Here is a 225,324-nt window from a genome sequence, read left to right as displayed (position 1 = left end):
GGGCAGACGATGTCGTCCTTGCCCTTGGTCGGATCGATGGCGGCGGCGATGGTGCGCGCCCGGTCCGACGCGGAAATGCCGGTCGTCACCCCTTCACGCGCCTCGATCGACACCGTGAAGGCGGTCTGGTGGCGGGATTCGTTCTCGCGGGCCATCAACGGCAGGCCTAGATGCTGGATGCGCTCGCGGGTCATCGCCAGGCAGATGAGGCCGCGGCCATGCTTGGCCATGAAGTTGATGGCCTGCGGTGTCGCCATCTGGGCCGGGATGATGAGGTCGCCCTCGTTCTCGCGGCCGGGATCGTCGACCAGAATGAACATGCGCCCGTTGCGGGCATCCTCGATGAGTTCTTCGGTCGGCGACAGATAATCGCGCTCGGACACGGCTATTCCCTTTCCAGAAGGCGCGCAACATAGCGTGCCAGCATGTCGATTTCCAGGTTCACCCGGGACCCCACCTTGAGCCGGCCCAGGGTGGTGACTTCCTGGGTGTGCGGAATGACGTTGACGCCGAAGACGCCGCCTTCAACCTCGTTGACCGTCATCGACACGCCGTCGATCGCCACCGAGCCCTTTGGCGCGATGAAATGGGCCAGCTTGTCGGGAACGCGAAAGCGCAGCCGCACCGATTCGTTCTCCGGGGTCACCGCCACCACCTCGCCCACCCCGTCGACGTGGCCCGACACGATGTGGCCGCCCATCTCGTCGCCCATCCGCAGGGAACGCTCGAAATTGACCGGCGTTCCTTCGCGCCAGTCGCCCATGGTGGTGCAGGACAGGCTTTCGTCCGAGGCGCTGATGGCAAACCAGCCGTCGCCCTTGTCGATCACCGTCATGCACGCCCCCGAACAGCAGATGGAGGCGCCGATGTCGATCGCGGCGGTGTCGTAGCGGGTGGCAAACTCGAAGCGGGTGTCGCCGGTCTTGACGACCGCGCGGACCCGTCCCAGGTCGCTGATGATTCCGGTGAACATGACTTCTTCTTATTCCTTTCGACGAAACAGCTCGACAACGTCGGGCCCGAGATCGAAGCCGCCGGTGCGCTCGAACGCGGGCGCTTCGGCCAGTCCGGTTACCGCCAGTTCGGCCACCGCCGGGACGGCGTCGCCGCCCAGCACCCGGGGCGCCCGGAACCACGCCAGACGATCGGCGAGGCCGGCCCTCAGGACCGATGCCACCAACCGCCCGCCGCCTTCGACCAGCACCCGGGTGATGCCGCGTCCGGCCAGTTCGGCCAAGGCGGCCGTCAGGTCGGGCCGGCCATCGGCGCCGGACGCCACCTGTATAACGACAGCGCCCGCCTCCGTTAAGGCCTGGCGTGCCGCCGGGTCGGCTTTTTCGCAACATAGAATCCAGGTCGCCGTTTCCCGCGCCGTCGCCGCCAGCCGGCAGGCCGGCGGCAGACGCAGCCGGCTGTCGAAGACGACGCGCACCGGCGAGCGCTCATCCAGGCCGGGCAGCCGGCAGCGCAGGTCGGGATCGTCGGCAAGCGCGGTACCGACGCCGATGGCGATGGCATCGTGGTGGGCCCGAAGGCCGTGGCCGAAGGCCCTCGCCACCTCGCCGGTGATCCAGCGGCTTTCGCCGGCGGCGGTGGCGATCCGCCCGTCCAGCGTCGCCGCCACCTTGACCGTGACCAGCGGCCGGCCGGCGGTCACGCGCAGGAAGAAGCCGGCATTGATGTCGCGGGCCGCCGCCGCCCCCAGTCCCACCTCGACGGCGACGCCGGCGTCCCTGAGGCGGACCAAGCCGCGGCCGGCGACGCGCGGGTCGGGGTCCTCGACAGCAACGACCGCCCGTCCGATACCGGCGGCGATCAGGGCGTCCGCGCAGGGCGGCGTCTTGCCGACATGCGCGCAGGGTTCCAGGGTGACGTAGGCGGTGGCGCCGCGGGCCAGATCGCCGGCCCGCCCGAGGGCTTCGGTCTCGGCGTGCGGGCGTCCGCCCGGCTGGGTCCAGCCGCGGCCGACGACACGGTCGCCGAGATCGGGACGCACCAGCACGCAGCCGACTGCCGGGTTGGGCCAGACGCAGCCCAAGCCGCGCCGCGCCAACGCCAGCGCCGCCCCCATGAAAGTCCGGTCGATGTCGTCAGTCGCTTTGGTCGTCACTCAACTTTCCGACGAAATCCTCGAAGTCCTTGGCTTCTCGGAAATTGCGGTACACCGAGGCGAACCGCACGTAGGCCACCTTGTCCAGCTCGGCCAGGTGGTCCATCACCATCTCGCCGATCACCTTGGTGGGAATTTCGCTTTCGCCAAGGGTTTCAAGGCGCCGCTGGATGCTGTTCACGATGCGCTCCACCCGGTCCTCGTCGACCGGGCGCTTGCGCAGCGCGATGGTCAGCGAGCGGGTCAGCTTGTCGCGGTCGAACGGCATCTTCTCGCCGTTCTTCTTGACCACCGTAAGCTCGCGCAACTGCACCCGCTCGAAGGTGGTGAAGCGGGACCCGCAGTCAGGACAGAACCGCCGGCGCCGGATGGCGGCATTGTCCTCGCTCGGACGCGAGTCTTTGACCTGAGTGTCCGTATGACCGCAAAATGGACAGCGCATCGGTTCCTTTCTCCTCCCTGACCGGCGAGGACGGGTTCAAAATCCGGCGTAAATGGGGAAACGCCGGCACAGTTCGCCAACCTTGGCGCGCGCCGCCTGCTCGGCCTTCGTGTTGTCGTCCGGATGGGCGATCAGCCCCTCCAGCACGGTGTCGATCATTTCGCCGATCTGCCGGAACTCGGCGACGCCGAAGCCGCGCGTGGTCGCCGCCGGCGAGCCCAGGCGCAGGCCCGACGTCACCGTCGGCTTCTCGGGATCGAACGGCACCCCGTTCTTGTTGCAGGTCATGCCGGCCCGCTCCAGGCTCTTTTCGGCGACGTTGCCCTTGAGCTTCTTGGGCCTGAGATCGAGCAGCATCAGGTGGGTGTCGGTGCCGCCCGACACCACGTCGAAGCCACGCTCCATCAGCGTTGCCGCCAGCACTTTGGCGTTTTCCGCGACCGCCCGGGCGTAGGCCTTGAATTCGGGGCGAAGGGCCTCGCCGAAAGCCACCGCCTTGGCGGCGATGACGTGCATCAAGGGGCCGCCCTGGATGCCGGGGAAGATGGCCGAGTTGATCTTCTTGCCGAGGTCCAGGTCATTGGTAAGGATCATGCCGCCGCGCGGCCCGCGCAGGGTCTTGTGGGTGGTCGTAGTCACGACGTGGGCGTGCGGCAGCGGACTGGGGTGCACGCCGGCCGCCACCAGGCCGGCGAAGTGGGCCATGTCGACCATGAAGTAGGCCCCGACCTCGTCGGCAATCTTGCGGAAACGAGCGAAATCGATGATGCGCGGATAGGCCGAGCCGCCGGCAACGATCACCTTGGGCTTGTGCTGGCGGGCCAGGCGCTCGACCTCGTCGAAGTCGATCAGGGCGTCCTCACGCCGCACGCCGTACTGCACCGCGTGGAACCATTTGCCGGATTGCGCCGGCGGCGCGCCGTGGGTCAAATGGCCGCCGGCCGCCAGGCTCAGGCCCATCAGGGTGTCGCCCGGCGTCAGCAGCGCCTGATAGACGCCGGCGTTGGCCTGGCAACCGGAATGGGGCTGGACGTTGGCAAACTCGCAGCCGAACAGCTTCTTGGCCCGCGCGATGGCCAATTCCTCGGCCACGTCGACGCACTCGCAGCCGCCGTAATAGCGCTTGCCGGGATAGCCCTCGGCGTACTTGTTGGTCATCACCGAGCCCTGCGCTTCCAGCACGGCACGCGAGACGATGTTTTCTGAGGCGATAAGTTCGATCTGGTCCTGCTGGCGCGCCAGTTCGCCGCTGATGCCGGCGTACACTTCCGGATCCTTGTCCGCCAAGGACTCGCCAAAAAAACGCGCGTGGAAGTCAGAAGGATAAGTGGCCTTGGCAAGAGTCATGGGCTCGAACCTTTCGTTCAATCAAATCTTGGGGTGGGTCAGCTTGTCGACGCGGCGCGCATGGCGGCCCCCGTCGAACGGTGTTTCAAGGAAAATCCGCAGGCATTCGCGGGCGACGTCGGGCCCGATGGTGCGCCCGCCCATGCAGATGACGTTGGCGTCGTTGTGCTGCCGGGACAGACGGGCCCCATAGGCATCGTGCACCACCGCCGCCCGCACTGCCGGGTGGCGGTTGGCGGCGATGGAAACGCCGATGCCGGTCCCGCACATCAGGACGCCGCGGGCCACCCGCCCGTCGCGGATGGCGGCCGCCATGGCGTAACCGAAATCCGGGTAGTCGACCGACTCGGGGCCGCCGGTGCCCAGATCCAGCACGCCATACCCCAGGTCCCGCAGCTCCTTGGTGAGCAGCAACTTGAGGTCGTAGCCGGCGTGATCGCTGGCGATGGCTATGGTTTCGGACGGCATGTCGCGGGGCTCCCTCGAAGGCGGCGCTGGCCCCCTAGATACCACATATCGAATCGGCCTGCCAAGCCGACACAATTTATCGCGTCCAGGCCAAAAAGACGTGCTTTTCCAGGCGCTTCCGGTCAGGCCCCGGAACGGCCGCGACGGCCTTCGAATTGAACGCGCCCGGCCATCTGATGCGAATGATTATTCGTCGCATATTTGCCGGCAAGGCGGCTGTTTTCTTCGTGACTGGCCCGATACCACTTTCAGCCTTCCCAGCATTCAGTTTTTGCGTTTTTTATTCAATCATCATCAACAGACAAGACAAACCCATTTCCATTTTGGTGGTTTTTTATTGACACCCCAGTTCCTCCATGCAAACACTGCCCCATTGTTCAAAATAGAGTACAGGTTCAAGAGTGATGAGCGAAGAAAGTTCGGATCTGGTGTCACGCGACGAAATCCTGCGGATGGCCGTGGACGTGGTCGCTGCGTACTTAAGCAATAATCAATTGCCGGCCGGGCAGATTCCGGAGGTGATCAACACTGTTTTTCGTTCTCTCAGTTCCCTCGACGGAACGTCGGCCGAGGTCGTGCAGGAGCCGATGAAGCCGGCCGTGCCGATCCGCCGGTCGGTGACGCCCGACTATCTCGTCTGCCTGGAGGACGGCAAGAAGCTGAAGATGCTGAAAAGGCATCTGCGCACGACCTACAACATGACGCCCGAGGAATACCGGGCCAAATGGAACCTGCCGCCGGACTATCCGATGGTCGCGCCCAATTACGCGAAGCAGCGTTCGGATTTCGCCAAGCAGATCGGTCTTGGCCGCAAACCGGGCGAGAAGCGGCGCGGTCGCAAGCGCACCGTCCGCGTCTGATCCTGCCGCTCATCGCCGAACGGGAAGGCCGCATCGATGGATGCGGCCTTTTTCCCTGTGTCCGGGCGCCGGCGAGCCCAGAAAGGGCGGGCCCGGTTCAGATTCCGAGGTAGGCTTTCTTGACGTCCTCGTTGTCGAGCAGGTTGGCCGCGGTGTCGGTCAGCGTGATGACGCCGTTTTCCATGACATAACCCCGATGGGCGATCTTCAGGGCCTGGTTGGCATTCTGCTCGACCAGGAAGATGGTCGTTCCGCTTTCCCGGTTGATCTTGACGATGATGTCGAAGATCTGGCGGATGATCATCGGGGCCAGGCCCAGCGAGGGCTCGTCCAGCAGCAGAAGGCGCGGCCTCGCCATGATGGCGCGCGAGATGGCCAGCATCTGCTGTTCGCCACCCGACAGCGTGCCGCCCGGCTGGTGGTGGCGGTCGGCCAGGATGGGAAACAGGTCGAAGACGTATTCCAGATCCTCGCGGATGCCGTCGCGGTCCTTGCGCAGGAAGGCCCCCATGTCGAGGTTCTCGGCAACGGTGAGATCGGGGAAAATCAGGCGGCCTTCCGGCACCTGGCTGATGCCCAGTTCGACCAGCCTGTTGGCGGGGATGCCACAGATGGAGGCCCCTTCCAGCAGGATGTCGCCGCTGCGGGGCGCCACCAGCCCGCACACCGCCATCAGGGTCGTCGTCTTGCCGGCCCCGTTGGCGCCGATGAGGGTGATGATCTCGCCCCTGCCGATCTCCATGTTGACGGCATGCAGGACCGGGATCGGGCCATAGCCGGCGTCGACGTCGATCAGCTTAAGCATCGGCCTCTTCCCCGAGGTATGCCTTGATCACGCGCGGGTCCCGGCTCACCTCCTCCGGCGTGCTCTGGGCAATCTGGGTCCCGTATTCGAGGACGCAGACGCGATCGGACAGGCTCATCACCAGCTTCATGTCGTGTTCGATCAGAAGAATGGAGAGGTCGTGCTTCTCGCGCAGGCGCAGGATCAGCGCCTGAAGCTCGCGGGTCTCGCTCGGGTTCATGCCGGCCGCCGGTTCGTCCAGCAGCAGCAGGGCCGGTTCGGTGGCCATGGCGCGGGCGATCTCGAGGCGCCGCTGCGCCCCGTAGGGCAGATTGTTGGCGGTCTCGTCGACGAGCGCGGTCAATCCGACCTCCTTGAGAAGGCCATAGCTGATCTCGATTCCCTCCTGCTCCTCCTGGCGCGTCGACGGCGGCCGGAAGATAGCGCCGAAGATCGAGGACCGGGTCCGGCAATGGCGGCCGATCATGACGTTTTCCAGCACCGTCATGTGGGGAAACAGCCGGATGTTCTGGAAGGTCCTGGCCATACCCAACGCGGTAATGTGGTTCGGCTTCAGGCCATTGAGGCGTTTGCGCTGGCCCCGCGCCGATAGCAGGATGTCGCCGGATGTCGGCGTGTAGAGGCCGGTGACACAGTTGAAGAAGGTGGTTTTGCCGGCGCCATTCGGCCCGATCAAGGCAACGATCTCGCCGGGCATGATGTCGAGGCTGACGGCATCGACGGCCCTCAGGCCGCCGAAGTCCATGGTCAGGTTCCTGACGTCGAGAACGGGGCCGGCCTCAGCCATGGGAACCCACCCCCCTGGCCACGGCCTCGCCGGACGGCGCCGCCTCGACGCCCCGGGTTTCGGACGGATGGAAGCGCCGTTTCAGCCGCCGGTCGCGGATCAGGCCCTGCGGGCGGAACACCATGAACACCACCATGATGGCGCCGAAGACGATCATCCGATACTCGGCGAAGGCCCTTAAGTATTCCGGCAGCAGGATCAGAATAAGGGCGCCCATAATGACGCCGACGGTCGAACCCATGCCACCCAGCACGACGATGGAAAGGATCATCGCCGATTCCAGGAAGGTGAAGCTGGCCGGATTGATGAACGACGTCTTGGCGGCGAAAACCACACCCGCCATGGCGGCCCAGGTGGCGCCCAGGGCAAAGGCCATCAGCTTGGTCTGGGTCTTGTCGATGCCCATCGCCTGGCAGGCGATCTCGTCCTCGCGCAGCGCCATCCAGGCCCGTCCGATGCGCGAATACTTGAGCCGCGTCACCACCAGGATGGTGAAGAGGACGAGGGCGAGTACCACGTAATACATATAAATGATGCGGCCCTGGAGGCCGAACTCCACCCCGAACAGATCGGGGCGCGGAATGTTCGAGATGCCGCTCGGTCCGCGGGTAAACTGGCCCCAGTTCTCGAGCACCAGGCGGATGATCTCGCCGAAGCCCAGGGTGACGATGGCCAGGTAGTCGCCGCGCAGGCGCAAGACCGGAAAACCGAGCAGGATGCCGACGAAGGCCCCGAGGAATGCCGCCATCGGCAGGACCGCCCAGAAACCAAGCCCGAAATGCAGGTTGAGCAGCGCGTACGCGTAGGCGCCGACCGCATAGAAGGCGACGAAGCCGAGGTCGAGCAGCCCGGCCAAGCCGACCACGATGTTCAGTCCCAGCCCCAGCATGATGTAGATGAGGGCCGAGATCATGATGTTGACCTGGTACATCGAGAACAGGAACGGGAAGACGGCGACGAAGATGGCGAAGGCGGCGATCAGGGAATAGCGGACGCGGCGGTCCTCGATAAGCGTCTGGAGCGCCTGGGCGCGATCGGCGGCGGCGGAAGACGCGCCCTGTTTGCTTCCTCCCATTTGGCGGCGGGTCATGAAGAACCGCCAGACGTAGGACAGCAGGAAGGCGCTGATCCCGACCAGCGCCAGGTTCTCCCAGCGCCAGACGATGGTCTTCTCGATGGTATCGACCCGGATGACCATGATCGGGAAGGTCAGGAACATGAACCAGACCGCGGTCAGCAGCGATTTTTTCAGGCCTTGCATGACGTCGTTGTGCCCTCTTCGATCGCCGCTCAGACCTTCTGGCTGTCGGCTTTGCCGAGGATGCCTGCTGGTCGGAAAATGAGGATGAGCACCAGCAGCGCGAAGGCGAAGACGTCTTCGTAATCGCTCGACACATAGCCGGTGGCGAAGCTTTCGGTCCAGCCCAGCACCAGCCCCCCCAGCATGGCCCCGGGGATGCTGCCGATGCCGCCCAGGACGGCGGCAGTGAACGCCTTAATCCCGGCGATGAAGCCGATGTAGAAATTGATCTGGCCGATATGCGAGGCGATGAGGACGCCGCCGATGGCGGCCAGCGCCGAGCCGATGACGAAGGTCAGCGAGATCACCTGGTCGACGTTGACCCCGACCAGCATGGCCATGCGTTGGTTCTGGGCGGTGGCGCGCATCGCCTTGCCCATGCGCGTGAACTTGATGAAGGCGGTCAGCCCGGCCATGACCAGGGCGGCGGTGACGACGATGATGACTTCCGACGAGGTGAGGATGCCGCCGACGAAATCGGGCAGATCGAAGTCGGGAAGCAGGTTGGGAAACGGCAGAAAGTCGGCGGTCTGGGCCAGCAGGATATAGTTCTGCAGAAAGATCGACATGCCGATCGCCGAAATCAGCGGCGACAGACGCGGCGCGCTGCGCAGCGGCTTGTAGGCGATCTTCTCGACGGTGAAGCCATAGGCCGAGGCGTAGATCACCGCGATCGGCAGCGTCAGCAGCAGGATCGCGTACCCGGGCATCCCGAGGGAGCCCAGCACCCCGGCGACGATCAGCGCCGTGAAGGCGCCGATCATGTAGATTTCGCCGTGCGCGAAATTGATGAGCTGGATGATCCCGTAAACCATGGTGTAACCCAGCGCGATCAACGCGTAGATGCTGCCCCGGGTCAAACCACCAAGGAAAATTTCGAGGAAATACTCCATCCGCCCCATCAACTCTCGGATAAAGGGTCCGTGGGAGGGTCCTTTCGGACACTCCCACGGCATCCATGCATTGTCGGCTGAAAACGCCGGATTACTTGGCCTGGGTGAACACGCCCTTGACCACGCGATAGACCTCAAAGCCGACGCCCTCGGCATCGCCGCGATTGTCGAACCGGATCTTGCCGACCGGGGTTTCGACATACTCGGTGCGCAGTGCCTTGACGACCTTGTCGTAGTCGGTCGATCCAGCCTTCTCGATGGCGTTCAAAAGCGCCAGCGCGGCCGAATAGGCCTCGTAATAGAAGGCGCCGGGTTCGGCGTTGAATTCCTTCTTGTGCGCGTCGAGCGCCACCTTATAGAGCGCGTTGGCCGAAATGTCCCTGGGACCGGTGGCATAGACGCCCTCGGCGAACTCGCCGGCCACCTTGATGAAGGTGGGGTCCTTGACGCCGTCATCGGAAATGAACGGGATGTCGAGGCTGCGCTTGCGCATGGTCATGACGATCTTGGAGGCTTCGGGATGATAGCCGCCGAAGATGACGGCATCGGCACCCGACTGCTTGACCTTTTGCACGACCGCCGAATAGTCGACAGCGCCGGGGGTCACGCCCTCGAACAGCACCGTCTTGGCCTTGCCGGAGTCGTTGACGAACTTCTGGCTCCACTCGGCGAAGCCCTTGCCGTAGTCCCCCTTGTCGTGGATGACGGCGATCTGCTTGGCCCCCAGCTTCTCGACGGCGAAGGAAGCCGCCATTTTGCCCTGGGCGTCGTCCCGGGCGATGGTCCGGAAGAAGTTCGGGTAGTCGCCGGTCAGCGTGAGATCCGGATTGGTCGCCGACGGCGACATGAGGACGATCTTCGAATCCTTATAGATCGGCAGCGCCGCCTTGGTCGCCCCCGAGCAGATATGGCCGAGAGCCACCGTCACCTTCTCGGAAACCAGTTTGAAGGCGGCGTTGGTCGCCAATTCCGGCTTGCACTGTTCATCCTGCGGGACGACCTTGATTTTGCCGCCCAGCAGGCCGCCCTTGGCATTGTATTGTTCGACCACCAGCTTGGCCGCGTTGACGGTAGGCAATCCATAGGACGCCAAGTCGCCGCTGTGCGCACCCGGCACGCCGAAGATGATATCCGCCGCCTGCGCCGATCCCGCTCCCATCAAGGCAACGGCGGCCGCAACGGCGAACGCCGAAGTGATTTTTGTCGTCATCTGTCAACCTCCATCCGATCATCCGCAAAGCCGACAGGCCTCCCCGCTCTGGCAAAAGGCGTCCGGCTTCCCTGTCTCAAGCCCTCACCGACCCCATCATGCCGGAACTGGAATATCCACTCGCGCCACGAAAAAGAAGGGGTCGGTTGAATTCGCAACAAACGCCACACTTGTCAATATGGAAACGTCGTTTCGGACGGTATCGCCGACCGTTGCAAGCCCAGGGATTGCAAGCGATTCGCAGCATCGAAGCCTTTCCATGGCGAGGGTCCCCGTCCCTTTGGCACATGGCCCCGCCAGGAGTGGCTTTCAACGGCTGTCCTTTCCCCCTCCCCTCTCGGCCAGACGCTTGGCGATGACGTATTCCAGCTTGCGCATCGCCAGGCGCTTCAACGTGTCGGCGCCGGCCTTGGCGTCGCCGACCATGGAGACCTCGATGCCACTCTCCGGATCGATGGCGTTGACCTTGACGACCTGGCCCACTCGAACGAACTCGAAGAGGACCTGCTGCAGTCTGACCCGTCCCTGCTCCGCCATCGCCGCCTGCCCGTTCTGTCGCCGCCATTCTGCCGGGACTCTCGTTCCCGGCACAAGGGGGGCGTGGGGCGGGGAAGGCCGGACCGCCTATTCACATTTCAAATGAGGATTTTGCTTGACTAGTACATTTGTTCTGTAGTTCTTTGCCGCCCGCCCACGTCATGGGTCGCGGTAATTTGATGGGGCAGCTTGCACCGCGTCACCAAACGCTAAAGCGCCACGGGGAGATCTTCGTGGGCCCCTTGAAACAGCACAGGTAAGGAAGGCCCTCATCATGACCATCGAAACGCAGCATCCCGAGACTCTGGTTCTGCACGCCGGCTTCCGTTGCGACGAGGCGACGAAGGCGGTGGCGGTGCCGATCTACCAGACGACGTCGTATCAGTTCGACAGCACCGAGCATGCCGAGAACCTGTTCGCGCTGAAGGAACGCGGCAACATCTATACCCGCATCATGAACCCCACCCTCGACGTGCTGGCAACGCGCGTCGCGGCACTGGAAGGCGGCGTGGCGGCGCTCGCCGTCGCCTCGGGCCAGGCGGCTTCCACCTTGGCGGTGCTCAACCTGTGCCGGGCCGGCGACAATTTCGTCAGTTCGACAGATCTCTACGGCGGCACCTGGAACCTGTTCAACAATACGCTGCGCGACCTCGGCATCGAGGTTCGCTTCGTCGATCCCTCGGACCCCGAGAACTTCCGGCGCGCCACCGACGCCAAGACCCGCTGCTATTACGCCGAGACGCTGCCCAATCCGAAACTCCACGTCTTCCCTATCAAGGAAGTGGCCGACATTGGACGTGCGCTCGGCGTGCCGCTGATCATGGACAATACCGCCTGCCCGATCATCTGCCGGCCGCTCGACCATGGCGCCGCCGTGGTGGTGTATTCGACCACCAAGTACATCGGCGGCCACGGCACCTCGATCGGCGGCCTGATCGTCGACGGCGGCAACTTCGACTGGGCGGCGCACAAGGAACGCTTCCCCACCTTGAACGAGCCCGACCCCAGCTATCACGGCGCGGTGTGGACCGAGGCGGTCAAGCCGATGGGTCCGGTCGCCTATATCGTCCGCACCCGGGCCGTTCTGCTGCGCGATCTCGGTGCCGCGATGAGCCCGTTCAACGGCTTCCAGTTCATCCAGGGGCTGGAAACCCTGCCGCTGCGCATGCGCGCCCATTGCGAGAACGCCGCCAAGGTGGCCGATTTCCTCAAGACCCACGCCAAGGTGACGCATGTCATCTTCCCCGGCCTGCAAAGCGGCGAGGTTAAGCGGCGGGCCGATGCCTATCTCAAACGCGGCTATGGTGCCCTGGTCGGCTTCGAGCTTAAGGGCGGCCGCGACGCCGGGCGGCGTTTCATCGACGCCTTGAAGATGTTCTATCACGTCGCCAACATCGGCGACGCCCGCAGCCTGGCGATCCATCCGGCTACCACCACCCACTCCCAGCTCTCCGAAAAGGAGCAGACGGCAACCGGCGTGTCGCCCGGCTACGTAAGATTGTCTATTGGCATCGAGCATATTGACGATATTCTGGCCGACCTCAGGCAGGCATTGGAGTCGGCTTAACAGCATCATGTCGGATGGACAATCGGTAGCCCGGGGGCGTTTCCCGGCAACCCGTATGCGCCGCAACCGTCGCGCCCCGTGGGCGCGGCGGTTGGTGGCTGAAAATTCGCTTTCCGTTGCCGACCTCATCTGGCCGGTCTTTGTCGTCGAGGGCAAGGGCCAGCGCCAGCCGGTGCCGTCGATGCCGGGCGTCGACCGGCTGTCGATCGACCAGTTGGTCGAGGAGGTCGGACGGGCCAAGGCATTGGGCATCCCGGCCATCGCCGTGTTTCCCTATGTCGAGGCGGCCCTCAAGACCCCCGACGCCCGCGAGGCGGTCAATCCCGACAACCTGGTCTGCCGGGCGGCGCGTGCCGTCAAGGCGGCGCACCCCGACATCGGCGTCATTTGCGACGCCGCGCTGGACCCCTTCAACGCCGACGGCCACGACGGCATCGTCAGGGACGGCGTCATCCTCAACGACGAGACGCTCGAAGTGCTGTGCCGCCAATCGGTGGTGCAGGCCGAGGCCGGCTGCGACGTCATCGCGCCATCCGACATGATGGACGGCCGCATCGGCGCCATCCGCAAGGCCCTCGACGACGCCGGCCGGACCGACGTCCTGATCATGAGCTACGCGGCAAAATATGCCTCGGCCTTCTACGGTCCGTTCCGCGACGCCATCGGCTCGAAGGGTGCGCTCAAGGGCGACAAAAAGACCTACCAGATGGACCCCGCCAACTCCGACGAGGCGCTGCGCGAGGTCGCCATGGACATCGACGAGGGCGCCGACATGGTCATGGTCAAGCCCGGCCTGCCCTATCTCGACGTCGTACGCCGGGTCAAGGACGCCTTCGGCATGCCGACTTTCGTCTATAACGTCAGCGGCGAATACGCCATGCTCAAGGCGGCGGCCGGCCAGGGCTGGCTCGACAACGACAGGGTCGTGCTGGAAACCCTGCTCGCCTTCAAACGGGCCGGGGCCGACGGCATCCTCACCTACCTGGCTGTGGAAGCGGCGGAGTTGCTGGCCCGCACCTGAGCGGCTGGCGTCACACCTTTTCGGCCAAGCCGTAGTAGTCGCCCCGGAAGTGCAGGAGCGGCACGCCGTTCGCCGCCGTATTCAGCGTTTCTACCTTCCCCAGGATCAGGAAATGGTCGCCGGCATCGTGGACGGCGGCCCGCGAACACTCGATGATCGTGAGGCCCCCCTCCAGCAGCGGGCAGCCCTGCCGGCTCAGCCGATAGTCGATGGTCCGGAACTTGTCCAGCGAACGCCGGGCGAAATGGACGGACAGCGCTTTCTGCCTCTCGCCAAGCACGTGAATCGCAAAATGCGAACCGCGCGTGAACGCCTCGATACAGGTCGTCGCCTTGTCGAGGCAAATGGCGATCAGGGGTGGTCGCAGCGATACCGAGGTGAAGGCGCTGGCGGTCACGCCGGCAAGGCCACCGTCCGGCCGCACCCCGGTCACCACCGTCACACCGCTGGCGAACCGGCTCAGCGCGTCGCGAAAATCCCTGTCCGTCACATCCACGATTTCGATCCTTGGCATCGGAATTGCTTGTCACCTAAATACTCGGCCCGCCGGTTTCAACGGCGCGGGTTTGAGCGAAAACAGTTCTGAATCAGGGGCAGATGATTTATTCTCCCTGGCGCGCATGTGGGGGTTACCGTCCGTAAAAGACAATGGTGCACGCGTAAAACGCCGTGCGGCATCGTCAAGCAAGAAGATCGCCGGAGACGAACCGGCGGTGACTTTCTGAGGGTCCTGGATGTTTTTCATCATCGGATTTGTGGTCGTCGTCGGCAGCGTCATCGGAGGGTATGTCGGGGGCGACGGCCACCTCAGCGTTCTGTGGATGCCCTTCGAATTCCTGATCATTTTCGGCGCCGGCTTCGGCGCCTTCCTCATCGCCAATCCGAAAAACGTTCTCTCCGGCGCTGCGAAATCCATGGGCGCCCTGCTGCGCGGGTCCAAATACAACAAGGCCAGCTATCTCGAACTGCTGGGCGTGCTTTACGCGCTCTTCCGCCTGGCCAAGACGAAGGGCGACCTGGCGCTTGAAAATCATGTGGAGCGGCCCGAGGAAAGCCCTCTGTTCCAGGCCTTCCCCCGTTTCTCCAAGGAACATCACGCGCTGGTCTTCCTGTGCGACTACCTTCGCCTTCTCACCCTGGGAACCAGCAATTCCCACGAGATGGAAGCCGTGATGGACGAGGAACTGGAGACCCACCACAAGGAAATGCACGCCATCTCCAACGCGGTCGCCGTGCTGGGCGACGCCCTGCCGGCGCTCGGCATCGTCGCCGCCGTTCTCGGGGTCATCCACACCATGGGGTCGATCACCGAACCGCCGGAGGTCCTGGGCCATCTGATCGGCGGCGCCCTGGTCGGCACGTTCAGCGGCATTCTGATGTCCTATGGCCTGGTCTCGCCGATGAGCCGCTCGCTCGAGCAGACCTTCGATGCCGAATCCCAATACCTGCATTGCATCAAGGTCGGCCTGATCGCCCACATGCAGGGATACGCCCCCCAGGTTTCCATCGAGTTCAGTCGGAAGATCCTGCTTTCCCACGTCCGGCCGACGTTCGCCGAAGTGGAAGAGATGCTCCAGAACCTTCCCACCTACTCGTAAGAGGCACCTGCCATGACCGTCAAAACCGGCTCGGTCATCATCAAGAAGGTCAAGAAAGGCGGGCACGCCGCCGCCCATGGCGGCGCCTGGAAGGTGGCCTACGCCGACTTCGTGACGGCAATGATGGCGTTCTTCCTGCTGCTGTGGCTGCTGAGCGCGGTGTCGCAGGAGCAACTGGAAGGGATCTCCAACTATTTCGCCCCGCAGGCTGCCTCGGCGACGACCAGCGGCAGCGGCCAGGTATTGGGCGGCCAGAGCATCGCCGAGCCCGGGGCGCTGGGCAACCCGATCAAAACGCCGCCGCTCGTCGCCATGGACCTGCCCACCCCCAGCGCCGGCCAGGGCAGCACCGACGCCGCCAAGCCGAACGACGAAGCCATGGACGCCGAAACCGCCGAAGAGGTGGTAAAGCGCAAGGAGGAAGAGCAGTTCGAGCAGGCGGAGGAAACCCTGCGCCAGGCCATCCAGGGCATTCCCTCGCTCAAGGAACTTTCCGAAAGCCTGGTGGTTGACGATACCGCCGAAGGCATGCGAATTCAGATCGTCGATCAGGAAGGTCTGGCCATGTTTCCGCGCGGCACCGCCGAGATGTATGACCATACCCAAAAGATGCTGGCGCTGGTGGCCAAGGTGATCGAGAAGATGCCGCAGAAGATCGCCATCGCCGGCCATACGGATTCGACCAAGTTCCGGGGCGAGGCCGGCTATTCGAACTGGGAGCTGTCGGCCGACCGCGCCAACGCCAGCCGCCGCGCCCTGATCGACATGGGAGTGCCGGAAGGACGCATTTCGCGGGTCGTCGGCAAGGCCGCCGAGGAACCGCTGGTCAAGGGCGACCCCGCCAACCCGCGCAACCGCCGCATCACCATCGTCCTGATGCGCGGCACCGGAGACGGACAGGCTGCCAATCTGCCGTAGCCGCCGCGACGGATGGCGGCCAGGGCGGGGGCGGCGGCGTCGGACGAAGCAGACGGACAGGGCCTATGAAGCACGACTCGTTTCTCGGAACCCGGTTCTTCTTCGCCACGGGGCTGATGCCGTGTCCCTACCTGCCGGGTCGTCTGGAACGGCGGATCGTCACCGAATTGGCGGGCCGCGATGCCACCGCCCTCCATGATCAGTTGTCGCTGGCCGGCTTCCGCCGCAGCCACGACATCGCCTACGCGCCGGCCTGCCCGAACTGCAACGAATGCAAGGCCGTCCGGGTGGTCGCCGGCGACTACCGGCCCAACCGCTCGATGCGCCGGGTGCTCAACGCCAATGCCGATCTCGGCGCCCGCGACGTCAAGCCGATCGCCACCGACGAACAGTTCGCGCTGTTCGCCGCCTATCAGGCCACCCGCCACGCCGATGGCGAAATGGCGCGGATGGACGCCGCCGACTACCGCGCCCTGGTCGAAGACAGCCCGGTCGACACCCGCCTCGTCGAATTCCGCAACGCCGGCAATACCCTTTTCGGCTGCTGCCTGATCGACCGGCTGGGCGATGGCCTGTCCGCCGTCTACAGTTTCTTCGACCCCCTCCTCGATCGGCGAAGCCTGGGCTCGCTGATGATTCTGTGGACCATCCGGGAAACCCGATCTTTGGGCCTTCCCTACACCTATCTCGGCTTCTGGGTCGCGGGATCGTCGAAGATGTCCTACAAGGCGCGCTTCCAGCCCCTGGAAGTCTACACCCCCGTCGGATGGCAACTCCTGCCGAAGGAGCCGCCGGCATCGGCCGCCGGCGCCTGAACCGCAGCCGTCGGCCGCCGGCGCCATCCTTGCCGCGCTTCATCCTCTTGCAATTGCCGGCGCCGAAAGCTTAGTTGATCGCTGACATGGGGGCGGCGGGGCGGTTCTCCTCCGCGGACCGGAAAAGCAGACAGACAGGGGAGCACGATTTTCATGGAACGACGCAAATTCCTGGCCACGGCGGCGGCCGGCGCCGCCGGCGCGGCAATGGCCGCATCCTTTCCGGCGCCCGGGCTCGCCCAGGGCAAGCGCAACCTCAGGATGGTGATGACGTGGCCGAAAAACTCGCCCGCGTTGGGCACCGGTGCCGAGCGGCTGGCCAAGCGCATCCAGGAACTCAGCGAGGGCAAGCTGACCGTGAAGCTCTACGCCGGCGGCGAACTGGTGCCGCCGCTCGAGGTGTTCGACGCCGTCTCCAGCGGCGCCGCCGACTGCTATCATTCGGCGTCCTACTACTTCCAGGGCAAGTCAAAAGCCCTCAATTTCTTCACCACGGTGCCGTTCGGCCTGACCGCGTCCGAGATGGCCGCGTGGCTGTACTACGGCGGCGGCCAGGAACTGTGGGACGAACTGGCCGGCCAGTTCAACCTGAAGCCCTTCCCGGTCGGCAACACCGGCGTCCAGATGGGCGGCTGGTTCGCCAAGGAGATCAACACGCTGGACGACCTCAAGGGCCTGAAGTACCGGATGCCCGGCCTGGGCGGCGAGGTCTTCCGGCGCTTGGGCGTCGCCGTCAGCAACCTGCCGCCCCAGGAAATCCTGCCGGCGTTGCAGTCGGGCGCCATCGACGGCACCGAATGGGTCGGTCCCTACATCGATCTCGCCTTCGGCTTCCATAAGGTGGCCAAGTACTACTACCACCCCGGCATCCACGAGCCGGGCTCGAACCTCGACTTTTCGGTCAACCTGGATGTCTGGAAAAGCCTGACGCCGACCCAGCAGGAAATCATTCGCACCGCCACCGCCGCCGAAACCCAGTTGATGATCGCCGAATTCGATGCCCGCAACTCCGACGCGCTCGACACCCTGGTCAACAAGCACGGCGTCCAGCTTCGCCAGTTCTCCGACGACATCGTCAACGCCATCGGCACCGCCGCCGGGCAGGTGATGGCCGAGATGGCGGCCGCGGACGACATCACCAAAAGGGTCTACGCCAGCTATATCGACTTCCGCAAAAAGGCGATGCGCTGGTCGCGCTATGGCGAGAAGGCGTTCCTCGACGCCCGAATGCTGCCGTTCAAGTACGGCGACTGACGCGGGCTACCTCTGTGGCGACGCCCCGTGCCGAAGGTCGCGGGGCGTCGGCCGCAAGGCCGCTTGCCCCTATACATGCCATGGCCGATCGGCCATAGTGCGGCCCGTTTTTCCACATGCCCGTGAGGGAGGCCCTGCGTGCGGTTGCTGGCGGCGCTGGCGCGAAGTATCGACGCGTTCAACAGAGCGATGGGACGGACGGTTTCGTGGATCGTCGTGCCGATGGTGCTGATCCAGGTGGCCATCGTGCTGATGCGCTATGTCTTCGGGATCGGCTCGATCATGCTGCAGGAATCGGTGATCTATATGCACGCCGTCCTGTTCATGGCGACCGTCGGCTATACGCTGCTGCACGACGAGCACGTGCGCATCGACATCTTCTACCGCGAGACATCGCCGCGCCGGAAGGCCCTGGTCGATCTGGTCGGCACCCTTATCTTTCTGATCCCCGTTTGCGCCCTCATCTGGTGGGTGTCCCTGCCCTACGTCAGGGCCTCGTGGCGGGTGCTGGAAGGGTCCAAGGAAACCAGCGGCATTCCGGGTGTGTTCCTGCTCAAGAGCCTGCTTTTGCTATTCACCGTCCTGCTGGCCGCGCAGGGCGTCTCGATGGCCATCCGCTCGGTCGCCACCCTGGCCGGCCTGCCATGGCCGGCACCCCGCCCGACGGACGACCGGTTATGATGGCCGCCGAGACCTTTTCGCTGCTGATGTTCGGTTCGGCCTGCATCTTCCTGCTGGCCGGCTTCCCGGTCGCCTTCACGCTGGCCGGCAACGCCCTGCTGTTCGCCGGCATCGGCATGCTGGTCGCCGATTTCGACGCCACCTTCCTCAGCGCCTACCCGCAGCGCATCTTCGGCATCATGACCAACGACGTGCTGATTGCCGTGCCGCTGTTCATCGTCATGGGGGTCATGCTGGAGCGTTCCAAGGTGGCCGAGGAGCTCTTGGACACCATGGCCATGCTGTTCGGCCGCCTGCGCGGCGGCCTCGGCATTTCGGTCTCGGTGGTGGGCGCCCTGATGGCTGCCTCCACCGGCATCGTCGGGGCCACCGTCGTCACCATGGGCCTGCTGGCGCTGCCCACCATGCTGCGCCGCGGCTATGACCCCGCGCTGGCCTGCGGCTCCATCTGCGCGGCGGGCACCCTGGGCCAGATCATCCCGCCCTCCATCGTTCTGGTATTGCTGGGCGACGTGATTTCGGCGGCCTACCAGACGGCCCAGCTCAACCAGGGCATCTTCGCCCCCGAATCGGTCTCGGTGGCCGATCTTTTCGCCGGCGGCCTGATCCCGGGCCTTCTCCTCGTCGGCGTCTACATCCTCTACCAGATCCTCATGGCCTGGCTGCGCCCCGAAACCTCGCCGGCGGTGCCGCGCGACGAGGGCGGTCCCGTGGGTGGCGCCTTCGTGGTCATGGTGCTCAACGCCCTGATTCCCCCCATCGTGCTGATCGTCGCCGTCCTGGGCTCGATCCTGGGCGGCATCGCGACCCCGACCGAAGCCGCCGCCGTCGGCGCCGTCGGTTCGCTGCTGCTGGCCGGCCAGCGGCTGAACAGCGGCCGCGGGGCGGCCGTCCTCGTCGGCGCCTTCAGCCTGATCGGCGTCCTGGTGCTGACCTCCTTCGTCGATCTCCGCCTGGCCCGCGACACCATCCCCGTCGCCGGTCTGGCCGGCATCGCGGTGGCGGCACTTTTGTGCGCCGGCGTCGTCTGGGGCACGACGGTCGCCCTGATGCGGGCGCACGAAAGCGGCATCCTCGGCGACGTCGCCCGCTCGACGGCCCGCATCACCTCGATGGTCTTCGTCATCGTCATCGGCGCCCAGCTGTTCTCGCTGGTCTTCCGCGGCTTCGGCGGCGACGACGTGGTTCACGAACTGCTGAGCGGCCTGCCCGGCGGCGCCTTCGGTGCCATGGTCGTGGTCATGACGATGATGTTCTTCCTGGGCTTCTTCCTCGATTTCATCGAGATCACCTTCGTGGTGGTGCCGATCGTCGCCCCGGTGCTGCTGACCATGGGACTCGACCCGGTATGGCTGGGCATCATGATGGCCCTCAACCTGCAAACGTCGTTCCTGACGCCGCCCTTCGGCTTCTCGCTGTTCTACCTGCGCGGCGTGGCGCCGGCCTCGGTGACGACCATGCACATCTACAAGGGCGTCATCCCCTTCGTTCTCATGCAGATCGTCTGCCTGGGCCTGGTGGCCTGGTTCCCGGCATTGGCGACCTGGCTGCCGAAGGTCGTGTTCGGTTGAGGGTGGGCACTACGCTCGTACTCGCCGGTACTCGGCATCGAGGATCAATGCCTTGCGCGGGCCGTCTACCTGCCAGACCACGCCCCACCGGTCTTCGCCGCTGACCGCGAAATCTCCCCGGTAGAGATCGTCGCCGCATCGATGCTCGACCGACCACCCGCCGCTGGAAAGATCGAGGGTGTGAAAAAACCGGCCGTCTTCGAAATGGACGTTGGCGACGGCCGCTGCGGGGAACGCGTACACGTAGGCGCGGCTCGCCTCCCCTTGGAAGCCGCTCAGCCGCAGGATGCCTTGCTCACGATAGCGGAGGCCCTGTCCTTCTCGGTCGAAAAGGGCGTCTCCGACGAAGGACCCGCGGTCGTCGCGACGCCGATCGCCGATGAACCGCTGAACCCGCCACGGGCCGGCCAGATAGGCGTGCAGGCCGGCGATCGGAAACCGCCGAGCCACTCTAGTGGCGGCGGCTCCGCACCGCTTTCCAGGCCAACGGGATGACCACGGCCGCCAGAGCCATCTTCGTGGCCTCGCCAAGGAGGAAGGGCGTCAGCCCCCACGCCAGGATCGGCTTGCTCCAGCCGAACAGGACGCCCAGCCACAGCACGCCCGGAAGGAAAAGAATGACGTTGCCAATGACCAAGGCCGCGGCGGTGGTGAAAAGGCCGCGATCCCAGCCCCGTTCGGCCAGATAGCCACAGGCCGTCGCCGCCAGCAGATAGCCGACCAGATATCCCCCGGTCGGTCCCACCATGTAGGCGAGCCCAATGCCCTTTTCCGGGGTGCCGGCAAAGACCGGCAGGCCTAGCGCCCCTTGGGCCAGATAAAGCGCCACGGTCGCCACCCCGAGGCGCGGCCCATAGGCCATGCCGATGACGAGCACGGCAAAGGTCTGCATGGTCATGGGAACCGGCCAGAACGGCACCAGGATCTTGGCCGAGGCGGTCAGCAACAGGCTGCCGACGACGGCGAGAATGGCGGCGCGCAGCCAGCCGGCCCCGGCGGCGGACCATACGGCGGAAATCAGGGTCGGTTGAACGGTCGTCGGACCACGCATGGTTTTCTCCTCAATCCTGTCTGGATCGCCGAACAGGCGGCCCCGCCTTCCTATCAGGCAACCGGCCCCCCTGTAAACCGGTTGGAACGGGGGAAACCTCCCGGCGGCAGCCGGCCGGCCTGGGCGCGCTTGCCGTGCCAGGGGGCCAAGTTGGTTTCCGTGCGGGTGCGGGTTCCGGCCGGCCAGGTCAGCCCGTCGGCGAATTTGAACGCGATGGCGTCGGCGATGAGGCCGCCCTTGCCATAGCGTTGCAGGATGACGCCACGCCCGCGGGTCATGACCGGCACCTCGTCCAGCCCGAAGATCAGGAGCTTGCGGTTGTTGCCGACGACGGCGATTGAATCGGCCCCTTCGCCGATCGGCGCGCACAGCGCCGCCTCCTCGCCGTCCGCCAGGTTGAGGATCTGCTTGCCGGCCCGCGTCTGGGCGATGACGGCATCCTCCTCGACCACGAAGCCGCGCCCGGATTCGCCGGCCACCAGCAGGCGCCCGCCCGGCCGGTGGACCATGAGGCCGACCACGTCATGGCCGGCGTCGAGGTCGATCATCAGGCGCAGCGGCTCGCCGTTGCCGCGCCCGCCCGGCAGCTTGTCGCAGCCGACGGTGTAGAAGCGGCCGTTGGTGGCGAACACCAGCAGCTTGTCGGTGGTCTGGGCCCGCAGTATGAACTTGCCGCGGTCGCCTTCCTTGTAGCGGACCTCGGAAAGGTCCTCCATGTGGCCCTTGATCGCGCGAATCCAGCCCTTCTCCGAACAGATGACGGTGATCGGCTCGCGCTCGATCATCGCCTCCAGCGGCACGACGATGGCGGAGGGCGCGTCGCCGATGTCGGTGCGCCGCTTGCCCAGCGCGGTGTCGGGCCCGAACTGTTTTCGAATGTCGAGCATTTCGGCGCCGATCACCTTGCGCATCCGCTGCGGCTTGGCCAGCAGGTCCTGAAGGTCGGCCTTCTCCGCCGTCAACTCGGCGTTCTCGGTGCGGATGGCCTGCTCCTCCAGCCGGCGCAAGTGGCGCAGGCGCATGTTGAGGATGGCTTCCGCCTGGGTGTCGGTCAGCTTGAAGGCCCGGATCAACTCGGCCTTCGGCTCGTCCTCCTCGCGGATGATGCGGATGACCTCGTCGAGGTTGAGATAGGCGATCAGCAGGCCGCCCAGGATCTCCAACCGGCGCTCGATCTTGTCCAGGCGGAACTCGGTACGCCGCACCAGCACCTGTTGGCGGTGCTCCAGGAAGGCGGCGAGCACCTCCTTGAGGTTCATGACCCGCGGCGTGTTGTCGGCGCCCAGCACGTTCATGTTGAGGCCGAAGCGCACCTCGAGGTCGGTCAGGCGGAACAGATGCTCCATCAGGTGCTCGGCCTCGACGGTGCGGCTTTTCGGTTCCAGCACGATGCGCACGTCGTCGGTCGATTCGTCGCGGATGTCGGCCAGCATCGGCAGCTTGCGGGCGGCCAGCAGTTCGGCGACCCGTTCGATGATGCGCGCCTTGGGCACCTGGTAGGGGATCTCGGTGATGACGATCTGGTACTGGCCGTGGCCCAGGGATTCGCTCTCCCAGCGGGCCCGCAGGCGGAAGCTGCCGCGCCCCGTTCGATAGGCCTCGAGGATGGCGCCCGGCGCCTCGGCCAGGATGCCGCCGGTCGGAAAGTCCGGGCCGCGCACCACCCCGACCAGTTCCTCGACGGTGGCCGACGGCGTCTTGTTGAGGAGGATCAGCGCGTCGCACAGCTCGCCGACGTTGTGGGGCGGAATGTTGGTCGCCATGCCGACCGCGATGCCGGCGGCCCCGTTGGCCAGCAGGTTGGGGAAGCGCGCCGGCAGAACGACCGGCTCCTCGTCCTCGCCGTCATAGGTGTCGCGGAAGTCGACGGCGTTCTCGTCGATGCCTTCGAGCAACGCCTGGGCCACCGCGGTCATCCGCGCCTCGGTGTAGCGCATGGCCGCCGCGTTATCGCCGTCGATGTTGCCGAAGTTGCCCTGGCCGTCGACCAGCGGGTAGCGGACGGCGAATTCCTGGGCCAGGCGCACCAGCGTCTCATAGACCGCGACGTCGCCGTGCGGATGGTACTTGCCGATGACGTCGCCCACCACGCGGGCGCACTTCTTGTAGCCCGAGGTGGGGTCGAGCTTGAGCTGGCGCATGGCGTAAAGCAGCCGCCGATGCACCGGCTTCAGGCCGTCGCGCACGTCGGGCAGCGAGCGCGACATGATGGTGGAAAGGGCATAGGACAGGTAGCGTTCGCCGAGGGCCTCGGCGAGCGGCGTATCGCGGATTTCCCCGGTCGGGGCGGCGTCTTTCATGGTCGGTTCGAAACCTGTGGTCTGTCGCAGCGAGATTGAAACGGGATACTACATGTAGCGCGCAGGCGCATCAAAGCATCAATTCATGGCGCGCCCGCGCCGTGGCGCAGGCGCTCTTCCAGCCGGCGGCGAGCCGCCGGCATGGGGACGCCCATGGGGGCGAAAAGGTGGCGTTCGAGGAAATGGCCGGTGAGGCGAAGGCCGTCGAGCAGGGCCCCGGGCCCCGCCCCGTTGCCGCCGCCAGCCAGGAAGGCCGGCAGCGCCAGCAGCCGGCCCTTGTAAGGCTCGCCGGCGGCCAGCGACACCGCCCGGCCCGATTTCGGCGACACGTAGGCGAGCTGGTCGTTGCGTCCGGTGGCGGCGCATTCGGAAAGATCGAGGCCGAAGCCCAGCTGGGTCAGCAGGCCCAGCTCCCAGCGCACATAGGCGACCGGCCAGACGTCGTTCTCGATGGCGCCCAGCAGGGCCAGCAGGCCGTCGTAGACCGAGGGAAAGGGCTCGCGCTCGGGCAGCGCCGCCTCGGCGATGGCGCAGGCCGAGGAAAGGGCGGCCAGACGGGCAGCGTCGTCGAGCACGGCGGCTGCGAAGGCGTGGGTCATCTCGCAGGTGAGCGTGCCCAGGTGCTCGGCCAGCCGGGCCCGCCAGTGGGCTTCGACGCGGTTGCCGGGCTGCAGGATGCCGCGCGCCGCCTTGCCCGCCCCGCCGCGCACCAGCCCGGCGTGGCGGCCATAGGCGCGGGTCAGCAGGGTGACGATCGCCGACGTCTCGCCATGCTTGCGGGCGGAAAGAACGATGCCCTCGTCGGTCCACTCCATGGCCCTACTCTAGCCGATCCCGGGAATGCCGCGAGGAGGAAATGTCAGGCGTTGAAATCGAGTCCCCAGTCCCGGTAGCGCTCGGGATCGTCGCCCCACGATTCGCGCACCTTGACGAACAGGAACAGATGGACCCGGCGCTCGAAAATCGCCGCCAGTTCGATGCGGGCCGCCTCGCCCAGCGCCCGGATGCGCCGGCCGCCCTTGCCCAGCACGATGGCCCGCTGGCTTTCGCGCTCGACAAAAACCACCTGATCGATCTTGACGCTGCCGTCGCGCCGTTCTTCCCACGATTCGGTCTCGACGGTGGCGGCGTAGGGCAGTTCCTCGTGAAGCTGGCGGTACAGTTGCTCGCGGGTGATCTCGGCGGCCAGCAGCCGCTGCGGCATGTCGGAAATCTGATCCTCGGGGAAATGCCAGGGCCCTTCCGCCATGCGCGCGGCCAGATGGGCCACCAGGTCGCCGACGCCATCGCCGGTCAACGCCGAGACCATGAAGGTGTCGGTGAACGCGCCGCTGGCGTTGAGCTCGGAGGCGAGGGCCAGCAGCGCCGGCTTTTTGGCCAGGTCGACCTTGTTGAGCACCAGAACGGCCGGCCGGCCGGCCGTTTTCAGGCGCTCGACGATGGCCCGGGTGTTGGCGTCCAGCCCCTTGGCGGCATCGACCAGCAGCAGTACCGAGTCGGCGTCCTCGGCGCCGCCCCAGGCGGCCGCCACCATGGCGCGGTCCAGCCGGCGCCGCGGCTGGAAGATGCCGGGGGTATCGATGAAGACGATCTGGGACGTCCCCTCGATGTGGATGCCGAGCACGCGCGTGCGCGTCGTCTGCACCTTGGGCGACACGATGGACACCTTGGCGCCGACAATCTGGTTGATCAGCGTCGACTTGCCGACATTGGGTGCCCCCAGCACGGCGACGAAGCCGCAGCGGGTCGGATGATCAGCCGCCATATCGCACCTCCAGCCGGGCCAGCAGGGCCCCGGCCGCCGCCTGTTCGGCCGTCCGCTTGGACGGCCCATTGGCCACCTCGGGCGGGTGGCCCTCAATGGACACCTCGACCTCGAAGAGCGGCGCGTGCGGCGGCCCCTCGCGACCGACCTCGCGATAGAGCGGCAAGTCGAGGCCACGCCCCTGGGCCCATTCCTGGAGCGCCGTCTTGGCGTCCTTGGGCGGTGTCAGGTCCTCCTCGATCAGAACCGCCCAATGGCGGCCGATGAACGCCGCCGCCGCCTCGAACCCGCCGTCCAGGAAAATCGCCGCGATGACCGCCTCGCAGACGTCGGCCAGGATGGCCGGATTGTCGCGCCCGCCGGCCTCCTCCTCGCCACGCGACAGCCGGATGTGGCGCCCCAGGCCGAGGTTGACGGCGACGCGGGCCAGCGTTTCCTTGCGCACCAGTTCGGCATGCCGGCGGGCCAGGTGGCCCTCGCTCTCGCCGGCGAAACGGTCGAACAGCAGGCGGGCGACCACCAGGCCCAGCACCCGGTCGCCCAGGAATTCCAGCCGCTCGTACGACGCCGGCCGGCCGCTTTGCCCCTGCGCCGCGCTGGAATGGCAGAGCGCTTCGCGCACCAGTTCCGGCCGGTTGAAACGGTGACCGAGGATCTTGCCCAAAGGGTCGGAGACGGTGCTCATCCGTCTCAGTCGATGCCGCTGAACAGGCGATCGAAGCGGATCGCGGTCGGCCAGGTCCATATCTTCCACACGCTGCCCTCGATCGAGAAGAACAGGAATTCGGCGCGGCCGACCAGGTTCTCCTTGGGAACGAAGCCGACATCCGGGAAGCGGCTGTCCAGCGAACTGTCCCGGTTGTCGCCCATGGCAAAGAAGTGGCCCTCGGGCACGGTATAGACCCGGGTATCGTCGCCCTGGCCGAAATCGCCCTGCGCCTCGATGATCGGGTGTTGCTTGCCGTTGGGCAGGGTTTCGATATAGCGCGGGTCGCGCATCACGTTGCCGCTGGTCAGGTAGCGCATGTGGTCGGCCACCCGCTCGCGCTTCACCGGCTGTTCGTTGATGTGAAGCACGCCGTCCTTGACCTGGATGCGGTCGCCGGGCAGGCCGATGATCCGCTTGATGTAGTCGGTGCGGTTGTCGGCCGGCAACTTGAAGACCACGACGTCGCCGCGCTCCGGCTGGGTGTAGAGGATGCGGCCCGGAATCAGCGGCAGGCTGAACGGCAGCGAGTGGCGGCTGTAGCCATACGAGAACTTGGAAACGAACAGATAGTCGCCGACCAGCAGCGTCGGGATCATCGACCCCGAGGGAATACTGAAGGGCTCATACGCGAAGGTGCGGATGAAAATGGCGATGAGAACGGCGTAGAAGACGGTCTTCACCGTCTCCTTCCAGCCCTGTGTCTTATTGCGACTCATTAAAATGTCCGTTTAACGTATTGATTTTACTGTCATGAAGGGTCAGGCTGGCGCATCAACGCTCGATCAAGCCAGTCCGCGCCCGCGGTGTCAAGGACCTTCCCCGGCGGCAGCATCCGGCGCCGGCACCGCCGAGATGATGACGATGGCGTGGGCCATCGGGTTCTCGTCGGTCAGCGAAACGTCGATCCGGGCGACCATGCCGGAGGGCGTCAGTTCGTCGAGACGCCGGCGGGCGCCGCCGTGCAGCGTAAGGTAGGGCTGCCCGCTGGGGTGATTGGCGACTGCGATGTCGCGGGCGAAAACGCCCCGGCGATAGCCGGTGCCCAGGGCCTTGGCGCAGGCCTCCTTGGCGGCGAAGCATTGGGCAAAGACATGGGCCGACTTGCGCGGCCGGCCGGCCGCCCTGGCCCGCTCGGTATCGGTGAACAGGCGCAAGGTGAAGCGCTCGCCAAAACGCGCGAGCGCGCGTTCGACGCGCCGGATGTCGCAAAGATCGGTACCGAGGCCCAGGATCATCGGCCGGCCCGTCCCTCGTCCATCAGCGCGCGCATGCCGCGAATGCTTTCGGCAAGGCCGACGAAGATGGCCTCGCCCACCAGGAAGTGGCCGATGTTCAGCTCGACGATGGCCGGGATGGCGGCGATCGGCTTCACCGTCTCGTAGGTCAGTCCGTGGCCGGCATGGCATTCCAGCCCGACCTTCTCGGCGTGGGCGGCGGCCTCGCGGATGCGTTCCAGCTCGCGCTCACGCCGGCCGTCCTCGGCGTCGCAATAGGCGCCGGTGTGCAGTTCGACGACGGGGGCCCCCAAGGAAACGGCCGCGTCGAGCTGCCGCAAATCGGGCTCGACGAACAGCGAAACGCGGATGCCGGCCCTGCCGAGCGCGGCGACGAACGGCTTCAGGTGGTTGTGGCCGCGCGCCGCGTCGAGTCCGCCTTCGGTGGTTCGCTCCTCGCGTTTCTCGGGCACGATGCAGGCGGCGTGCGGGCGATGGTGCAGGGCGATCGCCAGCATTTCCTCGGTCGCCGCCATCTCGAGGTTGAGCGGTACCGGAATGGCCTGGCGGATCTTCGAGATGTCGGCATCGGAGATGTGCCGGCGGTCCTCGCGCAGATGCGCGGTGATGCCGTCGGCCCCGGCCTCGACCGCCAGCATGGCGGCGCGCAGCGGGTCGGGAAAGTGCCCCCCGCGGGCGTTGCGGATGGTCGCGACGTGATCGATGTTAACGCCGAGTCTCAGGCGTCGGTGCATCCGATTCCTCCTGTGCCTTCTTCATTCTGCGGAAACGCCGGCGGTGCTGATAGGCGGCCACCGCCGGCTTGAGCGGCAGGTAGAACACGAACCAGACGACGATCGCCGTGGGAATGCTGCCGATGAACATCGGCCACAGCACCGGCCCTGCAATGTCGAACAGATAATGCATGTCCATGCGCAACAAGGAGCCGGTGATCCTGGCGAACAGATGCACGAAGTTCACCGCCTCGGCCGGTATCGGGCTGCGGACGTTCAGCATCCAGTGACCGAGTTCGTAAATCCAGATCCAGATGAACGGAAAGGTCCACGGATTGCCGACCGCCGTGCCGAGAGCGGCGGCGACCAAGCTGCCACGGACGATCCAGGCCAGCAGGAACGACAGCACGAAATGCAGGCCGATGAACGGGGTGAACGAAATGGCGGCGCCGCAGGCCAGTCCGGCGGCGATGTAATGCGGCGTTCCCGGAATGCGCGCGATGCGGTGGAACAGATACGAGGTCGAGCGCCGCCATCCGGCGCTGGGCCACATCACCTCCCGGAACCGCCGGGCCCAGGACATCTTTCTGCGCCTTAGGAACATGGCGCGAATATAGGCGTTTCAGGCCGTCCCGCCATCAGGAAAACGCGTGGCGCCCCGCCCCGCCGGGATGGACCGGCGAGCCCCCGTCAACCGCGGGCCCGCTCGACGTCGTTGATCACCGGCGAGGCGCGGAGCGCCGCGATGATGTTGGTCAGATGCTTGAGATCCTTGACTTCGATGTCCATCAGCATCTCGAAGAAATCGGGCGAGCGGTTGACGATCCGGAGGTTGTTGATGTTGCCGTCGTTCTTGGCGATCAGGTTGGACACCGTGCCGAGACTGCCCGGCGTGTTGAGCAGGGTGAGCGTGATGCGCCCGACGTGGCTTTCCACCTCGCCCTGGGTGTCCCACGACACGTCGAGCCAGCGTTCCGGCTGGTCGCTCAGCCCCTCGAGCTCGCGGCAATCGATGGTATGGATGGTGACTCCGCGGCCGGTGGCGATGATGCCGACGATACGATCCCCCGGCAGCGGATGGCAGCATCCGGCGAAGTGGACGGCCATGCCGGGAATGAGGCCGACGATCGGCACCGCCGGGTCCCTGCCCTTGGCGCGATTGCGGGCGCGGCCGATCGGCACCACCTTTTCCGAACCCAGGCGCTTCTCGCGCACCCCCGGGTAGACCGTCTCGACCACCTCGCGCCCGGCCAGGTTGCCGGCGCCCACGCCGGCGCAGATATCGTCCGGCGTGTTCGCCTTGAAGACCTTGAGCACGCCTTCCAGCGCCTTGTCGGCAAACTCGTAGCCCGCGTCGCGGAAGGCTTTCTGCAGGATGGCGCGGCCGAGCTGGACGTACTGCTCGCGCTCCTTGGAGCGGATGAACCGGCGGATGCGGGCCCGGGCCCGGCCGGTGACCACGAAGCGCTCCCATTCCGGCGACGGCGTCTGCGCCTTCGAGGTCAGGACCTCGACCTGGTCGCCGTTGCGCAACTCGACCTTGAGCGGCCGGATGCGGCCGTTGATCTTGGCGCCGACGCAGGTATCGCCGACCTGGGAATGGACGGCATAGGCGAAGTCGACCGGAGTCGAGCCGCGCGGCAGGCTGATGAGGTCGCCCTTGGGCGTGAAGCAGAACACCTGATCCTGGAACATCTCGAGCTTGGTGTTTTCCAGGAACTCCTCGGGGCCGGAGGCCTGGTCCAGGATGTCCAAGAGCTCGCGCAGCCAGCGGTACTGCGGCCCTTCGGTGCTGCCGGCCCCCTGCTTGTAGTTCCAGTGGGCGGCGACGCCGCGCTCTGCCACCTCGTGCATCTCGTGGGTGCGGATCTGGATCTCGATGCGCTCGCCCTTGGGGCCGAACACGCCGGTATGCACCGAGCGATAGCCGTTGGGCTTGGGCGTGCTGACGTAATCCTTGAAGCGGCCGGGAACCACCGGATAGGCGTTGTGGATGACGCCCAGCGTCCGGTAGACGTCGTCCAGAGAATCGACCAGCAGGCGGAACGCCATGATGTCGGAGAGCTGCTCGAAATTGATGTTGTTGCGCTGCATCTTGCGCCAGATCGAATAGGGCTTCTTCTCGCGCCCCGACACGCTGGCCTTGACACCGCCCTCGGCCAGCAGCGATTCTAACTGTTTGACGATGATCGGGATCGCCCCGCCGCTCTGTTCGCGCAGGAAATCGAGGCGGGCCATAATCGAGTTGCGGGCGTCGGGGTTGAGCTCGGCGAAGGCCAGGTCCTCGAGCTCGCTCTTGAGCTCCTGCATGCCGATGCGCTCGGCCAGCGGCGTATAGATCTCCATCGTCTCGCGGGCGATGCGCTGGCGCTTTTCCGGATTGGAGATGTAGTGGAGGGTGCGCATGTTGTGCAGCCGGTCGGCCAGCTTGACCAGAAGGACGCGGATGTCCTTCGACATGGCCAGCACCAGCTTGCGGAAGTTTTCCGCCTGCTTGGCGTGGTCGGACGGCATCTCGATGCGCGTCAGCTTGGTGACGCCGTCAACCAGGCGCGCCACGTCGGGACCGAAATGCTTGGTGATGTCGTCGATCGTCGCCGACGTGTCTTCGATGGTGTCGTGCAGCAGGGCTGTGATGATCGAGGCGGTGTCCAGCCGGTAGTCGGTCAGGATGCCGGCCGCTTCGATGGGGTGCGAGAAATAGGGATCGCCCGAGGCGCGCTTCTGCGAGCCGTGCGCCTTCATGGCGAACACGTAGGCCCGGTTCAGGGCGTCTTCATCGGCGTCGGGATCGTAGGCGAGCACGCGTTCGACAAGTTCGAATTGCCGAATCATTCAGCGCCTCGCCACATCACATCTCTGGGAAGCCGGCTGCCCCCGCCGGTCCACGGACGGGGAAAGGCCGTGCGATCGCACGTCCGCCCCCCGCCGGAGTCACATCACACCTCGTCGGAGTCGCTATCCGCCCCCAGCGCCGGGTCTGCGGCCAAATCGGCCTCGTCGACGTCCTCGTAGAGGGCCTCGCCCGACTCTTCGCCTTCGGCTTCGAGTTCGTCGTCGCCGTCCTCGGCCACGACCCTGCTCGGGGTTTCGGCAACGGAAATGCCAAGTTCCTGCTGGATCGCCAGCAGGTCCATCTCGTCCTCTTCCGGCTCGTCGGACTCGACGTGCTTCTGAAGGCCCTTGACCAGGGAATCCGTGAGGTTGTCGATGTCGATGGTTTCGTCGGCGATCTCGCGCAAGGCGACCACCGGATTCTTGTCGTTGTCGCGATCGACCGTCAGCGGCGCTCCCGCCGCGATGTCGCGGGCCCGCTGGGCCGCCACCATGACGAGGTCGAAGCGGTTCGGAATCTTGATGACGCAGTCTTCGACGGTAACCCGGGCCATGTAAACAGGTCTCCGCAGCCAATAGGATGAGGGGGATTTCGCCCATATATATTTGGACCGCGGCCAATAGGCAAGGCCGCATCGTTGGGAATCGGCAACCGGCCCCTGCGGCCGGCCGCCGGCCGTTCAGGGCACCGGCTCGATGAACTGGTCGTCCGGCAAGGCGGCGATCAGGTCGAAGACGGTGTCGCCGATGACCGGATGGCGCCATTCCGGCGCGATCTCGGAAAGCGGCATCAGCACGAAGGCCCGCTGGTGCATGCGGGGATGGGGCAACACCACCGCCGCGTCCGGGGCGGTGATCCGCCCGTCGAAATCGAGGATGTCGAGATCCAGCGGCCGGGGCGCGTTGGGGTGGGAGCGCCGGCGCCCGAATTCGAGCTCGATCTGATGGAGGCACTCGAGCAGGGGTTCCGGCTCGAGGCCGGCCGCCTCGACGGCGACGACGCCGTTGATGAACCACGGCTGATCGGACGGGGGAACCGGGGCGCTGCGGTACCACCGCGAGCGCCGGGTGATCGTCACGCCGGAGTCCTCCAGAAGCTTGAGCGCGTTATGACAGTTCTGGCGCGGGGTCGCCCCCTGCGGGCCCGGAATGTTCGATCCGACGCCGATTAGAATCATCGCCATCCTCGCCGATTCGTGCTTGCGGCGGTGCCGCCCGGGGCCTACCTAGTAGGTCAGGAACAGCTCGTTCCCGGCCCCCGTTGGCCGTATCGTCCGCCGTTGTCGATTTGACTTATGTTTCAGATTAGACTTTTAATTTAACTAGTTAATTAATAAAGGATTTCCAATGAATTTTTATCCGCACGAACGGCTCGGTCTATTTATCGACGGGTCCAACCTTTACGCGGCCGCCCGGGCCCTCGGCTTCGATATCGACTACCGGCGGCTGCTCGAACTGTTCGCCACCGAGGCCACCCTTATCCGCGCCTTCTACTATACCGCCCTCCTCGAGGACCAGGACTATTCGCCGATCCGCCCGCTGGTCGACTGGCTGGACTACAACGGCTACACTATGGTCACCAAGCCGACCAAGGAATTCACCGACGCCGTCACCGGGCGGCGCAAGATCAAGGGCAACATGGACATCGAACTGGCGGTCGACGTCATGGAGATGTCCGAACATCTGGATCATGTGGTGCTGTTTTCCGGCGACGGCGACTTCCGCCGGCTGGTCGAGGCCATCCAGCGCCGGGGCGTGCGGGTGACGGTGGTCAGCACCATCCGCTCGCAGCCGCCCATGGTGGCCGACGAGTTGCGCCGCCAAGCCGACTTCTTCCTGGAACTGCAGGAGCTGCAGCCCCGCATCGAGCGCCTGGGCAACCACCGGGGCGGCGAGTTGCCCGCGAGCGACGGCCCCGGCTCCTACGTCGAACCCGCCTGACCGGCAGCCGCCACCATGCCGACCGTCCATCCATTTGGCTCGCGCCCGCCGTCCGGCTGTCCGCTGTGCCCGCGGCTGGCCGATTTCCGGGACAACAACCGGGCCGCCTTTCCCGACTGGCACAACGACCCGGTCGTGCCGTTCGGCCCCGCCCAGCCGGCAGAGGTACGCCTGCTCATCGTCGGCCTGGCGCCGGGATTGCGCGGCGCCAACCGCACCGGCCGGCCGTTCACCGGCGACTACGCCGGCGATCTGTTGTACGCCACCCTGAAAAAATACGGCCTGGCCGCCGGCATCTACGAGGCCAGGCCCGACGACGGGCTTCGCCTGATCGGCTGCGAGATCACCAACGCGGTGCGCTGCGTGCCGCCGGAAAACAAGCCGACGCCGGCCGAGATCGCCACCTGCCGGCCGTTCCTCGAGGCGCAGATCGCCTCGCTCCCCGCCCTGCGCGCCATCCTGGCCTTGGGCACCATCGCCCATGGCAGCGTGCTCGCCGCGCTCGGGCAGCGCAAGTCGGCGTGGCCGTTCGCCCACGGCGCGCTCCACCGCCTGCCCGGCGGCCCCGTGCTGGCCGACAGCTACCATTGCTCGCGCTACAACACCAACACCGGCCGGCTGACCGAGGCGATGTTCCACGCGGTGTTCGATCAGGTCCGGCCGATCCTCGCCGACTGACACTTCGGGTTTGCCCCGCCCGCCCTTCGCCTGCTATATCCCCCGGCAAACCACCGTTGGGAGGAACCACCTTGGAAATCGTCTGTCTCGACCTCGAAGGGGTCCTGGTGCCGGAGGTCTGGATCAACGTGGCCGAGAAGACCGGCATCCCGGCCCTGCGCGCCACCACCCGCGACGTCCCGGACTACAACGTCCTGATGCGCCAGCGCCTCAAGATCTTGGACGAGCATGGCCTGCGCATCGGCGACATCCAGGCGGTGATCGCCGAGATGGGACCGATGGACGGCGCCCGGGCCTTCCTGGACAAACTGCGCGAGACCTTCCAGGTGGTGATCCTGTCCGACACCTTCTACGAATTCGCCAAGCCGCTGATGCGCCAGCTGGGCTGGCCGACGCTGTTCTGCCACAACCTGGAAGTGGACGGCGACGGCCGGGTGGTCAACTACCATCTGCGCATGCAGGACCAGAAGCGCCATTCGGTCGAGGCCTTCCGCAAGCTGAACTTCACGGTCTTCGCCGCCGGCGATTCCTACAACGACACCTCGATGCTGGCCGCCGCCCACGCCGGCATCCTGTTCCGCGCCCCGGACAACGTCATCCGCGAGTTCCCGCAGTTCCCGGTGGTGCGCGAGTACGACGAACTGGCCGCCCAGATCGAGGCGGCGCGACGGCGCTTCCAGGCCGTGCCGGCCTGACCGCGCAACGCCGGGTCGGCCGGCCGCCCCTTCACAGGACGGGGCGGCGCTCCCACCTAAGCGGAAACCGCCGCCCGAGGAGCTGACCCATGATCGACTTGTACGCCTGGCCGACCCCCAACGGTTTCAAGATCTCCATCCTGCTCGAAGAGACCGGGCTGCCCTACCGGGTGATCCCGGTCGACATCGGCAAGGGTGACCAGTTCAATCCCGATTTCCTGAAGATCAGCCCCAACAACAAGATGCCGGCCATCGTCGATGCCGACGGTCCCGGCGGGCGCCCCTACCCGCTGTTCGAATCGGGCGCCATCCTGATGTACCTGGCCGAAAAGACCGGCCGCTTCATGCCCGCCGACGTCGCCGGCCGCTACCGGGTCATCGAATGGCTGATGTTCCAGATGGGCGGCATCGGGCCGATGCTGGGTCAGGCCCACCATTTCCGCCGGTACGCGCCCGAGAAGATTCCATACGCCGTCGACCGCTACACCAACGAGGCCAAACGCCTTTACGGCGTGCTCGACCGCCGGCTGGGCGAGGTCGAGTACATGGCCGGCAGCGATTACTCCATCGCCGACATGGCGACCTTCCCGTGGCTGCGCAAACCCGAAGGCCAGGGCCAGAACATCGACGACTTCCCCAACGTCAAGCGCTGGTTTGCCGCCATCGACGCGCGGCCGGCGGTGCAGAAGGGGCTGCAGTTGTTGAAGGAACACCAGTCGTCGGGGCCGATGGATGCCAAGCAGCGCGAAATCATGTTCGGCGCCACCCAGTACCAGCGCCGCTGAGCGGCCCAGGCCGTGGCGCTGACCCTCTATGAGCTGGCCGCGGGTGAGCGCCGCTTCAGCCCCTATTGCTGGCGCATCCGCATGGCGCTCTCGGCCAAGGGGCTGGCGGCCACGCGCGTTCCCATCCGCTTCTCCGACAAGGCCCAACTGGCCTTCAGCGGCCAGGATCGCGTGCCGGTGCTGGTCGACGGCGATACCGTGGTCTCCGACAGCTGGCGCATCGCCTGCCACCTGGAGGATGCCTATCCCGACCGGCCGCCCTTGTTCGGCAACGCCATCGCGCGGGGAAGCTGCCGGCTGATCAACCAGTGGGCCGACCGCGTGCAGCTGGCCGGCATCTTCCCCCTGATCGTCCACGACATCTTCCGCCACATCGACCCCGAGGACCGCGCCTATTTCCGGGCCAGCCGCGAAAAGCGCCTCGGCCGGCCGCTCGAAGCGGTGCAGGCCGGGCGCGACGAGCGCGTCGAAGGCTTCCGGGCCAGCCTGGCGCCCCTGCGCGCCACTTTGGCCGAACAGCCGTTCATCGCCGGCGAGGCGCCGGCCTACGCCGACTTCATCGTCTTCGGCGGCTTCCAATGGGCCCGCAGCGTCAGCGATTTTCCGCTGCTGGAGCGGCCCGACCCCGTGTATGGTTGGCTCGATTCCATGCTGGGCCTGTTTGACGGCCTGGCCCGCCAATCGCCGGGATACACGTGGTGACCGACCGTCCAGCCGAACCGTCCTCCGCCCTCGACAAGCCGCCAGCGGAAGCCTTTCCCCCTTTCAACCGCACGTTCGTGGTCGCCGCCACCACCTCGGTACAGGCCGCCATGTCGCTGGCCGTCCTCATGCTGGCGGCCATCGCCCCGGCCGTGGCCACCTCGCTCGGCATTCCCGCCTCGCAGATCGGCTTTCAGATCAGCATCGTCTATGGCAGCGCCAGCATCGTCTCGGTCATCGTCGGCGGCATGGTGCGCCGGTGGGGTGCCTGCCGGACCAGCCAGGCCAGCCTGTTCATGGGCCTGGCCGGCTGCGCGCTGGCTACCGTTCCCAACGTCGCGGCGGTGGCCGTGGCCTCGGTTTTCTTCGGCATCGGCTACGCCATGACCAACCCGTCGGCCTCCCACCTGCTCGCCCGCTTCGCCGGGCAGCGCTATCGCAACGTCATCTTTTCGATCAAGCAGACCGGGGTGCCGATCGGCGGCGCCGTCGCCGGGCTGGTGGCGCCGCCCTTGGCCGTCCATGTCGGCTGGCGGGCGGTGCCGGTGGCGGTCGGCGTCGTCCTGCTCGCCCTCATGGTGGCCCTGCAAGCCCGCCGCGCACTGTGGGACGACGACCGCGATGCGGGTTGGCGCCTGCGCGGCGGCCTGCTCGACGGCCTGGCGGTGATCTGGCGAAACCACCCCATCCGTTGGCTGGTGGCATCGTCGTTCTTCTACACCATCACCCAGCTCAGCCTCGTCGCCTTCCTGGTCACCCTGCTGGTCGAGGACGTCCATATGACCCTGGTCGAGGCCGGGCTGGTCCTTTCGCTGGTCCAGGTGGCCAGCGTCTTCGGCCGCCTGATGTGGGGATGGGTGGCCGACCGCGTCGGCGACGGCGCCGCCGTGCTGGCCGTCATCGGCGTCATCGCCGGGCTGGCGGCGGCGCTGGTCACCCAGGTCTCGCCCGACTGGCCGGGGTTCGGCTTAAGGGCGCTGTTCGTGGTCTTCGGCATCGCCTCGATCGGCTGGAACGGCGTCTTCCTGGCCGAGTTGGCCCGCCTGAGCCCGGTCGGCCGCATCGGGCCGACGACGGGGGCCTCGCTGGCCGTCACCTTTGCCGGTGTCATGGTCGGTCCGTCGCTGTTCTCGGTCATCCACGAGGCCATCGGCAGCTACGCCACCACCTTCGGGCTGCTTGCCGCCGCATCGCTGGCCGGCACCGGCCTGGCCCTGCTCAGCCGCGCCGTGGCGCGCCGCGGGCCGGCGGCCGAAACCGCCGTTCCCCGCTGACTCGGCCTCCTCCTTGGACTCTCTTTTTGGACTCTTGGACTCTTATCCTGGACTCTTGCGTTGGACTCCCGGATCGGGGCCCGTTTTTGGACTCTTGTCTTGGACTCTCGATTTGGACTCTCCCTGAAACCCTGGAAGTCGTGCGGCCAGCACCAAACGGACTGTCCAACGGCTGGCTTGACAGTTAATAATTGGTTAACTAGCTTGTCCTCCCAAGATGGTTGGAGAAACGGATCAGCTAGCGGAGGAACCGCCGCTGACCAGCAAGGAATTGCTGGCGCGTACCGGCATTTCGCGGGCAACCCTGAACAATTACGTGGCGCTGGGCCTTCTGCCCAAGCCCGATGTCCGCAACCCGGGAACTGGGAAGACTCCTCGCCTTGGCTATTTTCCGGCCTCGGTGCTGGCCACCATCGACCAGGTCAACGGGCTCAAAAAAAGGGGCCACACGATGGCAGAAATCGTTTCGATGGTGGGGGTGGGTCACCGCCCCTCCGAGGAAGTGAAGGAGCAGCCGGTCGGCGCTCCCGAACCGCCCGTTCCCCCGGCCGGCACCGCGCCGCGCAACGGCGTCGAAGCCCTGGCGCCCCGGCCGGCGGCGCCGACGCCGGTGGCGTCGTCCCCCTCGCCCGCCGCCCATCCGTCCAGGGGCGGCGACATGGCGGTGACGCTCGATCAGATCAAGGCGCCGGCCTACATGGTCAACTACCGCTTCGAGGTGGAATGGGCCAATCCGTCGGCCCAGGACAGGATCTTCGGCCGCCGCCTCGACGACGCCAGCGCCATTACCGAGCGCAACCTCTTTCGCCTGTTTCTCCAGGGCGACCGGGTGCCCGGCTTCGCCGGCTGCGAGGAGCTGCTGCGCTTCCACCTGTCCATCGCCAAGAACCGGGTCGCCAAGACCGCGCTGTTCGGCACCGACTTGGCCGCCCGCGGCACGCCGGTGGGGCCGCTGTTCGCCCTTTACGACGACGTCGAGCCCATCAACCGCCAGCCCCTGCTGCACACCGAGGTGAACCTCGCCCGTCCGGGCGAGGTCGAGGCCTGGCACACCCTTTACGCCAGCTTCTACCGCGAGGGCATCTTCTTCACCTACGCGGCGGCCGACAACGTCAGCGATTCGCTGGTCGCCCTGCTGGCCCGGCGCGACATCGTCATCCGCGATCTTCTGAAGAAGCGCCGCCCCTATCTGACCGAGTTGGCCGTGCTGGTGGCCGACCTCCAGGATTCGGTCAAGATCTGCACCGAACTGCCGCCCGAGGAATACTTCGAACTGATCAACGAGGTGTGGGGCGCCACCGAGCCCAAGCTGCGCCGGTACTACGCCACCCACGGCAAACATGCCGGCGACGGCATGGTCTGCTATTTTTTCCCGCAGCCGGACTGCAGTTATGCGCTGAACGCGCTGCGCTGCGCCCAGGAGATGAAGGAAACCATCCGCGACATCAGCCGCCGCTGGCAGAACCGCAAGCACTGGATCAACGAACTGCGCCTCAACATCGGCATCCACGAGGGGCAGGAATGGTTCGGCACCTACCAGACGCCGACCCACCTCGAGTTCACCGTGCTGGGCGACACCATCAACACGGCCGGACGCCTTTCCGATTTCGCGCGCCGCGGTGCCATCTGGGCGACCAAGAACCTGCTGGGCAAGCTCACCGCCGAGGATCGCAACCACGTGCGCTTCGGCATCCGGCGCACCACCGACGGCGGCGAGGAGATCCTGGTGCCGTCCACCTATGCGCGGGTGGCCAACCTGGTCGACCTCGCCAATCCCAAATACGAGAAACTCAACGACATCGCCACCCTGCCGGTCACCGAGATCCTCGACGTGGAGCTGGAGCCCGAGAAGGCGTGACGCCGGCTAGCCGTGGTCGCGCATGACGCGGGCCTTCTGGCGGTTCCACTCGCGCTCCTTGATGCTGGCCCGCTTGTCGTAGCTGTGCTTGCCCTTGGCCAGCGCCAGTTCGACCTTGGCCATGCCGCGCAGGTTGAAAAAGATCGACAGCGGCACCAGGGTCATGCCTTCCCGCTGCACGGCGCCGATCAGCCTGGCGATCTCGCGCCGGTGCATCAGCAGCTTGCGGGTGCGCCGGGGCTCGTGGTTGAAGTGGCTGGCCGACTTGTATTCGGGGATGAAGGCGTTGAACAGGTGCAGCTCGCCCTCCACCTCGCCGGCATAAGCCTCGTTGATGCTGCCCTGGCCGAGGCGCAGCGCCTTGACCTCGGTCCCCTCCAGCATGATTCCCGCTTCGAAGGTATCCTCGATGAAATATTCGTGGCGCGCCCTGCGGTTGCTGGCCACGATATTTCCGGAAACTCCTTTTTTCTTTTTTTGCGCCATCGACAACCGGCACGAACGGCCCGCTTACAGCAGGCCGGCCGCCGCCATGGCCTCCTTGACGCGCTGCTTGCTGGTCTCGGCGATCTCGCACAGCGGCAGGCGGGCTTCCGCCGTGCACTTGCCAAGCAGGCTCGCCGCGTACTTCACCGGGCCGGGGCTGGTTTCGCAGAACATGGCGTCGTGCAGCGGCATCAGCCGTTCCTGAAGGTCCATCACCTTGGCCATGTCGCCGGCCCGCCAGGCGCGGTGCATGTCGGCGCACAGGCGCGGCGCAATGTTGGCGGTCACCGAAATGCAGCCATGCCCGCCGCCGGCCATCAGCTGGATGGCGGTGGCGTCCTCGCCCGACAGGATGCAGAAATCCTTGCCGCAGGCGATGCGGGTGCGCATGGGGCGCGCCAGGTCGTTGGTGGCGTCCTTGACGCCGGCGATACGCGGCAGCTTGGCCAGCCTGGCCATGGTCGCCACCGACATGTCGACGATGCTGCGCCCCGGAATGTTGTAGATGATGATCGGCAGATCGACGGCGTCGTGGATCGCCTTGTAGTGCTGATACAGCCCTTCCTGGGTCGGCTTGTTGTAATAGGGCGTCACCACCAGGGCGGCGGCGGCCCCAACCTTCTTGGCGTGCTGGGTGAGCGCGATGGCTTCGCGCGTCGAATTAGAGCCGGCGCCGGCCATCACCGGAACGCGCCCCTTGGCCACCTCGATGCAAAGCTCCACCACCCGCATGTGCTCTTGGTGGCTCAACGTCGGCGATTCGCCCGTCGTTCCCACCGGAACCAGGCCGTCCGTTCCCTCCTGGATCTGCCATTCCACGAAGTCGCGGAAGGCCTTCTCGTCCAGTTCGCCGCTGCGAAACGGCGTGATGAGGGCAACCAGGGAACCCTTGAACATTTAATCCTCTCCTGCGCGTCCGTCGCTTGTTCCGGCGAACATAACGCCATCGTCCGGGACCGGCAAGCGGCGGTGCGCAATAGGGACTTGTCACAGCTTGCCGCCGGCCCCCACCCTGCGTAGAGTGCGTGCCCATGCGACCCCTCCTCTCTACGGCGCGGTGTCCGACCGCCCCCACTCCGCGGCCAGGCCTTCGCGCCTTTCGGCTGGCCGCCTTCCTCGGCGCTGTCGTCATCGCCGTCGCCGCCGGCCTTGCCGCCGCGTCGGCGGCCCCTCTTTCCGACTCCGACTTCAAGGCGGCCCGGGCCGCCTTTGCGGCGATCGAGAAGAACCAGTGGAAGACGGCCCATCAGCACGCCGCCGCGGCCGGCGATCCGCTGGTCGCCAAGATCGTCCGCTGGTTCGACTACACGCGCCCGGAAACCGACGCCGACTTCGCCTCGATCGTCGCCTTCCTCGAAAGCGAGGCCCAGTGGCCCTCGCGGGCCGATTTGCGCCGGCGGGCCGAGGAAAAACTGCCCGGCGCCATGTCGCACAAGGACGTCCTGGCGTGGTTCGAGCGCTACCCGCCGGTCAGCACCGACGGCCTGATCCGGCACGCCACCGCCCTGATGGCCATCGGCAGGGACGAGGGCGCCCACGCCGCCGTGCGCAAGGCCTGGATCGAGGGCGATTTCGGCAAGAGCCAGGAGCAAAACTTCTTCCGGCGGTTTCGCGGGCTCCTGACCCCGGCCGACCACCGGGCACGGCTCGAGCGCCTGCTGTGGGAGGACCGCCAGTGGTCGGCCCAGCACATGCTGTTCCGGGTGGACGCCGACGCCCGCGCCCTGGCCGAGGCGCGCCTTGCCCTCATGGCCGGCAAGGGCGGTATCGACCGCCTGCTCGACCGCGTCCCCGCCAAGCTCAAGAACGATCCCGGCCTGACTTACGAGCGTCTGCGCTGGCGACGCAAGAAAGGGCGCTACGAAGCGGCCCGCGAACTCCTCAAGGGCCTGCCGCCCGATCCCCTGTATCCCCGCAAGTGGTGGATCGAACGCGACATCCTGGCCCGCCGGGCGCTGGACGACGGCTCCATCACCGACGCCTACCGGATCGCCAAGGAGCACGGCCTCAAGCCGACCGAAGCCAACGCCCGCGAATATGCCGACGCCGAATGGATGGCCGGCTGGATCGCACTGCGGCTGCTCGGCGATCACGCCGTCGCCCTGGATCATTTCGTGGCCATGTACCAGGTGGTTCAGTATCCGATCAGCCGGGCGCGCGGCGCCTATTGGGCGGGCCGGGCCGCCGAGGCGATGGGGATGCTGAGGGTCGCCAACCTGTGGTACGCCGCGGCGGCACACCTGCCGACCACCTTCTACGGCCAGTTGGCCCTGGCCAAGCTGGCGCCGGAAAGTCCGCTCAAGTTTCCCGCGGACCCGCAGCCGACCGCCGAGGAAGCCGCCGCCTTCAAGAAGCATGAACTGGCGCGGGCCATCGAGATCCTGGGCCAGGTCGGCGAGACGGTGCGCCTCAGACCCTTCCTGCTGACCCTGGCCGCGGTCTCGGATCAACCGGGCTGGCGGGCCTTGACGGCCGATCTCGCCCATATCGCCGGCCGGCCGGACCTCGGCGTGCTGACCGCCAAGAACGCCGACCGCAACGGCCAGACCCTGCTCAAGGCGGGATATCCGACCGTCGAATTGCCGGTCGCCGCCGGGTCGAACGGCCGCCGGGTCGAGCCGGCGCTGGCGCTGGCCGTCATCCGCCAGGAGAGCGCCTTCTGGCCGGAAGCGATCAGTTCGGCCGGCGCCCGCGGCCTGATGCAGCTGATGCCCGCCACCGCCAAGCACGTGGCCAAGATCGTCGACGTCGCCTACGCGAACGAGCGCCTGACCGGCGATCCTCCCTACAATCTCAAGCTGGGCACCGCCTATCTGGCCCAGATGGTCGACGATTTCGGGGGCTCCTACGTGCTGGCGCTGGCCGCCTACAACGCCGGCCCGTCGCGCGCCCGTCAATGGATTCGCGAGCTGGGCAATCCCGGCCAGTCGTGGGCGGACACCGTCGACTGGATCGAGTCCATTCCCTTCGGGGAGACCCGCAACTATATACAAAGGGTGCTGGAAAACCTGCAGGTGTATCGGGGCCGGTTGACCAACACGCCGCTGCCGTTGGGGTTGGAACTGGATCTCGCGCGCTCGTCCGGGCGCCAAGCCGGTTGACCGGATAACCGGAAGGGCGCATAAGGTGCGGTCCCTTCCACGGGGCGGCGATGCGTAATACCGAAGGGCTATTTATGTCTGAACCGCGACTGCGCGACGAGATCGATGCCTGCGTCTTCGGCGCCTATGGCACCCTGTTTGACGTCGGCTCGGCGATCGGGCGCTACAGGGACGTGCTGGGCAACAAGGTGGCGCCGCTGATTTCCGCTTGGCGCGCCAAGCAGGTCTCCTCCGCCTGGCTGCGCAGCCTGATGGGCGACTACGTCGATTTCTGGCACGTCACCGGCAACAGCCTGGACTCGGCCATGGCGGCGCTCGGCATCAAGGGCGACCTGCTGCGCTCGCGGCTGATGGAAATGTGGCTGCGGGTCGATGCCTTCCCCGACGTCAAGGATACGCTCGCCGGCCTCAAACAGGCCGGCATCAAGACCGCCATCCTGTCGGACGGCTCGACCACCATGTTGACTGCGGCGGTACGCAGCGCCGGCCTTCACGACCTTCTGCATCACGTCATCTCGGCGGACGTCGCCCAGATCTTCAAGCCGCATCCCAATGCCTATCAGGTGGGGGTCGACCGCTTGAAGATCCCGGCCGATCGCATCCTTTTCCTGGCTTCCAACGCGTGGGACGCCGCCGCCGCCACCCGCTTCGGGTACCGTACCGTGTGGGTCAACCGCACCGGCGAGCGGGCCGACGACCTTCCGGCCAAGCCCGAACGCGAGATTTCCAGCCTCGACCAACTGCCGGCCCTGCTCGGCCTGTAACGAGCCTCCCCCGTGCCCACCCCTGACGGCAAGGGGGGTGCGGAGGACGTCTCTGGACAGAGAGAATAGCGCCGCGCCAAACCGGCCTCGCGGCGAGGCCGGATACGGGGCGTCTTCCGTCGCCGTTTACTGCGAGTTGGAGCTTTTCTTTTCGCCGTTGGGGCCGAGGGCGGCCGGCGTGGTGGGCAACTTCGAGCCGTTGCCCGCCGAATTGTCGCGGACCAGCGCGATGCGCTCGTTCGTTTCCTTCTTCTCGGGCATCCGTTTGCAATGCCCTTCGAGGAAGGCGCCCTTCTCGATGGCCAGGTTCTCGTGAAGGATATCGCCGACGACGTGCGCGGTCTTGGCGAGGCTGACCGTCGTCGCCTTGATCTGGCCGTGGATGGTGCCGTAGATCTCGACCATTTCGGCGATGATCTCGCCGGTGATCTGGGCGGTGCCGCCAACCAGCAGATGACGGCTGTGGATGTCGCCTTCGACGGTGCCGTCCACCTGGATCTCGCCTTCGCTCGTCAGGTCGCCGACAATCTTCATGTCGGTACTGATGATGGACGGGACAGCCGGCTTGGCCGCCGTGGCGCCGCCGTCCACTTCCCTCTTACTCTTTGAAAACATAGCGACCTGCCTTGATGAACTTCATGGGGTCTCTGGGTCTTCCCTTGAAAGTGATCTCATAGTGCAGATGGGACCCGGTGCTCCGCCCGGAATTGCCCATCAGGCCGATCCGATCGCGGAACTTGACCTCCTGTCCCTTCTTGACGAGCGTCCGCTCGAGGTGCCCATAGCGGGTGCGGATGCCGGCTCCGTGGTCGATCTCGACCACCCGGCCATAGTTTCCCTTCCACCCCGCGAACACCACGATGCCGGGCGCCGTCGCATGGACGGCCGTCTTGTGGACCCCACCCAGGTCAAGGCCGTAATGCATGGCCCACCGCTTGTTGATGGGATCGAGCCGCTTTCCGAAAGGACTGGTTATCTGGAAATGATCCATGGGCAGCGCCAACGGCAGCTTGCCCAGGATGGTCTGCAACCCCTCCAGTTGATCGAGCTGCACGTCGAGGTTGGTCAGTCCGACCTGCAGCAGATCGCCCGGTTCCGCGTCCGCCCTGACGTCGCCGGCATTGATGAACGGCCCGCCCTGGTTGGCCGTCAGCGAGGCGTCCTCGTTCATCAACTGTTGGACGTCGAGCCCGGCCAGTTCAACGACCTTGGCGAATTCCTCGACCGTGGCGACGGTGCGCTCGGTCAGCCGCTGCACCACGTCCTTCTGGGTCGACTGCAGCGCCGCCATACGGCTTTCCAGCCCCTCGATCTGGCGGCGCATACGCGCGCCCTCGAACAGGGCATGGTTGCGTTCCGCCAACACCGACTGCAGTTCCTGCTCGATCGTCGTGAGGTTGTCCTTGAGGGTGAAGTTGCGGTTGGCCAGCCCCTTCATGTCACGCTCGAGCTCGCCCAGGCGCCCCTTCAGGTTCTCGCGGGCCGACAACACGCTCTCGCGTTCGGTTTCGGTGGAGCGAAGCTGGTTTTCCATCGAGTTCAGATTGCGCTGCAAGGCGGTATTCTGTTCGGCCAGAGACAGCATCATCTCGTGATACTGCTCCAGGTCGCCGCTCATGGCGGTGAACTTTTTCTGATACTCGGCCACCTCGCCCAGCAGGCTGCGATAGGCGAGGCGCACGTTGGCGATCTGCTTGTCTTTGGCGGCAAGGACGTCGTCATGAAAAACGTAGCTGGCGGTGCTGAAGGCGACCCATGCGCCGGCCGCGATCACCACCGCCGATACCGCCATCTGGACCCGGTGGGAGAACCGGACGTGGGCGACGCGACCGTCGGTGCGAATGAAGAACTGCCGCTCGGGGAAAAGCTGCCGGACGAGAAGCCGCAGTTTCTCGCGGCGCGTCCTTCCCCGATGTGCTGGCTCCATAACACCCCCCAAAAGAGCCAGATTTCGCGCCCTACTTTTTCACGGAGGACGCGTCGGCCCCGGGTTGACGACCCTTTTCCGCCGCCTTCGTTGATCGTGCGGTGGAGATTGACGGTAGCTTTTCGCACTCCCCCTGGCAAGCCTCTATTGTCGCGCCGCGGTAGCAGAGCCTCCGCTACACACGCGCGCGCCCTCGTTTTCGCGTGCGCCGCCCCGGCGGAACCGGCTATATCAGAAGGACAAATCGCCCCCGCGTGCGGGAGAAGGATGAAACGTGTGAAGGCTTCGGGAATGAAAGCGGACCGCCCGCCGATGGATCTCAGGGATCCGGCCGTCCTGGCCGCCACCGGGTTCGGCGTCGGCCTGCTGCCGGCCGCTCCGGGTACCTGGGGTTCGCTGGCCGCCCTGCCCTTCGCGTGGATGCTCCAGACGTGGGTGGGGCCGTGGGGGCTGGCCGCCGCCGTCACTGTCGTCTTCGTCCTTGGCCTGTGGAGCGTCGGGCGGGTGGCCGGCGGTCCGGCCGGCGACGATCCCGGCGCCGTGGTCATCGACGAGGTGGCCGGCCAGTGGCTGACCCTGCTTTTCGTGCCGCCCCACCCCATACTCTACCTCGCCGGCTTCCTGCTGTTCCGTCTGGCCGACATCCTCAAGCCTTGGCCGGTCAGTTGGGCGGATCGCGCCGTCAAGGGGGCGCTCGGCGTCATGCTCGACGACATCCTGGCCGCCCTTTACGCCGGGGCGGCGCTTTTCGTCCTGGCCTGGTGGGCGGGAGCCTAGCGGCCATGTTTCCGCCCCCCCTTCTTCGTCTCGCCGAGGCCGTGCTGGCCGCCTGCCGGGCCCACGGGCTTAGGCTCGCCACCGCCGAATCCTGCACCGGCGGGCTGATCGCCGGCGCCCTGACCGCCGTTGCCGGCTCGTCCGACGTGGTGGAGCGCGGCTTCGTCACCTATACCAACGAATCCAAAAGCGCCATGCTGGGCGTGCCCGCCCCCCTCATCGCCGCGCACGGCGCGGTCAGCGAACCGGTGGCGCGGGCCATGGCCGAAGGAACGCTCGCCCATTCCCCCGCCGACCTTGCCGTCGCCGTCACCGGCATCGCCGGTCCCGCCGGCGGCACCCCGGAAAAGCCGGTCGGCCTGGTCCATCTGGCGGCGGCCCGCCGCGGCGGCCCCACGTGGCACGAGCGTTACATTTTCGCGGGCGACCGCGCCGCCGTGCGCGAGCAGACGGTGGAAATCGCCCTTCGCATGGTCGAACGCCTGGCCAAGGAGCCATCATGAAACTGTGGCAGAGCGCCATGATCGGTCTCGCCCGCAACGAGGCGCTGACCCGCTTCATGCAGGAAAGGGCGCCGACCTCGGGCCTGACGGCGCGATTCGTGGCCGGCCCCGAGGTGGCCGATTTCATGGCGGCGGCCCAGCGGCTGCGGGGACACGGCTTTTCCACCTCGGCCTTCTTCCTGGGCGAATACGTGGCCGACCCCGAAAAGATCGCCGCCAACGTGGCGGGCATCCGGGCCGTCGTCGCGGCCATCGGCGACGACGTGGACCTGCACGTGTCGGTCGATCCCTCGCAGATCGGCTATGCCCTCGACGACGCCCTGGGCGAGGCCAACGCTCTTTCCATCGCCGAGGCGCTGGCCGGCCGCCCGGCGGCGGGACGCAAGACCCTGATGCTCGATATGGAAGACGAAAGTTACGTGCCGCGCACGCTGGCCCTCCACGGTGCCCTCGGCGGCCGGGGCCTGCCCGCCGCCGTCACCATCCAGGCCTATTTGCGCCGGTCGGCCGCCGACATCGAACAACTGCTCGCCGCCGGCGCCACCGTGCGCCTCGTCAAGGGCGCCTTCGTCGGCAGCCCGCAAACCGCCTTCGCGGCGCGGCCCGACATCGACGCCAGCTACCGGGCGCTGGCCGGCCGCATGCTGTCGGAAGACGCCCGTGCCGCCGGCATGCGGCCGGTGTTCGGCACCCATGACGAGGCGATCATCGCCGAACTGCGCAAGCTGGCCCGCCGGAACGGCTGGCGGCCGGGGGAGTACGAGTTCGAGATGCTGTTCGGGGTCCGCCCGGTGCTGCAACAGTCTTTGGTCGACGGGGGCGAGGCGGTGCGCCTCTACCTGCCATTCGGCCGCGACTGGTGGCCCTACGCCATCCGCCGGGTCGGCGAAAGCCCGCGCAACGCCTGGCTGGTCGCCAGGGCCCTAGTCTCCCGAAGCTGACTGGACGGTGTGGTTGTCGGGCGCGGGCAGGCGGGCGTAAAGCTGGGCCGCCCGTTTCTCGAAGGCCGACACCATGCGGCGCACAGCCTCGTGGAAGACGGAACCGATAAGCCGTTCCATCAGGCGCGAGTGGAACTCGAAATCGACCGAGAAATCGACGATGCACCCCCCTTCGGCCGGCTCGAAGATCCAGTGGTTGCGCAGGTGCTTGAAGGGGCCGCGGAAGTGCGAGACGTCGATGCGGTGCGGCTTGTCCACGTCGACCCGCGAGACGTAGCGTTCGCGGAACATCTTGAAGCCGATCACCATCTCGGCCATGAAGCCGTCGACGCGGCGGCCCGACACCCGGGTGGCCACGCACCAGGGAAGAAATTCCGGATAACGCTCGACGTCGGCCACCAGGTCGAAAAGCTGTTCGGGGGTGTGCGGCAACAGCCGCCGTTCGGCATGCCGGGGCATCGGCTGGGCTACCTCGCAGCGGCGAGCTTCTCCCGCCGCGCCGCGCGCAACGCTTCGAAATCCTTGTCGGCGTGATAGGACGAACGGGTAAGCGGCGAACTGGCCACCACCAGAAAACCCTTGCCGAGGCCAAGCTGCTTCATCTCGGCGAACTCGTCGGGCGTCACGAAACGGTCGATGCCGGCATGCTTGGGGGTTGGCTGCAAATACTGGCCGATGGTCAGGAAGTCGACCTCGGCCGAGCGCAGGTCGTCCATCACCTGCAGGATCTCGGTGCGGCTTTCGCCCAGCCCGACCATGATCCCCGACTTGGTGAAGCCGGCCGGCGCCAGTTCCTTGGCCTTGCTCAGGATCTTCAGCGAATGGAAATAGCGCGCTCCCGGGCGGATGGTCGGGTAGAGGCGCGGCACCGTTTCGAGGTTGTGGTTGAAGACGTCGGGCCCCGCCGCGATCACCGCCTCCAGCGCCCCCGGCTTGTCGCGGAAGTCGGGGGTCAGCACCTCGATGGTGGTTTCGGGCGAAGTGGCGCGGATGCGCTCGATGCAGCGCACGAACTGATGGGCACCGCCGTCGGGAAGGTCGTCGCGGTCGACCGAGGTGATGACGACGTGCTTGAGGCCCATGGTCTTGACCGTGACCGCCAGGTTCTCGGGCTCCAGGGGATCGACCCCCTTGGGCTTGCCGGTCTTGACGTTGCAAAACGCGCAAGCCCGCGTGCAGGTGTCGCCCAGGATCATCACCGTGGCGTGCTTGCGCGACCAGCACTCGCCGATGTTGGGACAGCCCGCCTCCTCGCACACCGTATGCAGCGAATGCTCGCGGAGCAGGTTCTTGGTGTCGGTGTAGGTGCGCGACACCGGCGCCTTGACCCGGATCCATGCCGGCTTGCGTGGGCTGGCGTTGTCGGGCCGGTTGCGCTTTTCGGGATGCCTGAGGACGGTTTCGGTCATGATGTCCTAGAAGTGGATGGCTCTGCCGTACGCGTCAAGCACGGACTCGTGCATCATCTCGGAAAGGGTTGGATGGGGGAAGACCGCATGCATCAGCTCGGCCTCGGTGGTTTCCAGCGTCTTGGCGACGCCGTAGCCCTGGATCAGCTCGGTCACCTCGGCCCCGATCATGTGGGCGCCCAGCAACTCGCCGGTCTTGGCGTCGAACACCGTCTTGACCAGTCCCTCGGGCTCGCCCAGGGCAATCGCCTTGCCGTTGCCGATGAAGGGGAAGCGGCCGACCTTGACCTGGTATCCCTTCTCCTTGGCCTTGGCCTCGGTCAGCCCGATGCTGGCCACCTGCGGCCGGCAATAGGTGCAGCCGGGAATGCGCGTGATGTCGAGCGGATGGAGGCCGGGAACGCCGGCGATCCTCTCGACGCAGATGACGCCCTCGTGGCTGGCCTTGTGCGCCAGCCACGGCGGGCCGGCCACATCGCCGATGGCATAGACGCCGGGCTCGCCGGTGCGGCACCACTCGTCGATCGCCACGTGGCCGCGGTCGACCTTGACCTTGGTGCCTTCCAGCCCGAGGTCCTCGACGTTGCCGGTGATGCCGACCGCCGAAATCACCCGATCCACCGTCAGATCGAAGGGCTTGCCGCCCTCCGGCGCAATGGTGGCGGTCACCGAGTTGGCGCCCTTCTTCAGCGCCTTGACCATGGCCGAGGTGTGGATCTTCATGCCCTGCTTCTCGAAGGCCTTGCGGGCGAAGGCGGAAATCTCCTCGTCCTCGACCGGCAGCACGCGGGGCAGCACCTCGACCACCGTCACCTCGGCGCCCAGCGTGCGATAGAAGCTGGCGAACTCGATGCCGATGGCGCCCGAGCCGACGACCAGCAGCGACTTCGGCATGACGTCGGGGACCATCGCTTCCTTGTAGGTCCACACCAGTTTGCCGTCGGGCTCCAGGCCCGGCAGGCTGCGGGCCCTGGCACCGGTGGCCAGGATGATGTGCTTGGCCGTAAGCGTGGCAACCGCCTTGCCGTCCTTGGAAACCGCGACCTTGCCGCCGCCGGCCAGCTTGGCGGCGCCGTCGAACACCGTCACCTTGTTCTTCTTGAGCAGGAAGCCGACGCCCTGGTTCAACTGCCTGGCGACGCCGCGCGAACGCTTGACGATGGCCGGCAGGTCGAAGCCGATGCCGCCGGCCTTGAGCCCATAGGCGGCCGCGTGCTGCATTTCGTAATAGATGTCGGCCGAGCGCAGCAGCGCCTTGGTCGGGATGCAGCCCCAGTTGAGGCAGATGCCGCCCAGGTGCTCGCGTTCGACCACCGCCGTCTTCAGTTTCAGTTGCGCGGCGCGGATGGCGGCCACATAGCCGCCCGGCCCGCCGCCGATGACGATGACGTCGAAAGAGGTGTCAGCCATCCTTCACAATCCCTTCCTTGTTCGAGGCGCCCGTCCGTGTCGGCGCGACCGGCCGCTAGATCCGATCGAGATCGGCCACGGTGCGCTCGCTCTTGACGTTGCCGGTGTTCAGCGTGGTCTTGGGTTCCAGCAGCAGGACATGGCATTCCTCCTCGGCCACCGGGCAATGCTCGACACCCTTGGGCACGACAAGAAACTCGCCTTCCGTCAGATGCACGTCACGGTCCCTGAACCGGATGGTCATGTGGCCCTTGATCACCAGGAACAGCTCGTCCTCCGCCTCGTGGGCATGCCAGACGAACTCCCCCTGGATTTTGACCAGCTTGACGTAGGCGTCATTGACCTCGCCGGCGATCTTCGGGCTCCACCGCTCGGCGAAGCCAGCGAACTTGCTGGCGAGGTTGACCTTGTCCACGGAAACGTCCTTTCCGTTACAGCAGCATGGTCAGAGGGTCGTCGATCATCCGCTTGAAGGCGACCAGGAACTCGGCGCCGATGGCCCCGTCGACCGAGCGATGGTCGACCGACAGCGTCACCGTCATGACGGTGGCCACCGCCAGGGCGCCGTCCTTGACTACCGGGCGCGGCTCGCCCGCCCCCACCGCCAGGATGCACGACTGCGGCGGGTTGATGATGGCCGAGAACGACTTGATGCCCAGCATCCCCATGTTGGAGATGGTGAAGCCGCCGCCCTGGTAGTCCTCGGGCACCAGCTTGCCGTCGCGGGCGCGCTGGCCCAGGTCCTTCATTTCGCGCGAGATCTGGACCAGTCCCTTGGTGTCGGCCTTGCGCACCACCGGGGTGATCAGGCCGTTGGGCGTGGCCACCGCCACCGACACGTCGACCTCGTCGTAGCGCAGCACCGCCTGGTCGGTCCACGTGGCGTTGGCGGCCGGCACCTGGCGCAACGCCAGGGCGACGGCCCGCACCACGAAATCGTTGACCGACAGCTTGTAGGCGCCCTCGCCTTCCGGCGCCTTGGCGTTGAGCTGCTTGCGCAGGGCGAGCAGCGCGTCGATCTCGCAGTCCACGGTCAGGTAGAAATGCGGGATGGTCTGCTTGGATTCGCTCAAGCGCCTGGCGATGACCTTGCGCATCGAGCTGTTGGGCACCTCGGTGTAGGGTGCGGCGATCTGCGGGGCCGGAGCCGGGGCCGATGGAGCCTTGGCGGCCGCCGCCGGAGCCGGTGCCGCCATCGGCGCGCCGCCGGCCAGGGCCTTCTCGACGTCGGCCTTGACGATGCGCCCCTGCGGACCGCTGCCCGCGACCTGGGCAAGATCGAGGCCCGCCTGCTCGGCCATGCGCCGGGCCAGCGGGCTGGCGAGCACGCGATCGCCGGCCGGTGCCGGTTGCGGCTTGGCGGCCGGAGCCGCCGCCGGCTGGGCGGGCGCCGGCGCGGGTGCGGCGGGCTTCGCGGCCGCCGGGGCCGGAGCCGCCGGCTTCTCGGGCGCCTTGGCGGGCGAGGTCGCCGCCTCGATGGCCGAGGCGTCCTCGCCTTCCTCCAGCAGCACGGCGATGGGCGCATTGACCGCCACGCCTTCGCTGCCTTCCGGCACCAGGATCTTGCCGATCGTGCCTTCGTCGACGGCTTCCATTTCCATGGTCGCCTTGTCGGTCTCGATCTCGGCGATGACGTCGCCGCTGGCGACCGCGTCGCCTTCCTTCTTGAGCCACTTGGCCAGCTTGCCGTCGGTCATGGTCGGCGACAGCGCCGGCATCAGGATCTGAATGGCCATGGCTGAACCCTCCCTCGACCTACTTGTAGCAGACGGACTTGGCCGCCGCGGTGATGGTTTCGACTTGCGGCAGCGCCAGCTTCTCCAGGTTGGCGGCATACGGCATCGGCACGTCGGCGCCGGCCACCCGCACCACCGGCGCGTCGAGATAATCGAAGGCGTGCTCCATCATCAGCGCCGCGATCTCGGAGCCGATGCCCGCCGTCGGCCAGCCCTCTTCGATGCTGACGATGCGGTTGGTCTTCTTGACCGAGGCGACGATGGTGTCGATATCGAGTGGCCGCAGGCTGCGCAGGTTGATCACCTCGGCGTCGATGCCTTCTCCGGCCAGGACTTCGGCCGCCTTCAGCGTGGTCTCGACCATCAGCGAGAAGGTCACGAGCGTCACGTCCGTGCCCGGCCGTTCGATCTTGGCCCGCCCGATCGGCAGCACAAAATCGGGATCGGTCGGCACCTCGAAGGTGCGCCCGTAGAGGATCTCGTTTTCGAGGAAGATCACCGGGTTGGGGTCGCGGATGGCCGCCTTGAGCAGGCCCTTGGCGTCGGCTCCCGAATAGGGCGCCACCACCTTGAGGCCAGGAACGTGGGCGAACCATGAACCGAAGCACTGCGAATGCTGGGCGGCGACGCGGGCGGCGGCGCCGTTGGGGCCGCGGAAGACGATGGGACAGCCCATCTGGCCGCCCGACATGTAAAGGGTCTTGGCCGCCGAGTTGATGATCTGGTCCATCGCCTGCATGGCGAAGTTGAAGGTCATGAACTCGACGATCGGCTTCAATCCCGAGAAGGCGGCGCCGACGCCGAGGCCGGCGAAGCCGTGCTCGGTGATCGGCGTGTCGATGACCCGCCGGTCGCCGAATTCCTCGAGCAGGCCCTGGCTGATCTTGTAGGCGCCCTGGTACTGGGCGACTTCCTCGCCCATCAGGAAGACGCTCTCGTCGCGCCGCATCTCCTCGGCCATGGCGTCGCGCAGGGCGTCGCGCACGGTCATCGCCCGGGTTTCGCCGGCATAGTCGGGCTCGGCCGCCGCCTTGGGCGTGGCCGGCGCCGCCGGGATGCCGGTGGGGGCCGGAGTCTTGGGCGCCGGCGCGTCGGCCTTGGGCGCCGGAGCCTCGGCCTTGGCCGTGGCGGGCGCCTCGTCGATCGCCGAAGCCTCTTCGCCCTCGCCCAGGATCACCGCGATGGGCGTGTTGACCGCCACGCCCTCGCTGCCCTCGGGCACCAGAATCTTGCCCAGCGTACCTTCGTCGACGGCTTCCATTTCCATGGTCGCCTTGTCGGTTTCGATCTCGGCGAGAACGTCGCCGCTGGCGACGGTGTCGCCTTCCTTCTTCAGCCACTTGGCCAGTTTGCCGTCGGTCATGGTGGGCGACAGCGCCGGCATCAATACTTGGGTCGGCATGGCGTTTCCCTTACCTCAAATCCCCTGGTCGGCGTCCGTCAGGCGTTTACCAGCACGTCGGTGAACAGCTCGGACGGTTCCGGTTCCGGACTCTGCTGGGCGAACTCGGCGGCCTTGGTGATGATCGACTTGACGTCGCGGTCGATTTCCTTGAGCGCGTCCTCGTCGGCCAGCTTGTTCTCGAGCAGGAAGGTGCGCAGGTTGTCGATGGGATCGCTTTCCTTGCGCATCTTGCTGACTTCTTCCTTGGTGCGGTACTTGGCGGGGTCGGACATCGAATGGCCGCGATAGCGGTAGGTCTTCATCTCCAGGATGATCGGCCCCTTGCCGGCACGGCAGTGGGCGACGGCCTTCTCGCCGGCCTTGCGCACCTCGATGACGTCCATGCCGTTGACCTGAACGCCGGGAATGCCGTAGGCGTCGCCGCGGCGGGACAGTTCGACGCTGGCCGAGGCGCGGGCCACCGCGGTGCCCATGCCATAGAGGTTGTTCTCGATGACGTAGACCACCGGCAGCTTCCACAGGCTGGCCATATTGAAGGATTCGTAGACCTGGCCCTGGTTGACCGCGCCGTCGCCGAAATAGGTAAAGCAGACGCCGCCGTCGCCCTTGTACTTGTGGCCGAAGCCCAGCCCGGTGCCGATCGGCACCTGGGCGCCGACGATGCCATGGCCGCCGAAGAAGTTGACCTTGCGGCTGAACATGTGCATCGAGCCGCCCTTGCCCTTGGAGTAGCCCCCGACGCGCCCGGCCAGTTCGGCCATCACGCCCCCGGGGTCCATACCGCAGGCCAGCATGTGGCCGTGGTCGCGATAGCTGGTAACCAGGGTGTCGACCTCGGCGGCCGACGCGTGCAGGCCGACCACCACGGCCTCCTGGCCGATATAGAGGTGGCAGAAGCCGCCGATCAGGCCCATGCCGTACAGCTGGCCGGCCTTTTCCTCGAACCGCCGGATGAGGAGCATCTGCCGGTAGTCGCGCAGCAGGTCCGCGGTCGAGAACGGCGCCTTATCGTCGCCGCCCTTCTTGCGTGGAGTGGTCTTCCTCTTGGCCGGTGCCTTGGCGGCGCCGGTTGCGTTTTTGGGTGCAGTCGCCATGAGTCCCCCGCTGCCTGACTGTCAAATGGGGAAGTTGATTGCTGAGAAAAATAAGGCAGGCAGCCCCACAAAACAAGCCATTGGATCGCATAAAAAATAGGCTCGTAATTGATTGTTACGTAAGTATAAAATTTGAATTAACTTAAAAATTGTTAACATGATTTTCGCCGTTTTCGTGCCGGTTTTCGCTCTCGCCCCCGTCGAAACCCCAGAAAAATACTATATGATCCGCAAGGTCATCGCGCGGGAACGGGAAGGCATGGCACCACCGGAAGACGCCACCGGGACGGAGGACGACGGAACCGCCGGGCGGCGGCTGCTCGACGTCGTCGCCGGCCTCGTCGCCGAACTGCATCCCGGAACGGCGGGCCCGGCCCCGTCGCTCGACAGTTCCTTCGACCGCGAATTGGCCCTGGACAGCCTGAGCCGGGTGGAGCTGGTCGCCCGCGTCGAGGCGGCCTTCTCGGTCGCCCTGCCGGAGACCGTGCTGGGCAGCGCCGAAACGCCGCGCGAGTTGCTGCGCGCCGTCGCGGCGGCCCAGGCGGCGCCCGGCCGGCGGGCCGGCCCGCCGCCGGCAGCGACGCCGGCGGCTCCGGCTGCCCAGCCCGTGGGCTCGCTGCCGCACCGGGCCGAGACCCTGATCGAGGCGCTGGCCCATCACGCCGCCGCCAATGCCGGCCGGACGCACATCCGCTTCTATGCCGACGAGGGGGACGGCGAGGTGCTGACCTACGGCGGCCTTCACGGCGGCGCCGCCCGCGTCGCCGCCGGCTTGCGGGCCGGCGGCCTTGGCCCCGGCGAGGCGGTGATCCTGATGCTGCCGACCGGCCCCGACTATTTCCTCGCCTTCTTCGGCGTCCTGATGGCCGGCGGCATTCCGGTGCCGATCTATCCGCCGGCCCGTCCGACCCAGATCGAGGAGCACGTGCGCCGGCACGCCGGCCTCGCCCGCAATTGCCGGGCCGCGGCCATGATCACCGACGACGAGGCCAGGCGGCTGGGCCGGCTGCTGCGCTCCCAGGTCGAGGGCCTGCGTCACGTCGTCACCGTCGCCGAGTTGACGGCGGCTGCCGTCACGGCGGATGCCGGCGCCCTGCCGGCGGTGGCGGCCGGCGACATCGCCTTCCTTCAGTACACCTCGGGCAGCACCGGCACGCCCAAGGGGGTGACGCTCACCCACGCCAACCTGCTGGCCAACGTGCGGGCCATGGGCAAGGCCCTGGAGGTCGGCCCCGGCGACGTCTGCGTCAGCTGGCTGCCGCTCTATCACGACATGGGGCTGATCGGCGCCTGGCTGGGCAGCCTCTATCACGGCATTCCGCTCGTCCTCATGGCGCCGCTTTCCTTTCTCGGGCGTCCGGCCCGCTGGCTGCACGCCATCCACCGCTATCGCGGCACCATTTCGGCCGCCCCCAACTTCGCCTACGAGATGGCGCTGCGCCGCATTCCCGAGCGCGACCTCGAAGGCCTCGACCTCGCCTCGTGGCGCATCGCCGCCAACGGGGCGGAGCCGGTCAGTCCCGACACCGTGCGCCGGTTCGGTGAGCGCTTCGCCGCCTTCGGCTTTGGGCGCCAAGCCATGATGCCGATGTTCGGGCTGGCCGAGAACTGCGTCGGCCTCGCCTTCTCGCCGCTCGACCGCGGCCCCCTGATCGACCGCGTGCTGCGCGAGCCGCTGGCGACGGCGGGACGCGCCGAACCGGCAACCGCCGACGATCCCAAGGCCATCGAATTCGTCGCCTGCGGCCGGCCCATCCCCGGCCACGAGATGCGGGTGGTCGACGAGGCGGGCCGCGAAGCGCCCGACCGCCGCGAAGGCCGCCTGCAATTCCGCGGGCCGTCGGCCACCAGCGGCTATTACCGCAATCCCGAGGCCACAAAGGCGCTGTTTTCGGCCGACGGCTGGCTGGAGACCGGCGATCGCGCCTACATCGCCGATGGCGACGTCTACGTCACCGGCCGCATCAAGGACATCATCATCCGCGCCGGGCGCAACATCCACCCGGCCGAGATCGAGGACGCGGTGGGCGAGCACCCGCAGGTGCGCAAGGGCGCCGTCGCCGTGTTCGGCGGCCGCGCCGCCGACACCGGCACCGAACGCCTGATCGTGCTGGCCGAAACCCGACGCCGGGAACCGGATGCCCTGGCCGCGCTGCGCGCCGACATCAACGGCCTGATCGCCGACCTCATCGGGGCGCCGCCCGACGAGGTGGTGCTGGCCCCGCCCAACACGGTGCCCAAGACCTCCAGCGGCAAGATCCGCCGCGCCGCCAGCCGCGAGCTTTACGAGAAGGGGCTGATCGGCCGCTCCCGTCCGGCGGTGTGGCGCCAGACCGCCCGCATCGCCCTTTCCGGCGTCGGCCCGACCCTGCGCCGCGCCCGGCGGCGGCTGGGCGAATGGGGCTACGCCGCTTGGTTCTGGCTGGTCCTGGCGGTCGTGGTCGGGCCGGCGGTGTGGCTTCTGGTGGCCGGGCTGCCCTCCGCCCGCCTGCGCTGGCGGGCGGCCCGCGCCGGGGCCCGGCTGCTTTTCGGCCTCACCGGCCTTCGGCCCCGCCTGATCGGTGCCGAAACGTTGCCGCCGGCCGAGGTACCGTTCGTTCTGGTCTCCAACCACATGAGCTATCTCGACGGCTGCGTGCTGACCGCCGCCCTGCCCCGCCCGGTCGCCTTCGTCGCCAAGGCCGAACTGGCCCCGCAATTCGTGGCCGGCACCTTCCTCAAGCGCCTCGGCGCCGTTTTCGTCGAACGCTTCGACGCCCGCCAGAGCGCCGCCGACGCCGCCCGCATCGCCGCCGGCGCCGACGGCCGGCCGCCGCTCTATTTCCCCGAAGGCACGCTGACCCGCGGCCCCGGGTTGCTGCCCTTCCATCTGGGGGCTTTCGTGGCGGCGGCCGGCGCCAGCCTGCCGGTGGTGCCGCTGGCCCTGCGCGGCACCCGCTCGGTGCTGCGCGACGGCTCGTGGTTCCCGCGCCGCGGGCGCATCAGCATCACCATCGGCCAGTCGGTTTCGCCCGCCGAGACGGCAGTTGGCGGCGATGCCTGGAAAACGGCGCTGGCGCTGCGCGACGAGGTGCGCCGGCGGGTGCTGGAATTGAGCGGCGAGCCCGACCTGATCGGCGAGCGCTCGCCCCTCAGGGATGCGGGCGGGAAGCTCCCTTAGCGGGGTCCTGGGCCGGCGCCTTCGTGGATTTCGGGAAGATGACGATGTCGGTGGCGTGGCCGTAGTTGAGCATCAGGCGCGCCCGCTCGTCGAGCAGGTCGGGATCGAGGTTTTCCGGATAGAGCAGGCTGACCCGGTGTTCGAGAATCTTGCGCTGGGCGGCGATTTGGTCGAGATCGGCCTGCGCCGTCGCCACCCGCTGCTTGAGGGCGATCCACGCCAGCAGCCCGCGGTCCCCCTGCACGGCGTGATAGGCGAAGTACGCCACCGCGCAGATGCCGAGGATCGGGCCGACGACATGCCTGGCGCGAGACCGGATTTCGACGATAAGCCCCATGGAACCGCGGAATCCCTCCTGCTCGTCGTCCTCGTTTCCACAAGGTCGATTCCCTCGCCTTCACGGTAAGCCGGAAAAAGTTAACGGATCGTTACCGGCAGCACCAGTGTGACGCGAGCGATGAATTAGCCGGTGAAATCGCCGGCCGGCGGCGGTAAAAGGCGTCGGATCGACAGACAAGGAATCGGCCTTCATGCGCATCGTCACCGTCGCCGCCGCCCAACTGGGCCCCATCCAGCGGGCCGAGCCCCGCCAGGCCGTCGTCCTCCGCCTGATGGCGCTGATGGAGGAAGCCCACGCGCGGGGCGCCGACCTCATCGTCTATCCCGAGCTGGCGCTGACCACCTTCTTCCCCCGCTATTACACCACCGACGCCGCCGAGATCGACGGCTGGTACGAGGCCGAGATGCCCGGCCCGGCCACCCGCCCGCTGTTCGAACTGGCCCGCCGCTACCGCATGGCGATGTACCTGGGCTATGCCGAGCGCTCCCCCGAAGACCGGCGCTTCAACACCGCCATCCTCACCGACCGCGAGGGGGCCATCGTCGGCAAGTACCGCAAAGTCCACCTGCCCGGCCACGGCGCCTTCGATCCCGAGCGCAACTTCCAGCACCTGGAGAAGTACTACTTCGAGCCCGGCGACCTCGGCTTTCCGGTATGGCGCAACTTGGGCGGCATCATGGGCATGTGCATCTGCAACGACCGCCGCTGGCCGGAGACCTTCCGCGTCATGGGCCTTCAAGGAGTCGAGATGGTGCTGCTCGGCTACAACACCCCGTCGACCAATTCCCAGAAGCCCGAGGAAGGGCCGGAAAAGCGGCTGTTCCACAGCAACCTGGTGTTGCAGGCCGGGGCCTATCAGAACAGCACCTGGGTGGTGGCGGTGGCCAAGGCGGGGCTGGAGGACGGCCATCCGCTGATCGGCGGCAGCGTCATCGTCAACCCGGACGGAGAAGTGGTGGCCCGCGCCGCCACCGAGGCCGACGAGCTTCTGATCCACGCCTGCGACCTCGACGACACCGTCTTCGGCAAGCAAACCATCTTCGATTTCGCGCGCCACCGCCGCGTCGAGCACTATGGCCGCATCACGGCGCAGACGGGGGTGGTTCTGCCACCGGAATCCGCAACCTGAACGGCCTAATTTCGGGGACACCATAGCCCAATTTCGGGGACACCATACTTAATTCATGAGAGAGGTTTCATCGCTGCCCAGAGCGAAGAAGGGTGAATTAAGTATGGTGTCCCCGAAATTCTACGAAATTCCCGAAATTCCCTATCGGCCGGCCGCGGGAAAGCGCACCTCGACCCTGAGCCCCGGATGGTTGTCCAGCGCGACCACGGCGGCGCCGTGCAGTTCGGCGATCACCTTGACCAGGGCCAGGCCGAGCCCCGTCCCGGGGGTGGTGCGGCTTTGCTGGGCGCGATAGAGGCGGCGGAAGATGCGGTCGCGGTCGTCGGCCGGAACGCCGGGGCCGTTGTCGCCGACGGCCAATAAGATGCCCTCCCTCCCGCCGGCCAGGGAAACGCCGATGCGGGTGCCCGACGGCGTGTGGCGGATGGCGTTTTCCACCAGGTTGGCCATCATCTGGGTCAACAGGTCGCGGTCGCCCCGGCAGAGCAGTCCGTCGCCGATGGCGCCCGTCAGCGTCTGGCCGTTGTCCTCGGCCACCGTTTCGTAGGCCTCGACGATGGTTTCGGCCAAACCCGACAGATCGACGTCTGCGAAGCGCCGCTGCCGGGCGCCCGCCTCGACCTCGGCGATGCTGAGCAGGGCGGCGAAGGTATGCAGGATGGCGTCGGTTTCGGCGATGGCGGTGTCCAGCACCTCGCACTCCTCCTCGCCCTGATCTTTCCGGTTGCGCGCCTTCTCGAGACGCTGGCGCAGGCGCCCGAGCGGCGTGCGCAGGTCGTGGGCGATGTCGTTGGTGACCTGCCGCAGATTGCCCATCAGCACCTCGATGCGGTCCAGCATGCGGTTGATGTTGACGGCCAGGTCGTCCAACTCGTCGCTGACGCCGCGGATGGGCACCCGCCTGGACAGGTTGCCCCGGATGATGTCGTGGGTCGTGCGGTTGATCGCCTCCACCCGGCGCATCGCCCCGCGCCCGACGACGGCGCCGCCGACCAGCGCCAGAAGCAGCGTCAGCCCCAGCGTCCAGTTCAGCGTCTGAAACAGCAGCCTTTGCACCTCGCCGATCCGGCGCAGACTGGCGCCCACCATCAGGAACCCGTCGGCGAAACGGATGCCGAGGCCGAGGATGGTTTCCACCCGTCCCGTACCGCGGCCGGCGGCCGGCACCCGAACCTCGAGCTCGCGCCAGCCGGCGAACGGCGCGATGGACGGCCAGTTTCCGGCCAAGACGGTCCCCGCCTGGTCCTGAAACAGATAAGCGCCGTCGGCCCGCCCCGCCGGGCCGGTGCGCGCCGCGACCATGTACGCCAAATGGGCAGGCCCCTTCTCGCGGTAGGCATCCTCCAGCAGGCGCGCTTCCTGTCCGACACTGGCCCGGACCTGCTGTTCCATCTCGCGCGAGATCAGGCCGTAGGCCATCCCGAACAGGAAGACGACGGACGCCGCGAACAGGCCGGCATAGGCGGCGGCAATACGAAAGGAGGTGCTGCGGAGATATTTAGGCAGGCGCATCGAGGCTGTACCCGGCGCCGCGCACCGTGTGGATGAGATCCTTCTCGAAGGGTTTGTCGATCTTGGTGCGCAGCCGACTGATGTGGGTTTCGACGACGCTGGTCTTGGGGTCGAAATGGAAATCCCAAACCCGCTCCAGCAGCATCGTGCGGGTCACCACCCGGCCGGCGTTGCGCATCAGGTACTCCAACAGCACGAATTCCCGCGGCTGCAGGTCGATGGCCCGGCCGCCGCGGCTGACCGTCCGGCGCACCAGGTCCATTTCCAGGTCGGCCACCCGCAACGCCGTCTGCTCGGCGGCCAGGGGCGGCCGGCGGGCCAGCGCGTGAACGCGCGCCAGCAGCTCGGAAAAGGCGAACGGCTTGGCCAGGTAGTCGTCGCCGCCGGCTTCCAGGCCCTCGACGCGGTCGTTGACGCTGCCCATGGTAGTAAGGAAAAGGACCGGGGTCTTCACGCCGGCCCCGCGCACCGCCTTGACGATGGACAAGCCGTCCACCCCGGGAAGGCGGCGGTCGACCACCATGACGTCGTAGGCTTCGCCGACCGCCAGCGACAACCCCTCGCTGCCGTCGGCGGCGCGGTCGACGACGTGGCCATGCTCGGCCAGGCCGGCCGCCACATACTCCAGCGTCGCGGCGTCGTCTTCGATGACCAGGATCTTCATGGACATCGGGCCCCCTCTCTGCAAACGACATCGGAAAGGCCGCCTGCCCCCCCTTGCCCCACAGAAACGATGGGAACTGACGCCGCCTCCGGCAAGGGGCGGCAAGCCCCTCCTTTCATCGACAGCGAAATGGGAAGGGCGGCCTTGGCGCCGCCCTTCCATTCCGTCATCGCCAAGCGGTCCTTACGACGGGTTGTCGGACGGGCCCGGCTGGGGCACCTCCGCGAGGTCGCCGCTCGACGAGTCCGCGTCGGCGGCGGCCACCCGGCTCACATTGCGGACAGCCCCGGTATTGGCGTCGATCTCGACGGTCGCGACCTCGTCCGCCGACCGGGTGTCCACCCGGTAGACGTTCAGTCCGGAACTGTCGTAGTGATCGAAGGTGAGATAGGCGGTGGTGCCGCCGGTCGCCTCCTCGGCGATGCGCGCGGCGTCCGCCGTCGTCACCTTGCTGTTCACCCAGTCCAGGTATGCGTAGTTGTTGTCGCTGTCCCAAGCGAAGGCGCTGCCGGCGCCGCCCAGCAGGATGGCGCTGGCGAAGGCTGCCGTAAGAATTCGGGAAGCAGGCATAGTGATCTCCTCTCTCTTCTGTAATTGCCGGGCCGCTTCGGCGTCCCGGTGTGCAGCAGAAGATGGGGACCCCGCCTTGCCGTATCCTTGCCGCGCCATTACAAGTTCGTAAGACTCGTCCAGACGCAAAAAGGGCGGCCCGGAGGCCGCCCTTTCCGTTTTTTCGATGTCGCCGGCGTCTAGCGCAGGATCGACTTGCCGGCGTAGCGGGCGACCGGACCCAGCTCCTCTTCGATGCGGATGAGCTGGTTGTACTTGGCCAGGCGGTCGGAGCGCGACAGCGAGCCGGTCTTGATCTGTCCGGCGTTCACCGCCACCGCGACGTCGGCAAGGGTGGTGTCCTCGGTTTCGCCCGAGCGGTGCGAAATGACGTTGGTGTAGCCGGCCTTGTGAGCCATCTCGACCGTCTCCAGGGTCTCGGAGAGCGAACCGATCTGGTTGAGCTTGATGAGGATCGAGTTGGCGACGCCCTTCTTGATGCCGTCGGCCAGGCGCTTTGCATTGGTGACGAACAGGTCGTCGCCGACCAGTTGCACCTTCTTGCCCAACATTTCGGTCAGCACCTTCCAGCCGGCCCAGTCGTCCTCGGCCATGCCGTCCTCGATCGAGACGATCGGGTACTTGGAAACCAGCTTGCCGTAGTACTTGGCCATACCCTCGGCATCCAGCGTCTTGCCCTCGCCGGCCAGCACGTACTTGCCCTTCTTGTAGAACTCGGATGAAGCCGGATCGAGGGCCAGCACCACGTCGTCGCCCGGCTTGTAGCCGGCCTTCTCGATGGCCTTGGTGATGAAGGAAAGCGCCTCTTCCGAGCTTTTCAGGCCGGGGGCGAAGCCGCCCTCGTCGCCGACGTTGGTGTTGTGGCCGGCATCCTTGAGGCCCTTTTTCAGGGCCTGGAACACCTCGGCGCCCATGCGCACGGCGTCCGCGATGGTGCCGGCGCCCACCGGCATGATCATGAATTCCTGAATGTCGATGGGGTTGTCGGCATGCGCGCCGCCGTTGACGATGTTCATCATCGGCACCGGCAGCAGACGGGCCTGCGTGCCGCCGATGTAGCGATAGAGCGGCAGCCCGCATTCCTCGGCCGCCGCCTTGGCGACCGCCAGGCTGACGCCCAAGATGGCGTTGGCGCCGAGCCGACCCTTGTTGGCGGTGCCGTCGAGGTCGATCATCGTCTGGTCGATCAGAAGCTGCTCCTCGGCGTCCATGCCGGACAGCGCCTCGTAGATTTCGCCGTTGACCGACTGGCAGGCCTTGAGCACGCCCTTGCCGCCGAATTTCGTCTTGTCGCCGTCGCGCAACTCGACCGCCTCGTGAACGCCGGTCGAGGCGCCCGACGGCACGGCGGCGCGCCCGATGGTGCCGGTTTCCAGCGTCACCTCGACCTCGATGGTCGGGGTACCGCGCGAATCCAGGATCTGGCGGGGTTGAATGTCGATGATGGCTGTCATGGCTTTTCTCTCTTTCTTCCTTCGCCTCTAGACGGTAAGCGGCCGGGATTTGGCCAGCCGGTCCATCGCGAGCAGGGTTTCAAGCAGGTCGGGAAGGTCGTGCAATGGAATCATGTTGGGCCCGTCGCTCGGCGCCGCGTCCGGGTCGGGATGGGTTTCGATGAAGACGGCGGCCACGCCCACCGCCACCGCCGCGCGGGCCAGCACGGGCGCGAACTCGCGCTGGCCGCCCGAGGTCGCGCCCTGGCCGCCCGGCTGCTGCACCGAATGGGTGGCGTCGAACACCACCGGGCAGCCGGTCCGGGCCATGATGGGCAACGCGCGCATGTCGGTCACGAGCGTGTTGTAGCCGAAGCTGGCGCCGCGTTCGGTGAGAAGAATGTTGCGGTTTCCGGCGCCCTCCAGCTTGGCCACCACCTGGGCCATGTCCCAGGGCGCCAGGAACTGCCCCTTCTTGACGTTGACGGCGCGCCCGGTGGCGGCGGCGGCCACCAGCAGGTCGGTCTGCCGGCAAAGAAATGCCGGGATTTGCAGCACGTCCACCACCTCGGCCACCGGGGCGCACTGCGCCGCCTCGTGGACGTCGGTGACGACCGGGCAGCCGAAGCGCTCGCGGATCTCGGCGAAGACCGCCAGCGCCGCCTCCATGCCGATGCCGCGCGGACTGTTGACGCTGGTGCGGTTGGCCTTGTCGAACGAGCTTTTGTAGATCAGTCCGACGCCCAGCTTGGCCGCCATCGCCACCAGGGCGCCGGCCACCTCGATGGCGTGGGCGCGGCTTTCCATGGCGCACGGACCGGCCAGCAGCGTCAGCGGCAGGTCGTTGCCGACGGTGACGGGGCCGATGGACACATGGCGCGGTTCGGGCATCGGGCAGTTGGCCTAGACCAGGCGCGCCTGCTGGACGGCGGCGCCGATGAACGACTTGAACAGCGGATGCGGGTCGAACGGGCGCGACTTCAGCTCGGGATGGAACTGCACGCCGATGAACCACGGATGGTCGGGGATCTCCACCACCTCGGGCAGCACGCCGTCCGGCGACTTGCCGGAAAACACCATGCCCGCCTCGGCCAGCACCTTCTCGTAGGTGGGATTCACCTCGTAGCGGTGGCGGTGGCGCTCGCTGATGACGTCGGTGCCATAGACCTCGCGCACCTTGCTGCCGGGCGCCAGGTGCGCGGCATAGGCGCCAAGGCGCATGGTGCCGCCGAGATCGCTTTCGGACGAGCGCCGCTGCACCACGCCGTCGCGCACCCATTCGGTCATCAGGCCGACCAGCTCGTCCTTGCAGGGGCCGAACTCGGTAGAGCCGGCGGTGGCGATGCCGCACTTGTTGCGGGCCGTCTCGACGACCGCCATCTGCATGCCGAAGCAGATGCCGAAATAGGGCACGTTGCGTTCGCGGGCGAATCGCGCCGCGGCGATCTTGCCGGCGGCCCCCCGCTCGCCAAAGCCGCCGGGCACCAGGATGCCGTTGACCTTTTCCAGATGGGCGACAGCGTCCTCGCGCTCGAAGATCTCGGAATCGATCCAGTCGAGGTTGACCCGCACGTTGTTGGCGATGCCGCCGTGGGTCAGCGCCTCGCCCAGCGACTTATAGGCGTCGAGCAGGTTGGTGTACTTGCCGACCACGGCGATGGTCACCTCGCCCTCCGGCCGGGTCACGCGTTCGACCACGTTCTCCCAGCGCGACAGGTCGGGTGCCGGGGCCTCCATGCCGAAATGCCGGAGCACCTGGTCGTCCAGCCCCTCCTGATGATAGGTGATCGGCACCCGATAGATGGTGTCGACGTCGAGCGCCGGAATCACCGCCTCGCGCCGGACGTTGCAGAACAGCGCGATCTTCTTGCGCTCGCCCTCGGGGATCGGCCGGTCGGCCCGGCACAGCAGCACGTCGGGCTGGATGCCGGCGCCTTGCAGTTCCTTCACCGAATGCTGGGTCGGCTTGGTCTTGAGTTCGTGCGCCGCCGGGATATAGGGCAGCAGCGTGACGTGGACGAACATGCTGCGCTCGGAGCCCAGCTCGTTGCCCAGCTGACGGATCGCCTCGATGAACGGCAGCCCCTCGATGTCGCCGATGGTGCCGCCGATCTCGCACAGCACGAAATCCTCGTCCGTGATGTCGCTGAGAACGAAGTCCTTGATGGCGTCGGTGATGTGCGGAATGACCTGGATGGTGGCGCCCAGATAGTCGCCGCGGCGCTCCCTGGCGATGACGTCGGAATAGATGCGCCCGGTGGTGACGTTGTCGCTCTGACGGGTGGAGACGCCGGTGAAGCGCTCGTAGTGGCCGAGGTCGAGATCGGTTTCGGCGCCGTCGTCGGTGACGTAGACCTCGCCATGCTGATACGGGCTCATGGTGCCGGGATCGACGTTGATGTAGGGATCGAGCTTGCGCTGCCTGACCTTGAAGCCGCGGCACTGCAGCAGCGAGCCCAAAGCCGCCGATGCCAGACCCTTGCCCAAGGAGGAAACCACGCCGCCCGTAATAAAGATGAACCGCGTCATGGGATGAAAATCTACCCTAAAAAATTGTCCGCCACAAAGAGAAGAGGCGGCTGCTGCCGCCTCCACCGTTGGTTTATCGTGTGTTCACCGCCCGGCCCCTATTTCGCCAGGGGCGCCGCGGGTTCCGCCGGCTTGGCGGGTTGCTCGGGCGCCGCCGGCGCCGTTGCCGCAGGAGGCGCATCGAGGATCGAGCCCTTCTCGCGGCCCGCCGTCGACATCAGGGCCAGCACCAGGCTGGTCACCATGAAACCGGCCGCCAGGACGCCCGTCACCCGGGTCAGCAGGTTGGCGGTGGCCCGGCCTGTCATGAAACCGCCCATGCCGCCGCCCATGCCGAGCGCGCCGCCTTCGCTGCGTTGCAGCAATACGGCGCCGACCAGCGCGATGGCGATAAGCAGGTGAATGACGAGAATGACCGTTAGCATGACATCTTCCAATTCTGGCCGCCGGGCCGGGGCACGCCGGCGCGCCCGGAAACCGCTGCCGCGTTTTTTAATCGCTTGCGCCGCGGATGGCTAGAGGCAACCTTGGGCCACCGCCCAAAAATCGTCGGCCTTGAGGCTGGCGCCGCCGATGAGGCCGCCGTCGACGTCCGGCTGCGCCATCAGTTCCTTGGCGTTCTTCGGGTTCATCGAGCCGCCATAGAGGATGCGCACCGCCTGGCCCGCCTTCTCGCCCAGCGCCTTCACCAGCTCGGCGCGAATGAGGGCATGAACCTCCTGGGCCTGTTCGGGAGTCGCCGTCCGTCCGGTGCCGATCGCCCATACCGGTTCGTAGGCGACGACGGTATTCCTGGCGTTGGCCCCCTTGGGCAGGGAACCTTTCACCTGCCGGCGGTTGACCGCCAGGGTCTGGCGCTTGTCGCGCTGTTCCAGGGTTTCGCCGACGCAGACGATGGCGGTCAGCCCGGCGGCGATCGCCGCCTCGGCCTTGGCCTTGACGTCGGCATCCTTCTCGCCGTGGTTGGTCCGCCGCTCGGAGTGGCCGACGATGACGAACTCGCAGCCGAGGTCCTTGAGCATCGGAGCGCTGATGTCGCCGGTGTGGGCGCCCTTCTCGGCGGCGTGGCAGTCCTGGGCGCCCAGCTTGACGCCCGAGCCCTTGATCGCCTTGCCCACCCCGCGGATCAGGGTGAACGGCGGGCACACCAGCAGGTCGAAGGGCAGATCGTCCTTGCCGGCCGCCTTCAGGTGCTTGGCAACCGCCTTGGCCAGTTCCTTGCCGTCCTTCTTGAAGCCGTTCATCTTCCAGTTGCCGGCAATCAGATAACGCCGTCCTTTGGCCATGATCCCCTTCTCCGATCTCTGTCGCTCCGGCGACTCTTTAGCACAGCCGCGTCCCCGGCCTCCAGGGGCTTCCTCGCCGGCGGCAGTTCGGGGCAACGGCGCCGGGCTTGGGAAATTCCAATGTTGCGGCCAATCCCAGCCGCTTCTATGATGCCGCGCGTTCCTTGGAAAAAGCGCGCTAAGATCGGAATTCCAACCACTTACCGGACCCGACAAGGCAAACACGGTCCCCGAGAGTCCACCCATGCTCGAGACGATCCGCAAGTATTCCTCCTCCATCGTGATCAAGGTGCTGTTCGCCCTGCTGATCCTCAGCTTCCTGACCTGGGGTGTCGGCGATTTCATCAGCAGCCGATCCAACATCAAGGTGGTCGCCGAGGTGGGTGGCGTCGACATCTCGCCGGCCCAGGTCAACCGGGAATACCTGCGCGAGGTCGGCCGCCTGGAGCGCATGTTCGGCACCAAGCTGGACCGCGACCAGGCCCGGGCGCTGGGCCTGGCCGACATGACCATCGGGCGGATCGTCAACGAAACCCTTTATAACCTCGGCTCCCGGGCCCTGGGCGTCATCGCCAGCGACGCGGCGATCCGCACCGCCATCGAAAGGGACCGCAGCTTCGCCGACCAGACCGGGAAATTCAGCCGTTCGCAGTTTCAGCAGGTCCTGATGGCCAACGGCTATTCCGAGCAGGGCTACATCGCCCTGCTGCGCGAGGAACTGATGCGCGCCCAACTGGCCGGGACCGTCGAAGCCGGCGTCGTGCCGCCGAAGTCGCTGGTGGACGCCATCTACCGTCACCGCGCCGAGAAGCGCGTCGCCCAGACCCTGTTCGTCGCCGACGCCGCCATGACCGACATTGCCGAGCCGACCGCCGAGCAGCTGGCCGCCTTCCATGGCGAGCGGGCCGAACAGTTCACCGCCCCGGAATACCGCCGCCTGGCCGTCATCGACTTCCGCGCCAAGGACCTGGAGGGCGAGGTTTCGGTCGACGAGCAGGAAATCGGCGACCTCTATGCCCAGCGCCAGGAGGAATTCAACCGGCCCGAGACGCGCCACCTTCGCCAGATCGTCGTTCCCGACGAGGCCAAGGCCAAGGAAGTCCGCCAGCTTCTGGGCGAGGGGCGCGATTTCATGACGGTGGCCAAGGAAGCCGCCGGCCTGGACAAGGAAACGGTCGACTTGGGCGAGGTCAGCCGCTCGATGCTCCTCCAGGAGCTGGCCGAGGCCGCCTTCTCGCTGGCCGACGGCGCGATCAGCCAGCCGATCGAGAGCCCCCTCGGCTGGCACGTCCTCCAGGTGGTGTCGATCACGCCGGCCCACCGCGCCACCATCGACGACGCCCGCCCGGCGCTGATCGCCGAACTTAAGCGCGAAAAATCGGTCGACGCGCTGTTCAACCTGGCGAACAAGCTGGAAGACACCCTGGGCGGCGGCGCCACCCTGGAAGAGGCGGCGAAGAACCTGAACCTGCGTCTGCGCACCATCGAGGCCGTCGACGCCACCGGCAAGGACCCCGCGGGACAGCCCGTCGGCGACCTGCCGGCCGGCGGCCGGTTCCTGGAGACCGCCTTCGAAACCCCGGAAAACCAGGACAGCCTGGTGACCGAGGCGGGGTCGGACGCCTATTTCGTCGTCCATGTCGACAAGGTGACGCCGAGCGCGCTGCGGCCGCTGGACGAGGTCCGCGACCAGGTGGCCGCCGCCTGGAAGGCCAGCCAACGGGAAGCCAAGGCCAAGGCGACCGCCGACGCGCTGGTTGCCCGGCTGACGGGCGGCGAGGACATCGGCAAGATCGCCGGCGAACTCAAGGTCGAGGCCAGGACCACCGAGCCGTTCACCCGCCAGCCGGGGAACGCCGCGACGGCCCTGCCCCGCCCGGTGGTGACCGAGCTGTTCAAGGCCAAGGTGGGCGGCGCCGCCGCCGGCCGCGGCGACGACGGCTATGTCGTCGCCCGCCTCCAGGAAATCCTGCCGGCCGATCCGGCCACCGACGGCAACGGCGTCCAGGCGGTGGAACGCGCCCTGGCCGGCGCCCTGCGCGGCGACGTCCAGAACGCTTTCGCCTCGACCTTGCGCCAGGAGTTCTCGGTCAAGATCAATCGTCAGGCTCTTGAAGAGTCCCTGTAACCCCCAGCCTCCCGTGTCGGTCATGATTCCTCGTCCTGATTTCGATGGTTTCGCGCAAGCCTACGCCGAGGGGCGGCCCCAGGTGGTGTGGACGACGCTGGTCGCCGACCTGGAGACCCCGGTATCGGCCTTCCTCAAGCTGGCGGAGGGCCGGGCGAACAGCTTCCTGCTGGAATCGGTCGAGGGCGGCGCCATTCGCGGCCGCTACTCCTTCATCGGGCTGAAGCCCGATCTCATCTGGCGCTGCTTCGGCAACCGCGCCGAAATCAACTGCCGGGCCCGTTTCGACGCCGACGCCTTCTCGCCCTGTCCGGATGGCGCCATCGCCTCGTTGCGCGCCGTCGTCGAGGAATCGCGCATCGATCTGCCGCCCGGGCTGCCGCCGATGGCGGCCGGCCTGGTCGGCTATATGTCCTATGACATGGTGCGGCTGGTGGAGCGGCTGCCGGAAGCCAATCCCGACGTGCTGAAGGTTCCCGACGGCGTGTTCCTGCGCCCGACGGTGATCGCTGTCTTCGACAGCATCGAGGACGTGGTCACCGTGGTCACGCCGGTCCGGCCGGCCCCCGGCGTCGGCGCCGAGGCCGCCTACGACCAGGCGCGCGAGCGGCTGGGCGACGTGGTGGCCGACTTCGGGCGCGGACTGCCCTACCGGCGCGAGGCCGGCGGCGACGTCGCCGAAACCCCCGCCCCGACGTCGAACATGCCGCGCGAGCAGTTCCACGCCATGGTGCGCAAGGGCAAGGAATACATCCTGGCCGGCGACATCTTCCAGGTGGTGCTCTCGCAGCGCTTCGAGGTGCCGTTCAAGCTGCCGCCGTTCTCCCTCTACCGGGCGCTACGTCGCCTCAACCCCTCGCCGTTCCTTTACTTCCTCGATTTCGGCGGCTTCTCGGTGGTCGGATCGAGCCCCGAGATCCTGGTCAGGATGCGCGACGGCACCGTCACCATCCGCCCCATCGCCGGCACCCGCCGGCGCGGCAAGGACCGCGAGGAGGACAAGGCGCTGGCCGAGGATCTCCTGGCCGATCCCAAGGAACTGGCCGAGCACCTGATGCTGCTCGACCTCGGGCGCAACGACGTCGGGCGGGTCGCCAAGGTGGGCACGGTGCGGGTCACCGAGAAGATGATGATCGAGCGCTACTCGCACGTCATGCACATCGTGTCCAACGTCGAGGGGCGGCTCGATCCCCGCTTCGACGCCATGGACGCCCTGTTCGCCGGCTTCCCGGCCGGCACCGTTTCCGGCGCGCCGAAGGTGCGGGCCATGGAGATCATCGACGAGCTGGAGCCCGACCGCCGTGGCGTCTACGCCGGCTGCATCGGCTATTTCGGCGCCACCGGCGAGATGGACACCTGCATCGCGCTCCGCACCGCCGTGGTCAAGGATGGCCGCATGTATGTCCAGGCCGGCGGCGGCATCGTGGCCGACAGCGACCCCGAGGCGGAATTCCAGGAGAGCTGCAACAAGGCCCGCGCCCTGGTGCGGGCCGCCGAGGAGGCGGTGCGTTTCGCCGCCAAAACCGGCTGACCCCGGTTTCGGGGGAGGTGGGGGGCTTTTCCGGCCGTTCACCGCCCGACGATTGTAATTTGGGATTCCAATTGGCGTCCAAGTGGTGTTAGATTCGCGATGGCCATAACGTCGCGTTGGCTGCGGCACAATACGGAACGCGGGTTCCGTTAGAATTCGACCCCTGAAACAAAGAATGGCCGGATCCTGATGACGACCCCCAATTTCGAGAGTGCGACAGCGCTCGTCGTCGCTCCGTCGCGTGCCGTCACGGTTGAAGCCGAAACCGCCCTCAAGGAATTGGGCTTCGCCCACGTCTGGCAAGCCGGGTCGCTGGCCCAGGGCCATAAGCTTCTCCGCGAGACGGCGTTCGATCTCCTGGTCCTCGACAGCGTTTGGCCCGACGGCAATGTGAACGATCTGTTGACCGCCATCCGCCACGGCGAGGCCGGCGGCAATCCGTTCCTTGGCATCGTCATCTTCGGCGCCGACCGGAACGGGTCCGACGTCGGCTTCATCATGCGCCACGGCGCCGACGACTTCGTGACGTTGCCGCTCGCCGCCGTCAACCTGCTGAAAAGCCTGGAACAGTTGACCAAGGCGCGGCTGCCCTTCGTCGTCACCAGCGACTACGTCGGTCCCGACCGGCGGGCTGGCGAGGGCCGCAAGTCGTTGATCCCGCTGATCGAGGTCCCCAATTCCCTGCGCGACAAGGCAGCCGGAACCTACGAGGCCAACGCCATGGCGCGGGCCGTTGCCAAGACGATGAACGAGATCAACATCGAGAAACTGCAGCGGCATGTCGAAAAGGTGGGCATCCTGATCAACCGCGTCGGCCCGGACATGATGGTCGACGGCGTCGACGAGAAGGTGCGCACCTTCCTCGAAGAACTGATGTTCGTCGCCGACGACATCGCCCGCCGGGTGAAAGGTACCCACTTCGATGCCATCGTGGCGTCCTGCGGCCGGCTGGTTTCGGTCGCCAAGATCGTCCATAAGCGGACCGGCGTTCCCTCGACGAAGGAACTCAACCAGTTGCTGGACGCCGCCCAGGCAGTCATGAAGGGGTTTGCCGCCGCGGCCCTTGGCGGCTGATCGGAAGGACAGACGTGGATTTCACCACCATCCTCGGCCTCATCATCGGCATCACCGTCGTGACGCTGGCGATCATGACCGGTTCGGATCTGCATATCTTCGTCAATCTGCCCAGTATCCTCATCGTCATCGGCGGAACCATGGCGGCGACCCTCATCAAGTTTCCGATGGTCAGCGTGCTGATCGCCTTCACGGTCGGCATTCGCGCCGCCTTCATCAACGAAGCCGACAATCCGCGCGAACTGATCGACCTCGCCATCAAGCTCACCAAGCAGGCCCGTAAATCCGGCCTGGCCAAGCTGGAGAAACTGCGCATCGCCAACTCCTTCTTCAAGAAGGGCATCCAGCTGTGCGCCGACGGCCGCGATATCGACTTCATCCGCAAGATGCTGACCAAGGAAATGGACCTGGCCATCCAGCGCCAGGAGGTGGGCGCCAAGGTGTTCATGGCGATCGGCGATTCGGCACCCGCCTTCGGCATGTTCGGGACCCTGGTCGGCCTGATCCAGATGCTGAGCCAGATGTCCGATCCCTCCTCCATCGGCGCCGCGATGGCGGTGGCCCTTTTGACCACCCTCTACGGCGTGCTGATCGCCCATCTGGTGGCCCTGCCCATCGCCGAGAAGCTGATGGCCAAGATCGAGCAGGAGCGCGACAACCGCCTGCTGATCATGGAAAGCGTCGCCCAGATCCATGAGAAGCAGAACCCGACAATCCTGGTCGAAATTCTCGAGGCCTACCTGCCCGAGAAGCAGCGGCACCGCCAGCAGGAACAGGAAGCCCGTTCCGGCGCTCCCAGCCGGCGGGCGACGGACCTCAGCAAATGAGCGACCCCAAGCCCCGGCAGCGCATCACAAAGGGCTCTCCGGGCTGGATGGTCACCTTCGCCGACATGATGTCGCTGCTGCTGTGCCTGTTCATCCTCATCCTGTCGTTCGCCAAGGTCGACAGCAACCAGTTCCGCAAGAACGCCGGCCCCATCAACCAGGCCTTCGGCGTCTCCAAGACGCCGACCGACTTCACGGCGCCGCCGACGCCCAACATCATCACGTTGAACCCCTTCAAGACCGACCCGCGCCGGGCCGAGGAAAACCGCGTCCTGGTGCAGATCAAGAAGGTGATGGCCAAGGAAATCCTGCTGTCCATCATCGATCTCGAGGTGAAGGACAACCTGGTCATCATCCGCTTCCCCGGCAGCGCCGCCTTCGCGTCGGGCACCGCCGATCTGGCGCCGGAATTCATGCCGTCGCTGGGCCGCATCGGCGAGGTCCTGAAGAGCGCCAACGGCCGCATCTTCATCTCCGGGCACACCGACGACGTGCCGATTTCGACCGAGCGGTTCCGCTCCAACTGGGATCTTTCGGCGGCGCGCGCGGTATCGGTCGCCCACTACCTGCTGGCCGACCAGATCGATGCAAAACGCGTCATCGTCCAGGGTGCCGCCGACAGCCAGCCGCTGCTTCCCAACGATTCGCCGGAGAACCGGGCGCGCAACCGCCGCGTCGAGATCGCGCTGGAAATCCCCGTCGACAAGCAGTAGCTCAGCCGTTGCTTCGCCCGGCCTTCCGCCACCACCGCTCGTCGGCCAGGACCACCGAGGTATCGACCTGGCGGGCGGGGATCGACCAATAGGTCTTGAGCAGGCGGTCCTTGGTTTCGCGGTCCACCGGCTTAAATCCGTGCCGCCTGTAGAAATCGATGGCCCACGTGGCGGCCGCCCAGGTGCCGATCAGGGTCGGCCGCTCGGTCGTCGCATAGAGGGCCTTCATCAGGCGGCCGCCGATGCCTTGCCGCCGGGCGCGGGTGCGCACATAGGCGTGGCGCACCAGGGTGACGTCCTTGACGTTCTGCAATCCCATGACGCCAAGCAGCCTTCCCTCGGCCTCGCAGCCCCAGAAGACGACGCCGTCTTCGATCTCGTGGCGCAGTTCGGCCTCCGGCATGTAGGGATCGTGCCAGCGGTCGGCGGGAATGACGCCGCGATAGGCCTCCGCCGCGTCGTTGATGATCTCGACGATGGCGGGAACGTCGGCCTCGCCGCAGCGGCGGACGGCGGCATCGATTTCGGCGAAGTCAGTCACGGTGGGAAAACCTCCACAGCAGGCGGTGCGAATAGGTTTCGCCGGGGCGCAGGACGGTCGACGGGAACTGCGGCCTGTTGGGCGAATCCGGGAAATGCTGGGTTTCCAGGCACAGGCCGGCGGACGGACCGTAATGGGCGCCGCCCTTGCCGGCGAGGTCGCCCAGCTTGAACGCGCTGTATACCTGCACGCCGGGGGCGGTGGTCAGGACCTCCATCGTCCGCCCCGAACCGGGATCGGTCAGCACCGCCGCCTCGCGCAGTTCCCCCGCCTTGCCGTTGAGCACGAAATTGTTGTCGTAGCCGCCCTGCTTCGCGGTCTTGGCGGCGTCGCGACCGATCGTCTTTTCCTGGCGGAAGTCGTAGGGCGTGCCGGCGACCGGGGCGATCTCGCCGGTCGGAATGTCGGCGGCGTCGGCCGGCGTGTAGGCGTCGGCGTTCAGACGCAGCCGGTGGCCAAGGACGCTGCCGGACCCGTGGCCGGCGAGATTCCAGTAGGTGTGGTTGACCAGGTTGACGACGGTGGGCTGGTCGGTGGTGGCGGTGAAGGCGAGGTCGAGGAAATCGGCCCCCAGGGTGTAGACGGCCTCGGCCGTCAGCGTTCCGGGATAGCCCTCCTCGCCGTCGGGCGAGACGTAGCGAAGCCTGAGCGCCGGACCGTCCGCCGTCTCGGCCGCCTCGGCGTCCCACACCCGCTTGTCGAAGCCCGCCGTGCCGCCGTGCAGATGATGGACGAAGGCCGGCCCCTGGTTGGCGGCCAGCTCGTAGGCTCGTCCGTCCAGCGTGAAGCGCGCGTGGGCGATGCGGTTGGCGTAACGGCCGACCAGGGCGCCGAAAAAGGGATGGCGGCCGAGATAGGGGGCCAGGGTATCGAAGCCGAGCACGACGTCGCCTGTCTCGCCCCGGCGGTCCGGCACGTGCATCTCGGTCAGGATGCCGCCGTAATCGGTGATCCGGGCCATCAGGCCGCCGTCGCCTCGCAGGGTGAAGCGGGACACGGCGCGTCCCTGGTGCTCGCCGAAATCCTCTCGCGTGATGCGGCCCATCCTCTCCTCCCTTCCGGGCATTTCGATGCAGAGACTAGCCTTTTCCGCCGGCCGGTCAACCGGCGTTACCGTCACGGTCGGCCGCTCGCATTGGCAGATCGTATTCGCGTCTCCTCTCCGCCCCCGGGGGCGGAGAGGATCAAGGTCAGGTGGGGGATCTCCAGGGCGACAGCGGCTCCCCACCTCACCCGCACGCTTCGCGTGCACCCTCTCCGCCCCACCGGCGGAGAGGGTAAACAATGCTCCATACGAGCGCCGGTCAACCGGCGCTCGCCTGCGGGGGCCTGGCGCGCAGGATGGCGGTCAGCGGCACCAGGACGAAGCCGCGCTGCATCAAGCCGGGCACCCATGCCGCCAGCGCCTGCAGGGTGGCGTCGCGGGGATGGCCGATGGCGATGGCGGCGCCGTGGTGGCGGGCGATGCGCTCGGCCTCGGCCAGGCGCGCGTTGACCGCCGCCACCTCGTTGTCGTTGTCCAGAAAGACGTTGCGCTCCAGCAGCGGCACGCCGGCCCGGTGGGCCTCCCGCCCGCCCGCCGAATCCGGGGTGGTGCGCGAGTCGAGGAACAGCAGGCCGCGGGACCGCAACTCGGCCATGACCACCGCCATGGCGGCGGCGTCGCCGGTGAACTTGCTGCCCATGTGGTTGTTGATGCCGACATAGCCCGAGGCCCGTTCCAGCCCCCAAGCCAGCCGGCGGCGGATCTCGTCCGGCGGCAGGTCGGTCAGGAGCGCATTGGGGCCGGGATCGACGGTGCGGCTGGTCGGCTCCATGCTGACGTGCAGCAAAAGCTCGTGGCCGTGGCTGCGGGCCGCCGCCATCTGCTCGCCAAGGTCGTCGGCGTAGGTAAGGTAGGAAAGGGTCAGCGGCCCGCCGAGCCCCACGGCGCGGGCCGACCGTTTGCGATCGAGGCCCATGTCGTCGATGACGATGGCGATCATCGGCCGGCCGCCGATGTCGGGCGCCGCCAGGGCGAACCGTTGCCAGGCCGGCGCCCCGGCCGAGGCCGGCGGCGGCTCGCTTGGGGATGGTGTCGCCTGCGCCGGAGCCGGCGGCGCGGGAAGCGGCGGCGGGGGGGACGGCGCCACGTAGATGTCGGCCGGCAGCGCCTCCTCGTAGGCGCGCGGCGAGGCCTGCAGCCTGCCGTTGGGTTCGGGATAGATCGGCAGGTCCGGCCCGGTGACCAGGGCCGGCGGCGGCGCCTGCGTCTTGTACCAGGGCGTGGACCCCGGCGGCGCGGCCGGGCGGGCGATCTCGACACTGGCCGCCGGCACGGCGGGTTCTTCCCGCTCGCCGACCAGCCGCGCCGCCAGATAGCCGGCACCGATGCCGATGACGGCCAGCGCCACCAGGATGGCCTGGCGGCGGAGGTTGGGACCGCTTCCCGGCCGGGGCTTGCCCGGTCGCTTGGCGGCGCCTCTATGGTCGCCTCGCTGCTTCACCGCCTTAAGGTTCCTTCCCCTGCTCGCCCGCTACCCCGTAACCCAGGCGGCCGGAGGCGTCAATGGCGGCTTACCGTCGCCGCCCCCGTGGGCGCCAACATCGGGCGCACCCGGCGCAGGCGCAGCGAGTTGCCGAGCACGAACAGGCTGGAAAGACTCATGGCGCCGGCCGCCAGCATGGGGTTGAGCAGCAGGCCGAAGACCGGGTAGAAGGCCCCCGCCGCCAGCGGGATGAGCGCGACGTTATAGGCGTAGGCCCACACGAAGTTGCCGCGGATGGTCGAGAGCGTGCGGCGGGCCAGCATGACGGCGTTGACGATGCCGCCGAGATCGCCCGCCATCAGGATCACGTCGCCGGCCTCGATGGCGATGTCGGTGCCGGTGCCGATGGCGATGCCGGCGTCGGCCTGGGCCAGGGCCGGGGCGTCGTTGATGCCGTCGCCGACGAAGGCCACCTTGCGCCCTTCGCCCTGCAGGCGCTTGACCTCGGCCGCCTTCTGGTCGGGCAGGACCTCGGCGAGGACGCGGTCGATGCCGACGGCGGTGGCCACCGCCTCGGCGGTCCGCCGGTTGTCGCCGGTCAGCATGGCGACCGTGAGGCCGAGGCCGTGCAGGGCGGCGATGGCCTCGGCGCCGCCCGGCTTCACGGGGTCGGCCACCGCCACCACCGCGGCCAGGCGGCCGTCGATGGCAGCATAAAGCGGCGTCTTGGCCTCGGCGGCCAGCCGGGCCGCCGTTTCCCCCGCTTGGCCCAGATCCAGGCCGAGCTTCGTCATGTAGCGGTCGGCGCCGACCTGCACGCGCCGGCCCGCCACCGTCGCCTCGATGCCGTAACCGGGTTCGGCGACGAAGGTCTCGACCGCCGGCGGCACCAGTCCGCGCGCCTTGGCGGCCTTGACGATGGCCTGGGCGATGGGGTGCTCGCTGCCGGCTTCGGCCGCCGCGATCAGGGCCAGCACGGTGGCCTCGTCGTCGTCGCCGATCAGCCGGAAATCGGTCAGGGTCGGCCGGCCGAGGGTCAGCGTGCCGGTCTTGTCGAGGATCACGGTATCGATGCCGGCCAGGCTTTCCAGCGCCGCCCCCTGGCGGATCAGCACGCCCATCTCGGCCCCCTTGCCGGTGCCCACCATGATGGCGGTCGGCGTCGCCAGGCCCATGGCGCACGGGCAGGCGATGAGCAGCACCGACACCGTGGCGACGAAGGCGAAGCTCAAGGTGGGCTCCGGTCCGAAGGCCATCCAGATACCGAAGGTGACGGCGGCGATGACCATCACCACCGGCACGAAGACGGCGGCGATCCGGTCGGCGACGCGCTGGATCGGCGGCTTGCCGCTTTGCGCGTCCTCGACCAGCTTGATGATGCGGGCGAGCACGGTGTCCGCCCCCACCCGCGTGGCGGCGAAGGCGAAGGCGCCGTTGCCGTTGACGGTGCCGCCCACCACCTCGTCGCCGGCCCGCTTGTCGGCCGGCACCGGCTCGCCGGTGATCATCGACTCGTCGACGAAGCTCGCCCCTTCGATGACCCGGCCGTCGACCGGGATGCGCTCGCCGGGGCGCACCAGCACGACGTCGCCCGGCACCACGGCGTCGATGGCGATCTCGATCTCCCCGCCGTCGCGGCGCACGCGGGCGGTCTTGGCCTGCAACTGCATCAGCTTCTTGATGGCCGCCGAGGTGCGGCCCTTGGCCACCGCCTCCAGGTAGCGGCCGACCAGGATCAGCGTCACGATCACCGCCGCCGCCTCGAAGTAATAGGTCGCCGTGCCGGCGGGAAAGAGGCCGGGCGCCAGCAGGGCCAGCAGCGAATACAGAAGCGCCGCGTTGCTGCCGATCATCACCAGGCTGTTCATGCCCGGGCTGAGGTGGCGCAGTTCGGCCCAGCCGCTGCGATAGAAGCGCCGGCCGGCGTAGAGCATCACCGGCATCGTCAGGGCCAGTTCGATCCACCCCCAGGCGGTTTCCGGCAACACCTCCATGAAGACCATGTGCAACGCCGGCAGGTGGCGGGCCATGGCGATCGCCACCAGCGGCACCGTGAAGGCCGCGGCGAAGAAAACGGACCGTCGCAGTTCCGCGATTTCGGCGTTGCGCGCCGCCTGCTCGCGGTCCTCGCCGGCGGGGCCGCCGGCGGCCGCCCGCTGGGGCTCGTAGCCGGCCTTGCGCACGGCCTCGTCCAGGCGCTCGGGGCCGGTCATGTCGGGGAGGAAGGAAACCGTCGCCTTCTCGGTCGCCAGATTGACCCCGGCCGCGATGACGCCGGGCACCTTGGCCAGGGCCTTCTCGACGCGGGCCACGCACGACGCGCAGGTCATGCCGCCGATACCCATCTCCAGCGTCTCGACGACGGGCGTGTAGCCCATCTTGCGCACCGCGGCCACCGCCTCGGCGGCGCCGGCCTTGGCCGGGTCGAGGTCGACCCCGGCCTTCTCGGTGCTCAGGTTGACGGCGGCGCCGGCGGCACCGGGCACCCGGGCCAGGGCCTTCTCCACCCGCGCCACGCAGGACGCGCAGGTCATGCCCTCGACGCGGAAAGTCACGTGATTCATGGCAACTCCTTGGCGCCCCCACCCTGTCCCTCCCCCGCAAGGGGGGGAGGGAACGCCGGGGCGCGCGGCACGACGACTCCCTCCCCCCTTTGCGGGGGAGGGTTGGGGAGGGGGTGTCCCCGCCCCGATTCCCGTTCAGCGGTACTTGAGGACTTCCATCAGTTCCTCGACGATCTCGGGCACGTCGCCGCGCTGCTGGGCGGTGACCACGTGGCTGCGCAGATGGCTGCGCAGGACCACGTCGCCGATCTTGTCGAGCGCGCCGTCGATCGCCTTGATCTGTTTCAGGACATCGACGCAATAGACGGACTCGTCCTCCAGCATGCGCAGCACGCCCTCGACGTGGCCGCGCACCGACAGCAGCCGGCGGCGCGCGTCCTCGCGCACCTCGGGGTCGAGATGCAGGCAGTGGTGGGTCGCATGGTCCATCAGGCCACCTTCGCCTCGAAGCCGCTTTCCTCGACGGCGGCGATCAGGGCCGCGGCATCGGCCGTGCCCTCGATCACGGCCTCGCCCCGCTCCAGGCTGACCTCGATCACCTTCTTGACCCCGGTGACGCCGGACAGCGCCTCGGTCACCGACTTCACGCAATGGCCGCAGTTCATGCCCTCGACCTTCAGTTTCAGCATCGTCTTCTCCTGGGTCTACCCACCCCCCCTGGGGTGGGGTATGGCTTCCTTATACCCTCACCCCACCACGCAGTCAACCCCTCCCCGGGTGGGGTGGGGTTGGAGGCGCGCCGGACGTTGAGCCATCATCCAATGGGGGTGACAGCCCTCGCGGCATCCGCCGCCCAGATCTGCTGCGCGGCGTAGGCCCGCCAGGGCCGCCACGCCTCGGCCCGGGCCAGCAGATCGGCCGGGCGCGGCCGCAGCCCCGCGGCGTCGGCGGCCCCCCGCAACAGGCCGACGTCGCTGGCCGGAAAGGCATCCATCTCGCGGCAGGCCCGCATCGCGATGTAGTGCGCCGTCCATTCGCCGATCCCCTTGACGGCGCGAAGCCGGGCCACCGTCTCCTCGACCGTGGCGGCCCGCGAAAACAGGTGCGGATCGTTCAAGGCCGCCTCGGCCACCGCCTTGAGGGCGGCGACCCGCGCGCCCGGCATGCCCATGGCCGCCAGATCCGCTGCCATCACCTGGCGCGGCGTCGGAAACAGGCGGCTGGGCCCGCCGCCGGCGGCGTGCGGCAGGTCGCCGCCGCACCGCTCGACCAGCCGGCCGTTCAGGCGACGCGCCGCCGCGATGCTGACCTGTTGGCCGATGACGGTGCGCATCGCGATCTCGAAGCCGTCCCAGCCACCCGGCACCCGAACCGCCGGCCGCGCCGCCACCAGCGGCGCCAGCATGGGATCGTCCGCCAGATGGGCGTTGATCGCCGCGAGGTCGGCATCGAGGTCGAACATCCGGCGCAACCGGAAGACGGCGGCGTCCACGGCGACGCCTCCGGAAAGGCGCACGGTCGCGACGAGGCCGTCCCGCCCCGGATCGTCCGTCACCTCGATGGTCCCCTCCCCGTCGCCCAGGCGGACGGCGCGACGATAGACCGCCCCCTCCACCGCCTCGACCCCCTCGACGGCGCGCTGGCGGAAAAACGCCAGCATGGCCGGCCAGTCGTAAGGGGGCTCATAGGACAGCCGCAGGACGACGCCGCCGGCCGTCATTTGGCGTCGTGGAAGATCACGCCGAGGGTATGGCGCCGCCCCGAGCGGACGCGGCTCACCCCGTGGCGCATGTTGACCCGGTAGACCCCTCGGGTGCCCGCCACCGGACGGTGGTGGACCGCGAAGACCGCCGCCTCGCCCTGCCCGAGGGCGACCACTTCGGGGCGCGACTGCATGCGCGGCCGCTGCTCGGTCAGCACGAATTCGCCGCCGGTGAAGTCCTTTCCCGGCTCCGACAGCAGGATGACGACCTGCAACGGAAAGGCCAACTCGCCATAGAGATCCTGGTGCAGGCAGTTGTAGTCGCCCGTCTCGTAGCGAAGGAGCAGCGGCGTCGGGCGGATCTGTCCGGCTTCATGGCAGCGGGCGAGGAATTCCTCGTGGTCGGCCGGATAGCGCTCGCCCAGCCCCATCCGCTCGTTCCATTGGTTGGCGACCGGCGCCAGGCGCGCGTAGAGCGCCGTCCTGAGGTCGCCGATCGGCCCCGGCAGCGGATAGGCGAAGTACTTGTATTCGCCCTGTCCGAAGCCGTGGCGCGCCATGACGATGCGGTTGCGGAACCGGCCGTCGTCGGCGTAGAGGGCGGCGATTTCCCGGCATTCATCGGGCGCCAGCAGGGTCCCCAGCATCGCCGCTCCCTGCCCCGCCAACTCGGCGGCGACGGCGGGCCAGTCGACCCGGGAGACCCGCTCGGCCGGCGGCCCCATCGGCGCCGCCGCCGTCGCGAAGCGCGTCTCGCCCCTCACGCCGCGCCCTCCCGCGCCAGCAGGGCCCGCTTGCGCCCGGCACCCCAGCGATAGCCGGAGAGCGCGCCGTCGCTTCCGACGACCCGATGGCAGGGAACGGCCACCGCGACCGGGTTGGCGGCGCAGGCCCGGGCCACGGCGCGCGCCGCCCCGGGTGCGCCGATCCACCGGGCGACCTCGGCATAGCTCGCGGTCGTGCCGGCGGGGATTTCGCGAAGGGCCTCCCACACACGCCGCTGGAACGCGGTTCCACCGATGTCGAGCGGCAGATCGAGGCCGCGCGAAGGCGCTTCGATGGCGCCGGCAACCCGGGCGGCCAGGGCTTCGGCCTGCGCGTCGCCTTCGATCAGCCGGGCCTTGGGGAAGCGGCGCCGCAGATCGTGGGCGAGGGCGTCGGCATCGTCGCCCATCAGGATGGCGCAAACCCCTCGCCCGCTCGTCGCCACCAGCACGGGGCCGAGCGAAGTGTCGCCGGTGGCAAAGCGAAGGGCGGTCGTCGGAGTCGACATATCGGTCATGAGGGTCATCTTCGACCTCCTGGGTTTTATATGGTGAATGATGACCCAGGGTACCGTCCGTCACCGCTCCTCGCACTCCGGCTCTTGTTGTCAAACTGAACCGGCTTCGGCACCCCGCCGGCCGGGCCTATTCCCGTTCGCGCAGAATCTCGCGGGCGGTGTCGATGAAGGCCCGGAGCTTCGGAGCCAGGGCCGCCCGCTTCGGGTAGTAGAGGAACAGCCCGGGCTCCTCCTGGGCCGTTTCCGGCAACACCTGCGTCAGGCGGCCGGCGGCGATGTCGGCCCTGACCAGCGGCTCGAACAGATAGGCAAGCCCGACCCCGGCCAGGGCGAGGTCGCGGGCATAAAGGGTATGGTTGACGATGGTGCTGCCGGCCCCCTCGACGGTGACCTCCCGTTCTCCGTCGACAAGCTCCCAGCGATAAAGGCCGCCGCCGGTGATCATCCGGTAGGCGATGCAGTTGTGGTCCTTGAGGTCGGCGATGCCTTTGGGGCGTCCGCGCGCCGCCAGATAGGCGGGCGACGCCACGATGATGGCGGCGAACGGCGGCGTCAGACGGGTGGCGACCATGTCCTCGGCGATCATCTCGCCCAGGCGGGCGCCGGCATCGAAGCCGGCCGCCACAATGTCGACGATGGCGTCGTCGGCATAGATCTCGACGGTGACGCCGGGAAAGCGCTTGGCCATGGCGCCCACCACCGGCGTCAGGATGGGAAGGGCCGCGTTCGGCACGTTCAGCCGCAGCAGCCCGCCGACCCGGCCCTTGGCGGCGCGGATGCGCTCCACCCGCTCGCCGATGTCGCGCAAGGCCGGCGCCGCCGCCTCGACCAGCGCCCGTCCCGCCTCGGTCAGGGCGACGCTGCGCGTGGTGCGGGCGAACAGCGGCACGCCCAGCCGCTCCTCGACCAGGCGGACGGCGTGGCTGACCGCCGACGGGCTCATGCCCAGTTCGGACGCGGCGGCGGCGAAGCCGGCCCGCCGGGCGACCGTCAGGATGACCGGCAGGTGAATCAGAAGATCGCGGTCCATTCATGCATGATTTCACATGGTTCATGCGAATTGAACCATATTATCGCATTGACGGTTTTCCGGCATGGTCGGTTCCGACGGCGCGGCGATCCGCGCGACAACCGCAAAGGAAGCCCCCATGCCCGCAACGCCCAAACTGGACAGCTACTACACCCTCGGCCGCACCGGCCTGCGCGTCAGCCCCCTGGCCCTCGGCACCATGACCTTCGGCACCGAATGGGGCTGGGGATCGGACAAGGAAACCGCCCGCCGGATGGTCGACACCTACGTCGAGGCCGGCGGCAACTTCTTCGATACCGCCGATCTCTACACCAACGGCACCAGCGAAACCTGGCTCGGCGAATTCATCGCCGAGAGGAACCTGCGCGACAAGGCGGTGATCGCCACCAAGTTCACCTACAACGCCGAGCCCGGCAACCCCAACGCCGGCGGCAACGGCCGCAAGAACATGCTGCGCGCCGTCGAAGGGTCGCTGAAGCGCCTCGGCACCGACTACATCGATCTTTACTACCTGCACACCTGGGACCGGCTGACGCCGGCCGAGGAGGTCATGCGCACGCTCGACGACCTGGTGCGCTCGGGCAAGGTCCGCCATGTCGGCCTGTCGGACGTTCCCGCCTGGTATGCCTCGCGCGCCCAGGCCATCGCCGAATTCCGCGGCTACGAGCCCGTTTCCACCCTGCAGCTCGAATACTCCCTGGTCGAGCGCAACATCGAGCGCGAACACGTGGCGTTGGCCACCGGGCACGGCATGGGCATCACGGTGTGGAGCCCCTTGGGAAGCGGCCTGCTGTCGGGCAAGTACCGGCCAAGCGAGGACGGCGGCAGCGGCGCCGGGCGCCTCGAGACGATGAAGGGATCGACGATCCCGGCCTTCCAGAAGTTCACGCCGCGCAACTGGCGGATCGTCGCCGAGCTGGAAGCCGTGGCCAAGCAGATGAACCGCGGCATGGCCCAGGTCGCGCTCAACTGGATCGCCAACCGCCCTGGCGTGGCGTCCGTCATCCTCGGCGCCACCAAGCTCTCCCAGCTTGAGGACAACCTCGCCGCGCTCTCCTTCGCGATCCCGCCCGAATTGGCCGCCCGCCTCGACGCCGCCAGCGCCCCGGAGGCCCTCTTCCCCTACACCTTCTTCGAGGACGGGCAGCAGCAGAGGATTCATGGCGGCGTGACGGTCGCCGGCAAGCCCGAGGGCTATGCCCCGACCGTCCGCATCCCCGGCGTCGAAGCCGGTAGCGAGTTATGGGTGCCGGCCGCGACCGGCGAGCGGTAGCGCCGCCAGTCCGGGCCGGGTTGCCGCGAACCACCCCTTTCGATCAAAAACCCGGCCGTCGACGGCGAGTACCTGCATGCCAATTTTGCGGCAGCCTCAAACAAGCGGACACCACATTTGAGCACATTTATCTGCCAAGGTACGAAATATGGTAGCGCGAAGCGCAAATGCATGTTAGCGTGGTAGAGTCACGCCTTCGTATCCGAGGCTTGCCACGGATGCTGGCGGGAGATGCGTCGAAGACGTCCGAACCTGATCGAAACTGGGTTTCGTCCGAAATGGGCGCCCCAATGTCGACCAGGGGGTCGGCTCCACGGGAGCGGAGGGATGGCGCGCGGAAGACTTTTCCGACGTTGCCGCCCTGCAATCTCGGTCCTGTTGGAGTGCGGTTGACGTTTGTCGGGTGGCCCCAGGGTTCCAAAATCGTTGAGGAGGCTACTATGCATCTACACGTCGGCGGATCGGTTGGCATCGGACGCGGGGGAGCGCCAAGGTGGCGTGTCCGATGCAACTTTCTAGTTGCACTGGCGGCTTTGTTCATGTATTGTTCTACAGGGCCGAGTGATCCTTCGGAATTTTGGCAGCTTTCCGCAAAATTTAAATTTGCGGTGGTGTTGAATTCCGAAGGTTACTGTGGAGCAGCAAGCGGGGTTTCGTCCAAAATGGGCGCCCCAATGTCGACCAGGGGGTCGGCTCCACGGGAGCGGAGGGATGGCGCGCGGAAGACTTTTCCGACGTTGCCGCCCTGCAATCAGCCGCCCGAACTCAGTGTGGAACCCGTTTAATCGACGACACTGGGGGTAGGCTTGTTAGACTATCCAAAACCGACAAAAATCGCATCCTTAGCAAAATTGCGAAGCACATGGAATGACTCGCCTGACGCGGAAAAGACGAAGGCCGTTGGGATTGATGGTCAATCTGGAAGTAATTTTGCGAGAGATTTAACCCGGAATCTTGAAGTAATTAGGGACAAGTTGCTCTCAGGGACATTTGAGTTTCGTCCCTTACGACCCATTTCCATACCCAAAGTCAACTCGCCAATTCCCCGCATCATTTGCGTCCCAACGGTATCGGACCGGCTGATACAACGTCATATTTTAAATTATCTCGTCGAAGACGATAAGTTATCTGTTAAAAATAATGTTAGTTATGGCTTTATTAAAAACCGAGGAGTTAAAAAAGCTATAAAAAATGCCGTAAAGTTAAGGCATGAAAATCAGTGGGCTTTTAAATCGGACATCTCGTCATTTTTCGACAAAATTGACAGAGACAAATTGATATCGGATCTTTCTCGCAAACTTGGGAAATCAAGCGTCATACCAATTCTTTCAAAGGCTATTAGATGTGAGATTTCAACATCAGAAAAAGATATAAGAAAAACTATCGCAAATGCTGGAATTAAAGAAGGATTGGGGCTTCGGCAGGGAATGCCTCTATCTCCTTTGTTATCCAATTTTGTCCTTCGCAAATTCGATCAGGAATTCGAAAAAAGAAGATTAAAATTATTACGTTATGCTGACGATTTTATTGTATTTTGCAATAGCAAAGATGAATGCTTTCGCGCATTTGATCTTGCAGAAGAAACGCTGACCTCTCTAGGTCACAGCATACCAAGTCCAGGCAAATCTCCGAAAACCGTTATATGCTCGCCAAAGGAACCCGTAGAATTTCTCGGCATGGAAATAGCTGTGAAAGGATGCTCAGGTGAGTATGAATGCATAATTCCAAAATCCGTCTTTGATGAAGTAGACAAAAAGCTAAATGAATTTTATGATTTCAAGCACGTGTTTCTGAAGTATAGGAGTTTTTCTAAAACAGTTTTGGAAATAAATCAAAAAATGGATGGATTCGTTAACTATTATTTTTTCGGGAAAAATTTTTCATCACTTAAAGATTGCGTTTCAGACAAGCGTGCTAACGCCTTGCGGCACATAATGAAATGCATATTTGGCCCAGGGATATTTGAAAATCTCGACCCTATTCGCCGTCAATTTCTTGAAATCGACTTCTAATTATTGTGATAGTTCGTTTGCTTAGCGCAGGGCCGCAGTCGGTGTAGGCGGCAGGTCCAAAGTCACCCAGGACTTTTCATCGTCCCTCAATCGCCTCCTGTTGCTACGGCTAAGGATGTTTAACTCCAAAGAGACAAACTAATTGGCGCCGTCGCGGGCTTGACGCTGGCGGGGACGCCCTGCATTCTTGGCCTCCGCACCGCCGGGCGTGCGGACCCAGGGGGACGGAAGCTTTCAGATTGCTAATGCTACGCATTTGAAAAACTCCGTAACGCATTGATATGTATCTTCTTATCGATAACTACGACAGCTTCACCTACAACCTTCTGCACTACTTGGGAGAACTCGGGGCCGAGGTGGTGGTCAAGCGCAACGATGCGCTTTCGGCCGCCGAGGCGCTGGCCCTGAAACCGCAAGGCATCGTCCTCTCGCCGGGACCGTGCGATCCCGACCGGGCCGGCATCTGCCTCGACCTGATCGGCGCCGCCGCCGGCCGCGTGCCCCTTTTGGGGGTCTGCCTCGGCCATCAGGCCATCGGCCAGGCCTTCGGCGGTGCCGTGGTGCGCGCGCCCAAGCCCATGCACGGCAAGACCAGCCAGATCCGCCACGTCGCCAAGGGCATCTTCGCCGGCATCCCCAGCCCGTTTCCGGCCACCCGCTACCACTCGCTGATGGTCAGGCGCGACGACCTGCCCGACTGCCTGGAGATCACCGCCGAGAGCGAGGACGACGTCATCCAGGGCCTGGCCCACAAGACGCTGCCCATCTACGGCGTGCAGTTCCATCCCGAAAGCATCGCCTCGGAAAACGGCCACCACATCCTCGAGAATTTCATCCGCCTGACCCATGAAGGGAGGGCCGCCGCATGAACGCGCTGGCCGACATGAAGTCCCTGCTCGGCACGGTGGCGGGCGGCGCCTCGCTGACCGGGGCCGAGGCCGAGGCCGCGTTCGGCATCATCATGTCGGGCGACGCCACCCCGGCCCAGATCGGCGGCTTCCTGATGGCGCTGCGGGTGCGCGGCGAGACGGTCGACGAGATCACCGGCGCCGTGCGCGCCATGCGCGCCAAGGCGGTGACCATCAAGGCCCCGCCCGGCGCCATCGACATCGTCGGCACCGGCGGCGATTCGGCCGGCACCTTCAACATCTCGACCACCTCCGCCTTCGTCGTCGCCGGCGCCGGGGTGCCGGTCGCCAAGCACGGCAACCGCGCGGTGTCGTCGAAATCGGGCGCCGCCGACGTGCTGGCCGCGCTGGGCGTCAACCTCGACGCCGACATGCGCCTGATCGAGCGGGCCATCGCCGAGGCCGGCATCGGCTTCCTGATGGCGCCCCGCCATCACAGCGCCATGCGCCACGTCGCCGGGCCGCGCGGCGAACTGGGCGTGCGCACCATCTTCAACATCCTGGGGCCGCTGGCCAACCCGGCCGGCGTCAAGCGCCAGTTCACCGGCGCCTTCGACCGCAAGTGGATCGAGCCGATGGCCCAGACGCTGGCCAACCTCGGCAGCGAGGCGGCGTGGATCGTCAACGGCGCCGACGGCCTGGACGAGCTGACCACCACCGGCCCGTCCCATGTCGCCGCGCTGAAGGACGGCGCCGTCAGCACCTTCGAGGTGACGCCCGAGGAGGCCGGCCTGCCGCGGGCGCGGCCGGAAGACCTGAAAGGCGGCGACGCCGAAACCAACGCCGCCGCGCTGCGTGCCGTGCTGGGCGGCCGGAAGGGGCCGCTGCGCGACGTCGTGCTCTATAACGCCGGCGCCGCGCTGATCGTCGCCGGCAAGGCGAAAAACCTGAAGGACGGCGTCGCACTGGCCGCCCGTTCCGTCGATTCCGGGGTCGCCGCCGCCGCGCTGGAGCGGCTGATCGCCATCACCCGCGAGACGCCTCCGGGCACCGCCCCATGAGCGACGTGCTGGCCCGCATCTGCGCCGACAAGCGCACCCACGTCGCCCGCTGCAAGGCGGCCCGCCCGATGGGCACGGTGATCGGGGCGGCCCAGCAGGCGTCGCCGCCGCGCGGTTTCGCCGCCCGGCTCGAAGCGGCCGCCGCCGCCGGCTACGGACTGATCGCCGAGATCAAGAAGGCGTCCCCCTCCAAGGGTCTGATCCGCGCCGATTTCAACCCGCCGGCCCTGGCCCGCGCCTATGCCAAGGGCGGCGCCACCTGCCTTTCCGTGCTGACCGACGGCCCCTATTTCCGCGGCGCCGACGAATACCTGACGGCGGCCCGCGCCGCCGTCCCGCTTCCGGTCCTGCGCAAGGACTTCATGCTGGAGCCCTACCAGATCATCGAGGCCCGCGCGCTGGGCGCCGACGCCGTGCTCGTCATCATGGCCGCCGTCAGCGACCCGCAGGCGGTCGAGCTGGTGGCCGCCGCCCGCGAGTTCGGCATGGACGCCCTGATCGAGGTCCACGACGAGGCCGAGCTGGAGCGCGCCGCCCGGCTGGATGTCCGGCTGCTGGGCATCAACAACCGCAACCTCAAGACGCTCAAGGTCGACTTGGCCGTCACCGAAACCCTGGTCGCGCGCGCCCCCGCCGACCGCCTCGTGGTCAGCGAAAGCGGCCTCTACACCCCCGACGACTTGGCCCGCATGGCCCGCATCGGGGTGCGCTGCTTCCTGGTCGGCGAATCCCTGATGCGCCAGACCGATGTCGAGGCGGCGACCCGCGCCCTGCTGGCCGGCGCCCCGGCCCCGGCGAAGGAGTAAGGCCATGGCCGGGCTCAGCCATTTCGACGACAAGGGCGACGCCCGCATGGTCGACGTCTCGGCCAAGGCCGTTACCCAGCGCACCGCCACCGCCAAGGGCTCGGTGCTCGTGGCCCCCGAGACGCTGGCCCGCATCCAGGCCGGCGGCGTCAAGAAGGGCGACGTGCTCGGCGTCGCCCAGCTGGCCGGCATCATGGGGGCCAAGCGCACGTCCGATCTCATCCCGCTCTGCCACCCGCTGGGGCTGGATGCCGTCGAGATGCGCCTTTCCTGCGACGCCGGGCGCAACGCCGTCGACATCGAGGCGACCTGCCGCGTCGCGGGGCGCACCGGCGTCGAGATGGAGGCGCTGACCGCCGTCGCCGTGGCGGCGCTCACCGTCTATGACATGTGCAAGTCGATGGACCGCGCCATGCGCATCGTCGACATCCGCCTTGTGCACAAGGCCGGCGGCAAGTCCGGCACCTTCGAGGCCCCATGATGCTTTCCGTCGCCGAAGCCGTCGCCAAGGTCGTTTCCGGTTTCGCGCCGCTCGCCGTCGAGACGGTCGGTCTCGAGGCGGCGTTGGGCCGCGCCCTGGCCAGGGACGTCGCCGCGCAGCTCGACAGCCCGCCGCTGGACGTCTCGGCCATGGACGGCTATGCGCTGCGCGCCGCCGACGCCACCGCCGTGCCGGCGACGCTGACCCGGATCGGCCAGTCGGCGGCCGGCCACCCCTTTGCCGGCGCCGTCGGGGCGGGGCAGTGCGTGCGCATCTTCACCGGCGCCGTCATGCCGGCCGGCGCCGACGCCATCGTCATCCAGGAGGACGCCGAGGCCGCGGGCGACGCCGTCACCGTCCGCGAGGTGCCCAGGCCCGGCCGCTGGGTCCGCCGCGCCGGCATGGATTTTCGGCGGGGCGACGTCATGCTCAAGGCCGGGCGCCGGCTGACCGGGCGCGACATCGGGCTCGCCGCCGCCATGAACGTGCCGTGGCTCGCCGTCGCCCGCCGGCCGCGCGTCGCCATCCTCGCCACCGGCGACGAACTGGTGATGCCCGGCGAGCCGCTGGCCGAAGGCCAGATCGTCGGTTCCAACAGCCTGGCGGTGGCCGCCTACGTCACCGCCTTCGGCGGTCTTCCCGCGGTGCTGGGCATCGCCCGCGACACCGAGGAATCGCTGGCCGCCCTGCTGGCAGGCGCCCGGGGCGCCGACCTGCTGGTCACCATCGGCGGCGCCTCGGTCGGCGACCACGACCTGGTGCGCCAGGCGCTGGCCGCCCAGGGCTTCGACCTCGGCTTCTATCGGGTCGCCATGCGGCCGGGCAAGCCGCTCATCTTCGGGCGTCTCGGCGACGTGCCGGTGCTGGGGCTGCCGGGCAACCCGGTCTCGGTCGGCGTCACCTCGCTGCTGTTCCTGCGCCCGGCCATGAACGCCATGCTCGGACTTCCCGACCGCCGGGGACCGGCGCCGATGGCCCGCCTCGGGCGCGACCTGCCGGCCAACGACCTCCGCCAGGACTATCTGCGTTCCCGCCTGACGGTGGGCGAGGACGGCGAGCCCGTCGCCACCCCCTTCGAGGCCCAGGACAGCGCGCTGATGGCCCGCTTCGCCGACGCCGACTGCCTGGTGGTCCGCCCGCCCCATGCGCCGCCCGCCCGGGCCGGCGAACGGGTGGAGATCGTTCCCCTCTAGTATTTTGGGGACACCATACTTAATTCCCGCCGTCGGCTGCCTTGCTTCGGTTCGCTGGAATTAAGTATGGTGTCCCTAAAATACCCCCGAAATACCCCTGCCTCCCGTCACCAAATTGCCGCTTGACCCGGCACGAGAACTAAACTAGAACATGTGCCGACGTTTTGCTTTTGTTCCACATTTTGTGGTGCCGGTTTCGGGGTGACGCCAGACGTGCGACGGCGGCGGAGGGCCCCCGGGTCGAACGCATCGCAGCACCGCCGCCACGCCGCGAAACTGGGTGGCGGCCCGGAGTGACACCATGCTGACCCGCAAGCAGTACGAACTCCTCGTCTACATCAACGATCACCTGAAGAGCAAAGGCGTCTCGCCCTCCTTCGAGGAGATGAAGGAGGCCTTGAGCCTGCGCTCGAAATCCGGCATCCACCGGCTGATCACCGGGCTCGAGGAGCGCGGCTTCATCCGCCACCTGCCGCACCGCGCCCGCGCGCTCGAAGTCCTCAAGCTGCCGGAAAACGCCGAGGCCCCCAATGGCGCCTCGCGCGGCGCCTTCGCCCCCAAGGTCATCCGCGGCCAGTTCAAGCCCTCGACCGCCCGCGCCGCCCGGCCCGAGGCCGGGGCCGTGGAACTGCCGCTCTATGGCCTGATCGCCGCCGGCACGCCCATCGAGGCGATGCGCGACAACACGGCCTCCATCGACGTGCCGGCTTCCCTGCTCGGCACCGGCGAGCATTACGCGCTCAGCGTCGATGGCGATTCGATGATCGACGCCGGCATCGAGGACGGCGACACCGTGGTCATCCAGCGCTGCGAAACCGCCGACAACGGCACCATCGTCGTCGCCCTGGTCGAGAATACCGAGGTGACGCTGAAACGCCTGCGCCGGCGCGGCGATTCCATCGCGCTGGAGCCCGCCAACAAGAAATACGAAACCCGCATCTTCGGCCCCGACCAGGTCCAGGTGCAGGGCAAACTGGTGGGACTGATTCGCAAGTACTAACGGCCGTCGATCGCGTCATGGGAATGCGGGTTGTGCCTCCGCACGGAGGGCATCGGATACGATCCCCTGGTAAAATGGCGGTTGTCGCTCTACCTTAACGTGCGCTTGGCATGGCGTGGGGGAGTTGCCATGAGAAGAATCGTCGTCGGCTTCCTGCTGTTAACGATAAGTGCGTGCGTGGCTGTGCCTCAAGGGCCGCAGGTCGCCGGCGGCACCAGGATCACGCAACTTGGTATTTCGTTCGCTGTTCCCGAAGGCAGGTCGTGGACCGTACTCGTTCAGTCGACCTACCAAGTAATGCTTGGCGCGCGCGGAAATTCGCCGAATGAAACCCTGATAACGGCCATCGGCACCTACAACGTTCCCGCATTTGATGTACCGGAGGGATTTTTAAACTTCGTGAAATCCGGACGTGCCAACGAACCGAAAACAGGAACGTTCGAAGTCATCAGGAATGATGAACAGTGGTATGCCGAGCGATCAGAAACCTGCGTCAAACATGAATCCGCGGCTAAAGACTTCGCGGCTAAACGCGGAGGCGCGTTTACTATGATCGAGTACTATGGAATGAATTGCATCCACCCGGGAAATCCATCAGTCGGCATCTTCGTCGAATTCTCCAGGAAGGGACCTTCCGGCGTTGAATTTCCGCAGTTCAGGGCGATGGGAGAGCGGTTGCTTAAGTCAGTCGAGTTTACATCCTACAAGTAACGGGTTTACGCGAGGGGGCTTGGATCCTGCTGGTTGTCCCCCGTTCGCCCCAACACCGTCACGATATCGAGGACCTGCACGCCTTCCGGCAGTTCGATCAGAAACTCGGCGTCGCGCTTAAGGTGATGGATGCGCCGGGGGTCCGGCCCGGCGAAGCGCGACATGGCCTCGACGCTCTCCCAATAGGAGATGGTGACGAACTCCGTTTCCCCGGGCCGGTCCTCGCGGAACATCTGCACGCCCAGCGCCTTCCCGGCCAGCGGCTTGACGCCCTCCTCATAGAGATACGCCGCGTAGGCGTCGGCCTTGGCCGCCTCGGTGCGGCCGCGCCAGATGCGGGCGATGGCGGGGCGCAAAAGGTGGCGGGCATCCGTCATGGCATCCTCCTCGTTTCGTACCCTACCCCTCCTCGGGCAGGAAGCGCACGCCGCCGTACCAGGCCGAGGCCGTGGCGGCGCGGTTGTCGCAATCGGTCATAATGGCCACGGCGTCGATGGCGTCGATGTCGAGGCCGTGGTAGCGCCTGAAATCGTCGCGCAGGTTGCGCCGCTCGGTCACCCAGCCCATCGGCGCCTTGGGCGGCCCTGATCGCACGGCGACGATATGGGCGTTGGCGGTAAAGGCGTTGGGCCAGTCGGCGCCGGCCGGCTTGGCGCTGGCCCAGACGTAGTTGATGGCCCGGGTGGCGAACGGGTTGAAGCCGCCCTTCCTGACGAAATAGAGGCGGGCCGGGTAGTCGTCGCCCTCCTTGCGGGCCTCGTCGGCGCCGTCGGGGAACACGCCCTCGATCCCCCACGACCATTCGACCAGCGGCGTTTTCTTAAGGTCGATGCGCCGCTCCAGCACCAGCCCCGAAGCCGAGCCGTCGCAGGAGGCAAGCACCGCGGCCATCGCATCGACGTCGGCCGCCTCATAGCGAGTTTCGCCGTGGAAGGATTCGGGACGCCAAGTCAGGATGTCGGCGGGTGTGAAGGCCGGCGACACGGCCGCAGATTGAACGCCAAGGGACGGCAGGGCAAAGACAACCCCGGCCAGCGCGATCTTCACGCGCCATCCCTTCGCCGGCGGGAGTTCCCTGCTCATGGGGTCTGATGTGGCCCCTGCCCGCTCAGTTGCCAAGCCCCGCTGGGCGGCGGGCCCGCGGCCGCACCACCCATGGCCTACGGCCACGCTCGCCGTTGACGCTTTTCACCCGGACGGCGAGTTCGGTCAGCCACAGGGCATGGGCGCCGTCGCGCCACAGGTCGAAGCGGTCGATCACCACGGCGGCCGACGGGCAGGGCCGGCGCACCGGCACCGTCGCCACCACCACGTCGGCGACGCGGCAGTCCTCGGCCAACGCCCCCTCGTCGCGCACCAGGGCGACGGTGTGGCCCCGTGCCCGGTAAATGCAACCGACGGCGTCGCAGGCGAGGTTGCCGCCCTCCGGGCCGGCCGTGCCGTTGGCCGGCCAAGCGGCCGGCGCCTTTTCCTGGCCGGCCCGGCGCAGCCACACCTCGGCATCGAAGCGGCCGAGCCGCCGGCTGGAAACGGCAAGCGTGCCATCGGCGGCGCGCACCGCCATCAGCCGGCCGGCGTCGTCGATAAGGACATCGGGCGGGTTCATCCAGACCCCGCTGGCCAACCCGCCGACGAGGCCGGCGATCCCCCACAGCCGCCAGCGTCCCCGCCACAGGGCCAGCCACAGGCCGCCGATGCCGACGGCGACCAGGCCCGCCGTCGGCATGGCCGGCAACAGGGTCACCGCGCCCGGCCACGCGGCCACCTCACGGGCGACGGCGATGATCGCCTCCACCCCCCAGCCCATCGGCGCCAGCGCCAGGGCCTCGAGGCCGAACGGCATCAGCGCGAAGGAAACCACCGCCCACGGCATCACCCACAGGGCGGTCAGCGGCACCGCCGCCATGTTGGCGGCCAGCCCGAAGGCGGCCACGCGGTTGAAGTGATAGAGCGCGAAGGGGGTGGTGGCGGCACCGGCGATCAGGCTGCTCAGCGCCACGCCGCCGACGTAAAGCAAAACCCTTCCCGGCCAGCCGCGCCGCCGCCCCTCGTCGCGGAAACGGCGCTCGGCGATCTCCTCGTAGGCGGCGATCAGGGCGATGACGGCGGCGAACGACAGCTGGAAGCTGGCGCCCAGCAGGCTTTCGGGCTGCAAAAGCAGGATGGCCAGCGCCGCCCACGCCACCGTGCGGATGGAGAGGCCCCGGCGGTCGAGCAGCACGGCCAGCAGCACCAGGCCCAGCATCAGGAAGGCCCGCTGGGTCGGTACCGTCGAGCCGCTGATCAGGGCATAGGCAAACGCGCCCGGCAGCGCCACCGCTGCCGCCCATTTCTTGATGGGAAAGCGCAGCGCGACGAAGGGCACCAGGGCCAGGGCGGCGCGCAGGCCGACGAAGAGGATTCCCGCCACCAACCCGATGTGCAGGCCCGAGATGGCCAGCAGGTGGGCCAACCCGGAATCGCGCATGGCGGCCAGCACGTCCTCGGGAATGGCGCCCCGCTCGCCGGTCATCAGCGCGCGGGCCATGGCGCCCGCCGTCCCCTCCAGGCCGGCGGCGATGCGCTCGCCGATCCTCTGGCGCAGGGCCGCCAAGGCGAGGGCGGGCGAGCCGGCGTCGCCCGGCCCGATCGCCTCGGCCCGGCCCATGGCGAACCCCACGGCGCCCAAACCGCGGAAATAGGACTGGCGCTGGAAATCGAAGGCGCCGGGCACGGCCGGGGCCGGCGGCGGGCTCAATACGGCGCGCACGCGGATGCGTTGCCCCGGCGCCAGCGGCGGTTCGCTTCCCAGCCGGATGCGGACCCGATGAGGCCGCGCCTCGGCGGCCATCCCGGTCCCTTCCAACTCGTCGAGCAGGATTCGGCGGCCGCGGCCCAGCGGCTCGACCTCGATCACCCGCCCCTCCACCGTCAGCGGGCCGATGCGCCGCTCCAGCATCGGCGCCTCGACCAGCACGGTACGGGCCTGGGCGGCGACGAAGCCGGCGGCCACGGCGGCCAAGCCGATCAGGGCAAGGCGCGGCCCCGGCCGGCGGCGAGCGGCCGCCACGGCAGCGAGAACCGCGACAAGAAAAGCCGCCGCCGGCCACGGCGGCGGTTCCGTCGGCAGCGCGAAATAGACGCCGATGCCGAGCCCGACGCCGACCGGCAGCCACAGCACCCAGCGCTCCCGCTCGTCGGCCATTCGGGCCGCCAGCCGGGCCAAGCCACGCGGCGGCGCCTCCGGAAGGATGGTTTCGCTCATCCCGACGCACCAATTGACTGCAACCGGCGGCGGAATGTGCTACATGTCCGCGCCATCCATTCTTGTCACAGTAGCAAAAGAGACCATGACCGTCGTCACCCGTTTCGCCCCCTCGCCCACCGGCTTCCTGCACGTCGGCGGCGCCCACACGGCCCTTTTCAACTGGCTGTTCGCCCGCCACAACGGCGGCAAGTTCCTGTTGCGCATCGAGGACACCGACCGGGCCCGCTCGACCGAGGAGGCGGTGAAGGCCATCCTCGACGGCCTGACCTGGCTGGGGCTCGACTGGGACGGCGAGGTGATCTCGCAGTTCTCGCGCGTCGCCCGCCACGCCGAGGTCGCCCGCCAGATGGTTGCCGCCGGCAAGGCCTATCCCTGCTACTGCACGCCCGAGGAACTGACCGCCATGCGCGAGCAGGCGGCGGCCGAGGGCCGCTTCACCGGCTATGACGGCCGCTGGCGCGACCGCGATCCGTCGGAAGCCCCGGCCGGGGTGGCCCCGGCCATCCGCCTCAAGGCGCCGCGCGAGGGCGAGACCGTCATCGACGATTTGATCCAGGGCACGGTCAGGGTTGCCAACGACCAGATGGACGACATGGTGCTGCTGCGCGCCGACGGCACCCCCACCTACATGCTGGCCGTGGTGGTCGACGACCACGACATGGAGGTGACCCACGCCGTGCGCGGCGACGACCACTTCACCAACGCCTTCCGCCAGACCCAGATCTACAACGCCATGGGCTGGCAGCCGCCGATCTTCGCCCACATGCCGCTGATCCACGGCCCCGACGGCAAGAAGCTTTCGAAGCGCCACGGGGCGGTGGCGGTGGGCAACTACGCCGACATGGGCTTCCTGCCCGAGGCCATGCGCAACTACCTGCTGCGCCTGGGCTGGAGCCACGGCGACGACGAGATCATCGGCACCGAGCAGGCCATCGAGTGGTTCGGTTTCGAAGGCGTGCTGCGCTCGCCGGCCCGCTTCGACATGGCCAAGCTGACCAACCTCAACGGCCATTACATCCGCCAGGCCGAGGATCGGCGTCTGGTGGGCCTGACCCTGCCCCGCCTGCGCGACAGTCTAGGGGCCGACTTCGCGGAAGGAACCGAGGACCGTCTGCTCGCCGGCATGGCGGCCCTGAAGGAGCGCGCCAAGACCCTGGTGGATCTGGCCGACAGCGCCGCCTTCTACGTGCGGCGCCGGCCGCTGCCGGTCGATGCGGCGGCCGCCGCCCTTCTGGACGCCCAGGCCCGCGACATGCTGGCCCAGATCCGCCGGCAACTGGCCTCGGTGACGGCGTGGAAGGCCGAGAACCTGGAGGCGGTGGCCCGCGCCCATGCCGAAGGCGCCGGCCTCAAGCTGGGCAAGGTCGCCCAGCCCATCCGGGCCGCCCTGACCGGCGCCACCGTGTCGCCGCCCATCTTCGCCGTGATGGAGATCCTGGGGTCCGAGGAGACGCTGGGACGCCTCGACGACGTCGTGAAGGGCATCGGTCACAGTGAAGCCTGACGCTTGGAACAGGTTGCACTGCTGGGGTGTGCCGCGCGGCTTGTAGCGCGCCAGGCCCCCCTCCCTGCCCTCCCCCACAAAGGGGGGAGGGATATGACGGTGCCTCTCTGCCCTTCTCCCTCCCCCTTGACGGGGGAGGGTTGGGGTGGGGGTGTTCCTGCGTGCGGCAGAAAGCATGACCGCCGGACATTGAACCGGCCACAGGCACCGACCACATAGAATTCGTGCCCGGGCCCCTATGGCCCCAACAATAATGACGCGCATGCGGACCGTTCGGTCCCGACGGCAAGTGCGACCATTTCATTTTGTTGATGAGGTAAAGATTCAATGGCTAAGAAGACAACCGCCACGAAGGCCACGCCTGCCAAGGCGCCGGCACGTCAGGAGACGATGACGCTGATCGACAACCGTAACGGGAAGCAGGTCACCTATCCCATCCTCAAGGGAACGGTCGGCCCCGAGGTCGTCGACATCCGCAAGTTCTACGCCGATACCGGCTTGTTCACCTACGATCCCGGCTACGGCTCGACCGGCAGCTGCACGTCGACCATCACCTATATCGACGGCGAGGCCGGCGTCCTCGAATACCGGGGCTATCCCATCGAGCAGCTGGCCGAGAAGTCGCACTTCCTCGAGGTGGCCTATCTGATCATCAACGGCGATCTGCCGAATGCCAGGCAGCAGGCCGAGTTCGAGGATTCGATCACCCACCACACCATGCTGCACGAACAGATGCAGTTCTTCTTCCGCGGTTTCCGCCGCGACTCCCACCCGATGGCGGTGATGTGCGGCGTGGTGGGGGCGCTGTCGGCCTTCTATCACGACCACATGGACTTCTCGAAGCCCGAGGACCAGATGATCGCGGCGCACCGGCTGATCTCCAAGATGCCGACCATCGCCGCCTACGCCTACAAGTACTCGCAGGGCCAGCCGTTCATCTATCCGCGCAACACCATGAACTACACCGAGAACTTCCTGCACATGGTGTTCGCCACGCCGTGCGAGGACTACAAGGTCAGCCCGGTGCTGGCCAAGGCGCTGGACCGGCTGTTCATCCTGCACGCCGACCACGAGCAGAACGCCTCGACCTCCACCGTGCGCATCGCCGGCTCCAGCGGCGCCAACCCGTTCGCCTGTATTTCCGCCGGCGTCGCCTCGCTGTGGGGGCCGGCCCACGGCGGCGCCAACGAGGCGGTGATCGCCATGCTGACCGAGATCGGCGACAAGAAGCGCATTCCCGAATACGTCAAGAAGGCCAAGGACAAGAACGATCCCTTCCGCCTGATGGGCTTCGGCCACCGGGTCTACAAGAACTACGACCCCAGGGCCAAGCTGATCCGCCAGACCTGCTACGAGGTGCTGGAGGAGGTGGGCATCAAGAAGGAGCCGCTGCTCGAGCTTGCCATGGCGCTGGAGAAGGTCGCCATCGAGGACGACTACTTCATCGAGCACAAGCTCTATCCCAACGTCGACTTCTATTCGGGCATCATCTATCGGGCCATGGGCTTCCCGCCGCCCATGTTCACGGCGCTTTTCGCCATCGCCCGCACGGTCGGCTGGATCGCCCAGTGGGAAGAGATGCTGACCGACCCCGAAACCCGCATCGGCCGGCCGCGCCAGCGCTTCGCCGGGCCGACCACCCGCAACTACGTGGCGATGAAGAAGCGCAAGTAGCGCGGATTTCGCTCAATTTCGGGGACACTTTAATTTCGGGGACACTTTAAAAAAGTGTCCCCGAAGTTAAGACAAAGTGTCCCCGAAATTAAAGTGTCCCCGAAATTACTTTCCCGCGATGACGTCGAGCACCACCGCCGCCGCCCGCTCGCCCGGCGACGGGCCGCCACGGCCCAGGCGGGTCAGCGCTTCCCGCCCCGCCTCGACCTGGGCCCGCCTCGCCGCCTCGTCGACGAACAGGGCGTCCAGCGCCGCGGTCAGCCGCTCCGGCCGGCAGTCCTCCTGGATGAGTTCCGGCACCGCCGGGCGGTCGAGCACCAGGTTGACCAGGTTGGCGTAGGGCACGCGGACCAGGCGGCGGGCCAGCCAGGCGGTGAGCGGGTTCACCCGGTAGGCGATCACCGCCGGGGTTTCCGCCATCGCCAGTTCGAGGGCCACCGTCCCCGAGGCGGCCAGCGCCACGTCGGCGGCGGCGAAGGCGTCGATCTTGTCGGCGCGCCCGTGGACGACCGTCGCCGGCACCGGCCAACCGGCCGCCGCCCGCGCCACCTCGTCGGCCACGGCGCCGATCACCGGGACGACGGCCCTGAGATCCGGGCGGTTCGCCCGCAGCCCAGCCACCGCCTGGGCGAACACCGGCAGCAGGCGCGCGGTTTCGCTGCGCCTGCTGCCCGGCAGCACGCAGACGAGCGGCGCCCCGGCGGCGATGCCGTGGCGTTCCCGGAAGCGCCGGCCGTCGCCCAGATCCGCCCCCGATTCCACCACCGGGTGGCCGACGAAGGTGCAGGCCAGCCCCTCGCGCTCGAAATACGGCGGCTCGAAGGGCAGCAAGGCCAGCAGGTGATCGAGGAAGCCGGCGATCTTGCGGGCCCGGCCCGGCCGCCACGCCCACACCGACGGCGCCACATAGTGGATCAGCGGAATGCCGGCGCCGCGCAGGCGCTTGGCCAGCCGGAAGCAGAAATCGGGGGCATCGATGGTCACCACCGCCGCCGGCCGCAGGCGGCGCGCCGCCCGGGCGGTTTCGGCCAGCCGCCGGAGGATACGCGGCAGCCGGGGCAGCACTTCGGCGACCCCCATCACCGACAACTCGGCCATCGGAAATAGACTGTCCAGTCCCTGGTCCGCCATGCCCTCGCCGCCGACGCCGGCGAAGCGCACGGCACCGCCGGTGCGCGCCTTGAGCGCCGCCATCAGGCGGGCGCCGAGCGCGTCGCCGGAGGGTTCGCCGGCGACCAGGAAGACGAGCGGGGGCATGTCCGCGCCGGTCGTCATGGCCGTCGCTCCGCCGCCTCGACGCCCAGGACGAACAGGCCGGCGGCGTCGGCCGCCGCGATCAGCCCGTCGCGCTCGACCAGCAGCGCGCCCCCGGCTTCCACCGCGATGCCGGCGAGACCGGCGCGCGCCGCCGCCGCCACCGTGCCGGGGCCGATGGCCGGCAGGTCGACGCGCCGTTCCTGTCCGGGCTTGGCCATCTTGACCAGCACGCCCGAGGGCGCCGCCGGTCGCTCGCCGGCGCAGGCGGCCAGCAAGGCGTCGGTGCCCTCGCGCCCCTCGCGCCCGATCACCCGGCCGTGGCGCGCCACCGCCGCCTGGCCGACGTCGCGGGCGCCGATGGAAAGCGCCGCCTCGATGCCCAGCCCGACGTCGGCCAGGGCGGCGGCGTCCGGCTGCACGGCGCCCAGAACGCCCGCCGGCGCCAGCAGGTCGGGCAACAGGGAATCGACGCCGACGACGGCGAAGCCTTCCTCGCCGAGCGCCTCGATGAGGGCCCGCAGCAGGGCGTCGTCGCCCCGCTTGAGGCCGCAATGACGCAGAAGGAAACGCAGGGCCCACAGGTCCGGGCGCAACGTCATCAGCGCGGGGCGCCGCATGCGCCCGGCCATGACCAACTCGGCGGCGCCCTCGCGGCGCAGCAGCTTCACCGCGCGGCCGGCCGCGCCCACCCTGACCCAGGCGTGGGGAACGGGCCGGCCGTCGGGGCGCGGCGCCACCAGGGCGGCATCCGCCTGCCCCGCGAAGGCGATCACGAAAAACGGCCGCTGCGACCGGATGCAGGTGTCGACCAGAAGGGCCGGCAGCGTTCCGCCGCCGGCCAGGATGCCGAGCTTAGGCGGCATCTTCCAGGGCGGGCTGGCAAAGCGCCCGCGACGAAGCCGCCCGGATGAACCCGACGATTTCCATGACCGGCTCGTTGTCGCTGTACGTCTGGGCGACGTCGTCCAGGCGCTCGGCCATCGTCCCCTCCGGGGCGAACAGCAGCCGATAGGCGTTGCGCAGCGCGTGGATGACGTCGCGCGAGAAGCCGCGGCGCTTCAGCCCGACGATGTTGAGCCCCGAAAGGCGCGCCCGGTTGCCGATCACCGTGCCGTAGGGAATGACGTCCGCCTCGATGCCCGACATGCCGCCGATCATGGCGTGCTTGCCGATGCGCACGAACTGATGCACGGCCGACAGCCCGCCCAGGATGGCCCAGTCGCCGACCTCGACGTGGCCGCCCAGGGTGGCGTTGTTGACGAAGATGACGTGATCGCCGATCTGGCAGTCGTGGGCGACATGCGCCCCCACCATGAACAGCCCGTGGTTGCCGACCCGCGTCACCATGCCGCCGCCCTCGGTGCCGGGGTTCATGGTGACGTGCTCGCGGATGGTGTTGTCGCGCCCGATCGCCAGTTCCGAGGGCTCGCCCTTGTACTTCAGGTCCTGCGGGATATGGCCGATGGAGGCGAACGGAAAGATGCGGGTTCTCGCGCCCACCCGCGTGCGCCCCTCGACGACGACGTGCGAATGCAGTTGGACGCCGTCTTCCAGGACGACCTGGGGGCCGACGCAGCAGTACGCCCCGATGCTGACGTTCGCGCCCAGTTGGGCGCCGTTGGCGACGATCGCCGTGGGATGGATCTCGGTCATTCAGTCGTCCAGAATCATGGCCGCGAAAATCGCCTCGGCGACCAGGGTCCCGTTGACCTTGGCCTCGCCCCGAAACTTCCAGACGTTGCGGCGATTGCGTTCCTTGGTGACGTGGATATGAAGGGTGTCGCCCGGCATCACCGGCTTGCGGAAGCGGGCTTCGTCCACCGTCATGAAGTAGACCAGCTTGCCTTCCGAGGCGCTGCCCAGCGTCTGCACCACGAGGACGGCGGCGGTCTGGGCCATCGCCTCGATGATCAGCACCCCCGGCATCACCGGGCGGGTCGGGAAATGGCCGGCGAAGAACGGCTCGTTGATGGTCACGTTCTTGATGCCGACGGCGCTGGTGTCGGGAATGATGTCGACGACGCGGTCGATCATCAGGAATGGATAGCGGTGCGGAATCATCTCCATGATCCGCAGGATATCCACCGCCGTGGCACCGGACGTTTTGGTTTCTACGTTCATGTGTCACTCCCCCGTCGCTTTTTGCTCAATTCGGCGAGGGTGGCCACCTGCCGCCAGAACTCCTTGGCGGGCAACGCGGGCGACCCGGCCACTGTCTCCCCTCGTTCGACGTCGCGCATGACGCCGCTCTGCGCGGAAATCCTGGCCCCGTCCCCGATCGTCAGATGCCCGGCGAAACCGGCCTGGCCCCCGATCACGACGAAATTGCCGACATGGGTGCTGCCCGAGATCCCGACATGCGAGACCACGATGCATCCGCGTCCGAGGCGGACGTTATGGCCGATCTGGACCAGATTATCAATCTTGGTGCCGGCGCCGATGACGGTATCCGGTCCGGCCCCGCGGTCGATGGTGGTGTTGGCGCCGATTTCGACGTCGTCCTCGACGATGACGCGGCCGAGTTGCGGCACCTTTTCATGGCCCTGCGGCCCCAGCGCGAACCCGAAACCGTCCTGGCCGATGCGCACCCCGGCATGGATGATGGCGCGGCTGCCGATCAGGCAGTAGGCCAAGGACACGCAGGGCCCCACCGTGCAGTCGTCGCCCACCACCACGCCGGCGCCGATCACCGCGTTGGGGCCGATCCGGCAGCGCCGTCCGATCTCGGCGCGCGGTCCGATCACCGCTCCCGGCTCGATCTCGCTGCCCTCGCCGATGCGGGCCGTGGCATCGACGGAGGCCGAGGTCGAGATGCCGCCGCACGCCGGAACGGCCGGATAGAAGGCCTGGGCGGTCAGCGCATAGGCGCGGTAGGGATCGGGGGTCGCGAGTACGACCATGGAGTCCGGTGCCCGGCCGGCGAAGCGCGGATGGACGAAACAGGCGCCGGCCCGGCTGGCGACGAACGCCTCGACGTATTGCTTGTTGTCGAGGAAGCTCACCTGCTGGGGCCCCGCCGTCGCCAGCGGCGCGACGTCCGAAAAAAGCCGCTCGATGTCGGTCCCGGGGGCCACGGTGGCCCCCGACACCTCGATCAGATGCTTCAACGAAAAGGGACCGGCGACCGCGAAGAACCGTGGATCGGCCATTGCCTATTTTTCCGGCTGGGGAACCTTGACGCTCGGCACCGCTTTGTCGAGCCGAGCAAGGACGATGGCCGTCATGTCCATCGCCTTGTTGTGGAAGACGATCGTGTCGCTTCTGAGGACCAGCGCGATGCTGTTCTCCGTGGCGAAGTCGGCGATGATCTTCCTCAAGGTGCCTTCCGCCTCGAGCACCGCCTTGGCATGCACCGCGTTGAGGCTCTGCTTGCGCTTTTCGACCAGACGCTGGAAATCCGTCACGCTCTTTTCGAATTTCCGCCGTTCCTCGGCGTAAGCCTCCGGCGACAGGATGGTCCGCTGGCGGGCCAATTCCTTGTTGGCGTTGCGCAGCTCGTCGTCCTCGGACTTGATGGCCGCCGAGAAGGAGGCGCTGTAGGTCTCCATCTGGCTGCGGATGCTCTTGAACACCGCCGCCTTCCGGTTGATTTCCTCGAGATCGAGAACGCCGATGCGCAGGGCGCCGGGCTCATCGGCCGCCGGCTGGGCCTGCTGCGTCGTCGTCTTCGGTTGCGCGGCCGGCTTGGTCTGCTGGGCCTGCGCGGGGACTGCTGCGAGCGCCGCGACCAGAAAACCGGCGGCGGCTGCACGCATCACGTTCGTAAGTCTCATCCGTTAAAACCTCGTTCCGAAATTCACCCGGAGAACTTCATCCCGGTCATATGATTCCTTCATCCACGGATAGGCCAGATCGATGCCGATCGGCCCAAAGGTGGAACGCCAGGTGAAGCCTATACCGGTGGAAGCGCGGATGCTTCCGGAGTCTTCAATCTCCGGCCCGGTGGAGGACAGCTCCGTCAAGGTGCCGAAATCGGTGAAAAACCGCCCGCTGACCGGGATTTCCGAAGGAAATCCCAACGGGAATGCCATCTGGACGGTGCCAGTATAGAACATCTCGCCGCCGAGCGCATCGTCCGTCGAGACGTCGCGCGGCCCGATGCCGCCGGTCTCGAAGCCCCTGAGATCGTCGCCGCCGACGAAGAAGCGATCGGGCAGCTTCACATCGCCGCCCAGGCCGACGATCCAGCCGGTGTGGCCGCTGACTTCCAGCGTCCATTCGTCGGCGATCGGAAAGAACTGCGCGGCCATGAGCCGGTTGCGCAAGAACCGCTTCGATCCGCCGAATCCGGCAAGGTCGTTGACGAGGCGCGTGTAGAACCCTTCCGTCGGCGAGAATTTGTCGTCGCGCTTGTCGTAGGTAAGGTTGTGGCTGACCTGCGAAAGCGTATCCTGGCCGGCCGCCTCCTTGACGAAGCGCGAGGCGTCGCTCTGGACGTTGGAAACTTCGGAAACCTGGAAGGTGTAGGTGAAGCCCTGACGCAGGTCATCGGTCAGCGGATAGTTGCCGCGAAACGCGAAGCCCTTCCGCTTGAGATCGTGCGAACGGCTGTCCTGGAGGTCCTGCTCGACCCAGAAGATGTCGGTGCCGGCCGCCAGTTCGCGATCCAGGAAATAGGGATCGGTGAGCGAGAAGTCGACCTGCGTTTCCTTGCTGGCCACGGTGAGGCCCAGCTTGGCGTCGTAACCCTTGCCGAGAAGGTTGCGCTCGCGGATCGAAACGTCGCCCAACACGCCTGACGAGGTCGAGTACCCGGTGCCGAAGGTCAGCGCGCCGGTGGATTTCTCTTCCACCTCCACCTCGAGAACCGTCTTGTCGGGAGCGCTGCCGGGAACCTGATCCACCCGCACCTTGCCGAAGAAGCCCAGGTTCTGGATGCGCTGGCGCGACCGGCTCAGCTTCGAGGCGTTGAAGGCGTCGCCCTCGACCAGCCGGAACTCGCGGCGGATGACCTGGTCCTCGGTGCGCGAGTTGCCCAGGATGTCGATGCGCTCGACGAAAAGCCGGGGACCTTCGTTGACCTCGAAGGCCACCGAGATGGTGTGCGCCTCGCGATCGCGGTTGATCCGCGGCCGGACATCGACGAACGGAAATCCCAGCGCGCTGACGGCCAGATTGAGCTGATCGGTGGTCTTGTCGACGGCGTCGGCATCGTACCAGTCGCCCTGTTCGATCTCGATGACGTTCTTGACCGCCTCGGGGTCGAGGTCGCGCAACGCGACCTTGAGGTCGATGGGCCCGAAGGTGTAGCGCGGCCCCTCCTCGACCGTAAAGGTGATGAAGAAGTCCTTGCGGTCGGGCGTCAACTCGGCGACCGCCGAAACCACCCGGAAATCGGCAAACCCTTCCGACAGGTAGTGGCGGCGCAGCAGTTCGCGATCCAGCGTCAGGCGGTCGGGATCGTAGCGGTCGTCCGACGAGAAGAAGCGGAACCACCGGGTTTCGCGGGTGCGAATCGCCTCCTTGAGGTCGCCGTCGTCGAATTCGCGGTTGCCGATGAAACGGATCTTGCGGATTTCCGTCTGCTCGCCTTCGCTGACCTCGAACACCAGGTCGATGCGGTTCTGGGGAAGCTGGATCACCTTCGGCTCGACGGTGGCGGCGAAACGGCCGCTCCGGCGATAGAGGGTGAGGATACGCTTGACGTCGGACTGCACCTTGGTGCGGGTGTAGATGACGCGGGGCCGGAGCGTCACCTCGGCTTCGAGTTCCTTGTCCTCGAGGTGCTTGTTGCCCTCGAAGGCGATGCGGTTGATCACCGGGTTCTCGACGACGTTGACGACCAGGGTGTTGCCGCGCGGACGGATGGTGACGTCGGCGAACAGGCCGGTGGCGAACAGGCTCTTCAGGGAGCGGTTGATGCGCACCGCATCGAAGGGATCCCCCTCGCGGATCAGCAGGTAGGAGCGCACCGTCGCCGGCTCGATGCGCTGGGTGCCCTCGACGACGATTTCCTGCACCACGGACCCGGACTGCGCCGCCGCCCGTCCGCCTGGGAGGGCCATCAGCGCCATGCCCAAGGCGATCACCACAACTCGAAGGATTCGCTGCAAGAAGTCCCCCAGGACGAATACGCCCAATCAGGTCACCAGCTGTTTGATCAGCTCGATTACCTTGAAATGATACACCAAGTCGTTCCACGTGGCGAAAATCATCAGGAGGAATACCAAAATCAAACCGAATCGGAAACCGTATTCTTGGGTGCGGGGGCCTAAAGGACGGCCGCGCAGGCCCTCGGCCATGAAAAAAACCAGGTGGCCGCCATCCAGCATGGGTATGGGGAACAGGTTGATCAATCCCAGATTGATCGACAGCACCGCCATGAAATTAATCAGGTTCACGAAACCGCCCGCCGCCACCTCGGCCGACATCTGGGCGATCCTCAACGGTCCGCCCACTTCGTCGGCCGGCCGCGCGCCGACGATGATCTGGCCCAGATAGCCCAAAATCCGCCCGCTCATGACGACCGTGGTTTCCACGGCCTTCCAGGCCGCCGTCGCCGGGCCGTAGCGCAGATAGCCGACCTGGGCGGGATCGGCGGTGACGCCCAGTTGCCCGACCATCTGGGTGCCTCCCGCGGCGGCCGGCACCGCCTTCGGCGTTACCTTGAGCGTGCGCTCGGCGTCGTCCCGGCTGAGCAGGACGTCAACTTCCACGCCCGGCAACTCGGCGATGACGCGGCGCAGGTCGTCGAACCACTGCATGTCCTCGCCGGCCACCGACAGGATGCGGTCGCCCGGCCGGATGCCCGCCGCCTCGGCCGCGCTGCCGGCCTGCACGCCGGCCACCACCGGCAGCAGGCGCGGGGTACCGGCCAGGCCGAACAGGCCGCCCAGGAGCACGATGGCGAGCAGGAAGTTGGCGATCGGACCGGCGGCCACGATGGCGGCGCGCTGACCCAGCCGCTTGTGGGCGAAGGAAACCTTCTTTTCCTCGTCGCTGAGCACCCGTTCCTGGCCGTCGGCGTCCGCGACGGTGTCGCCCTCGCCGAACATCTTGACGTAGCCGCCCAGCGGCACCGCCGAAACCTTCCAGCGGGTGCCCGCCCTGTCGTTCCAGCCGAACAGTTCGGGACCGAAACCGATGGAGAACACCTCGATGCGCACGCCGCAGCGGCGGGCCACCCAGTAGTGCCCCATCTCGTGGACGAACACGAGAACGGTAAGGACGAAGACGAAGGGAACGACGTTGTCCCAGAGCAGCGTGAACAATTCCATCAAGGCGGTCCGTTAACCGTTGCGGGTGGCGATCGCCGACATCCGGGAAGGCGGGAAACGAACTCCTTCGCCATATCGCGGGCGGCGGCGTCGGCCGCCTGCACGTCTTCCAGCGTCCGTACCGGGCCGTTGGCGGCGGCGCCAAGGGTCCGTTCGACGACGCGCGCGATATCGAGAAATCCGATCTGTCTCTCCAGGAAGCTGTGAACCGCCACTTCGTTGGCGGCATTCAATATGGTGGTCGCGGCGCCGCCGGTTTGCAATGCCTCGCGGGCCAAACGCATCGACGGGAAGCGGCCGGGATCGGGTTCCTCGAAGGTCAGCGTGCCGATCTCGGCCAGCGACAGCCGTTTGGCCGGCGCCTTCATGCGCTTCGGCCAGCCCAGCGCGAAGGCGATCGGCGTGCGCATGTCCGGCGTGCCCAGCTGGGCCAGGACCGAGCCGTCGACATAGGCCACCATGCTGTGGATGACCGACTGCGGATGGACCAGGATGTCGATGCGCTCGGCCTCGACCGGGAACAGGTGGTAGGCCTCGATCAGCTCCAGTCCCTTGTTCATCATGGTCGCCGAATCGACCGAGATCTTGGCGCCCATCGACCAGTTGGGATGGGCGACCGCCTGCTCGCGGGTGACCCGCTCCATGTCGGCCGCCGCCATGCGCAGGAAGGGCCCGCCCGAAGCGGTGAGAATGATCCGCTCGATGCAATCGGCCTTGTCGAATTCGAGGACCTGGAAGATGGCGCTGTGCTCGGAATCGACCGGCAGCAGGATGGCGCCGCTGCGCTCGATCTCGGCCATCATGACGGCGCCGGCCGAAACCAGGCATTCCTTGTTGGCCAGCGCCACCAGGCCGCCGCGGCGGATGGCGGCCAGCGTCGGGCTCAACCCGGCGGCGCCGACGATCGCCGACATCACCCATTGGGCCGGGCGCGACGCCGCCTCGATCAGCGCTTCCGGCCCGGCCGCCACCTCGACGCCGCTTCCGGAAAGCGCCGCCTTGAGCGCGCCGTAGCCGGCAACGTCGGCCACCACCGCCAGGCGGGGTTTCAGGCGGCGGGCCTGTTCGGCCAGCAGCTCGACATTGGCGTTGCCGGTCAGGGCCTCGACGCGGAAGGCGCCGGGGTTGCGCACGATCAGATCGACCGTGCTGCATCCGACCGAGCCGGTCGAACCCAGGATGGTGACGCTGCGCGGCTCCGCCGCCGCCAGGGTGGAAACTACAGCCATACCAGCACGCGGTCCCCGTCGATCATGGTAATCAGCGCGGCCACGACGACCGCCGCCAGAAGGCCGTCGACCCGATCCAGCAGGCCGCCGTGGCCGGGCATGATGCCGCCGGCGTCCTTGACGCCGAAGCGGCGCTTGATCCACGACTCGAAGAGGTCGCCGATCTGCGCGATCACCGCCAGGCCGGCGCTGACGGCGCCCAGCGCCGCCCAGCCCTCGACCTTGAGGGCCGCGGCGAAGCCGCCGCCGATCATCGCCGCGCACAGCATGCCGCCGGCCAGTCCCGCCCACGTCTTCTTGGGGCTGATGCGCGGCGCCAGCTTGGGGCCGCCGATCGCCCGGCCGAAGACATAGGCGCCGGTGTCGGTCGCCCACACCAGGATGAACAGCCAATAGACGGTCAGCCGCCCCACCTCGTCGCGCAGCCACAGCAGCAGCAACGCGGGAATGCCGATGTAAAGGATGCCAAGCGCGATCCAGCGCGAGCCGCCCCAGTCGCCGAGCGGACGGTGCCGGTCGGCCTCGCGGCCGGTCGCCGCCGCCCACACCCAGGCCAGCACGCTTCCCGCCGCGGCGAAGGCCAGGCCGGCCTCGGGACGCCCCGCCGCCGTGGCGAAGAGGGCGGCCAGCACGAAGCCCGCCCCCGCCAGCGACGCCGGTGCCCGCACCGACTGGCCGCACAGGTGGCACCATTCCCACCACAGGATGAGGCTGCCGGCGACGATGAACAGCGTGAAGAAAGGCGCCCCGAAATGAATGGCGGCAAGGACGGGGGGCAAGGCGATGACCCCCGAAACGACGCGCGTCATGACGCCGCCGGATTTCACGGCTTGCGGCTCAACCAACGGCCCCGCCGTACCGTCTTTCACGGCCCTGGTACTCCCGAATGGCCTTTTCGAACTCCTCCCTGGAGAAATCCGGCCACAGCGAATCGACGAAGACGAATTCGGTGTAGGCCATCTGCCACAGCAGGAAGTTGCTTATTCTCTGCTCGCCGCTGGTGCGGATCAACAGGTCCGGGTCGGGAAGCTCGGCGGTGAACAGCTGGCGGGCGAACATGTCGTCGTCGATCTGCCCGGCCTCGATGCGGCCGGCCTCGACCTCCATGGCGAGGCGCCGGGCCGCCGCCACGATCTCCTGGCGGCCGCCGTAGTTGAGCGCGATGACCAGGGTGAGCCGCCGGTTTTCGGCCGTCTTCGCCTCGGCTTCCTCGATGAGGGCCACGATGTCGGGCGCCAGGCGCGCGCGCTCTCCGATCACCCGCAGCCGCACGCCGTTCTTGGCCAGCGTCGCGATCTCGTTGCGCAGATAGAGCCTGAGCAGGCCCATCAGGTCGCGCACCTCGCTCTCCGGCCGGTTCCAGTTCTCCGACGAGAAGCCGAACAGGGTGAGGATGGACACGCCCATCTCGGCCGCCGCCTCGACGATCGTACGCACCGTCTCGGCGCCGCGCTGGTGGCCGGCCGTGCGCGGCAGGCCGCGGGCGCGGGCCCACCGCCCGTTGCCATCCATGATGATGGCGACATGCAGCGGCGGCGATGCCGGACCGTTGGCGAGGGAGAGCGCTTCCATCGGGTCAGACCTGCATGATCTCGGCTTCCTTGGCGCCGACCAGGTCGTCGATCTTCTTGATGTGCTGGTCGGTCACGTCCTGGATCAATTCCCCGTAATCGCGGTGCTCGTCCTCGGAAATCTCGCCGTCCTTCTCCGCCCGCTTCAAGGCGTCCATGGCGTGCCGGCGCACGTTGCGCACCGCGATGCGGGCTTCCTCGGCGTACTTGTTGGCGATCTTGGAAAGCTCGACCCGGCGCTCTTCGCTCAGCACCGGAATCGGCACCCGCACCAACTGGCCGTCGGCCGACGGGTTGAGGCCGAGCCCGGATTCCAGGATCGCCTTCTCCACCGCCTTGACCAGCGAGCGGTCCCACACCTGCACCGTCAGCATCCGGGGTTCCGGAACGCCGATGGTGCCCACCTGGTTCATCGGCATCTGGGCGCCATAGGCGGCCACGGAAATCGGTTCGAGCAGGCTCATCGAAGCCCGCCCCGTGCGCAGGCCGCCAAATTCCTTGGACAGCGCCTCTACGGCCCCATTCATTCGCCGCACGGCGTCTTTTTCGATCGCGTCGAATACCGCCTCGGTCACGTCAACCTCCCTAACTGATCATCGTGAAGACGCCGCCACCGGTGACGACATCTCCAAAGGCACCCGGATTGTGAAGCGAAAAGACGAGAATAGGAACCTTGTTCTCCCGGGCCAGCACGATGGCCGAGGTGTCCATGACGCGCAGGTCGCGGGCCAGCACCTCGCGGTAGCTCAGCGTGTCGAACCGCTCGGCCGTCGGGTCCTTCTTGGGATCGGCCGAATAGACGCCGTCGACCTGGGTCGCCTTCATCAGCGCGTCGCACCCCATCTCGACGGCGCGCAGCGCCGCCGCCGTGTCGGTGGTGAAGAAGGGATTGCCGGTGCCGGCCGCGAAGATGACGACGCGGCCCTTCTCCATGTGGCGGATGGCGCGCCTGCGGATGTAGGACTCGCAGACCGAGGCGATCGGAATGGCCGACTGCACGCGGGTCTCGACGCCCTTGGTTTCGAGGATGTTCTGCAACGCCAGCGCGTTGATCACCGTGGCCAGCATGCCCATGTAGTCGGCCCCGGCACGCTCCATGCCGGCTTCCTTGGCCATGCTGCCGCGGAAGATGTTGCCGGCGCCGATGACGACGGACACCTGCACGCCCATGTCGGTGACGTCGCGGATCTCCTCGGCGATGCGATTGACGATGGCGAAGTCGTAGCCGAATTCCCGCTTGCCCATCAGGCCCTCGCCCGAGAGCTTCAGGAGCACGCGCCGGTATTTCGGTGTTTTTTGCGGCATAGGATTATCCGTTCGGGTCACGCGAAAACGACCGCGGCATTTCCACGGCCCCCCGGAGTGGTCTCCCCCGCGTCCGGCCAAGCCCTGCCCCGGAAACGGCGGCGATCTTACACCATCCGCCCCCGCCCGATAGCCGAAATTCGGCGCCGGCCGCCCGGCGAACCGCCGGGCGCCCCGCCGGATTTCAGCGGCCGGCCGTGGCCGCCACTTCGGCGGCGAAGTCCTCGTCCCGCTTGGCCAGGCCCTCGCCGAGGGCATAGCGCACGAAACCGGCCACCGATCCCCCGGCCGCCTCGGCCACCTTGCCGACCTTGCTCTCGCCGTCGATGACGAAGACCTGGTCGACCAGGCAGACTTCCTCGTAGTACTTGCGCAGCCGGCCTTCCATCATCTTCTCGATGATGTTGTCCGGCTTGCCGCTGGCCCGCGATTGCTCGATCAGCACGTTGCGCTCGCGCTCCAGCAGCGCCGGGTCGAGGTCCTCGCGCGACACCGACTGCGGGTTGGCGGCGGCGACGTGCATGGCGATCTGCTTGGCGGCCGGGGCCAGCTTGTCCGACGCCCCCTTCAGCGCCACCAGCACGGCGATCTTGCCCAGGCCGTCGGCCACCACGTTGTGCAGGTAGGCGCCCAGAACGCCCCCCTCCGCCTTGAGCACGGCGGCGCGGCGCAGCGACATGTTCTCGCCGATGGTGGCGACCAGATGGGTCAGCTCGTCGGCGACGGTGCGCCCGGTGCCGGGATAATCCGCCGCCTTGACGGCCTCGATGTCGCCCTCCTTGGCCAGCGCGATGCCGGCCACGGTGCGCACGAAGGCCTGGAACTTCTCGTTGCGGGACACGAAGTCGGTCTCGGCGTTGACCTCGACGACGGCGCCGGCGTTGCCCTTGACGACCAGTCCGACCAGGCCTTCCGAGGCGATGCGCCCGGCCTTCTTGGCGGCCGCCGCCAGGCCCTTCTTGCGCAGCCAGTCGACCGCCGCCTCGATGTCGCCGTCGGTTTCGCCCAGCGCCTTCTTGCAATCCATCATGCCGGCGCCGGTGCGCTCACGCAGTTCCTTCACCAGGGATGCGGTGATCTGTGCCATTTCAACCCTCGTTCATGAATTCCGCTGTCAGAATCTGCGAAGCCTTGCGGCGGGACGCGCGTGTCCCGCCCGCGATCAGGCTTCGGCCTTGGCGCCTTCGTCGTCGACGCTCGCCACCGGTGCCGCCTCGACGGCCACGGCTTCGGGCTCGTCGTCACCCAGGGACTCGGCCAGCACTTCCTCGGCCTCGCCGGCGTCGCCGCCGACCGCGGTGATCTCCTCCTGGATGCCCGACAGCACCGAGGAAACGACCAGTTCGCAATAGAGGTTGATGGCGCGGATGGCGTCGTCGTTGCCGGGAATCGGATAGTCGATGCCGTCCGGGTTGCTGTTGCTGTCCAGCACGGCGATCACCGGGATGCCCAGCTTCTTGGCCTCGGCGATGGCGATGGCTTCCTTGTTGGTGTCGATGATGAACAGGATGTCGGCCAGCCCGCCCATCTCCTTGATGCCGCCCAGCGCGCGTTCCAGCTTTTCGCGCTCGCGGGTCAGGCGCAGCAGCTCCTTCTTGGTCAGGCCCTTGACCTCGCCGTCGAGCTGCTCTTCCAGGGTGCGCAGGCGCTTGATGGAATTGGACATGGTCTTCCAATTCGTCATCATGCCGCCCAGCCAGCGGTGGTTGACGTAGTACTGGCCGCACTTCCTGGCCGCCTCGGCGACCCGTTCGCTGGCCTGGCGCTTGGTGCCGACGAACAGCACGCGCCCGCCGCTCTTGACCACGTCCTCAATCGCCTTCATGGCGCGATAGAGCATCGGCACCGTCTGCTGGAGGTCGATGATGTGAATGCCGTTGCGCACCCCGAACAGGTAGGGCGCCATCTTGGGATTCCAGCGGCGGGTGTTGTGGCCGAAATGAACGCCGGCCTCGACGAGCTGGCGCATGGTAAAGGTGGGAAGTGCCATGGTTCGTGTCCTTCTCCGGTTGAACCTCCGCGGGCTTCGTCCGGAACAGACCGGACACCGGAGCGACCGACGGCGCATAAACGCCGGGGCCGCGCGCCCGCGTGTGGGATAAGGGGCGCGTTGTAGCGCCGCCACCCGGCGAATGCAAGGGCAAAGGGAGCCTTCGCCCGAGGCGCCGCAAAGCCTCCTCTCCGCCCCGGGTTCAGTGTGCCAACGCCTTGGCGAACACCTCCGGATCGACATTGGCGCCCGACAGCACCAGCACCGTGCACCTTCCCTCGACCCGCACATGCCCCGACAGCGCGGCGGCAAGCGTCAACGCGCCGCCGGGTTCGGCGACGAGCCCGAACTCGGCGAAGGCCACGCGCATGGCCTCCAGCACCTCGTCGTCCGAAACGACGGCGACGCCGCCAAGCCGTGGCGCATTGATGGCGAAGGTAAGGACGCCGGGCATCGGGGCCTGGACCGCGTCGCAGATGCTCTGCGCGCCGGGCGCATTGGCCAGCCGTTTCCCGGCGGCGATGCTGCGCGCCGTATCGTCGAACGCCACCGGCTCCACCGCCCAGACACGCGAGTCCGGCAGCAGCGCCTCCCACGCCAGGGCGCATCCCGCCGCCAGACCGCCGCCGGAACAACAAACCACCAGCGCGTCCGGCTTCACCCCCATCCGTCCGGCCTGCTCCGCCGCCTCGCGGCCGAGGGTGCCGGCGCCCGCCACGACACGCCTATCGTCGTAGGGGGGAACCAGCGTCAGGCCCCGCTCCTCGGCGAGCGCGCGGCCGATCGCCTCGCGGTCCTCGCGATTGCGGTCATAGAGGATCACCTCGCCGCCCCAGCTGCGCGTCGCCTCGATTTTCCGGGCCGGGGCATCCGCCGGCATGACCACCACGGCGTGGCGAACGCCAAGCCGCCCGGCGGCCCAGGCCACGGCCTGCCCGTGGTTGCCCGAGGAAAACGTCGCCACGCCCCGATCGCGTTCCGCGGGCGTCAGGAGGGAAAGGCGATTCCAGGCGCCGCGCGCCTTGAAGCTGCCGGTCTGCTGCAGCCCCTCGGCCTTGACCAGCAGGCGGCCGCCAAGCCGCCGGTTGAGCCGCTCGCTTTCAAGCAGCGGCGTCTCGCGCAAAACCCCGCGGATGCGGGCGGCGGCCTGCTCGATCTCGGTGAATTCGGGGGGTTGGAGGTGCCAGGGTGTGTCGCTCATGCCTTGCAGATTTACATTCCCGCGCATGTTGATACAATATCTACATTGTCTCAGAGACATTCCGATGAACGCACGCGACATCGCCGAAGCCCTGGAAGCCTCGATCCGCGACGGCCGATTGCCGCCCGGCGCGCGCCTTCCCACGCACCGGGACCTGGCATATCGCCACGGCGTCGCGCTGAACACCGCGACCCGCGCCATGCGGATGCTGGCGGAGCGGGGCCTGGTGGTCGGCGAAGTCGGGCGCGGCAGCTTCGTGCGCGCCCCGGGCCAGCCGGATTCCGAGGCCCTGTGGATCGAGCGGGACATCCCGTCGCTGATCGATCTCACCGGCAACGTCATGTCGTTGCCCGGCCTCGCCGAGCGGTTCGAGGCCGCGACCCTGGCGGTTCTGCGCCGCCAGCGCCACGCCCTCACCGACTACCAGCCCCATGCCGGGCGTGACCAGGACCGGGCGGCGGCGGCGGCCTGGCTCGCACGGCGCGGCGGCCTGCCGAACGACCCGGCGCGCACCCTCGTCTGCGCCGGGGCGCAGCATGCGGTCATGGTCGCGCTCATGGCGACGACGCGGCCGGGGGACGCCGTCGCGGTGGAAGCCCTCACCTGGCCCGGCATCAAGGCGGTGGCGGCGGCGCTCCGGCTGAACCTGGTGCCCGTCGCCATCGACGATCGCGGGCTGCGTCCGCGCGCCCTCCAACGGGTGGCCGTCCGGCACCGCATCGCCGCGCTCTATTGCATGCCCGATCTGCACAACCCGACGTCGGCCGTCATGACGGCGCGGCGCCGGGAGATGGTGGCCGCCCTGGCGCGGCGGCACGACTTCGCGCTGATCGAGGACGATGCCTACGGCTTTCTCACCGACCAGGCCCATCCGCCTCTGGCGGCCCTGGCCCCCGAACGCGCGTGGTACGTGCGATCCACCTCGAAGGCGATGCTGCCGGCGCTGCGGGCCGCCTGGATGCTGGCCCCGCCCGGCCACGAGCAGCGGGCCTCGGACCTCATCCGCGCCACCGTCTGGATGGCGCCGCCTCTCGGCGCCGCAATCGCCTCGCTGTGGATCGCCGACGGCACCGCGGCGGCGCTGGAGGAGGAAAAGCGGCGGGAGGCGCATGCGCGCCAAAGGATGGCCGCCGCCGCGTTGCCCGCCGCGTGGGGCCGCTCCACGCACCCCTTCTCGATGCACTTCTGGCTGAAACTGCCGGACGGATTGCGCGCCGATGACGCGGTCGGCGCCGCCCTGGCGGCCGGCGTCCGCGTCGCGCCCGGACGGGCCTTCGCCGTCCAGGGCGCCCCGAACGCGATTCGCCTGGCCCTCGGGCGTCCCCTGCGCCGCGAGGATTTGGCGGAGGCGCTGCGCCGGCTTCTGGCTGCCTGGGGTCGTGGCGCCGCCTAGGTAGGGGACTCATAGCGGTAATTTTCGTCATTCCGGACGTTAGGCGAGCCCGGTGTCCGAAGGGGACGCGAAGCGTCAACTCGGGCACCGGGCTGCGAGCCTTGCGATCCGGAATCCAGGAAGATCATGCGTCGTCCCATGGCCCCTGGATTCCGGATCACGGACTTTCCTTGCCAAATCAAAGATTTGGAGGAAAGTCGTGTCCGGAATGACGGCGTAATAGGTCCACGGCCTAGGCGGCTATTTCGAACCGGCGCTGGGGCAGCTTGCGGGGTTGTTCAGCCTGTCGCCGGTCGCCGCGACGGCCGAGGAATTGACCGGCAGGCCGCAGTCCCGCTGGAACGAGCGGATAGCTTCGCGCGTGCGGGGGGTCAACTGCCCGTCCGCGCGGCCGGGCGCATAGCCCTGCCGGCGCAGGTTCTGCTGCGTCGCCTTGACGGCCGAATTCTTGAGCCGGACCACCGGTTCGGCGGGAAGCTCCCCGGCGAACTGTATTTCGCCCATCGGGGATGCCGCAAAGGCCGGGGCCGTGGCAAGGCCAATCAGCATCGCCACCAGAGCGATACTCCGTCCTGCCGCTATCAGCATGTCTCGCCTCCTTCCCTTAAGGATATGGGCAGGCCGTCCGCCGGTCTCCAGAGTTGGCGCCGAATGTTCCATGCGGCGGCTTCACCGTCGCGCGGTAATGTTGGCATACTGGACTTATGGAGTGCCCCCTACCAATTTGGTAACATGCCGTCTGAATATAGATACGGCGTTTCGGTGGGACTCGAATTCAAATGACCAATAAGAGTGCGCCAAGGAAAATCGGAAGGTCGGCCACCTCCGGAAAAATCATCCACTCCGGCGGCCAGACCGTGCGAGGCGGGGATATTTGGGTGGTCGCCTCCAGTCATGGATCGCAGGAAACCATTATCACCTCACCAAGCTCGGCCGCATCGATCAAGCGCATCGCGAAGGCCAACGCGAAGGCACTGGAACGCCTTGCCAAGAAATAGGCGTCACTACCGCATCAAGCTTGGGGATGCGATCTCGGCGCACGAGATCGCGATTCTCTACGGCGGGCGTTCGGGCATTCAGGATCAAAACCTGATCGAGTCCGCGATATGCCGACCGTACAACGGATACTATCGGCCGATTTACAAGAAAGCGGCCGCACTCGTCCACTCGGTGGCCTGCAACCATGGCTTCACCGACGGTAACAAACGAACCGCTTTTATCCTCTGCAATCTGTTTCTGGAAAAGAGCGGCTATCGCCTGCGAGAGACGGAAAATGACAACGGCGATCTGGAGAGTTTGATTCTCGGACTGGCGACCCGCGCAATCGGATTCGAAGAGGCCGTTGAATGGTTTAAACAATATGTCGACGAAGTTCCCTAATGCGCCCATTGCTCTTCACTCCCCCAAGCACTCCTCATAAGGCCCCTCTCGCATGAAGCCCCTCTCCATTTCCGTCCTCACCGTCTGCGGCATCGACGAACTGCCGGCCCAGCGGGCCCGCAACGTCACCCACGTCCTCTCGCTGCTCGATCCCGGCTGGCCCGAGATCGACGCCTTCCAGCTCTATGGCGCGCATCATCGCATCACGCTGCGCGTCCACGACATCATCGAGCCGAGGGCCGGGCAGATCCTGCCGACGCGCCGGCATGTCGAGGATATCCTGCGCTTCGGCGCCGACCTCGAGGCCTCGAGCGCGGACCGCGCCGAGGGCCACCTGCTGATCCATTGCCAGATGGGGGTGTCGCGCTCCACGGCGGCGATGCTGTCGCTGCTGGCCCAGGTCTACCCGGACGAGGCGGAGGATCGGCTGTTCGCCCGCCTCAGGGATATCCGCCCGCAGGCGTGGCCCAACTCGGTCATGGTCGGCCATGCCGACGATCTGCTGCGCCGCGGCGGCCGGCTGACGAAGGCACTGGGCCGGCACTATCACCACCAATTGCGGCACGACCCCTCGTTCTTCGAATGGATGACCCGCCTCGGCCGCAGCCGGGAACTGGAGATGGCGGCGCCGTGAGCCGCCGGCGGGGCCGCGCGGCGATCCATTGACATTCGTCCCTTAATGTGATATTATTCCTTTTTTCGTTCTTTGACAGGTAAACATGCTTGTCACCGGAGGGGGCGGAAGATCCCCCTTAACCTTCTGATTCCAAAGCGAAAAACCGTAAAATGACGAGAAATGACGAGGTTTTTTTCGGCGATTCCCTAAGTTTCCGTTCTATTTCAACGCGTTAAGGCATATGAACAAAACCGCATAATCGTCATTTCCATGCTAGAGCGGTTTGCGATCGTACGGAATTGCCAATTCATTTCTCGTCATTCCCGCGAAAGCGGGAATCCAGGCCAAACGGCCGTTCTGGACTCCCGCCTGCGCGGGAGTGACGCAAGAGATGGTTTCGCCTGAACGCAAAATGCTCTAACACGCCGATGGCTTTGACGGCCCCCGCTCAAAGGCCGTCATGCCCACACTCGTTGCACGGCTGTCCGGTTTAAATTTTTCTGCTACCAAGACGAGCTCTTGGGCACCCATGCGCCTCTCAAAATCGTCATGGCCGGACTTGTTCCGGCCATGACGACGTTGGGGAGCGTTGGATGACCGAAGAGCCCGCCCTGAAGGCAGGAAAGCTTTAACCGGACAGCCGTGGGGCAAGCCCGGCCATGACGGACGGAGCGAAGCACCGGAGAGGCGGCGTCACATCTCCTCGGCGGCGAGGACGCCGGGGATTTCCTGGACCGCCCAGATCAGCGAGGGCGACACCTTGTAGCCGCCGGGCAGCGCCACCTCCACCTCGGCCCCCGCCTCCAGCCCGCAGACCAGCTTGACGCGGCCCCGCCCGCGCCCCTGGCCGGAGAGCGTCTCCTTGAGGCGCGGCAGCGGCGAGGCCGAGGCCAGGCGCACCTTCATGCCGGGGCTGGTGCCCGCCGTCGCCTCCTTGAGCGAGGAAATGGCGTGGGTGGTGAAGCGCACCCCTTCGCCCTCGAACTGGGCGGAGGCCTTGATGAGGATCGAGTTGCCGACCTCCAGCAGGTCGCGGGCCGAGGCCAGCACCTCGGAGAACACCGTCACCTCGAACACTCCCGAGGCGTCCGAGCAGGTGACGAAGGCGTAGCGGCTGCCCTTGGCCGAGGTGCGCTCGCGCTTGGCCATCACGGTGCCGGCCAGCGTCACCTGCCCCGAACGGCCGGCCGCCAGGATGTCGGCCGAGCGTTGGGCGCCCACCCGCTCCAGGCTTTTGCCGTAGGAATCGAGCGGATGGGCGGAAAGATAGAAGCCGATGGCGTCGAATTCCTCGCGCAGGCGGTCCATGGCCGTCCAGTCGGGGGTGTCGGGCAGCTTCTCCTCGGCCATCGCCACCGGCGCCGCGCCGCCGCCGAACAGGCCCATCTGGTTGCTGGCCCGCTCGTGCGCCGCCGCGGCGGCCTGGCGCAGCAGGCGGTCGATGCCGTCGAACACCTGGCGGCGATTGCGGTTCAGCGGGTCCAGCGCGCCGGCCCGGGTCAGGTTCTCCATCTGGCGCTTGTTCACCGCGTGGGCGTCGAAGCGGCCGGCGAGGTCGGTCAGGCTCTTGAACGGGCCGCCCTTGCCGCGCTCGGCGACCAGGGCCTGCATCGCCGCCACGCCGACGTTCTTGATGGCCCCCAGCGCATAGCGCACGGCGCCCTGGCCGCCGGCGGCGCCGGGCTCGACGGTGAACTCGGCCTCCGAAATATTGATGTCGGGGGGCAGGAGCGCGATGCCCAGGCGGTTCAACTCCTGGCGATAGCCGGCCAGTTTATCGGTGTTGTGCATGTCGAGCGTCATCGAGGCGGCCATGAACTCGACCGGATGGTTGGCCTTGAGATAGGCGGTCTGGTAGGCGACCAGGGCATAGGCCGCGGCGTGCGACTTGTTGAAGCCGTAGCCGGCGAACTTGGCGACCAGGTCGAAGATGTCGGAGGCCTTGGCCTGGGGCACCTTGCGGGCCACCGCGCCGTCGACGAAGATGGCCCGCTGCTTGTCCATCTCGGCCTTGATCTTCTTGCCCATGGCGCGGCGCAGCAGGTCGGCGCCGCCCAGCGTGTAGCCCGACAGCTCCTGGGCGATCTGCATCACCTGTTCCTGGTAGATGATGATGCCGAAGGTCTCTTTCAGGATGCCTTCCAGCGTCGGGTACAGATAGTCGGGCGCCTCGTCGCCGTGCTTGCGCCGGATGTAGCTGGGGATGTTGTCCATCGGGCCCGGCCGGTAAAGCGCCACGATGGCGATGATGTCCTCGAAGGTGTCGGGCTTCATCTTGCGCAGGATGTCGCGCATGCCCGAGCTTTCCAGCTGGAACACGCCGGTCGTCTCGCCGCGGGCCAGCAGCTCGAAGGTGGCGGCGTCGTCCAGCGGCAGGTGCGAAAGGTTGAGCGAAACCCCGCGCTTGGCCACCAGGTCCACCGCCTTGGCCAGCACGGTCAGGGTCTTCAGGCCCAGGAAGTCGAACTTCACCAGCCCGGCCGATTCGACGTACTTCATGTTGAAGCCGGTGACCGGCATGTCGGAACGCGGATCGCGATAGAGCGGCACCAACTGCTCCAGCGGCCGGTCGCCAATGACGACGCCGGCGGCGTGCGTCGAGGCGTGGCGATAAAGCCCCTCCAGCCGGCGGGCGATGTTGAACAGCCGCTCGACCGCCGGATCCTCGCCGATCATCTGGCGAAGCTGCGGTTCGGCGGCGCGCGCTTCATCGAGCGTCATCGGGTTGGCTGGGTTGTTGGGCACCAGCTTGCAGATGCGGTCGACCTGGGCATAGGGCATCTGCAGCACCCGCCCGACGTCGCGCAGCACGGCCCGGGCCTGCAGCTTGCCGAAGGTGATGATCTGGGCCACCTTGTCGCGGCCGTACTTCTCCTGGACGTGGCGGATCACCTTGTCGCGCTGGTCCTGGCAGAAGTCGATGTCGAAGTCGGGCATCGACACCCGCTCGGGGTTGAGGAAGCGTTCGAACAAAAGCCCGAAGCGCAGCGGGTCGAGGTCGGTGATGGTCAGCGCCCAGGCCACCACCGAGCCGGCGCCCGAGCCGCGGCCGGGGCCGACCGGGATGCCGTGCGCCTTGGCCCACTGGATGAATTCGGCGACGATCAGGAAATAGCCGGTGAAGCCCATCTCCATGATCACGCCCAACTCGTAGCCCATGCGCTCGCGATAGGGCTTGGCCGCCGCCTGGCGCTCCTCCCCGGTCATCTCCGGGCGCAGGACCTGGGCCTCCAGGCGGGCCTCCAGGCCCTCCTTGACCTTGGCGCGCAGGACATCGCGCTCGCTCTGGCCGGGGCCGCAGTCGTAGGGTGGCAGGATGGGGTCGATCTTCTCGACCATGAAGGCGCAGCGCCGGGCGATGACCAGGGTGTTGTCGACGGCCTCGGGAAGGTCGGCGAAGAGCACGCGCATCTCCTCGGCGCTCTTGAAGCCGTGGTCGGGGGTGAGGCGCCGGCGGTCCGTCTCGGACACGTAGGTGCCCCCCGCGATGCAGATCAAGGCGTCGTGCGCCTCGTACATGTCGGGGCCGGAGAAGAACACCTCGTTGGTGGCGACCAGCGGCAGGTCGTGGGCGTAGGCGAGATCGATCAGCGCCGGCTCGACGGCCGCCTCGGCGTCCAGGCCGTGGCGCATCAGCTCGACATACAGGGCGCCGGGGAACGCCGCCTTGAGGCGGGCCAGCAGGGCCTCGGCCTCGTCCGCCTGGCCCTCGGCCAGCAGCCGGCCGACCGGGCCGGCCGGGCCGCCGGTCAGCGCGATCAGCCCCTCGCCGTGGGCCTCCAGCGCCGCCAGCGAGACCTGCGGGTCGGCCTCGGCGTCAGCGTCGAGATAGGCGATCTTGAGCAGGTTCAGGAGGTTGCGGTAACCGGCGTCGTTCCGGGCCAGCAGGACCAGGGGATCGGTGGTGGCGCGAACGCCGCGCGGCCCGTTGCCGGCGGGGGCGCCGCGGAACTTGTCCGCGTCGTCGCGGCCGACGGCCAACTGGCAGCCGAGAATGGGCTGGATGCCGGCCCCGGCGCAGGCGCCCGAGAACTCCATGGCGCCGAACATGTTGTTGGTGTCGGTCATGGCGACCGCCGGCATGCGCCTGTCGCGGGCCAGCTTGACCACGTCGGGGACGCGCATCGCCCCTTCCAGCAGGGAGTACGCGGTATGGACGCGAAGGTGCACGAAATCGGCGTGGGACATGCCGTCAGGATTCCACAGCCGCGCGCCCCTGTCAGCCGGATATGGACGGCCGGGCGGCGTTATCCACAACTAATTGCGGGCAGGCACCCCCTCCCCACCCCTCCCCCATCAAGGGGGAGGGAGAAAGGGGCAAGGCGGCGCCATGGCGTTCCCTCCCCCCTTGCGGGGGAGGGACAGGGAGGGGGGGAATTGCCGCGATCAGACCGCCACCAGAACCCCGTTCTGCAGGCGCACCGTGCGGTCCATGCGGGCCGCCAGTTCGGTGTTGTGGGTGGCGATCAGGAGCGCCAGTCCGGCACCGCGGGCCAGCTTGAGCAGCATGGCGAAAACGTCGGCGGCGGTTTCGGGGTCGAGGTTGCCGGTCGGCTCGTCGGCCAGAAGCAGGCTGGGCGCGTTGGCCAGGGCCCGCGCGATGGCAACGCGCTGCTGCTCGCCGCCCGACAGCTTGCCGGGACGGCGGGCGTGCAAACGGCCGTCGGCGAGCGCTCAGACGTCATTGGGCTTCGCGTCACCGCAAACATGTGGGGGTAAGGGATGTTCGGTTTTTCGTTTGCCCAGGCTCCATGACGCTATGTCCATTTCTAGTACCCTCAAGACTTTCGCTTTCTCTCCGATGCTAGGGGCAAGAAGTCTTTGAAGTTCTGCGGCCCTCCCAAAAGTCATTTCGAACAATGGCCTGACCGTTTCGGAGGACTCGGGGGCAACAAATGTTCCATTGCGAACTCGACTAAGCAGACCTTCGACCTCTCCGACGAATTCGACGAAATCAAAAATCCGCTTAGCAACATCCGGATCCAGGTTACCCAACTGAAGGTACATACTTTGAAGGTCGGCAAGCAGGGGAATGGGGCAGGCAACAAGATCCCAACTAGCATCGGACATGGACGGCGTCAGGTAAGACGTACGGGTTGCTATGGAGGTTCGAATTGCTCCCAGAATTCCAAAGAGGGCATTGGACAGAGCCTCGCGTTCCTCCTCCCGCAGACGGTCGTCGCGCTTGCGATTAAGGTGGGCATTGAACATCGCGCCAGCGAGGATTGCGAGTAGGCCGAACAGCGATCCGGCTAGGGCGCCGAGGAAGGTCGCCGCGCCGGGCTGAAGGCCCTGGATCCATTCCCACATCGGTTGTCCCCCGTGAATTCTTCCGTGGGTAGAAAGTGTGAGCAATTCCCGCTTGGTGGGCAAGCGGCGGTGTGGTCTTGGGGCTGGTCAAGTTTGGCAAAGGTGAGCGATAAATGTCAGGATTTGATATGCTTGCGTTTCAGAACTTCGATCAGTTTTTCTGCAGCCCGGATGCCTTCCTGCATACGGGTGTGCGTCATCCATTCTTCCCTGCTTATTGTCTTTCCGAGTTCAGCGTCAATGGCGCTACGCGTGTGAATGAGCCGAGCAATCGCTGCCGCAGTTTCCATGTCGAACAGGTCGATGTCCCCGCTGGCCTTTTCGAGAAACGGGGTTTTGAGGCACCTAATCGCTTGGGCATCTTCGAAAGGCGAGGCGCCAAATCGACTCGACTCTCTGGCGTAGTGGCTCCAGTTGGAGTGAAGGAAGTTGGCCTCTCCGAACAGCGCAGCCTCGATGGCGTTCCGCTGCTGGTCCCGGTCAAGTCGGGAACCTTCGCGGTTCAGACGGGCGCGATAGCGCTCAATGTAGATGCCGCCAGCGGTACCTGCAACTGCGCCAACGAGACCAATGGCCGCAGAAATAATGTAGGTCCAGACATTCGGGTCCGAAGAGTCTGCCATAGGGGCAAACATGGCTGGAATCCCGCACCCCCACAAGTGGTGGCCGCGCTGTTACTAACATAGCGTCTGGTGGTACTTGGAAGGCGGCTGCGAAGGCAGTCACCTAGGGTGGTGATCTGAGAGGCGAGTGCTCCGGAACCTTACTGCTCGACCAGAACCCCGTTCTGCAGGCGCACCGTGCGGTCCATGCGGGCCGCCAGTTCGGTGTTGTGGGTGGCGATCAGGAGCGCCAGTCCGGCACCGCGGGCCAGCTTGAGCAGCATGGCGAAAACGTCGGCGGCGGTTTCGGGGTCGAGGTTGCCGGTCGGCTCGTCGGCCAGAAGCAGGCTGGGCGCGTTGGCCAGGGCCCGCGCGATGGCAACGCGCTGCTGCTCGCCGCCCGACAGCTTGCCCGGCCGGTGCGATTCACGCGCCGCGAGGCCGAGCACACCCAGCAGTTCGCGGGCCCGCGCCCGGGCCTCGTCCTTGCTTATGCCGGCAATGATCTGGGGCACCACCACGTTCTCCAGCGCCGAGAACTCGGGCAGCAGGTGGTGGTACTGGTAAACGAAGCCGATGTGGTGGCGCCGGAGTTGGGTACGGGCGTCGTCGTTGGCGCCGCCGCACGACTGCCCGGCGATGATGACCTCGCCGGTATCGGGCTTTTCCAGCAGGCCGGCGATGTGCAGCAGGGTCGACTTGCCGGCCCCCGAGGGGCCGATCAGGGCCACCATCTCGCCCGGCATCAGGGTCAGGTCGGCGCCCTTCAGCACCTCCAGGCGGCCCTGCGCCTGCTTGAAGGCGCGGCCCACCCGCACCAGGGAAAGCGCCGCCTCACTCATAGCGCAGCGCCTCCGCCGGATCGATGCGCGAGGCCCGCCAGGCGGGATAGAGGGTGGCCAGGAACGACAGGCCGAGGCCCATGCCGACGACGGCGGCGACCTCGGTGGCGTCCATCTTGGCCGGCAGCTTCGACAGAAAATAGATGGTCTCGTCGAAAAGCTGGGTACCGGTCAGCATCTGGATTCCCTGGCGGATGCTCTCGATGTTGTCGCAGAACAGTACCCCCAGCAGGAAGCCGGCGATGGTGCCGATGACGCCGATGCTGGCCCCCGACAGGAAGAAGATGCGCATGATCATGCCGGCGGTGGCGCCCATGGTGCGCAGGATGGCGATGTCGCGTCCCTTGTCCTTGACCAGCATGATCATGCTGGAAACGATGTTGAAGGCGGCCACCACGATGATCAGCGTCAGGATGAGGAACATGACGTTCCTCTCCACCTGGATGGCGTTGAAGAAGGTGGAGTTCACCTGCTGCCAGTCGTGGACCTGGCCCTTGGCGCCGATGACGCGGACGATCTCGATGCCGAGCCGCCGGGCGTTGTCGGGGTTGTCGATGAAGACTTCGAGGTTGGTCACCGCCTCGGGCAGGCGGAAATAGGTCTGCGCGGCCGGCAGCGGCATGAAAATGAAGCTGGAATCGTATTCGTACATGCCGATGCGGAAGGTGCCGGCGACCCGATAGGCGCGCAGGCGCGGCACGGTGCCGAAGGCGGTGACGTTGCCCTTGGGCGAGATCAGCGAGATGGAATCCCCCACCTTGAGCCCCATCAGGCTGGCCATGCGCGAGCCGATGAGGACCGCGTCCCCCCCCTCGAGGTCCTGAAGCGACCCGGCATCGATGTTGTCGGCGACGATGGCACGCTTGGCCAGGTCTTCGGGCCGTACGCCGCGCACCACGGCGCCGCGGGCGACGCCGTTGGCGGTCGCCATCACCTGGCCCTCGATCATCGGCGTCACCAGGGTGACGCCGGCCAAGCCGCGCAGCTTTTCGGCCAGCGGATCGAAATCGGTCAGCTGGTTGGACGCCCCCGACACCATCAGATGGCCGTTGATGCCGAGGATGCGGGTCAGCAGTTCCTGGCGGAAGCCGTTCATCACCGACATCACGATGATGAGCGTCGCCACGCCAAGGGCGATTCCCAGCAGCGAGAACCAGGCGATGACCGAGATGAACCCTTCCTGCCGGCGGGCCCGCAGGTAGCGCATGGCGACCATTCGTTCGAAGGCGGAAAACACCGGCGGCTCCCTTCCCGTCTAGCCGGCCAGCCGGTCGATGGCGGCCTCGACGGCCAGTTCCTGACGCTCGCCGGTGCGGCGGTTCTTCAGTTCGACGACGCCCGACTTGACGCCGCGCGGCCCGACGACGAGCTGCCACGGCAGGCCGATCAGGTCCATGTCGGCGAACTTGACGCCGGCCCGCCCCTCGCGGTCGTCGTAGAGCACCTCGACGCCGGCCTTCTGGAGGCGGCGGTACAGGTCGTCGCACACCCGGGCGCACTCGGCGTCCTCGGCCTTGAGGTCGATCAACCCGACCTTGAAGGGCGCCACCGCGTCGGGCCAGATGATGCCCGCATCGTCGTGCGAGGCCTCGATGATGGCGGCGACCAGGCGCGACACGCCGATGCCGTAGGACCCGCATTCGAGTTTCACGGACTCCCCTTCCGGCCCGGCCACCAGGGCCTTCATCGGGTCGGAGTACTTGGCGCCGAAATAGAAGATGTGGCCGACCTCGATGCCGCGGCGCACGGCCAGCTTGTCGCCGAGCGCCTTTTCGACGGCCGGGTCGCGCTGCTCGTCCACCGCCGCATAGAGCGACGTGAAGTGATCGAAGGTGGCCTGAAGGGCGCCGGCGTCGTCGTAATCGATGGTCGATCCGTGGGCGTCGATGTCGATGAAATCGGCGTGGCAGGCAATTTCCGATTCCCCGGTGTCGGCGAGCACCAGGAACTCGTGGCTGAGATCGCCGCCGATCGGCCCGGTGTCGGCGCGCACCGGCACCGCTTTGAGGCCCATCCGCTCGAAGGTGCGCAGATAGCAGACGAAGAAGCGGTTGTAGGAGCGGCGCGCCCCCTCGGCCGTCAAGTCGAAGGAATAGGCGTCCTTCATCAGGAACTCGCGCCCGCGCATGACCCCGAAGCGCGGCCGCACCTCGTCTCTGAACTTCCACTGGATGTGGTAGAGCAGCTTGGGCAGTTCCTTGTAGCTTTTCACGTTGTCGCGCACGATCTGGGTGATCTGCTCTTCGTTGGTCGGTCCGTAGAGCATGTCGCGGTCGTGGCGGTCGCGGATGCGCAGCATCTCGGGGCCGTAATCCTCGTAGCGGCCGCTTTCCCGCCACAGCTCGGCCGACTGCACGGTCGGCATCAGCATTTCCTGGCAGCCGGCGCGGTCCTGCTCTTCGCGCACGATGCGCTCGATCTTCTTGAGCACCCGGTAGCCGAGCGGCAGCCACGCGTAAATGCCGGCGCTGGCCTGGCGGATCATGCCGGCCCGAAGCATCAGGCGGTGCGAGACGATCTGCGCCTCGGCGGGGTTTTCCTTGAGCGTCGGAAGAAAGTATTGCGACAGGCGCATCGGTTGCTGGTCCCTGAAAACGATGAAGCGGCGGCACTTTAGGCGATGGGCCGCCGCACATCAATGGCGCGAAGGCAAAACGGGACGAACTTACCGCCCGCCGGCGTGGGCCTTTTGGCAGGCGGCGGCGATGGCGCGCTGGTCGGCGTCGGTCAGCGGCTGGTCGTCGAAGGTCAGCCGGCCGCTGGCCATGTCGTAGCGGATGGTCCCCACCTTCATGTCCAGGTTGCCGTACTTCCGGGCGTCCCGGTAGGCCTGGGGAAGCTGGGCGTTGGCCGCCGTCGAGCCCTCGGCGGCGGTATCCGCCGTCTGGGCGGCGGCGGTGGCCGAAACGGCGGCGGCGCGCAGCGCGGTGACGGTGGCGTCCTCCCCCACCTGCGGGTCGCCGGCCATGGCCGCCGCCAGCGATGCGGTCTGTTCGGCGGCGGCGGCGGCGGATGACGCCGCGGCGGCCTTGCTCTCGGCGGTATTCGCGGCATCCGCCGATTCCGCGAGGGTGCGCGCCTGGGAGGCCCGGCTTTCCACCGCGTCGGCATCGGCATCGGCCTGGCCCGCCTTGGCGGCGGCCTCGGCGGCGGCGGTCTGGGCGGCCTTGGCGGCGGCCCGCAGGGCGAGGTCGAGCGGCGCGGCGTCGGCCGCCGTCTGGGCAGTGGCGGCGGCCGTCTGGGCGGCGGTGGCGTCGGCCTGTACGGCATCGGCCGCGTCGCGCGCCTTGTCGGCGGCGCCGCCCGCCGACGTTGCGGCGGAGGCCGCCGATTGCGCCGCCGTCTTCGCCTTGTCGGCGGCGATGGCCGCCGCGCTGGCGGCGCCGGCCTCGTCCTTCGGAACGCCAAGATAGCGGCGCATGTCGATGGCGATGTCGAAGGTGAAGGTCTCGGGCAGCCGCAGTTGCGGCGTACCGGCTACGTCGGCCGGCGCCACCGCGCGGCCGCGCGCATCCACCCCCGGCGTGTAGGCGACGTCGGCCGACGCCACGTGGCGCACCACGCGCCGGCAGTCGTCCCGGCTGATCACCACGGTTTCGGCGGCGGCCGGCCGGCCGGCGACGGCCAGGACCGCCGCGCCGGCAAGCGCGGCCCACGCGGCTTTCGACGATTTCATGGCCAACCCTCCGTTGTCGCTTAACAACGCGTCGCGAAATCGATTACAGTCCGAAAGCCATGAAGACATGGTAAATGGGGGAAATAGGGCATCAAGGATAATTCCATGCTTGATACATTTTTCAAGCTCTCCGAGAACGGCACGACCGTTCGCAGAGAGCTGCTCGCGGGGGTCACGACGTTCCTCACCATGGCCTATATCATCTTCGTCAACCCGTCGATCCTGAAGATCGCCGGGATGGACGCGGGGGCCGTGCTGGTCGCCACCTGTCTGGCGGCCGCCATCGGCACGGCGATCATGGGCCTTTACGCCAACTATCCGTTCGCGCTGGCGCCGGGCATGGGGCTGAATGCCTACTTTACCTTCGGCGTCGTCCAGGGCATGGGCCACACCTGGCAGGTGGCGCTGGGCGCCGTGTTCATCTCGGGCGTCATCTTCATGGCCATCAGCGTGCTGCCGGTCCGCGAATGGGTGGTCAATTCCATTCCGCAATCGCTGAAGCTGGCCATCTCGGCCGGCATTGGCCTCTTCCTCGGCATCATCGCCTTCGAGCAGTCCGGCCTCATCGTCGCCCATCCGGCCACCCTGGTGACCCTGGGCGACGTGACCAGCCCGACCGTTCTGCTGGCCATCGCCGGCTTCATGGCCATGGCCGTGCTGACGGCGCTCAGAGTGCCGGGCGCGATGATCATCTCGATCCTCGCCCTCACCTTCATCGGGGTCGCCTTCGGCCTGACCGAACCCAAGGGCGTGTTCTCGATGCCGCCCAGCCTGGCCCCGACCCTCATGCAGATGGACCTCGCCGGCGCCCTCAACGTCGGCTTCGTCACCATCATCTTCGCCTTCCTGTTCGTCGACCTGTTCGACACGGCGGGAACCCTGATCGGCCTTGCCCATCGCGGTGGCATGCTGGACGCCCAGGGTCGGCTGCCGCGCCTGCGCAAGGCGCTGCTGGCCGACAGCACGGCCACCTGCGTCGGCGCCGTGCTCGGCACCTCGACGACGACCAGCTACATCGAAAGCGCGGCCGGCATCAACACCGGCGGACGGACCGGCCTGACGGCCGTGGTCGTCTCGGTGCTGTTCCTGCTGGCGCTGTTCCTTTCCCCGCTTGCCGCGACGGTTCCCGCCTTCGCCACGGCGCCGGCCCTTCTGTTCGTCGCCTGCCTGATGGTGCGCGGCCTGGCCGAAATCAACTGGGACGACATCACCGACGTCGCCCCCGCCGTGGTCACCGCGCTGTCCATGCCGTTGACCTACTCGATCGCCAACGGCATCGCGTTCGGCTTCGTCACCTATGCGGTGGTCAAGCTGGCCAGCGGTCGCGCTTCCGAGGTCAGCCCGGCGGTCTACGTCCTGGCGGTCCTCTTCGTTCTCAAGTTCTGGTTCGTCTGAACCGGTCCTGACGTGCCTGCGGACGGGCGGCCCCCCACCGGGGTCGCCCGTTGCCTTGTCCCCGATGACGGGTCGGATGGACGATTCCGAACTGTCACAAAGCTAGACAATTAGCTGGGCAAACCCCACTATCATAGGTAATAACGATAACCAGCCGCACAGGCCTCGTGCGTGTGCGGGTAATTTGCTTCAGCGACTATAGCGCCTCGGGGTGGGGACATGAAAAAGAAGCGAATTCCGAAAGGTACGCCTAATCTGATCGATCGTTACGTCGGATCGCGGGTACGCGCCCGGCGTGTCGGGTTGCGTCTCAGCCAGACGAACCTGGGCCAAGCCATCGGAGTGACGTTCCAGCAGATCCAGAAATACGAAAACGGCTCGAACCGCATCGGCGCGAGCAACCTGTTCAAGATCGCCAACGCGCTTGGCGTCGACGTCGCCTTCTTCTTCGAAGGGATGACCGACGACGTGGCGAAGGCGGGCTTGGTGCCGCGTGGCAAGGGCCTGGCCGAGCCGCGGCAGGCAGAGTTCGACAGCGATCCCATGAGCTCCCGGGAAGCCATCGAGCTTATGCACAACTATTTCCGGATCGGCGACGGACAGGTGCGCAAGCGCCTGTTCCAATTCGTCAAGACGTTGGCGGATTCCTTGAAGGCCGCCTGAGGCCGCCAGAAGGGAACGGCCCGGCGGAGCGGGCGTCCCTAGGTCGACGCGTCCGCCCCATAGCGGATGGCCACCACCTCGATGGCCTCGCCGCCGGCTGGCGTGCGCACGGTGACGACGTCGCCCTCGTGGGCCTTGAGCAGCGCCCGGGCGATGGGCGAGATCCAGCTGACCCGGCCGCGTTCGAGGTTGGCCTCGTCGACGCCGACGATGGTGACGGTGTTCTCCTCGCCGCGCCCGTTGGCGTAGGTCACGGTGGCGCCGAAGAAGATCTGGTCGCGCCCGGACTGGCGGGCCGGGTCGACGACTTCGGCCGCCTCGATGCGCTTGGTCAGGAACCGGATGCGCCGGTCGATTTCGCGCAGCCGCTTCTTGCCATAGATGTAGTCGCCATTTTCGGAGCGGTCGCCGTTGCCGGCCGCCCACGAGACCACCTCGACCACCTTGGGGCGTTCCACCCGCGCCAAGTGGCGAAGCTCCTCCTGCAACCGGCCGAAGCCCTGCGGCGTGATGTAGTTCTTGACGCCGGGCGGCAACTCGGGCGCATCGTCTTCGGAATCGTCATCGGGCGTGTTCATGCCATCCGCTGCCGGCTTGGGGTCATCGAGGAGCAGCCCGCATGGTAGCGGCATCGCCCCGCTCTGCCCAGGGCCGATGGCGTCATGTCGTCGCCAATCCGGCCTTGAGCCGCGCCTTGAAGCGCCGATCCCGCTTCAGCGCCCTTTCCCGGCGCAGCGCGTCGCCGTGGGCGAACGGCCCCTCGACGTGGGCCACCCGCCAGGGACCGCGCCCGCGGGTGAAACGGGCCCCGGCGTTGGCGTTGTGGCGGGCCAGCCGGGCCTCAACATCCAAGGCGATGCCGGTGTAGGCGACGCCGGCGTCGTTGCAGAGCACGTAGACGAAGTAGGCAGCCTCGCCGGCAGGGACCGTGGGAGCGGAAACCATCGGGCGCCCGCTCAATAGTGGGGCGGCGGCTTGTCGTCCTGCGGTGGGCGCCAGCCGGCTTCGAGATCGCCCAGGCGTTCCGCCAGGCGCCGCACCTGCAAGGCCAGCCGGTCGATGACCTGGCCCTGCTCGGCCATCACGGAAGACAGGTCCTCGGCCAGGCGCTCGTGGTGGGCCAGGCGGATTTCCAGGTCGATGAGGCGGGATTCGACGGGGTCGGTCATGGACGCTCCGGGCGACGGCGAGGGCAATCAGCCATGACTAGCGGCTGAACTCCCAGTTCAGGTTTTCGATGGCGTCCACTACCATGCCCGTGCCTTCGGCCAACAGCAGGATATCCTGGGCGACGCGCACGAAACGGTGCCGCGAGGGCGGCGGCCCCAGCTGCATGAGAATGGCCGGCGGCAAATCGTAGAAGATGACGTCGCGCGGCAGCGGCCGCCCCATCGTCCATTTCTTCGCCTGGCCGGGCGGCAGGCAGCCATTGTGCTTCTTGGCCAGGCCCGGCGGACAGCTGCCCTTACGGTACTGGCCGGCAAAATAGTCCTGAACGGCCGCCCTGTGCTGGTCCTGAAAACGGAAATCCACGGCCGATCCCTTTTGGGGTCCCGACTTTTGCGGACCGCCCTTTTCGCCGCCGGCCCAGGCCGGCTTCTCGGCCAGCGCGGGACTCGCCGCAAGAATCCCGGACGCCATGAAAAGCAGCGCGAACGCCGTCCGCCAGGCAACGCAGCGCATGATCCCCTCCTTCGCTCCGTTCAATGGCCTCATGATGCTCCGCCCCCCATCCGGACACAAGGGCGCCACCGGCCGCGCCGCCTTCGCCAACGCATCCGTCACTTGTCGGTCGATCGCGGCACGACATACGGCGACGTCGCCCGCACGTGCTCGTTGAAGCCCAGGTTCCTGTTGACGGGCGGGAATGCCCGCTGGTCGCAGTCCATCCTGGGGCAGGTCCGGCACGAGGTGCCGATCGGAATGGTCAGGCTGGCGTTGTCGAGGTTCATGCCCTCGGCATAGACCAGGTTCGGGGCATGTTCGATCCGGCAACCCAGGCCCACCGACATCAGGCTCCGCGAGGCGTTGTGCCCCGCCACCCCCCGCGAAACCATGCGGGCGATGCAGAAATACCTTTGTCCGTCCGGGGTCTGCGAAACCTGAATGTTGATCTTGCCCGGTTCGATGAAGGCCCAGTAGACGTTCCATCGCGGGCAGCTGGCGCCATGGCGGGGAATGCGGATGCCCGACAGCGAGAAGCGCTTGGAAATGTTGCCGGCAATGTCGACGCGCAGCATGTGCAGCGGGATTCCCTGGGCGCCGGGACGGCGCAGGGTCACCAGACGGTGGCAGACCTGCTCGAAGCTGGTGCCGAAGAAGTTGGCCAGAAGGTCGACGTCGTATTTCCACGCCAGGGTCCGGCGATGGAATTCGTCATAGGGCATCAGCAGGGCGCCCGCGAAATAGTTCGCCAGCGCCGCCCGCATCAGGCCGTTCGCCGCATCGCCCAACAGACCGGCCTCGGCGGCCAGTTCGCGAATTTCCTTGTCGGCCGCCAACAGGCCGATCTGGTGGGCCACCTGGAAATCGCGGGTCTCGCGCGGAATATGGCGGGAAATGTGCAACTCGTGGCGCCCGGGATCGAACCGGCGGATGATGGTCCAGCCATCCTTCGGCGGCATGGCCATGACCCGCACCCCGAAGGCATTGGTCAGGAAAGAGGACATGCCGCGGAACGTGCTTTCGTCGGCCAGCTTGATGTCCGTCGAGACGCGCTCGGCCGCCGCCTCCAGCGCGGGGAAATAGTTGGACTTCGCCTGGATGAAGTCGGAAACCTGCTCGGCCGGAAAGCCGTCGGCCATTCCCCCTTCCCCGTCGCCTTCCCGGCCGCCGCACAACTCGGCCAGGTCCTGCGCGTCCTGGGCCGCCTTGCGGTAGGCATCGTAAAGAGCCAGGAAGGCGCCGGCAAAGTTGGGATGGGCGCGCGCGACCTCCTGTACTTCGATGTTCGTCAGGTCGTAAGGGACCAGCAGATCGTCGCTGAGGGCATCCATCAGGTCCGACAGCACGAAGCTGCGCTGGTCGGGAACCAGGTCCTTCAACGACAATCCGAAAATGTCCGCCAGCTTGAAGAGCAGCGGGACCGTCAGGTTGCGCCGATTGTGCTCGATCAGGTTGAGATAGCTGGCCGAAATCCCCAGGGCGTCGGCCAGGCTTGCCTGCGTCATATGGCGATCCCGCCGCAGCCGGCGGACTTTGTATCCGAGCTCGGGATCAGGCATCGCTATCCCTTGGCCGAGGCCATCCGGTCGTCAAACGCACGCGGGCAGCCCCCCGCGACAGCGTCATTACAGATTTACAAGTAGAGGTCTTGGCCTTTGCAATTGTTTACATGATAACCCCATGATTTTTCTACACTTCTTGCCAGACTGTCAACTCATAACTTACTTTAATTCCAGGTAACGATCCCGGTCGTACCCCCGCAACCCCCTGTAAAAGGAGACTGACCGTGCCTGATGACGGAAATATTCGCCCCACCGACGTTCTTAGCGATCGGCCATCGGTTGCCGAGGATGGCCGTCCGCTGGACGAGGGATGGCCGACGCCGCGCTGGGCCAGCGACCGCTGGGAAGGAATCCGGCGCGACTACGCGCCCGCCACCGTCGCCACCCTGGCGGGCTCCTTCCGCCAGCGCTACACGCTCGCCGAAATGGGTGCCGAAAAACTGTGGCGCAGGCTGCACGGCGTCAAGCCGGTCCGCTCCCTCGGCGCGACAACCGGCGGCCAGGCCGTCCAGCACGTTCGCGCCGGGCTCAACGCCATCTACCTGTCGGGCTGGCAGGTGGCGGCCGACGCCAACACCGCCGGCAAGACCTATCCCGACCAAAGCCTGTATCCGGCCGACAGCGTGCCCAGCGTCGTCAAGCGCATCAACAACGCCCTGCTGCGCGCCGACCAGATCCAACACATGGAGAAGCGCCAGGGCGCGACCACCGCCAACCTCGACTTCCTGGTCCCCATCGTGGCCGACGCCGAGGCCGGCTTCGGCGGCCCCCTCAACGCCTTCGAGTTGATGAAGGCGATGATCGAGGCCGGTGCCGCCGGGGTCCATTTTGAGGACCAGTTGGCCTCCGAGAAGAAGTGCGGCCACATGGGCGGCAAGGTCCTGGTGCCGACCAGCGCCTTCGTGCGCACCCTGACGGCGGCCCGCCTGGCGGCCGACGTCATGGGGGTGCCGACGCTGCTGCTGGCGCGGACGGATGCTCAGGCCGCGAAGCTTCTGACCAGCGACATCGACGAGGTGGATCGGCGTTTCATCACCGGGCAGCGCACGGTGGAGGGCTTCTATCAGACCACCGGCGGGCTGGATTACGCCATCGCCCGCGGCCTCGCCTACGCACCTTACGCCGACCTCATCTGGTGCGAAACCGACACCCCGAACATCGAGGTCGCCCGCGAGTTCGCCACCGCCATCCGTCACGACTTCCCGGGCAAGCTGCTGGCCTATAACTGCTCGCCCTCCTTCAACTGGGCGAAATACTTGAGCCAGGCCCAGATGCGCGATTTCCAGGACCGCCTGGGCGAGATGGGCTACATGTTCCAGTTCGTGACGCTGGCCGGTTTCCACAGCCTCAACCTCGCCACCTTCGACCTGGCCCGCGCCTACGCGGCGCGCGGCATGGCCGGCTATTCGGAGCTGCAGCAGCGGGAATTCGCCGCCGAGACTCACGGCTATACCGCCACCCGTCACCAGCGCGAGGTCGGCACCACCTATTTCGACGAGATCACGCGAACCATTTCCGCCGGCCGATCCTCGACGACGGCCATGACCGGCTCGACCGAAGCGGCCCAGTTCTAGCAACTCCCTGTGCGCGTGAAGCTGTCCGCCGGAAGGCAACGACCGGCGGACACCTGCGGCGCCCCGTCGCGTCCCCAACGGACGACGATGGGCGCCGCCCCTTTTGTGGCGGAGCAACCTTAAAACGCCAGCAAGGCAAGCGCCGGGGCGTCGTCGTGCAATGCGATGCTCTTGAGCGCTGCAAGTGGATCGCCCGCCGCGAGCGCGCGCCGCGGCGGTTATCAGAGAGTCCATTTAATTCCCGTCACACTTGTTACTCACGTTCTCCTGCCGTTCGGCCGTACATCTTTGTCAGGTTCAACGCCGAAAGGTATTGGCGAAGCTCAACGGGAAGCTCGAAAATGACGATGTTCATACTAGCAAGAAAACGCCCTGCCGATACCCAGCCGTCGCGCGATGCCGCAAGCTGGCTTGGCCTTGCAGCGTCGCCAACCTTCGCGTTGATGGCCTGGTTTTCGGCGAATGACATGCAAGCCATGATGTGCTCGTCGGGACCCGGCATTCTGCCCATCGGCGGCATGGCCTGGATGTACTTGCTTATGAGCTTTTTCCACTTGTCGCCCTGGCTGAAGCTCGCTTCCGCCCTCTCGCGACAACTCGCGCGACCTATCGTGCGACAGGAAGCCATTGGAGGAAATTATGGTGGAGCCAACTAGAGGTGATCTTGGAGTTCCAAAGATCGTTGATCGAGCCGCGTTTCAGGACGACGTGGACGCGTTCCGCATTCGGGAGCAGTCGTGGGAGGATTCGCCTTCGGGCTGGCCACAAATCGAAGAAGGCATGAGCACCGATACACGTCCAACGGCTCAGTGGCCTCGCCTCACGGCCGGGTATTCAGACGATTTAGGAACGAACAACGGCAGAGGTTGTTCCGGTAACACGAGCAGTAGCGAGTAGTCCACGCGACATCTCAGCTCGAACGCACCTAAACTAGAGGATCGGAAGCCATGACCACATCATCTGAGAATGGCCGAGGAAGCGAACTGTTCGGAATGCAGACGCCGCCAGTCGTGTCGGCTAAGGAGTGGAAGGCCGCATGGGAGGAGTTGCACGTGAAGGAGAAGGCGCACTCGCGGGCTCGCGACGCCCTGGCGGCCGCACGCCGGCGGATGCCTTGGCTGGCGGTCGAGAAGGATTATGCCTTTGATGGGCCAAATTCCCGTGTGAGTCTGCTCGACTTATTCGATGGCCGTCGACAGTTGATCGTTTATCGCGCTTTCATGGAGCCCGGCGTCGGGCGCTGGCCGGAGCGCGGCTGTATCGGTTGTTCCATGGTCGCCGATCAGGTTGCGCACCCGGCACATTTGGGCGCCCGCGACACCAGCCTCGCCTTCGTCTCGCGCGGATCGCAAGACGACCTTCAGCACCTGAAGGCAAAGATGGGCTGGGAACATATCCCCTGGTACACGCTGACGGACGATTTCGATGCCGACTTCGGTGTGGACGAATGGCATGGCACGAACGCGTTCATTCGTGACGGCGACCGCGTGTTCCGCACCGGCTTCGTCAACGGCCGTGGCGACGAGCAAATGGGGAACACCTGGAACTACCTCGACATCACTGCACTTGGTCGCCAAGAGTCGTGGGAGGACTCACCCAAGGGCTATCCCCAGACCCCACCGTACGAATGGTGGATCTGGCACGACGACGCGGTGACGGATCCTGATCGTGATAAAGTTTAAAGGGATCGAAGCTTTGGATGCCGGCGAGGAAAGCTGGGACGACCAGCGTTGAGGGCGGTTGCTAGAAATCAGCGTGCATGTCGCGGAACAACCGCGGCGCGATCCCGAACCGTCGTTCGAACCTCTCCGATTTTTGCCACCTATCCCCTTGGCGTCAGCCTTCGGAGGGACAAATCACAGCGGTCCACGGGATAAGAGAGTGGCGACCCCAGCGGGAGTCGAACCCGCGTCGCCGCCGTGAAAGGGCGGTGTCCTAGGCCTCTAGACGATGGGGTCGGGCCGAGTGCGTGTCATCTATACGGCCTCGCCGGGAAAATCAAGCCTCCGTGTTTTTCCACATTGCGGCATTCAGCCCGGTTTCCGGGAAAAGGGGCCGATGCGAGTAATAATGTGTCTTTGCAGAACCGGACGATACCCATAATATCCCCCCGCCCCCCGGCCGCCCCGTTGACAGGGGCTTGCCGCGGCGGTTGCGTATGCTCCGTTTCATCACCGTGCCAGGGAAGGGTCGCGCACATGCTGAAGGGGAAGGTCCTGGTCGCACAAGGCGGTGGCCCGACCGCCGTGATCAACGAGTCCATGGTCGGCGCCGTCATCGAATCGCGCAAGTTCGCGGCGGTGGAACGGGTCTATGGCGCCCACTACGGCGTGCGCGGCATTGTCGACGAGCAGTTCCTCGACCTCACCCAGGAGACCGCGCACAACCTGGAACTGGTCGCCGAGACGCCGTGCTCGGCGCTGGGCTCGACCCGCGACAAGCCCGACCTCAAGTACTGTCAGGAGATCTTCAAGGTCTTGAAGGCCCACGGCATCGAGACCTTCTTCTATATCGGCGGCAACGATTCGTCGGACACCTTGCGCATCGTCAGCGAGCAGGCCCAGAAGAACAGCTATCCGCTGCGCTGCATCCACATCCCCAAGACCGTCGACAACGACCTGGCGGTCAACGACCACACGCCCGGTTATCCGTCGGCGGCCCGTTTCGTGGCGCTGGCCTTCGCCGGGGTGAATGCCGACAACCGGGCGCTGCCCGGCGTCTACATCGCGGTGGTGATGGGGCGCCATGCCGGATACCTCACCGCCGCCTCGGCGTTGGGCCGCAAGTTCGAGGACGACGGCCCCCACCTGATTTACATGCCGGAGCGCCCGTTCGTCGTCGACAAGTTCGTTTCCGACATAAAGGACTGCTACGACAAGTACGGGCGCTGCATCATCGCCGTCGCCGAAGGCATCCACGACGGCAGCGGAACGCCGATCATCTCCAAGCTGGTCGACAAGGTCGAACGCGACGCCCACGGCAACGTCCAGCTTTCCGGCACCGGCGCCCTGGCCGACCGGCTGTCCGACATCGTCAAGAAACACACCAACATCAAGCGGGTGCGCGGCGACACCTTCGGCTATCTGCAGCGCTCGTTCCTGGGCTGCGTGTCCGACGTCGACCAGCGCGAGGCCCGCGAGGTCGGCGAGAAGGCCGTGCAATACGCCCACTGGGGCGACCGCGACGGTTCGGTCACCATTCACCGCACCGGCTATTACTCGGTGGACTACCGCCTGAGCCACCTTCCCGACGTCGCCGGCAAGACGGCCACCATGCCGGATTCCTTCATCAACGCGGCCGGCAACAACGTGACCAACGATTTCGTGTTCTATCTGCGGCCGCTGCTGGGCAAAGGTATGCCCGACGCCTTTCGGCTGCGCGCCAATCCGGTCCCCAAGATCCTCAACGGCAACAGACAACGGCCGGACTGACCGCCGCTTCGTCGATGCCCATGACGCACGGCCTTCGCCCTACCAGGCGGGGGCCGCGTCGTCGACGATCATCTGCACCGATTCGACACCCTTCCAGACATTGAGCCGGAGCTTGCCGGCGACGTGAAAGGGCGCCCCGTCATGGGCCAGCAGGGCCGGCCCCAGGGGGCAGTCCATGGCCCGGAAGGCGACGGCGCGCAGGCGGCCCCCGTCGGCGCCGATCAGCGTGAAGCTCACGTGGTTGGCGCCGACCACCTGGGGCCGGGCGAGGCGGGCCGCCGGCACCGCGAAGCGCGGTTCGGGATTGCCGGTGCCGAACGGCGCCACCCGCTGGAGGGCGGCCACCAGTTCGAGGGTGGCCCCGCCCGGCGACACCGCGCCATCGAGCCTGAGGCCATTGGCGGACGCCGCCTCGGCGACGGCGGCGGCCAGACGCTCGTTCAGAAAGGCGTGCAGCGGCTCCAGGCCGCCCACGGCGGTGGAAAATCCCGCCGCCATGGCGTGGCCGCCGCCGCGGATCAGCAGCCCGGCCTGACGCGCCGCGATGACGGCGGCGCCGAGGTCGACCCCGGGGATCGAGCGCCCGGACCCGGTCGCCCCCTCGTCCGTCACGGAAACGACGCAGGCCGGCCGGTGAAACCGCTCGACCAGCCGCCCGGCGACGATGCCGACGACGCCGGGATGCCATCCCCGCCCCCAGGCCAGCACGACGGCGCCGGGGGCGTCGGCCTGGCCGTCGGCTTCGACCTGGACCAGCGCCGCCGCCAACACCGCCGCCTCGGTCGCCTGGCGCTCGCGGTTGAGGGCGTCGACCTGTTCGGCGATGACCCGCGCCTCCAGGGCATCGTCGGTGGCCAGCAGGCGGGCGCCAAGGTCGGAGCGCCCGATGCGCCCGCCGGCGTTGATGCGCGGGCCCAGGATGAAGCCGGCGTGGTAGGTGCCCGGCGGCTCGTCGACGCCGGCGACGTCGGCCAGGGCCCGTAAGCCGGGATTGCCGCGGCCCGCCATCACCTGCAGGCCGCCCACCACCAGGGCGCGGTTGACGCCGGTCAGCGGCACCACGTCGCAGATGGTGCCCAGCGCCACCAGGTCGAGCCACTGGCGCAGGTCCGGCTCCGGCCGCGCCGCGAACCAGCCGGCGCCGCGCAGCGTGCGGTTGAGCCCGACGATCAGAAGGAAGGTCACCCCCACCGCCGCCATGTGGCCGTGCGGGCTTGCGTCGTCCAGCCGGTTGGGATTGACCACCGCCACCGCCGCCGGCAGCGCCGCCTCGGCCTCGTGGTGGTCGGCGACGATGACCTCGAGCCCCGCCGCCGCCGCCGCCTTCAGCGGTTCGTAGGCGGTGGTGCCGCAATCGACGGTGACGATCAGGGAAACACCCTCGCGACCCAGCGCCAACAGCGCCTCGGTATTGGGGCCATAGCCTTCGGTCAGGCGATCGGGGATGTAGATGCGCCCCTGGCTGCCGACGGCGCGCAGGTAGCGGGCGAGCAGCGCCGCCGAGGTCGAACCGTCGACGTCGTAGTCGCCGAAAATGGCGATGCGTTCGCCCTGCATGACGGCGCTGGCCAGCCGCTCGGTGGCGACGTCGAGGTCGCGCAGATGGCTGGGGTCGGGCAACAGCCGGCGCAGGGTCGGTTCCAGGAAGGTTTCGGCGTCGTCCAGGCCGACGCCGCGGGCCGCCAGCACGCGTCCGACCACCTCGGGCAAGGCGTGACGCTGGGAAAGCGCCATCGCCACCCGTTCGTCCAGCGCCCGAAGATGCCAACGGCGGCCGGTCAGCGACCGTTCAACCCCCAGAAAGCAGGCCGCCTGCGGCGTGTCGCGACATGCGGTGGGCGCCGCCATGGGCCGGTCAGGAATCCAAGCGGGCGGCGTTCGCCCCCTTGGCGAAATCGTGGTAGGCCTCGACGAAGTGCAGCGTTCCGCTGCGCGAGCGCATGACCAGGGAATGGGTGACCGCCACCCCGTAGCGACGCTTGACGCCACCGAGGATGACCCCGTCGGTGACGCCGGTGGCGGCGAAGGTGACCTCGCTTCCCACCATGTCGGCCACCTTATAGATGCGGCCCGGATTGCCGGCGGTGAAATCCGCCGCCTTGCGCTTCTCGTCGTCGTTGCGCGCGATCAGCCGGCCCTGCATCTGGCCGCCGGCGCAGGCCAGGGCGGCGGCCGCCAGCACGCCCTCGCGGGCGCCGCCGCTGCCCATGTAGATGTCGATCCCGGATTCCGGCCACACCGTGGCCACCACGCCGGCAACGTCGCCGTCGGCGATCAGCATGATGCGGGCGCCGGCTTCGCGGACCTTGGCGATCAGCTCGCGATGGCGCGGCCGGTCGAGGATGCAGACGACCAGGTCGCCGGCCGCCACCCCCTTGGCCTTGGCCAGTTCCTTGAGATTGGCCGCCGGCTCGGCGTCGAGGGTGACGAGATCGGCCGGCAGGCCGCCACCGACCGCGATCTTGTCCATATAGATGTCCGGCACCGTCAGGAAACCGCCGTCTTCGGCGATGGCGATGACCGAAAGGCCGTTGGGTTCGCCCTTGGCGACGATGGTCGGACCCTCGAGCGGCATCAGCGCCACGTCCACCTTGGGGCCGGTGCCGGAGCCCGTCTTCTCGCCGACATAGAGCATCGGCGTCTCTTCCTGGGTCCCCTCGCCGATGCGGATGACGCCATCGACCTCCAGACCCTTCAGCGCCCGGTGCATGGCCTCGACGGCGGCCCGGTCGGTGGCCCGCTCGTCGCCCCGTCCGAGGAACCGGGACGCGGCCACCGCCGCCACCTCGGTCACCCGCACGGCCTCCATGGCGAGGTTACGGGTGACCACCGTTTCTTGGCTCATGGCTTGTCTCCTTCCGGCGCCGCCGGGTCAGTCCGTGGCACCGGCGGGCGAGGCGAACGATTGTACGCGGATCATGCGCGGCGGCTCGATCACCGTGTCGAGCGTCACGATGCGCTCCAGCGCCTTCACCATCGAGGCTTCGCTGGTTTCATGCGTGGTCAGCACCACCGGCACCGGCTCGCCCGGCGAGCGCCCCTTCTGCAGGACCGCTTCCATCGACACTTCGCAGTCGCGCAGCGTGGCGGCGATGTCGGCGAAGACGCCCGGCCGGTCCACCACCATCAAACGGATGTAATAGCGGCCCCGGTGGCGCCCCATGGACGATCCCTTGAGCGGTTCCAGCGCCGCGGCCGGCACGCCCAGCGACGGCGCCCGGTTGCCGCGCGCGATGTCGACCAGGTCGGCGACCACCGCGGACGCGGTCGGCCGCTCGCCGGCGCCGCGCCCCTCGTACATGGTGGTGTCGACGAAATCGCCGTCGACCATGACCGCGTTGAACACGCCGTCGACGTGGGCGATCGGGCTGGTGATCGGCACCATGCAGGGATGGACCCGCTGCTCGATACCCTCGTCGGTGCGCCTCGCGATACCCAGAAGCTTGATGCGATAGCGCAGTTCGTCGGCGAACTGGATGTCCATGGCCGTGACGTGGCGGATGCCCTCGATATGGACGGCCTTGAAGTTGATCTCGCAGCCGAAGGCGAGGCTGGTCAGGATGGACAGCTTGTGCGCGGTGTCGATGCCGTCGACGTCGAACGACGGATCGGCCTCGGCGTAGCCCAGCTTCTGAGCCTCGGCCAGGACGTCGTTGAACTCGCGCCCGCTCTCGCGCATGGCGGTCAGGATGTAGTTGCAGGTGCCGTTGAGGATGCCATAGACGCGGCTGATCCTGTTGCCGACCAAGCCCTCGCGCAGCGCCTTGTTGATCGGGATGCCGCCGGCCACCGCCGCCTCGAAGGCCAGCGTCACGCCGGCCGCCTCGGCGGCCTTGACCAGGGCGGTGCCGTGATGGGCGATCATCGCCTTGTTGGCGGTCACCACGCTCTTGCCGGCGGCGATCGCCTGCTCGGTCAGCTTCTTGGCGATGCCGTCGGCGCCGCCGATCAGTTCGACGATGGCGTCGGCCCCCGACTCCCGGACCATGGCCAGCGCGTCGTCATACCACGGATGCTGCGGCCACTCGGCCGCCCGATCCTTGCGCAGGTCGCAGATGCCGACCACCTGAAACTCGCGCCCGCACCGCTGCTTCAAAAGATCGCCGTTGTCGCGCAGAAGCTTGAGCGTGCCACCGCCGATCGTTCCCAGGCCGGCCACCGCGACTTTCAGCGGAGCGTCCTTCGATTTCACCATTTCTGTTCCGTCCTTGCCGGCTGAAAGCTGTTCTTTTTCCAGGTATCGTCCATCGCCTCGTCGTAGCGGGCGAAGAACGCCTTGATGCTGCGGATCGCCTGGCGGGTTCGCTGGCGGTTCTCGACCACGGCCAGGCGGACGTGATCGTCGCCTTGCTCGCCGAAGCCGACGCCCGGGGCCACCGCCACCTTGGCCTCGCGCAGCAGCAGCTTGGCGAATTCCAGCGACCCCATGTGCTTGAAGGCCGGCGGGATGGGCGCCCAGGCGAACATGGTGGCGGGCGGCGTCGGAATTTCCCAGCCGGCCGAGGCCAGCCCGCCGATCAGCACATCGCGGCGCTCCTTGTAGCGCTGGCGGATCTCGGCCACGCAGTCCTGCGGCCCGTTGAGCGCAGCAGCAGCCGCCACCTGAATCGGCGTGAAGGCGCCGTAGTCGAGATACGACTTGTTGCGGGCCAGCGCCGCGACCAGCCGCTTGTTGCCGGTGGCGAAGCCGATCCGCCAACCCGGCATGGAATAGGTCTTGCTCATCGAGGTGAACTCGACCGCGATTTCCCTGGCCCCGGGGATCTGCAGGATGGACGGCGGCGGCGGAACGTCGAAGTAGATTTCCGCGTAGGCCAGGTCCGACAGGATGTAGATGCCGTGGAACCGGCAGAAGTCGACGACCTGGCCATAGAAGTCGAGGTCGGCCAGATAGGCCGTCGGGTTGTTGGGATAGTTGAGCACCAGGGCCGTCGGCTTCGGCACGCTGTGCTGCACCGCGCGCTCCAGCGCCGCCATGAACTCCGGCCCCGGCTCGACCGGGATGTTGCGGGCGGCGGCGCCGGCGATGATGAAGCCGAACTGATGGATCGGATAGCTGGGGTTGGGCACCAGGATGACGTCGCCGGGCGTGGTGATCGCCGACGACAGATTGGCCAGCCCCTCCTTCGAGCCGATGGTGACGACGACTTCGGTCTCGGGATCGACGCTGACGTTGAAGCGCCGCTCGTAGTAGGCGGCATGGGCCTTGCGCAGGCCGGGAATTCCCCGCGACGAGGAATAGCGATGGGTACGCGGGTCCTGAACCGCCTCGACCAGTTTCTCGACGATATGGGCAGGGGTCGGCGAATCCGGGTTGCCCATGCCAAAGTCGATGATGTCGTCGCCGGCAGCTCGGGCGCGGGCCTTCATCGCGTCGACCTGGGCGAAAACATAAGGGGGCAGCCGTCGGATTCGGTGAAATTCCTGTTCCATCATGACCATTCGTCGTGCAAATGAACGCCGTCCCGGCCCGGCCGGGCGCGGAAGTGCATTCTCATAGTGCCGCGTTTTCGGGCGGTTTAGAAGTCGAGAAAGACTTCCGTTCTCCGGTTCCCCGCCTCGCCAGCCGGCATGACTTCGTAATATAGGGGGTCGACGTCCGCCTTGGCGACAACGACGATGTCCTGCGTTCGCGCGCCCAATTCGGCCAAGGTCTTGGCCACCGTTTCGGCGCGTTCGGAAGACACGTCGTAGTTCACCAGCTTGTGGCGTACCGGGTCCATGTCGGCGGTTCGGCTGCTGGCATGACCGACGATCCGAATGACGCCGCCGCGCTCGCGCTGCAGGGCCACAACGTTGCGCAGGATCGTGCGGTCGCGGGAATCGAGATCGGCCGAACCGTTGGCGAACTGGATCGTCGCCACCAGGAGGGAACTGCCGCGAGACCGTCCGGCATCGGGAACGGTGTCGGCCCTGGCGGCCAGCGATCCCCGCCCGGGCGAAGGTGCAGCGGAGACGTCCGCCGAGGCGTCGACGCCCGACGAGCTTACCACCACGGTCTCGAACGGCTCCCCAGAGGCAGGCAGGCGGTTGGAACGCGGGGCGACGCCGGTGGCCGGCGCCATCGCCGGCGCGGCCGGGGCCGGCGGGGCGGCGCCCAGTTGCCGGGACGGCGGCGCGGAAGGCGCCAGCGGGGCCGGTGATCGCACGGCTGGGGCCGGCGGGGCGGCTGCGGGGGCAGCGGGCGCGGCCGCCACGGCCGGCGGCTTCGGCGCCTGGGCCGGAGCCGGGGTGGCCGGCAAGGCCGGCAGCGCGGCCGGAGCGCCGGCGGCGGCAGGCGCGGACGCCGCTGACTCGCTTCCCAGAACGTTGGTCGGCGCGCCCTGGCGGGCGACGCCCTGCGCATAGCGCCGGCGTTCGGTGTCGGACACCAGCCCCTGGGCGATCCTGTTGCGCTCCTCGGCGCTGCTCACCTCGGGCTTGGCCGGCACCGTCGCCAGATTGGGGAACGGCTGGTCGGCGCCGGGCACCGCCTTGTCGTCCCCTTCGGCCGGCGCCTTGGCGTCCTTGTCGCCACTGAAGTAATCGACGGTATTGCTGTACCATTTGACCGGATTGGCCGCATCCGGCACGCTGGAGCATCCGCCCAGGACAACCGCGAGGGCGACCGCCCCGGCGACCGGCCAAAAACTGCCGCCGCGCCGTGTTTCGCGCCGCTGGATATCCTCGTTTCTCATGGTTGCCGGAGCCTCCTTCGCGCCAAGCAGCATTCCCCGAACCTGCACCGCATCCAAAGCACGCTGCCTCAACTTTATTAACAGATTGCAAACGTGGGCTTTGTTTGTTCCGAAGCGGCTTTGACCCGGCCAAGACCGGCTGCTTCGAAGTTCGTGCGCCCCGCGTTCGTTCCCTCGTGCGCGGATCATAGCGGAATGACCCGGCCGCAATCAACCGAACGCACGCGCGCCGGCCCGGATTTTCAAGCGTCCCGCCCCGGCGCCCTCTCCATGGCCAGCCAGTAGCGCAGCACGGCGCTGACCGCATGCGGCTGTTCCAGCGGCGACAGATGCCCGCAGTCCTCGACCGTGACCAGGGCGGCGTGGGGCAGGGCGGCCGCCATGTCGACGTGAACGGCGGGCGGCGTCAGCCCGTCCTGGCGTCCGCACAGCACCAGCGTCGGGCAGTGGATCAGCCCCAGGTCGTGGCGGCTGTCGGGACGGTTCATGATCGCGGTCTGCTGGCGGATGAAGGCGTCGCGACCGACGCGGCCGGCCATTTCCATGACGGCGCGGGTCAGCGCCGCGTCGCGGATGCGATCGGGGTGGATCAGCAGCGGCAGCAGCCGCTGGGTGACGCCTTTGAAATCGCCGGTGCGGGCAAGATCTATAAGACTGCGCCGGCGCGCCGTCTGTTCCTGGGAATCCGGCAGCGGCGAGGTGTCGAGCAGGGCCAGGCGCCGGACCCGGTCGGGCGCCTGGCGCAGGATCTCGAACGCCAGGTATCCCCCCATCGACAGGCCGGCCAGGGCGAAGGTTTCCGGCGCCTCGGCCAGGACGCGCCGGGCCATCGGCCCCAGTTGGTCGTCCTGCGTCAGGTCGCTGACCCTGATGTCGGCGATGTCGGACAGCGTTTCCGTCTGATGGCGCCACAGCGCCGCGTCGGTCAGCAGCCCGGGCAATAGGATCAACGGCGTCTTCTGGGTCATGGCGTCCCCTGGTCCGGTCGGCTTCCCCGCCTGCGGCTGCCCGCCGCACGGCATCTTGCGGACGCGCAGGGTACTCAAAGATGCGTCAAAGGCAAAGGATTCCGGCGACGGTGATTGACTTGACGCCGGAACTGCCTAATATCGCCGCACTTTCAATGGTTGACATAGGAACGGTGGTCGCTTCCGGAAGTCCGGACAGACCCGTGCTACATGACATTTGCTGAACTCGGACTGAGCGAAGACGTTTTACGTGCCGTTGCCGACGCAGGGTACGTGGAACCCACACCGATTCAACAGCAGGCGATCCCGGTCGTGCTGATGGGCCGCGACGTCTTGGGCTGTGCCCAGACCGGCACCGGCAAGACGGCGGGCTTCACCCTGCCGATGATCGAAATCCTGGCCGCCGGGCGCGCCAAGGCGCGCATGCCGCGCTCGCTGATCCTCGAACCGACGCGGGAACTCGCCGCCCAGGTCGCCGAGGCCTTCGAGGTTTACGGCAAGTACCACAAGCTGAACAAGGCGTTGCTGATCGGCGGCGAGTCGATGGGCGACCAGACCCGGGTGCTGGATCGTGGCGTCGACGTGCTGATCGCCACGCCGGGCCGCCTGCTCGACATGTTCGAGCGCGGCAAACTTCTGCTCAACGACGTCAAGATCCTGGTGATCGACGAAGCCGACCGGATGCTCGACATGGGTTTCATACCGGACGTGGAAAAGATCGTGTCCCTGGTGTCGAAGATGCGCCAGACCCTGTTCTTCTCGGCCACCATGCCGCCCGAGATCCGGCGTCTCGCCGATGCCTTCCTCAGCAACCCCAAAACGATCACGGTTTCCCCGCCATCGACACCGGCGGCCACGGTCACCCAGGGCCTGTGCATGGTCAGCGCGCCGCACGGCGCCAAGCCGGGCAGCGGCGCCAAGGACAAGCGGGCCGCCCTGCGCCGCCTTATCGAAAGCGAGGAGGTGCGCAGCGCGCTGGTCTTCTGCAACCGCAAGCGCGAGGTCAGCGTGGTGTGGCGTTCGCTCGTCCGCCACGGCTATTCGGCCGGCCAATTGCACGGCGACATGTCGCAGCCGGCCCGCACCGAAACCCTGGCCGCCTTCAAGCGCGGCGAAATCCGCCTGCTGGTGTGCAGCGACGTGGCGGCCCGCGGGCTCGATGTCCAGGACATGAGCCACGTCTTCAATTTCGACGTCCCCACCCACGCCGAGGACTATATCCACCGCATCGGCCGCACCGGCCGGGCCGGCCGCGAAGGTCGGGCCTTCACCATCGCCCTGCCGGAAGAACGCAAATACCTGGCCGCCATCACCCGCATGCTCGGCCGCGACATTCCGCGCATCGACCTGACGACGACGGCGGACGCCCCGGCGCCCGCCGAGACGCAGGCGACGGAAGCGCCGGCGGAGACGTCGGCCGAGGCTGCGGCGGAGCCGAGGGGCCGGCGTCGCCGGCACCGGTCGGACGACCATCGCGCCGCTCGCCAGCCGGACCGTCAGCCCGACCGCCAGCCCGAGCCCCGGCCCGCGGTCGAGACGGTCCCCGACGAGCCCGCCCCCGCCGCCCCGCCCCCGATCCGCGCCGAGGTTCGCGCCGAGCCCCGGAAACAGCCGCAGCGGCGTGGCCGCCGGCAGGACGGCGATTCTCGCGACGACGACCGGCCGGTGCGCGGCCTCGGCGATCACGTGCCGGCCTTCCTGCTGCGCGCCGTCACGCCGCCGCCGCCCCGTCCCGAAGACGATGTCGAGGACATCGACGATGTCGACGATGTCGCACCGGAAATCGAGGACGTCGAGGCGAAAATCGAGGATGTCGAAGACGTCGAGGACGTAAAAGCCGACAGCGAAGAGCCGGCGAAGGCCCCCGCGAAGCCCAGGACCCGCGCCCGGGCGGCGGCAAAACCCCGGGGCCGGCGCGCCGCCAAGGCACCGGCGAAAAAGCGCGAGGCCAAGGAGGGCTGACCCGTGCAGACTCTCTTTATCCAGGTGAAGTGCGAACTGGGAAGTTCCTACGACGTGGCCGCCGCCGCGGTGGAAACCGTCGACGAGGTGTCCGAGGTCCACTCGACCTCCGGCCACTATGACCTGATGCTGACCTGCTACCTTGAGGACGACACGGACATCGGCCATTTCGTCAACAAGAAGATCCACGCCCTGCCCGGTATCAAGGACACCTACACCATCATCGGGCTCAAGGCCTTCAGCTGACGGCGAAAGGGCGGCCTCCCCTGCCGGGGGCGCCGCCCTCGCGAACGTCGATCCAGCGGCCCCCCGGGGCCGCTTTCCTATTCCGTCATGAAGACCGTCGGTGCCGAATCCGAAATCGTCAGCGTCACGAAGGGTTCGCTTTTGGCGCCCGACATGCCCGGGCTGCCTTCCGGCATGCCGGGAAGCGCGATGCCCCTGACCTTCGGCCGATCCGCCAGCAGCTTGCGGATGGCCGCAAGCGTCACGTGGCCTTCCAGGACATAGCCCTCGAGGGTTGCCGTATGGCACGACCGCAGGTCGTCCGCGATGCGCAGGAAGTCCTTGAGCGGCGTGACGTCGTCCATTTCCTGGACCTCGACCGAAAAGCCGCTCGCCCGCATGTGGTCGACCCACCCGCCGCAGCAGCCGCACGACTCCGCCTTGTAGACGGTGACCTGGCCGGAATCGGCCCGCGCCGCCGGCGCCGCGAGAACGGCGCCGATGGCCCAGGCTGCAAGAAGGGCGGCATATCCTCTGTTCATGGGAATGCCTCCCTCAGATGTAGTGGGCCTGCAGCGGCGGGAAGCCGTTGAAGCAGATCGAGGCGTAGGTCGTCGTATAGGCCCCTGCCCCGCCGATCTGGATCTTGTCGCCGACCTTGAGGTCCAGCGGCAGCGAATAGTCGGCCTTTTCGTAAAGGATGTCGGCGCCGTCGCAGGTCGGGCCGGCGATCACCACCGGACCACTGGGAGCGCCGTTGTAGTGGGTGACCAGCGGATACTGGATGGCCTCGTCCATGGTTTCGGCAAGGCCGCCGAATTTGCCGACATCGAGATACACCCAGCGCACGCCGTTGGCGTAGTTCTTGGTGGAGATCAGCACCACCTCGGTCTCGATGATGCCGGCATCGGCGGTGATGATGCGCCCGGGCTCGATGAACATGCGGGGCAGCGCATTGCCAAACTCGCGCCGCATCGCCTCCATGATGGCCCCCGCCACCTCTTCGATCTCGGGCACCTCCTTGCGGTAGCGTACCGGGAAGCCGCCGCCCAGGTTCAGCATCCTGAGCTGGAGGCCCTGCTCGGCCACCGTACGGAAAACCTGGGCCGCCCGCTTGATGGCGTGGCCCCACTGCCGGGGGTTGGTCTGCTGCGAACCGACGTGGAACGACAGGCCCTGGGCGTCGAGCCCGAGGTCGCGGGCCTTGAGCAACAGGTCGCCGGCCATGTCCAGTTCGCAGCCGAACTTGCGCGACAGCGGCCAATCGGCCCCCTCGCAGGTGGTAATGATGCGGCAGTAGACGCCGGCGCCGGGGGCGGAGCGGGCCAGCTTCTCGACCTCGGCCTCGCTGTCGAAGGCGTACAGGCGCACGCCATGGGCATAGGCGGCGGCGATGTCGCCTTCCTTCTTGATGGTGTTGCCGTAGACGATGCGGTCGGGCGTGACGCCCAGCGCCAGCAGATCCTCGATCTCGTAGATGCTGGCGGCGTCGAAGTGCGAACCGCCGGCGTTGAGGATTTCCAGCACCGGCCGGGCCGGGTTGGCCTTGACGGCATACGAAATGACGACTCCGGGCAGGCTGTCTTGCAGTCGTCGGTAGCGTTCGTTCACGACGTCCAGGTCGATCACCAGGCAGGGCGTCGCCGGACGGCTCTCCTTCAGGAAATGAGCGATTTTCGGGGTCATGTGCGGGATCCCCCCTTATTCAGGGCAAGTCAGGGTTTTATTATGAAGGCGAACGCGGCCGATGGCGGTCGGGGACCGCGTCGGCAGCACGGCGTGTTTCTACGCCGAGCGCGTACTGGACCGGGGGTTCTTGCGGCCGATCAAACGCACATAGGACGGACGGTGTTCATCGAAATCATGCATGACTGTGAACATCTGTCCCCACCCTTTGCTTCCCTTGGGGCCGACCGTTCGCTGGGTCGGTCGAGAGTTCGCCCTTATATGGCCAACCGGGGTCGGGATGAAAGCGAAAATTTCATCCCGCCCGTCGATCAGATCAATCCGGCCAGCGGCGAGGACGGATCGGCGTACAGTTTCCTCGGCATGCGCCCGGCCAAATAGGCCAGCCGCCCCGCCTCGACCGCCGCCTTCATGGCCCGCGCCATCAGGATCGGGTCCCTGGCTCCGGCGATGGCGGTGTTCATCAGCACGCCGTCGCAGCCGAGTTCCATGGCGATGGCCGCATCCGACGCGGTGCCGACTCCGGCATCGACCAGCACCGGCACCTTGGCCTGCTCCTTGATCAGGCGGATGTTGACCGGGCTCTGGACGCCCAGGCCCGAGCCGATGGGCGCAGCCAGCGGCATGATGGCGGCGCAGCCGATCTCCTCCAGCCGCTTGGCCATGATCGGGTCGTCGCTGCAATAGACCATCACCTGGAAGCCCTCCTTGATCAGGACTTCCGCCGCCGACAGGGTTTCGATCATGTTGGGATAGAGGGTCTTCTGGTCGCCCAGGACTTCCAGCTTGACCAGATCCCAGCCGCCGGCCTCGCGGGCCAGCCGCAGGGTGCGAAGCGCATCCTCGGCGGTGAAGCAGCCGGCGGTGTTGGGAAGGTAGGTGTATTTCTTGGGATCGACATAGTCGACCAGCATCGGCTGGCTGGGGTCGGTGATGTTGACCCGGCGCACCGCCACGGTGACGATCTCGGCGCCCGACGCCTCGATGGCGCGTGCCGTCTGTTCCAGGTCCTTGTACTTGCCGGTGCCGACCAGCAGGCGCGAATGGAAGGTGCGTCCGGCCACCGTCAGCAGGTCGGCGTCGGCCGCCGCCGATGGGGCGCCGCCGCCGATGAAGTGCACGATCTCGAAGCGGTCGCTATCCTCGACCGTGACGGCGCCGTACTGCGATTTCGGCACCAGTTCCAGGTTGCGCTCGACGGCGACCTTGCGGGAATCGAGGCCCATTTCGCCCAGCATCTGATCGACGGTCAGCGGACGATCGAACCGACGTTCCTCGCCATTGATGGTTACACGCATGGGAATTTCCATCCATCTTCTTGTGGGGGCGGAGTGTAAGTATGGTTGCCTGTGCGGGCCGGATCAACCGGCCGGGGACAAGGAAACAGACTGTTAGCCGATGCAGCGCGCGTGTTATAAGTCGGGACCCAGCCACGATCAATGCGTTGATTTCAAAAAAGGTGATCCGAAGCCTTGCCTTCGACGCCCGGAAACCCGAGTATTCCGCCCCACGAAAGCCATCGGCCCGCGACGGTGGTTTTTCCATCGCCGTCCGGTTCCGAAACGCGGGTATTGCAGTAGGCCCGAGCGCCTGAACGTCTGAACGCCTGAGAGAGGATCTATGCCGAGGGAAGGAAGCAAACCGCAAATCGACTCCGCGCTTGTGCACCAGCTGGCCCAGCTGCTCGACGAGACGGGCCTGACGGAGATCGAGTACGGGACCCAGGAATGGCACCTTAGGGTCGCCAAAGGAAGCCTCGCCCCGGCCGCCTTCGCCGCCGTCGCGGCCCCTTCGGCGCCTGCCGCGGCCATTGCGGCGGTCGAAAACGACCCCGCCAAGCATCCCGGCGCCGTCCTTTCGCCCATGGTCGGCGTCGCCTACATCCGCCCCGAACCGGACGCGGCGCCGTTCATCCAGGTCGGCGACGAGGTGCGGGTCGGCCAGACGCTGGTGCTGATCGAGGCGATGAAGGTGTTCAACCCCATCAAGTGCGTGCGGGCCGGCAAGGTGACGCGCGTCCTCGTCGCCAACGGCGCCCCGGTGGAGTATGGCGAACCCCTGCTGATCGTCGAGTAACGGCGCATGTTCGAAAAAATCCTGATCGCCAATCGCGGAGAGATCGCGCTGCGCATTCACCGCGCCTGCCGCGAGATGGGCATCCGTACGGTGGCCATCCATTCGACGGCCGACGCCGACGCCATGCACGTGCGCCTGGCCGACGAGGCCATCTGCATCGGCCCGCCGGCGCCGGCCAAAAGCTATCTCAATGCGCACGCCATCCTGTCGGCGGCGACCATCAGCAACGCCGAGGCCATCCATCCCGGATACGGCTTCCTGTCGGAAAATGCCGACTTCGCCCAGATGGTCGAGGAGCACGGCTTCGTCTTCATCGGCCCGTCGCCCGACCATATCCGGCTGATGGGCGACAAGATCGTCGCCCGCACCACCGCCAAGGAAGCCGGCCTGCCGGTCGTTCCCGGCTCGCCGGGCGCCGTCGAATCGCTGGCCGAGGCCGGCACCATCGCCGCCGCCATCGGCTATCCCGTGCTGGTCAAGGCCTCGGCCGGCGGCGGCGGCCGCGGCATGCGGGTCGCCGACACCGCCGACGACCTGCAGACCGCCTTCGAGCAGGCCCGCAAGGAGGCCGAGAACTCGTTCGGCAATCCCGAGGTCTACATCGAGAAGTACCTGCGCACGCCGCGCCACATCGAGGTGCAGATCCTGGCCGACGCCCACGGCAACGTGGTCCATCTGGGCGAACGCGACTGCTCGTTGCAGCGCCGCCACCAGAAATTCCTGGAGGAAGCCCCCTCGCCGGCCCTCAACGACGTGCAACGGGCCGAAATCGGCCGCATTGCCGCCGACGCCGCCCGGAAGATCGGCTACCGCAGCCTGGGCACGATGGAATTCCTCTACGAGAACGGCGAGTTCTATTTCATCGAAATGAACACGCGCCTGCAGGTGGAGCATCCGGTGACCGAAATGATCTCGGGCCTCGACCTGGTGCGCGAGATGATCCGCGTCGCCGCCGGTGCGCCATTGGGCTTCGCGCAGGAGGACATCCGCTTCACCGGCCACTCCATCGAATGCCGCATCAACGCCGAGAATCCGGTGACCTTCCTGCCCTGCCCGGGCCGGGTCGGCGATTACCACGCGCCGGGCGGCCTGGGCGTCAGGGTCGATTCGGCGCTCTACGCCGGCTACACGGTGCCGCCCTACTACGACAGCATGATCGCCAAGCTGATCGTCTATGGGACAAACCGCAACGAGTGCCTGATGCGTTTGCGCCGCGCGCTCGAGGAATTCGTCATCGACGGCCTGGAGACGACGATTCCCCTGCATCAGCGCCTGCTCGCCGAACCCGACTTCATCAACGGCGAGTACGACAACCGTTGGCTGGAGCGGTTTGTCGGGGGGCAATGAGCGGGTCCGACGACAGCGATCTCGAACTGACTCCCGATCTTTTGCTGCGCGCCTATGCGGCGGGCGTCTTCCCGATGGCCGAAAGCCGCCGGGCGCGAAGCGTCTTCTGGGTCGAGCCCAGGCTGCGCGGCGTGCTGCCGATCGAGCGGTTCCACGTGCCGCACAGCCTGCGCAAGACCGTCCGGCGCGGCCTTTTCGCGGTGCGCTGCGACACCGCCTTCGAGGCGGTGATGCGGGCCTGCGCCGAGCCCCGGCCCGGCCATCCGGAAACCTGGATCAACGAGCCGATCGTCGCGGCCTACACCGCGCTCCACCAACGGGGTTTCGCCCATTCCGTCGAATGCTGGCAGGGAGAACAACTCGTCGGCGGCCTGTACGGCGTGGCCCTGGGCGGCGCCTTTTTCGGGGAAAGTATGTTCTCGCGGGTGCGCGACGCCAGCAAGGTGGCCCTCGTCCACCTGGTGGCGCGCCTGCGGCTGGGCGGATACGTGCTGCTCGACGTGCAGTTCGTCACCGAGCACCTGGCCCGCTTCGGCGTCGAGGAAGTTCCGGCCCGCGCCTATCGCCGCAGGCTGGAGACGGCGCTGGCCGTCGACGCCCGTTTCTACGGAGACTTGCCGGAAGGCGATGTCGGTTCGGCGCTCGACTCGGTCTTGTGGCAGTCGACCACCCAGACGTCATAGACCGGGTGCTCCATGGCCGACAGCGCCGGGCTGGAGGCGAACATCCAGCCGCGGAAGATGCTGACCGCCGCCTCGCCCGGCCGGACTTCCCAGATGTCGAGGAACGAGGCGCTCTCCGGCGGCTCCTCGGGCGGCCGCTTCTCGCAGGTGCGGGCGATGATTTCGAGCGTCCCGAAGCGCACCACTTCGCCGACCGGCGCCTCCAGCTTGGTAACCCGCGCCGTCACCTTGTCCAGTCCCTGAAGGACCGCCGTGTTATAGGTCTCGGCCCGGGCCGAAGCCGGGAGCATCAGGCCCGCCGTCAGAAGTCCCGCCACGATTGCGCGATTGACCATGCCTTGCCGATTCCCCGTTTCCAAGCTGGCACCGGTATTAGCACCGGCGCCCAGGCGCCGACAACCACCCCATAGCTAGGGGCGGATTGCGGCAAATCGAAGACGGACATAGTCGGCCCGCCAGACGCCGTCCGCGTCGCGCAGCCTGGGCGCCAGATCGCCCACCACTTCGGTAACCAGCCCCGGACGCTCGGCTTCGGCGATGCGGCCCAGGAACGGCCCGCCGAAGGTCGCCAGCCATCCCTCGATGGCGGTCGGCAACGGGGTCGGCCGCTCGAACAATTCCATCCGCTCGATCGTGAATCCGCTCCGCCGCAGAAGGCCGGAGAAGTCTTCGGCGTCCGGAAAGTACCAGGGAAAGGCCCGGCGGTCGTCTACCCCGCGCCGCGCCAGCGCGGCCAGCAGCGCTTCGGTGATCAGCCTGACGTTGCCCTTGCCGCCGAATTCCCCGACGAAGCGGCCGCCCGGCCTCAGCCCCCGGAAGACGTTGGCGACGACGCGGGCCGGATCGGCCATCCAGTGAAGGGCGGCATTGCTGAAGACGGCGTCGAATTCCTGTTCGAAGGCCATGCTGTGGGCATCCAGCAGGCGGGCGTCGAGGCCACGATCCTGGGCCGCCTTAACCAATTCGGGGCTGGCGTCGATGCCGACGACATCGGCGCCGATTGCGGCCAGCTTGGCGGTCAGGACACCGTCGCCGCATCCGACGTCAAGAATGCGCTCGCCCGGACGCGGTGCCAGCAGGGTAACGACCGGCTCTCCCAACGCCGCCACGAATCCGGCATTGCGCGCGTATCCCTCGGGCGTCCAGGATTGGCCGGGAACGACGGAATGCCGGGTCATCTATTTCTTGGTTTCGCCACCGGTAGCCAGGAAGATGATCTCGCCCACCTGATCCTCCAGCGAGCGGTAGTCCTTGGTCTTGGCGATGGTGCCGCCGTCGGCGATGCGCTCGGCCGCCTGGCCGGGCTCCAGGCGCACGTACTTGCCGCCGAGCAATCCGTCGCTGTCGATGCTGGCCTGGGTGTCGGCCGGCAGCTTGACATCGGGAATCATGGCCAGCGTCACCACCGCGTCGAAGGTGGCGGGATCGAGGCGGGCATCCAGCACGGTACCCACCTTGATGCCGCTGATGCGCACGTCGCTGCCGCGCGTCAGGCCGCCGATCCTCAGGAAATTGGCCTTGACCTCGTAGCCCCGGGCCGTTTCGACCTGGGCCAGGTCGTAGGCGAAAAACACGAACAGGCCGGCCACCAGCAGCACGACGGCGCCCATCACGGTTTCGATCAGGTTTCTACCCATGGGTTGGCCCTTTCTTTCCAGGCGGACGCGCCGTCACGGCGCCGCCTTTTTCTCTTTGTCCGCCGACAGCCGCGCCCGGCCCTGGGCGATGATCAGGTCCAGAAGGTCGCCGACCAGAAGCGCGTCCTGGGTGAACTGGATGGAATCGCCGTTCTTGAACGGCTCCGGGTCGCCGCCGGGTTCGAGTTCGAGGTACTTGCTGCCGAACAGGCCGTCGGTATGGATGGCGATCGAGGTATCGGCCGGCAGCGCGACGTCGGTGTCCACGTGCAGAAGGGCAACGGCGCGGAAGTGCTTGTCCAGGCTCAACGACTTGACGGCGCCGATCTGGACGCCGCCCAGGCGAACCGAACTGCCCACCGCCAGGCCGTCGATGCGATTGAACGTCGCCGTCAGGTCATAGCCGGTCTCGGTGGCCCGCGCCGCCATGTCGCGGGCGGCGAAGGAAAACACGACGATGGCCGCGAAAGCGGCGAAAACGACGCCGCCCACCGCCACTTCCTTGACCGATTGCCTCATTGTCCGCGTGCCGGTTCGTCCGCCAGGCCGCCGTCCGGCGACCATGCCTCGTAATCGCCGGTCGCCGGCGCATGGTGCCGCGCCGCCAGTTCGTGGCCGCTCGGCCGATAGGCCCGCTCGGTGCCGGTGAGGTTGGGTTGGTGTTCCTTCTGCCACGGCCGTGCCAGGGCCGCCTTTTCGGTCAGCGGTTCGGCGACGGTGTGGTGCAGCCAAGCGTGCCATTCCGACGGCACCTTCGAGGCCTCGTCCCCGCCCTTGTAGATCACCCACCGGCGCTCGCGCCCATACCGGCGGCCGCGCCTGGCCTGGTAATAGCGATTGCCGAATTCGTCGGTCCCGACCAGCCGGCTGCCGAACAACGTCGAGAAAATCGTTCCCATCGTAATCAAGGGCAGTATCCGCTTTCGGTCTGATTTGAACCTCGCCCCCGCCCGCGGCGAAGGACGGGCCGACCGCCCGGCCGGCGCGGCCAATATGGCACTTGGGATGGCCGCCGTCCAGCCCGCGGCGGACCGGCCAAGGCCCGCTTCGGCGGGGGTCGCGGACCGGTCAGCCGGCGACGTCGCGCCGATTCGCCCGCCAGGCCCGGGAATCCCCCGCGCCGCCGCCCGTCGGCGGCGCCTTTATCCAAAAACGTATACCAGATCCAGTCCTTTTTCTCCGTTTCAGGCACGAAATGTAGTTGCGATGAGAACCGCTCTCGTCTACATTTTGTTCTGCGTCACCGCCGACCCCACCATTTGTTGTGGTTAACACGACGGGGGGTCTGGTGGCTGCCGCTCCGGTGGAGGGTCCGGAGCCTACATAACGCACAATTTGACGGCCATGCGCGCAGTAGGGGGAGTTATGCGAGTCACGCGGTTCTTTACCAGGGCAGAAAAGTCACCGTACGAAGCCATCGAGTTCCGGACCACGTCGAGCGAGATTCGCAATCCCGACGGCTCGGTGGTGTTCCGGCTCGACACCATGGAGGTGCCGGCCGACTGGTCGCAGGTGGCATGCGACGTCCTGGCCCAGAAGTATTTCCGCAAGGCCGGCGTTCCCGCCAAGCTGAAGCGCGTCGAGGAAAACAGCGTGCCGTCGTGGCTGTGGCGGGCCATCCCCGACGAGACCGCGCTGACCGCCCTGCCCGCCGACAAGCGCTATGGCAGCGAAACCACCGCCACCCAGGTGTTCGACCGCATGGCCGGGGCGTGGACGTACTGGGGCTGGAAGGGCGGCTATTTCGATTCCGAGGCCGACGCGAAGGCCTACTACGACGAGATGCGCTACATGCTGTGCGCCCAGTTGGGCGCCCCCAACTCGCCGCAGTGGTTCAACACCGGCCTGCACTGGGCCTATGGCATCGACGGCCCGGCCCAGGGCCATCACTACGTCGATTTCCGCACCGGCGAACTGGTGCGTTCGGAATCGGCCTACGAGCATCCGCAACCGCACGCCTGCTTCATCCAGAGCATCAACGACGACCTGGTCAACGAGGGCGGCATCATGGACCTGTGGGTGCGCGAGGCGCGCCTGTTCAAGTACGGGTCCGGCACCGGCACCAACTTCTCGCGCCTGCGCGGCGAGAACGAGGCGCTGTCGGGCGGCGGCAAATCCTCGGGCCTGATGAGCTTCCTTAAGATCGGCGACCGCGCCGCCGGCGCCATCAAGTCGGGCGGCACCACCCGGCGGGCCGCCAAGATGGTCGTGGTCGACATCGACCATCCCGACGTCGAGAACTTCATCAACTGGAAGGCCTACGAGGAGCAGAAGGTCGCCGCCCTGGTCGCCGGCTCCCGGATGGCCAACAAGCACCTGAAGCTGGTGATGGCGGCCTGCGCCGGCGCCGGCGAGGACCGCTTCGATCCCAAGAAGAACCCCGAGCTCAAGAAGGCCATCCGCGAAGCCCGGCGCGCCATGGTCCCCGACAACTACGTCCAGCGGGTCATCCAGTACGCGCGCCAGGGTTTCGACAAGGTCGACTTCCCGGTGTTCACCACCGACTGGGATTCGGATTCCTACCTGACCGTGTCGGGCCAGAATTCCAACAACAGCATCCGCGTCACCAACGACTTCCTGGAGAAGGTGAAGAACGACGGCGAGTGGGATCTGAAGCGGCGCATCGACGGCGGCGTCTCCAAACGCCTCAAGGCCCGCGAGCTGTGGGACAAGATCGGCTATGCCGCCTGGGCTTGCGCCGACCCGGGCATGCAGTACGACACCACCATCAACGACTGGCACACCTGCCCGAACTCGGGACGCATCAACGCCTCCAACCCGTGCTCGGAGTACATGTTCCTCGACGACACGGCGTGCAACCTGGCCTCGCTCAACCTGATGCCGTTCGGGCGCGACGACGCGACGTTCGACGTTCCCGCCTTCGAGCATGCCGTCCGCCTGTGGACGATCACGCTGGAAATCTCGGTGCTGATGGCGCAGTTCCCGGCCGCCCGCATCGCCGAACTGTCCTACGAGTTCCGCACGCTGGGCCTCGGCTTCGCCAATATCGGCGGCTATCTGATGGCCAACGGCATCCCTTACGATTCGACCGAGGGACGCGCCATCTGCGCCGCCATTTCCGCCGTCATGACCGGCGTCGCCTATGCCACCTCGGCGGAAATGGCCGAGGAACTGGGCGCCTTCCCGGGCTACGAGCGCAACAGCAAGGCCATGCTGCGCGTCATCGCCAACCACCGGCGGGCCGCGCACGGCGCCAGGGACGGCTACGACGCGCTGTCGATCCCGCCGGTTCCGCTGGAAGCCGCGACCTGCCCCGACGCCGCCTTGGCCGCCGCTGCGGCGCGGGCCTGGGACAAGGCGCTGGACGCCGGCACCGAGCACGGCTTCCGCAACGCCCAGGTCACGGTGATCGCGCCAACCGGCACCATCGGCCTGGTCATGGACTGCGACACCACCGGCATCGAACCCGACTTCGCCCTGGTGAAGTTCAAGAAGCTGGCCGGCGGCGGTTATTTCAAGATCATCAACCGCATGGTTCCCCAGGCCCTGGCCCGCATGGGCTATGCCGAAGGCGAGGTTGACGCCATCATCCGCTACGCGGTAGGCCACGCCACCCTGGCCGGCGCCCCCGGCGTCAACCACGAGACGCTCCGGGCCAAGGGCTTCACCGACGGCGCCATCGAGGCCATCGAGAAGGCCGTCGCCGAAGCCTTCGACATCAAGTTCGTCTTCAACAAATGGACGCTGGGCGAGGCCTTCTGCACCGAAGCCCTGGGCATCCCGGCGGACGACCTCAACGACGTGTCGTTCGACCTTTTGACGGCGCTTGGCTTTTCCAAGGCCGACATCGCGGCGGCCAACACCTACGCCTGCGGCGCCATGACGCTGGAAGGCGCGCCCGGTCTCAAGGACGAGCACCTGCCGGTGTTCGATTGCGCCAACCCGTGCGGGCGCACCGGCAAGCGATACCTGTCGGTGGAAAGCCACATCCGCATGATGGCGGCCTGCCAGCCGTTCATCTCGGGGGCCATTTCCAAGACCATCAACATGTCCAACGCCGCCACCATCGAGGACTGCAAGAACGCCTACATGTTGTCCTGGACGCTGGGGCTCAAGGCCAACGCGCTCTATCGCGACGGCTCCAAGCTGTCGCAGCCGCTGCAATCCGCGCTCCTCGACGACGACGATATCGAGGACACGGTCGAGGCGGTGATCGAGCAGGCCAACCCGGCGCGCGCCGAGATCATCGCCGAGCGGATCGTGGAGCGCATCGTCGAGCGGGAACGGGCCTCGCGCCGCCGCCTTCCCGACCGCCGTAAGGGCTATACCCAGAAGGCGGTGGTCGGCGGCCACAAGGTCTACCTCAGGACCGGCGAATACGAGGACGGCAGGGTCGGCGAGATCTTCATCGACATGCACAAGGAAGGCGCCGCCTTCCGCAGCCTGATGAACAACTTCGCCATCGCCATCTCGATCGCGCTGCAATATGGCGTGCCGCTGGAGGAATTCGTCGAAGCCTTCACCTTCACCCGCTTCGATCCCTCGGGCATCGTCGAGGGCAACGACACCATCAAGATGGCCACCTCGATCCTCGACTACCTGTTCCGCGAGTTGGCCGTCTCCTACCTCGGCCGCCACGACCTCGCCCATGTCGAGCCCCACGACCTGACGCCCGATACCGTCGGGCGCGGCAACCGCGAGGGCAACCTGCCCGAGGTCACCTCCGCCGAGGCGCTGGAGGTGGTCGGCCGCTTCGCCAGCCAGGGCTTCGTGCGGCGCAACCTGCTGGTACTGCGCGGCAACCGCCGCAAGGCCGGCGAGGCCGACCAAGCCCAGGCGATGACCGGCATCGGCACCGTCAGCGCGGTGGCCGGCGGCAACGGCGGCGCCACGATGTATGTGGAAAGCGGCCATGCCGACGTCACGCACGTGGGCGGCCACCGCGTCGAGAAGATGCGCAGTGCCAAGATGCAGGGTTACGAAGGCGATCCCTGCGAGGAGTGCGGCAACTTCACCATGGTCCGCAACGGCACCTGCCTCAAGTGCATGACCTGCGGTTCGACGAGCGGGTGCAGCTGATACGACGGGAAGTCAAGGGGCAGCTGGGGGGCCTTGGCCCCCCTTTTTTTGCCTACACCGGCAGCCTGACCACGGCCTCGAAGCCGCCCTGCCGGCCGCTGGCGGGGGAAAGCAGCAGCAACTTGCCCCCGGCGCCGGTGGCGATGGCTTCGGCGATCGCCAGGCCGAGGCCCGCCCCCTTGGCCCTGGTGGCGCCGCGTTCGAAGCGCTCCTTTAATCGGGCCAGGACGTCGGACGGTACGACCGGACCGTCGTTGACGATCCGGATCGTGGTACCGTCCGCAACCACAACGTCGACGGGCCGGCCCGGCTCGCCGTGCGTGAGGGCGTTCTCGATGAGGTTGCGCATGAGGACGCCAAAGGCGTCGGCATCCATGGCCGACATCAGGGTGGTCCCCGCCGGCAGGGCCAGGCGAAGCCGCTGCGGCTCGTCCCCCTTGCCTCGGAACTCGTCGAGGACGTGGACGAGAACGCCGGTCAGGTCCTGCGGCCGTTCCGACAGCAGCGCGCTGCCCTCGGCCTTGGCCAGTTGCATCAGCTTTTCCGACAGCCGTGTCAGGTCGTGCAGCGAACCTTCGATGCGGCGGGCGCGTTCCCGCACCGGCCCCTCCGGCGCCTCGGCGATCAGACGCTGGGTCTGGGCCAGCGTGGCGGCGATCGGGGTCCTGAGCTCGTGGGCGCTGTTGGCGGTGAAGCTGCGTTCCGTTTCCAGGGTCCGGCGTACGCGTTCCATCAGCCGGTTTACCGAGTCGGCGATGGAACCGATCTCGGCGGGAAGCGCGCGGGCCACAAGGGGCGACAGGTCGGCGCCGCTGCGCGCTTCGATTTCCTCTTTCAGGCCGATGACCGGACGCATGCTGCGGCGCACGAAAATCCAGACGCCGAGCAGGCTGACCGGCACCAGGAAGAGGAGCGGCAGGAACAGCGCCACCGACGCCTCGATCGCGGCCAACCGCCGGTGGGCAAGCGGCTCCGCCACCTGGATGAAGATGGTGCCGCTGACCGCCGCCTCGCCGTAGATGCGATGGGAAGCGGTCTGGCGGAAGCCGTGCGAGGGCTCGGCTGGAAACTTTTCAAGATCGGCGTCGTGCGAGTGCAAAAGGATGCGTCCCGACTTGTCGCGGACCAGATAGGTCAGGAATTCCTCGTGCTTTCCCAAGGCCGCCACCGCCTGCTCGGTGTCGCTGTCGCGCTCGATGATGCCAATGACCGCCAGCGGCAGAAGCCGCTGCGCAGTTTCCTGCAACGCGCTGTCGAACGCTTCGTCGAGTTCGTGGCGCACCACGATGCCCGCCGCCATCGTGGCGGCCAGCCACATCAGGGTGACCCCGGCTGCGAGGCCGACGCCGAGCCGTCGCTGCAGACTGGCCCTGCCGCTCATGGCCGGCCCAATCGATAGCCCATGCCGCGTACCGTCTCGATGACCTTTCGGTCCAGCTTCTTGCGCAGGCGGCTGACGTGAACCTCGATGGTGTTGCTTTCGATTTCGGCGCCGAAATCGTAGAGGCGCTCTTCGAGCTGCCGTTTGGAGAGGATGGCGCCCGGCCGCTGGATCAGGGCCTCGAAAATCGCCCATTCCTTGGCCGTCAGGTCGACCGGCCGACCGGCCCGGTAGACGGCGCGCGAGGCAAGATCGATGTCCAGGTCGCCCAGCGCCACCAGCGGATTGGGGTTGCCGCTGTAGCGCCTGGCGACGGCGGCGATGCGGGCGGAAAGTTCGGACAGGTCGAAGGGCTTCACCAAGTAGTCGTCGGCCCCGGCGTTGAGGCCGGCGATACGATCGGTGATCTGGTCGCGGGCGGTCAGGATGATGACCGGCGTGGCGTCCCCGGCGGCGCGCCGGCCGCGCAGGAAATCGACGCCGCGCCCGTCGGGAAGCATGAGGTCGAGCAGGACCAGATCGTAGGACACGGCCCGCACGCTGTCGGCGGCATCGGCGACGCAGGTCACCCGGTCGACCGCGTGACCGTCCGCCGCCACCTGTTCCGCCACCGCGCGTCCCAGCGCCTCGTCGTCTTCAATCAAGAGAATGCGCATGGCCTGCCTGAGCTGCCTTCCCGATGCCGTTAGGCTTCGTCTTTTGTGACCTGCGGACCTGAAGCCAAGCTGAAGCCCGAAGGGCCGCCGCTTAAGGTTCACGTCAGGCGGGATCTTTATGTTTGCCCCATCGCAATCATTGAAATGGAGCCCAACCCATGACCCGCACCCTCGTCGCCACGGCCTTCGCCTTCGCAACCTTGGGAACCGGCGCCGCCGTCGCCGCCGACCGCTGCACCGTCCCGATGGCGGAATGGCAGCCTCGCGAAGCCCTTCAGCAGAAATTGCAGGCCGCCGGCTGGAACGTGAAGAAGCTCAAGACCGAAGACGGCTGCTACGAGGCCTACGCCATCGACGACAAGGGACATCGCGTCGAAGCCTACTTCGACCCGAAGACGTTGGAAACGGTAAAGGTAAAGGTCGAGGGTTGATCCGATGGAACAGACGGTAAAGGTCTGGGACCCGGTCGTCCGTCTGTTCCACTGGAGCCTGGTCGTCAGCTTCGCGGTGGCGTGGCTGACGGCCGACGAGTGGGACAACCTTCACGAATGGGCCGGCTACGCCGCCGCCGCCCTGATCGGTTTTCGTCTGGTGTGGGGTCTCGTCGGCCCGCGCTACGCCCGGTTTTCCCAATTCATCCGCTCGCCGCGGGACGTCGCGGCCTATGTCGGGGCCACGCTTAAGGGCAAGGAGCCGCGCTATCTCGGCCACAATCCGGCCGGCAGCTTGATGATCCTGGGGCTGATTCTCGCCATGGCCGGCACCGCCGCCACCGGTTGGATGCTGACGCTCGACTCCTTCTGGGGCGCCGAGTGGGTGGAAGAGACGCACGAAGCGATGGCCACCCTGATGCTGTTCATGGTCGCCACCCACGTAGCGGGGGTCATCTTCGCCAGCCGGCGCCACAAGGAAAACCTGGTGCGGGCCATGATCGGCGGCCGCAAGCGGGCGCCGGGACCCACCGACGTCTCCTGACCGCGTCGCCGCCGGGCCTAACCGTCGGACCTGAGCAGGAAGCGGCGGCCGAGCGGCTGGATCGGCCGCGTGTTGTCGGGAAACAGCGCCGCGAAGGTGGCGATCTGGTCGGCCGACGCGGTGACCGGCATCTGGAACACCGCCCACTGCACGATCTCGGTGCAGGGCGGCGTCGTCAGTGAACCGGCATAGCGCCACAACCTGCCACCGGGCACCAGCGCCGACGGATCGACCATGCCGGGGGTCGTCACCTCCGGACCGGCGGCGCGAGGCATCGCCACCCACACCGCCGCCAGCGCCGGATTGGCCGGCCCCGCCTCGATCAGTACGCCCAGCACGGCGATCTCGCCGTCGGCGGCGCGATGCACCAGGTGTGCCTCCATGGCGAAAGCCCGGCCCGCCACCCGGTGTTCGCTCGGGTGGTGAAAATGGAACTGCGCCAGGTCGTAGGCCTTGCCGCCGATCGTCGTATGGCCGCCGCCGGCGCCGTCCACCTGAATGGTGTGGCCGTTGTGGATGACGCGCAGCGGCACCGGTTTCAGGTGTGGCACGACCGCCGGCGGATCGGCGGCCACGGCGCCATCGAGGTCGACCGGCGACTGCTCGCGGCCGGCCCCGCACGCGCCGTAGGCGGGATCGAGTTTGCCCCAGCGATCGGGCCCCTGCGCTCCGGCATAGCCCCAATGGGCGCCCTCCGCCGCCAGGACCCGGCCGGCGGCGAGGCAGATCGGGCAGGCCAGGGCGCCGAGCACGAGGCGCCGACGGGTCATGGTCGCAATCACCGGTATTCTCATTGGCTGCTTTTCCATCGAAATGCGGGAAAAAACCTCTCCGCCTTCATACATCTAGCGCAACGAACCTTGTTGTCATCCATTATTTTGTATATGCTACTACCAAATGTGGCATGAGCCCATATCCCATCACATGGATGGCAGGCTAGCGCGTTCGACAAGCGGATGGTGGCGATGAACCGTCTCTTCTGGCGATCCTCCCTGGGAACTGCTGGGCGAGTCCCGGAGATGGGCTCCGGGACCGCCCGCCTTTTCCGGAAAGGGCCTGAGGCAAAGGTCGTCTGATGGCAACGGAATGGCGGCACGTCACCGGTCATTTTCACGCCTTCATCGGCAATCTTCAGCCGACGCCGCTTGAGCGCCGCCGGGCCCACGCCGCGGCGACCGAGGTTGCCGATTGCCTGCGCCGCCAGTTCGCCCCGCCCCGGCCGCCCCGCGGACGCCATTTGACGGTGTCCGGCCGGCCGGCCCGCGCGCCCGACGACCATGTCGTGACCGGCGGCTATGGCAAGGGAACCGCGGTGCGTCCGGCCCGATCCGTCGACATGCTGTACATCCTGCCGGCCGAGCTGCGGCCGCCGACCGCCATGGCGCGGCCGATGATCGCCTCGATGGCCGGCGAGATGTCGGCCGTGCTGGCCAGCACGTTCGCCACCCGCGAGCAGCCGGGCGAAGGATGGCTGTCGGTCCGTTCCTTCTCCGACGTCGAGGTTCGCCTGACCCCCTGTTTCAGGACCGCCGGCGACGCCTTGATGGTGGCGGCCCCGCAGGAATCGGGGGCATGGCTGTCGACCGATCCCGCCGCCGAGACGGCCCGCCTGCACCAAGCCGATCTCGCCAGCGGCGGCAAGGCGACCCACCTGATCATGATGCTGAAGGCGTGGCGGCGCACCCACGACGTCGCGCTGACCTCGCTGGCCATCGAACTGCTGGTCACCGAGTTCGTGCTGGCCTGGATCTACCCACGCCGCAGCCTGCTGTTCTATGACTGGATGGTCAGGGACTTCTTTTTCTGGCTGGTCCATCAGGCCCGCCGCGAACTGCTCACGCCTGGCGCCCTGGAGCGCCTCCATCTCGGCGACGCATGGCTGGAAGCGGCCGCCCGCGACTATGGGCGGGCGCGGCGCGCCTGCGCCATGGAACACGACAACCGCGAGGAAGAAGCCACCCGGGAATGGCGGCGGATCTTCGGTCCCGAGTTCAGTGTCGCCGCCGGCCGCCTGCCCGCCGCCCGGCAGGGCGGTTTGACCGCTCTGCCAGGTCGCGCGGCAATCGACGGTTAAGCGGCGCCGCCCGGGCGGCCGGCGCCCGAAATCGTTTTGCTGCGCTCGATCGACTGCAACGCCAGATAGCTCTCGCCGAACTTCTTCATGTTTTCGAGTTCGGTATCGAACTGGTCGTAGTGGCGCTCCTCGTCGGTGACGAGGTTCTCGAAGATCTTTTTCGACGCCGAATCGGCGTTGCTGCTGCATTCGTTGGCCCACAGGTTATATTCGCGGGCGCTCTCTTCCTCCATCTTGGCGGCGTGCTGGACCATTTTCTTGACGTCGCGGATCGCCTTCACCGGCACCGCCACCTTCATGGCGACGTCGCCCTTCAGGAAAAGAATGCGCTCGGCCAGAACCTCGATGTGCATCATCTCCTGGATGGCGGTCTGCCTGAAAAGACCGGCCAGCAGGTCGTAGCCCTGATCGTCGCAATGAAAATGGAAATACATGTACTGGTGGACCGCCGCCAGCTCGTCGGCGACCGCCTTGTTGAGAAGTTCGATGCTCTTTTCATGCATGGGGGGAATCCTTTCTTGGCTTTCCGCCGCTCGACGCCGGCGGTTGGGATGGCTTGAATTCGTGCCGACCGATCATTCTACCGGGACTTGCAAGGGGGCGGAAGCCGGCAGAGCGGCTTTTTCGTTTCCCGCGTCACCGGTTCCGCCCTGGGCATGCCGTCCGGCGTTGCGCCGCCCCTCCGCTTTGGATATCGTGGGGGCTTCCGGTCGGACCCGCCAGGCCCGACGGGGTGGGGTGGTGGTTCGGCCGTTCGCGGCCTTTTTTTCCGGCCCGTGACGGCGCCAAGGGCAGAAGAGTTCGATGCCGCAGAACAGAAAGCTGACGTTTTTCGTGGTCGATGACGACCCCGATGTCCTCGCGTTTACCCGCTCGCTGCTGGAAGCCGAGGGGCATGCGGTGATCGATCACCTCGGCAGCGCGACGGCGCTGGCCGAAATTCTCGCCGCCAAACCCGACTGCGTGCTCATCGACCTGATGATGCCGGGAACCGACGGGCTGGAGCTGTGCAAACAGCTCAACGAGCAGAAGGATCGGCACGGTGCCCGCATCGTCATCATTTCGGGCAAGGCCTACGAGGCCGATCGCACCCGCGCCTACGACCTCGGTGCCCATGGCTATATCGTCAAGCCGCTCAACGCCGCGACCTTCATGGACAAGCTCTATCGCGTCATCGACGACGAGATGGAGGTCACCTTCTGGGGCGTGCGCGGAACCCTGCCGGTGCCCGGCGAGAAGTCGCTGCGCTATGGCGGCAACACTTCCTGCGTGTCGCTGGAACTTGCCAAGGACCAATTCTTCATCTTCGACGCCGGAACCGGCATCAAGGCCCTGTCCGACCACCTGATCGCCACGCGGCGCCAGCGCATGGAAGCCAAGATCTTCATCTCGCATCCGCACTGGGACCACATCAACGCCCTGCCGTTCTTCGGGCCGCTTTACATTCCCGGCAACGAGTTCGAGATCCTGGGCACGTCGCACGGCAACATCAACATGCGCCAGATGATCTCGGCCCAGATGGACGGCATCTTCTTCCCCATCCGCCTCAAGCAGTTCGGCGCCCGAGTCTACTTCCGCGACCTGGAAGAGGAGACGTTCTCCGCCGGCGACGGCATCACGGTACGCACCAAGCTGCTCAACCACCCCGGCAAGTGCCTCGGCTATCGCGTGGAATACCGCGGCCGCTCGGTCTGCTATGTGACCGACCACGAATTCGATTTCGAACGGAGCGAGTTCTACAATCCCTTCTATGTGAAGAACCTCACCACGTTCCTGCAAGGCGCCGACCTGCTGATCACCGACACCACCTATACCGACCAGGAATACCAGAGCAAATTGGGATGGGGGCATTCCTGCGTCAGCCGCATCGTCGACCTTGCGCACGAAGCCGAGGTGAAGACCTTGCTGCTGTTCCACCACGATCCCGACCAGACCGACGACGACATCGACCGCAAGCTTGAACAGGCCCAGGCCCGGCTTGCGGAAAAGAGCTCGGCCACCCGGTGCCTGGCACCGGCCGAGAGACAGGTTTTCAAAGTCTAATCCAGACGTCACAACGCGGAGTTACAGAACCATGCCCGGAACCATCGCCGCCCGCCTTGCCGAACTCGGACTGGAGTTGCCGAAAGCGGCCTCGCCGGTCGCCAATTACGTGCCCTTCGTGGTGACCGGGACGCTGGTCTTCGTTTCCGGGCAGATTCCGCTGGTCGACGGCAAGCCCCAGTTCGTCGGCCGGCTGGGCGATACGCTGTCGGTCGAGGAAGGCCATCAGGCGGCGCGCCGCTGCGGCCTCAACCTCCTGGCCCAACTCGGCAACGCCTGCGGCGGCGATCTCGACCGGGTCCGCCGCGTCGTCAAGCTGGGCGGCTTCGTCGCCTGCACGCCGGACTTCACCCAGACGCCGCAGGTGATCAACGGCGCCTCCGACCTGATGGTCGAGGTTTTCGGCAACGCCGGACGCCACGCCCGCGCGGCGGTCGGTGTATCGGCCCTGCCGCTCGGCGTCGCCGTCGAGGTGGAAGCGGTCTTCGAGATCGCCTGAACGGGCCGGCGGCCCGCCGTTCAGACCGCGCAAAAGGCGACGAGATCGGCGACGGCCAGATGGTCGTCGCGCCGCTTGGCCCGCTTCTTCAGTTCCGAAATCGCCGGCGCCACGTCGTCCACCGACAGCGTCGTGCGGACTTCCGGCAATTCCAGAATCGCCGCCGAGACGGTCATCAGCGGAAAGCGCCGTATCTGACCCGCGCGGTCGGCCCCCTCGATATGCCCGTTGGCCCGCGACTCGGCATCGTAGAAGGACGTGATCTGGGCACCGAAATCCTCCACCAGGGCGGAGATCCGGGCCAGGATGTCGTCGCGCGCCAAGCGGTCGGCCCCGACGAAGAAGTCGTCGCCGCCGATGTGGCCGACGAACCAGTTTCCCCCGATCAGCTTCTTGCCCAGGATCTCGGCGAATAACAGGATGGCGCGATCGCCCTGGCGGAAGCCGAAGCGGTCGTTGAACGGCTTGAAGTTGTCGAAATCGAAATAGACGAAGTGACGGCCCCAGCCGTCGCTCGCCAGTACCTGGGAGACGTAACGGTAAATGGCGTTGTTGCCGGGCAGTTGGGTCAGCGGGTTCTGGTCGCGTGCCGCGATGGTGTTTTTCTCGTTCAGCATTTCCAACAGGGCGTGGCCCTCGAGGAAGCCGACATAGCTCATCTTCCGGGTGACGATCACCCCCTCCTTGGTGTCGGCGTTGGCGAACACCTTGAGGATCTGCTCCACGGGCTCGGTCTCCTCGACGGCCGGACAGCGGCGGAGGAAGCGCCCCAGGTTCGGCCGGAGATGCGGATTTTGCAGCAGTTCCCGTCCGTAGAGCGAGTAGGAGAATTCCTTGAAGTCCGCTTCGCGGATGATCCCGACCGGGCAGCCCTGGCCGTCCACCACCGGCACCACCCGGGTATCCCGGAACCGCTGAAAGTACCGCAGCACGGCGCTTGGCGTCGTTTCCTGCAATAGCGCCTGGATGGCCGTCATGCGGCTTCGTACGAGGACGCCGTCGTCCCGCCCGGCCGAGCGGCGGTCGCGCTTGGCCAAGTCTTCGATGATCCCGTAGCGCGGCATCAGTTCGGCCAGCGACTGCGTCGGCCGCTGGATGAAATAGCCCTGGACCAGATCGCAGCCTACCCGCTTGCAGACGTAGAACTCGGCCTCGGTTTCCACCCCCTCGGCAACCACCAGCGCCCCCATCAGGTGGGCCAGGTCGACCTGCTGGGCGACCAGCATTTCCTTGCGCTTGTCGGAGTCGATGCCGGAAACGAAGAAGCGGTCGATTTTGATGACGTCGGGCTGGCAGTGATAGAGCATCTTGAGTTGCGAGAAGCCGGTGCCGTAGTCATCGATGACCAGCTTGTAGCCCTGGGCGCGGTAGGCGGTGAGGATGGCCTCGATCTGGCTTGCCCGGCTGAGATCGTGGTGTTCCGAGATTTCGAGATAAAGCGAGGAAGGCGCCAGGCCGTTCTGCTCCAGAACCTGGGAGGTGACTCCGTGGCGATAGTCGGGCATCGCCATGCAGCGGTTGTCGACGTTGTAGAACAGCTTGAAGTGGCGGCCGCCGCCGATGGAAGCGAACCTGCGGATCGCCTTCTCGCGCAGTGCCGCCTCGACACGGTTCAGGCGCTGGGTGGCGGCGGCGGTATCGAAGACGGATCGGATGCTGTCGAAGCCGGCATCGGCCCAGTTGCGCAGCAGGGCCTCGTACCCGAAGCAGACCCCGTTGTGGATGTTGACGATCGGCTGGAAGGCAAAGTCCAGGCGCTCGAGCGCGTAGTCCCAACCCCACCGCGGAAGGCCGGCAGGCGAAGTTCCCTTCCCTTCCCGATTCTCCGGCAAAGGTTCAATCCCCATCCATTCATACTCCTGGGACCACCCGGATCCCGTACTGGAGATATCGAACGGGGTTTCCCTTTCCGGCGCTGCTGGGTCGAACATTCTTCAAGCCATTGTTCTTCTTTGTCCGCTTCTGCGGCCGCGTGACGACAAGGCGGACTCTTATCCGGCGACATGACGCCGCCATGACCGGACCATGACGCTGGCGTGACATCGGCAAACTGCCTGGAATCCGCTCAAACCGCGAACCGGCGCAAAAACGCCGTTCCCCACCTTGCCTCCACTCCGCGCGCCCCTCATCTCTTCTCCATGCCCGACGGACGCGAAGCCATTTCCATCCGGGTCGTGGACGGCCTCGCGGGAGTGCCGGCCGGCGCCTGGGACGCCTGCGCCGGCACCGCCAACCCGTTCGTTTCCCATGCCTTCCTCGCCACGCTGGAAGCCAGCGGGACGGTGACGCCCAAGACCGGCTGGATGCCCCAGCACCTGCTGATCGAGGATACCGCCGGGGCGTTGCGCGCCTGCGCGCCGCTCTATCTCAAGAACCATTCCTATGGCGAGTACGTGTTCGACTGGGCGTGGGCCGACGCCAGCGAGCGGGCCGGCATCCCCTATTATCCCAAGTTGCAGGCGGCGGTGCCATTCACCCCGGTCACCGGACCGCGCCTGATGGTGCGCCCCGGCGAACCCGGGGACCTGGGCGACGCGCTCATCGCCGGCATGCTGCAACTGGCCGAGCGCCATGGCGCCTCGTCGCTGCACGTCACCTTTCCCACCGAGGCCGAGTGGCAACGACTCGCCGCCGCCGGCCTGCTGACGCGCATCGGCCATCAGTTCCACTGGACGAACGAGGGCTACGGCGACTTCGACGACTTCCTGAACGCCCTGGCCTCGCGCAAGCGCAAGGCCATCCGCAAGGAACGCCAGGCGGTGGCCGACAGCGGGGTGGTGCTGCGCACGCTGACCGGCGACGCCATCACCGAGCGGCATTGGGACGTCTTCTATCGCTTCTATCGCGACACCATCGACCGCAAGTGGGGGCCGGCCTACCTCAACCGCGCCTTTTTCTCGCTGCTGCATCGAAATTTGGGCGAGCGGATCGTGCTGATGTGGGCCGAGCACGGCGGCCGGGCGGTCGGCGGCGCCCTCAACCTGATCGGCGGCGACACCCTCTACGGCCGCTATTGGGGGTGCCTGGAGCCCTATCGCTTCCTGCATTTCGAGGCCTGCTACTATCAGGCCATCGCATTCGCCATCGAACGCGGCCTCAAGCGGGTCGAGGCGGGCGCCCAGGGCCCCCACAAGGTCCAGCGCGGCTATCTGCCGGTCGTCACCTACAGCGCCCATTGGATCGCCGATCCGGCGCTGCGCCGCGCCGTCGCCCAGTTCATCGAACAGGAACGGCAGATGGTCGAAATGGAGGGCGAGGCCCTTGCCGAGGCCTCGCCCTTCCGCAAGAACGGCGGCGACTAGCCGCCCTCACCTATTTCTTCAGCACCAGGAACAGGTAGCCGAAGTGGTCACTGTGCCGCCGGAAGTTCTCCTGCTCGACCCAGGCCAGCCGAATGACCTCGGCCAGCACCGATCCCGGCTCCACATCGGCCTCCAGTTCGCGCAGCCGTCCCGCCAGCGGGTCGAAGTAGCTCGTCCACCAATCGGCGGCGGGCAGAAGTTCGGCATGCACGAAGGTGTAGCCCAGTTCCTCGGCCGCCTTGATCTGGCCGCCCACGGTCGCCATTCCGGGGTAGGGCTCGGCGAAGAACGCCTGTGCCTCCTCGGGTGGCTGCCGGTTGAACCAGCACAGGTCGGAGAAGACCACGATGCCACCGGGGGTGAGCAGCGGCAACCAGCCCTCGAGCGACTCCCTGACGCCGACGCTGCCGACGGCGCCCTCCGACCAGGCCAGGTCGATGCTTTCCGGCTCCAGACCCGGCGTCAGCATGTCGGCCACCCGCGGGACGATATGCCCCTTCTTCGGTGGCGCTTTGTCCAAGCGCTCCTTCAACTCGTCGATGAAGGCCGGGCAAAAGTCGACCGCGGTAACCTCCGCCCCCAACGCCTCAGCCAGGACATAGGCGCAGTAGCCGTTGCCGCAGCCGAGGTCGGCAACTACCGGCGGTTCGGGCAGCAGGGGACGGATGCGCGCGATCAACTGGCGCGCCAGGGCATCCGATCCAGGTCCCTTGCGAGAGAGGCCCTCGTGAATCCGGCACAGGGAATCGATGATGAGTTTGTCCATTTCGGTATCCATTGCGAAACAAGATCAGTGGCGGGACGCCACGTATGCGGCACCCCGCACCGAACCCGCGCGGCGGGCGCAAAACCAGCTTTCGCGCCGAGAGTTCGGTGCGGCAATCGAAATGACGGGGCCGCGTCGGCGGCGCCCCGTCAGCCACCCACAAGAATACCGAGCATCCAAGCTCCTGGTTGAAACGGGCCGAGTATATCGCCGCCCGACCGCCACCGGCAAGTTCGCGGAAGAAAGGTCCCAAGCAGACGGGATTCACCCGAGCTTAACCCTTTCCCGCTACGGTTCCGGCCCTGGAAGGAGTGGACATGGGACAGATGAACGATTCGTGCGGCATCGGGCCGCTCCGGCGGCGGTTGTTGGCGCTTCTCGGCGTGGCGGCGCTCCTGGCCGTCTGGCCCGGGCTCGCCGACGGACGGCCGCGGACGAGCGTGACATCGGAAGCCGGCAGCCTCCTGCAGACGGTGGCCGGCGGCCGATGCGTGCAGGTCGCCAAGCGGGTCGAGGGCGACATCCTGGTCAACACCTGCGGCGAGTGCCGCATCGCCCACATCGAGCACCAGCGGCGAGGCCAGGGAATCCCCGTCAACCGCAGCTACCGGATTCCCGAAAAGGGCAAGATGGAATTGTCGTTCACGGGATCGGGCAGGACCCGCGTCACCAGCGACGGCCCGTGCGACGCCAACAAACCGGCGGCCATCGACGACGTCAAGGATTGCGCCAAGCTGGCCACCGGCAAGAATGGCGATGTCGCCCTCGTCAACGCCTGTCCGGTATGCCGTGGGGTGATCATCGAACGCCAGGGCAGCAACGGCAAGAAGGACCGCGAGACCTTCGCGCTGTCGCCGCGCACGATGCTGCCGATCGCCCAGCGCGGCGCCGCCCAGATCAAAATCCTTTCCGAAATGGCCTGCCCCTGACGATTGGCAAGCAAGGCCGGCCGGCGGTCAAACCGGCGCCGGCTCCTTGCTCTTGGGCAGTCCCTTGCGGTGCAGCCGCCGCCGCGCTTCCTCGAAGCTGAAGGTCGGCTTGTCGTCGACGATCTCGACCTTGACGAGGCCGCCGTTGACCAGCCGGCCGAACAGCAACTCCTCGGCCAGCGCCTTCTTGATGTGCTCCTGGATGGTCCGGCCCAGCGGCCGGGCCCCGAAGCTCTTGTCGTAGCCGCGCTTGGCCAGCCATTCGCGGGCGGCGTCCGACAGCACGATGACGACGTTGCGGTCGGCCAGTTGCGCTTCCAGTTCCATGATGAACTTGTCGACCACCTGGCCCACCACCTCCAGCGACAGACTGGAGAACGGCACCGTGGCATCCAGCCGGTTGCGGAATTCCGGCGTGAACATGCGCTCGATCGCCTCCTGGTCGTCGCCGGTCCGCTCGTCGCGCTCGAAGCCGATGGCCGGCTTGGCCATCTCGCTGGCCCCGGCGTTGGTCGTCATGATCAGGATGACGTTGCGGAAGTCGACGCTCTTGCCGTTGTGGTCGGTCAGCCGGCCGTGATCCATGATCTGCAACAGGATGTTGAAGACGTCCGGATGGGCCTTCTCGATCTCGTCCAGCAGCAGCACGCAGTGGGGCTGCTGGTCGACGGCATCGGTCATCAGGCCGCCCTGGTCGAAGCCGACGTAGCCCGGCGGCGCCCCGATAAGGCGCGACACCGAATGGCGCTCCATGTATTCCGACATGTCGAAGCGCACCAGTTCGACGCCCAGCGTGCGCGCCAGTTGGCGGGCCACCTCGGTCTTGCCGACGCCGGTCGGCCCCGAGAACAGGTAACAGCCGATCGGCTTCTCGGGCTCGCGCAGGCCGGCGCGGGCGAGCTTGATGGCGCTGGACAGCGACTCGATGGCCCGATCCTGGCCAAACACCATGGTCTTGAGGTCGCGCTCCAGGGTCTCCAGCACCTTGCGGTCGTCCATCGACACGCTCTTGGGAGGGATGCGGGCGATCTTGGCCACCACCTCCTCGACGTGCTTGACCGTCACCGTCTTCGGCCGCCGGTGGGCCGGCAGCAGCATGCACGCCGCGCCCACCTCGTCGATCACATCGATCGCCTTGTCGGGCAGCTTGCGGTCGTTGATGTAGCGGGCCGCCAGTTCGACCGCCGTACGCAGGGCCTCGGCCGTGTAGCGCACCTTGTGGTGCTCCTCGAAATAGGGCTTCAGCCCGCGCAGGATCTTCACCGTGTCCTCGACCGACGGCTCGTAGACGTCGATCTTCTGGAACCGGCGGACCAGGGCGCGGTCCTTCTCGAAGTGATTGCGGTACTCCTTGTAGGTGGTCGAGCCCATGCAGCGGACCAGCCCGCTTTGCAGCGACGGCTTCAGGATGTTCGAGGCGTCCATCGAGCCGCCGCTGGTGGCGCCGGCCCCGATCACGGTATGGATTTCGTCGATGAAGAGAATCGCCCCGTCGGTGTGCTCCAGCTCGGAGATCACCGCCTTCAGCCGTTCCTCGAAGTCGCCGCGATAGCGGGTGCCGGCCAGCAGCGTGCCCATGTCCAGCGCGAAGATGGTGGCGTTCTTCAGGACATCGGGCACCTCGCGGGTGACGATCTTGCGGGCCAGGCCTTCGGCGATGGCCGTCTTGCCGACGCCGGGGTCGCCCACGAACAGCGGGTTGTTCTTGTTGCGCCGGCACAGGATCTGGATGGTCCGCTCGATCTCGGCCTCGCGGCCGATCAGGGGGTCGATCCGTCCGTCAAGCGCCTTCTGGTTCAGATTGACGCAGTAGACCGACAACGCCTCATTCGCCTTGGCCGTCACCTTTTCCGCCACCGACTCCTCCTCGGCGCCGCGAACCGGGCGCGGCTGTGAATGACCGGGAACCTTGGCAATGCCATGGGAGATGTAATTGACGGCGTCGAGCCGCGTCATGTCATGGCCCTGCAGGAAGTAGACGGCGTGGGACTCGCGCTCCGAGAACAGCGCCACCAGTACGTTGGCGCCCGTCACCTCCTCGCGTCCCGACGACTGCACATGGATGGCGGCCCGCTGTACGGCCCGCTGGAAGCCGGCGGTCGGCTTGGGGTCGGCCACCCGCGCCGTGGTCAGGCCGGCCAATTCGTTGGCGATGAATTCGGCCAGATCGGTCCGCAACTGGTCGATGTTGACGCCACAGGCCCTGAGCACCGCGATGGCGTCCTGGTCCTCGGTCAGCGCAAGCAGCAGGTGCTCGAGCGTGGCGTACTCATGGCGGCGCTCGGTGGCCAGCGCCAGGGCCCGGTGCAGGGTCTGCTCCAGGTTTCGCGACAGCATACGGGCTCATTCCTTTTCGATCGTGCACTGCAGGGGGTGCTGATGTTGCCGGGCCAGGTCCATCACCTGATTGACCTTGGTCTCGGCCACTTCGTACGTGTAGACGCCACAGACCCCCACGCCGCGCTGGTGGACATGGAGCATGATGCGGACGGCATCGTCGTGGCCTTTGCTAAAAAACCGCTGAAGGGCATGGACCACGAACTCCATCGGCGTGTAATCGTCGTTCAGCATCAGGACCTTGTAGAGCGACGGCTTCTTCGTCTTGGGCCGCGTCTTGGTCGCCAAGCCCGTCGAAGGCGGCTCGTCATAAGGCTTCTTGGGGTCGCTCATCGTCGCTTACAGCCCATTCGAAACGAGGGAAATCCGCGTTGGTTCCCGTTTCTATATATTAGATTTGGGATGGGGCAAAAAAAAGGCCTCGTCCGGAAACCTTTTGAAATACATCGACCGGCCGCCCCAACACCGCCGGGGGCCGGCGACGGAAGAAAGTTAATCCCCGTTAACCTTTTGTTGAGGACCATCTGCTACCGATTGGCTTCCGGTAGCGGTGCGCGATGTGTTCGGGTGTGCGTCAATCGCCTTGAGCCGAGGCCACCGGTTCTGGTTTAATGGAGAAGGTCGGGGAAAAAGGACGAGGGGCCGTGAGCAACGCCAAGGAACACCCAACGCGAGCCGGGCGCTTGGCGATTTTCAGGTTCGCGCTCGCCACCATTCTGGCAGCCGCAACACTTACGGCGCTGACCATCTCTTCCGCCTTCGCCGCCACCTACGCCGCGCTGATCATGGATGCCGAAACCGGCCGCGTGCTTAAGGCCGTCGAACCCGATACGCCGAATTACCCGGCGTCCCTGACCAAGATGATGACCCTATATCTGGTCTTCGATGCCTTGCAGCGCAAGGAGTGGACGCTCGACAAGCCGCTTAAGGTTTCCGCCCGCGCCGCCCGCCAGCCGGCATCCCGGCTGGGACTGCCGCCCGGATCGTCCATCGCCGTCAAGGATGCCATCCTGGCGCTGGTCACCAAGTCGGCCAACGACATTGCCACCACCGTCGCCGAGGGGATGGACAAAAGCGAGCGCGACTTCGCGCTCAGGATGACCTCGATGGCCCGCAAGCTGGGCATGAAGAACACCACCTTCCGCAACGCCTCGGGGCTGTTCCATCGCGGCCAGACGACGACGGCGCGCGACATGGCCATTCTCGCCCGCGCGCTACTGCGCGACTTCCCGCAGCAGTACCACTATTTCGCGACCCCGGCCTTCACGTATAAGGGCCAGACCCATCGCAACCACAACGGCCTGCTCGAATCCTACGACGGCCTGGACGGCATCAAGACCGGCTATATCAACGCCTCGGGCTTCAATCTCGTCGCCTCCGCCACACGCGGCGGCCGGCGCCTGATCGGCATCGTCTTCGGCGGCCGGACGGCCACCACCCGCAACCGCCAGATGGCGCAATTGCTCGATGCCGGCTTCGCCATGGTCAGCGACGGGGCCGCGGCCACCGAAGTCGCCGAGTTCTCGCCGCCGCCGGCCAAACCCGATACCGCCGTGGCTTCGGCCACCCCCGTCGAAAACACCCCGTCCGCGTCGGGCGGCGAATGGGCCGTCCAGGTCGGCGCCTATCGCAGCGAGGAACCGGCCATCGAGGCGGCCCGCCACGCCATCGAGAAGGCCCCCAAGCAGCTCGGCGACGGCATCATCAAGATCGTACCGCTCAAGAAGAAGAGGCACACCCTTTATCGGGCCCGCATCGCCGGCTTCGACCGGGACCGTGCCGACTCCGCCTGCCGCACCCTCGAACGCGCGGGCGTAGCCTGCCTGGTGGTTTCCATGAAGGGCGTCCAGGTCGCATTCAACTTCTGAGGAACGGACGGGGAAACGTCCCGTCCGGCCCCGATTTCTGCTATAATGGCCCTCGTTTTCCGGAATGGGAGAGGTGCCATGAAGACGATTCTTCTGCCTCTGCTTGATGACGATTCGGAAGACGCCGAAACGATGGCCACCGCGGCGCTCGCCACGGCCCATCTTCTCGCCAACCGTTTCGCCAGCCATATCGAGGGGCTGTTCGTCAAGGCCGAGCCGATGTCGAGCACGGCCGCCCTCGACGTCGCGCCCACCTATTTCGAACGGCATCACGCCTACTGGCAGGAAAGCGGCGAGGTCGTCAAAAAGCGCTTCACCGCCTTTATGACCCGCCACAAGGTGCCGTTTTGCGCCCTGGGCGACGCTGTCGACGGCCCGACCGCGGAATGGCGGGAGGAGAGCGGCGATCGAATCCGCGTCGTCGGCGACCATGGCCGGCTTTTCGATCTGATCGTCGTCGGACGAACCGCCTCGCCCGCCACCGAACGCTGGGTGCCGGTCTGCGAGGCGGCGCTGTTCGAAAGCGGCCGCCCGGTCGTGGTGGCGCCGCCGAAGTCGCCCCAGGGCATGGGGCGGAACGTCCTTCTCGCCTGGAACGGCAGCACCGAGACCGCACGTACCATCGGCCTCGGCATGCCGCTGCTTGTGGGTGCCGAATCGGTCACCGTCCTTTCGGTGACCGGAGCCTCGGGCGGCATGGTGCCCGGTCCCACCGGCGAGCAGGTCGCCGCCCACCTGGTCCGCAACGGCGTCAAGGCCACCGCCAAGACCCTCAAGGCCCAGGGCCGGTCGGCCGGCGAGGCCATCCTGATCGAGGCCGCGGCGATTGGCGCCGACCTTATCGTGAAGGGCGCCTATACCCACAGCCGGCTGCGCGAGGTCATCTTCGGCGGCACGACCCGCCATATCCTCGCCGCGGCCCCTGTGCCGGTGCTGATCGCCCACTGAGCGGTACCGGCGATTCGGACTGGCGGCCCGGCGGCCTGGCGTGCGACAACCGACGGCCAACGGGACGTGTGGGGAATGCGTGCGCGAGATCTTCGTCGATGCCGACGCCTGTCCGGTCAAGGACGAGGTCCTGAGGGTGGCCGCCCGCCACGGGCTGACCGTCCACGTGGTCAGCAACAGTTGGATGCGGCTGCCCGAAACGCCGCTCATCCGGCGAGTCGTCGTCGCCGCGGGTCCTGATGCCGCCGACGACTGGATCGCCGAGCGCATCGGCGCCGGCGATATCGCGATCACCGCCGACATTCCGCTGGCCTCGCGTTGCCTGAAAAAGGGCGCCCAGGCCATCGGCCCCACCGGCAAGCCCTTCACCGACGACAGCATCGGCACGGCGCTGGCCATGCGCGACCTGATGGCGCACCTGCGCGACACCGGCGAGATCACCGGCGGTCCGTCCGCCTTCGCCAAGGCCGACCGTTCGCGCTTTCTGTCGGCTCTCGAAGACGCCGTGCGGCGGTTGCCGCCTCACTCCTAACTCCAAAAAAGGGATGGCATCAAATTCCCGCCATAATTCCGCGATAGCGCTCGCTATCCCGGTGCCATGGCAATTTCACAAGTCACTTGTTCCGGCCGGGAATGTACTTACCTTCGTGAACATGAACAGGACACTACCGACATGACCCTTGGCCTTCGCGAAAGCCGAACCCGCGAGCGCCGCCAACGGCGCGGCCGTCTTCTCAAATGGCTGTTCCTGTTGGGCTGCATCGCGGCCGGCGGGGTCGCCCTTTACCAGTCGGGAGCAAGCCTGGCGCAGGGCCAAATTCGGCAGCTGCAGGCCGAAACCTCAAAGCTTTCGAATGCCGTCGCCGAGGAGGAAAGGCGGAACCTCGACCTGATGGCCTCCGCCGAGCAGGCCAAGCTGGATGCGCAGGAATGGCAACGGCGCTATGAGCGGGACGTTCCGAAGGGTCCGACCCAGCAGTTGTATGCGCTGATCACCCAACAGTTGGCGGCGGGGGTGGCGGTGGACCGGCTCAGCTTCCTCATCAATGCGGCGGGGACGGGCCAGTCCTGCGAGAACGCCCCGACGACCAAACGCTTCCTGGTCAAAACCCTGATCGCCGGCGAGACCGACTATACGGTGAGTTCCGTGACCTTCGCCGACAACGCCATCACGATCGTCGGCGAGGGAGAGCCCGCCATCAACGCCGCCAATCAGCCGGAAGCCTGGTTCGATCCGGCCAAGCCGGTAACCGTGCATTTCTCCCGGCTGGGCGGCGAAACCTCCAAGGCGACGGCGAAGCTGCCGCTTCACCATTCGGTCGTGCTCGGCGATCACGAGTACCGCTTCACGGTCACCGCCGGAAACAGCCGCGGCTTCGTCAACGTCACCGCGGACCGCTGCACGTTCCCCTAGTCTTCCACCATCCCGACATTCAGTGCTCCGCCATGTCCGCGGCATGCAGTTGCAGGTATGTCTGGACCAGGCGGGCCTCCTCCTTCTCCAGAGAGGTCGAACTGACCATGGCCTGGAGTTGTCCCATCCACTGGTTCGCATCGAATTCGTTGGTATGCGGAAGAGCATGGCACAGCGAGCAGTTGGTCGAGAAAAGGGCCCCCGCGTAGTTCCAAAGCTTGTCCGTATCGGCCGTTAGGCTCGCCATGGGCATCCATCCCTCCAGGACCGCCCGGCTCCACGTCTGTCCCGTATCCTCGAGAGTCACCGAATCCCCCGAGGTTTCGATGGCTTCGCGCGCTTCCGAGGAGAGCGAGGCCATGAGAATACGCTTTCCCGCCTCGGCATAGAGGACCCGCTCGACATCTTCCTGGCGCCATCCGGCCAGGCGGACCTTCGCCATGCCGTCCGCCACCTGCACCACCGCCATGGGAATGCCGGCCAGGACCTGACCGCCTTTGGTTTCGCCGCCTGCATCCATAAAGAAGGGCTGGGTGACGAGGGAATGGACGGTCGTGGCGCCGGCCGGGATGCTGCCGATGGTGGGCTCGAGATCGGCAAACGCCGCCTGCGCCAGGGGCCCAAGATCGGGCATGGCATGGACCAGACCCTTGTGGCAGTCGATACAGGTCTCGTTCTTCGTGGGGGCGCGGGCGTGCTGGGCCTGCGCCTCCTTGGTCTGATCGGCGGCGATCATCGACTCGAGGGCGTGACAGCTCCGGCATTCCCGCGAGTCGCTGGCCTCCATGCGCGCCCATACCCGTTGCGCCAGTTCCAGGCGCTTGGCCGCGAACTTCTCGGGCGTGTCGATGGTACCGCGGACCTCGGCGAGAAGATCTCTGGTCGCCTCGACCTTGGCGAGGACGTAGGGCCCCCATTCACTCGGAACATGGCAGTCCGTGCAGATGGCGCGCACGCCGGAAGTGTTCTGATAGTGCTTTGACGCCTGATACTCCTGGTAGGCAATGCCCATGGAATGGCAGGACGTGCAGAACGCGATGTTGTCGGTGACCTTCATAGACAATTGAAATATACCAAAAAAAATTATCCCCGTTATGAAGGACGCCACAACTATTAAGCAAACCGTGATAAATCGCACTTTAGATTTGTTCTGGAACCAAACAACGATGGATTGCCCGTATTTGTTCCCGCGCACAAAAGATGAATTTTGATTATGCATGCTTGAAGCCCCGGTAAACTTACTTTAGTGTTTTTCTACTATTGCAGAACATCTGCCATACTACCATGCATGAAGAATGATCTTAGCTACCGCTTTTTGCCATACAATCTCAACATGAATTTGGGGGGAGCCACGATGGCCCGGGAAAAGATGCGCGTGCAGGGACCGAAAGTTTCTCGACGGGGGTTTCTGGGGGGTACGGCGGCGGTGGGCGTCGGCACGCTGGCCAGTTCCACCATTTTGTCGAAGGCGGCCAAGGCCGCCGCGCCGAAGGGTATCCTGACGACGGCCCACTGGGGCGTCATGCGCGCAGTCGTCGAAAACGGCAAATTCGTCAAGGCCCTTCCCTTCGAAAGAGACCCGGCGCCGGTAACCGCCATGATCGAGGCGACGCCTTCGTTGGTCTATTCGCCGAGCCGCGTGAAGTATCCGATGGTCCGCAAGGGATTCCTCGAGAAGGGACACAAGAGCGACACCAGCGAACGCGGCAACGGTGATTTCGTGTGCGTCAGCTGGGACGATGCGCTGAACATCGTCGCGCGCGAACTGAAGCGGGTGAAGTCCGAGACCGGCCCGGCCAGCTTCTATGTCGGCAACATGGGCTGGAAGAGCACGGGGCGCCTGCACAACCCGCGCACCTCGCTGGTGCGCCTCATGAACCTGCATGGCGGCTACACGTCGCCGGCCGGCGACTACAGCACCGGTGCCGCCCAGGCCATCCTGCCCCACGTCATCGGCGGGCTTGAGGTCTATGCGCCGCAGTCGGCGTGGCCGAGCGTGGCCGAGAACGCCAAGTTGCTGGTCATCTGGGGGTCGGATCCGCTGGTCACGCTGAACATCGGCTTCTCGCCGCCGGACCATGAGGGATTCGTCGGCTTCAAGGCCTTCAAGGAAAAGGGTCTCAAAACCGTCGTCATTGATCCCAAGCGGACCGAGACGGCCAAGTACCTGAACGCCGAATGGATCGCCCCGCGGCCGGGTTCCGACACCGCGATCATGCTGGGCATTGCCCACACGCTTTACACCGAAGGCCTGCACGACGAAAAGTTTCTCAAGGACTATACCGTCGGCTTCGATCAGTTCGTGCCCTACCTGACCGGCAAGAGCGATGGACAGCCGAAGGATGCCGCGTGGGCGGCCAACATCGCCCAGATCCCGGCTGACACCATCCGCAACCTGGCGCGGCAGATGGCCAAGAACCGCACCTTTATCGTCGGCGGCTGGTCCCTCCAGCGGGCCGAGAACGGCGAGCAGACCTATTGGATGCTGGTCACCCTCGCCTCGATGCTGGGGCAGATCGGCCTACCGGGTGGCGGTTTCAGCGTAGGCTACCACTACAGCAGCAGTTGCGCGCCGCGTGCCACGGGTGGCGGGTTGCCCGGCCTGGCCGCCGGCGCGGCACCCAAGGACTTGCCGCCCCGTATCCCAGCCGCGCGTATTGCCGACATGCTGCTCAACCCGGGTGCCGAATACGATTTCAACGGCAAGAAGATGACCTATCCGGATATCCGGATGATTCTGTGGGCTGGCGGCAACCCGCTCAGCCACCACCAGGATCGCAATCGTCTGATCAAGGCGTGGCGCAAGCCGGAGGTGGTCGTTATCCAGGAGCCGTGGTGGACGACGACGGCCCGTTTCGCCGACGTTGTGCTGCCGGCAACGACCCCCTACGAGCGCGACGACATCGAACTATGCGGCGACTATTCCGGCCAATTCGTCATCCCCATGCACAAGGTGGTCGAGCCGCTGTTCGAGGCCCACAACGATTACGACATCGCGGCCGACCTGGCCGATCGCCTGGGCTACGGACCGGGATTCGCCCGCAAACCGCAGTTGGCGCATATCCAGGAATTTTATGGCGCCTGCGCCGCCCAGGCGAAGAAGCAGAAGATCGACATGCCGGACTTCAAGACCTACTGGGAGAGCGGTGACTACTTCGAGTTCCCGGTAACCGACAAAGCCAAGCAGTGGACGCGCTATGCCGCGTACCGCGAGGATCCGAACATCGAGCCGCTCGGCACGCCGTCGGGCAAGATCGAGATTTTTTCCAAGAAGATCGCCGCCTTCGGATATGAAGGCGTCGCCGGCCATGCGCAGTGGGTCGAGCCGGTGGAATGGCTGGGTGCCAAAGGGGCGAAGGACGGTGCGCTGCACATGCTCAGTCCGCATCCCAAGTACCGTATCCACTCGCAGATGAACAACTCGGACGCCCGCAAGGCCTACACGGTGCAGGATCGCGAGCCGATCGAGATCAGCGTCGCGGATGCCAAAAAGAACGGAATCGCCAACGGTGACGTCGTGCGGGTGTTCAACGACCGCGGCCAGACGCTGGCCGGCGCCGTCGTCACCGAAGACCTGATGCCGGGCGTCGTGCGGCTGCACGAAGGGTCGTGGTACGATCCGGATCAGCCGGGCCAACCGGGGGCGCTGGACAAGTACGGGTCAGCCAACCAGCTCACGCAGGATCGGCCAACATCGAAAATCGGGCAGGCCACGACGGCCGATTCGGTGCTTGTGATGGTCGAGAAGTTTACCGGCAGGGTACCAGCCGTCACCGCCTTCGATCCGCCGAAGAACGGCTGATCCCCCTGGGCGCGACCCGGCCCCAATAAGCCGGGGATAGCAGCGGCTCCGTCGCCTCGAGGACGAGCCGCTGCGCGCTTTTCTATTCCTCTTCGGCCGGGGCCGATTCGGCGGTCTGTTCGACGTCGGCTGCGGATTTGTCTTCCTTGCTCTTTTCCGACTTCTCGCGCTTGGCTTGAAGACGGGCCGCCTTTTTGGCGGCTTTGGATTTATCCCGCTCCCGTCGTTCGAAACTGTAATTGGGCTTGAAGGCCATAACGATCCTTTCGTTGAGTCGGCAATGTCCGTCGGTTACCGACAGAGTTAAGAAGAAGACGGCTCGGGTCCAGAGCCAATTATGACCCGCTTTTCGAGCCGGCGCGATATTTCCCGGAATTCCGGCTTTTCGATGCCGTCAGTCCTTCGTCTTTTTTTTGCGTAAGGACGGTCAGCCGTCCTCCAATTCCTCGCGAAGAAGCTCCAGGGTCAGCCATTCGTCCTCCGCCTGGGCAAGCGCGGCGCCGGCCCCATCCAGGGCCTTGACCGCTTCCTCGAAGGCCGCCGGGTCGCGCCGGTAGAGATCGGCGTCGGCCAGCTTCGCCTGGAGGCCGGCCATCTCGGCCCGCAAGCCCTCCATCTTGGCCGGCAGGGTTTGGAGCGCGTGCTTTTCCTTGAAGGACAGCTTGCGTTTGGCTCTGGGCTTGGGTGCCGGGACTGCCTCTCCCTCCGCCTCCCCTTCCGCTTTTGCCCGGATCGGCCGCGCCGCCGGCATGGCAACTTCCTTCGCCTCGACGCCGCGGCCGCGCTGGATAACCATGTCGCTGTAGCCGCCGGCGTATTCGGTCCAGCGGCCGTCGCCTTCCGAAACGATCACCGACGTCACCACGCGGTCCAGGAAGTCGCGGTCGTGGCTGACCAGCAGCACGGTGCCCGAATAATCGGCCAGCATCTCCTGCAAGAGGTCGAGGGTTTCGAGGTCGAGATCGTTGGTCGGCTCGTCCAGCACCAGCAGGTTGGATGGCCGGGCCAGGGCGCGGGCCAGCATCAGGCGCCCGCGCTCGCCGCCCGACAGCGCGCCCACGGGACTGCGCGCCTGGATGGGCGTGAACAGGAAGTCCTTCATGTAGCTGACCACGTGCTTGGATTTGCCGTCGACGATGACGGTGTCGCCGCGCCCGCCGGTCAGCGCCTCGGTCAGCGTCCACGTCGGATCGAGGCTCTCGCGCTTCTGATCCAGCGCCACCCATTGCAGGTTGGCGCCGAGGCGGACGACACCGGAGTCGGGCGCCAGTTCCCCGGTCAGCAGGTTGAGGAGCGTCGTCTTGCCGGCGCCGTTGGGGCCGACGATGCCGACCCGATCGCCCCTCTGGATGCGGCAGGAGAAATCCCTGACGACCACCGTGTCGCCGTATCCCTTGCTGACCGCCTTGGCCTCGACCACCAGCTTGCCCGACACCTCGCCCTCGGCCGCCGCCAGTTTGACGGCGCCGGTGGCGCGGCGCTGCTCGCGGCGCTGCTTGCGCAGGGATTCGAGCGCCCGCAGGCGACCCATGTTGCGTTTGCGCCGGGCGGTGACTCCATAGCGCAGCCAGTCGGCCTCCATGGCCAGTTTGCGGTCGAGCTTGTGGCGGTCGAGTTCCTCGCGCCCGAGGATGTCGTCGCGCCAGCTTTCGAATTGGGCGAAACCGGCGTCCAGGCGCCGCGCCACGCCGCGGTCCAGCCAGATGGCGGCCTGCGACAGCCGTTCCAGGAAGCGGCGGTCGTGGCTGATCAGAACCAGGGCGGAGCGGGTCCCCTTGAGCTCGGCTTCCAGCCATTCGATGGCCGGCAAGTCCAGGTGGTTGGTCGGTTCGTCGAGCAACAGGATATCCGGCGCCGGCGCCAGTACGCGCGCGAGCGCCGCACGGCGCGCCTCGCCGCCGGACAGCCGCGCCGTCTCCTCGGCCCCCGTCAGGCCCAATTGCGTCAACAGGTATTGGGCGCGGTAGGGATCGTCGCCCGGCGCCAGCCCCGCCTCGACGTAGGCAAGGGTCGTCGCGAACTCCGAAAGGTCCGGCTCCTGGGCCAGATAGCGCACGGTGGCGCCTGGCTGCACGAACCGCTCCCCGGCGTCGGCCTCGATGAGGCCGGCGGCGATCTTGAGCAGCGTCGACTTGCCCGACCCGTTGCGCCCGACCACGCACAGCCGCTCGCCCTGCGAGACGGAAAGCTCGGCCCCCTCCAGCAGCGGCGTGCCGCCAAAGGTCAGGTGGATGTCGCGCAGCATGAGGATGGGAGGGGCCATGGCGCCCGCTTTTAACGTCCTCCCCCGCCGAGGGCAAGGCCGGCCGGGCAAAGGCGGGGCCGCCCTCCCCGGCGAGCGCCTCTTCCATATCATAATTCATTCGATTGACTGAATTGTGGAAAAGGACTATCTTTGCCGTCATGTCTACGGAAAAAACCTCACCGCCCCACCATGGCCGTCCCCGCGCCGAGCGCGGCGACGTCACACGCGAGAAGCTGTTGCTGGCGGCCATCGACGTGTTCGGCCGCCGCGGCTTCGACGGCACGACGACACGGACGCTGGCCCACGCCGCCGGCGTCAACCTGCAGGCCATTCCCTACTACTTCGGCGGCAAACAGGGGCTCTACATCGCCGCAGCCGAGCACATCGGCTCGCTGATCGCCTCCCACACCGCCGACGTCCGCGAGCGGGCGCATGCCCGGCTCAAGGAAGCCGAAGATCAAGGCGTCGCCATCGGCCCGGACGAGGCCCGTCGGTTGTTGACGAGCATTCTCCAGAGAATGGCCGCGCTCTTCGTCGGCCGCGAATCGGAGACGTGGGTCCGCTTCCTGATCCGCGAACAGATGGAACCGACGGAGGCCTTCCGGCGCGTCTACGCCGGCGTCATGGGGCCGATGCTCGGTCTCCTCGGCCGGTTGGTGGCGACGCTGCTCGACGAAGACCCCCGATCCGAACACGTTCGGTTGAGAACATTGTCGCTGGCCGGCAGCGTGTTGGTGTTCCGAGTGGCGCATGCGGCGGTTTTGGCGCACCTCGAATGGCAAACCGTTGGCCCCCGCGAAATCGAAGTCGTTGGCGCCCTGGCTGCCGAGTTGGCCGCAACGATCGGAATGGGAGCCTCCAGATGAAAAAGCTGATCGTGCTCGTCGTCATCGTCGTGGCGGCGGCTTCCGCCGGATACGTCTACTACGCGCGCCCCTGGCAGGAACGGCCGGCGACGGAAACCGGCATCGTGCTGCAAGGCAACATCGACATCCGCGAGGCCGATCTCGCCTTCAACGTCGGCGGGCGGGTCGAGAGCGTCGAGGTCGAGGAAGGGACCACCGTCGGGAAAGGGCAGCTTCTGGCCACGCTGGACGCCGCCACCTACATGGCCGAGGTCGACGCCGCCGAGGCCCAGGTCGCCGCCCAGAAGGCGGTGCTGGACCGTCTGCTGGCCGGCAGCCGCTCGCAGGAAATCCAGAAGGCCCGCGCCGACGTCGCGGCCATCCAGGCCGACCTCGAAGATGCCCTCTCCACCCTGAAACGCACCCAGAAACTGGCCCGCGAGGATTTTGCCTCGCAGCAGAAGCTGGACAGCGACCGGGCTCGCGTCGACGGCGCCAAGGCCCGCCTCAAGGCGGCCGAGCAGGCGCTCGATCTGGCGATCCAGGGCCCCCGCAACGAGGACATCGTCGAGGCCCGGGCCCAGATGGAGGCCCAGAAAGCGGCGCTGGCCCTGGCCATGCAGCGCCTCGATTACACCAGGCTCCTTGCCCCGGCCGGCGGCATCGTGAAGACGCGGATCGTCGAGCCCGGCGCCGTCGTGCTGGCGCAGACGCCAGTCTACGTGCTGGCTCTCACCGACCCGGTATGGGCCCGGACCTATGTGGCCGGCCCCGACCTCGGCCGCGTGTATCCGGGCATGAAAGCCGAGCTGTTCACCGATTCGACGCCCGGCAAGGCCTACGCGGGATGGGTGGGGCACGTGTCGCCGGTCGCCGAGTTCACGCCCAAGACCGTCGAGACGCGGGAAATCCGCTCTTCGCTGGTCTACCGCGTGCGGGTTTACGTCGGCAATCCCGACAATGGCCTGCGCCAAGGGATGCCCGTGACCATCCGCCTCAAGCCCGATGCCGCCCCCAGTGCTCCGGAAACCCCCAAGGGCGCGAGCTAGGCCCCGGAGTCGGTCTCGTGACAGATCCGGTCATCGCCATCGACGATGTGGTCAAGCGATTCGCCAGCGGCGGGCGCACCGTCACCGCCATCGATGGCATGACGATGCGGATCGGGGCCGGGCGCATCACCGGCCTGGTCGGCCCCGACGCCGCCGGCAAGACCACGCTGATGCGCCTCGTCACCGGGCTCTTGAAGCCGGACTCCGGCACCATCCGGGTGCTGGGCTTCGACAGCCCCCGCCAAGCCCAGGACATCCAGGCAGCGGTCGGCTATATGCCGCAGCGCTTCGGCCTGTACGAGGACCTGACGGTGGCCGAGAACCTCGACCTTTACGCCGACCTCCAGGGCCTTTCCCGCGCCGAGCGCAAGGATCGCTTCGCCCAGCTCATGCAGTTCACCGGCCTCGCCCCCTTCCGCGGCCGCCAGGCCGGGCGGCTGTCCGGCGGCATGAAGCAGAAGCTGGGCCTCGCCTGCACGCTGGTCGGGCGGCCCCGACTGCTGCTGCTGGACGAGCCCAGCGTCGGCGTCGATCCGGTGTCGCGCCGCGAGTTGTGGGCCATTGTCCATTCCCTCGTCGATGAAGGCATGAGCGTGCTGTGGAGCACCGCCTACCTCGACGAGGCGGAACGCTGCGACGACGTGCTGCTGGTGAGCGAGGGCAAGCTCCTCGATGCCGGTCCGCCCGCCATGTTCAGCGACCGGCTGCAATCGCGCACCTTCGCCTTCGCGGTGGGAGATGCCGACACCCGGACCGTTCTCGACGGCGCCAAGCGGCTTCCCGAGATCATCGACGCGGCGATCAAGGGAAGCGACGTTCGCCTGCTGCTCGACCGCCCGACCGACGCCGCCCGGCTCGGCGATCTGGCCCACGCCCTCGATCTGGCAAAGGACGCCCTCCGGCCGGTCGCCCCCGGCTTCGAGGACGCCTTCATCGCCCTTCTTAAGGAACGGGAGGCCGCATCGGCGGTCCCCGGCGCCGCTTCCCTTTCCGGGGGAATACCGGATCTCATTCCCCTGCCGGCTGCCGCCAACGGCGCGCCGGTCATCCGGGTCGAGGGCCTGGTCCGGCAGTTCGGTACCTTCAAGGCGGTGGACGGCATCGATTTCCAGGTAAAGCAGGGCGAGATCTTCGGCCTGCTCGGTCCCAACGGCGCCGGCAAGTCGACCACCTTCAAGATGCTGTGCGGACTGTTGCCGCCAAGCGACGGCAAGGCGCTGGTGCTGGAGATCGATCTCAGGCGGGCGGCCGCCAAGGCGCGCGGCCGCATCGGCTACATGGCCCAGAAATTCTCGCTCTACGGCAACATGACCGTGCTCCAGAACTTCCGCTTCTTCGCCAGCATCTACGGCCTTGGCGGCAAGACGCGCGAACAGGCCATCGAGCGGGAATTGGACGAATTCGCCCTTCGCCCCTTTGCCGACGTCAACGCCGCCGACCTGCCGCTCGGCTACAAGCAGCGCCTGGCCCTGGCCTGCGCCATCATGCACCAGCCCGGCGTGCTGTTCCTGGACGAGCCGACGTCGGGCGTCGATCCCCTGGTCCGCCGCGAATTCTGGCACCGCATCAACGCCATGGCGATGGCCGGCGTGACCATCATGGTGACCACCCACTTCATGGAGGAGGCCGAGTACTGCAACCGTATCGGCGTCATCTACCGCGGGCGGCTGATCGCCTCCGGTTCGCCCGACCGGCTCAAGGCCGACCACCGGGGGCCCGAGCGGCCGGACCCGACGCTGGAAGACGTCTTCGTCGACCTCATCGAGACCTATGACCGGGAGCACGCGCTATGACGCGGGGAAGCACGGGCCTGCGCCTTCGCGGCCTGATCCGCAAGGAGACCTTCCAGATCGTGCGCGACCCCAGCAGCATCCTGATCGGCTTCGTGCTGCCGGTCGTCCTGCTGCTGCTCTTCGGCTATGGGGTATCGCTGGACGCCAAGCACGTTCCGATGGCGCTCGTCATCGAGAACCCGACGGCCGAGACGTCGAGCTTCACGGCCTCCCTGGCCGGTTCGGAATACTTCGCGCCGCAGGCGGTACCCGACCGCCCGGCCGCCGAGCGGGCGCTGGCCGAAGGCCGGGTGCAGGCCATCGTCGTGCTCAGCTCGAACTTCAGCCGCCAGTTGCCGTCCGCCGCCGGCGCGCCCATCCAGCTCATCGTCAACGGCACCGACGCCAACACGGCGCGCATCATCGGCGGCTACGTCGAAGGCGCCTGGCAGAAGTGGCTTGAGCACACGGCCCTCGACGCCGGCGGCGCCATGGCGCCGCCGGTCGCCGTCGAACAGCGGGTGTGGTTCAACCCCGAAGTGAGCAGCCGCAACTTCCTGGTGCCCGGCCTGATGGCCATCATCATGACCCTGATCGGCACCCTGCTGACGGCCCTGGTGGTGGCCCGCGAGTGGGAGCGCGGCACCCTGGAGGCGCTGATGGTGACCCCGGTGAGCATCGGCGAGATCCTGCTGGGCAAGCTGATCCCCTATTTCGTGCTCGGCATGGGTGGCATGGCGGCATCCACCGTCATGGCGGTATGGGTGTTCGGCGTGCCGTTCCGCGGCTCCTTCTTCGTGCTGCTTCTGGTTTCCACGCTCTTCATGCTGGCCGCGCTCGGCCTCGGCCTCCTCATCTCGACGGTGACCAAGAACCAGTTCGTCGCCGGCCAGGTCGCCATCCTCGTCGCCTTCCTGCCGGCCTTCATGCTGTCGGGGTTCCTGTTCGACATCGCCAGCATGCCGGCGGTGGTGTGGGGCATCACCCATGTCGTGCCGGCGCGCTATTTCGTGTCCTCGCTGCAGACCCTGTTTCTGGCCGGCAACATTTGGCCCATCGTGGCGACCGACATGGCGGCGCTGGCCCTGATGGCCGTCTTCTTCCTTGGCCTGACGCGGCGCAAGACGCGCAAGTCGCTGGAGTAGGACCCGCCCGCCATGTGGAACCGCATTCGCGCCCTGATCATCAAGGAATTCCACGCCATCTGGCGCGACAAGAAAAGCCGCTTCGTGCTGATCGTGCCGCCGCTCATCCAGTTGCTGATCTTCGGCTACGCCGCCAGCTTCGACGTCAACCACCTGGCCACCGTCATCTTCAACGAGGACGACGGCCTGCCGGCCCGCGAACTGGTCGCCCGCTTCGCGGGGTCGCCGACCTTCGAAGTGGTCGGCCACATCAGCCGGGAATCCGAGATCGCCCAAGTCATCGACCCCCGCCGGGCCCGGCTGCTCATCCACATCGGACCGACCTTCTCGCGCGACATCCGCATCCACCCGCCGGCCAAGGTGCAGCTCATCGTCGACGGCCGGGAATCGAACACCTCGCTGGTCGTGCTGGGCTATGCTGGGCGCATCGTCGCCGACTTCAACAGCGAATGGGCGAAGGCCCACGGCGAGGCGTTGCCGTCCGCCCACCTGGTCGTGCGCTCGTGGTTCAATCCCAATCTGGAAAGCCGGTGGTTCTTCATTCCCGGCATCGTCGCCCTGCTGACCCTGGTGGTGACCATCGTCGTCACCGCGCTGTCGGTGGCCCGCGAGCGCGAGGTCGGCACCTTCGAACAGCTTCTGGTGACGCCGCTCCGCCCGCTTGAGATCCTGGTCGGCAAAGCCGCCCCGGCCCTCATCATCGGGGTGGCCGAGGGAACGCTGATCGTCATCGTCGGCATTCTGTGGTTCGACATCCCGTTCCGTGGCGACGTCTCGCTGCTGTATGCCGGGCTCGTCGTCTACGTGCTTGCGGTGATCAGCGTCGGCCTGATGATCTCGTCGATCTGCCGCACCCAGCAGCAAGCCATCCTGGGGGCCTTCCTGTTCATCATGCCGGCGGTGATCCTGTCGGGTTTCGCCACCCCCATCGCCAACATGCCCGAGGCGATCCAGCATCTGACGCTGGTCAACCCCATGCGCTACTTCCTGGTCATCGTGCGGGGGATCTTCCTGGAAGAGCTGTCGGCCGAGCTGGTCTTCCGGCAGCTGTGGCCGATGGCGGCGATCGCCGGGATCAACCTGGCCGGCGCCGCCTTCATGTTCCGCCATCGCCTGAGCTGAGGGGCGGCCGCCGCGGACACAAAAAAACCGCCCTCCCTTATCGGCAGGCCGGTACGTCGGCAGGAAGGCCGGGCTATGGCAAAGAAAGTCGGGGCCGCCCGTTGCCGGACGGCCCCGCTTTCGGCACGGTAAATTACTTTACCGCGCGAAGATTCACGGCCTTGGGGCCGCGCTGGTCGGGCTGGACGTCGAACTCGACCTTCTGGCCCTCACGCAGGGTGCGCAGGCCGGCCTGCTCGACGGCCGAAATGTGGACGAAAACGTCCTTGGAACCATCTTCGGGGCTGATAAAACCGAAGCCCTTGGCTTCGTTGAAGAACTTGGTAATGCCAACGGTCATTGATTTAAGACTTCCATGCTTGTTCTCGCCGGAACGACGCGTTCCGGCAAGGTGACGCCCTTCTGCATAAGACGGAATTATGAAGCGGTCGGGAACCGTTCCCAGCCGATCCCTCTCCCCAGATCAAAAGAGTCACAGGATGAGAAATAATCGCGGCGGAAGACAATAGCAAGAGGAGTTTGGCGGATATGCCAGCGCCCTGCCGACTTTTTCAGGCCGGCTTATCGTTCATCAGCCGCAGGAAATGGTCGGCGTACTGGTAGTACTTTTCGGACTCGACGACGTCGCCGGAAGAGGCCGCCGCCTTCGCCAACTCCACGTAGCGGGCAAACTTTCGTTTGGCATCGGAGGCGCCGTCGCCGCCCTGGCCCGACCCGCCCCCCGGGGATGGGTTGTTCCCCGGCGCCGTGTCGCGCCGCTCGCCCGACGACTTCCGTCGCCCGAACCATTTGCTTCTAGGAACGCGATTGGGCATGGCGATCTCTCCTCGGTTGAATGCGGCCGGACCGGTGGTGGCGGATCATCCCGTACGCCACGCCGCGGTGGACTTGCACGAACGGCACACCCGCTCGCCCGCCCACTCGCTAAGGAAGGACTGTCCGCACATGAGGCACCGCCTGGTCTTGCGGTCCGTCTTGTCGTCGACGTCGATATCGATTTCGGTTTCCGCATCGACGGGACCTTCCGTCTGCGGAATCCTGCACGCTGTATCCATCGTTCTATGTCCGTAACGCGGGCCGTAGGCCCGTTTCGCTCGTGTCATCATGATTGGGCCCAAGTCCGGCCCCTGGCGCCGTCGCGCCGGCTGAAGGCGGATCGCAGATCTGCGATCTCACCGGAAACCGACGTCACTGACGTTCAAGCGCCGCCGGCTATCGAACTGCGGGAGAAAACCCGACCCTCCCGAAAATGCGCATCTCGCCCCCTCGCGAGAAAGGCGCCGGCACCCCGCCGGGTCGTCGATCGGCGGTGCCGGAAAAGAATGTCCATTCCCTAAATGGGGTGGTTCGGCGACCAATGCAAGGGACCGGCACGATGTTCAGCGCGGGCGGAACGGGCTCGCCGCCAGGAAAGCCTGCTTGAAGCGCCGCTGCCATTCCGCCAGCGTCCACGGCCGCCCGGCCGCCCGCGCCTCGCCCCGGATGACAAAGACGCGGGCCTTCGCCGGCCCGCTCCGCCGGCCGGTCACCGCCAAACTGCGGGTGCAATAGGCCGGCCCCTCGAAGGCGGCAAGGCGGGCGGCGTCGGCCGCGCCCAGGCCGCGGGCCAGCAGGCCCGGCGCATGGCCGCCCGGGCGGGCGACAAGCGTGGGATAGGTGGCGTCGGCGACGAAAAGGGGGCTGAAGCCGGAAAGGATGGCGTCCTCCACCTGGGCATCCGGCAGCTCGCGGCCGAGCACCCGCCTGCGCACGTCGGCGTCGCAAAGCGTCCCGTAGAAGAAGAAGTCCATGTCGCAATCCTCCAATCGAAGATGGAGACTGTTCATTTCGGGGACGCCATATTTAATTCCCCTGACGGAAACTCTCATGAATTAAGTATGGTGTCCCCGAAATTACCAGGGGTTGCGGCGTTCGGACGGCGGGCCTAACGTGGCGCCGATCCCACGGACGAAGCCCCCGCCCGCCATGACCGTGCCGCCCGCCGACGCCCCCTCCCCGTCCCCCGCTTCGCGCGCCCCGTCGCCATCGGGGCGCGGCGTCGCGCTGGGCATCCTGCTGATGGTCGTCTCGGTCGGCTTCTTCGCGGCCATGAACATGTTCGTCAAGCTGATCGGGCCCGAGTACCACGCGCTGGAAGCCGCCTTCTTTCGCAACGTCATCGCGGCGGTCCTGGTAATCCCCTTCGTGCTCGCCACCGGCGGCGTCGGGGCGCTCAAGACCAAACGGCCGCTCGGCCACGCGCTCCGGGCCGTCTTCGGGTTGGGCAGCAACGCCCTTTGCTTCTACGCCTATCAGCGCATCGCCCTTTCCAGCGGCATGGCGATCACCATGTCGGTGCCCATCTTCGCCGCCCTCCTGGCCATTCCGCTCTTGGGCGAGAAGGTGGGCTGGCATCGCTGGAGCGCCATCGTCGTCGGCTTTGTCGGCGTCGTCATCGCGCTCGACCCCGGCGGCGCCATCCAGGAAGGCAGCCTCTACGCCCTGGCCGGCACGCTGTGCTGGGCGACGGTGGTGATTCTGGTGAAAAAGCTCGCCGCCACCGAAAGCCCCTACACCATCGTCTTCTACTACATGATCACCGGCGCCCTGATCGCCACCTGCTTCCTGCCGTGGATATGGGTGACGCCGACGCCCAGGGTGTGGATGCTTTACCTCGCCACCGGCGTGGTCGGCGCCATCGGCCAGATCTGCATGACCTTCGCCATGAAACTGGCCCCCGCCTCGGTGGCCGCCCCCTTCGAATACACGCAGATCGCCTGGGCGGTGCTGTTCGACCTGGCGCTATGGGGGGTCGCCCCATCGACCGCCACGCTGACCGGCGCCGCCATCGTGATTGCCACCGGGCTCTACATTTTCCACCGCGAGGCGAGACGGCGGCGCTAGAAAAGGTCGGGTGGGCGCCATTTCCGGACATTAAGTTTGAGCGGGGTCACGGAAAAACGGGCGTTTCCGGCGGATGAATTGCAGGTTGGGCGCAGCCCGGCCCATCGGCGGAAAAATCACGTTAAACCGTTCCCGCCGATTTAACCGGCGGGCCCATTTTCTCGCATGGCGGTTTAACGGGCGGGCGGCCCAGATTCCTGTGTGAACGAACGGCCCGGCGACGGCGGCTCTTCGGCCCCGTCGCCCCAGACACAGGAGACCACCATGAACACCATCACCCTGAATGGCACCGGACGCCTTCCCGCCGGAAGGCCGGGCGCCCGGCGGCCGATGGGAAAACCTACCCTCGCAAGAGTTGCGCTTGAGGCGACGGCCGTCGTCAGCGTGCCCTTCGTCGTTGCGCTGATGGCGGTGACGCTGCGCATGCTCCTTACCGCCCACATGGTCCCGGGGTTCAATGACGCCCTGGCCCGCACGATGCCGTTCCTGGGCTGAGCGGGAGTGGCGGCCATCATGGGCCGCACCCACCGCTCCCGCTCTCGCCATCGGCCTCGGTTCCGAGTTTTCGGGCTTTCGGGCTTTCGGGCTTTCGGGCGAAGGTGCGTTAAGGCCGCGTAAAAGCGTTTCCACTCTTTTTCCACCGAACGGCGGAACTGGCATGGCGCCTTAACGGCACGCGGCTCCACCCTTTTTGCATGTTGCCCCGTTCCTCGCGGCTTCGTCTTGCGGGGATTCACAGGAGACCGGCCATGAGCCTCGACCTCGTCATCGGCGCGGCGGTCGCGCTGCTATTGCTCGGCTACCTCGTCTACGTGCTGCTGCGTCCCGAGCGCTTTTAGTCCGTGCGGGCCATGCCCCTTTTCAAGGAGATCGGTTCATGAGTGCCAAGCATCCCCGCCCCGCCGCCGGCGTCCTCGCCCCCGCGCTGGTCGGACCCGCCATCCGGGCCGCGTTTGCCAAGCTCGATCCGCGTGTCCTCGTCTCCAATCCGGTCATGTTCGTGGTCGAGGTGGTCTCCGTTCTCGCCACGCTTGCCCTGGCGTGGGAGGCCGTCTCCGGCGGCTCGATCGGCCTGACGGCCCAGATCGCCGGCTGGCTGTGGTTCACCGTGCTGTTCGCCAACTTCGCCGAGGCCCTGGCCGAAGGCCGCGGCAAGGCCCGCGCCGACAGCTTGCGGGCAACCCACCAGGAGACCGAGGCCAGGCGCCTGGTCTCGCCGGATGGCCGCAAGACCGAGGCTGTACCCAGCAGCGAGTTGCGCCCCGACGACGTCGTCCTCGTCGAGGCCGGCGACATCATCCCGGCGGACGGCGAGATCATCGAAGGCATCGCCTCGGTCGACGAGGCCGCCATCACCGGCGAGTCGGCGCCGGTCATCCGCGAGAGCGGCGGCGACCGCTCGGCCGTCACCGGCGGCACCCGGGTGGTTTCCGACTGGATCAAGGTGCGTGTCACCGCCAAGCCGGGCGAAAGCTTTCTCGACCGCATGATCGCCATGGTCGAAGGCGCCAGGCGCCAGAAGACACCCAACGAGATCGCCCTCAATATCCTGCTCGTCGGCATGACGCTGATCTTCCTGATCGTCGTCGTCACGCTCGAGCCCTTCGCCAGCTATGCGGGAGCGACAATCCCCGTCGTCTTCCTGATCGCGCTTCTCGTCACCCTCATCCCGACGACCATCGGCGGCCTTTTGTCGGCGATCGGCATCGCCGGCATGGACCGGCTTGTCCAGGCCAACATCATCGCCAAGTCGGGCCGCGCCATCGAGGCGGCGGGCAACGTCGACACGCTGCTGATCGACAAGACCGGCACCATCACGTTCGGCAACCGCATGGCGGACGCGTTCGTGTCCTTGAGGGGCGTGACGGTCCCGGAACTCGCCGAGGCGGCCGCCCTGGCTTCGCTCAGCGACGACACGCCGGAAGGGCGTTCCATCGTCGAACTGGCGAAGACCAAGCATGGCTTCACGGCCGACGCGTCCCAGGTGAGGACGTTCATCCCCTTCACCGCGCAAACCCGCATGAGCGGCGCCGAGCTTAGCGACGGCGAAGTCCGCAAGGGGGCCGAGGACGCCATCCTCGCCTATGCCGATCCGGCCGAGACCGGCGGTATCAAACGGATCGTCGAAGAGATCGCCCGCACCGGCGGCACGCCGATGCTGGTCGCCCGGGACCGCCGCATCCTCGGCGTCGTCCACCTCAAGGATATCGTCAAGCCGGATATCGCCCTGCGCTTCGCCGAGCTCCGGCGCATGGGCATCCGCACGGTGATGATCACCGGCGACAATGCGCTGACGGCGGCGGCGATCGCGGCCGAGGCCGGCGTCGACGACTTCCTGGCCGAGGCCACGCCGGAAAAGAAGCTGGAATGGATTCGCAAGGAGCAGGCCCAGGGGCGCATGGTCGCCATGTGCGGCGACGGCACCAACGACGCGCCGGCCCTTGCCCAAGCCGACATCGGCGTCGCCATGAACGACGGAACGCAGGCGGCGCGGGAAGCCGCCAATATCGTCGATCTCGACAGCGATCCGACCAAGCTGTTGGAGGTCGTCAGGATCGGCAAGCAGCTGCTGATCAGCCGCGGCTCGCTCACCACTTTCTCCATCGCCAACGACGTGGCCAAGTACTTCGCGATCCTGCCGGCCCTGTTCGTGACCGCCTATCCGTCGCTCCAGGCGCTCAACGTCATGGGCCTGGCCAGCCCGCAAAGCGCCATCCTGTCGGCCGTCGTCTTCAACGCCTTGATCATCGTCGCCCTCATTCCCTTGGCGCTACGTGGCATTCGCTATGTCCCGTCGAGCGCGTCGGCCCTCCTGCGGCGCAACCTGATGGTCTATGGCGCCGGCGGCCTCATCGTGCCGTTCGTCGGCATCAAGCTCATCGACATGGTGCTGACGTCGCTTGGCCTCGCCTAGGACATCGCGGGATGCCAGCGAACCGACACAAGGCATTGGCCGCCATGCCGCCACACCCCGTCATGGCCGGACTTGTTCCGGCCATCCACGACTTTCTTCACGGCGTCGGCCCGAAGTCGTGGATGCCCGCAACAAGTGCGGGCATGACGAAGAAGGCGACGGCCGCCCGTGTTCCCACCGCGCAGAGGATTTGACCCCATGCTGTGGCTCTATCTGCTTCTCGGAATCCTGATTTTCGGCCTGCTGTTCATGTTGACTGAAGCCATCGACCGGGCCTGAGCGCCCGGCGTTCTGGAGATCATCCCATGATGTACGCCATTCTCTTCGTCGCCCTCATCGTCGGCGGGACGGTCCTTCTGTCCTGGCCGCTGGGCCGCTACATGAAATGGGCCATGGATCCGGCCCCGCTCGCCGAGGGTCCCGATGGATGGACCCGGGCCTTCCAGGGCATCGGCGGCCCGCTGACCCGGGCGTCGCACAACTGGAAGCAGTACGTGATCGCCATGCTGGCGTTCAACGCGGTCATGTTCGTGGTGACCTTCACCATCCTGGGCTTGCAGTCGTATCTGCCGCTCAATCCGGACGGCATGGGACCGATCGAAGGCAGCCTCGTCTTCAACACCGCGGCGTCCTTCACCTCCAACACCAATCTCCAGCACTATTCCGGCGAAAGCACGCTCAGCTACTTCTCGCAGTTGGGCGGCCTGATGTGGCTGCAGTTCGTGTCGGCCGCCACCGGCATCGCCGCGCTGGTGGCGCTGGCCCGGGGCCTCGCCGGACGGCCGGCGATGGGCAACTTCTTCGTCGATCTTCAGCGGGCCTCGTTCCTCGTGCTGCTGCCGGTCGCCCTCATCGTCGCTTCCGCCATGGTCATCGGCGGCATGCCGATGACGCTCGATGGCGCGGTCCACGCCACCACTTTGGAAGGGGCGATGCAGACCATCGCCCGGGGGCCGGTGGCGGCGTTCCTGGCCATCAAGCAGCTCGGCACCAACGGCGGCGGCTTCTTCGGACCAAATTCCACCCATCCGTTCGAGAACCCGACCTTCTGGACCAACGGACTGGCGATGATCTCGATCATCCTCATCCCGATGGCCGGCGTCTGGATGTTCGGGCGGATCATCGGGCGCATGCGTCACGCGTCCGTCGTGTTCGGCGTGATGCTGGTCTTGCTGCTGGTCAAGATCACCGGCGCGGTCTCTTTCGAAACGGCGCCGACGGAAGCCTTCGCCAACCTGCCGATCACCCGGGACGTCGGCAACCTGGAAGGCAAGGAGATGCGCTTCGGCGCCGCCTCCGGGCCGTTGTGGGCGGTGCTGACCACCTCGACCAGCAACGGCTCGGTGGGGGCCATGCACGACAGCCTCAACCCGATGACGGGCCTGATGCCGATGATCGGCATGTGGCTGAACGCCACCTTCGGGGGCGTCGGCGTCGGCATGATCAACATGTTCCTCTACATCGTCGTCGCCGTGTTCATGGCCGGCATGATGGTGGGACGGACGCCCGAGTACCTGAACCGGCGCGTCGAGGCGTTCGAGGTCAAGCTCGCCATCTTCGCCCTGCTGGCCCATGCCTTCTTCATCCTGGGCGGCACCGCCCTTTTCGCGGCGACGCCATGGGGCCAAGCGACGCTCAACAACGCCGGCGCCCACGGCTTCAGCGAGATGCTCTACGAGTTCAGCTCGGCCAGTGCCAACAACGGCTCGGGGTTCGAGGGGCTGGGCGACAACACGGTGCCGTGGAACGTGGCGACCGGCATTGTCATGCTGTTCGCCCGCTTCATCCCCATCATCCTGCCGCTGGCCATCGCCGGCTCGCTCGCCGCCAAGCGGCCCAGCGCGCAAACGGCGGGCACGCTGGGCGTCGAGGATGGCACCTTTGGCGTCATGCTGATGGCGACGATCCTGGTCTTTGGCGCGCTGACGTTCTTTCCGGCGGCAGCGCTGGGGCCGATCGCCGAACATTTCACCCTCATGAAATAGCCTCTCGGGAGCCCAATCATGGCATTGCTCGTCACCAGTCTTCGCCTTGTCGTCGCCACCCTGCTGATCTGCGTGGTGGGCTACACGGTGGCGATCCTGGGTGTGGCCCGGTTCTTTCCGGATACCGCCCAGGGCTCGCTGATCACGGCGGCGGATGGAAAGGCCATCGGCAGCCGCCTGATCGCCCAGAACTTCACCGAGCCCGGCTATTTCTGGCCGCGGCCGTCGGCGGCGGGAAAAGAGGGATACGATGCGACCGCCGCGGCGGGCAGCAACAAGTCCCCGACCAGCGCCGACCTCAGCGAACGGGCGCGCCAGTTGGTCGCCCGCTACGGGGCGACGGCCGCCAAACCGTTGCCCGCCGAACTGGCGGCGGCTTCGGGCGGCGGGCTCGACCCCCATATCAGCGTGCAAGCCGCGCTGTATCAGGCGGAACGCGTGGCCGGGGCTCGCGGTCTGCCCCTCTCGCAGGTCGAGGCCGTCATCGATCGCCACGCCTTCGCTCCCGGCGACGTGCTGACGCCCGATCGGCTGGTCGACGTCCTGGAGATCAATCTCGCGCTCGATCGCCTGTCGCGTTGAACGGGGGAGGCGATACACGGGCGCGGGTTGCGGATAAAATGGGGGGCGTCGAAACAGGGACGCGCAATTGAATGGCTGAAGACCAGGACCGTCCGGCACCCGATGCTCTCCTCGAAGAGGCCAAAAAGGAAGGTCGCGGCCACCTGAAGATCTTCCTCGGCGCCTATCCCGGCGTCGGCAAGACCTATGCGATGCTGATGGCCGCGCGCCAAAGGCGCAAGGAAGGCCTCGACGTCGTGGTGGGCATCGCCGAGACCCACGGCCGGATCGAGACGGAACGGCTGCTGCGCGGCCTCGAGGCAATTCCGCGCCGACAGGTCGAGTACCGGGGCCGCGCCTTCGGCGAGATGGACCTGGATGCCGTCCTTGCCCGCAAGCCGGCACTGGTGCTGGTCGACGAGTTCGCCCACACCAACGTGCCGGGCAGCCGCCACGAGAAGCGTTACCAGGACGTCGAGGAACTGCTGGCCGCCGGCATCGACGTCTACACGACCCTCAACGTTCAGCACATCGAGAGTTTGAACGACGTCGTCGCCCGAATCTCCCGCGTGCGGGTGCGCGAGACGCTGCCCGACCACGCCTTGGAAGCCGCCGACGACATCGAGATCATCGACCTGCCGCCGGACGAGCTGATCCAGCGGCTGCGCGAAGGCAAGGTCTATGTCCGCGACCAGATCGGCCGCGCCATCCGGCATTTCTTCAGCAAAGGCAACCTGACCGCCTTTCGCGAACTGGCGATGCGCATCGCCGCCGAGCGTGTTGACGCCCAGATGGTCCAGTACATGCGGGCCCACGCCATCCCCGGCCCCTGGCCGGCGCAGGTGCGCCTGCTGGTTTGCGTCGATGCGACGGAGGGATCGAACAGCCTGGTCCGGGCGGGACGGCGGCTTGCCGAGCGATTGCGGGCGCCGTGGATCGTCCTTTACGTCCGCACGCCGCATCACGACAGCCTCGACGACGCGGCGAAGGACCGCATCTCCGCGGTCTTGCGGCTGGCCGAGCGGCTGGGCGCCGAGGCCGTGACGCTGCCGGCGGAATCCCATGTCGCCCGAGAGATCGTGAGCTATGCCAGTTCGCGCAACGCCACCCACATCGTCCTCGGCCGGCCGCGAGCCGGATCGCTGCGTCACCTGTTCTCCGAGCGGGTGGCCGCCCATGTCGGCCGGCGCGCCGAGGCCTTCGAGGTGGTTACCGTTCCCCGCCAGACGGATGAGGAGAAAGCCAAGCGGCCGCCGGTTGCGACCAAAACGTCGGGCATCGCATGGCGCGACTACGTTTGGGCCACGCTGGGCGTTGCGGCGGCGACGTTCGTGGTCGCCTACGTCGAGCGCTTTTTTTCCGTCGCCAACCTGTCGTTCTTCTTTTTGGCGGCGGTCCTTCTGATCGCGTCGCGATTCGGGTTGGGGCCGGCGCTCTATGCCAGCGGGCTCAGCTTTCTCAGCTTCAACTTCTTCTTCACGGTGCCGTATTTCACGCTGCGGGTCGTCAGCGAGCAGGATGTTTTTACGCTGGCGCTCTTCCTGCTCATCGCCGTCCTCACCGGGAATCTGGCGGCGCGATTGCGCCGGCAGGTGAAGTCCATGCGATCCGCCGCGCGCAGTTCGGCCAACCTTTACGAATTCAGCCGCAAGGTCGCGGCGGCGGCATCGTCCGACGACGTCCTGTGGGCGGTCGTCCACCATGTCGCCTCGACGCTGGAGTGCCGTTCGCTGATCCTGCTGCCGAACGACGGCAAGCTCGAGATCGCCGCCGGCTATCCGCCGGAGGACCGGCTCGAGCAGCGCGACCGGGCGGCGACCGAGTGGACGTGGAGCAAAGGCGAACCGGCGGGCTGGAGTTCCGACACGCTGCCGGCCGCCGACTGGCTGTTCCTGCCGCTGCGCACCCGCCAGGGCACCATCGGCGTGCTCGGCGTCAGTTTCGAGGACAGGCGTCCACTGGAACCCGACCGGCGCCGGCTGCTCGACGCCATCACCGACCAGGTGGCGGTCACCATCGAGCGCACCAACCTGATGGCCGTCATGGAGGATACGCGTCTTCTGAATGAAACGGAGCATTTGCGCGCGGCACTGCTGTCGTCGGTTTCACACGACCTCAAGACGCCGCTCGCTTCCATCATCGGCTCGGCGACCACGCTGGCCGACCCCGGGGTCACCCTGCCCGCGAAGGCCCGCCAAAACCTCATCCAGGCGATCCTGGACGAATCGGCGCGCCTGCACCGTTTCGTCCAGAACCTTCTCGACATGACGCGGCTCAGCTACGGGGCCCTCGAGATCAACCGGCAATGGTGCGATCTGGGCGAGATCATCGACCGGGCCCGCCACCAGACCGAAAAGACCTTGTCGCGCCACACGCTCGACGTCCGCCTGCCGGGCGACCTGCCCTACCTTCGGGTCGACCCGCTGCTCATGGAGCATATCCTGGTCAATCTGCTCGACAATGCCGCCAAGTACGCGCCGCCGGGCACGCGCATCGAGATCGCCGGGCGGGCGGAGGAGGAAAGCCTCGTCATCTCCGTGACCGACCAGGGGCCGGGCATCCCCGAGGGTGAGCGTGAGGCCGTGTTCGACCAGTTCTACCGTGTTCGAGCCGAGGACCGGCAGGTTGCCGGCACCGGGTTGGGCCTGTCGATATGCCGTGGCCTTATCGAGGCGCATGGCGGTAAGATCGCCATCGAAGCCGGACCCAAGGGGAAGGGCACCATGGTCATCATGAGTTTGCCGCTCGAAGCGGCGCCCGACGTTCCGTCCGAACCGGAAGACCTGGCGGGCGGCGGGGCCTAGCCATGACCGTGACAGGCAGCCGCATCCTCGTCGTCGACGACGAGCCGCAGATCCTCAAATTCCTGGAAATCAGCCTTACCGCCTACGGCTACGAGGTCGAGCAGGCGGCGAGCGGCGAAGAGGCGTTGCAGGTGGCCGCCATCAAGCAGCCGGACCTTGTCATCCTCGACCTCGGGCTTCCCGGCATCAGCGGCCACGATGTCATCGCCCGCATCCGCGAATGGTCGCAGGTGCCGATCATCGTGCTTTCGGTGCGCGAGGCCGAATCCGAAAAAATCAGGGCGCTCGATCTGGGGGCCACCGACTACGTCACCAAGCCGTTCGGCATCGGCGAACTGATGGCCCGCATCCGGGCGATCTTGCGCGACCAGTCGAGCGGCCAGCACGAGGACAAGGCGGTCATCGAGGTGGGCGACCTGCACATCGACTTGGCGCTGCGCCGCATTACGGTTGGCGAGCGCGAGGTCAAGCTGACCAAGCGGGAATTCGACGTGCTGTGGTATCTTGCCCGCCATGCCGACCGCATCGTCACCCACCAGCAATTGCTGCGCGAGGTGTGGGGGCCGGCGCAGGAGCACGAGACGCACTATCTGCGCGTCTACATCCGCCATTTGCGCCAAAAGCTGGGCGACGATTCCAGCCATCCCCGCTACATCGGCAACGAACCCGGCGTCGGCTATCGGCTGCTCGTTCCGCCCGATCCCGCGTAAGGGGCCGGAAGGAGCGATGCCGGTGAACCGCTGACCTCATTGGCAGGCACTCAGTCGAAGTCGGGCGCCTCGATGCCGCTGGCCTCGACCTGTTCGACCAGGGTTGCCTTGAGCCGCTCCAAGCCCGCCTTGTCGGCCGCCTCGCAGCGGGCGACCAGCACGTCCTGGGTGTTCGAGGCCCTAAGCAGCCACCAGCCGTCGGCCGACTGCACGCGCACGCCGTCGATGTCGTGGACCTTGATGCCGCTCTTGCCGGCCAAGCGCCCCTTCACCTCGTCGATGACGGCGAACTTGCGCGCCTCCGGGCACGGAAAGCGCATCTCGGGCGTATTCACCATCTGCGGCAGGCGGTCGCGCATGGCGGCGACGCTGGTGTCGGAACGCCCGGCGATGGAGAGCATGCGCAGCGCCGCGTAAAGGGCGTCGTCGTAACCGTAGTAGCGGTGGCCGAAGAAGATGTGGCCGCTCATCTCGCCGGCCAGCGGGCAGCCGGTTTCGGCCATCTTGGCCTTGATCAGCGAATGCCCAGTCTTCCACATCAAGGGCTTGCCGCCCAGGCGCGCCACCTCGTCGAACAAAACCTGGCTGGCCTTGACGTCGGCGATGATGATCGAGCCCGGCACGTCGGCCAACACGTCGGCCGCCAGGATGGCCAGCAACTGGTCGCCCCACAGCACCCGGCCCTCGGAATCGACCATGCCGATGCGGTCGCCGTCGCCGTCGAAAGCGATGCCGAAATCGGCCTTCTCGGCCTTCACCGCGTCCTTGAGCTGGACCAGATTCTTTTCCACCGTCGGGTCGGGATGGTGGGCCGGGAAGGTGCCGTCGATGGTTTCGTTGATGACGACGTGGCGGCCCGGCAGGCGGTCGACGACGCGGCGCAGCACCTCGCCCGACGAGCCGTTTCCGGGGTCCCAGACGACGCTTTTCGGCCGCCCGAAATCCATGCCTTCGAGCAGGCGCTCGACGTAGGCCTCGGTGACCCGATGGTCGGTGGCCTTGCCGGGACCGTTGACGAAGTCGCCGGCCGCCGCGATGCGCCCCAGGCGCTGGATGTCGGCCCCGAAGAAGGACTTGCCCTTCAGCACCATCTTGATGCCGTTGTATTCGGGCGGGTTGTGCGAGCCGGTGATCATCACCGCGCCGTCCGCCCCCACCGCGTGCGAGGCGTAATAAAGCATCGGCGTCGGCCCGCGGCCGACCCGGCACACCGTAAGCCCGCAGGCGGCCAGCCCTTCGACCAGCGCCGCCTCGAGCTCGGGAGAGCTGAGCCTTCCGTCGTAGCCGACCACCACCCGGTGGCCGCCCGCCCGGGCGACGATGCTGCCGAAGGCGCGCCCGACGGTGCGCACGTCATCGGCGGCCAGCGTCTTGCCGACGATGCCGCGGATGTCGTACTCGCGAAGGATGGTGGGATCTAATGTTCTGGCCCCGGTCATGACAGTTCTCCCGCTACCGCTTCAGGCGTCCGGGCCGTGGCCCGGCCGATGGAGGTATAGTGGAATCCCGCCGCCGCCATCTCGGCCGGATTGTAGATGTTGCGCAGGTCCACCATGACCGGCCGCGTCATCAGCGACTTGACCCGCTTGAAGTCGAGCAGCCGGAACTCGTTCCATTCCGTAATGATGACCACGACGTCGGCCTTGGGCAAGGTCGCGTAGGCGTCGTCGCACCACTCCACGTCCTTGAGCAGCGGCTTCGCCTCGGCCATGCCCTCGGGGTCGTAGGCGCGCACCCGCGCGCCCGCCGCCTGCAGGGCCGGCACGATGTCGAGGCTGGGCGCGTCGCGCATGTCGTCGGTGTTCGGCTTGAAGGTGACACCCAGCACGGCCACCGTCTTGCCCTTCACGGCCCCGCCGCAGGCGACGATGACGCGCTCCGCCATCGCCTTCTTGCGCCGGGTATTGATGTCGACCACCGCCTCGACGATGCGCAGCGGCCGCCCGGCGTCCTGGGCGGTGTGGACCAGGGCCAGCGTGTCCTTGGGAAAGCACGACCCGCCGTAGCCGGGGCCGGCATGCAGGAACTTGCCGCCGATGCGCCCGTCCAGGCCGATGCCCTTGGCGACGTCCTGGACGTTGGCGCCGACCACTTCGCAGAGATCGGCGATCTCGTTGATGAAGGTGATCTTGGTGGCGAGGAAGGTGTTGGCCGCGTACTTGATGAGTTCCGACGTGGTGCGCGAGGTGAAGACGATCGGCGTCTCGATGAGGAACAGCGGCCGGTAGAGCTGGCGCATCACCTGGCGGGCCCGCTCCGATTCGGTGCCGATGACCACCCTGTTGGGGCGCATGAAGTCGTTGATGGCCGAGCCTTCGCGCAGGAACTCGGGATTCGACACCACGTCGAAGTCGGCGTCGGGCCTGGCCTCGCGGATGATCCGCTCCACCTCGTCGCCGGTTCCCACGGGCACCGTCGACTTGTTGACGATGACGGTATAGCCGTTGAGCGCCGCCGCGATCTCGCGCGCCGCGGCGTAGACGTAGGAAAGGTCGGCATGGCCGTCGCCGCGGCGCGTCGGCGTGCCGACGGCGATGAACACGGCGTCGGCCCCCTTGACGGCGTCCGCCAAGTCGGTGGTGAAGGACAACCGCCCCGACTTGACGTTGCCCGCCACCAGATCCTCGAGCCCGGGCTCGTAGATCGGGATGCCGCCCTGCTTCAGGCGGTCAATCTTGGCGGTGTCCTTGTCGACGCAAACGACGTTGACCCCGAACTCGGAAAAGCAGGCGCCCGAAACCAGCCCGACATACCCGGTGCCGATCATTGCGACGCGCATGAGGTTTATCCCCTTTCAGTTGATTTTTCGGGCCCGGAGCCGGACCCGGCGATGGTCACGCGTATTTCCTGAGAAGCTCGATCACCTGGTCGCGCAGGTCGTCCACCTGCATGGCGAACGCGATGTTGGCCTCGATGAAGCCGCGCCGCTGGCCGCAGTCGAAACGCTCGCCCATGAAACGGTAACCGTGGAACGGCACCGTGCCGATGGTCTTGGCGATGGCGTCGGTCAGCTGGATTTCGCCGCCGGCGCCGCGTTCCTTCTTGGCCAGGTGGTCGAAAACCTCGGGCTGCAGGATGTAGCGCCCGATGATCGACAACGTCGAGGGCGCCACCGACGGGTCCGGCTTTTCGACCAGGCCCTTGGCCCGGGCCAGCCTGCCGTCGTCGCTCTCGACGTCCAGGATGCCGTAGCGGTTGGTGTATTGGCGCGGCACGTCCTCGACCGCCACCACGTTGCCGCCGACCTCGTTGTAGGCCTCGACCATCTGGGTCAGCACCCCCGGCTTGGCCAGGATCAGGTCGTCGGCCAGGATGACGGCGAAGGGCTCGCCCTGGATGAAATTGCGGGCGCACCACACGGCATGGCCGAGGCCCAACGGCTGCTGCTGGCGGATGAACGACATCTGCCCCGGCTCGGGCAGGAGGTCGGTGATCTGCTTCAACGCCTCGGTCTTGCCGCGATCCTTGAGCACTTGCGCCAGTTCGAAACTGTGGTCGAAATGGTCGGCCATCACCGTCTTGCCGCGTCCGGTGATAAGGATCAGTTCCTCGATCCCCGCCGCCTGCGCCTCCTCGACCGCGTACTGGATCAGCGGCCTGTCGACGATCGTCAGCATTTCCTTGGGCATGGCCTTGGTGGCGGGAAGAAACCGGGTGCCAAGGCCGGCCACCGGGAAGACGGCCTTGCGAACGGGTCGGACCATCGGACAATCCTCTGAATTCATTCGGCTTCGGCGGGAGATTGCCCCCCACCCGACGGGGTTCTTTGTGCCACAGCGACCGCCCGGTCGCAAGCCGCAGCCGGAGCGAATGGCGCCCCGATCACCGATTTCTCACGGCTTTTGCCGGCGCCGCACGAAAGCCGATGTTTTTCTTTGACCGCTCCTCCATCCGCTGGCAGGGTCGCGCCGCAACCATCGCCTGAGGAGGCCCGGTGACCACTCCCCCGCCGATTTCGGGAACGACGCGGCTTTACGGCATCGTCGGCGACCCCGTCGAGCAGGTCCGCTCGCCCGACGTGTTCAACGCCCACTTCGCCGAACGGGGGGTGGATGCCGTATTCCTGCCCCTGCGCGTCGAAGCCGCAGGCGTCGGGGCGGCCCTGGCCGGCTTCGCGGCGCTGGCCAATCTGGACGGCCTCGTCGTCACCATCCCCCACAAGTTGGCTTTCGCCGCCCTGATGGACGAGGTGGGGCCGCACGGCCGCCGGGTCGGCGCCGTCAACGCCGTGCGCCGCACGCCGGCGGGCGGCTGGGCGGGCGAGCTGTTCGACGGCCTTGGCTTCGTCGAGGGGTTGCGCGGCCAGGGCATCGATCCGGCCGGACTGTCCTACCTGGTGTTCGGGGCCGGCGGTGCCGGCGCCGCCATCGCGGGCGCCCTGCTGGATGTGGCGCCCGGCCGCATCGCCATCGCCGACCCGGTTCCCGGCCGCGCCGAGGCGCTGTGCCGCAAACTGCGGACGGGCGCGCCCGGCCTCGCCATCGAGCCTGCGGGGTCGGAGGTTGACCCCGGAGCCTTCGATGCCGTGGTCAACGCGACGCCCTTGGGCATGAAGGCGGACGATCCGCTGCCGGTCGATCCCGGCCGGCTTCGGCCCGGTATGCTGGTCTGCGAGGCGGTGATGAAACCGCCGGTGACGCGCCTGCTTCGCGAAGCCGAGAAACGCGGCTGCCGCGTCCAGCCGGGCCGCCACATGCTGGACGGCCAGTTCCCCCTGTTCCTGAACTTTTTCGGGCTGCCGCGCTGACGGCCGCCGGCAAAAGATGCCGTGCGGCCGGCACAAATTGCCGGAGCGGCGATCAGGCGCCGGTGATGATCGGGCTGACCACCATGGCCTGGCCGGAGGTCTTCTCGCCGTTTTCCTCGGCCGCCTTCTCGACGGCCCGGCTCACCGCCTCGTCCACCGCCTCCTTGATCAACCGCTCGACCTGGTCCTGCATGTCGGGGGACATGGAGGCGACGTCGTCCTCGGTCAGCCCCATGCCGGCCATGACCGTCTTGCGCGCCTCTTCGCGGATGCGCTCCAGCCATTCCTCGTGGGCCCAGTCGACAAAGCCCTTTTCCAGGATCTCGTCGATGACCGTCTCGGTCTCGTCTTCTTCCCCGGTGGCGAAGATGCCGGCGCTTTCGGTCTCGCCCTCCTCGGCCTCGTCCTCGGCGGCCGGGTTGTTCAGGCGCACGTCCTGAAGGGCGACCAACAAGGACCCTTCGACCGGCGTCTGAGTCATGCCGCCAAGGCTGGTATTCGCCCGCGTCGGCATGTCGGCGGCGACGAAGGCCGGAGCCGATCGGCTGGCGGCCGTTTCCGTTACGCCCGCCCCCGATTGGCTGCGCAGGTAGGGATTGGTGCCGATGCCGGAAAGTCCATCCATGATGTGCTCCTTGCTGCCCTGACGACGATCTCGCCCGCTCTTGCAGCAAGAGTTGTGCCACGCGCGTGGCCACACGCCGGGGCCCTCATTCCCCCAGCAGGACGTCCTTCGCCTGGTTGATCTTCGCCGCCAGGTAGGTGGAGCCGCCGCGGTCGGGGTGCAGGTTGGCGATCAGGCGGTGGTGCGCCGCCTTGATGTCGTCGTCGCTGGCGCCCGGCTCCAGGCCCAGCACCTGGTAGGCCTCCTCGCGGCTCATGCCGCCGGGAACGGGGGTTCCGGGGCCGCCGCCGGTCCCGGCGCCGGCGCCCGCCGCCTGGACGCGTTCGCGCCAGTCCGGGTGCACGCGATCGAGATAGGTTTCGAGAACCTGGGCCGACTGCGCGTCTTGCAGGTGGCAGGCGTTCAACAGGTCCAGCAACTCGGCCAACGACAGGTCGTCGAGCCGGCGCCCGCTATGGGTTCCGTCGATGACCTCGCCGTTCATGATGCCCGAATCGTGGTCGAGCACCATCTTCAGAAAGCGCGTGCGCACTTCCGACGTGCGACCGGTGCCGCCGCCGCCCATCATGCCGGCCGACATCCGCGAGAAGTTCCTGGCGGCGCGATGCACGGCGCGGGCCCGCGCCAGCCACGGCAGCAGGGCGGGCAGCGCCATGATCGCCCACCCCAGGCGGCCGGTCGCCGCCAGCGACACGATAATGGCCACGACGACGGCGCCTGCGACCCACTTCAACGCCTTCGCCAGGGTCTTGGGATCGGCGGTAACGAACCAGCGACCGGCCACGATCAGACCGGCAAGCAAGGCCATGCCCAGGAAAAAGTACGCCAGAACGACCCCCTATCCGCCTCTCACCTGGTGCGCGATCTTCAGCACCTCGCCGCCGCGCTTCCTGGCCAGGTTGTCCAAGGCCTTGCGCCCCCCCGCCGCATAGACGGCAACGGCGCTGAGCAGGTCCTTCAGCACGTGGGCGCTGCTGGCATCGAAGCGGCAACAGGCCCCGTTGGTCAGCTTGGCGATCTGCTTGAACGCGAACTCGGCAACCGGGTCGGCCCCCTCGTGGAACATGAAGGCGGGCACGCCCAGCAACCCCAGCTCGCCGGCCACGCTGCCCAACTGGTCGATGTCTTCTTCCACGCAATCGCCGACGAAGACCAGGGCGTTGACCTTGCGGTTGCGGGTTTCATTGACGGCATGGGAGAGAACCTTGCGGATCTGCGTTTCACCGGCCAGACAGTACACCGACGTCATCATCCGCAACATCGGCGCCGACTGGGCAAGCCACGGGCTGACCTTGAACTCGCCGAATCCGCGATAGAAGGCGAGCTGCATCTCGAGCCCCCCAAGGCCGGCCGTTTCCACGAACATCTCGGCCTGGATCTGCGCGGCGCGATCCCAGGTCGGCTGGCGGCTGGCGGTGGCGTCGAGCGCGAAAATCAGGCGGCCGCGCTGCCCCGGCGCCATCGAGACCGGGGTGGCCGCCACCTTTCGCAGGAAAGCCTCCACATCGGCCCCCGAGGAGTCCGTGCTGGGAAGCTTGTCGTCGCCGCTCATCGTCGTTCCCACTCCCTCCGAAACAGCCGTTTGCCCTCTTCTTGAGATAGGTCACGGCAAGCGCCCCCGCCAGCATCCGCCGGTTGGACAATACGCCACCAGTATAGCATCGGCGACGGCCGAAACCCGACACCTAACGCGCCGGGACCGGCGGGCGGCGGCAGATTGGCGTTGCCGGGCCGCCGCGTCCCTCCTAGATTGGCCACCGGGCCACTGCGACCGTCTTCCCGTCGCCGCAAAGGACGCCGATGCCCTTTCGTTCCCTTCCTCCCGCCCCCGTCGGCGGCAACCTTCCCGGCATCGGCAAGATGCTGCTGGCCGGCGTTTTCTTCGCCACCATGCACCTCGCCATTCGCCACGTCGCCAACGACGGCATTCACGCCTTCGAGATCGCCTTCTTCCGCAACCTGTTCGGCCTGCTGGTGGTGGTGCCGTGGATCGTGCGCTACGGCCTGGGAGTGCTGAAGACGACCCGGCTGGACCTGCACGGCATCCGCGCCGTAGTCGGGACCTTCAGCATGCTGGCCGGGTTCTATGCCCTCGCCGTGGCACCCCTGGCGCAGGTCACGGCGCTGGGATTCTCGGCCCCCATCTTCTCCACCCTTCTGGCCATCGCCTTCTGGGGCGAGAAGGTCGGCATCCGCCGCTGGTCGGCCATCCTGTTCGGTTTCGCCGGCACCCTGGTCACCGTCAAGTCGGGGTTCAGCGGCGGCGCCATCGATCTGGGGCTGGCGCTCGCCATCTTCTCGGCGGTCGGCTCGGGCGTCGGCATCATCCTCATCAAGGTATCGTCGCGCACCGACTCGGCGGTCACCATCACCGCCTACATGTCGCTGTTGATGGCGCCAATCGGCCTGTTTCCGGCCCTCTACGTCTGGACCTGGCCGACCTGGGAGCAGATCGCCTGGCTGGTTTTCATCGGCGTCTCCGGCAACATCGGCCAGATTCTCTATACCCGCTCGCTCCACGACGGCGATACCAATGTGGTGATGACCTTCGACTACATGCGCCTGATCTGGATCGCCGGACTGGCTTTCCTGGCCTACGACCAGATCCCCGACCGCTATACCTGGGCCGGCGGCACCATGATCTTCGCCTCCGCCGCCTACATCGCCTACCGCGAGCGGTTCCACCGCCAGATCCCGAAGCCGCCGGCCGCCTGAGCCGGCCGATGCCTATCCGCGGCCTCTCTCCTTGCGCACGCCGTACTTGGCCGCATAGTGCTTGCCCATCACCTTGCGGGTCTGGGCGGTCAGCGCCGGATTGACCGCGCCGCGCGGCGGGCGGCCGGGCTTGGCGGGCGCCACCGGCGGCGCCTTGATGGACTTGGTCATCGCTGCGTTCTCCTCATCGGCCGGGCCCATTGATTGAGATAGGCGGGTCGACCGCCCGGCGACAGGTGACGTCGATTTTTTTGCGCCTCCGGCACTTGTTGGGTTGTAGGACAACCATAATTGTGCTAGGGTTTTTCTCAAGAGAGCGTCCAAGAAGCCATAGGAAGGCAGGGACGCCCCCAAACGTCCCCGCCTTCCGATAACCGCTGCCGAAACGGAGCATCCCAAGCCGATGACCGACCCCGAAGCAGCAGCGCGGTTTTCCGCGGTGAGGCGCCGTAAAGCCTTGCCCGAGGAGATCGCCCAGGTGCTGGAGCGCGAGATCGCCGACGGAACGATGCAGCGCGGCGAGCGCCTGCCGACCGAGGCCGAGCTGTCGGTGCAGTTCGGGGTCAGCCGCAACGTGCTGCGCGAGGCCATCGCCCGGCTCAAGCGCGACGGCCTGATCCAGACCCGCCAGGGCCTTGGCGCCTTCGTGACCGAGAACCCGCCCAGCCTGGCCTATCGCATCGGCACCGAGAATCTGTCGGCCCAGGACGACCTGCGCTATGTCTTCGAGCTGCGCGCCGAGGTCGAGACCGGCGCCGCCGCCCTGGCCGCCGAGCGCCGCAGCGAGGCGCAGCTGGCCCGCATCCGCGAGACGGTGAACGAGATGGCCGAGGCGGTGTCCCACGGCGCCGACGGGGTGGCCGCCGACGCCGCCTTTCATCGCGCCATCGCGGAATCCTCCAACAACCCCTACTACCGCGACTTCATGATCTTCCTGGCGGTCAGCGTCACCCAGAGCATCGCCGTGGCGCGCCGCCATTCGGCCCGCTTCGACGAATGGACGCCCAAGGTGCAGCGCGAGCACGAGCACATCTACGAGGCCATCGCCGGCCGCGACGCCGAGGCGGCGCGCAAGGCCGTGCGCACGCACCTGACCCGGGCCGCCCACCGCCTGGGCCTGATCGACCGCACCGACGAGCCTTCCTGAGGAGCCGGGAGCCCCCCATGCACGAGATCACCTGCCAGTCCGTCCCGGTCGTCGCCTTCGATGCGGTCCGCCGCGTGGAGGGCCTGGCCGAGATCGCCGCCAACTACGCCCCCTACCTCGCCGACGAATCGCGGCTGCCGCACCAGGGGGCCGATTTCCTGTTCTTCCCCACCGACGAGGCCGAACTGGCCGCCGTCATGCGCGAGATGGGCCGCCGCAAACTCGCCGTCACCGTGGCCGGCGCCCGCACCGGGCTGGTGGGCGGCTGCGTGCCGGCCGGCGGCGCCGTGGTGGCGCTCGACCGCTTCGACAAGACGCTCGGGCTGCGCTTCGACGAGGCCTCGGGCGAGTGGCGGGTGCTGGTCGAGGCGGCGGTGACGCTGCGCGACCTCGCCGACTGGATCAACAAGAAGACCTTCCCCGGCCTCACCCAGCGGGCCAGCCCGGAAACCCTGGCGGCGCTGGACAAGTTCAAGGACGACCGGCGCAGCTTCTTCTATCCGCCCGATCCCACCGAGATGAGCGCGTCGCTGGGCGGCACGGTGGCGACCAACGCGTCCGGCGCCGCCAGCTACAAGTACAAGGCGACCCGCAACTGGGTCAGGCGCCTGCGCGTCATGCTGGCCTCGGGCGAGGTGCTGGACATCCCGCGCGGTCGCTATTTCGCCACCCCGGATCGCACTTTCACGGTCATCGACACCGCCGACCGCCGCATGGCCCTGAAACTCCCCGGCTACGTCATGCCGCAGACCAAGAACACGGCCGGCTTCTTCGCCGCCCCCGGCATGGACATGATCGACCTGTTCATCGGCTCGGAGGGCCTGTTCGGCGTCATCACCCAGATCGAGGTGGCCCTGGTGGCCCGCCACGACAGCGTCTCGGTGGTGCAGTTCCTGCCCTCCGACGAGGCGGCCATCGACTTCGTCATCGCGCTGCGCCAGGAAGCCGCCATCCGTCCCGAGTTCATCGAGTTCTACGACGCCAACGCGCTGAAGCTGCTGCGCGCCAAGCAGATCGACAATCCCAAGTTCATCGACATGCCCCAGATTCCCGAGGGGGCCGGCGCCGCCGTCTTCTACGACATCGCGTTTTCCGGCGCCGAAGCCAAGCCCGACTTCGCCTGGCTCAAGGCCATCACCGAGCGCTGCGGCGCCAGGCTTGCCGACACCTGGGCCGGCTACGAGCGGCGCGACCTCGCCCGCTTCCGCCATTTCCGCCACGCGCTGCCGGAAAGCGTCAACGCCGTCATCGGCGAGCGCAAGAAGACCTATCCGGGCCTGCACAAGCTGGGCACCGACCTGGCGGTGCCGGACGAGAGCCTGCGCGAGATCTGGCGCTTCTACCGCTCGAAGCTCGATACCGCCGGCCTCGAATGGGTGGCCTTCGGGCACATCGCCGACAACCATTTCCACGTCAACATCCTGCCCCGCGACATGGACGACCTCGCCAAGGGACTGGCCATCTACAAGGTCTTCGCCGAGAAGGCGGTGGCGCTCAAGGGCTCGGTGTCGGCCGAGCACGGCATCGGCAAGATGAAGAAGAAGTTCCTGCCCGTCATGTTCAGCCGCGAGGACATGGCCGAGATGAAGGCCTTGAAATTGGCCCTCGATCCCGCCGCCATGCTCAACCCCGGCGACATTCTCGATTGCGAGGGAGCGGTCCGATGAAGATCCTGGTCTGCGCCAAGCAGGTGCCCGAGGCGACCGAGGTCAGGGTCAACCCCGAGACCGGCACGCTGAACCGCGACGGGGTGGCTTCCATCCTCAACCCCTTCTGCGAATACGCCATGGACCTGGCGCTCGACATCAAGGCCAAGGCGCCGGAGACCGAGATCGTGGTCCTGACCATGGGCCCGCCCCAGGCCCGCATGGCGCTGCTGCGCTGCCTGGAGATGGGGGCGGACAGGGCCATCCTGGTCACCGACCGCCGCTTCGCCGGGGCCGACACCTGGGCCACCGCGCTGACCATCGCCAAGATCGTCGGCAAGCTCGACGCCGTCGATCTCATCCTGGTCGGCAAGCACGCCATCGACGGCGACACCGCCCAGGTCGGCCCGATGCTGGCCGAGGTGCTGAACATCCCGCAGATCACCTACGCCGTCGGCATCGAGGTCGAGGCGGCCGCCAAGGGCGCGCCGCGCGTGAAGGTGCGCCGCGAGAACGAGGGCGGCTATGAAAGGGTGCAGATGCGCCTGCCCGGCCTGGTGTCGGTAAGCAAGGGTGCCGCCTCGCGCCAGGTCTGCTCGTTCCAGGCCATCCTCGACGCCCGCGAGAAGGAGATCCGCACCATGACCGCCGACGACCTGGGCCTGGACGAGGCCGAGCTCGGCCTCAAGGGTTCGCTGACCCAGGTGGTCAAGGTCTTCCCGCCGACCGTCAAGGCGCCGGGGCGCATCGTCAGCGGCGCCGACGCGCCGGCGGCGGCCAAAGAGGTCGTCGACGTCCTTAAGGCGAAGCACTTCGTGTGAGGCGGGGAAGGACATGGAGCCCACAACACCATTGCATCGCGGCGAGCGCCATCGCCCCTCTCCGCCCCTGAGGGGGGAGAGGGAGGGGCCCGCGCCGCAGGCGTGGGAGGGAGAGGTGGGCCTGACCGCCTCTGGAATCCCCCACCTCACCTCGATCCTCTCCGCCCCCGGGGGCGGAGAGGAAGACTCGCCAAGGGAACGCGCGTCATGCTGATCATCGACACCAAGGCCTGCACCGGGTGCAAACTGTGCGAGAAGAACTGCCCGTTTTCCGCCATGGTGGTGGTGAACGAGAAGGCCCAGGCCAAGGACAACTGCACGCTCTGCGGCGCCTGCATGAACGTCTGTTCGGTGCACGCCATCACCATCGAGCGTACCGCCGCCTCGCCCGAGGAACTGGCCAAGTTCAAGGGCGTCTTCATCTGGGCCGAGCTCGATGAGGCCGACGGCGGCGAGCGGCTGGTCCCCAAAAAGGTGGTGCTGGAACTGCTGACCGAGGCCAAGCGCCTGGCCGGCACGCTGGGCGAGGAGATCAAGGTGCTGCTGCCGACCGACGGCCGGCCGGTTGACACCGACATCCTGTTCGCGCACGGCGCCGACGCCATCGTCCGCTTCGAGAACAAGCTGCTGTGGCCCTATTCGACGGACGCCTACACCACCGTCATCTCGGCCATGGTGGCGGCCAAGAAGCCCTCGATCTTCCTGCTGGGCGCGACGCCCAACGGCCGCGACCTGGCGCCGCGCGTCGGCGCCCGCCTGAAACTGGGCCTCACCGCCGACTGCACGATGCTGGAGATCAACGCAGACAAACAGCTGGTGCAGACCCGCCCGGCCTTCGGCGGCAACATCATGGCCTCCATCCTGACGCCCTTCTCGCGCCCGCAGATGGCGACCGTGCGCCCCAACGTGTTTTCGGTCGGCGTCCCCGACGCCGCCCGCAAGGGCCCCATCGAGGACTTCGCGGTGACGCTGCAGCGCGGCGTCGTGCGCACCCGGATCCTGGAGGTCGAGAAGCTGGTCGGCCAGGGCGGCGGCATCGACACCGCCAGGATCATCGTCGCCGGCGGCCACGGCCTGAAGTCGGCCGCGAGCCTGGCCATGCTGCGCGAGCTGGCCGCCGAACTGGGCGGCACGCTGGCCGGTTCGCGGGCCATCGTCGAGGCCGGCTGGATTCCCCACACGCTCCAGGTCGGCCAGTCCGGCATCACGGTGTCGCCCGACCTTTACATCGCCGTCGGCATCTCGGGCGCCGTGCAGCACATCGTCGGCATGAGCGGGGCGCGCACCATCATCGCCATCAACAACGACCCCGAGGCGCCGATCTTCAAGGTCGCCGACGTCGGCATCGTCGGTGACGCCTTCGAGGTGGTGCCGGCCCTCATCAGGGAAATTCGTGAAGCCAAGAAGAAGGCGGCCTGAACAGCCTCCCAGGCCCGCCCGCCTCTCCTCTCCCTTGAGGCCCCCGTTCGCGGGGGCCTTTTCTTTTCGCCCGGCGGCCGTCCGTTGCAATGGGCGATTGCGGCGCCATATGCCTGAAAGGCGCCGATGGCTCGGGGAGGGAACAAAAACCGCGGTTCGCGGTTGCCAGTCCAGCGGGTTCGGGGGGTCCAATCGCCCGGCGATGGAATAGGCGCACAGACGAACCCGTTGTTTGGAGCCCCACCGGGGCGTCGACACCAGGTACAGGAGAGAGGCACCATGTCCATTTTGCGTCGGCTTCGTCACTTCATCGTCGCGCCGCTGATCGCGGCGATGACCTTCCTGAGCATGCCCCTGGGGGTCGCCCAGGCCGGCCTCGTCGGCTCGGAGGCGATCGTCGCCGCCGAGACCAACGCCGCCAACCGGCAGGCCGTCGACGCCTTCCTGCAACGCCAGGACGTCCGCGACCAGTTGCAGACGATGGGGGTCGATCCCGCCGAAGCCGGGAAGCGCGTCGCCGCGCTGTCGGACGCCGAGGTCGCCAAGATCGCCGGCACGCTGCCCGCCGACCCGGCCGGCGAAGGCGCGCTGGGCATCCTCGTCGGCGCCGTCATCATCGTCGCGGTCGTTCTTCTGATCACCGACGTCCTCGGCCTCACCTCGGTCTATCCGTTCACCCGTCCCATCCGCTGACGGGGCTTTCGTGCCCGGCTCGATGGCCAGGCTGGCGGCGGCCGTCCTCGTGGCGGCCGTCGCCGGCTGCGCGGCGCCGCAGACCGCGAAGCTGCTGGAAACCCGCGCCGCCTCGGGGCTGCCGGCCCGCGCCCTGATCGAGGACGTGCCGCTGATCCCGCAGGAAGACCTCTATTGCGGCCCCGCCGCGCTGGCCATGGCGCTGACCGCCGCCGGCGCCCCGGCCGGCCAGCAGGAGGTGGCCGAGGCCATCTACACCCCGGGCCGCGAGGGCACGCTGCGCAGCGACGTGCTGGGCGGGGCCAGGCGCTGGGGCCGCATGGCGGTGCCGGTGACGACGATGGCCGACCTTTTGGCCGAGATCGCCGCCGGCAACCCGGTGATCGTGTTCCAGAACCTGGCCCTCGGCTTCGCGCCGCAATGGCATTTCGCGCTGGCCATCGGCTATGACCTCGACACCCGCCAGCTCATCCTCCATTCCGCGACCATCGCCCGCCTGCGGACCGACCTTTCGACCTTCGAGCACACCTGGGCGCGCGGCGACCATTGGGGCCTGGCGGTGACGGCGCCGGATCGCTTGGCCGCGACCGCCGACGAGCCCGAGGCGATGGCCGGCGCCGCCGCGCTGGAGCGGGTCGGCCGCCTTACCGATGCCGCCACCGCCTGGCAGGCCGTGATCGGCCGCTGGCCCGACTCGTTCGGCGGCCACATGGGGCTCGGCAACGCCCGCTTCGCCCGCCACGATTACGCCGGCGCCCGGGCCGCCTTCCTGCGCGCCGCCGACATCCGCCCCGAGGCGGCGGTGGCCTGGAACAACCTGGCCTACGCGCTGGCCCGCCTGGGCAACAAAAGGGCCGCCATCGCGGCGGCGGAAAAGGCGGTCAAACTGGGCGGCGGCAAGCCCACCTATCGGGAAACCCTGGACGAGATCCGCGGCGCCTCCGCCATCTGAGGGAGGCTCCTCGCCGCCCCCCCTCCCAACCCTCCCCCACAAAGGGGGGAGGGAAGTCGGTCGCCCCGCAGCCCCTTTTCCTCTCCCTCCCCCTCGATTCTTTCTCCCTCCCCCTCGACGGGGGAGGGTCGGGGCGGGGGTGATGCCGGCGCAAAATGACGAGAATCCGGTTTTGGCGGTTTGGCTCAACCCCTTGAAATCAAACAAGAAACGCCGGAATCGCCGAAAAAACTATCGTCATTTCTCGTCATTTTGCCTTTTTCTTCTTTGTTTTCAGGACCCTAACCCCTTCCGACGCCCCCTCCCCTTCGTCACTCCCGCAGGACGAGCGACGGAACCGTTCCCTGGATTGTCGCTGCGCGTCCCCTTCGGGCACCCGCGTTCGCGGGAATGACGCTGAAGAAAGGGGAACAAGGCCTTGCCCCTTTTTCCCGTCACCCCCGCGAACGCGGGGGTCCAGGGCGAGCGACGGAATCGTTGTCGCTGCGCGTCCCCTTCGGGCGCCCGCCCGCGCGGGAATTTTAGGGACCGCCTCGAAGAACCCTAGGAACTGTGACTATATACCTACAATAGGGAAAAGTCAAGCCCCCCGCTCTCCCGGCCGCGGCCGTCAGCGATTGCTGCGCAGGCTTTCCACCACCTTCAGCATCTCGGCCTCGATCTCCTCCGGCTTCCAGGCATACGGCAGTGCGCAGTGCCAGCCATAGGCGTAGATCTGCGCCGGGTTGAAGTTGGTGGTGGCGTCGTCCATGGCGAACCGCAGCGTCTGCGAAAACACGAAGCAGGTCTCGCCGTTCGGCCGTTGCCCGACCGCATAGGGCGCGCGGCCGAACCCGTTCCTGGCGAAGGCCACGTCGCCGGCGACGGCAAGCTTGAGGATCTGGAACCGGTTTTCGAGAAGGTGTTCCAGACCGCGCGCCTCCGAATAGGCGACGCGGAACAGGCGGCCGGGAAACGCCTCGACGTAGAAGATGCCCCCGCCTGGCCACAGATAGCTCTCCACCTGGACCTCGCTCGTCGCATGGTTTTCGCGGACCGGCGGCTGGGTGATGATGCGGGCGCTTTCGTCGAACGCCAGCATGGATTGCTGTTGGGTGATGACCTTGGTGGTTCCGGTGGTCTGGCATCCCCCGATGGGCAACGCCAGGATGGCGGCGACGCAGGCCGCCGCGACGACGCTCCAACGCATGACTGCTTCCCCCCGGCCGGCCGAACCGGCCCTGTTCTCGCCTTCCCCAGCCCCGCCACCAGTATAGCGGGAAACGCGGGACGGCACACCCGGATCGGCGGCCGGACGGCGCCGGCCTCGCTGAGCCTGGTGGCCCTCCCGGTCGGCATCCTGGCCGGCACCTTCACCGAGGCGTTCCGGGAGTCGCGAAAGGGACGGGAGGATTGGGAGAACGGGGGCGGAAGCTTAAAATCGCGCCGGCCGGATCGGCGCCTCGTCGCGCCGAAGATCGAGATCGAGCCCGGCCAGCGGCGAGGCGGCCAGGAAGGCGGCGAGCGAATCCCGCCGCCCGGCAAGGCGCGCGTAGTCGGCCTCCGAGAGCAACACGGCGGCTGTCCGGCCGCACACGGCAACGCCCTGCGGCCCCTCGCATTCCGCCCGCCGGATTAACTCGCCCAACCGAGTTTTCGCGTCTTTCAATGGCCATTGGCGCATGGAAGAGGATCCTTTGATCGCAACTACAGCCGCATTGTGCCAGGAGCAGACATCGGATTCGAAGTCCGTATGGCGCATTCACTCGCCGGATCACGCTTTCGACGCTGACGGTTTGTTGTCGCTGCGGGCGTCCAACAGCACAATGTCTTGGCTACCCTCTAACTTGAGGCGCTTTAGGATATGGCGGACTCGCATAAGTTGGTCGTAGCTGAAATAGATGATAGCCTTAATACCACGCTCTGCATCCGCTGCCGCTTGATAGGTCTCGACCTGCTTTTGCAAGTTGGCCTCAAGCCTACTGTTCTTGGCGAGCTTCATCTCGACCAAGGTCTTATGGCGACCCCGGGACACCTTAAAGTCTGCCGGTCCGCGGCCGTCATTGGCCTCCGGCCCAATGTCCGACCGGGTGCCGAACCACACTAGGCGGAAAAGGATTTGGATGTCCTTTTCCCGCTCAACGGGCTTACCTTCATTGTCGTAAAAGATGCGCCAGCAGCCTTGGTCCTCGATGGCATGCTTGAGGTAGGCAAGGCGCGTGTGGGCTTCGGAGTAGGTACCGCCGGCAATCTTGTAGAAGCCGGTCTGTTCGAGCTGCGGCTGTAAGATTTCCCGCATGCGCTGCGAGAAGAACATTTCGGTCAGCAGCACCTTCTCGGCACTCACATCGGCGGCATCATCGCCGGTCATCTCCTTGAGTCTGATGTAGTAGTCAATCAGATCGGGGAATTGCCGGATGGTCTCGGCCGCCGCCGCATGACGCTCCCCCGCAGTAGGCGCCTTCTTGGGCCTAGGGCGGCGGCTAAGCACCAAATGGAAGTAGTTGGTCACAGACGCCCGCAGCTGTGCATCGGGTATGGCCGCTGGAATCTGCTCAAACCCGGCTATCATATCGCCCCGGTTAATCCAAGTATCGTCACGAGTGAGCGTGTCCTTTGGCGTAAGGATGATGAAGTCGTCCTCGCACCAGGGCAGACGATATTTGCGCCGCTGCCAGCTCTCGGTCTCGTAGTTGAAGACGGCGCGGTCTATAGGCACGTCACGTAGGTGGTCGTCAGATATGTGCTCGCGGGCAAATTCCTCCGTGTACCGGCACAGGAAGTCCTGGATGAGGTTTGTAACGAAGTCACTGATATTGTCCCGGCCAACACCGTCGGCGATGAGGCAGACCTTCTCTAGGTGGCTGCTCTCGGTAATCCTCTCGCCACCGAAATCTCTAAAAACCGCCCCGAGATTACGGTTTAACTCCCGGGCGAACTCGATGCCTAGGCCCCTACCGCCATTGCCGACGAGGGAAAATCCGAGCCAGTTCTGTTTGACCTCGGGGAAACAGTACCAGTTTCGCAGCAGGCCGTCGCTTACCGGCCCGGCCGTTGCGCGGTCGCGCAGAAACACCAGGTAGTCGATAATTTGCCGGTGCAGCGCCTGGTATTCCTCTTTCTCGCTGTGAAAAAGCAAAAAGGGGTCAATGAACAATGGCAGATCATTTATGACCGAAATATCGAAGGCGCCATAAGCGTCCAAGGTCTCGGGCTCAATGCCAAAAGTATCGCTGAAGAACGTGCCCATCTGCCCCTCCCTCCTAATAGCAATCTAAATTACCATGGTAGAACCTTTTAACCGAGACTGAGATCACTAGTGGTTGCGCTCTACGGCCACCTTTCGCCGGCTGCCTGTGCTGACTGATGCCGATGCGGTTAATACGCAGGTCCGCATTGGGTCAACATCTACCGGATGGACCACGGGTGCTGGCCGGCTGGGCGTGCCAAAAGCTGACCACCACTTTCAAATGATCTGCCCTGACTCGATGCGGAGAAACGGAAGCTAGGACAGAGTTGACATTCTAAGACGGCGAAAATCACAGCATCTTCGAAATCAACGCCAGAATCCCCGCTGCAATAAGATTGCCGGCGGCACCCTCCAGCACGGTCTGGATGGACCGCAGTGCCCCCTGCACCGTCGAAGGCTCAGGTGAACCGCTCTTGATCTCATCCTCCAAGAGCCGTAGGGGCGCAGCGATCTCGGTGCGCTGCGGCTCGGGTAGCGAGTCCAGGTGCGGCTTGATCTGCTCGACGAGGCTAGCAACCTCCATTGGCCGAAGCTGGTTGACCACGTTGATGCTGTTATCCGTACCGAAGGTGACGCGTGAATTGCTGCCGTGGAAGTTGTTCGTTATACGCTGGACGACCTGCTGTGCCTGGGCGGCTGCTTCCGTACTCCGATGCACCTTGGACTGGAAGCTGGATGGGATGCCCTGAATGCCCGTCATGAAATTCGGATCGTCCACCACGTAATCCTCGACTAGCCCGGATGGTAGGGACCGCAAATAGTGGTCGGCCGGCTCAAGCGGCAGGTCGGCGTCGAACGTGATGATCCGGCCGGTAGAGACTTGCGCCTGGATGTTCTCGCGTACGACCGTGCCGTCGGCCTTCACCAACGTGACCTTGTCCCTCATCATATTACTGAAGACCATGCCGTCTCCTCCTTTGGCAACCTCCATGTCGCAATAGATATGCCGCAAAGTCGCTATGCGCGCCTCAACATCAAGGGGTCGCGCGCCAGCCCAATTCCCAAGGTCCTGTTGGGGCGGGAACTTGACGCCATTCCCCCGGAGAATACGGTCCTTGTCGACTGCTGCCTTCCGGATTGTCCCTACGAAGACGCGAATGAGTGACTGGGCTTCGTTCAGCGCATTCGATCGGATTTCAAGGGGATATTTCTGCAACTCGACCTCAAGCTCGTCGAACAGATGGCCAACCTTCTGCCGCGCGTATCGCTGGATCGTGTCCCAATAGACGTCACGAGCAGTGCCGAAGAATTTGACCCCGCCAAACTTAATCATCCTGCCGTCGAACCCGTCGATCTCAACGACGCTATCGCCCCCGATATAGTGCCACTTGAAGAACCAATCGTTTTCCATGCGCAAGTACTCGGCATCCAGCGCCATCTGTAGTCGCGCTCCGATTGGGGTCAGTGTGCTCATGCTCAGATTTTATGGATAAGCGAAGCGCCACACAACGGCCCAACTCAGTTTCGAATGTCTGCTCAGGGTCAGGAGCGGACATTACCGGTCACGCATCCCCCCTTAGATGTTCCGCCCCTACTCCTCGCCGATATCCTCCAGCCACACCTCGGGGTTCTTCCTGAGGAATTCGTCGAAGAGCGCCTTGCAGGCGGGGTCTTCCAGCAGGATCACCTCGACGCCGCGCTGCTTAAGGAACTCGACGTTGCCGGTGAAGGGCTTGTCGGCCGGCCAGTCCACCGCGGTCTGGCCGACCACCACGCGCGGGATGCCGAACTGCACGATGGTGCCGGCGCACATCATGCACGGGCTCAGCGTGGTGTAGAGGGTGACGTCGCGATAGGTTTTCTGGCGGCCGAGGTTCTGGATGCAGTCGGTTTCGCCGTGCAGGATGGGGCTGCCCTTCTGCACGCGGTTGTTGTGGCCGCGCGCGATGACCTGGCCCGCCCGCACCATGACGGCGCCGACGGGGATGCCACCCTGGTCCTCGAAGCTGACGCGGGCCTGTTCCAGGGCCTCTTTCATGAACTGGCGGTGCGGGGCGAGGGTGTCTTCTCGCATGGCGTGGGTCTCCCGGGCTGGTGGCGGAATGGCGGCGCCAGCATAGCGTGTTTCGCGGCGCGGCGCACGGGGGCGTGGCGCACGGGGGCGTGGCGGCTTGGGGTTGCCCCCCTCCCTGTCCCTCCCCCGCGAAGGGGGGAGGGAACGCGGCGGCGCCGCTTCGCCTTCCCGCTCCCGCCCTTCTCCCCCTCGATGGGGAGGGAACGCGACTTCTTGTCCCCCTCCCCCTCGACGGGGGAGGGTCGGGGTGGGGGTGAGGGCGGCGGCGAGATGGCCGCCTTGCCGGTTGACAGCGGGGCCGGGCAGCGGCCACGCTGGCGGCGCGGATCGCAGACGGAGAACGGGGCATGACGGCGCTTTGGGTGATGATCGGCAGCGCGCTGGGCGGCGGCGCCCGCTATTGGTGCTCGGGGCTGGTCGCGCGCGCCGTCGGCGAGACCTTTCCGTGGGGGACGCTGACGGTGAACGCCGTGGGATCGCTGATCATCGGGCTGGTCGCCGCGCTGACCGGGCCGGACGGGCGCCTGCTGGTGGGCAGCGAGGCCCGCCAGTTCATCATGATGGGGGTGCTGGGCGGATTCACCACCTTCTCGTCGTTCAGCCTGCAGACGCTGAGCCTGGCCCAGGACGGCGAATGGCTGCGCGCCGGGCTCAACGTCGCCGCCTCGGTGGCGGTGTGCCTGGTCGCGGTGTGGGCCGGCTGGGCCCTGGGCGCGGCGATCAACCGCTAGGGAGGCCCCCCCTCCCTGTCCCTCCCCCACAAGGGGGGAGGGAATGGAAAGATAGGCGAAGAAATGACTCCCTCCCCCTCGATGGGGGAGGGTTGGGGTGGGGGTGGCGAAGCTTAGGAGGCAAAGGACATGAACCTGGTCAGGGACGCGGCGCTGTTGCGGATCTTTTTGGGCGAGAACGACCGGGCCGACGGGCGGCCGCTTTACGAGGCCCTGGTCCTCAAGGCCCGCGAGATGCAGATGGCGGGCGCCACCGTGCTGCGCGGCCCCATGGGATATGGGCGCTCCAGCCGGCTGCACACCGCCAAGATCCTGCGCCTTTCCGAGGACCTGCCGGTGGTGGTCGAGATCGTCGAGGCCGAGGACAAGATCGAGGCGTTCCTGGCCGCCGTCGAGCCGATGATGGGCAGCGGCCTGATCACGCTGGAAAAGGTGCGGGTGCGCCGCTACGGCAGCGAACCCCCGGCCGGGGCGTGAGGGGGAAGAAGGGTTCACCACCGAGAACACCGAGAACACAGAGGGTCACAGAGAAATTCTGAAAGCATGGGCGTTGCCCGCGCATCACATCTTCCCCAGTGTCTTTCTCGGTGTTCTCAGTGTTCTCGGTGGTGAGTTCTCTTCGGTGAACTTTCCTTTTTTCGGCCGATCCCCATAAATCTGGCGCCGCTGCGCCGCGCCGACGAGTTGAGGCGCCCAAAGAGGAAATTCACCACCGAGAACACTGAGAACACAGAGGGCCACAGAGAAAGTCTGAAAGCGCGGGCGAAGCCCGCGCATCACATCTTCCTCAGTGTCTTTCTCGGTGTTCTCAGTGTTCTCGGTGGTGAGTTCTCTTCGGTGAACTTTCCTTTTTTCGGCCGATCCC

Annotated in this window: 220 protein-coding genes, 1 tRNA gene and 1 pseudogene (1 of these 222 only partly in view); 90 read left to right on the top strand and 132 right to left on the bottom strand. The window is 66.8% G+C overall.

From position 1 onward, the window contains the following. The 6 genes in view from ribB to rpiB are tightly spaced (at most 36 nt apart) and all read right to left on the bottom strand, a layout consistent with a single transcriptional unit that may run on beyond the window. Positions 1–383, bottom strand: partial view of a 3,4-dihydroxy-2-butanone-4-phosphate synthase gene (gene ribB / locus ODR01_RS04700; protein WP_316976451.1) — the 5' end (the start) only. The gene continues 736 nt to the left of window position 1, outside the view; the window shows 383 of its 1,119 coding nt (coding positions 1–383); it begins with the start codon at positions 381–383; its stop codon lies off the left edge, out of view. Positions 384–385: 2 nt separating this feature from the next. Beyond that, positions 386–973, bottom strand: coding sequence for a riboflavin synthase (locus ODR01_RS04695; RefSeq protein ID WP_316976450.1), 588 nt, complete (start codon positions 971–973; stop codon positions 386–388). A 9-nt stretch (positions 974–982) separates the two neighbouring features. Further along, positions 983–2,071 carry a bifunctional diaminohydroxyphosphoribosylaminopyrimidine deaminase/5-amino-6-(5-phosphoribosylamino)uracil reductase RibD gene (gene ribD / locus ODR01_RS04690; RefSeq protein WP_316976841.1) on the bottom strand — a complete coding sequence of 363 codons (1,089 nt, stop codon included), beginning with the start codon at positions 2,069–2,071 and terminating at the stop codon, positions 983–985. A gap of 19 nt (positions 2,072–2,090) precedes the next feature. Further along, the gene (gene nrdR, locus ODR01_RS04685) at positions 2,091–2,552 is read right to left on the bottom strand and encodes a transcriptional regulator NrdR (RefSeq protein ID WP_316976449.1); all 462 of its coding nucleotides are present in this window, start codon (positions 2,550–2,552) and stop codon (positions 2,091–2,093) included. Between the two features lie 36 nt (positions 2,553–2,588). After that, positions 2,589–3,899 carry a serine hydroxymethyltransferase gene (gene glyA / locus ODR01_RS04680; RefSeq protein WP_316976448.1) on the bottom strand — a complete coding sequence of 437 codons (1,311 nt, stop codon included), beginning with the start codon at positions 3,897–3,899 and terminating at the stop codon, positions 2,589–2,591. A gap of 21 nt (positions 3,900–3,920) precedes the next feature. Beyond that, positions 3,921–4,367, bottom strand: a complete 447-nt coding sequence (gene rpiB, locus ODR01_RS04675) for a ribose 5-phosphate isomerase B (protein WP_316976447.1) — start codon at positions 4,365–4,367, stop codon at positions 3,921–3,923. A gap of 404 nt (positions 4,368–4,771) precedes the next feature. Here rpiB and ODR01_RS04670 point away from each other — a divergent pair, with 404 nt between their 5' ends. After that, entirely contained in the window at positions 4,772–5,227 is a 456-nt protein-coding gene (locus ODR01_RS04670; protein ID WP_316976446.1) for a MucR family transcriptional regulator, read from the top strand. Positions 5,228–5,324: 97 nt separating this feature from the next. Here ODR01_RS04670 and ODR01_RS04665 read toward each other — a convergent pair whose 3' ends face one another. From ODR01_RS04665 to ODR01_RS04640, 6 genes are all read right to left on the bottom strand, one after another. Next, positions 5,325–6,032 (bottom strand): ABC transporter ATP-binding protein, encoded by a 708-nt coding sequence (locus ODR01_RS04665; protein ID WP_316976445.1) that lies wholly within the window; start codon positions 6,030–6,032, stop codon positions 5,325–5,327. After that, positions 6,025–6,819 (bottom strand): ABC transporter ATP-binding protein, encoded by a 795-nt coding sequence (locus tag ODR01_RS04660; protein ID WP_316976444.1) that lies wholly within the window; start codon positions 6,817–6,819, stop codon positions 6,025–6,027. Before ODR01_RS04660 ends, ODR01_RS04665 begins: the two co-directional genes overlap by 8 nt. Beyond that, positions 6,812–8,080, bottom strand: coding sequence for a high-affinity branched-chain amino acid ABC transporter permease LivM (gene livM, locus ODR01_RS04655; protein WP_316976443.1), 1,269 nt, complete (start codon positions 8,078–8,080; stop codon positions 6,812–6,814). Before livM ends, ODR01_RS04660 begins: the two co-directional genes overlap by 8 nt. Positions 8,081–8,109: 29 nt before the next feature. Beyond that, positions 8,110–9,012 carry a branched-chain amino acid ABC transporter permease gene (locus ODR01_RS04650; protein WP_394356809.1) on the bottom strand — a complete coding sequence of 301 codons (903 nt, stop codon included), beginning with the start codon at positions 9,010–9,012 and terminating at the stop codon, positions 8,110–8,112. 91 nt (positions 9,013–9,103) lie between these two features. Then, on the bottom strand, positions 9,104–10,222 hold the full coding sequence (locus ODR01_RS04645; RefSeq protein ID WP_316976441.1) for a branched-chain amino acid ABC transporter substrate-binding protein: 1,119 nt from the start codon (positions 10,220–10,222) through the stop codon (positions 9,104–9,106). A 309-nt stretch (positions 10,223–10,531) separates the two neighbouring features. Beyond that, on the bottom strand, positions 10,532–10,759 hold the full coding sequence (locus tag ODR01_RS04640; protein ID WP_316976440.1) for a DUF6898 family protein: 228 nt from the start codon (positions 10,757–10,759) through the stop codon (positions 10,532–10,534). A gap of 274 nt (positions 10,760–11,033) precedes the next feature. Here ODR01_RS04640 and ODR01_RS04635 point away from each other — a divergent pair, with 274 nt between their 5' ends. Together ODR01_RS04635 and hemB are read left to right on the top strand one after the other, a co-directional pair. Further along, positions 11,034–12,326, top strand: a complete 1,293-nt coding sequence (locus ODR01_RS04635; protein ID WP_316976439.1) for an O-acetylhomoserine aminocarboxypropyltransferase/cysteine synthase family protein — start codon at positions 11,034–11,036, stop codon at positions 12,324–12,326. A 7-nt stretch (positions 12,327–12,333) separates the two neighbouring features. Next, positions 12,334–13,347, top strand: a complete 1,014-nt coding sequence (hemB, locus tag ODR01_RS04630) for a porphobilinogen synthase (RefSeq protein WP_316976438.1) — start codon at positions 12,334–12,336, stop codon at positions 13,345–13,347. 10 nt (positions 13,348–13,357) lie between these two features. On the opposite strand, the gene ODR01_RS04625 is transcribed toward hemB, so the two are convergent. After that, positions 13,358–13,861: a flavin reductase family protein gene (locus ODR01_RS04625; protein WP_316976437.1), complete on the bottom strand. Its 504-nt coding sequence runs from the start codon at positions 13,859–13,861 to the stop codon at positions 13,358–13,360. Positions 13,862–14,081: 220 nt separating this feature from the next. Here ODR01_RS04625 and motA point away from each other — a divergent pair, with 220 nt between their 5' ends. The 6 genes from motA (at position 14,082) to ODR01_RS04595 (ending at position 20,184) form a co-directional block, all read left to right on the top strand. Continuing rightward, positions 14,082–14,945, top strand: a complete 864-nt coding sequence (gene motA / locus ODR01_RS04620) for a flagellar motor stator protein MotA (protein ID WP_316976436.1) — start codon at positions 14,082–14,084, stop codon at positions 14,943–14,945. A gap of 12 nt (positions 14,946–14,957) precedes the next feature. After that, complete coding sequence (gene motB, locus ODR01_RS04615) at positions 14,958–15,863, top strand: flagellar motor protein MotB (RefSeq protein ID WP_316976435.1); 906 nt, start codon at positions 14,958–14,960, stop codon at positions 15,861–15,863. Between the two features lie 65 nt (positions 15,864–15,928). Continuing rightward, complete coding sequence (locus ODR01_RS04610; RefSeq protein WP_316976434.1) at positions 15,929–16,678, top strand: arginyltransferase; 750 nt, start codon at positions 15,929–15,931, stop codon at positions 16,676–16,678. A 153-nt stretch (positions 16,679–16,831) separates the two neighbouring features. After that, a complete protein-coding gene (locus tag ODR01_RS04605) occupies positions 16,832–17,932 on the top strand; it encodes a TRAP transporter substrate-binding protein (RefSeq protein WP_316976433.1) in 1,101 nt (366 codons plus the stop codon). Between the two features lie 138 nt (positions 17,933–18,070). Continuing rightward, the gene (locus tag ODR01_RS04600) at positions 18,071–18,613 is read left to right on the top strand and encodes a TRAP transporter small permease subunit (protein ID WP_316976432.1); all 543 of its coding nucleotides are present in this window, start codon (positions 18,071–18,073) and stop codon (positions 18,611–18,613) included. Next, a complete protein-coding gene (locus ODR01_RS04595; RefSeq protein WP_316976840.1) occupies positions 18,613–20,184 on the top strand; it encodes a TRAP transporter large permease in 1,572 nt (523 codons plus the stop codon). Before ODR01_RS04600 ends, ODR01_RS04595 begins: the two co-directional genes overlap by 1 nt. A gap of 9 nt (positions 20,185–20,193) precedes the next feature. Here the strand turns inward: ODR01_RS04595 and ODR01_RS04590 are convergent, their stop codons facing one another. The 13 genes from ODR01_RS04590 to folK form a co-directional block, all read right to left on the bottom strand. Then, positions 20,194–20,634 carry a DUF6314 family protein gene (locus ODR01_RS04590; RefSeq protein WP_316976431.1) on the bottom strand — a complete coding sequence of 147 codons (441 nt, stop codon included), beginning with the start codon at positions 20,632–20,634 and terminating at the stop codon, positions 20,194–20,196. 1 nt (position 20,635) lies between these two features. Further along, positions 20,636–21,235, bottom strand: coding sequence for a biotin transporter BioY (locus tag ODR01_RS04585; protein WP_316976430.1), 600 nt, complete (start codon positions 21,233–21,235; stop codon positions 20,636–20,638). 53 nt (positions 21,236–21,288) lie between these two features. Continuing rightward, positions 21,289–23,535: a DNA topoisomerase IV subunit A gene (gene parC, locus ODR01_RS04580; RefSeq protein WP_316976429.1), complete on the bottom strand. Its 2,247-nt coding sequence runs from the start codon at positions 23,533–23,535 to the stop codon at positions 21,289–21,291. Positions 23,536–23,618: 83 nt separating this feature from the next. Then, the gene (gene recO / locus ODR01_RS04575; protein ID WP_316976428.1) at positions 23,619–24,350 is read right to left on the bottom strand and encodes a DNA repair protein RecO; all 732 of its coding nucleotides are present in this window, start codon (positions 24,348–24,350) and stop codon (positions 23,619–23,621) included. Positions 24,351–24,394: 44 nt separating this feature from the next. Continuing rightward, entirely contained in the window at positions 24,395–25,300 is a 906-nt protein-coding gene (era, locus tag ODR01_RS04570; protein ID WP_316976427.1) for a GTPase Era, read from the bottom strand. Beyond that, positions 25,290–25,985 (bottom strand): ribonuclease III, encoded by a 696-nt coding sequence (gene rnc, locus ODR01_RS04565; protein ID WP_316976426.1) that lies wholly within the window; start codon positions 25,983–25,985, stop codon positions 25,290–25,292. The genes era and rnc overlap by 11 nt, the downstream gene beginning before the upstream one ends. Before the next feature lie 5 nt (positions 25,986–25,990). Continuing rightward, positions 25,991–26,725, bottom strand: coding sequence for a signal peptidase I (gene lepB, locus ODR01_RS04560; protein WP_316976425.1), 735 nt, complete (start codon positions 26,723–26,725; stop codon positions 25,991–25,993). Between the two features lie 90 nt (positions 26,726–26,815). Next, positions 26,816–27,244 (bottom strand): holo-ACP synthase, encoded by a 429-nt coding sequence (acpS, locus tag ODR01_RS04555; RefSeq protein ID WP_316976424.1) that lies wholly within the window; start codon positions 27,242–27,244, stop codon positions 26,816–26,818. Continuing rightward, complete coding sequence (locus ODR01_RS04550; protein ID WP_316976423.1) at positions 27,241–27,978, bottom strand: pyridoxine 5'-phosphate synthase; 738 nt, start codon at positions 27,976–27,978, stop codon at positions 27,241–27,243. Before ODR01_RS04550 ends, acpS begins: the two co-directional genes overlap by 4 nt. Continuing rightward, complete coding sequence (locus ODR01_RS04545) at positions 27,950–28,510, bottom strand: DUF2062 domain-containing protein (RefSeq protein ID WP_316976422.1); 561 nt, start codon at positions 28,508–28,510, stop codon at positions 27,950–27,952. Before ODR01_RS04545 ends, ODR01_RS04550 begins: the two co-directional genes overlap by 29 nt. Positions 28,511–28,647: 137 nt before the next feature. Then, entirely contained in the window at positions 28,648–30,792 is a 2,145-nt protein-coding gene (locus tag ODR01_RS04540) for a RelA/SpoT family protein (RefSeq protein ID WP_316976421.1), read from the bottom strand. Positions 30,793–30,896: 104 nt separating this feature from the next. Further along, positions 30,897–31,346 (bottom strand): DNA-directed RNA polymerase subunit omega, encoded by a 450-nt coding sequence (gene rpoZ / locus ODR01_RS04535; protein ID WP_316976420.1) that lies wholly within the window; start codon positions 31,344–31,346, stop codon positions 30,897–30,899. A gap of 126 nt (positions 31,347–31,472) precedes the next feature. After that, positions 31,473–31,976 carry a 2-amino-4-hydroxy-6-hydroxymethyldihydropteridine diphosphokinase gene (folK, locus tag ODR01_RS04530; RefSeq protein WP_316976419.1) on the bottom strand — a complete coding sequence of 168 codons (504 nt, stop codon included), beginning with the start codon at positions 31,974–31,976 and terminating at the stop codon, positions 31,473–31,475. A gap of 163 nt (positions 31,977–32,139) precedes the next feature. On the opposite strand from folK, the gene ODR01_RS04525 reads away from it, so the two are divergent. From ODR01_RS04525 to ODR01_RS04495, 7 genes are all read left to right on the top strand, one after another. Continuing rightward, on the top strand, positions 32,140–32,733 hold the full coding sequence (locus tag ODR01_RS04525) for a LabA-like NYN domain-containing protein (protein WP_316976418.1): 594 nt from the start codon (positions 32,140–32,142) through the stop codon (positions 32,731–32,733). Positions 32,734–32,748: 15 nt separating this feature from the next. Continuing rightward, positions 32,749–33,411 (top strand): uracil-DNA glycosylase, encoded by a 663-nt coding sequence (locus ODR01_RS04520; protein ID WP_316976417.1) that lies wholly within the window; start codon positions 32,749–32,751, stop codon positions 33,409–33,411. 71 nt (positions 33,412–33,482) lie between these two features. Then, positions 33,483–34,106: a bifunctional phosphoserine phosphatase/homoserine phosphotransferase ThrH gene (thrH, locus tag ODR01_RS04515; RefSeq protein WP_316976416.1), complete on the top strand. Its 624-nt coding sequence runs from the start codon at positions 33,483–33,485 to the stop codon at positions 34,104–34,106. An 89-nt stretch (positions 34,107–34,195) separates the two neighbouring features. Next, positions 34,196–34,891, top strand: a complete 696-nt coding sequence (locus ODR01_RS04510; protein ID WP_316976415.1) for a glutathione S-transferase N-terminal domain-containing protein — start codon at positions 34,196–34,198, stop codon at positions 34,889–34,891. 12 nt (positions 34,892–34,903) lie between these two features. Beyond that, entirely contained in the window at positions 34,904–35,593 is a 690-nt protein-coding gene (locus tag ODR01_RS04505) for a glutathione S-transferase family protein (RefSeq protein ID WP_316976414.1), read from the top strand. Next, positions 35,590–36,867: an MFS transporter gene (locus ODR01_RS04500; RefSeq protein WP_316976413.1), complete on the top strand. Its 1,278-nt coding sequence runs from the start codon at positions 35,590–35,592 to the stop codon at positions 36,865–36,867. Before ODR01_RS04505 ends, ODR01_RS04500 begins: the two co-directional genes overlap by 4 nt. A 217-nt stretch (positions 36,868–37,084) precedes the next feature. Continuing rightward, on the top strand, positions 37,085–38,725 hold the full coding sequence (locus ODR01_RS04495; RefSeq protein ID WP_316976412.1) for an adenylate/guanylate cyclase domain-containing protein: 1,641 nt from the start codon (positions 37,085–37,087) through the stop codon (positions 38,723–38,725). A gap of 6 nt (positions 38,726–38,731) precedes the next feature. On the opposite strand, the gene smpB is transcribed toward ODR01_RS04495, so the two are convergent. Next, positions 38,732–39,211, bottom strand: coding sequence for an SsrA-binding protein SmpB (gene smpB, locus ODR01_RS04490; RefSeq protein ID WP_316976411.1), 480 nt, complete (start codon positions 39,209–39,211; stop codon positions 38,732–38,734). Positions 39,212–39,235: 24 nt separating this feature from the next. Beyond that, positions 39,236–40,108, bottom strand: coding sequence for a 4-hydroxy-tetrahydrodipicolinate synthase (gene dapA, locus ODR01_RS04485; protein ID WP_316976410.1), 873 nt, complete (start codon positions 40,106–40,108; stop codon positions 39,236–39,238). 134 nt (positions 40,109–40,242) lie between these two features. On the opposite strand from dapA, the gene ODR01_RS04480 reads away from it, so the two are divergent. Together ODR01_RS04480 and ODR01_RS04475 are read left to right on the top strand one after the other, a co-directional pair. Further along, entirely contained in the window at positions 40,243–42,312 is a 2,070-nt protein-coding gene (locus ODR01_RS04480) for a lytic transglycosylase domain-containing protein (RefSeq protein ID WP_316976409.1), read from the top strand. A gap of 74 nt (positions 42,313–42,386) precedes the next feature. Next, complete coding sequence (locus tag ODR01_RS04475; protein WP_316976408.1) at positions 42,387–43,076, top strand: haloacid dehalogenase type II; 690 nt, start codon at positions 42,387–42,389, stop codon at positions 43,074–43,076. Positions 43,077–43,202: 126 nt separating this feature from the next. Here the strand turns inward: ODR01_RS04475 and ODR01_RS04470 are convergent, their stop codons facing one another. Continuing rightward, positions 43,203–43,691: a bactofilin family protein gene (locus ODR01_RS04470; RefSeq protein WP_316976407.1), complete on the bottom strand. Its 489-nt coding sequence runs from the start codon at positions 43,689–43,691 to the stop codon at positions 43,203–43,205. Continuing rightward, the gene (locus ODR01_RS04465) at positions 43,675–45,003 is read right to left on the bottom strand and encodes a peptidoglycan DD-metalloendopeptidase family protein (RefSeq protein WP_316976406.1); all 1,329 of its coding nucleotides are present in this window, start codon (positions 45,001–45,003) and stop codon (positions 43,675–43,677) included. Before ODR01_RS04465 ends, ODR01_RS04470 begins: the two co-directional genes overlap by 17 nt. A gap of 291 nt (positions 45,004–45,294) precedes the next feature. Here ODR01_RS04465 and ODR01_RS04460 point away from each other — a divergent pair, with 291 nt between their 5' ends. Genes ODR01_RS04460 through ODR01_RS04450 form a run of 3 tightly spaced genes read left to right on the top strand, consistent with a single transcriptional unit; the run spans position 45,295 to position 47,224 of the window. After that, the gene (locus ODR01_RS04460) at positions 45,295–45,780 is read left to right on the top strand and encodes a phosphatidylglycerophosphatase A family protein (RefSeq protein WP_316976405.1); all 486 of its coding nucleotides are present in this window, start codon (positions 45,295–45,297) and stop codon (positions 45,778–45,780) included. Between the two features lie 5 nt (positions 45,781–45,785). Next, a complete protein-coding gene (locus ODR01_RS04455; RefSeq protein ID WP_316976404.1) occupies positions 45,786–46,283 on the top strand; it encodes a CinA family protein in 498 nt (165 codons plus the stop codon). Next, entirely contained in the window at positions 46,280–47,224 is a 945-nt protein-coding gene (locus ODR01_RS04450) for a proline dehydrogenase family protein (RefSeq protein ID WP_316976403.1), read from the top strand. The genes ODR01_RS04455 and ODR01_RS04450 overlap by 4 nt, the downstream gene beginning before the upstream one ends. On the opposite strand, the gene ODR01_RS04445 is transcribed toward ODR01_RS04450, so the two are convergent. From ODR01_RS04445 to pdhA, 7 genes are read right to left on the bottom strand one after another with little or no spacing between them, the layout of a single operon-like run. After that, complete coding sequence (locus ODR01_RS04445; RefSeq protein WP_316976402.1) at positions 47,207–47,683, bottom strand: type II toxin-antitoxin system RatA family toxin; 477 nt, start codon at positions 47,681–47,683, stop codon at positions 47,207–47,209. The genes ODR01_RS04450 and ODR01_RS04445 overlap by 18 nt on opposite strands. An 8-nt stretch (positions 47,684–47,691) precedes the next feature. Further along, positions 47,692–48,633, bottom strand: a complete 942-nt coding sequence (lipA, locus tag ODR01_RS04440) for a lipoyl synthase (protein WP_316976401.1) — start codon at positions 48,631–48,633, stop codon at positions 47,692–47,694. A gap of 6 nt (positions 48,634–48,639) precedes the next feature. Next, a complete protein-coding gene (lpdA, locus tag ODR01_RS04435; protein ID WP_316976400.1) occupies positions 48,640–50,043 on the bottom strand; it encodes a dihydrolipoyl dehydrogenase in 1,404 nt (467 codons plus the stop codon). Positions 50,044–50,098: 55 nt separating this feature from the next. Then, the gene (locus tag ODR01_RS04430; protein ID WP_316976399.1) at positions 50,099–50,458 is read right to left on the bottom strand and encodes a cupin domain-containing protein; all 360 of its coding nucleotides are present in this window, start codon (positions 50,456–50,458) and stop codon (positions 50,099–50,101) included. A gap of 16 nt (positions 50,459–50,474) precedes the next feature. Further along, entirely contained in the window at positions 50,475–51,779 is a 1,305-nt protein-coding gene (locus ODR01_RS04425) for a pyruvate dehydrogenase complex dihydrolipoamide acetyltransferase (protein WP_316976398.1), read from the bottom strand. Positions 51,780–51,798: 19 nt separating this feature from the next. Further along, positions 51,799–53,181: a pyruvate dehydrogenase complex E1 component subunit beta gene (locus ODR01_RS04420; protein ID WP_316976397.1), complete on the bottom strand. Its 1,383-nt coding sequence runs from the start codon at positions 53,179–53,181 to the stop codon at positions 51,799–51,801. Between the two features lie 38 nt (positions 53,182–53,219). Then, positions 53,220–54,278, bottom strand: a complete 1,059-nt coding sequence (gene pdhA / locus ODR01_RS04415; protein ID WP_316976396.1) for a pyruvate dehydrogenase (acetyl-transferring) E1 component subunit alpha — start codon at positions 54,276–54,278, stop codon at positions 53,220–53,222. 223 nt (positions 54,279–54,501) lie between these two features. On the opposite strand from pdhA, the gene ODR01_RS04410 reads away from it, so the two are divergent. Continuing rightward, positions 54,502–57,438: an AMP-binding protein gene (locus ODR01_RS04410; RefSeq protein WP_316976395.1), complete on the top strand. Its 2,937-nt coding sequence runs from the start codon at positions 54,502–54,504 to the stop codon at positions 57,436–57,438. Here the strand turns inward: ODR01_RS04410 and ODR01_RS04405 are convergent. Beyond that, a complete protein-coding gene (locus ODR01_RS04405; RefSeq protein WP_316976394.1) occupies positions 57,410–57,775 on the bottom strand; it encodes an FtsB family cell division protein in 366 nt (121 codons plus the stop codon). The genes ODR01_RS04410 and ODR01_RS04405 overlap by 29 nt on opposite strands. 193 nt (positions 57,776–57,968) lie before the next feature. Between ODR01_RS04405 and ODR01_RS04400 the strand changes: the two genes are divergently transcribed. After that, the gene (locus ODR01_RS04400) at positions 57,969–58,907 is read left to right on the top strand and encodes an N-carbamoyl-D-amino-acid hydrolase (RefSeq protein WP_316976393.1); all 939 of its coding nucleotides are present in this window, start codon (positions 57,969–57,971) and stop codon (positions 58,905–58,907) included. A 141-nt stretch (positions 58,908–59,048) separates the two neighbouring features. Here the strand turns inward: ODR01_RS04400 and ODR01_RS04395 are convergent, their stop codons facing one another. The 8 genes from ODR01_RS04395 to tpiA form a co-directional block, all read right to left on the bottom strand. After that, positions 59,049–60,419: a sensor histidine kinase gene (locus tag ODR01_RS04395; protein WP_316976392.1), complete on the bottom strand. Its 1,371-nt coding sequence runs from the start codon at positions 60,417–60,419 to the stop codon at positions 59,049–59,051. Then, positions 60,406–61,083, bottom strand: coding sequence for a winged helix-turn-helix domain-containing protein (locus ODR01_RS04390; RefSeq protein ID WP_316976839.1), 678 nt, complete (start codon positions 61,081–61,083; stop codon positions 60,406–60,408). Before ODR01_RS04390 ends, ODR01_RS04395 begins: the two co-directional genes overlap by 14 nt. Positions 61,084–61,266: 183 nt before the next feature. After that, positions 61,267–61,653, bottom strand: coding sequence for a PepSY domain-containing protein (locus tag ODR01_RS04385; protein WP_316976391.1), 387 nt, complete (start codon positions 61,651–61,653; stop codon positions 61,267–61,269). A gap of 179 nt (positions 61,654–61,832) precedes the next feature. Then, on the bottom strand, positions 61,833–63,107 hold the full coding sequence (eno, locus tag ODR01_RS04380; protein ID WP_316976390.1) for a phosphopyruvate hydratase: 1,275 nt from the start codon (positions 63,105–63,107) through the stop codon (positions 61,833–61,835). A gap of 27 nt (positions 63,108–63,134) precedes the next feature. Further along, complete coding sequence (kdsA, locus tag ODR01_RS04375) at positions 63,135–63,977, bottom strand: 3-deoxy-8-phosphooctulonate synthase (protein WP_316976389.1); 843 nt, start codon at positions 63,975–63,977, stop codon at positions 63,135–63,137. A gap of 12 nt (positions 63,978–63,989) precedes the next feature. Beyond that, positions 63,990–65,615 (bottom strand): CTP synthase, encoded by a 1,626-nt coding sequence (locus ODR01_RS04370; RefSeq protein ID WP_316976388.1) that lies wholly within the window; start codon positions 65,613–65,615, stop codon positions 63,990–63,992. Between the two features lie 98 nt (positions 65,616–65,713). Then, entirely contained in the window at positions 65,714–66,040 is a 327-nt protein-coding gene (gene secG / locus ODR01_RS04365) for a preprotein translocase subunit SecG (protein WP_316976387.1), read from the bottom strand. Between the two features lie 90 nt (positions 66,041–66,130). After that, the gene (tpiA, locus tag ODR01_RS04360) at positions 66,131–66,901 is read right to left on the bottom strand and encodes a triose-phosphate isomerase (protein WP_316976386.1); all 771 of its coding nucleotides are present in this window, start codon (positions 66,899–66,901) and stop codon (positions 66,131–66,133) included. A 244-nt stretch (positions 66,902–67,145) separates the two neighbouring features. Here tpiA and ODR01_RS04355 point away from each other — a divergent pair, with 244 nt between their 5' ends. The 5 genes from ODR01_RS04355 (at position 67,146) to ODR01_RS04335 (ending at position 73,174) form a co-directional block, all read left to right on the top strand. Next, entirely contained in the window at positions 67,146–69,029 is a 1,884-nt protein-coding gene (locus ODR01_RS04355) for a SurA N-terminal domain-containing protein (protein WP_316976385.1), read from the top strand. A 22-nt stretch (positions 69,030–69,051) separates the two neighbouring features. Beyond that, on the top strand, positions 69,052–70,560 hold the full coding sequence (trpE, locus tag ODR01_RS04350) for an anthranilate synthase component I (RefSeq protein ID WP_316976384.1): 1,509 nt from the start codon (positions 69,052–69,054) through the stop codon (positions 70,558–70,560). A gap of 189 nt (positions 70,561–70,749) precedes the next feature. Then, on the top strand, positions 70,750–71,634 hold the full coding sequence (locus tag ODR01_RS04345; protein WP_316976383.1) for a response regulator: 885 nt from the start codon (positions 70,750–70,752) through the stop codon (positions 71,632–71,634). Between the two features lie 14 nt (positions 71,635–71,648). Then, positions 71,649–72,461, top strand: coding sequence for a MotA/TolQ/ExbB proton channel family protein (locus ODR01_RS04340; RefSeq protein WP_316976382.1), 813 nt, complete (start codon positions 71,649–71,651; stop codon positions 72,459–72,461). Then, the gene (locus ODR01_RS04335) at positions 72,458–73,174 is read left to right on the top strand and encodes an OmpA family protein (protein ID WP_316976381.1); all 717 of its coding nucleotides are present in this window, start codon (positions 72,458–72,460) and stop codon (positions 73,172–73,174) included. Before ODR01_RS04340 ends, ODR01_RS04335 begins: the two co-directional genes overlap by 4 nt. A 1-nt stretch (position 73,175) precedes the next feature. On the opposite strand, the gene ODR01_RS04330 is transcribed toward ODR01_RS04335, so the two are convergent. The 10 genes from ODR01_RS04330 to ODR01_RS04285 form a co-directional block, all read right to left on the bottom strand. Beyond that, positions 73,176–73,715: a GNAT family N-acetyltransferase gene (locus ODR01_RS04330; RefSeq protein WP_316976380.1), complete on the bottom strand. Its 540-nt coding sequence runs from the start codon at positions 73,713–73,715 to the stop codon at positions 73,176–73,178. Beyond that, positions 73,708–74,760 (bottom strand): aldose epimerase family protein, encoded by a 1,053-nt coding sequence (locus ODR01_RS04325; protein WP_316976379.1) that lies wholly within the window; start codon positions 74,758–74,760, stop codon positions 73,708–73,710. The genes ODR01_RS04330 and ODR01_RS04325 overlap by 8 nt, the downstream gene beginning before the upstream one ends. Positions 74,761–75,019: 259 nt before the next feature. Beyond that, positions 75,020–76,201, bottom strand: coding sequence for a divergent polysaccharide deacetylase family protein (locus ODR01_RS04320; protein ID WP_316976378.1), 1,182 nt, complete (start codon positions 76,199–76,201; stop codon positions 75,020–75,022). 59 nt (positions 76,202–76,260) lie between these two features. Then, on the bottom strand, positions 76,261–78,747 hold the full coding sequence (locus ODR01_RS04315; RefSeq protein WP_316976377.1) for a heavy metal translocating P-type ATPase: 2,487 nt from the start codon (positions 78,745–78,747) through the stop codon (positions 76,261–76,263). 135 nt (positions 78,748–78,882) lie between these two features. Further along, positions 78,883–79,176: a metal-sensitive transcriptional regulator gene (locus ODR01_RS04310; RefSeq protein WP_316976376.1), complete on the bottom strand. Its 294-nt coding sequence runs from the start codon at positions 79,174–79,176 to the stop codon at positions 78,883–78,885. Continuing rightward, positions 79,176–79,376 (bottom strand): CopZ family metallochaperone, encoded by a 201-nt coding sequence (locus tag ODR01_RS04305; RefSeq protein WP_316976375.1) that lies wholly within the window; start codon positions 79,374–79,376, stop codon positions 79,176–79,178. The genes ODR01_RS04310 and ODR01_RS04305 overlap by 1 nt, the downstream gene beginning before the upstream one ends. A 125-nt stretch (positions 79,377–79,501) precedes the next feature. Further along, a complete protein-coding gene (locus ODR01_RS04300) occupies positions 79,502–80,407 on the bottom strand; it encodes a DNA-3-methyladenine glycosylase family protein (RefSeq protein ID WP_316976374.1) in 906 nt (301 codons plus the stop codon). Then, a complete protein-coding gene (locus ODR01_RS04295; RefSeq protein ID WP_316976373.1) occupies positions 80,404–81,153 on the bottom strand; it encodes a 2OG-Fe(II) oxygenase in 750 nt (249 codons plus the stop codon). The genes ODR01_RS04300 and ODR01_RS04295 overlap by 4 nt, the downstream gene beginning before the upstream one ends. Further along, positions 81,150–81,680, bottom strand: a complete 531-nt coding sequence (locus ODR01_RS04290; RefSeq protein WP_316976372.1) for a methylated-DNA--[protein]-cysteine S-methyltransferase — start codon at positions 81,678–81,680, stop codon at positions 81,150–81,152. Before ODR01_RS04290 ends, ODR01_RS04295 begins: the two co-directional genes overlap by 4 nt. 118 nt (positions 81,681–81,798) lie before the next feature. Then, complete coding sequence (locus ODR01_RS04285; RefSeq protein ID WP_316976371.1) at positions 81,799–82,701, bottom strand: LysR family transcriptional regulator; 903 nt, start codon at positions 82,699–82,701, stop codon at positions 81,799–81,801. Positions 82,702–82,819: 118 nt separating this feature from the next. On the opposite strand from ODR01_RS04285, the gene ODR01_RS04280 reads away from it, so the two are divergent. The 9 genes from ODR01_RS04280 (at position 82,820) to ODR01_RS04240 (ending at position 92,086) form a co-directional block, all read left to right on the top strand. Beyond that, the gene (locus ODR01_RS04280; RefSeq protein ID WP_316976370.1) at positions 82,820–83,974 is read left to right on the top strand and encodes an aldo/keto reductase; all 1,155 of its coding nucleotides are present in this window, start codon (positions 82,820–82,822) and stop codon (positions 83,972–83,974) included. An 806-nt stretch (positions 83,975–84,780) separates the two neighbouring features. Beyond that, positions 84,781–85,986, top strand: a complete 1,206-nt coding sequence (locus tag ODR01_RS04275; protein WP_316976369.1) for a reverse transcriptase domain-containing protein — start codon at positions 84,781–84,783, stop codon at positions 85,984–85,986. A gap of 281 nt (positions 85,987–86,267) precedes the next feature. Continuing rightward, on the top strand, positions 86,268–86,855 hold the full coding sequence (locus ODR01_RS04270) for an anthranilate synthase component II (RefSeq protein WP_316976368.1): 588 nt from the start codon (positions 86,268–86,270) through the stop codon (positions 86,853–86,855). After that, positions 86,852–87,895, top strand: coding sequence for an anthranilate phosphoribosyltransferase (gene trpD, locus ODR01_RS04265; protein ID WP_316976367.1), 1,044 nt, complete (start codon positions 86,852–86,854; stop codon positions 87,893–87,895). The genes ODR01_RS04270 and trpD overlap by 4 nt, the downstream gene beginning before the upstream one ends. Further along, positions 87,892–88,701, top strand: a complete 810-nt coding sequence (trpC, locus tag ODR01_RS04260; protein ID WP_316976366.1) for an indole-3-glycerol phosphate synthase TrpC — start codon at positions 87,892–87,894, stop codon at positions 88,699–88,701. Before trpD ends, trpC begins: the two co-directional genes overlap by 4 nt. A 4-nt stretch (positions 88,702–88,705) precedes the next feature. Further along, a complete protein-coding gene (gene moaC / locus ODR01_RS04255; RefSeq protein WP_316976365.1) occupies positions 88,706–89,182 on the top strand; it encodes a cyclic pyranopterin monophosphate synthase MoaC in 477 nt (158 codons plus the stop codon). Beyond that, on the top strand, positions 89,179–90,375 hold the full coding sequence (locus ODR01_RS04250; protein ID WP_449441447.1) for a molybdopterin molybdotransferase MoeA: 1,197 nt from the start codon (positions 89,179–89,181) through the stop codon (positions 90,373–90,375). Before moaC ends, ODR01_RS04250 begins: the two co-directional genes overlap by 4 nt. Positions 90,376–90,676: 301 nt before the next feature. Beyond that, entirely contained in the window at positions 90,677–91,375 is a 699-nt protein-coding gene (gene lexA / locus ODR01_RS04245; RefSeq protein WP_316976364.1) for a transcriptional repressor LexA, read from the top strand. A 129-nt stretch (positions 91,376–91,504) separates the two neighbouring features. Beyond that, entirely contained in the window at positions 91,505–92,086 is a 582-nt protein-coding gene (locus tag ODR01_RS04240) for a hypothetical protein (RefSeq protein WP_316976363.1), read from the top strand. A gap of 5 nt (positions 92,087–92,091) precedes the next feature. Here ODR01_RS04240 and ODR01_RS04235 read toward each other — a convergent pair whose 3' ends face one another. The 3 genes from ODR01_RS04235 to ODR01_RS04225 are packed head-to-tail and all read right to left on the bottom strand — an operon-like array spanning position 92,092 to position 95,330. Further along, complete coding sequence (locus ODR01_RS04235; protein WP_316976362.1) at positions 92,092–92,463, bottom strand: hypothetical protein; 372 nt, start codon at positions 92,461–92,463, stop codon at positions 92,092–92,094. Between the two features lie 22 nt (positions 92,464–92,485). Then, positions 92,486–93,169, bottom strand: a complete 684-nt coding sequence (locus ODR01_RS04230) for a DUF3047 domain-containing protein (protein WP_316976361.1) — start codon at positions 93,167–93,169, stop codon at positions 92,486–92,488. 25 nt (positions 93,170–93,194) lie between these two features. Beyond that, positions 93,195–95,330, bottom strand: coding sequence for a ComEC/Rec2 family competence protein (locus ODR01_RS04225; protein WP_316976360.1), 2,136 nt, complete (start codon positions 95,328–95,330; stop codon positions 93,195–93,197). An 85-nt stretch (positions 95,331–95,415) separates the two neighbouring features. On the opposite strand from ODR01_RS04225, the gene gltX reads away from it, so the two are divergent. Further along, positions 95,416–96,837: a glutamate--tRNA ligase gene (gene gltX / locus ODR01_RS04220; RefSeq protein WP_316976359.1), complete on the top strand. Its 1,422-nt coding sequence runs from the start codon at positions 95,416–95,418 to the stop codon at positions 96,835–96,837. Between the two features lie 327 nt (positions 96,838–97,164). After that, on the top strand, positions 97,165–98,511 hold the full coding sequence (gene gltA / locus ODR01_RS04215) for a citrate synthase (RefSeq protein WP_316976358.1): 1,347 nt from the start codon (positions 97,165–97,167) through the stop codon (positions 98,509–98,511). Between the two features lie 105 nt (positions 98,512–98,616). On the opposite strand, the gene lpxB is transcribed toward gltA, so the two are convergent. The 16 genes from lpxB to ODR01_RS04135 form a co-directional block, all read right to left on the bottom strand. Further along, positions 98,617–99,786 carry a lipid-A-disaccharide synthase gene (gene lpxB / locus ODR01_RS04210; protein ID WP_316976357.1) on the bottom strand — a complete coding sequence of 390 codons (1,170 nt, stop codon included), beginning with the start codon at positions 99,784–99,786 and terminating at the stop codon, positions 98,617–98,619. Further along, positions 99,783–100,631: an LpxI family protein gene (locus ODR01_RS04205; RefSeq protein ID WP_316976356.1), complete on the bottom strand. Its 849-nt coding sequence runs from the start codon at positions 100,629–100,631 to the stop codon at positions 99,783–99,785. Before ODR01_RS04205 ends, lpxB begins: the two co-directional genes overlap by 4 nt. After that, positions 100,621–101,421 carry an acyl-ACP--UDP-N-acetylglucosamine O-acyltransferase gene (gene lpxA / locus ODR01_RS04200; RefSeq protein ID WP_316976355.1) on the bottom strand — a complete coding sequence of 267 codons (801 nt, stop codon included), beginning with the start codon at positions 101,419–101,421 and terminating at the stop codon, positions 100,621–100,623. The genes ODR01_RS04205 and lpxA overlap by 11 nt, the downstream gene beginning before the upstream one ends. Next, positions 101,422–101,889: a 3-hydroxyacyl-ACP dehydratase FabZ gene (gene fabZ, locus ODR01_RS04195; protein WP_316976354.1), complete on the bottom strand. Its 468-nt coding sequence runs from the start codon at positions 101,887–101,889 to the stop codon at positions 101,422–101,424. Continuing rightward, complete coding sequence (lpxD, locus tag ODR01_RS04190; RefSeq protein WP_316976353.1) at positions 101,886–102,917, bottom strand: UDP-3-O-(3-hydroxymyristoyl)glucosamine N-acyltransferase; 1,032 nt, start codon at positions 102,915–102,917, stop codon at positions 101,886–101,888. The genes fabZ and lpxD overlap by 4 nt, the downstream gene beginning before the upstream one ends. A gap of 3 nt (positions 102,918–102,920) precedes the next feature. Continuing rightward, positions 102,921–103,541, bottom strand: a complete 621-nt coding sequence (locus ODR01_RS04185; RefSeq protein ID WP_316976352.1) for an OmpH family outer membrane protein — start codon at positions 103,539–103,541, stop codon at positions 102,921–102,923. 3 nt (positions 103,542–103,544) lie between these two features. Continuing rightward, positions 103,545–105,821: an outer membrane protein assembly factor BamA gene (gene bamA, locus ODR01_RS04180; RefSeq protein ID WP_316976351.1), complete on the bottom strand. Its 2,277-nt coding sequence runs from the start codon at positions 105,819–105,821 to the stop codon at positions 103,545–103,547. A 27-nt stretch (positions 105,822–105,848) separates the two neighbouring features. Next, positions 105,849–106,985 (bottom strand): RIP metalloprotease RseP, encoded by a 1,137-nt coding sequence (gene rseP / locus ODR01_RS04175; RefSeq protein WP_316976350.1) that lies wholly within the window; start codon positions 106,983–106,985, stop codon positions 105,849–105,851. After that, positions 106,985–108,214, bottom strand: a complete 1,230-nt coding sequence (locus ODR01_RS04170; RefSeq protein ID WP_316976349.1) for a 1-deoxy-D-xylulose-5-phosphate reductoisomerase — start codon at positions 108,212–108,214, stop codon at positions 106,985–106,987. Before ODR01_RS04170 ends, rseP begins: the two co-directional genes overlap by 1 nt. After that, the gene (locus tag ODR01_RS04165; RefSeq protein WP_316976348.1) at positions 108,205–109,083 is read right to left on the bottom strand and encodes a phosphatidate cytidylyltransferase; all 879 of its coding nucleotides are present in this window, start codon (positions 109,081–109,083) and stop codon (positions 108,205–108,207) included. Before ODR01_RS04165 ends, ODR01_RS04170 begins: the two co-directional genes overlap by 10 nt. Next, positions 109,052–109,786 (bottom strand): isoprenyl transferase, encoded by a 735-nt coding sequence (locus tag ODR01_RS04160; RefSeq protein ID WP_316976347.1) that lies wholly within the window; start codon positions 109,784–109,786, stop codon positions 109,052–109,054. Before ODR01_RS04160 ends, ODR01_RS04165 begins: the two co-directional genes overlap by 32 nt. A gap of 4 nt (positions 109,787–109,790) precedes the next feature. Beyond that, positions 109,791–110,312 (bottom strand): ribosome recycling factor, encoded by a 522-nt coding sequence (gene frr / locus ODR01_RS04155; protein ID WP_316976837.1) that lies wholly within the window; start codon positions 110,310–110,312, stop codon positions 109,791–109,793. 58 nt (positions 110,313–110,370) lie between these two features. After that, on the bottom strand, positions 110,371–111,090 hold the full coding sequence (gene pyrH / locus ODR01_RS04150; RefSeq protein WP_316976346.1) for a UMP kinase: 720 nt from the start codon (positions 111,088–111,090) through the stop codon (positions 110,371–110,373). A gap of 184 nt (positions 111,091–111,274) precedes the next feature. Continuing rightward, positions 111,275–112,177 (bottom strand): translation elongation factor Ts, encoded by a 903-nt coding sequence (gene tsf, locus ODR01_RS04145; protein ID WP_316976345.1) that lies wholly within the window; start codon positions 112,175–112,177, stop codon positions 111,275–111,277. 75 nt (positions 112,178–112,252) lie between these two features. Next, on the bottom strand, positions 112,253–113,080 hold the full coding sequence (gene rpsB, locus ODR01_RS04140) for a 30S ribosomal protein S2 (protein WP_316976344.1): 828 nt from the start codon (positions 113,078–113,080) through the stop codon (positions 112,253–112,255). Positions 113,081–113,282: 202 nt separating this feature from the next. Continuing rightward, positions 113,283–114,281 carry a threonine ammonia-lyase gene (locus ODR01_RS04135; protein WP_316976343.1) on the bottom strand — a complete coding sequence of 333 codons (999 nt, stop codon included), beginning with the start codon at positions 114,279–114,281 and terminating at the stop codon, positions 113,283–113,285. A gap of 64 nt (positions 114,282–114,345) precedes the next feature. On the opposite strand from ODR01_RS04135, the gene ODR01_RS04130 reads away from it, so the two are divergent. Beyond that, positions 114,346–115,674 (top strand): aminotransferase-like domain-containing protein, encoded by a 1,329-nt coding sequence (locus ODR01_RS04130; RefSeq protein ID WP_316976342.1) that lies wholly within the window; start codon positions 114,346–114,348, stop codon positions 115,672–115,674. Between the two features lie 240 nt (positions 115,675–115,914). Here ODR01_RS04130 and ODR01_RS04125 read toward each other — a convergent pair whose 3' ends face one another. Beyond that, positions 115,915–116,262 carry a peptidoglycan-binding domain-containing protein gene (locus tag ODR01_RS04125; RefSeq protein WP_316976341.1) on the bottom strand — a complete coding sequence of 116 codons (348 nt, stop codon included), beginning with the start codon at positions 116,260–116,262 and terminating at the stop codon, positions 115,915–115,917. Between the two features lie 191 nt (positions 116,263–116,453). Between ODR01_RS04125 and ODR01_RS04120 the strand changes: the two genes are divergently transcribed. From ODR01_RS04120 to ODR01_RS04110, 3 genes are read left to right on the top strand one after another with little or no spacing between them, the layout of a single operon-like run. Then, complete coding sequence (locus ODR01_RS04120; protein ID WP_316976340.1) at positions 116,454–116,672, top strand: hypothetical protein; 219 nt, start codon at positions 116,454–116,456, stop codon at positions 116,670–116,672. Next, entirely contained in the window at positions 116,659–117,054 is a 396-nt protein-coding gene (locus tag ODR01_RS04115; RefSeq protein ID WP_316976339.1) for a type II toxin-antitoxin system death-on-curing family toxin, read from the top strand. Before ODR01_RS04120 ends, ODR01_RS04115 begins: the two co-directional genes overlap by 14 nt. Positions 117,055–117,106: 52 nt before the next feature. Beyond that, the gene (locus ODR01_RS04110; protein WP_316976338.1) at positions 117,107–117,688 is read left to right on the top strand and encodes a tyrosine phosphatase family protein; all 582 of its coding nucleotides are present in this window, start codon (positions 117,107–117,109) and stop codon (positions 117,686–117,688) included. Positions 117,689–118,363: 675 nt separating this feature from the next. Here ODR01_RS04110 and dnaE read toward each other — a convergent pair. From dnaE to ODR01_RS04070, 8 genes and pseudogenes are all read right to left on the bottom strand, one after another. Then, the gene (gene dnaE, locus ODR01_RS04105; RefSeq protein WP_316976337.1) at positions 118,364–121,858 is read right to left on the bottom strand and encodes a DNA polymerase III subunit alpha; all 3,495 of its coding nucleotides are present in this window, start codon (positions 121,856–121,858) and stop codon (positions 118,364–118,366) included. Positions 121,859–122,056: 198 nt separating this feature from the next. Further along, positions 122,057–122,314 (bottom strand): annotated as a pseudogene (locus ODR01_RS04100) (ATP-binding cassette domain-containing protein); the annotation flags it as partial. A 30-nt stretch (positions 122,315–122,344) separates the two neighbouring features. Continuing rightward, positions 122,345–122,980, bottom strand: coding sequence for a hypothetical protein (locus tag ODR01_RS04095; protein ID WP_316976336.1), 636 nt, complete (start codon positions 122,978–122,980; stop codon positions 122,345–122,347). Positions 122,981–123,096: 116 nt separating this feature from the next. Continuing rightward, a complete protein-coding gene (locus tag ODR01_RS04090) occupies positions 123,097–123,615 on the bottom strand; it encodes a hypothetical protein (RefSeq protein ID WP_316976335.1) in 519 nt (172 codons plus the stop codon). Between the two features lie 128 nt (positions 123,616–123,743). Continuing rightward, the gene (locus ODR01_RS04085) at positions 123,744–124,424 is read right to left on the bottom strand and encodes an ABC transporter ATP-binding protein (protein ID WP_316976334.1); all 681 of its coding nucleotides are present in this window, start codon (positions 124,422–124,424) and stop codon (positions 123,744–123,746) included. Next, positions 124,417–125,640 carry a lipoprotein-releasing ABC transporter permease subunit gene (locus ODR01_RS04080; RefSeq protein ID WP_316976836.1) on the bottom strand — a complete coding sequence of 408 codons (1,224 nt, stop codon included), beginning with the start codon at positions 125,638–125,640 and terminating at the stop codon, positions 124,417–124,419. The genes ODR01_RS04085 and ODR01_RS04080 overlap by 8 nt, the downstream gene beginning before the upstream one ends. Positions 125,641–125,679: 39 nt before the next feature. After that, a complete protein-coding gene (proS, locus tag ODR01_RS04075) occupies positions 125,680–126,999 on the bottom strand; it encodes a proline--tRNA ligase (RefSeq protein ID WP_316976333.1) in 1,320 nt (439 codons plus the stop codon). A 90-nt stretch (positions 127,000–127,089) separates the two neighbouring features. Beyond that, complete coding sequence (locus ODR01_RS04070) at positions 127,090–128,100, bottom strand: hypothetical protein (RefSeq protein WP_316976332.1); 1,011 nt, start codon at positions 128,098–128,100, stop codon at positions 127,090–127,092. Between the two features lie 105 nt (positions 128,101–128,205). Here ODR01_RS04070 and ODR01_RS04065 point away from each other — a divergent pair, with 105 nt between their 5' ends. Beyond that, on the top strand, positions 128,206–129,495 hold the full coding sequence (locus tag ODR01_RS04065; RefSeq protein WP_316976331.1) for an NCS2 family permease: 1,290 nt from the start codon (positions 128,206–128,208) through the stop codon (positions 129,493–129,495). A gap of 219 nt (positions 129,496–129,714) precedes the next feature. Then, on the top strand, positions 129,715–130,158 hold the full coding sequence (locus tag ODR01_RS04060; RefSeq protein WP_316976330.1) for a helix-turn-helix domain-containing protein: 444 nt from the start codon (positions 129,715–129,717) through the stop codon (positions 130,156–130,158). Positions 130,159–130,196: 38 nt separating this feature from the next. Here ODR01_RS04060 and greB read toward each other — a convergent pair whose 3' ends face one another. The 5 genes from greB to ODR01_RS04035 form a co-directional block, all read right to left on the bottom strand. Beyond that, positions 130,197–130,736 (bottom strand): transcription elongation factor GreB, encoded by a 540-nt coding sequence (gene greB, locus ODR01_RS04055; RefSeq protein ID WP_316976835.1) that lies wholly within the window; start codon positions 130,734–130,736, stop codon positions 130,197–130,199. A gap of 82 nt (positions 130,737–130,818) precedes the next feature. After that, the gene (locus tag ODR01_RS04050; RefSeq protein WP_316976329.1) at positions 130,819–131,103 is read right to left on the bottom strand and encodes a GIY-YIG nuclease family protein; all 285 of its coding nucleotides are present in this window, start codon (positions 131,101–131,103) and stop codon (positions 130,819–130,821) included. Positions 131,104–131,114: 11 nt separating this feature from the next. After that, entirely contained in the window at positions 131,115–131,327 is a 213-nt protein-coding gene (locus tag ODR01_RS04045) for a SlyX family protein (protein WP_316976328.1), read from the bottom strand. A gap of 37 nt (positions 131,328–131,364) precedes the next feature. Beyond that, positions 131,365–131,841, bottom strand: a complete 477-nt coding sequence (locus ODR01_RS04040) for a hypothetical protein (RefSeq protein WP_316976327.1) — start codon at positions 131,839–131,841, stop codon at positions 131,365–131,367. A 98-nt stretch (positions 131,842–131,939) separates the two neighbouring features. Beyond that, the gene (locus ODR01_RS04035) at positions 131,940–133,382 is read right to left on the bottom strand and encodes a helix-turn-helix domain-containing protein (protein ID WP_316976326.1); all 1,443 of its coding nucleotides are present in this window, start codon (positions 133,380–133,382) and stop codon (positions 131,940–131,942) included. A gap of 227 nt (positions 133,383–133,609) precedes the next feature. On the opposite strand from ODR01_RS04035, the gene aceA reads away from it, so the two are divergent. The 3 genes from aceA (at position 133,610) to ODR01_RS04020 (ending at position 136,641) form a co-directional block, all read left to right on the top strand. Further along, a complete protein-coding gene (gene aceA / locus ODR01_RS04030) occupies positions 133,610–134,959 on the top strand; it encodes an isocitrate lyase (RefSeq protein WP_449441446.1) in 1,350 nt (449 codons plus the stop codon). A gap of 341 nt (positions 134,960–135,300) precedes the next feature. After that, a complete protein-coding gene (locus ODR01_RS04025) occupies positions 135,301–135,615 on the top strand; it encodes a hypothetical protein (protein ID WP_316976325.1) in 315 nt (104 codons plus the stop codon). A 291-nt stretch (positions 135,616–135,906) separates the two neighbouring features. Further along, positions 135,907–136,641: a DUF899 family protein gene (locus ODR01_RS04020; protein WP_316976324.1), complete on the top strand. Its 735-nt coding sequence runs from the start codon at positions 135,907–135,909 to the stop codon at positions 136,639–136,641. Positions 136,642–136,841: 200 nt separating this feature from the next. Here ODR01_RS04020 and ODR01_RS04015 read toward each other — a convergent pair. Further along, positions 136,842–136,917: transfer RNA gene (locus ODR01_RS04015), tRNA-Glu, on the bottom strand. Between the two features lie 240 nt (positions 136,918–137,157). Between ODR01_RS04015 and ODR01_RS04010 the strand changes: the two genes are divergently transcribed. Next, on the top strand, positions 137,158–138,390 hold the full coding sequence (locus ODR01_RS04010; RefSeq protein WP_316976323.1) for a 6-phosphofructokinase: 1,233 nt from the start codon (positions 137,158–137,160) through the stop codon (positions 138,388–138,390). A gap of 39 nt (positions 138,391–138,429) precedes the next feature. On the opposite strand, the gene recJ is transcribed toward ODR01_RS04010, so the two are convergent. The 6 genes from recJ to ODR01_RS03980 form a co-directional block, all read right to left on the bottom strand. Next, entirely contained in the window at positions 138,430–140,238 is a 1,809-nt protein-coding gene (gene recJ / locus ODR01_RS04005) for a single-stranded-DNA-specific exonuclease RecJ (RefSeq protein ID WP_316976322.1), read from the bottom strand. A 7-nt stretch (positions 140,239–140,245) separates the two neighbouring features. Next, a complete protein-coding gene (gene glpX / locus ODR01_RS04000; protein WP_316976321.1) occupies positions 140,246–141,235 on the bottom strand; it encodes a class II fructose-bisphosphatase in 990 nt (329 codons plus the stop codon). Between the two features lie 27 nt (positions 141,236–141,262). Next, a complete protein-coding gene (locus tag ODR01_RS03995; protein ID WP_316976320.1) occupies positions 141,263–142,585 on the bottom strand; it encodes a homoserine dehydrogenase in 1,323 nt (440 codons plus the stop codon). Further along, positions 142,579–143,826, bottom strand: a complete 1,248-nt coding sequence (locus ODR01_RS03990) for an LL-diaminopimelate aminotransferase (protein ID WP_316976319.1) — start codon at positions 143,824–143,826, stop codon at positions 142,579–142,581. Before ODR01_RS03990 ends, ODR01_RS03995 begins: the two co-directional genes overlap by 7 nt. An 83-nt stretch (positions 143,827–143,909) precedes the next feature. Beyond that, positions 143,910–145,067, bottom strand: coding sequence for an OmpA family protein (locus ODR01_RS03985; RefSeq protein ID WP_316976318.1), 1,158 nt, complete (start codon positions 145,065–145,067; stop codon positions 143,910–143,912). A gap of 242 nt (positions 145,068–145,309) precedes the next feature. Beyond that, complete coding sequence (locus ODR01_RS03980) at positions 145,310–146,035, bottom strand: alpha/beta fold hydrolase (protein ID WP_316976317.1); 726 nt, start codon at positions 146,033–146,035, stop codon at positions 145,310–145,312. Between the two features lie 210 nt (positions 146,036–146,245). Here ODR01_RS03980 and ODR01_RS03975 point away from each other — a divergent pair, with 210 nt between their 5' ends. Further along, complete coding sequence (locus ODR01_RS03975) at positions 146,246–147,997, top strand: DEAD/DEAH box helicase (RefSeq protein ID WP_316976316.1); 1,752 nt, start codon at positions 146,246–146,248, stop codon at positions 147,995–147,997. A 3-nt stretch (positions 147,998–148,000) separates the two neighbouring features. Beyond that, the gene (locus tag ODR01_RS03970; protein ID WP_316976315.1) at positions 148,001–148,243 is read left to right on the top strand and encodes an Lrp/AsnC ligand binding domain-containing protein; all 243 of its coding nucleotides are present in this window, start codon (positions 148,001–148,003) and stop codon (positions 148,241–148,243) included. A 77-nt stretch (positions 148,244–148,320) separates the two neighbouring features. Here ODR01_RS03970 and ODR01_RS03965 read toward each other — a convergent pair whose 3' ends face one another. The 3 genes from ODR01_RS03965 to thiS all read right to left on the bottom strand — a co-directional run bounded on the left by ODR01_RS03965 (position 148,321) and on the right by thiS (position 151,206). Continuing rightward, a complete protein-coding gene (locus ODR01_RS03965) occupies positions 148,321–148,764 on the bottom strand; it encodes a DUF411 domain-containing protein (RefSeq protein WP_316976314.1) in 444 nt (147 codons plus the stop codon). Between the two features lie 13 nt (positions 148,765–148,777). Continuing rightward, positions 148,778–149,908 carry a type III PLP-dependent enzyme gene (locus tag ODR01_RS03960; RefSeq protein WP_316976313.1) on the bottom strand — a complete coding sequence of 377 codons (1,131 nt, stop codon included), beginning with the start codon at positions 149,906–149,908 and terminating at the stop codon, positions 148,778–148,780. Between the two features lie 311 nt (positions 149,909–150,219). Then, on the bottom strand, positions 150,220–151,206 hold the full coding sequence (gene thiS, locus ODR01_RS03955; RefSeq protein ID WP_316976312.1) for a sulfur carrier protein ThiS: 987 nt from the start codon (positions 151,204–151,206) through the stop codon (positions 150,220–150,222). A 322-nt stretch (positions 151,207–151,528) separates the two neighbouring features. Here thiS and ODR01_RS03950 point away from each other — a divergent pair, with 322 nt between their 5' ends. From ODR01_RS03950 to aat, 3 genes are read left to right on the top strand one after another with little or no spacing between them, the layout of a single operon-like run. Further along, on the top strand, positions 151,529–151,984 hold the full coding sequence (locus tag ODR01_RS03950; RefSeq protein ID WP_316976311.1) for an acetyl-CoA carboxylase biotin carboxyl carrier protein: 456 nt from the start codon (positions 151,529–151,531) through the stop codon (positions 151,982–151,984). A gap of 6 nt (positions 151,985–151,990) precedes the next feature. Further along, entirely contained in the window at positions 151,991–153,331 is a 1,341-nt protein-coding gene (gene accC, locus ODR01_RS03945; RefSeq protein ID WP_316976310.1) for an acetyl-CoA carboxylase biotin carboxylase subunit, read from the top strand. Next, a complete protein-coding gene (aat, locus tag ODR01_RS03940) occupies positions 153,328–154,014 on the top strand; it encodes a leucyl/phenylalanyl-tRNA--protein transferase (RefSeq protein ID WP_316976309.1) in 687 nt (228 codons plus the stop codon). Before accC ends, aat begins: the two co-directional genes overlap by 4 nt. On the opposite strand, the gene ODR01_RS03935 is transcribed toward aat, so the two are convergent. The 5 genes from ODR01_RS03935 to ODR01_RS03915 form a co-directional block, all read right to left on the bottom strand. Next, positions 153,936–154,349, bottom strand: coding sequence for a DUF2155 domain-containing protein (locus tag ODR01_RS03935; protein ID WP_316976308.1), 414 nt, complete (start codon positions 154,347–154,349; stop codon positions 153,936–153,938). The two genes, aat and ODR01_RS03935, sit on opposite strands and share 79 nt — an antisense overlap. Positions 154,350–154,424: 75 nt before the next feature. Continuing rightward, the gene (locus ODR01_RS03930; RefSeq protein WP_316976307.1) at positions 154,425–155,192 is read right to left on the bottom strand and encodes a methyltransferase domain-containing protein; all 768 of its coding nucleotides are present in this window, start codon (positions 155,190–155,192) and stop codon (positions 154,425–154,427) included. Next, a complete protein-coding gene (gene mlaD / locus ODR01_RS03925; RefSeq protein WP_316976306.1) occupies positions 155,193–155,651 on the bottom strand; it encodes an outer membrane lipid asymmetry maintenance protein MlaD in 459 nt (152 codons plus the stop codon). Positions 155,652–155,684: 33 nt separating this feature from the next. After that, positions 155,685–156,170 carry an outer membrane lipid asymmetry maintenance protein MlaD gene (mlaD, locus tag ODR01_RS03920; RefSeq protein WP_316976305.1) on the bottom strand — a complete coding sequence of 162 codons (486 nt, stop codon included), beginning with the start codon at positions 156,168–156,170 and terminating at the stop codon, positions 155,685–155,687. Then, positions 156,167–156,550: an NADH:ubiquinone oxidoreductase subunit NDUFA12 gene (locus ODR01_RS03915; RefSeq protein WP_316976833.1), complete on the bottom strand. Its 384-nt coding sequence runs from the start codon at positions 156,548–156,550 to the stop codon at positions 156,167–156,169. Before ODR01_RS03915 ends, mlaD (ODR01_RS03920) begins: the two co-directional genes overlap by 4 nt. Positions 156,551–157,016: 466 nt before the next feature. Between ODR01_RS03915 and ODR01_RS03910 the strand changes: the two genes are divergently transcribed. Continuing rightward, the gene (locus ODR01_RS03910; RefSeq protein ID WP_316976304.1) at positions 157,017–160,691 is read left to right on the top strand and encodes a vitamin B12-dependent ribonucleotide reductase; all 3,675 of its coding nucleotides are present in this window, start codon (positions 157,017–157,019) and stop codon (positions 160,689–160,691) included. 52 nt (positions 160,692–160,743) lie between these two features. Here ODR01_RS03910 and ODR01_RS03905 read toward each other — a convergent pair whose 3' ends face one another. Continuing rightward, complete coding sequence (locus tag ODR01_RS03905) at positions 160,744–162,072, bottom strand: sensor histidine kinase (RefSeq protein ID WP_316976303.1); 1,329 nt, start codon at positions 162,070–162,072, stop codon at positions 160,744–160,746. Beyond that, positions 162,069–162,728 (bottom strand): response regulator transcription factor, encoded by a 660-nt coding sequence (locus ODR01_RS03900; protein WP_316976302.1) that lies wholly within the window; start codon positions 162,726–162,728, stop codon positions 162,069–162,071. The genes ODR01_RS03905 and ODR01_RS03900 overlap by 4 nt, the downstream gene beginning before the upstream one ends. Before the next feature lie 158 nt (positions 162,729–162,886). Here ODR01_RS03900 and ODR01_RS03895 point away from each other — a divergent pair, with 158 nt between their 5' ends. Both ODR01_RS03895 and ODR01_RS03890 read left to right on the top strand, forming a co-directional pair. Next, a complete protein-coding gene (locus ODR01_RS03895; RefSeq protein WP_316976301.1) occupies positions 162,887–163,159 on the top strand; it encodes a PepSY domain-containing protein in 273 nt (90 codons plus the stop codon). Between the two features lie 4 nt (positions 163,160–163,163). Beyond that, the gene (locus ODR01_RS03890) at positions 163,164–163,703 is read left to right on the top strand and encodes a cytochrome b/b6 domain-containing protein (protein WP_316976300.1); all 540 of its coding nucleotides are present in this window, start codon (positions 163,164–163,166) and stop codon (positions 163,701–163,703) included. Positions 163,704–163,720: 17 nt separating this feature from the next. Here the strand turns inward: ODR01_RS03890 and ODR01_RS03885 are convergent, their stop codons facing one another. Further along, the gene (locus ODR01_RS03885) at positions 163,721–164,473 is read right to left on the bottom strand and encodes a carbonic anhydrase (RefSeq protein WP_316976299.1); all 753 of its coding nucleotides are present in this window, start codon (positions 164,471–164,473) and stop codon (positions 163,721–163,723) included. A gap of 305 nt (positions 164,474–164,778) precedes the next feature. On the opposite strand from ODR01_RS03885, the gene ODR01_RS03880 reads away from it, so the two are divergent. Beyond that, the gene (locus ODR01_RS03880) at positions 164,779–165,777 is read left to right on the top strand and encodes an SMODS domain-containing nucleotidyltransferase (RefSeq protein WP_316976298.1); all 999 of its coding nucleotides are present in this window, start codon (positions 164,779–164,781) and stop codon (positions 165,775–165,777) included. Here ODR01_RS03880 and ODR01_RS03875 read toward each other — a convergent pair. Next, a complete protein-coding gene (locus ODR01_RS03875) occupies positions 165,774–166,280 on the bottom strand; it encodes a bacterioferritin (protein WP_316976297.1) in 507 nt (168 codons plus the stop codon). The genes ODR01_RS03880 and ODR01_RS03875 overlap by 4 nt on opposite strands. A gap of 301 nt (positions 166,281–166,581) precedes the next feature. Between ODR01_RS03875 and ODR01_RS03870 the strand changes: the two genes are divergently transcribed. After that, positions 166,582–167,820: a response regulator gene (locus ODR01_RS03870; protein ID WP_316976296.1), complete on the top strand. Its 1,239-nt coding sequence runs from the start codon at positions 166,582–166,584 to the stop codon at positions 167,818–167,820. A 31-nt stretch (positions 167,821–167,851) separates the two neighbouring features. After that, the gene (locus tag ODR01_RS03865; RefSeq protein ID WP_316976295.1) at positions 167,852–168,319 is read left to right on the top strand and encodes a RidA family protein; all 468 of its coding nucleotides are present in this window, start codon (positions 167,852–167,854) and stop codon (positions 168,317–168,319) included. A 20-nt stretch (positions 168,320–168,339) separates the two neighbouring features. Here the strand turns inward: ODR01_RS03865 and ODR01_RS03860 are convergent, their stop codons facing one another. Then, entirely contained in the window at positions 168,340–170,166 is a 1,827-nt protein-coding gene (locus tag ODR01_RS03860; protein ID WP_316976294.1) for a GGDEF domain-containing protein, read from the bottom strand. 291 nt (positions 170,167–170,457) lie between these two features. On the opposite strand from ODR01_RS03860, the gene ODR01_RS03855 reads away from it, so the two are divergent. After that, positions 170,458–171,621 carry a GNAT family N-acetyltransferase gene (locus ODR01_RS03855; RefSeq protein ID WP_316976293.1) on the top strand — a complete coding sequence of 388 codons (1,164 nt, stop codon included), beginning with the start codon at positions 170,458–170,460 and terminating at the stop codon, positions 171,619–171,621. 10 nt (positions 171,622–171,631) lie between these two features. On the opposite strand, the gene ODR01_RS03850 is transcribed toward ODR01_RS03855, so the two are convergent. Next, positions 171,632–172,387 carry a class I SAM-dependent methyltransferase gene (locus ODR01_RS03850; RefSeq protein WP_316976292.1) on the bottom strand — a complete coding sequence of 252 codons (756 nt, stop codon included), beginning with the start codon at positions 172,385–172,387 and terminating at the stop codon, positions 171,632–171,634. 317 nt (positions 172,388–172,704) lie between these two features. Between ODR01_RS03850 and ODR01_RS03845 the strand changes: the two genes are divergently transcribed. Then, the gene (locus ODR01_RS03845; RefSeq protein WP_316976291.1) at positions 172,705–173,316 is read left to right on the top strand and encodes a hypothetical protein; all 612 of its coding nucleotides are present in this window, start codon (positions 172,705–172,707) and stop codon (positions 173,314–173,316) included. A 27-nt stretch (positions 173,317–173,343) separates the two neighbouring features. On the opposite strand, the gene clpA is transcribed toward ODR01_RS03845, so the two are convergent. Both clpA and clpS read right to left on the bottom strand, forming a co-directional pair. Further along, positions 173,344–175,653, bottom strand: coding sequence for an ATP-dependent Clp protease ATP-binding subunit ClpA (gene clpA / locus ODR01_RS03840; RefSeq protein ID WP_316976290.1), 2,310 nt, complete (start codon positions 175,651–175,653; stop codon positions 173,344–173,346). Between the two features lie 6 nt (positions 175,654–175,659). After that, positions 175,660–175,986 carry an ATP-dependent Clp protease adapter ClpS gene (gene clpS, locus ODR01_RS03835; RefSeq protein WP_316976289.1) on the bottom strand — a complete coding sequence of 109 codons (327 nt, stop codon included), beginning with the start codon at positions 175,984–175,986 and terminating at the stop codon, positions 175,660–175,662. Between the two features lie 311 nt (positions 175,987–176,297). Here clpS and ODR01_RS03830 point away from each other — a divergent pair, with 311 nt between their 5' ends. From ODR01_RS03830 to ODR01_RS03815, 4 genes are all read left to right on the top strand, one after another. After that, positions 176,298–177,521, top strand: a complete 1,224-nt coding sequence (locus tag ODR01_RS03830; RefSeq protein WP_316976288.1) for a D-alanyl-D-alanine carboxypeptidase — start codon at positions 176,298–176,300, stop codon at positions 177,519–177,521. Between the two features lie 78 nt (positions 177,522–177,599). Beyond that, the gene (locus tag ODR01_RS03825; protein ID WP_316976287.1) at positions 177,600–178,469 is read left to right on the top strand and encodes a universal stress protein; all 870 of its coding nucleotides are present in this window, start codon (positions 177,600–177,602) and stop codon (positions 178,467–178,469) included. A gap of 79 nt (positions 178,470–178,548) precedes the next feature. Further along, on the top strand, positions 178,549–179,001 hold the full coding sequence (locus tag ODR01_RS03820; protein WP_316976286.1) for a YaiI/YqxD family protein: 453 nt from the start codon (positions 178,549–178,551) through the stop codon (positions 178,999–179,001). Between the two features lie 141 nt (positions 179,002–179,142). Further along, positions 179,143–179,883 (top strand): hypothetical protein, encoded by a 741-nt coding sequence (locus ODR01_RS03815; RefSeq protein WP_316976285.1) that lies wholly within the window; start codon positions 179,143–179,145, stop codon positions 179,881–179,883. A gap of 19 nt (positions 179,884–179,902) precedes the next feature. Here ODR01_RS03815 and ODR01_RS03810 read toward each other — a convergent pair whose 3' ends face one another. Further along, entirely contained in the window at positions 179,903–181,102 is a 1,200-nt protein-coding gene (locus tag ODR01_RS03810) for a NapC/NirT family cytochrome c (RefSeq protein ID WP_316976284.1), read from the bottom strand. A 135-nt stretch (positions 181,103–181,237) separates the two neighbouring features. Between ODR01_RS03810 and torA the strand changes: the two genes are divergently transcribed. Beyond that, positions 181,238–183,685: a trimethylamine-N-oxide reductase TorA gene (gene torA, locus ODR01_RS03805; protein ID WP_316976283.1), complete on the top strand. Its 2,448-nt coding sequence runs from the start codon at positions 181,238–181,240 to the stop codon at positions 183,683–183,685. A gap of 82 nt (positions 183,686–183,767) precedes the next feature. Here torA and ODR01_RS03800 read toward each other — a convergent pair whose 3' ends face one another. After that, complete coding sequence (locus ODR01_RS03800) at positions 183,768–183,941, bottom strand: hypothetical protein (RefSeq protein ID WP_316976282.1); 174 nt, start codon at positions 183,939–183,941, stop codon at positions 183,768–183,770. 171 nt (positions 183,942–184,112) lie between these two features. After that, positions 184,113–185,948: an ABC-F family ATP-binding cassette domain-containing protein gene (locus tag ODR01_RS03795; RefSeq protein WP_316976281.1), complete on the bottom strand. Its 1,836-nt coding sequence runs from the start codon at positions 185,946–185,948 to the stop codon at positions 184,113–184,115. Between the two features lie 140 nt (positions 185,949–186,088). Here ODR01_RS03795 and ODR01_RS03790 point away from each other — a divergent pair, with 140 nt between their 5' ends. The 5 genes from ODR01_RS03790 to ODR01_RS03770 are packed head-to-tail and all read left to right on the top strand — an operon-like array spanning position 186,089 to position 191,863. Then, on the top strand, positions 186,089–186,796 hold the full coding sequence (locus ODR01_RS03790) for a CerR family C-terminal domain-containing protein (RefSeq protein ID WP_316976280.1): 708 nt from the start codon (positions 186,089–186,091) through the stop codon (positions 186,794–186,796). Next, positions 186,793–187,824: an HlyD family efflux transporter periplasmic adaptor subunit gene (locus tag ODR01_RS03785; protein ID WP_316976279.1), complete on the top strand. Its 1,032-nt coding sequence runs from the start codon at positions 186,793–186,795 to the stop codon at positions 187,822–187,824. The genes ODR01_RS03790 and ODR01_RS03785 overlap by 4 nt, the downstream gene beginning before the upstream one ends. Before the next feature lie 17 nt (positions 187,825–187,841). After that, a complete protein-coding gene (locus ODR01_RS03780; protein ID WP_316976278.1) occupies positions 187,842–189,617 on the top strand; it encodes an ATP-binding cassette domain-containing protein in 1,776 nt (591 codons plus the stop codon). Beyond that, entirely contained in the window at positions 189,614–190,741 is a 1,128-nt protein-coding gene (locus ODR01_RS03775) for an ABC transporter permease (protein WP_316976277.1), read from the top strand. Before ODR01_RS03780 ends, ODR01_RS03775 begins: the two co-directional genes overlap by 4 nt. A gap of 12 nt (positions 190,742–190,753) precedes the next feature. After that, positions 190,754–191,863, top strand: coding sequence for an ABC transporter permease (locus tag ODR01_RS03770; RefSeq protein WP_316976276.1), 1,110 nt, complete (start codon positions 190,754–190,756; stop codon positions 191,861–191,863). A 133-nt stretch (positions 191,864–191,996) separates the two neighbouring features. Here ODR01_RS03770 and ODR01_RS03765 read toward each other — a convergent pair whose 3' ends face one another. The 4 genes from ODR01_RS03765 to ODR01_RS03750 form a co-directional block, all read right to left on the bottom strand. After that, complete coding sequence (locus ODR01_RS03765; RefSeq protein ID WP_316976275.1) at positions 191,997–192,203, bottom strand: cold-shock protein; 207 nt, start codon at positions 192,201–192,203, stop codon at positions 191,997–191,999. 211 nt (positions 192,204–192,414) lie between these two features. Beyond that, positions 192,415–192,678 (bottom strand): DUF4167 domain-containing protein, encoded by a 264-nt coding sequence (locus ODR01_RS03760; RefSeq protein ID WP_316976274.1) that lies wholly within the window; start codon positions 192,676–192,678, stop codon positions 192,415–192,417. A gap of 45 nt (positions 192,679–192,723) precedes the next feature. Beyond that, entirely contained in the window at positions 192,724–192,918 is a 195-nt protein-coding gene (locus tag ODR01_RS03755; protein WP_316976273.1) for a hypothetical protein, read from the bottom strand. A gap of 324 nt (positions 192,919–193,242) precedes the next feature. Further along, positions 193,243–193,653 (bottom strand): gamma-glutamylcyclotransferase family protein, encoded by a 411-nt coding sequence (locus tag ODR01_RS03750; protein ID WP_316976272.1) that lies wholly within the window; start codon positions 193,651–193,653, stop codon positions 193,243–193,245. 175 nt (positions 193,654–193,828) lie between these two features. On the opposite strand from ODR01_RS03750, the gene ODR01_RS03745 reads away from it, so the two are divergent. The 8 genes from ODR01_RS03745 (at position 193,829) to ODR01_RS03710 (ending at position 203,720) form a co-directional block, all read left to right on the top strand. Continuing rightward, on the top strand, positions 193,829–194,746 hold the full coding sequence (locus ODR01_RS03745; RefSeq protein ID WP_316976271.1) for a DMT family transporter: 918 nt from the start codon (positions 193,829–193,831) through the stop codon (positions 194,744–194,746). A 264-nt stretch (positions 194,747–195,010) separates the two neighbouring features. Continuing rightward, positions 195,011–195,241 (top strand): hypothetical protein, encoded by a 231-nt coding sequence (locus ODR01_RS03740; RefSeq protein ID WP_316976270.1) that lies wholly within the window; start codon positions 195,011–195,013, stop codon positions 195,239–195,241. A gap of 254 nt (positions 195,242–195,495) precedes the next feature. Further along, the gene (gene kdpF / locus ODR01_RS03735; RefSeq protein WP_316976269.1) at positions 195,496–195,585 is read left to right on the top strand and encodes a K(+)-transporting ATPase subunit F; all 90 of its coding nucleotides are present in this window, start codon (positions 195,496–195,498) and stop codon (positions 195,583–195,585) included. Between the two features lie 38 nt (positions 195,586–195,623). Continuing rightward, positions 195,624–197,660 carry a potassium-transporting ATPase subunit KdpB gene (kdpB, locus tag ODR01_RS03730; RefSeq protein WP_316976268.1) on the top strand — a complete coding sequence of 679 codons (2,037 nt, stop codon included), beginning with the start codon at positions 195,624–195,626 and terminating at the stop codon, positions 197,658–197,660. Between the two features lie 305 nt (positions 197,661–197,965). After that, positions 197,966–199,645, top strand: a complete 1,680-nt coding sequence (gene kdpA, locus ODR01_RS03725; RefSeq protein ID WP_316976267.1) for a potassium-transporting ATPase subunit KdpA — start codon at positions 197,966–197,968, stop codon at positions 199,643–199,645. Between the two features lie 18 nt (positions 199,646–199,663). Next, on the top strand, positions 199,664–200,227 hold the full coding sequence (locus ODR01_RS03720; RefSeq protein ID WP_316976266.1) for a potassium-transporting ATPase subunit C: 564 nt from the start codon (positions 199,664–199,666) through the stop codon (positions 200,225–200,227). Between the two features lie 71 nt (positions 200,228–200,298). Then, a complete protein-coding gene (locus ODR01_RS03715; RefSeq protein WP_316976265.1) occupies positions 200,299–203,010 on the top strand; it encodes a sensor histidine kinase KdpD in 2,712 nt (903 codons plus the stop codon). Positions 203,011–203,012: 2 nt separating this feature from the next. After that, a complete protein-coding gene (locus tag ODR01_RS03710) occupies positions 203,013–203,720 on the top strand; it encodes a response regulator transcription factor (RefSeq protein WP_316976264.1) in 708 nt (235 codons plus the stop codon). A 50-nt stretch (positions 203,721–203,770) separates the two neighbouring features. On the opposite strand, the gene pgmG is transcribed toward ODR01_RS03710, so the two are convergent. Genes pgmG through galU form a run of 3 tightly spaced genes read right to left on the bottom strand, consistent with a single transcriptional unit; the run spans position 203,771 to position 207,424 of the window. Next, positions 203,771–205,159 (bottom strand): phosphoglucomutase/phosphomannomutase PgmG, encoded by a 1,389-nt coding sequence (pgmG, locus tag ODR01_RS03705; protein WP_316976263.1) that lies wholly within the window; start codon positions 205,157–205,159, stop codon positions 203,771–203,773. Continuing rightward, complete coding sequence (locus tag ODR01_RS03700) at positions 205,156–206,499, bottom strand: UDP-glucose dehydrogenase family protein (protein ID WP_316976262.1); 1,344 nt, start codon at positions 206,497–206,499, stop codon at positions 205,156–205,158. Before ODR01_RS03700 ends, pgmG begins: the two co-directional genes overlap by 4 nt. Before the next feature lie 55 nt (positions 206,500–206,554). Then, positions 206,555–207,424, bottom strand: a complete 870-nt coding sequence (galU, locus tag ODR01_RS03695) for a UTP--glucose-1-phosphate uridylyltransferase GalU (RefSeq protein ID WP_316976261.1) — start codon at positions 207,422–207,424, stop codon at positions 206,555–206,557. Between the two features lie 230 nt (positions 207,425–207,654). Between galU and ODR01_RS03690 the strand changes: the two genes are divergently transcribed. Beyond that, positions 207,655–208,467, top strand: coding sequence for a shikimate dehydrogenase family protein (locus ODR01_RS03690; RefSeq protein WP_316976260.1), 813 nt, complete (start codon positions 207,655–207,657; stop codon positions 208,465–208,467). A 52-nt stretch (positions 208,468–208,519) separates the two neighbouring features. On the opposite strand, the gene ODR01_RS03685 is transcribed toward ODR01_RS03690, so the two are convergent. The 3 genes from ODR01_RS03685 to ODR01_RS03675 all read right to left on the bottom strand — a co-directional run bounded on the left by ODR01_RS03685 (position 208,520) and on the right by ODR01_RS03675 (position 210,644). Further along, a complete protein-coding gene (locus ODR01_RS03685) occupies positions 208,520–209,092 on the bottom strand; it encodes a hypothetical protein (protein ID WP_316976259.1) in 573 nt (190 codons plus the stop codon). Between the two features lie 85 nt (positions 209,093–209,177). Continuing rightward, the gene (locus ODR01_RS03680) at positions 209,178–209,900 is read right to left on the bottom strand and encodes a DnaJ domain-containing protein (RefSeq protein ID WP_316976258.1); all 723 of its coding nucleotides are present in this window, start codon (positions 209,898–209,900) and stop codon (positions 209,178–209,180) included. 30 nt (positions 209,901–209,930) lie between these two features. After that, positions 209,931–210,644 carry a VWA domain-containing protein gene (locus ODR01_RS03675; RefSeq protein WP_316976257.1) on the bottom strand — a complete coding sequence of 238 codons (714 nt, stop codon included), beginning with the start codon at positions 210,642–210,644 and terminating at the stop codon, positions 209,931–209,933. Between the two features lie 248 nt (positions 210,645–210,892). Here ODR01_RS03675 and ODR01_RS03670 point away from each other — a divergent pair, with 248 nt between their 5' ends. After that, on the top strand, positions 210,893–211,807 hold the full coding sequence (locus ODR01_RS03670; protein ID WP_316976256.1) for a DMT family transporter: 915 nt from the start codon (positions 210,893–210,895) through the stop codon (positions 211,805–211,807). A 12-nt stretch (positions 211,808–211,819) separates the two neighbouring features. On the opposite strand, the gene ODR01_RS03665 is transcribed toward ODR01_RS03670, so the two are convergent. Continuing rightward, positions 211,820–211,978, bottom strand: a complete 159-nt coding sequence (locus ODR01_RS03665; RefSeq protein WP_316976255.1) for a hypothetical protein — start codon at positions 211,976–211,978, stop codon at positions 211,820–211,822. A 232-nt stretch (positions 211,979–212,210) separates the two neighbouring features. On the opposite strand from ODR01_RS03665, the gene ODR01_RS03660 reads away from it, so the two are divergent. From ODR01_RS03660 to ODR01_RS03635, 6 genes are all read left to right on the top strand, one after another. Beyond that, entirely contained in the window at positions 212,211–212,954 is a 744-nt protein-coding gene (locus ODR01_RS03660; protein ID WP_316976254.1) for a FadR/GntR family transcriptional regulator, read from the top strand. 17 nt (positions 212,955–212,971) lie between these two features. Further along, positions 212,972–214,621 (top strand): FAD-binding oxidoreductase, encoded by a 1,650-nt coding sequence (locus ODR01_RS03655; RefSeq protein WP_316976253.1) that lies wholly within the window; start codon positions 212,972–212,974, stop codon positions 214,619–214,621. After that, complete coding sequence (locus ODR01_RS03650) at positions 214,618–215,421, top strand: electron transfer flavoprotein subunit beta/FixA family protein (protein ID WP_316976252.1); 804 nt, start codon at positions 214,618–214,620, stop codon at positions 215,419–215,421. Before ODR01_RS03655 ends, ODR01_RS03650 begins: the two co-directional genes overlap by 4 nt. A 207-nt stretch (positions 215,422–215,628) precedes the next feature. Then, the gene (locus ODR01_RS03645; RefSeq protein WP_316976251.1) at positions 215,629–216,840 is read left to right on the top strand and encodes an FAD-binding protein; all 1,212 of its coding nucleotides are present in this window, start codon (positions 215,629–215,631) and stop codon (positions 216,838–216,840) included. Positions 216,841–217,119: 279 nt separating this feature from the next. After that, positions 217,120–217,533 carry a PA2779 family protein gene (locus ODR01_RS03640; RefSeq protein ID WP_316976250.1) on the top strand — a complete coding sequence of 138 codons (414 nt, stop codon included), beginning with the start codon at positions 217,120–217,122 and terminating at the stop codon, positions 217,531–217,533. Positions 217,534–217,543: 10 nt separating this feature from the next. Beyond that, a complete protein-coding gene (locus ODR01_RS03635; RefSeq protein ID WP_316976249.1) occupies positions 217,544–218,485 on the top strand; it encodes a PA2778 family cysteine peptidase in 942 nt (313 codons plus the stop codon). A gap of 610 nt (positions 218,486–219,095) precedes the next feature. Here the strand turns inward: ODR01_RS03635 and ODR01_RS03630 are convergent. The 5 genes from ODR01_RS03630 to ODR01_RS03610 all read right to left on the bottom strand — a co-directional run bounded on the left by ODR01_RS03630 (position 219,096) and on the right by ODR01_RS03610 (position 223,728). After that, positions 219,096–219,674 (bottom strand): hypothetical protein, encoded by a 579-nt coding sequence (locus tag ODR01_RS03630; protein ID WP_316976248.1) that lies wholly within the window; start codon positions 219,672–219,674, stop codon positions 219,096–219,098. 225 nt (positions 219,675–219,899) lie between these two features. Next, positions 219,900–220,148, bottom strand: coding sequence for a type II toxin-antitoxin system prevent-host-death family antitoxin (locus ODR01_RS03625; RefSeq protein ID WP_316976247.1), 249 nt, complete (start codon positions 220,146–220,148; stop codon positions 219,900–219,902). Between the two features lie 90 nt (positions 220,149–220,238). Next, entirely contained in the window at positions 220,239–221,714 is a 1,476-nt protein-coding gene (locus ODR01_RS03620) for a hypothetical protein (protein WP_316976246.1), read from the bottom strand. A 289-nt stretch (positions 221,715–222,003) separates the two neighbouring features. Beyond that, the gene (locus tag ODR01_RS03615; RefSeq protein WP_316976245.1) at positions 222,004–223,092 is read right to left on the bottom strand and encodes a hypothetical protein; all 1,089 of its coding nucleotides are present in this window, start codon (positions 223,090–223,092) and stop codon (positions 222,004–222,006) included. Positions 223,093–223,245: 153 nt separating this feature from the next. Beyond that, positions 223,246–223,728, bottom strand: a complete 483-nt coding sequence (locus tag ODR01_RS03610) for a nucleoside deaminase (protein ID WP_316976244.1) — start codon at positions 223,726–223,728, stop codon at positions 223,246–223,248. A 347-nt stretch (positions 223,729–224,075) separates the two neighbouring features. Between ODR01_RS03610 and crcB the strand changes: the two genes are divergently transcribed. Both crcB and ODR01_RS03600 read left to right on the top strand, forming a co-directional pair. Next, complete coding sequence (crcB, locus tag ODR01_RS03605) at positions 224,076–224,459, top strand: fluoride efflux transporter CrcB (protein ID WP_316976243.1); 384 nt, start codon at positions 224,076–224,078, stop codon at positions 224,457–224,459. A gap of 129 nt (positions 224,460–224,588) precedes the next feature. After that, positions 224,589–224,936 (top strand): DUF190 domain-containing protein, encoded by a 348-nt coding sequence (locus ODR01_RS03600; protein WP_316976242.1) that lies wholly within the window; start codon positions 224,589–224,591, stop codon positions 224,934–224,936. Between the two features lie 84 nt (positions 224,937–225,020). On the opposite strand, the gene ODR01_RS03595 is transcribed toward ODR01_RS03600, so the two are convergent. After that, positions 225,021–225,324 (bottom strand): hypothetical protein (locus ODR01_RS03595; protein WP_316976241.1); only part of this gene is annotated, 304 nt, incomplete at its 5' end.

It is taken from the genome of Shumkonia mesophila, from assembly GCF_026163695.1.
GTDB classification, from domain to species: Bacteria; Pseudomonadota; Alphaproteobacteria; order Rhodospirillales; family Shumkoniaceae; genus Shumkonia; species Shumkonia mesophila.
This window is presented reverse-complemented; position numbering and strand designations above follow the sequence as displayed.

Coding starts and splice junctions, on each gene's coding strand:
- ODR01_RS04695 (WP_316976450.1), bottom strand. CDS start 973: ATGTTCACCGGAATCATCAGCGACCTGGGACGGGTCCGCGCGGTCGTC.
- ribD (WP_316976841.1), bottom strand. CDS start 2,071: ATGGGGGCGGCGCTGGCGTTGGCGCGGCGCGGCTTGGGCTGCGTCTGG.
- nrdR (WP_316976449.1), bottom strand. CDS start 2,552: ATGCGCTGTCCATTTTGCGGTCATACGGACACTCAGGTCAAAGACTCG.
- glyA (WP_316976448.1), bottom strand. CDS start 3,899: ATGACTCTTGCCAAGGCCACTTATCCTTCTGACTTCCACGCGCGTTTT.
- rpiB (WP_316976447.1), bottom strand. CDS start 4,367: ATGCCGTCCGAAACCATAGCCATCGCCAGCGATCACGCCGGCTACGAC.
- ODR01_RS04670 (WP_316976446.1), top strand. CDS start 4,772: ATGAGCGAAGAAAGTTCGGATCTGGTGTCACGCGACGAAATCCTGCGG.
- ODR01_RS04665 (WP_316976445.1), bottom strand. CDS start 6,032: ATGCTTAAGCTGATCGACGTCGACGCCGGCTATGGCCCGATCCCGGTC.
- ODR01_RS04660 (WP_316976444.1), bottom strand. CDS start 6,819: ATGGCTGAGGCCGGCCCCGTTCTCGACGTCAGGAACCTGACCATGGAC.
- livM (WP_316976443.1), bottom strand. CDS start 8,080: ATGCAAGGCCTGAAAAAATCGCTGCTGACCGCGGTCTGGTTCATGTTC.
- ODR01_RS04650 (WP_394356809.1), bottom strand. CDS start 9,012: ATGGAGTATTTCCTCGAAATTTTCCTTGGTGGTTTGACCCGGGGCAGC.
- ODR01_RS04645 (WP_316976441.1), bottom strand. CDS start 10,222: ATGACGACAAAAATCACTTCGGCGTTCGCCGTTGCGGCCGCCGTTGCC.
- ODR01_RS04640 (WP_316976440.1), bottom strand. CDS start 10,759: ATGGCGGAGCAGGGACGGGTCAGACTGCAGCAGGTCCTCTTCGAGTTC.
- ODR01_RS04635 (WP_316976439.1), top strand. CDS start 11,034: ATGACCATCGAAACGCAGCATCCCGAGACTCTGGTTCTGCACGCCGGC.
- hemB (WP_316976438.1), top strand. CDS start 12,334: ATGTCGGATGGACAATCGGTAGCCCGGGGGCGTTTCCCGGCAACCCGT.
- ODR01_RS04625 (WP_316976437.1), bottom strand. CDS start 13,861: ATGCCAAGGATCGAAATCGTGGATGTGACGGACAGGGATTTTCGCGAC.
- motA (WP_316976436.1), top strand. CDS start 14,082: ATGTTTTTCATCATCGGATTTGTGGTCGTCGTCGGCAGCGTCATCGGA.
- motB (WP_316976435.1), top strand. CDS start 14,958: ATGACCGTCAAAACCGGCTCGGTCATCATCAAGAAGGTCAAGAAAGGC.
- ODR01_RS04610 (WP_316976434.1), top strand. CDS start 15,929: ATGAAGCACGACTCGTTTCTCGGAACCCGGTTCTTCTTCGCCACGGGG.
- ODR01_RS04605 (WP_316976433.1), top strand. CDS start 16,832: ATGGAACGACGCAAATTCCTGGCCACGGCGGCGGCCGGCGCCGCCGGC.
- ODR01_RS04595 (WP_316976840.1), top strand. CDS start 18,613: ATGGCCGCCGAGACCTTTTCGCTGCTGATGTTCGGTTCGGCCTGCATC.
- ODR01_RS04585 (WP_316976430.1), bottom strand. CDS start 21,235: ATGCGTGGTCCGACGACCGTTCAACCGACCCTGATTTCCGCCGTATGG.
- parC (WP_316976429.1), bottom strand. CDS start 23,535: ATGAAAGACGCCGCCCCGACCGGGGAAATCCGCGATACGCCGCTCGCC.
- recO (WP_316976428.1), bottom strand. CDS start 24,350: ATGGAGTGGACCGACGAGGGCATCGTTCTTTCCGCCCGCAAGCATGGC.
- era (WP_316976427.1), bottom strand. CDS start 25,300: ATGGCGGCTGATCATCCGACCCGCTGCGGCTTCGTCGCCGTGCTGGGG.
- rnc (WP_316976426.1), bottom strand. CDS start 25,985: ATGAGCACCGTCTCCGACCCTTTGGGCAAGATCCTCGGTCACCGTTTC.
- lepB (WP_316976425.1), bottom strand. CDS start 26,725: ATGAGTCGCAATAAGACACAGGGCTGGAAGGAGACGGTGAAGACCGTC.
- acpS (WP_316976424.1), bottom strand. CDS start 27,244: ATGATCCTGGGCCTCGGTACCGATCTTTGCGACATCCGGCGCGTCGAA.
- ODR01_RS04550 (WP_316976423.1), bottom strand. CDS start 27,978: ATGCACCGACGCCTGAGACTCGGCGTTAACATCGATCACGTCGCGACC.
- ODR01_RS04545 (WP_316976422.1), bottom strand. CDS start 28,510: ATGTGGCCCAGCGCCGGATGGCGGCGCTCGACCTCGTATCTGTTCCAC.
- ODR01_RS04540 (WP_316976421.1), bottom strand. CDS start 30,792: ATGATTCGGCAATTCGAACTTGTCGAACGCGTGCTCGCCTACGATCCC.
- rpoZ (WP_316976420.1), bottom strand. CDS start 31,346: ATGGCCCGGGTTACCGTCGAAGACTGCGTCATCAAGATTCCGAACCGC.
- folK (WP_316976419.1), bottom strand. CDS start 31,976: ATGGCGATGATTCTAATCGGCGTCGGATCGAACATTCCGGGCCCGCAG.
- ODR01_RS04525 (WP_316976418.1), top strand. CDS start 32,140: ATGAATTTTTATCCGCACGAACGGCTCGGTCTATTTATCGACGGGTCC.
- ODR01_RS04520 (WP_316976417.1), top strand. CDS start 32,749: ATGCCGACCGTCCATCCATTTGGCTCGCGCCCGCCGTCCGGCTGTCCG.
- ODR01_RS04510 (WP_316976415.1), top strand. CDS start 34,196: ATGATCGACTTGTACGCCTGGCCGACCCCCAACGGTTTCAAGATCTCC.
- ODR01_RS04495 (WP_316976412.1), top strand. CDS start 37,085: ATGGTTGGAGAAACGGATCAGCTAGCGGAGGAACCGCCGCTGACCAGC.
- smpB (WP_316976411.1), bottom strand. CDS start 39,211: ATGGCGCAAAAAAAGAAAAAAGGAGTTTCCGGAAATATCGTGGCCAGC.
- dapA (WP_316976410.1), bottom strand. CDS start 40,108: ATGTTCAAGGGTTCCCTGGTTGCCCTCATCACGCCGTTTCGCAGCGGC.
- ODR01_RS04480 (WP_316976409.1), top strand. CDS start 40,243: ATGCGACCCCTCCTCTCTACGGCGCGGTGTCCGACCGCCCCCACTCCG.
- ODR01_RS04475 (WP_316976408.1), top strand. CDS start 42,387: ATGTCTGAACCGCGACTGCGCGACGAGATCGATGCCTGCGTCTTCGGC.
- ODR01_RS04470 (WP_316976407.1), bottom strand. CDS start 43,691: ATGTTTTCAAAGAGTAAGAGGGAAGTGGACGGCGGCGCCACGGCGGCC.
- ODR01_RS04465 (WP_316976406.1), bottom strand. CDS start 45,003: ATGGAGCCAGCACATCGGGGAAGGACGCGCCGCGAGAAACTGCGGCTT.
- ODR01_RS04460 (WP_316976405.1), top strand. CDS start 45,295: ATGAAAGCGGACCGCCCGCCGATGGATCTCAGGGATCCGGCCGTCCTG.
- ODR01_RS04455 (WP_316976404.1), top strand. CDS start 45,786: ATGTTTCCGCCCCCCCTTCTTCGTCTCGCCGAGGCCGTGCTGGCCGCC.
- ODR01_RS04450 (WP_316976403.1), top strand. CDS start 46,280: ATGAAACTGTGGCAGAGCGCCATGATCGGTCTCGCCCGCAACGAGGCG.
- ODR01_RS04445 (WP_316976402.1), bottom strand. CDS start 47,683: ATGCCCCGGCATGCCGAACGGCGGCTGTTGCCGCACACCCCCGAACAG.
- lipA (WP_316976401.1), bottom strand. CDS start 48,633: ATGACCGAAACCGTCCTCAGGCATCCCGAAAAGCGCAACCGGCCCGAC.
- lpdA (WP_316976400.1), bottom strand. CDS start 50,043: ATGGCTGACACCTCTTTCGACGTCATCGTCATCGGCGGCGGGCCGGGC.
- ODR01_RS04425 (WP_316976398.1), bottom strand. CDS start 51,779: ATGGCCATTCAGATCCTGATGCCGGCGCTGTCGCCGACCATGACCGAC.
- ODR01_RS04420 (WP_316976397.1), bottom strand. CDS start 53,181: ATGCCGACCCAAGTATTGATGCCGGCGCTGTCGCCCACCATGACCGAC.
- pdhA (WP_316976396.1), bottom strand. CDS start 54,278: ATGGCGACTGCACCCAAAAACGCAACCGGCGCCGCCAAGGCACCGGCC.
- ODR01_RS04410 (WP_316976395.1), top strand. CDS start 54,502: ATGATCCGCAAGGTCATCGCGCGGGAACGGGAAGGCATGGCACCACCG.
- ODR01_RS04405 (WP_316976394.1), bottom strand. CDS start 57,775: ATGGGGCTTATCGTCGAAATCCGGTCTCGCGCCAGGCATGTCGTCGGC.
- ODR01_RS04400 (WP_316976393.1), top strand. CDS start 57,969: ATGCGCATCGTCACCGTCGCCGCCGCCCAACTGGGCCCCATCCAGCGG.
- ODR01_RS04395 (WP_316976392.1), bottom strand. CDS start 60,419: ATGCGCCTGCCTAAATATCTCCGCAGCACCTCCTTTCGTATTGCCGCC.
- ODR01_RS04390 (WP_316976839.1), bottom strand. CDS start 61,083: ATGAAGATCCTGGTCATCGAAGACGACGCCGCGACGCTGGAGTATGTG.
- ODR01_RS04385 (WP_316976391.1), bottom strand. CDS start 61,653: ATGCCTGCTTCCCGAATTCTTACGGCAGCCTTCGCCAGCGCCATCCTG.
- eno (WP_316976390.1), bottom strand. CDS start 63,107: ATGACAGCCATCATCGACATTCAACCCCGCCAGATCCTGGATTCGCGC.
- kdsA (WP_316976389.1), bottom strand. CDS start 63,977: ATGCCCGAACCGCGCCATGTGTCCATCGGCCCCGTCACCGTCGGCAAC.
- ODR01_RS04370 (WP_316976388.1), bottom strand. CDS start 65,615: ATGACGCGGTTCATCTTTATTACGGGCGGCGTGGTTTCCTCCTTGGGC.
- secG (WP_316976387.1), bottom strand. CDS start 66,040: ATGCTAACGGTCATTCTCGTCATTCACCTGCTTATCGCCATCGCGCTG.
- tpiA (WP_316976386.1), bottom strand. CDS start 66,901: ATGGCCAAAGGACGGCGTTATCTGATTGCCGGCAACTGGAAGATGAAC.
- ODR01_RS04355 (WP_316976385.1), top strand. CDS start 67,146: ATGCTCGAGACGATCCGCAAGTATTCCTCCTCCATCGTGATCAAGGTG.
- trpE (WP_316976384.1), top strand. CDS start 69,052: ATGATTCCTCGTCCTGATTTCGATGGTTTCGCGCAAGCCTACGCCGAG.
- ODR01_RS04345 (WP_316976383.1), top strand. CDS start 70,750: ATGACGACCCCCAATTTCGAGAGTGCGACAGCGCTCGTCGTCGCTCCG.
- ODR01_RS04335 (WP_316976381.1), top strand. CDS start 72,458: ATGAGCGACCCCAAGCCCCGGCAGCGCATCACAAAGGGCTCTCCGGGC.
- ODR01_RS04325 (WP_316976379.1), bottom strand. CDS start 74,760: ATGGGCCGCATCACGCGAGAGGATTTCGGCGAGCACCAGGGACGCGCC.
- ODR01_RS04315 (WP_316976377.1), bottom strand. CDS start 78,747: ATGAATCACGTGACTTTCCGCGTCGAGGGCATGACCTGCGCGTCCTGC.
- ODR01_RS04310 (WP_316976376.1), bottom strand. CDS start 79,176: ATGGACCATGCGACCCACCACTGCCTGCATCTCGACCCCGAGGTGCGC.
- ODR01_RS04305 (WP_316976375.1), bottom strand. CDS start 79,376: ATGCTGAAACTGAAGGTCGAGGGCATGAACTGCGGCCATTGCGTGAAG.
- ODR01_RS04300 (WP_316976374.1), bottom strand. CDS start 80,407: ATGACGGCCGGCGGCGTCGTCCTGCGGCTGTCCTATGAGCCCCCTTAC.
- ODR01_RS04290 (WP_316976372.1), bottom strand. CDS start 81,680: ATGACCCTCATGACCGATATGTCGACTCCGACGACCGCCCTTCGCTTT.
- ODR01_RS04285 (WP_316976371.1), bottom strand. CDS start 82,701: ATGGACCGCGATCTTCTGATTCACCTGCCGGTCATCCTGACGGTCGCC.
- ODR01_RS04280 (WP_316976370.1), top strand. CDS start 82,820: ATGCCCGCAACGCCCAAACTGGACAGCTACTACACCCTCGGCCGCACC.
- ODR01_RS04270 (WP_316976368.1), top strand. CDS start 86,268: ATGTATCTTCTTATCGATAACTACGACAGCTTCACCTACAACCTTCTG.
- trpD (WP_316976367.1), top strand. CDS start 86,852: ATGAACGCGCTGGCCGACATGAAGTCCCTGCTCGGCACGGTGGCGGGC.
- trpC (WP_316976366.1), top strand. CDS start 87,892: ATGAGCGACGTGCTGGCCCGCATCTGCGCCGACAAGCGCACCCACGTC.
- moaC (WP_316976365.1), top strand. CDS start 88,706: ATGGCCGGGCTCAGCCATTTCGACGACAAGGGCGACGCCCGCATGGTC.
- ODR01_RS04250 (WP_449441447.1), top strand. CDS start 89,179: ATGATGCTTTCCGTCGCCGAAGCCGTCGCCAAGGTCGTTTCCGGTTTC.
- lexA (WP_316976364.1), top strand. CDS start 90,677: ATGCTGACCCGCAAGCAGTACGAACTCCTCGTCTACATCAACGATCAC.
- ODR01_RS04240 (WP_316976363.1), top strand. CDS start 91,505: ATGAGAAGAATCGTCGTCGGCTTCCTGCTGTTAACGATAAGTGCGTGC.
- ODR01_RS04235 (WP_316976362.1), bottom strand. CDS start 92,463: ATGACGGATGCCCGCCACCTTTTGCGCCCCGCCATCGCCCGCATCTGG.
- ODR01_RS04230 (WP_316976361.1), bottom strand. CDS start 93,169: ATGAGCAGGGAACTCCCGCCGGCGAAGGGATGGCGCGTGAAGATCGCG.
- ODR01_RS04225 (WP_316976360.1), bottom strand. CDS start 95,330: ATGAGCGAAACCATCCTTCCGGAGGCGCCGCCGCGTGGCTTGGCCCGG.
- gltX (WP_316976359.1), top strand. CDS start 95,416: ATGACCGTCGTCACCCGTTTCGCCCCCTCGCCCACCGGCTTCCTGCAC.
- gltA (WP_316976358.1), top strand. CDS start 97,165: ATGGCTAAGAAGACAACCGCCACGAAGGCCACGCCTGCCAAGGCGCCG.
- lpxB (WP_316976357.1), bottom strand. CDS start 99,786: ATGACGACCGGCGCGGACATGCCCCCGCTCGTCTTCCTGGTCGCCGGC.
- ODR01_RS04205 (WP_316976356.1), bottom strand. CDS start 100,631: ATGCCGCCTAAGCTCGGCATCCTGGCCGGCGGCGGAACGCTGCCGGCC.
- lpxA (WP_316976355.1), bottom strand. CDS start 101,421: ATGACCGAGATCCATCCCACGGCGATCGTCGCCAACGGCGCCCAACTG.
- fabZ (WP_316976354.1), bottom strand. CDS start 101,889: ATGAACGTAGAAACCAAAACGTCCGGTGCCACGGCGGTGGATATCCTG.
- lpxD (WP_316976353.1), bottom strand. CDS start 102,917: ATGGCCGATCCACGGTTCTTCGCGGTCGCCGGTCCCTTTTCGTTGAAG.
- ODR01_RS04185 (WP_316976352.1), bottom strand. CDS start 103,541: ATGAGACTTACGAACGTGATGCGTGCAGCCGCCGCCGGTTTTCTGGTC.
- rseP (WP_316976350.1), bottom strand. CDS start 106,985: ATGGAATTGTTCACGCTGCTCTGGGACAACGTCGTTCCCTTCGTCTTC.
- ODR01_RS04170 (WP_316976349.1), bottom strand. CDS start 108,214: ATGGCTGTAGTTTCCACCCTGGCGGCGGCGGAGCCGCGCAGCGTCACC.
- ODR01_RS04160 (WP_316976347.1), bottom strand. CDS start 109,786: ATGGAAGCGCTCTCCCTCGCCAACGGTCCGGCATCGCCGCCGCTGCAT.
- frr (WP_316976837.1), bottom strand. CDS start 110,312: ATGAATGGGGCCGTAGAGGCGCTGTCCAAGGAATTTGGCGGCCTGCGC.
- pyrH (WP_316976346.1), bottom strand. CDS start 111,090: ATGCCGCAAAAAACACCGAAATACCGGCGCGTGCTCCTGAAGCTCTCG.
- tsf (WP_316976345.1), bottom strand. CDS start 112,177: ATGGCACAGATCACCGCATCCCTGGTGAAGGAACTGCGTGAGCGCACC.
- rpsB (WP_316976344.1), bottom strand. CDS start 113,080: ATGGCACTTCCCACCTTTACCATGCGCCAGCTCGTCGAGGCCGGCGTT.
- ODR01_RS04135 (WP_316976343.1), bottom strand. CDS start 114,281: ATGAGCGACACACCCTGGCACCTCCAACCCCCCGAATTCACCGAGATC.
- ODR01_RS04130 (WP_316976342.1), top strand. CDS start 114,346: ATGAACGCACGCGACATCGCCGAAGCCCTGGAAGCCTCGATCCGCGAC.
- ODR01_RS04125 (WP_316976341.1), bottom strand. CDS start 116,262: ATGCTGATAGCGGCAGGACGGAGTATCGCTCTGGTGGCGATGCTGATT.
- ODR01_RS04120 (WP_316976340.1), top strand. CDS start 116,454: ATGACCAATAAGAGTGCGCCAAGGAAAATCGGAAGGTCGGCCACCTCC.
- ODR01_RS04110 (WP_316976338.1), top strand. CDS start 117,107: ATGAAGCCCCTCTCCATTTCCGTCCTCACCGTCTGCGGCATCGACGAA.
- dnaE (WP_316976337.1), bottom strand. CDS start 121,858: ATGTCCCACGCCGATTTCGTGCACCTTCGCGTCCATACCGCGTACTCC.
- ODR01_RS04095 (WP_316976336.1), bottom strand. CDS start 122,980: ATGTGGGAATGGATCCAGGGCCTTCAGCCCGGCGCGGCGACCTTCCTC.
- ODR01_RS04090 (WP_316976335.1), bottom strand. CDS start 123,615: ATGTTTGCCCCTATGGCAGACTCTTCGGACCCGAATGTCTGGACCTAC.
- ODR01_RS04085 (WP_316976334.1), bottom strand. CDS start 124,424: ATGAGTGAGGCGGCGCTTTCCCTGGTGCGGGTGGGCCGCGCCTTCAAG.
- ODR01_RS04080 (WP_316976836.1), bottom strand. CDS start 125,640: ATGGTCGCCATGCGCTACCTGCGGGCCCGCCGGCAGGAAGGGTTCATC.
- proS (WP_316976333.1), bottom strand. CDS start 126,999: ATGCGCCTGTCGCAATACTTTCTTCCGACGCTCAAGGAAAACCCCGCC.
- ODR01_RS04070 (WP_316976332.1), bottom strand. CDS start 128,100: ATGAAATCGTCGAAAGCCGCGTGGGCCGCGCTTGCCGGCGCGGCGGTC.
- ODR01_RS04065 (WP_316976331.1), top strand. CDS start 128,206: ATGCTTGATACATTTTTCAAGCTCTCCGAGAACGGCACGACCGTTCGC.
- ODR01_RS04060 (WP_316976330.1), top strand. CDS start 129,715: ATGAAAAAGAAGCGAATTCCGAAAGGTACGCCTAATCTGATCGATCGT.
- greB (WP_316976835.1), bottom strand. CDS start 130,736: ATGAACACGCCCGATGACGATTCCGAAGACGATGCGCCCGAGTTGCCG.
- ODR01_RS04050 (WP_316976329.1), bottom strand. CDS start 131,103: ATGGTTTCCGCTCCCACGGTCCCTGCCGGCGAGGCTGCCTACTTCGTC.
- ODR01_RS04045 (WP_316976328.1), bottom strand. CDS start 131,327: ATGACCGACCCCGTCGAATCCCGCCTCATCGACCTGGAAATCCGCCTG.
- ODR01_RS04040 (WP_316976327.1), bottom strand. CDS start 131,841: ATGCGCTGCGTTGCCTGGCGGACGGCGTTCGCGCTGCTTTTCATGGCG.
- ODR01_RS04035 (WP_316976326.1), bottom strand. CDS start 133,382: ATGCCTGATCCCGAGCTCGGATACAAAGTCCGCCGGCTGCGGCGGGAT.
- ODR01_RS04025 (WP_316976325.1), top strand. CDS start 135,301: ATGACGATGTTCATACTAGCAAGAAAACGCCCTGCCGATACCCAGCCG.
- ODR01_RS04020 (WP_316976324.1), top strand. CDS start 135,907: ATGACCACATCATCTGAGAATGGCCGAGGAAGCGAACTGTTCGGAATG.
- ODR01_RS04010 (WP_316976323.1), top strand. CDS start 137,158: ATGCTGAAGGGGAAGGTCCTGGTCGCACAAGGCGGTGGCCCGACCGCC.
- recJ (WP_316976322.1), bottom strand. CDS start 140,238: ATGGCGGCGCCCACCGCATGTCGCGACACGCCGCAGGCGGCCTGCTTT.
- glpX (WP_316976321.1), bottom strand. CDS start 141,235: ATGAGCCAAGAAACGGTGGTCACCCGTAACCTCGCCATGGAGGCCGTG.
- ODR01_RS03995 (WP_316976320.1), bottom strand. CDS start 142,585: ATGGTGAAATCGAAGGACGCTCCGCTGAAAGTCGCGGTGGCCGGCCTG.
- ODR01_RS03990 (WP_316976319.1), bottom strand. CDS start 143,826: ATGATGGAACAGGAATTTCACCGAATCCGACGGCTGCCCCCTTATGTT.
- ODR01_RS03985 (WP_316976318.1), bottom strand. CDS start 145,067: ATGAGAAACGAGGATATCCAGCGGCGCGAAACACGGCGCGGCGGCAGT.
- ODR01_RS03980 (WP_316976317.1), bottom strand. CDS start 146,035: ATGACCCAGAAGACGCCGTTGATCCTATTGCCCGGGCTGCTGACCGAC.
- ODR01_RS03975 (WP_316976316.1), top strand. CDS start 146,246: ATGACATTTGCTGAACTCGGACTGAGCGAAGACGTTTTACGTGCCGTT.
- ODR01_RS03965 (WP_316976314.1), bottom strand. CDS start 148,764: ATGAACAGAGGATATGCCGCCCTTCTTGCAGCCTGGGCCATCGGCGCC.
- ODR01_RS03960 (WP_316976313.1), bottom strand. CDS start 149,908: ATGACCCCGAAAATCGCTCATTTCCTGAAGGAGAGCCGTCCGGCGACG.
- thiS (WP_316976312.1), bottom strand. CDS start 151,206: ATGCGTGTAACCATCAATGGCGAGGAACGTCGGTTCGATCGTCCGCTG.
- ODR01_RS03950 (WP_316976311.1), top strand. CDS start 151,529: ATGCCGAGGGAAGGAAGCAAACCGCAAATCGACTCCGCGCTTGTGCAC.
- accC (WP_316976310.1), top strand. CDS start 151,991: ATGTTCGAAAAAATCCTGATCGCCAATCGCGGAGAGATCGCGCTGCGC.
- aat (WP_316976309.1), top strand. CDS start 153,328: ATGAGCGGGTCCGACGACAGCGATCTCGAACTGACTCCCGATCTTTTG.
- ODR01_RS03935 (WP_316976308.1), bottom strand. CDS start 154,349: ATGGTCAATCGCGCAATCGTGGCGGGACTTCTGACGGCGGGCCTGATG.
- ODR01_RS03930 (WP_316976307.1), bottom strand. CDS start 155,192: ATGACCCGGCATTCCGTCGTTCCCGGCCAATCCTGGACGCCCGAGGGA.
- mlaD (WP_316976306.1), bottom strand. CDS start 155,651: ATGGGTAGAAACCTGATCGAAACCGTGATGGGCGCCGTCGTGCTGCTG.
- mlaD (WP_316976305.1), bottom strand. CDS start 156,170: ATGAGGCAATCGGTCAAGGAAGTGGCGGTGGGCGGCGTCGTTTTCGCC.
- ODR01_RS03915 (WP_316976833.1), bottom strand. CDS start 156,550: ATGGGAACGATTTTCTCGACGTTGTTCGGCAGCCGGCTGGTCGGGACC.
- ODR01_RS03910 (WP_316976304.1), top strand. CDS start 157,017: ATGCGAGTCACGCGGTTCTTTACCAGGGCAGAAAAGTCACCGTACGAA.
- ODR01_RS03905 (WP_316976303.1), bottom strand. CDS start 162,072: ATGAGCGGCAGGGCCAGTCTGCAGCGACGGCTCGGCGTCGGCCTCGCA.
- ODR01_RS03900 (WP_316976302.1), bottom strand. CDS start 162,728: ATGCGCATTCTCTTGATTGAAGACGACGAGGCGCTGGGACGCGCGGTG.
- ODR01_RS03895 (WP_316976301.1), top strand. CDS start 162,887: ATGACCCGCACCCTCGTCGCCACGGCCTTCGCCTTCGCAACCTTGGGA.
- ODR01_RS03890 (WP_316976300.1), top strand. CDS start 163,164: ATGGAACAGACGGTAAAGGTCTGGGACCCGGTCGTCCGTCTGTTCCAC.
- ODR01_RS03885 (WP_316976299.1), bottom strand. CDS start 164,473: ATGACCCGTCGGCGCCTCGTGCTCGGCGCCCTGGCCTGCCCGATCTGC.
- ODR01_RS03880 (WP_316976298.1), top strand. CDS start 164,779: ATGGCAACGGAATGGCGGCACGTCACCGGTCATTTTCACGCCTTCATC.
- ODR01_RS03875 (WP_316976297.1), bottom strand. CDS start 166,280: ATGCATGAAAAGAGCATCGAACTTCTCAACAAGGCGGTCGCCGACGAG.
- ODR01_RS03870 (WP_316976296.1), top strand. CDS start 166,582: ATGCCGCAGAACAGAAAGCTGACGTTTTTCGTGGTCGATGACGACCCC.
- ODR01_RS03865 (WP_316976295.1), top strand. CDS start 167,852: ATGCCCGGAACCATCGCCGCCCGCCTTGCCGAACTCGGACTGGAGTTG.
- ODR01_RS03860 (WP_316976294.1), bottom strand. CDS start 170,166: ATGGGGATTGAACCTTTGCCGGAGAATCGGGAAGGGAAGGGAACTTCG.
- ODR01_RS03855 (WP_316976293.1), top strand. CDS start 170,458: ATGCCCGACGGACGCGAAGCCATTTCCATCCGGGTCGTGGACGGCCTC.
- ODR01_RS03850 (WP_316976292.1), bottom strand. CDS start 172,387: ATGGACAAACTCATCATCGATTCCCTGTGCCGGATTCACGAGGGCCTC.
- ODR01_RS03845 (WP_316976291.1), top strand. CDS start 172,705: ATGGGACAGATGAACGATTCGTGCGGCATCGGGCCGCTCCGGCGGCGG.
- clpA (WP_316976290.1), bottom strand. CDS start 175,653: ATGCTGTCGCGAAACCTGGAGCAGACCCTGCACCGGGCCCTGGCGCTG.
- clpS (WP_316976289.1), bottom strand. CDS start 175,986: ATGAGCGACCCCAAGAAGCCTTATGACGAGCCGCCTTCGACGGGCTTG.
- ODR01_RS03825 (WP_316976287.1), top strand. CDS start 177,600: ATGAAGACGATTCTTCTGCCTCTGCTTGATGACGATTCGGAAGACGCC.
- ODR01_RS03815 (WP_316976285.1), top strand. CDS start 179,143: ATGACCCTTGGCCTTCGCGAAAGCCGAACCCGCGAGCGCCGCCAACGG.
- ODR01_RS03810 (WP_316976284.1), bottom strand. CDS start 181,102: ATGCATAATCAAAATTCATCTTTTGTGCGCGGGAACAAATACGGGCAA.
- torA (WP_316976283.1), top strand. CDS start 181,238: ATGGCCCGGGAAAAGATGCGCGTGCAGGGACCGAAAGTTTCTCGACGG.
- ODR01_RS03800 (WP_316976282.1), bottom strand. CDS start 183,941: ATGGCCTTCAAGCCCAATTACAGTTTCGAACGACGGGAGCGGGATAAA.
- ODR01_RS03795 (WP_316976281.1), bottom strand. CDS start 185,948: ATGGCCCCTCCCATCCTCATGCTGCGCGACATCCACCTGACCTTTGGC.
- ODR01_RS03790 (WP_316976280.1), top strand. CDS start 186,089: ATGTCTACGGAAAAAACCTCACCGCCCCACCATGGCCGTCCCCGCGCC.
- ODR01_RS03785 (WP_316976279.1), top strand. CDS start 186,793: ATGAAAAAGCTGATCGTGCTCGTCGTCATCGTCGTGGCGGCGGCTTCC.
- ODR01_RS03775 (WP_316976277.1), top strand. CDS start 189,614: ATGACGCGGGGAAGCACGGGCCTGCGCCTTCGCGGCCTGATCCGCAAG.
- ODR01_RS03770 (WP_316976276.1), top strand. CDS start 190,754: ATGTGGAACCGCATTCGCGCCCTGATCATCAAGGAATTCCACGCCATC.
- ODR01_RS03765 (WP_316976275.1), bottom strand. CDS start 192,203: ATGACCGTTGGCATTACCAAGTTCTTCAACGAAGCCAAGGGCTTCGGT.
- ODR01_RS03760 (WP_316976274.1), bottom strand. CDS start 192,678: ATGCCCAATCGCGTTCCTAGAAGCAAATGGTTCGGGCGACGGAAGTCG.
- ODR01_RS03755 (WP_316976273.1), bottom strand. CDS start 192,918: ATGGATACAGCGTGCAGGATTCCGCAGACGGAAGGTCCCGTCGATGCG.
- ODR01_RS03750 (WP_316976272.1), bottom strand. CDS start 193,653: ATGGACTTCTTCTTCTACGGGACGCTTTGCGACGCCGACGTGCGCAGG.
- ODR01_RS03745 (WP_316976271.1), top strand. CDS start 193,829: ATGACCGTGCCGCCCGCCGACGCCCCCTCCCCGTCCCCCGCTTCGCGC.
- ODR01_RS03740 (WP_316976270.1), top strand. CDS start 195,011: ATGAACACCATCACCCTGAATGGCACCGGACGCCTTCCCGCCGGAAGG.
- kdpF (WP_316976269.1), top strand. CDS start 195,496: ATGAGCCTCGACCTCGTCATCGGCGCGGCGGTCGCGCTGCTATTGCTC.
- kdpB (WP_316976268.1), top strand. CDS start 195,624: ATGAGTGCCAAGCATCCCCGCCCCGCCGCCGGCGTCCTCGCCCCCGCG.
- kdpA (WP_316976267.1), top strand. CDS start 197,966: ATGATGTACGCCATTCTCTTCGTCGCCCTCATCGTCGGCGGGACGGTC.
- ODR01_RS03720 (WP_316976266.1), top strand. CDS start 199,664: ATGGCATTGCTCGTCACCAGTCTTCGCCTTGTCGTCGCCACCCTGCTG.
- ODR01_RS03715 (WP_316976265.1), top strand. CDS start 200,299: ATGGCTGAAGACCAGGACCGTCCGGCACCCGATGCTCTCCTCGAAGAG.
- ODR01_RS03710 (WP_316976264.1), top strand. CDS start 203,013: ATGACCGTGACAGGCAGCCGCATCCTCGTCGTCGACGACGAGCCGCAG.
- pgmG (WP_316976263.1), bottom strand. CDS start 205,159: ATGACCGGGGCCAGAACATTAGATCCCACCATCCTTCGCGAGTACGAC.
- ODR01_RS03700 (WP_316976262.1), bottom strand. CDS start 206,499: ATGCGCGTCGCAATGATCGGCACCGGGTATGTCGGGCTGGTTTCGGGC.
- galU (WP_316976261.1), bottom strand. CDS start 207,424: ATGGTCCGACCCGTTCGCAAGGCCGTCTTCCCGGTGGCCGGCCTTGGC.
- ODR01_RS03685 (WP_316976259.1), bottom strand. CDS start 209,092: ATGGATGGACTTTCCGGCATCGGCACCAATCCCTACCTGCGCAGCCAA.
- ODR01_RS03680 (WP_316976258.1), bottom strand. CDS start 209,900: ATGGCCTTGCTTGCCGGTCTGATCGTGGCCGGTCGCTGGTTCGTTACC.
- ODR01_RS03675 (WP_316976257.1), bottom strand. CDS start 210,644: ATGAGCGGCGACGACAAGCTTCCCAGCACGGACTCCTCGGGGGCCGAT.
- ODR01_RS03670 (WP_316976256.1), top strand. CDS start 210,893: ATGCCCTTTCGTTCCCTTCCTCCCGCCCCCGTCGGCGGCAACCTTCCC.
- ODR01_RS03665 (WP_316976255.1), bottom strand. CDS start 211,978: ATGACCAAGTCCATCAAGGCGCCGCCGGTGGCGCCCGCCAAGCCCGGC.
- ODR01_RS03660 (WP_316976254.1), top strand. CDS start 212,211: ATGACCGACCCCGAAGCAGCAGCGCGGTTTTCCGCGGTGAGGCGCCGT.
- ODR01_RS03655 (WP_316976253.1), top strand. CDS start 212,972: ATGCACGAGATCACCTGCCAGTCCGTCCCGGTCGTCGCCTTCGATGCG.
- ODR01_RS03650 (WP_316976252.1), top strand. CDS start 214,618: ATGAAGATCCTGGTCTGCGCCAAGCAGGTGCCCGAGGCGACCGAGGTC.
- ODR01_RS03645 (WP_316976251.1), top strand. CDS start 215,629: ATGCTGATCATCGACACCAAGGCCTGCACCGGGTGCAAACTGTGCGAG.
- ODR01_RS03640 (WP_316976250.1), top strand. CDS start 217,120: ATGTCCATTTTGCGTCGGCTTCGTCACTTCATCGTCGCGCCGCTGATC.
- ODR01_RS03630 (WP_316976248.1), bottom strand. CDS start 219,674: ATGCGTTGGAGCGTCGTCGCGGCGGCCTGCGTCGCCGCCATCCTGGCG.
- ODR01_RS03625 (WP_316976247.1), bottom strand. CDS start 220,148: ATGCGCCAATGGCCATTGAAAGACGCGAAAACTCGGTTGGGCGAGTTA.
- ODR01_RS03620 (WP_316976246.1), bottom strand. CDS start 221,714: ATGGGCACGTTCTTCAGCGATACTTTTGGCATTGAGCCCGAGACCTTG.
- ODR01_RS03615 (WP_316976245.1), bottom strand. CDS start 223,092: ATGGCGCTGGATGCCGAGTACTTGCGCATGGAAAACGATTGGTTCTTC.
- ODR01_RS03610 (WP_316976244.1), bottom strand. CDS start 223,728: ATGCGAGAAGACACCCTCGCCCCGCACCGCCAGTTCATGAAAGAGGCC.
- crcB (WP_316976243.1), top strand. CDS start 224,076: ATGACGGCGCTTTGGGTGATGATCGGCAGCGCGCTGGGCGGCGGCGCC.
- ODR01_RS03600 (WP_316976242.1), top strand. CDS start 224,589: ATGAACCTGGTCAGGGACGCGGCGCTGTTGCGGATCTTTTTGGGCGAG.